203 protein-coding genes and 1 pseudogene (1 of these 204 only partly in view) are annotated in these 229,767 nt (G+C 63.3%); 132 read left to right on the top strand and 72 right to left on the bottom strand.

Features of this window, described 5'->3' with window-relative positions; translation table 11 throughout:
• Positions 1–351: the 5' portion of a 2-oxo-4-hydroxy-4-carboxy-5-ureidoimidazoline decarboxylase gene (gene uraD, locus C6V82_RS10880; RefSeq protein WP_102587031.1), read on the bottom strand. The gene continues 177 nt to the left of window position 1, outside the view; only the first 351 of its 528 coding nucleotides appear in the window; its start codon is at positions 349–351; its stop codon lies off the left edge, out of view.
• A 248-nt stretch (positions 352–599) separates the two neighbouring features.
• Here uraD and uraH point away from each other — a divergent pair, with 248 nt between their 5' ends.
• The 4 genes from uraH to C6V82_RS10860 all read left to right on the top strand — a co-directional run bounded on the left by uraH (position 600) and on the right by C6V82_RS10860 (position 3,775).
• Entirely contained in the window at positions 600–953 is a 354-nt protein-coding gene (gene uraH / locus C6V82_RS10875) for a hydroxyisourate hydrolase (RefSeq protein WP_102587030.1), read from the top strand.
• Between the two features lie 104 nt (positions 954–1,057).
• A complete protein-coding gene (locus tag C6V82_RS10870) occupies positions 1,058–2,263 on the top strand; it encodes a urate hydroxylase PuuD (protein WP_102587029.1) in 1,206 nt (401 codons plus the stop codon).
• 121 nt (positions 2,264–2,384) lie between these two features.
• Positions 2,385–3,119 (top strand): GntR family transcriptional regulator, encoded by a 735-nt coding sequence (locus tag C6V82_RS10865; RefSeq protein ID WP_102587028.1) that lies wholly within the window; start codon positions 2,385–2,387, stop codon positions 3,117–3,119.
• A gap of 77 nt (positions 3,120–3,196) precedes the next feature.
• A complete protein-coding gene (locus C6V82_RS10860; RefSeq protein ID WP_102587027.1) occupies positions 3,197–3,775 on the top strand; it encodes a hypothetical protein in 579 nt (192 codons plus the stop codon).
• A 90-nt stretch (positions 3,776–3,865) separates the two neighbouring features.
• Here C6V82_RS10860 and C6V82_RS10855 read toward each other — a convergent pair whose 3' ends face one another.
• Positions 3,866–5,251 (bottom strand): NCS1 family transporter, encoded by a 1,386-nt coding sequence (locus C6V82_RS10855; protein WP_229843165.1) that lies wholly within the window; start codon positions 5,249–5,251, stop codon positions 3,866–3,868.
• A gap of 141 nt (positions 5,252–5,392) precedes the next feature.
• Positions 5,393–6,139, bottom strand: coding sequence for an aspartate/glutamate racemase family protein (locus C6V82_RS10850; protein ID WP_102587026.1), 747 nt, complete (start codon positions 6,137–6,139; stop codon positions 5,393–5,395).
• Positions 6,140–6,618: 479 nt separating this feature from the next.
• Here C6V82_RS10850 and puuE point away from each other — a divergent pair, with 479 nt between their 5' ends.
• Positions 6,619–7,560 (top strand): allantoinase PuuE, encoded by a 942-nt coding sequence (gene puuE / locus C6V82_RS10845; RefSeq protein ID WP_102587025.1) that lies wholly within the window; start codon positions 6,619–6,621, stop codon positions 7,558–7,560.
• A gap of 105 nt (positions 7,561–7,665) precedes the next feature.
• Here the strand turns inward: puuE and C6V82_RS10840 are convergent, their stop codons facing one another.
• A complete protein-coding gene (locus C6V82_RS10840; RefSeq protein ID WP_102587024.1) occupies positions 7,666–9,105 on the bottom strand; it encodes a YfcC family protein in 1,440 nt (479 codons plus the stop codon).
• A 245-nt stretch (positions 9,106–9,350) separates the two neighbouring features.
• On the opposite strand from C6V82_RS10840, the gene C6V82_RS10835 reads away from it, so the two are divergent.
• From C6V82_RS10835 to C6V82_RS10825, 3 genes are all read left to right on the top strand, one after another.
• Entirely contained in the window at positions 9,351–10,193 is an 843-nt protein-coding gene (locus C6V82_RS10835) for a MurR/RpiR family transcriptional regulator (protein WP_102587023.1), read from the top strand.
• A gap of 210 nt (positions 10,194–10,403) precedes the next feature.
• Positions 10,404–11,237 carry a bifunctional allantoicase/(S)-ureidoglycine aminohydrolase gene (locus tag C6V82_RS10830; RefSeq protein WP_102587022.1) on the top strand — a complete coding sequence of 278 codons (834 nt, stop codon included), beginning with the start codon at positions 10,404–10,406 and terminating at the stop codon, positions 11,235–11,237.
• A 213-nt stretch (positions 11,238–11,450) separates the two neighbouring features.
• A complete protein-coding gene (locus tag C6V82_RS10825; protein WP_102587021.1) occupies positions 11,451–11,936 on the top strand; it encodes an ureidoglycolate lyase in 486 nt (161 codons plus the stop codon).
• A 92-nt stretch (positions 11,937–12,028) separates the two neighbouring features.
• Here C6V82_RS10825 and C6V82_RS10820 read toward each other — a convergent pair whose 3' ends face one another.
• From C6V82_RS10820 to C6V82_RS10795, 6 genes are all read right to left on the bottom strand, one after another.
• Entirely contained in the window at positions 12,029–12,706 is a 678-nt protein-coding gene (locus C6V82_RS10820) for a GntR family transcriptional regulator (protein WP_102587020.1), read from the bottom strand.
• A 60-nt stretch (positions 12,707–12,766) separates the two neighbouring features.
• Entirely contained in the window at positions 12,767–13,531 is a 765-nt protein-coding gene (locus C6V82_RS10815) for an aspartate/glutamate racemase family protein (RefSeq protein ID WP_102587019.1), read from the bottom strand.
• Positions 13,532–13,632: 101 nt separating this feature from the next.
• Entirely contained in the window at positions 13,633–14,913 is a 1,281-nt protein-coding gene (locus C6V82_RS10810; protein ID WP_102587018.1) for a TRAP transporter large permease, read from the bottom strand.
• Positions 14,910–15,464, bottom strand: coding sequence for a TRAP transporter small permease (locus C6V82_RS10805; RefSeq protein ID WP_102587017.1), 555 nt, complete (start codon positions 15,462–15,464; stop codon positions 14,910–14,912). The genes C6V82_RS10810 and C6V82_RS10805 overlap by 4 nt, the downstream gene beginning before the upstream one ends.
• Positions 15,461–16,459: a TRAP transporter substrate-binding protein gene (locus tag C6V82_RS10800; RefSeq protein ID WP_102587016.1), complete on the bottom strand. Its 999-nt coding sequence runs from the start codon at positions 16,457–16,459 to the stop codon at positions 15,461–15,463. The genes C6V82_RS10805 and C6V82_RS10800 overlap by 4 nt, the downstream gene beginning before the upstream one ends.
• A 159-nt stretch (positions 16,460–16,618) precedes the next feature.
• Positions 16,619–17,326, bottom strand: a complete 708-nt coding sequence (locus C6V82_RS10795) for a GntR family transcriptional regulator (RefSeq protein ID WP_102587015.1) — start codon at positions 17,324–17,326, stop codon at positions 16,619–16,621.
• A gap of 179 nt (positions 17,327–17,505) precedes the next feature.
• On the opposite strand from C6V82_RS10795, the gene C6V82_RS10790 reads away from it, so the two are divergent.
• From C6V82_RS10790 to C6V82_RS10670, 25 genes are all read left to right on the top strand, one after another.
• Entirely contained in the window at positions 17,506–18,243 is a 738-nt protein-coding gene (locus C6V82_RS10790) for a maleate cis-trans isomerase family protein (RefSeq protein WP_102587014.1), read from the top strand.
• Positions 18,244–18,341: 98 nt separating this feature from the next.
• On the top strand, positions 18,342–19,394 hold the full coding sequence (locus tag C6V82_RS10785) for a TRAP transporter substrate-binding protein (RefSeq protein ID WP_219724474.1): 1,053 nt from the start codon (positions 18,342–18,344) through the stop codon (positions 19,392–19,394).
• Between the two features lie 58 nt (positions 19,395–19,452).
• The gene (locus C6V82_RS10780; protein ID WP_102587013.1) at positions 19,453–20,067 is read left to right on the top strand and encodes a TRAP transporter small permease subunit; all 615 of its coding nucleotides are present in this window, start codon (positions 19,453–19,455) and stop codon (positions 20,065–20,067) included.
• On the top strand, positions 20,064–21,365 hold the full coding sequence (locus tag C6V82_RS10775; RefSeq protein ID WP_102587012.1) for a TRAP transporter large permease: 1,302 nt from the start codon (positions 20,064–20,066) through the stop codon (positions 21,363–21,365). The genes C6V82_RS10780 and C6V82_RS10775 overlap by 4 nt, the downstream gene beginning before the upstream one ends.
• 27 nt (positions 21,366–21,392) lie before the next feature.
• Complete coding sequence (gene hydA / locus C6V82_RS10770) at positions 21,393–22,823, top strand: dihydropyrimidinase (protein ID WP_102587011.1); 1,431 nt, start codon at positions 21,393–21,395, stop codon at positions 22,821–22,823.
• Between the two features lie 206 nt (positions 22,824–23,029).
• Positions 23,030–24,808: a glyoxylate carboligase gene (gene gcl / locus C6V82_RS10765; RefSeq protein WP_102587010.1), complete on the top strand. Its 1,779-nt coding sequence runs from the start codon at positions 23,030–23,032 to the stop codon at positions 24,806–24,808.
• Between the two features lie 151 nt (positions 24,809–24,959).
• Positions 24,960–25,736: a hydroxypyruvate isomerase gene (gene hyi, locus C6V82_RS10760; RefSeq protein WP_102587009.1), complete on the top strand. Its 777-nt coding sequence runs from the start codon at positions 24,960–24,962 to the stop codon at positions 25,734–25,736.
• A 204-nt stretch (positions 25,737–25,940) separates the two neighbouring features.
• Positions 25,941–26,828, top strand: coding sequence for a 2-hydroxy-3-oxopropionate reductase (locus C6V82_RS10755; protein WP_102587008.1), 888 nt, complete (start codon positions 25,941–25,943; stop codon positions 26,826–26,828).
• Between the two features lie 305 nt (positions 26,829–27,133).
• A complete protein-coding gene (locus C6V82_RS10750) occupies positions 27,134–28,519 on the top strand; it encodes a glycerate kinase type-2 family protein (RefSeq protein WP_102587007.1) in 1,386 nt (461 codons plus the stop codon).
• Positions 28,516–30,000, top strand: a complete 1,485-nt coding sequence (gene pyk / locus C6V82_RS10745) for a pyruvate kinase (protein ID WP_107164740.1) — start codon at positions 28,516–28,518, stop codon at positions 29,998–30,000. Before C6V82_RS10750 ends, pyk begins: the two co-directional genes overlap by 4 nt.
• Complete coding sequence (locus C6V82_RS10740) at positions 29,990–31,354, top strand: amino acid deaminase (protein ID WP_102588207.1); 1,365 nt, start codon at positions 29,990–29,992, stop codon at positions 31,352–31,354. Before pyk ends, C6V82_RS10740 begins: the two co-directional genes overlap by 11 nt.
• A 127-nt stretch (positions 31,355–31,481) precedes the next feature.
• Positions 31,482–32,216, top strand: a complete 735-nt coding sequence (locus C6V82_RS10735) for a GntR family transcriptional regulator (protein WP_102588208.1) — start codon at positions 31,482–31,484, stop codon at positions 32,214–32,216.
• Positions 32,217–32,255: 39 nt separating this feature from the next.
• Positions 32,256–33,113, top strand: coding sequence for a molybdate ABC transporter substrate-binding protein (gene modA, locus C6V82_RS10730; protein WP_102588209.1), 858 nt, complete (start codon positions 32,256–32,258; stop codon positions 33,111–33,113).
• A complete protein-coding gene (gene modB, locus C6V82_RS10725) occupies positions 33,113–33,781 on the top strand; it encodes a molybdate ABC transporter permease subunit (protein WP_102588210.1) in 669 nt (222 codons plus the stop codon). Before modA ends, modB begins: the two co-directional genes overlap by 1 nt.
• Positions 33,774–34,943: an ABC transporter ATP-binding protein gene (locus C6V82_RS10720; RefSeq protein ID WP_229843163.1), complete on the top strand. Its 1,170-nt coding sequence runs from the start codon at positions 33,774–33,776 to the stop codon at positions 34,941–34,943. Before modB ends, C6V82_RS10720 begins: the two co-directional genes overlap by 8 nt.
• Entirely contained in the window at positions 34,940–35,515 is a 576-nt protein-coding gene (locus C6V82_RS10715; RefSeq protein ID WP_102588212.1) for a DUF192 domain-containing protein, read from the top strand. The genes C6V82_RS10720 and C6V82_RS10715 overlap by 4 nt, the downstream gene beginning before the upstream one ends.
• Positions 35,516–35,906: 391 nt before the next feature.
• Positions 35,907–36,887, top strand: a complete 981-nt coding sequence (locus tag C6V82_RS10710) for a TAXI family TRAP transporter solute-binding subunit (protein ID WP_102588213.1) — start codon at positions 35,907–35,909, stop codon at positions 36,885–36,887.
• A gap of 136 nt (positions 36,888–37,023) precedes the next feature.
• The gene (locus tag C6V82_RS10705) at positions 37,024–39,618 is read left to right on the top strand and encodes a TRAP transporter permease (RefSeq protein ID WP_102588214.1); all 2,595 of its coding nucleotides are present in this window, start codon (positions 37,024–37,026) and stop codon (positions 39,616–39,618) included.
• A 13-nt stretch (positions 39,619–39,631) separates the two neighbouring features.
• A complete protein-coding gene (locus tag C6V82_RS10700) occupies positions 39,632–40,060 on the top strand; it encodes a universal stress protein (RefSeq protein ID WP_102588215.1) in 429 nt (142 codons plus the stop codon).
• Positions 40,061–40,385: 325 nt separating this feature from the next.
• Positions 40,386–41,204, top strand: a complete 819-nt coding sequence (locus tag C6V82_RS10695; protein WP_102588216.1) for a DUF2189 domain-containing protein — start codon at positions 40,386–40,388, stop codon at positions 41,202–41,204.
• A 120-nt stretch (positions 41,205–41,324) separates the two neighbouring features.
• Positions 41,325–41,849, top strand: coding sequence for a lysozyme inhibitor LprI family protein (locus C6V82_RS10690; RefSeq protein WP_102588217.1), 525 nt, complete (start codon positions 41,325–41,327; stop codon positions 41,847–41,849).
• Positions 41,850–41,956: 107 nt separating this feature from the next.
• Positions 41,957–42,478: a putative pterin-binding protein gene (locus tag C6V82_RS10685; RefSeq protein ID WP_102588218.1), complete on the top strand. Its 522-nt coding sequence runs from the start codon at positions 41,957–41,959 to the stop codon at positions 42,476–42,478.
• 32 nt (positions 42,479–42,510) lie between these two features.
• Entirely contained in the window at positions 42,511–44,703 is a 2,193-nt protein-coding gene (locus C6V82_RS10680) for an ATP-binding protein (RefSeq protein WP_102588219.1), read from the top strand.
• Positions 44,704–44,719: 16 nt separating this feature from the next.
• On the top strand, positions 44,720–45,913 hold the full coding sequence (nosP, locus tag C6V82_RS10675) for a nitric oxide-sensing protein NosP (protein WP_373297594.1): 1,194 nt from the start codon (positions 44,720–44,722) through the stop codon (positions 45,911–45,913).
• Positions 45,849–47,261 carry a hybrid sensor histidine kinase/response regulator gene (locus tag C6V82_RS10670; RefSeq protein WP_102588221.1) on the top strand — a complete coding sequence of 471 codons (1,413 nt, stop codon included), beginning with the start codon at positions 45,849–45,851 and terminating at the stop codon, positions 47,259–47,261. Before nosP ends, C6V82_RS10670 begins: the two co-directional genes overlap by 65 nt.
• Here C6V82_RS10670 and C6V82_RS10665 read toward each other — a convergent pair.
• Positions 47,252–47,929, bottom strand: coding sequence for a response regulator (locus tag C6V82_RS10665; RefSeq protein ID WP_102588360.1), 678 nt, complete (start codon positions 47,927–47,929; stop codon positions 47,252–47,254). The genes C6V82_RS10670 and C6V82_RS10665 overlap by 10 nt on opposite strands.
• Before the next feature lie 129 nt (positions 47,930–48,058).
• Here C6V82_RS10665 and exaC point away from each other — a divergent pair, with 129 nt between their 5' ends.
• Complete coding sequence (exaC, locus tag C6V82_RS10660) at positions 48,059–49,579, top strand: acetaldehyde dehydrogenase ExaC (protein ID WP_102588222.1); 1,521 nt, start codon at positions 48,059–48,061, stop codon at positions 49,577–49,579.
• A 214-nt stretch (positions 49,580–49,793) separates the two neighbouring features.
• Positions 49,794–50,414 (top strand): methyltransferase, encoded by a 621-nt coding sequence (locus C6V82_RS10655; protein WP_102588223.1) that lies wholly within the window; start codon positions 49,794–49,796, stop codon positions 50,412–50,414.
• Between the two features lie 15 nt (positions 50,415–50,429).
• On the opposite strand, the gene C6V82_RS10650 is transcribed toward C6V82_RS10655, so the two are convergent.
• Genes C6V82_RS10650 through C6V82_RS10640 form a run of 3 tightly spaced genes read right to left on the bottom strand, consistent with a single transcriptional unit; the run spans position 50,430 to position 52,573 of the window.
• A complete protein-coding gene (locus C6V82_RS10650; protein ID WP_102588224.1) occupies positions 50,430–51,647 on the bottom strand; it encodes a MerC family mercury resistance protein in 1,218 nt (405 codons plus the stop codon).
• Positions 51,648–51,674: 27 nt separating this feature from the next.
• The gene (locus C6V82_RS10645) at positions 51,675–51,932 is read right to left on the bottom strand and encodes an anti-sigma factor family protein (RefSeq protein ID WP_102588225.1); all 258 of its coding nucleotides are present in this window, start codon (positions 51,930–51,932) and stop codon (positions 51,675–51,677) included.
• Positions 51,929–52,573, bottom strand: a complete 645-nt coding sequence (locus tag C6V82_RS10640; protein WP_219724503.1) for a sigma-70 family RNA polymerase sigma factor — start codon at positions 52,571–52,573, stop codon at positions 51,929–51,931. The genes C6V82_RS10645 and C6V82_RS10640 overlap by 4 nt, the downstream gene beginning before the upstream one ends.
• A 268-nt stretch (positions 52,574–52,841) precedes the next feature.
• Between C6V82_RS10640 and C6V82_RS10635 the strand changes: the two genes are divergently transcribed.
• The gene (locus C6V82_RS10635; protein ID WP_219724504.1) at positions 52,842–53,423 is read left to right on the top strand and encodes a cupin domain-containing protein; all 582 of its coding nucleotides are present in this window, start codon (positions 52,842–52,844) and stop codon (positions 53,421–53,423) included.
• 83 nt (positions 53,424–53,506) lie between these two features.
• Here C6V82_RS10635 and betT read toward each other — a convergent pair whose 3' ends face one another.
• Entirely contained in the window at positions 53,507–55,555 is a 2,049-nt protein-coding gene (gene betT, locus C6V82_RS10630; RefSeq protein ID WP_102588226.1) for a choline BCCT transporter BetT, read from the bottom strand.
• Positions 55,556–55,981: 426 nt separating this feature from the next.
• Between betT and C6V82_RS10625 the strand changes: the two genes are divergently transcribed.
• From C6V82_RS10625 to C6V82_RS10615, 3 genes are all read left to right on the top strand, one after another.
• A complete protein-coding gene (locus tag C6V82_RS10625) occupies positions 55,982–57,190 on the top strand; it encodes a TRAP transporter substrate-binding protein (RefSeq protein ID WP_102588227.1) in 1,209 nt (402 codons plus the stop codon).
• Between the two features lie 111 nt (positions 57,191–57,301).
• Complete coding sequence (locus tag C6V82_RS10620) at positions 57,302–57,898, top strand: TRAP transporter small permease subunit (protein WP_102588228.1); 597 nt, start codon at positions 57,302–57,304, stop codon at positions 57,896–57,898.
• Positions 57,895–59,214 carry a TRAP transporter large permease gene (locus C6V82_RS10615; protein WP_102588229.1) on the top strand — a complete coding sequence of 440 codons (1,320 nt, stop codon included), beginning with the start codon at positions 57,895–57,897 and terminating at the stop codon, positions 59,212–59,214. The genes C6V82_RS10620 and C6V82_RS10615 overlap by 4 nt, the downstream gene beginning before the upstream one ends.
• Positions 59,215–59,314: 100 nt before the next feature.
• Here C6V82_RS10615 and C6V82_RS18115 read toward each other — a convergent pair whose 3' ends face one another.
• The 5 genes from C6V82_RS18115 to C6V82_RS10590 all read right to left on the bottom strand — a co-directional run bounded on the left by C6V82_RS18115 (position 59,315) and on the right by C6V82_RS10590 (position 64,248).
• Positions 59,315–60,052 (bottom strand): hypothetical protein, encoded by a 738-nt coding sequence (locus tag C6V82_RS18115; protein WP_180978280.1) that lies wholly within the window; start codon positions 60,050–60,052, stop codon positions 59,315–59,317.
• A gap of 130 nt (positions 60,053–60,182) precedes the next feature.
• Positions 60,183–60,902: a response regulator gene (locus tag C6V82_RS10605; RefSeq protein ID WP_102588230.1), complete on the bottom strand. Its 720-nt coding sequence runs from the start codon at positions 60,900–60,902 to the stop codon at positions 60,183–60,185.
• Positions 60,903–60,942: 40 nt separating this feature from the next.
• On the bottom strand, positions 60,943–62,361 hold the full coding sequence (locus C6V82_RS10600) for an ATP-binding protein (RefSeq protein WP_373297592.1): 1,419 nt from the start codon (positions 62,359–62,361) through the stop codon (positions 60,943–60,945).
• A 144-nt stretch (positions 62,362–62,505) separates the two neighbouring features.
• Positions 62,506–63,432 carry a LysO family transporter gene (locus C6V82_RS10595; protein WP_102588232.1) on the bottom strand — a complete coding sequence of 309 codons (927 nt, stop codon included), beginning with the start codon at positions 63,430–63,432 and terminating at the stop codon, positions 62,506–62,508.
• Positions 63,433–63,567: 135 nt separating this feature from the next.
• Positions 63,568–64,248, bottom strand: a complete 681-nt coding sequence (locus tag C6V82_RS10590; protein ID WP_102588233.1) for a hypothetical protein — start codon at positions 64,246–64,248, stop codon at positions 63,568–63,570.
• A gap of 160 nt (positions 64,249–64,408) precedes the next feature.
• On the opposite strand from C6V82_RS10590, the gene C6V82_RS10585 reads away from it, so the two are divergent.
• Together C6V82_RS10585 and C6V82_RS10580 are read left to right on the top strand one after the other, a co-directional pair.
• A complete protein-coding gene (locus C6V82_RS10585; RefSeq protein ID WP_102588234.1) occupies positions 64,409–65,011 on the top strand; it encodes a TetR/AcrR family transcriptional regulator in 603 nt (200 codons plus the stop codon).
• Positions 65,012–65,138: 127 nt separating this feature from the next.
• A complete protein-coding gene (locus C6V82_RS10580; RefSeq protein WP_102588235.1) occupies positions 65,139–65,876 on the top strand; it encodes an SDR family oxidoreductase in 738 nt (245 codons plus the stop codon).
• Between the two features lie 100 nt (positions 65,877–65,976).
• Here the strand turns inward: C6V82_RS10580 and C6V82_RS10575 are convergent, their stop codons facing one another.
• The 3 genes from C6V82_RS10575 to C6V82_RS10565 all read right to left on the bottom strand — a co-directional run bounded on the left by C6V82_RS10575 (position 65,977) and on the right by C6V82_RS10565 (position 68,919).
• Positions 65,977–67,323, bottom strand: a complete 1,347-nt coding sequence (locus C6V82_RS10575; RefSeq protein ID WP_102588236.1) for a nicotinate phosphoribosyltransferase — start codon at positions 67,321–67,323, stop codon at positions 65,977–65,979.
• A complete protein-coding gene (locus tag C6V82_RS10570) occupies positions 67,320–67,886 on the bottom strand; it encodes an isochorismatase family protein (RefSeq protein WP_102588237.1) in 567 nt (188 codons plus the stop codon). The genes C6V82_RS10575 and C6V82_RS10570 overlap by 4 nt, the downstream gene beginning before the upstream one ends.
• Positions 67,887–67,977: 91 nt before the next feature.
• Positions 67,978–68,919 carry a 2-hydroxyacid dehydrogenase gene (locus C6V82_RS10565; protein WP_102588238.1) on the bottom strand — a complete coding sequence of 314 codons (942 nt, stop codon included), beginning with the start codon at positions 68,917–68,919 and terminating at the stop codon, positions 67,978–67,980.
• Positions 68,920–69,177: 258 nt separating this feature from the next.
• On the opposite strand from C6V82_RS10565, the gene doeA reads away from it, so the two are divergent.
• The 11 genes from doeA to C6V82_RS10510 all read left to right on the top strand — a co-directional run bounded on the left by doeA (position 69,178) and on the right by C6V82_RS10510 (position 84,343).
• Positions 69,178–70,377, top strand: coding sequence for an ectoine hydrolase DoeA (gene doeA / locus C6V82_RS10560; RefSeq protein ID WP_102588239.1), 1,200 nt, complete (start codon positions 69,178–69,180; stop codon positions 70,375–70,377).
• 31 nt (positions 70,378–70,408) lie between these two features.
• Complete coding sequence (gene doeB, locus C6V82_RS10555) at positions 70,409–71,422, top strand: N(2)-acetyl-L-2,4-diaminobutanoate deacetylase DoeB (protein ID WP_102588240.1); 1,014 nt, start codon at positions 70,409–70,411, stop codon at positions 71,420–71,422.
• A 51-nt stretch (positions 71,423–71,473) separates the two neighbouring features.
• Positions 71,474–71,947, top strand: coding sequence for an Lrp/AsnC family transcriptional regulator (locus C6V82_RS10550; protein WP_102588241.1), 474 nt, complete (start codon positions 71,474–71,476; stop codon positions 71,945–71,947).
• A 241-nt stretch (positions 71,948–72,188) separates the two neighbouring features.
• Positions 72,189–73,058, top strand: a complete 870-nt coding sequence (locus tag C6V82_RS10545) for a carbon-nitrogen hydrolase family protein (RefSeq protein WP_102588242.1) — start codon at positions 72,189–72,191, stop codon at positions 73,056–73,058.
• A gap of 229 nt (positions 73,059–73,287) precedes the next feature.
• Positions 73,288–74,760: a biotin carboxylase gene (locus C6V82_RS10540; protein WP_102588363.1), complete on the top strand. Its 1,473-nt coding sequence runs from the start codon at positions 73,288–73,290 to the stop codon at positions 74,758–74,760.
• Positions 74,757–75,788, top strand: coding sequence for a C45 family autoproteolytic acyltransferase/hydrolase (locus tag C6V82_RS10535; protein WP_102588243.1), 1,032 nt, complete (start codon positions 74,757–74,759; stop codon positions 75,786–75,788). Before C6V82_RS10540 ends, C6V82_RS10535 begins: the two co-directional genes overlap by 4 nt.
• 90 nt (positions 75,789–75,878) lie before the next feature.
• Positions 75,879–78,656 (top strand): aminotransferase class I/II-fold pyridoxal phosphate-dependent enzyme, encoded by a 2,778-nt coding sequence (locus C6V82_RS10530; RefSeq protein ID WP_102588244.1) that lies wholly within the window; start codon positions 75,879–75,881, stop codon positions 78,654–78,656.
• Positions 78,657–78,901: 245 nt separating this feature from the next.
• Complete coding sequence (locus C6V82_RS10525; RefSeq protein WP_102588245.1) at positions 78,902–80,395, top strand: NAD-dependent succinate-semialdehyde dehydrogenase; 1,494 nt, start codon at positions 78,902–78,904, stop codon at positions 80,393–80,395.
• 270 nt (positions 80,396–80,665) lie between these two features.
• On the top strand, positions 80,666–82,078 hold the full coding sequence (locus tag C6V82_RS10520; protein ID WP_102588246.1) for an aminotransferase: 1,413 nt from the start codon (positions 80,666–80,668) through the stop codon (positions 82,076–82,078).
• A gap of 162 nt (positions 82,079–82,240) precedes the next feature.
• Positions 82,241–82,924, top strand: coding sequence for a haloacid dehalogenase type II (locus tag C6V82_RS10515; protein ID WP_102588247.1), 684 nt, complete (start codon positions 82,241–82,243; stop codon positions 82,922–82,924).
• A 9-nt stretch (positions 82,925–82,933) separates the two neighbouring features.
• Positions 82,934–84,343 carry a diguanylate cyclase domain-containing protein gene (locus C6V82_RS10510; protein ID WP_180978281.1) on the top strand — a complete coding sequence of 470 codons (1,410 nt, stop codon included), beginning with the start codon at positions 82,934–82,936 and terminating at the stop codon, positions 84,341–84,343.
• 28 nt (positions 84,344–84,371) lie between these two features.
• On the opposite strand, the gene C6V82_RS10505 is transcribed toward C6V82_RS10510, so the two are convergent.
• From C6V82_RS10505 to C6V82_RS10495, 3 genes are read right to left on the bottom strand one after another with little or no spacing between them, the layout of a single operon-like run.
• On the bottom strand, positions 84,372–85,007 hold the full coding sequence (locus C6V82_RS10505) for an ATP-binding cassette domain-containing protein (protein WP_102588249.1): 636 nt from the start codon (positions 85,005–85,007) through the stop codon (positions 84,372–84,374).
• Positions 85,004–86,686, bottom strand: a complete 1,683-nt coding sequence (locus C6V82_RS10500; protein WP_102588364.1) for an ABC transporter permease — start codon at positions 86,684–86,686, stop codon at positions 85,004–85,006. The genes C6V82_RS10505 and C6V82_RS10500 overlap by 4 nt, the downstream gene beginning before the upstream one ends.
• Positions 86,687–86,704: 18 nt before the next feature.
• Entirely contained in the window at positions 86,705–87,916 is a 1,212-nt protein-coding gene (locus tag C6V82_RS10495; RefSeq protein ID WP_102588250.1) for an ABC transporter substrate-binding protein, read from the bottom strand.
• A gap of 228 nt (positions 87,917–88,144) precedes the next feature.
• Here C6V82_RS10495 and C6V82_RS10490 point away from each other — a divergent pair, with 228 nt between their 5' ends.
• The 4 genes from C6V82_RS10490 to C6V82_RS10475 all read left to right on the top strand — a co-directional run bounded on the left by C6V82_RS10490 (position 88,145) and on the right by C6V82_RS10475 (position 93,389).
• Entirely contained in the window at positions 88,145–89,605 is a 1,461-nt protein-coding gene (locus C6V82_RS10490) for an NfeD family protein (protein WP_229843162.1), read from the top strand.
• A 41-nt stretch (positions 89,606–89,646) separates the two neighbouring features.
• Complete coding sequence (locus C6V82_RS10485; protein WP_102588251.1) at positions 89,647–90,465, top strand: slipin family protein; 819 nt, start codon at positions 89,647–89,649, stop codon at positions 90,463–90,465.
• A 468-nt stretch (positions 90,466–90,933) separates the two neighbouring features.
• On the top strand, positions 90,934–92,424 hold the full coding sequence (locus C6V82_RS10480; RefSeq protein WP_102588252.1) for a SulP family inorganic anion transporter: 1,491 nt from the start codon (positions 90,934–90,936) through the stop codon (positions 92,422–92,424).
• A 110-nt stretch (positions 92,425–92,534) separates the two neighbouring features.
• A complete protein-coding gene (locus C6V82_RS10475) occupies positions 92,535–93,389 on the top strand; it encodes a universal stress protein (protein ID WP_102588253.1) in 855 nt (284 codons plus the stop codon).
• Positions 93,390–93,565: 176 nt separating this feature from the next.
• Here the strand turns inward: C6V82_RS10475 and malG are convergent, their stop codons facing one another.
• The 9 genes from malG to C6V82_RS10430 form a co-directional block, all read right to left on the bottom strand.
• Positions 93,566–94,456, bottom strand: coding sequence for a maltose ABC transporter permease MalG (gene malG / locus C6V82_RS10470; RefSeq protein ID WP_102588254.1), 891 nt, complete (start codon positions 94,454–94,456; stop codon positions 93,566–93,568).
• An 11-nt stretch (positions 94,457–94,467) separates the two neighbouring features.
• Positions 94,468–96,057, bottom strand: coding sequence for a maltose ABC transporter permease MalF (gene malF, locus C6V82_RS10465; RefSeq protein WP_102588255.1), 1,590 nt, complete (start codon positions 96,055–96,057; stop codon positions 94,468–94,470).
• A 63-nt stretch (positions 96,058–96,120) separates the two neighbouring features.
• Positions 96,121–97,311 carry a maltose/maltodextrin ABC transporter substrate-binding protein MalE gene (gene malE, locus C6V82_RS10460; RefSeq protein WP_219724505.1) on the bottom strand — a complete coding sequence of 397 codons (1,191 nt, stop codon included), beginning with the start codon at positions 97,309–97,311 and terminating at the stop codon, positions 96,121–96,123.
• Between the two features lie 201 nt (positions 97,312–97,512).
• Entirely contained in the window at positions 97,513–98,562 is a 1,050-nt protein-coding gene (locus tag C6V82_RS10455; protein ID WP_102588256.1) for a LacI family DNA-binding transcriptional regulator, read from the bottom strand.
• 165 nt (positions 98,563–98,727) lie between these two features.
• The gene (locus C6V82_RS10450) at positions 98,728–99,834 is read right to left on the bottom strand and encodes an ABC transporter ATP-binding protein (RefSeq protein ID WP_102588257.1); all 1,107 of its coding nucleotides are present in this window, start codon (positions 99,832–99,834) and stop codon (positions 98,728–98,730) included.
• A gap of 62 nt (positions 99,835–99,896) precedes the next feature.
• Entirely contained in the window at positions 99,897–101,513 is a 1,617-nt protein-coding gene (locus tag C6V82_RS10445; RefSeq protein WP_102588258.1) for an alpha-glucosidase, read from the bottom strand.
• Between the two features lie 26 nt (positions 101,514–101,539).
• Entirely contained in the window at positions 101,540–102,382 is an 843-nt protein-coding gene (locus tag C6V82_RS10440; protein ID WP_102588259.1) for a carbohydrate ABC transporter permease, read from the bottom strand.
• Entirely contained in the window at positions 102,382–103,359 is a 978-nt protein-coding gene (locus tag C6V82_RS10435) for a carbohydrate ABC transporter permease (RefSeq protein ID WP_102588260.1), read from the bottom strand. Before C6V82_RS10435 ends, C6V82_RS10440 begins: the two co-directional genes overlap by 1 nt.
• 15 nt (positions 103,360–103,374) lie before the next feature.
• Positions 103,375–104,646, bottom strand: a complete 1,272-nt coding sequence (locus tag C6V82_RS10430; RefSeq protein WP_102588261.1) for an ABC transporter substrate-binding protein — start codon at positions 104,644–104,646, stop codon at positions 103,375–103,377.
• Between the two features lie 525 nt (positions 104,647–105,171).
• Between C6V82_RS10430 and C6V82_RS10425 the strand changes: the two genes are divergently transcribed.
• The 4 genes from C6V82_RS10425 (at position 105,172) to ugpC (ending at position 112,508) form a co-directional block, all read left to right on the top strand.
• Complete coding sequence (locus tag C6V82_RS10425; RefSeq protein ID WP_102588262.1) at positions 105,172–106,668, top strand: carbohydrate porin; 1,497 nt, start codon at positions 105,172–105,174, stop codon at positions 106,666–106,668.
• Positions 106,669–106,891: 223 nt separating this feature from the next.
• Entirely contained in the window at positions 106,892–109,603 is a 2,712-nt protein-coding gene (malT, locus tag C6V82_RS10420; protein ID WP_102588367.1) for an HTH-type transcriptional regulator MalT, read from the top strand.
• A gap of 137 nt (positions 109,604–109,740) precedes the next feature.
• Positions 109,741–111,405, top strand: coding sequence for an alpha-amylase family glycosyl hydrolase (locus C6V82_RS10415; RefSeq protein ID WP_102588263.1), 1,665 nt, complete (start codon positions 109,741–109,743; stop codon positions 111,403–111,405).
• On the top strand, positions 111,393–112,508 hold the full coding sequence (gene ugpC / locus C6V82_RS10410) for a sn-glycerol-3-phosphate ABC transporter ATP-binding protein UgpC (protein WP_102588264.1): 1,116 nt from the start codon (positions 111,393–111,395) through the stop codon (positions 112,506–112,508). The genes C6V82_RS10415 and ugpC overlap by 13 nt, the downstream gene beginning before the upstream one ends.
• Before the next feature lie 19 nt (positions 112,509–112,527).
• Here ugpC and C6V82_RS10405 read toward each other — a convergent pair whose 3' ends face one another.
• Entirely contained in the window at positions 112,528–113,718 is a 1,191-nt protein-coding gene (locus C6V82_RS10405) for an MFS transporter (protein WP_102588265.1), read from the bottom strand.
• Positions 113,719–113,866: 148 nt separating this feature from the next.
• Between C6V82_RS10405 and C6V82_RS10400 the strand changes: the two genes are divergently transcribed.
• Positions 113,867–114,208: a TraR/DksA family transcriptional regulator gene (locus tag C6V82_RS10400; RefSeq protein ID WP_102588266.1), complete on the top strand. Its 342-nt coding sequence runs from the start codon at positions 113,867–113,869 to the stop codon at positions 114,206–114,208.
• 75 nt (positions 114,209–114,283) lie between these two features.
• Entirely contained in the window at positions 114,284–114,658 is a 375-nt protein-coding gene (locus tag C6V82_RS10395; protein ID WP_102588267.1) for a RidA family protein, read from the top strand.
• Between the two features lie 28 nt (positions 114,659–114,686).
• On the opposite strand, the gene C6V82_RS10390 is transcribed toward C6V82_RS10395, so the two are convergent.
• From C6V82_RS10390 to C6V82_RS10375, 4 genes are all read right to left on the bottom strand, one after another.
• Positions 114,687–116,210 carry a PhnE/PtxC family ABC transporter permease gene (locus C6V82_RS10390; protein ID WP_219724506.1) on the bottom strand — a complete coding sequence of 508 codons (1,524 nt, stop codon included), beginning with the start codon at positions 116,208–116,210 and terminating at the stop codon, positions 114,687–114,689.
• Positions 116,207–116,992, bottom strand: a complete 786-nt coding sequence (locus C6V82_RS10385) for an ATP-binding cassette domain-containing protein (protein ID WP_102588268.1) — start codon at positions 116,990–116,992, stop codon at positions 116,207–116,209. Before C6V82_RS10385 ends, C6V82_RS10390 begins: the two co-directional genes overlap by 4 nt.
• Positions 116,992–117,849 (bottom strand): putative selenate ABC transporter substrate-binding protein, encoded by an 858-nt coding sequence (locus C6V82_RS10380; RefSeq protein ID WP_102588269.1) that lies wholly within the window; start codon positions 117,847–117,849, stop codon positions 116,992–116,994. The genes C6V82_RS10385 and C6V82_RS10380 overlap by 1 nt, the downstream gene beginning before the upstream one ends.
• Before the next feature lie 169 nt (positions 117,850–118,018).
• The gene (locus C6V82_RS10375; protein ID WP_102588270.1) at positions 118,019–118,882 is read right to left on the bottom strand and encodes a MurR/RpiR family transcriptional regulator; all 864 of its coding nucleotides are present in this window, start codon (positions 118,880–118,882) and stop codon (positions 118,019–118,021) included.
• Positions 118,883–119,113: 231 nt separating this feature from the next.
• Here C6V82_RS10375 and zwf point away from each other — a divergent pair, with 231 nt between their 5' ends.
• The 3 genes from zwf to C6V82_RS10360 are packed head-to-tail and all read left to right on the top strand — an operon-like array spanning position 119,114 to position 121,995.
• A complete protein-coding gene (zwf, locus tag C6V82_RS10370; protein ID WP_102588369.1) occupies positions 119,114–120,610 on the top strand; it encodes a glucose-6-phosphate dehydrogenase in 1,497 nt (498 codons plus the stop codon).
• A 26-nt stretch (positions 120,611–120,636) separates the two neighbouring features.
• Positions 120,637–121,305 (top strand): 6-phosphogluconolactonase, encoded by a 669-nt coding sequence (gene pgl, locus C6V82_RS10365; protein WP_102588271.1) that lies wholly within the window; start codon positions 120,637–120,639, stop codon positions 121,303–121,305.
• A gap of 27 nt (positions 121,306–121,332) precedes the next feature.
• A complete protein-coding gene (locus C6V82_RS10360) occupies positions 121,333–121,995 on the top strand; it encodes a bifunctional 4-hydroxy-2-oxoglutarate aldolase/2-dehydro-3-deoxy-phosphogluconate aldolase (RefSeq protein WP_102588272.1) in 663 nt (220 codons plus the stop codon).
• A 153-nt stretch (positions 121,996–122,148) separates the two neighbouring features.
• Here C6V82_RS10360 and C6V82_RS10355 read toward each other — a convergent pair whose 3' ends face one another.
• From C6V82_RS10355 to C6V82_RS10340, 4 genes are all read right to left on the bottom strand, one after another.
• Positions 122,149–122,757 (bottom strand): 2-dehydro-3-deoxy-6-phosphogalactonate aldolase, encoded by a 609-nt coding sequence (locus C6V82_RS10355; protein WP_102588273.1) that lies wholly within the window; start codon positions 122,755–122,757, stop codon positions 122,149–122,151.
• Between the two features lie 55 nt (positions 122,758–122,812).
• On the bottom strand, positions 122,813–123,829 hold the full coding sequence (locus tag C6V82_RS10350; RefSeq protein WP_102588274.1) for a 2-dehydro-3-deoxygalactonokinase: 1,017 nt from the start codon (positions 123,827–123,829) through the stop codon (positions 122,813–122,815).
• Positions 123,830–123,908: 79 nt separating this feature from the next.
• Positions 123,909–125,057, bottom strand: a complete 1,149-nt coding sequence (gene dgoD, locus C6V82_RS10345) for a galactonate dehydratase (RefSeq protein ID WP_102588275.1) — start codon at positions 125,055–125,057, stop codon at positions 123,909–123,911.
• Positions 125,054–125,851 (bottom strand): FadR/GntR family transcriptional regulator, encoded by a 798-nt coding sequence (locus C6V82_RS10340; RefSeq protein WP_102588276.1) that lies wholly within the window; start codon positions 125,849–125,851, stop codon positions 125,054–125,056. The genes dgoD and C6V82_RS10340 overlap by 4 nt, the downstream gene beginning before the upstream one ends.
• A gap of 163 nt (positions 125,852–126,014) precedes the next feature.
• On the opposite strand from C6V82_RS10340, the gene C6V82_RS10335 reads away from it, so the two are divergent.
• Positions 126,015–127,535: a glycoside hydrolase family 32 protein gene (locus C6V82_RS10335; protein ID WP_102588277.1), complete on the top strand. Its 1,521-nt coding sequence runs from the start codon at positions 126,015–126,017 to the stop codon at positions 127,533–127,535.
• A 69-nt stretch (positions 127,536–127,604) separates the two neighbouring features.
• Here C6V82_RS10335 and C6V82_RS10330 read toward each other — a convergent pair whose 3' ends face one another.
• Genes C6V82_RS10330 through ptsP form a run of 3 tightly spaced genes read right to left on the bottom strand, consistent with a single transcriptional unit; the run spans position 127,605 to position 133,209 of the window.
• Entirely contained in the window at positions 127,605–129,356 is a 1,752-nt protein-coding gene (locus C6V82_RS10330) for a PTS fructose-like transporter subunit IIB (RefSeq protein ID WP_102588278.1), read from the bottom strand.
• Positions 129,353–130,327 (bottom strand): 1-phosphofructokinase, encoded by a 975-nt coding sequence (gene pfkB / locus C6V82_RS10325; RefSeq protein ID WP_102588279.1) that lies wholly within the window; start codon positions 130,325–130,327, stop codon positions 129,353–129,355. Before pfkB ends, C6V82_RS10330 begins: the two co-directional genes overlap by 4 nt.
• On the bottom strand, positions 130,327–133,209 hold the full coding sequence (ptsP, locus tag C6V82_RS10320) for a phosphoenolpyruvate--protein phosphotransferase (RefSeq protein ID WP_102588280.1): 2,883 nt from the start codon (positions 133,207–133,209) through the stop codon (positions 130,327–130,329). Before ptsP ends, pfkB begins: the two co-directional genes overlap by 1 nt.
• Before the next feature lie 202 nt (positions 133,210–133,411).
• On the opposite strand from ptsP, the gene cra reads away from it, so the two are divergent.
• The gene (gene cra, locus C6V82_RS10315; protein ID WP_102588281.1) at positions 133,412–134,410 is read left to right on the top strand and encodes a catabolite repressor/activator; all 999 of its coding nucleotides are present in this window, start codon (positions 133,412–133,414) and stop codon (positions 134,408–134,410) included.
• Positions 134,411–134,429: 19 nt separating this feature from the next.
• Here the strand turns inward: cra and C6V82_RS10310 are convergent, their stop codons facing one another.
• Positions 134,430–134,747, bottom strand: coding sequence for an ABC transporter permease family protein (locus C6V82_RS10310; protein ID WP_219908166.1), 318 nt, complete (start codon positions 134,745–134,747; stop codon positions 134,430–134,432).
• 259 nt (positions 134,748–135,006) lie between these two features.
• On the opposite strand from C6V82_RS10310, the pseudogene C6V82_RS18290 reads away from it, so the two are divergent.
• Positions 135,007–135,171: pseudogene (locus C6V82_RS18290) on the top strand (ATP-binding cassette domain-containing protein); the annotation flags it as partial.
• Between the two features lie 41 nt (positions 135,172–135,212).
• A complete protein-coding gene (xylB, locus tag C6V82_RS10300; protein ID WP_102588282.1) occupies positions 135,213–136,724 on the top strand; it encodes a xylulokinase in 1,512 nt (503 codons plus the stop codon).
• A gap of 48 nt (positions 136,725–136,772) precedes the next feature.
• Here the strand turns inward: xylB and C6V82_RS10295 are convergent, their stop codons facing one another.
• From C6V82_RS10295 to edd, 5 genes are all read right to left on the bottom strand, one after another.
• Positions 136,773–137,762 carry a carbohydrate kinase family protein gene (locus C6V82_RS10295; RefSeq protein ID WP_102588283.1) on the bottom strand — a complete coding sequence of 330 codons (990 nt, stop codon included), beginning with the start codon at positions 137,760–137,762 and terminating at the stop codon, positions 136,773–136,775.
• Between the two features lie 87 nt (positions 137,763–137,849).
• Positions 137,850–138,722, bottom strand: a complete 873-nt coding sequence (locus tag C6V82_RS10290) for an aldo/keto reductase (RefSeq protein WP_102588284.1) — start codon at positions 138,720–138,722, stop codon at positions 137,850–137,852.
• Positions 138,719–139,792 carry a D-hexose-6-phosphate mutarotase gene (locus C6V82_RS10285; protein ID WP_180978282.1) on the bottom strand — a complete coding sequence of 358 codons (1,074 nt, stop codon included), beginning with the start codon at positions 139,790–139,792 and terminating at the stop codon, positions 138,719–138,721. Before C6V82_RS10285 ends, C6V82_RS10290 begins: the two co-directional genes overlap by 4 nt.
• A 36-nt stretch (positions 139,793–139,828) precedes the next feature.
• On the bottom strand, positions 139,829–140,794 hold the full coding sequence (gene glk, locus C6V82_RS10275; protein WP_102588285.1) for a glucokinase: 966 nt from the start codon (positions 140,792–140,794) through the stop codon (positions 139,829–139,831).
• Positions 140,795–140,995: 201 nt separating this feature from the next.
• Positions 140,996–142,882: a phosphogluconate dehydratase gene (edd, locus tag C6V82_RS10270; protein ID WP_102588286.1), complete on the bottom strand. Its 1,887-nt coding sequence runs from the start codon at positions 142,880–142,882 to the stop codon at positions 140,996–140,998.
• Between the two features lie 393 nt (positions 142,883–143,275).
• Between edd and C6V82_RS10265 the strand changes: the two genes are divergently transcribed.
• The 12 genes from C6V82_RS10265 to lpxL all read left to right on the top strand — a co-directional run bounded on the left by C6V82_RS10265 (position 143,276) and on the right by lpxL (position 154,114).
• A complete protein-coding gene (locus tag C6V82_RS10265) occupies positions 143,276–144,409 on the top strand; it encodes a GNAT family N-acetyltransferase (RefSeq protein WP_102588287.1) in 1,134 nt (377 codons plus the stop codon).
• Between the two features lie 59 nt (positions 144,410–144,468).
• Positions 144,469–144,807 carry a cell division protein FtsB gene (gene ftsB, locus C6V82_RS10260; RefSeq protein WP_102588288.1) on the top strand — a complete coding sequence of 113 codons (339 nt, stop codon included), beginning with the start codon at positions 144,469–144,471 and terminating at the stop codon, positions 144,805–144,807.
• A complete protein-coding gene (ispD, locus tag C6V82_RS10255) occupies positions 144,804–145,547 on the top strand; it encodes a 2-C-methyl-D-erythritol 4-phosphate cytidylyltransferase (protein WP_102588289.1) in 744 nt (247 codons plus the stop codon). Before ftsB ends, ispD begins: the two co-directional genes overlap by 4 nt.
• Positions 145,547–146,035: a 2-C-methyl-D-erythritol 2,4-cyclodiphosphate synthase gene (ispF, locus tag C6V82_RS10250; protein WP_102588371.1), complete on the top strand. Its 489-nt coding sequence runs from the start codon at positions 145,547–145,549 to the stop codon at positions 146,033–146,035. Before ispD ends, ispF begins: the two co-directional genes overlap by 1 nt.
• A 29-nt stretch (positions 146,036–146,064) precedes the next feature.
• Positions 146,065–147,126, top strand: coding sequence for a tRNA pseudouridine(13) synthase TruD (gene truD, locus C6V82_RS10245; protein ID WP_102588372.1), 1,062 nt, complete (start codon positions 146,065–146,067; stop codon positions 147,124–147,126).
• 25 nt (positions 147,127–147,151) lie between these two features.
• Positions 147,152–147,898, top strand: a complete 747-nt coding sequence (gene surE / locus C6V82_RS10240; protein WP_102588290.1) for a 5'/3'-nucleotidase SurE — start codon at positions 147,152–147,154, stop codon at positions 147,896–147,898.
• A complete protein-coding gene (locus C6V82_RS10235) occupies positions 147,885–148,565 on the top strand; it encodes a protein-L-isoaspartate(D-aspartate) O-methyltransferase (protein ID WP_102588291.1) in 681 nt (226 codons plus the stop codon). Before surE ends, C6V82_RS10235 begins: the two co-directional genes overlap by 14 nt.
• Positions 148,562–149,590, top strand: coding sequence for a DUF368 domain-containing protein (locus C6V82_RS10230; RefSeq protein ID WP_102588292.1), 1,029 nt, complete (start codon positions 148,562–148,564; stop codon positions 149,588–149,590). The genes C6V82_RS10235 and C6V82_RS10230 overlap by 4 nt, the downstream gene beginning before the upstream one ends.
• Positions 149,583–150,788: a peptidoglycan DD-metalloendopeptidase family protein gene (locus tag C6V82_RS10225; RefSeq protein WP_102588293.1), complete on the top strand. Its 1,206-nt coding sequence runs from the start codon at positions 149,583–149,585 to the stop codon at positions 150,786–150,788. The genes C6V82_RS10230 and C6V82_RS10225 overlap by 8 nt, the downstream gene beginning before the upstream one ends.
• 135 nt (positions 150,789–150,923) lie before the next feature.
• Positions 150,924–151,931 (top strand): RNA polymerase sigma factor RpoS, encoded by a 1,008-nt coding sequence (gene rpoS / locus C6V82_RS10220; RefSeq protein ID WP_102588294.1) that lies wholly within the window; start codon positions 150,924–150,926, stop codon positions 151,929–151,931.
• A 175-nt stretch (positions 151,932–152,106) separates the two neighbouring features.
• A complete protein-coding gene (alr, locus tag C6V82_RS10215; protein WP_102588295.1) occupies positions 152,107–153,213 on the top strand; it encodes an alanine racemase in 1,107 nt (368 codons plus the stop codon).
• A complete protein-coding gene (lpxL, locus tag C6V82_RS10210; RefSeq protein WP_102588296.1) occupies positions 153,200–154,114 on the top strand; it encodes an LpxL/LpxP family Kdo(2)-lipid IV(A) lauroyl/palmitoleoyl acyltransferase in 915 nt (304 codons plus the stop codon). Before alr ends, lpxL begins: the two co-directional genes overlap by 14 nt.
• A gap of 12 nt (positions 154,115–154,126) precedes the next feature.
• Here lpxL and C6V82_RS10205 read toward each other — a convergent pair whose 3' ends face one another.
• Positions 154,127–156,073 (bottom strand): transglycosylase SLT domain-containing protein, encoded by a 1,947-nt coding sequence (locus tag C6V82_RS10205; RefSeq protein WP_102588297.1) that lies wholly within the window; start codon positions 156,071–156,073, stop codon positions 154,127–154,129.
• 167 nt (positions 156,074–156,240) lie between these two features.
• On the opposite strand from C6V82_RS10205, the gene C6V82_RS10200 reads away from it, so the two are divergent.
• The 18 genes from C6V82_RS10200 to C6V82_RS10120 all read left to right on the top strand — a co-directional run bounded on the left by C6V82_RS10200 (position 156,241) and on the right by C6V82_RS10120 (position 174,380).
• Positions 156,241–156,570: a YkvA family protein gene (locus C6V82_RS10200; RefSeq protein WP_102588298.1), complete on the top strand. Its 330-nt coding sequence runs from the start codon at positions 156,241–156,243 to the stop codon at positions 156,568–156,570.
• Between the two features lie 93 nt (positions 156,571–156,663).
• Positions 156,664–157,161: a PaaI family thioesterase gene (locus tag C6V82_RS10195; protein ID WP_102588299.1), complete on the top strand. Its 498-nt coding sequence runs from the start codon at positions 156,664–156,666 to the stop codon at positions 157,159–157,161.
• A complete protein-coding gene (locus C6V82_RS10190; protein ID WP_102588300.1) occupies positions 157,154–157,615 on the top strand; it encodes a PaaI family thioesterase in 462 nt (153 codons plus the stop codon). The genes C6V82_RS10195 and C6V82_RS10190 overlap by 8 nt, the downstream gene beginning before the upstream one ends.
• An 85-nt stretch (positions 157,616–157,700) precedes the next feature.
• Positions 157,701–159,605: a molecular chaperone HtpG gene (htpG, locus tag C6V82_RS10185; protein WP_102588301.1), complete on the top strand. Its 1,905-nt coding sequence runs from the start codon at positions 157,701–157,703 to the stop codon at positions 159,603–159,605.
• Positions 159,606–159,759: 154 nt separating this feature from the next.
• Positions 159,760–159,882 (top strand): hypothetical protein, encoded by a 123-nt coding sequence (locus C6V82_RS18345; RefSeq protein WP_268248448.1) that lies wholly within the window; start codon positions 159,760–159,762, stop codon positions 159,880–159,882.
• A gap of 177 nt (positions 159,883–160,059) precedes the next feature.
• Positions 160,060–161,631, top strand: coding sequence for a Re/Si-specific NAD(P)(+) transhydrogenase subunit alpha (locus C6V82_RS10180; protein WP_102588302.1), 1,572 nt, complete (start codon positions 160,060–160,062; stop codon positions 161,629–161,631).
• Between the two features lie 16 nt (positions 161,632–161,647).
• A complete protein-coding gene (locus tag C6V82_RS10175) occupies positions 161,648–163,090 on the top strand; it encodes an NAD(P)(+) transhydrogenase (Re/Si-specific) subunit beta (protein WP_102588303.1) in 1,443 nt (480 codons plus the stop codon).
• 205 nt (positions 163,091–163,295) lie between these two features.
• A complete protein-coding gene (locus C6V82_RS10170) occupies positions 163,296–164,363 on the top strand; it encodes an NAD(P)H-dependent glycerol-3-phosphate dehydrogenase (RefSeq protein WP_102588304.1) in 1,068 nt (355 codons plus the stop codon).
• Positions 164,356–164,853: a phosphohistidine phosphatase SixA gene (gene sixA, locus C6V82_RS10165; protein ID WP_102588305.1), complete on the top strand. Its 498-nt coding sequence runs from the start codon at positions 164,356–164,358 to the stop codon at positions 164,851–164,853. Before C6V82_RS10170 ends, sixA begins: the two co-directional genes overlap by 8 nt.
• 224 nt (positions 164,854–165,077) lie before the next feature.
• Positions 165,078–165,995, top strand: coding sequence for a 5-dehydro-4-deoxyglucarate dehydratase (gene kdgD / locus C6V82_RS10160; protein WP_102588306.1), 918 nt, complete (start codon positions 165,078–165,080; stop codon positions 165,993–165,995).
• 155 nt (positions 165,996–166,150) lie between these two features.
• Positions 166,151–167,146: a TRAP transporter substrate-binding protein gene (locus C6V82_RS10155; RefSeq protein ID WP_102588307.1), complete on the top strand. Its 996-nt coding sequence runs from the start codon at positions 166,151–166,153 to the stop codon at positions 167,144–167,146.
• Between the two features lie 130 nt (positions 167,147–167,276).
• Positions 167,277–167,747, top strand: a complete 471-nt coding sequence (locus C6V82_RS10150; protein ID WP_229843161.1) for a TRAP transporter small permease — start codon at positions 167,277–167,279, stop codon at positions 167,745–167,747.
• A gap of 2 nt (positions 167,748–167,749) precedes the next feature.
• Complete coding sequence (locus tag C6V82_RS10145) at positions 167,750–169,030, top strand: TRAP transporter large permease (RefSeq protein WP_102588308.1); 1,281 nt, start codon at positions 167,750–167,752, stop codon at positions 169,028–169,030.
• A gap of 28 nt (positions 169,031–169,058) precedes the next feature.
• Entirely contained in the window at positions 169,059–170,195 is a 1,137-nt protein-coding gene (locus C6V82_RS10140; protein ID WP_102588309.1) for a mandelate racemase/muconate lactonizing enzyme family protein, read from the top strand.
• Between the two features lie 2 nt (positions 170,196–170,197).
• Positions 170,198–171,058, top strand: coding sequence for an amidohydrolase family protein (locus tag C6V82_RS10135; protein ID WP_102588310.1), 861 nt, complete (start codon positions 170,198–170,200; stop codon positions 171,056–171,058).
• A 42-nt stretch (positions 171,059–171,100) separates the two neighbouring features.
• Complete coding sequence (locus tag C6V82_RS10130; protein WP_102588311.1) at positions 171,101–171,898, top strand: NAD-dependent epimerase/dehydratase family protein; 798 nt, start codon at positions 171,101–171,103, stop codon at positions 171,896–171,898.
• Between the two features lie 102 nt (positions 171,899–172,000).
• On the top strand, positions 172,001–172,783 hold the full coding sequence (locus tag C6V82_RS10125; RefSeq protein WP_102588312.1) for a FadR/GntR family transcriptional regulator: 783 nt from the start codon (positions 172,001–172,003) through the stop codon (positions 172,781–172,783).
• A gap of 10 nt (positions 172,784–172,793) precedes the next feature.
• Positions 172,794–174,380, top strand: a complete 1,587-nt coding sequence (locus C6V82_RS10120) for an aldehyde dehydrogenase (NADP(+)) (RefSeq protein WP_102588313.1) — start codon at positions 172,794–172,796, stop codon at positions 174,378–174,380.
• A gap of 41 nt (positions 174,381–174,421) precedes the next feature.
• Here the strand turns inward: C6V82_RS10120 and C6V82_RS10115 are convergent, their stop codons facing one another.
• Together C6V82_RS10115 and C6V82_RS10110 are read right to left on the bottom strand one after the other, a co-directional pair.
• Complete coding sequence (locus C6V82_RS10115) at positions 174,422–175,369, bottom strand: AEC family transporter (protein WP_102588314.1); 948 nt, start codon at positions 175,367–175,369, stop codon at positions 174,422–174,424.
• Positions 175,370–175,507: 138 nt separating this feature from the next.
• Positions 175,508–176,401 carry a DMT family transporter gene (locus C6V82_RS10110; RefSeq protein WP_102588315.1) on the bottom strand — a complete coding sequence of 298 codons (894 nt, stop codon included), beginning with the start codon at positions 176,399–176,401 and terminating at the stop codon, positions 175,508–175,510.
• A gap of 106 nt (positions 176,402–176,507) precedes the next feature.
• On the opposite strand from C6V82_RS10110, the gene C6V82_RS10105 reads away from it, so the two are divergent.
• From C6V82_RS10105 to C6V82_RS10090, 4 genes are all read left to right on the top strand, one after another.
• Positions 176,508–177,365 (top strand): LysR substrate-binding domain-containing protein, encoded by an 858-nt coding sequence (locus tag C6V82_RS10105; protein ID WP_102588316.1) that lies wholly within the window; start codon positions 176,508–176,510, stop codon positions 177,363–177,365.
• Between the two features lie 270 nt (positions 177,366–177,635).
• Complete coding sequence (locus C6V82_RS10100; protein WP_102588317.1) at positions 177,636–178,448, top strand: alpha/beta fold hydrolase; 813 nt, start codon at positions 177,636–177,638, stop codon at positions 178,446–178,448.
• Positions 178,445–179,308, top strand: coding sequence for an alpha/beta fold hydrolase (locus C6V82_RS10095; protein WP_102588318.1), 864 nt, complete (start codon positions 178,445–178,447; stop codon positions 179,306–179,308). Before C6V82_RS10100 ends, C6V82_RS10095 begins: the two co-directional genes overlap by 4 nt.
• Positions 179,309–179,397: 89 nt before the next feature.
• The gene (locus tag C6V82_RS10090) at positions 179,398–180,471 is read left to right on the top strand and encodes a patatin-like phospholipase family protein (RefSeq protein ID WP_373297608.1); all 1,074 of its coding nucleotides are present in this window, start codon (positions 179,398–179,400) and stop codon (positions 180,469–180,471) included.
• A 41-nt stretch (positions 180,472–180,512) separates the two neighbouring features.
• Here C6V82_RS10090 and C6V82_RS10085 read toward each other — a convergent pair whose 3' ends face one another.
• Complete coding sequence (locus C6V82_RS10085) at positions 180,513–181,088, bottom strand: Smr/MutS family protein (protein ID WP_102588320.1); 576 nt, start codon at positions 181,086–181,088, stop codon at positions 180,513–180,515.
• A gap of 191 nt (positions 181,089–181,279) precedes the next feature.
• Between C6V82_RS10085 and prmB the strand changes: the two genes are divergently transcribed.
• The 5 genes from prmB (at position 181,280) to phaC (ending at position 186,506) form a co-directional block, all read left to right on the top strand.
• Entirely contained in the window at positions 181,280–182,248 is a 969-nt protein-coding gene (prmB, locus tag C6V82_RS10080; RefSeq protein ID WP_102588321.1) for a 50S ribosomal protein L3 N(5)-glutamine methyltransferase, read from the top strand.
• A gap of 33 nt (positions 182,249–182,281) precedes the next feature.
• Positions 182,282–183,367: a chorismate synthase gene (aroC, locus tag C6V82_RS10075; RefSeq protein WP_102588322.1), complete on the top strand. Its 1,086-nt coding sequence runs from the start codon at positions 182,282–182,284 to the stop codon at positions 183,365–183,367.
• An 85-nt stretch (positions 183,368–183,452) separates the two neighbouring features.
• Positions 183,453–183,863 (top strand): hypothetical protein, encoded by a 411-nt coding sequence (locus tag C6V82_RS10070; RefSeq protein ID WP_102588323.1) that lies wholly within the window; start codon positions 183,453–183,455, stop codon positions 183,861–183,863.
• 133 nt (positions 183,864–183,996) lie between these two features.
• Positions 183,997–184,440, top strand: a complete 444-nt coding sequence (locus C6V82_RS10065) for a phasin family protein (RefSeq protein WP_102588324.1) — start codon at positions 183,997–183,999, stop codon at positions 184,438–184,440.
• Positions 184,441–184,664: 224 nt separating this feature from the next.
• Positions 184,665–186,506, top strand: a complete 1,842-nt coding sequence (phaC, locus tag C6V82_RS10060; protein ID WP_102588325.1) for a class I poly(R)-hydroxyalkanoic acid synthase — start codon at positions 184,665–184,667, stop codon at positions 186,504–186,506.
• Positions 186,507–186,579: 73 nt separating this feature from the next.
• Here the strand turns inward: phaC and lnt are convergent, their stop codons facing one another.
• From lnt to miaB, 5 genes are all read right to left on the bottom strand, one after another.
• Positions 186,580–188,052 carry an apolipoprotein N-acyltransferase gene (gene lnt, locus C6V82_RS10055; RefSeq protein WP_102588326.1) on the bottom strand — a complete coding sequence of 491 codons (1,473 nt, stop codon included), beginning with the start codon at positions 188,050–188,052 and terminating at the stop codon, positions 186,580–186,582.
• A 24-nt stretch (positions 188,053–188,076) separates the two neighbouring features.
• Positions 188,077–188,946: an HlyC/CorC family transporter gene (locus tag C6V82_RS10050; protein WP_102588327.1), complete on the bottom strand. Its 870-nt coding sequence runs from the start codon at positions 188,944–188,946 to the stop codon at positions 188,077–188,079.
• On the bottom strand, positions 188,943–189,509 hold the full coding sequence (gene ybeY / locus C6V82_RS10045) for an rRNA maturation RNase YbeY (protein WP_102588328.1): 567 nt from the start codon (positions 189,507–189,509) through the stop codon (positions 188,943–188,945). Before ybeY ends, C6V82_RS10050 begins: the two co-directional genes overlap by 4 nt.
• Positions 189,506–190,597 (bottom strand): PhoH family protein, encoded by a 1,092-nt coding sequence (locus C6V82_RS10040; RefSeq protein WP_102588329.1) that lies wholly within the window; start codon positions 190,595–190,597, stop codon positions 189,506–189,508. The genes ybeY and C6V82_RS10040 overlap by 4 nt, the downstream gene beginning before the upstream one ends.
• A 224-nt stretch (positions 190,598–190,821) precedes the next feature.
• Complete coding sequence (miaB, locus tag C6V82_RS10035; protein WP_102588330.1) at positions 190,822–192,165, bottom strand: tRNA (N6-isopentenyl adenosine(37)-C2)-methylthiotransferase MiaB; 1,344 nt, start codon at positions 192,163–192,165, stop codon at positions 190,822–190,824.
• A 316-nt stretch (positions 192,166–192,481) separates the two neighbouring features.
• On the opposite strand from miaB, the gene C6V82_RS10030 reads away from it, so the two are divergent.
• The 3 genes from C6V82_RS10030 to C6V82_RS10020 all read left to right on the top strand — a co-directional run bounded on the left by C6V82_RS10030 (position 192,482) and on the right by C6V82_RS10020 (position 194,447).
• Positions 192,482–192,811: a DUF1820 family protein gene (locus C6V82_RS10030; protein ID WP_102588331.1), complete on the top strand. Its 330-nt coding sequence runs from the start codon at positions 192,482–192,484 to the stop codon at positions 192,809–192,811.
• A 375-nt stretch (positions 192,812–193,186) separates the two neighbouring features.
• The gene (locus C6V82_RS10025) at positions 193,187–193,777 is read left to right on the top strand and encodes a TIGR04211 family SH3 domain-containing protein (protein WP_229843184.1); all 591 of its coding nucleotides are present in this window, start codon (positions 193,187–193,189) and stop codon (positions 193,775–193,777) included.
• Positions 193,778–193,808: 31 nt separating this feature from the next.
• Positions 193,809–194,447: a class I SAM-dependent methyltransferase gene (locus tag C6V82_RS10020; RefSeq protein WP_102588333.1), complete on the top strand. Its 639-nt coding sequence runs from the start codon at positions 193,809–193,811 to the stop codon at positions 194,445–194,447.
• A gap of 90 nt (positions 194,448–194,537) precedes the next feature.
• On the opposite strand, the gene C6V82_RS10015 is transcribed toward C6V82_RS10020, so the two are convergent.
• Complete coding sequence (locus tag C6V82_RS10015) at positions 194,538–195,128, bottom strand: YajG family lipoprotein (protein WP_102588334.1); 591 nt, start codon at positions 195,126–195,128, stop codon at positions 194,538–194,540.
• 86 nt (positions 195,129–195,214) lie between these two features.
• Positions 195,215–196,924, bottom strand: coding sequence for a gamma-glutamyltransferase (gene ggt, locus C6V82_RS10010; RefSeq protein ID WP_102588335.1), 1,710 nt, complete (start codon positions 196,922–196,924; stop codon positions 195,215–195,217).
• A 217-nt stretch (positions 196,925–197,141) separates the two neighbouring features.
• On the opposite strand from ggt, the gene rpe reads away from it, so the two are divergent.
• Positions 197,142–197,843, top strand: a complete 702-nt coding sequence (gene rpe / locus C6V82_RS10005; protein WP_102588336.1) for a ribulose-phosphate 3-epimerase — start codon at positions 197,142–197,144, stop codon at positions 197,841–197,843.
• Positions 197,843–198,163 (top strand): GIY-YIG nuclease family protein, encoded by a 321-nt coding sequence (locus C6V82_RS10000; RefSeq protein WP_102588337.1) that lies wholly within the window; start codon positions 197,843–197,845, stop codon positions 198,161–198,163. The genes rpe and C6V82_RS10000 overlap by 1 nt, the downstream gene beginning before the upstream one ends.
• On the opposite strand, the gene C6V82_RS09995 is transcribed toward C6V82_RS10000, so the two are convergent.
• Positions 198,135–199,433, bottom strand: coding sequence for an NAD(P)/FAD-dependent oxidoreductase (locus C6V82_RS09995; protein WP_102588338.1), 1,299 nt, complete (start codon positions 199,431–199,433; stop codon positions 198,135–198,137). The genes C6V82_RS10000 and C6V82_RS09995 overlap by 29 nt on opposite strands.
• 167 nt (positions 199,434–199,600) lie before the next feature.
• Here C6V82_RS09995 and C6V82_RS09990 point away from each other — a divergent pair, with 167 nt between their 5' ends.
• The 9 genes from C6V82_RS09990 (at position 199,601) to C6V82_RS09950 (ending at position 206,835) form a co-directional block, all read left to right on the top strand.
• Positions 199,601–200,302: a phosphoglycolate phosphatase gene (locus tag C6V82_RS09990; RefSeq protein WP_102588339.1), complete on the top strand. Its 702-nt coding sequence runs from the start codon at positions 199,601–199,603 to the stop codon at positions 200,300–200,302.
• Positions 200,303–200,589: 287 nt separating this feature from the next.
• Positions 200,590–202,086, top strand: a complete 1,497-nt coding sequence (gene trpE, locus C6V82_RS09985) for an anthranilate synthase component I (protein ID WP_102588374.1) — start codon at positions 200,590–200,592, stop codon at positions 202,084–202,086.
• 94 nt (positions 202,087–202,180) lie between these two features.
• Positions 202,181–202,792, top strand: a complete 612-nt coding sequence (locus C6V82_RS09980) for an anthranilate synthase component II (RefSeq protein ID WP_102588340.1) — start codon at positions 202,181–202,183, stop codon at positions 202,790–202,792.
• Positions 202,793–202,823: 31 nt separating this feature from the next.
• Positions 202,824–203,843 (top strand): anthranilate phosphoribosyltransferase, encoded by a 1,020-nt coding sequence (trpD, locus tag C6V82_RS09975; RefSeq protein ID WP_102588341.1) that lies wholly within the window; start codon positions 202,824–202,826, stop codon positions 203,841–203,843.
• 67 nt (positions 203,844–203,910) lie between these two features.
• Positions 203,911–204,717: an indole-3-glycerol phosphate synthase TrpC gene (gene trpC / locus C6V82_RS09970; protein ID WP_102588342.1), complete on the top strand. Its 807-nt coding sequence runs from the start codon at positions 203,911–203,913 to the stop codon at positions 204,715–204,717.
• 483 nt (positions 204,718–205,200) lie between these two features.
• Positions 205,201–205,653, top strand: a complete 453-nt coding sequence (locus C6V82_RS09965) for a hypothetical protein (RefSeq protein ID WP_102588375.1) — start codon at positions 205,201–205,203, stop codon at positions 205,651–205,653.
• Positions 205,654–205,694: 41 nt separating this feature from the next.
• Complete coding sequence (locus C6V82_RS18175; RefSeq protein WP_229843160.1) at positions 205,695–205,856, top strand: glyoxalase superfamily protein; 162 nt, start codon at positions 205,695–205,697, stop codon at positions 205,854–205,856.
• Positions 205,857–205,940: 84 nt separating this feature from the next.
• On the top strand, positions 205,941–206,414 hold the full coding sequence (locus tag C6V82_RS09955) for a DUF3291 domain-containing protein (protein ID WP_102588343.1): 474 nt from the start codon (positions 205,941–205,943) through the stop codon (positions 206,412–206,414).
• Positions 206,415–206,439: 25 nt separating this feature from the next.
• Positions 206,440–206,835 (top strand): GFA family protein, encoded by a 396-nt coding sequence (locus C6V82_RS09950; protein WP_102588344.1) that lies wholly within the window; start codon positions 206,440–206,442, stop codon positions 206,833–206,835.
• A 186-nt stretch (positions 206,836–207,021) separates the two neighbouring features.
• Here C6V82_RS09950 and C6V82_RS09945 read toward each other — a convergent pair whose 3' ends face one another.
• The gene (locus tag C6V82_RS09945; RefSeq protein WP_102588345.1) at positions 207,022–208,458 is read right to left on the bottom strand and encodes an alanine/glycine:cation symporter family protein; all 1,437 of its coding nucleotides are present in this window, start codon (positions 208,456–208,458) and stop codon (positions 207,022–207,024) included.
• A gap of 664 nt (positions 208,459–209,122) precedes the next feature.
• Here C6V82_RS09945 and C6V82_RS09935 point away from each other — a divergent pair.
• The gene (locus C6V82_RS09935; protein WP_102588346.1) at positions 209,123–210,334 is read left to right on the top strand and encodes a low temperature requirement protein A; all 1,212 of its coding nucleotides are present in this window, start codon (positions 209,123–209,125) and stop codon (positions 210,332–210,334) included.
• Positions 210,335–210,372: 38 nt separating this feature from the next.
• Here the strand turns inward: C6V82_RS09935 and C6V82_RS09930 are convergent, their stop codons facing one another.
• Positions 210,373–213,564 (bottom strand): FAD-binding and (Fe-S)-binding domain-containing protein, encoded by a 3,192-nt coding sequence (locus C6V82_RS09930; RefSeq protein WP_102588347.1) that lies wholly within the window; start codon positions 213,562–213,564, stop codon positions 210,373–210,375.
• Positions 213,565–213,750: 186 nt separating this feature from the next.
• Between C6V82_RS09930 and serS the strand changes: the two genes are divergently transcribed.
• Positions 213,751–215,028 carry a serine--tRNA ligase gene (gene serS / locus C6V82_RS09925; RefSeq protein WP_102588376.1) on the top strand — a complete coding sequence of 426 codons (1,278 nt, stop codon included), beginning with the start codon at positions 213,751–213,753 and terminating at the stop codon, positions 215,026–215,028.
• 6 nt (positions 215,029–215,034) lie between these two features.
• Here the strand turns inward: serS and C6V82_RS09920 are convergent, their stop codons facing one another.
• The gene (locus tag C6V82_RS09920) at positions 215,035–215,808 is read right to left on the bottom strand and encodes an SIMPL domain-containing protein (protein WP_102588348.1); all 774 of its coding nucleotides are present in this window, start codon (positions 215,806–215,808) and stop codon (positions 215,035–215,037) included.
• A gap of 172 nt (positions 215,809–215,980) precedes the next feature.
• Here C6V82_RS09920 and C6V82_RS09915 point away from each other — a divergent pair, with 172 nt between their 5' ends.
• Positions 215,981–217,111, top strand: a complete 1,131-nt coding sequence (locus tag C6V82_RS09915) for an AI-2E family transporter (protein ID WP_102588349.1) — start codon at positions 215,981–215,983, stop codon at positions 217,109–217,111.
• Positions 217,112–217,164: 53 nt separating this feature from the next.
• Here the strand turns inward: C6V82_RS09915 and trxA are convergent, their stop codons facing one another.
• On the bottom strand, positions 217,165–217,488 hold the full coding sequence (gene trxA, locus C6V82_RS09910; RefSeq protein WP_102588350.1) for a thioredoxin: 324 nt from the start codon (positions 217,486–217,488) through the stop codon (positions 217,165–217,167).
• A 233-nt stretch (positions 217,489–217,721) separates the two neighbouring features.
• On the opposite strand from trxA, the gene cysB reads away from it, so the two are divergent.
• Complete coding sequence (gene cysB, locus C6V82_RS09905) at positions 217,722–218,690, top strand: HTH-type transcriptional regulator CysB (RefSeq protein ID WP_102588351.1); 969 nt, start codon at positions 217,722–217,724, stop codon at positions 218,688–218,690.
• A gap of 112 nt (positions 218,691–218,802) precedes the next feature.
• Here the strand turns inward: cysB and C6V82_RS09900 are convergent, their stop codons facing one another.
• Both C6V82_RS09900 and pabB read right to left on the bottom strand, forming a co-directional pair.
• A complete protein-coding gene (locus C6V82_RS09900; protein ID WP_102588352.1) occupies positions 218,803–219,423 on the bottom strand; it encodes a phosphoadenosine phosphosulfate reductase domain-containing protein in 621 nt (206 codons plus the stop codon).
• A 132-nt stretch (positions 219,424–219,555) separates the two neighbouring features.
• Complete coding sequence (gene pabB / locus C6V82_RS09895) at positions 219,556–220,899, bottom strand: aminodeoxychorismate synthase component I (RefSeq protein WP_102588353.1); 1,344 nt, start codon at positions 220,897–220,899, stop codon at positions 219,556–219,558.
• A 229-nt stretch (positions 220,900–221,128) separates the two neighbouring features.
• Here pabB and C6V82_RS09890 point away from each other — a divergent pair, with 229 nt between their 5' ends.
• The 6 genes from C6V82_RS09890 to C6V82_RS09865 all read left to right on the top strand — a co-directional run bounded on the left by C6V82_RS09890 (position 221,129) and on the right by C6V82_RS09865 (position 229,501).
• Positions 221,129–221,869 (top strand): GntR family transcriptional regulator, encoded by a 741-nt coding sequence (locus C6V82_RS09890; RefSeq protein WP_102588354.1) that lies wholly within the window; start codon positions 221,129–221,131, stop codon positions 221,867–221,869.
• A gap of 90 nt (positions 221,870–221,959) precedes the next feature.
• A complete protein-coding gene (prpB, locus tag C6V82_RS09885; protein WP_102588355.1) occupies positions 221,960–222,853 on the top strand; it encodes a methylisocitrate lyase in 894 nt (297 codons plus the stop codon).
• Between the two features lie 38 nt (positions 222,854–222,891).
• On the top strand, positions 222,892–224,019 hold the full coding sequence (prpC, locus tag C6V82_RS09880; RefSeq protein WP_102588356.1) for a bifunctional 2-methylcitrate synthase/citrate synthase: 1,128 nt from the start codon (positions 222,892–222,894) through the stop codon (positions 224,017–224,019).
• 14 nt (positions 224,020–224,033) lie between these two features.
• Positions 224,034–226,667, top strand: coding sequence for a Fe/S-dependent 2-methylisocitrate dehydratase AcnD (acnD, locus tag C6V82_RS09875; RefSeq protein ID WP_102588377.1), 2,634 nt, complete (start codon positions 224,034–224,036; stop codon positions 226,665–226,667).
• Positions 226,668–226,749: 82 nt separating this feature from the next.
• Positions 226,750–227,943 (top strand): 2-methylaconitate cis-trans isomerase PrpF, encoded by a 1,194-nt coding sequence (gene prpF, locus C6V82_RS09870; protein ID WP_102588357.1) that lies wholly within the window; start codon positions 226,750–226,752, stop codon positions 227,941–227,943.
• A 73-nt stretch (positions 227,944–228,016) separates the two neighbouring features.
• On the top strand, positions 228,017–229,501 hold the full coding sequence (locus tag C6V82_RS09865) for a bifunctional 2-methylcitrate dehydratase/aconitate hydratase (RefSeq protein ID WP_102588358.1): 1,485 nt from the start codon (positions 228,017–228,019) through the stop codon (positions 229,499–229,501).
• 21 nt (positions 229,502–229,522) lie between these two features.
• Here the strand turns inward: C6V82_RS09865 and C6V82_RS18170 are convergent.
• The coding region (locus C6V82_RS18170) for a hypothetical protein (RefSeq protein WP_219908165.1) at positions 229,523–229,767 on the bottom strand (245 nt) is incomplete at its 5' end.

Raw genomic sequence — 229,767 nt, 5'->3', positions numbered from 1 at the left:
CGCCTCGTTGAGCCGTTCGAAACGGGCCATCTCTTCGGGGGTGCACTGGTCGAGACCGGCACCGGCCTGTTCGCGGGTCGAATCATCGGTGAGTTCACCGGCGACTGCGGCCTTGCCGGCCAGGTCCGGGTGAGCGCGAATCACCTCGAGCTGGCGCTCGGGGCTGGCCTGGGTGAGTACCTCTCCCATGGCATCGGCGAGGGCATCCGGCGAGTCGTGGCGCTCATTCAGGCCTTTCTCGAAGGCAAGCTCCGCCACCCAGGGGGAGTGCTCGAAGATGTCGCCATAGCTGGCCACGAAGCTGGCCTTGTCGAGCTGGCTGGGGCGTGGTGTCAGGGTCTTGTCGGTCATATGGAGTCTCCTGGTGTCACTCGTGGCTTGGCCTGGTGGCCTGGTCCGTTGTCTTGGTCTCTTGGCACGGCCTCACGGCATGGTATAGTGCCATGCATGCACTTGCTGTATACAAAAAATATTTTGAAATGTACTCCATTTCAGTCTAAAACTGTCATCATTAGCTGATGATAGCTATTCAGAACAGCCATGCAAGACAACGATTCAAGACAGCGATCCAAGACAGTAACCCTAACAGGAGAGTGAACATGGGACGCCTGACTACCCACGTGCTGGATACCGCCCTGGGCAGCCCTGGACAGGGCATTCGCATCGAAGTGTTTCGCTTCAGCGGTGGCGAGCGCACATCGATCGGCGAGGTCGTGACCAATGATGACGGCCGCTGTGATGCACCGATCCTCGAAGGGGACGCATTCAGCGTCGGTGAATATGAGCTGGTCTTCAATGCTGGCGACTATCTGCGCCGCCGGGGCGTGGCCGCCGACGAGCCACGCTTCCTCGACGTGATTCCCCTGCGCTTCGGTGTGGCGGATGCCAGCCAGCATTATCACGTGCCCCTGCTGCTGTCGCCCTACGGCTACTCGACCTATCGCGGCAGCTGAGCCGGCGGTGTCGATCGGCAAGACCCTGCCCCGGCGCGCCTGATCCCTGATGCGATGCGTGCCCGATACCAACAACGAGATTCGAACGAGGTGAGGTTACCCTCATGCAAGCCTACCTGCTGGACTTTGCAAATTTCATGATGCGTTGGCTACACGTCATCGCCGCCATCGCCTGGATCGGTGAGTCGATCTATTTCGTGATGCTGGACAACGGCCTGAAGCCCCCCAAGGAAGAGAGCTGCCGCAAGAAAGGCGTGTTTGGCGAGATGTGGGCCGTGCACGGTGGCGGTTTCTACCACAACCAGAAGTACGCCACGAGCCCGGAGAAACTCCCCGATGACCTGCACTGGTCGTTCTGGAAGTCTTATGCCACCTGGCTGTCCGGCTTCGCGCTGTTCGTGATGCTCTACATGGCCAACCCGAGCTTCTATCTCGTCGACCCCAACAGTAATTGGCAGTGGGCCGCCGAGATGAGCGGCTGGCAGGCCAACGTGCTGGCGCTGCTGTTTCTGGTGGCAGGCTGGGTGGTCTACAACGAACTGTGCAAGCGCATCAGCCCCGACATGCAGCGCGATGGGCTGTTGAGCGTGGCCGTGGCGGTGATGATGGTGGTCGTCGCCTATCTCAGCACCCAGCTGTTCGCGGGCCGGGCGGCATTCCTGCTCACCGGTGCGGTGATGGCCACCGCGATGTCCGCCAACGTGTTCTTCTGGATCATCCCCGGGCAGCGCCGCATGGTCGCCGCGATGAAGGCCGGCGAAGCCCCCAATCCGCTGGATGGCAAGCGCGGCAAGCAGCGTTCGGTGCACAACACCTACTTCACCCTGCCGGTGGTGCTGTTGATGATCAGCAACCACTACTCCTTTGCCTACTCCCATGAGCACGCCTGGGTGATCATGTCATTGTTCATCTTCGCGGGGGCGCTGATTCGACAGTTCTTCGTGCTGATGCACTCGGGGAGCATCAAGCCGGCCTATCCGGCGGCGGGTGTGGCACTGATCGCCCTGGCGTTCTGGGTCGGTGCACCGGCCGGGTCCTCCGGCCAGAACCGTGATAGCGCCGATGCCGGCCCGAGCATCGATGAGATCCATGAGATCGTCGAAACCCGTTGCACGGCCTGTCATGCCAAGGAGCCCAGTCAGGAGGGATTCAATTCGCCACCCGCAGGCATTGCCTATGACAGCGCCGACCAGGTGCTGAGCCAGCGCGAGCAGATCCAGCAGGTGGTGGCCAGTGGCTACATGCCGCTTGGCAACATGACCGAAATGACCGACGAGGAGCGTGAGGCCATCGCCGCCTGGTCGGAGTGAAGCGCTGTGCCGGTCAACGGGTAAGCCTTGGGTTGGCCCGTTGACCTCTGGGGTGTCGTCGTCCGAGTGCATTGGAGTATACAATATGACTCGAAATGCCATGCAGGAGAGGCGAGGTCACATGAACCAGAGCCAGACCAACGCCCAGCGAAGGCCGCCGGGCGCTCGCCTGGGCAAGAACGGAGACGGTGCCGAGCGCCACGAGGTCATCTATCGCTCGATCAGCGATGCGATCATCGAGCACCGGCTCAAGCCCGGTGCTCGTCTGCGTGAGGATGCCCTCTCCGAGGTGTTCGGCGTCAGCCGCACCGGCATTCGCAAGATTCTCCAACGCCTGGCAATGGAGCAACTGGTCACCCTGACCCCGCGTCGTGGTGCGAGTGTCACCCGCCCCACGGCGGACGAGGCCAAGGATGTCTTCGATGCCCGGCAGATGGTCGAGTGCGGGCTGATGCCCGAGATCGCCCGGCGCATCACGCCCGAGGACATCGAGGCGCTGCGCGACATGGCGCGTCGCGAGCGCGAGGCGCTGAAGTCCGGTGAACAGAGCACCGCCATCAAGCTGTCGGCGGCCTTCCATGAGCGGATTGCCAGGCTCTCCGGAAACGCCACCCTGGCCGAATTCGTCGGCAGGCTCTGTTCACGCTCGTCGCTGATTCTCGCCGTTTACGGCAATGCCGGGCACCTCGGCTGCGAGTCCCACGACCATGACGATCTGATCGGCCATCTCGAAGCCGGCAATGGAGAGCGTGCCGCGGCGTTCATGAGCCGCCACCTCAAGGCCATCGAGGCGTCGCTTTCGATCGTCGAGGAGGAGGAAGAAGCCCCCGATCTGCACAGCATCTTCGGTGCCTGACTGGCAAACCCTTCAGGCACCACCATACTGAGGTCAAGGCGTGAATCTCTCGTCTCGAACCACTCGAGGTGACGGCCGTGACCCGACCTCAGGATGATCCTGCTCAAGACATTCCCCTGAGCCGGGTCTACGAAGAGTATGTTCGACTCAACGGAGTCTGCAACGACTATATCCACCGCTCCCTTGGGGATATACGCCTGTTCGGCTCGATTGGTGCCTTGCTGGCCTGGGATCCCCTGGCTCGTCTTTTCGAACTCGATGCCGAACTCCAGCAGCCGGTGACACCGGTAGGGTTCCTCGTGCTGCTGCTGGTGATCGTGCTGGTGATGTTCTTCGACCTGTTCAAGCAGTCGATCTTCTTCTTTCATCTGATTCGCATGCGCGAGCTGGAAGACGTGCTCAATCGAGCCTCTGGTGAGCGCGTCGAGCTGTTCCATCTCGCCGGTGGCTGGCCGGCCTGGTTTCGCCGCTATCACGCCCCGGTGGCCCAGTGCTTCTGGGGCGTGTTCTACCTGTTGGTGGTGGTCTTCCCGGCCATCATCCTGTTCCTGCAGGACTATGCCAGCTGGCTCTTCGCCTATCTGCCCACCGCCTTCATTCTGCTGGCGCTGCATGCGCACTGCGCCAATCGCGTGGTGAATTCGCTGGGTCGATGAGCGCCACGATGTTACTCCCCAAAAAATGCGATCGCCCCCGGCCGAGGCCGGGGGCGATGAGTCACAGACATCAGTGCTGGGGGCGATGGATCACTGGTTGAACCGCTGGCAGGGTGCCCAGTACTTCATCAACAGGAAGTAGGTCGCGCCGGCCGGAATCAGGCTTGCGTACCAGGAAATGGAAGAGAAGGTCAGGGCGGCGGCGATGCCCACCGCGGTGGCGATCAGTGCGGCCAGGTTGACGCCCTGGTAGGGGCCGTTCTCATCGTAGAGCTTGCCGAGGTCGAGAGTGCGGCGGCGCACCAGGTAGTAGTCGACCACCAGGATGGCGAAGATCGGTCCCAGGAATGCCGAATAGGTTTGCACGAACAGTTGCAGGCCGGCGGCGGAATCCGGCTGGACCAGCTTCCAGGGGAAGGTGGCGAAGGCCAGTAGACCGACCAGTACCGTGGCCGTGCGGAACTTCATCTTGAACACGTCCATCAGCACGTAGGTCGGTGGCACCACGTTATTGAGTACGTTGGTGGTGACCTGGGCGAAGGCGATGAACAGCAGGGTGGTCATCAGCAGCGGGGTGTTGTCGACGGCGTTGGCGAACACCTGGATCGGATCGGCGACCCCGGTGGCTTCGGAGACCATGAAGCCGATCAGCCCCATGAACAGCGTGCACGGCAGGATCGACATGGCGTAGATGGTGGTGAGCAGACTCGTGGGCGTGCCTTTCTTGTGCTCGCGGGCATAGTCGCCGACGTTGAGCATCATGGTGCTGTAGATGCCCAGAAACAGCATGGTGGCACCCCAGAAGGGCATGCCCCAGGAGCCTTCCATGGTCAGCAGGTTGGCGGACAGTACGTCGCCGTAGCGCACGATGGTGCTGTAGAACATGTAGACCAGCGAGGCAAGAATGAAGGCACTGCCGATATTCTCCAGCCATTTGATCCCCTGGAAGCCCATCACCGACAGCCCGATCTGCAGGAACTGGAAGGTGATGAAGAAGAACACCAGGTTATCGAAGCCGAACAGCGTGGCCGATACCATGTTCAGTGCCCCGGCGCCGATCCAGCTCTGGAAGCCGTACCACACCACCGCGGGGACGGCGCGAACCAGGCCCGGGAGCCGCGTGCCGGTAAAACCGAAGGCGCTGCGTGCCTGGACCATGAAGGGAATGCCGTACTTGTAGCCGGCGGCGCCATTGATGGCCAGCGCGATGCCGATCACGAAGCAGCCGATGGCGATGGCGAGCGTGGCCTGAATCAGGTTCAGGGTGCCCACCACGCTCGAGCCCATGGTGAAGGTGCCGATGGAGACACAGCCACCGAACCAGGCAAGAAAGTAGGAGCCCCGGCCCATGATACGGGTCTGCTGGGGAGCTAGTGACTCCTCGCCTGGGGCCTTGGTGCCCTGATCAATAGTGGAACCTGGCGATGTGGCGATGTCGGGATCGACGGTACTGCTGTGTGGGGTTGAGTGGCTCATGGTGGTGTCCTCGCAAGACGTTGCTGTGTGTTGTGGTTGTTTCCCGGCGTGCATGCCGTGGAAGACTTGCGGTCTGGCGTGCGCCTGTGGCGTCTTGTCATTGTTCTCGATGCAAAAGTTTTCGAGCAGGAAGCGTGCCAATCAGCGAATGGGTATCAGCTGTGAGAACCCTTCGAAGCGGCCGGTGAACGGTTTCGGTCTCGGGAACGCCAGGTCGCCATGCTTGCTGGTGCCAAGGCCAAGGCCCACCAGCGCTTCGGCCAGCTTGATCGCGGCGGTGACGCCCTCGACCACCGGCAGGCCAACGGCTTGGCTGATCTCATCGGTAAGGTCGGCCATGCCCCCGCATCCCAGCACGATGGCACCAATATCGTCCTCGTCGCGGGCCCGCTTGCACTCTTCGATGAGCCGGGAGAGGGCGGCATCGCCGTTCTCTTCCAGATCGAGTACCGGTATCTCGGCGGCGCGTACGCGACGGCAGTGATGGGCGAAGCCGTACTGGTCGAGCAGGTGCTCGGCGATGATGCCGGTGCGCGCCAGGGTAGTGACGATGGAGAAGCGTGTGCTGATCAGCGTGGCCATGTGGAAGGCGGCCTCGGCGATGCCGATCACCGGCGCGCGGGTCAGTTCCCTGGCGGCCAGTAGTCCCGGGTCGCCGAAGCAGGCGATCACGTAGGCATCGGCATCTTCGCGCTCGCCAGCGAGAACCTCTTCCAGTACGCCCACCATACTGATGGCTTCGTCGAAATGACTTTCGATGGAGACGGGACCGTGGGCGGGGTTGCGTGCGGTGATGCGCGTGCCTGGCGCGGCGATACGACTGGCGGCCTCGCCAATGGTCGTTGTCATGCCGGCGGTGGTGTTGGGGTTGATCACACGGATATGCATGAAGGGATTCCTGGATGAAATGAGATGGCGTGGGACAGGTCGATGTCTAATCTTGTGAACGTGGTGCATAGCGTTTGTACACAAAATAGGATTGTTTTGTTTAAACCGCAAGTGGGTCGCGCGTTTCCTTTGGTGAGATGCTCTCCCTTTAAATTCATGTGGTTAGCGCTATTGATAAGTTTTGGGAATAAGTATAAGTATATTAAATCGAGCATGTCGCCGTATGAGGAGCGCTACTTGAAGACATTTTAAGTCTTTTTATGTATACAGTTTTACTCATACTCCTGGACAGCGAAGATTAGGCCTGGTCGATGCTGAAAAGCGTGCTGGGGTGAGGGAAAAGTGGCGAGAGGGGTTGCAGCGAAGGTGAGCACACTCTATCTTGTTCTTGTATACATAATATGGCGCTGCCGGCTGAGTCATGACGGACACCCGCTCACTCGCACGGCCTGACGCCCACATCATCAGGAAGCTTCGCCATGACGCTCACTCCCTCATCCGACTATCCCAGAGACCTGATCGGTTATGGTCGCCACGTGCCCCACGCCAACTGGCCAGGCCGTGCAAAGATTGCCGTGCAGTTCGTGCTCAATTACGAAGAGGGTGGAGAGAACTGCGTACTCCACGGGGATGCGGGCTCCGAACAGTTCCTTTCCGAGATCATTGGCGCGGCTTCGTATCCCGCGCGTCACCTCAGCATGGAGTCGATCTACGAGTACGGTTCGCGCGCCGGTGTCTGGCGCATCCTGCGCGAGTTCGAGCGCCGCGGGCTGCCGTTGACGGTATTCGGCGTTGCCATGGCCCTGGAGCGCAATCCCGAGGTGGCGCATGCCTTCAAGGCGCTTGGCCACGAGATCGCCTGCCACGGCTATCGCTGGATTCATTACCAGGATGTTCCGGAGGCGGTGGAGCGCGACCATATGGCGCGTGCCATGGAGATCTTCCAGCGGCTCTATGGCGAAAAGCCCCAGGGCTGGTACACCGGGCGCGATAGCCCCAACACCCGCCGGCTGGTGCTCGACGAGGGCAGCTTCCTCTACGACAGCGACTACTATGGCGATGACTTGCCGTTCTGGACCCGTGAGTGCGACAGCCAAGGCCGTGAACACGACCATTTGATCGTGCCCTACACCCTGGACAGCAACGACATGCGTTTCGCCGCCCCCCAGGGCTTCAACACCGCGGATCACTTCTTCACCTACCTGCGTGACGCCTTCGACGTGCTCTACGCCGAGGGGGAAGAGGCACCGAAGATGCTCTCGGTGGGCATGCACTGCCGGCTACTCGGCCGTCCCGGTCGCTTCCGTGCGCTGCAGCGCTTCCTCGACCACATCGAGGCCCATGACCGGGTGTGGGTGACGCGCCGCCTGGATATCGCCCGGCACTGGGCCGAGCATCATCCGGCTCCAGCGGCCCGATAGGACGGCGAGCCGATCGTGCGGATGGCAGTCTCCAACGGCACCAGGCCCCACCCGATCTGCTCGGGCGGGGCCTGGTGGAGGGCGTCGGCGACGCGGGTCAGGCGATCAGCCGACCCATTGCGTGGCCTGGGCAAACGCCAGGAAGCCCATGGAGATCAACACCCAGGTACAGAACAGCGGGAAGAAGAACTTCACCCATTTCTGCCACGGCACACCGGCGATGGCCAGGGTGGCCATGAAGTAGCCGGAGGTCGGGAACAGGATGTTGCCGACGCCGTCGCCGAGCTGGTAGGCCAGCACCGCGGTCTGGCGGGTCACGCCGATCAGGTCGGCGAGTGGCGCCATGATCGGCATGGTGACCAGCGCCTGGCCGCTGCCGGAGGGCACCACGAAGTTGAAGGCCAACTGGGAGAAGTACATGCCGATGGCCGAAAGCAGGGTGGGCAGTTCCCCCACCAGATTGCCAAGGCCGAAGACCAGGGTGTCCATGATCTGACCGTCCTCGAGCACCACGGCCACGCCGCGTGCCACCCCGGCGATCATGGCGCCCACCAGCACATCGCGAAACCCCTTGTTGAAGGCTTCGCAGATGCTTTCGGTGTTCAGCCCGGCGATCAGGCCGACGACGATGCCCATGACGATGAACAGGCCGGCCATCTCCATCATGAACCAGCCCTGGCGCAGTACGCCGTAAACCAGCAGGCCGAAGAAGGCGAAGGTGGCGATGGCGGCCAGCTTCTGGCGGCCGTTGGCCATCAGGGCACCTTCGTCGGTGGCATGCTGGTAGAGCGAGCGCTTCTCGGCTTCGGCCTCGTCGCCGGCCATCAGGCTGAGCTCGGGGCTGGCCTGGACCTTGCGGGCGTAGCGCATGACGAAGAAGATGCCGACACCCAGTACCACCGCGAAGGCGGCGGCTCGCAGGCCAAAGCCGGAGTACAGCGGCAGGTTGGAGAGCTGCTGGCCAAGCCCGGTGTTGATCGGGTTGAGGATGCCGGTGGTGAAGCCTGCCGTGGTGGCGCAAAGGGCCACGGCGGCGGCGGTCATCGAGTCGAAGCGCAGGGCGATCATCAGCGGCAGAATGACCGGCACATAGACCAGCGCCAGTTCCTGGGTACCGATGATGGTGGCGACCACGGCGAACACCGTCATCAGCACCGGGATCATCAGCAGGCTGCGGCCGGCGAATTGACGGCTGAGCTTGTCGACACCGATCTCGATGATGCCGGTGCGCCGCAGCACCATGAACATCCCGCCGATCATGAAGGTGAAGAACACCACTTCACCAGCGCTCATCAGGCCATTGGGAATGGCCAGCATGAAGTCGACGACGCCGGTCGGGTTGGGCTCGACGTACTGGAAGGACTCCGCATCGATGGTGATGCGCCCCGAGGGGCCGGGGATCCGTTCGAACTCGCCGGCGGGCACGAAGTGGGTGGCCAGCGCCGCGATGGCGATGAACACGAACAGAATGACGTAGATATGTGGAATCTGCCAATGGCGCCGCTTGGCGCTGGCGGCCTGGGACGTGTCGGTAGAGTGGGACATGGTGTACCTCGCGTTGTTGTTGGCTGTGTCGCTATAGTGGAGCGGCGCCGAAGCGCCCCGGCTGCGGTTGGCGCCGCGGGAAGGGTTGGAGCCGGGGAAGTTGCCTGGGACGGCCAACCGTCGCCGGGGAGCCGGCACGGCAAGTCGTTGGTTGGCCTGGTGATACGAGTGGCGTTTGGCGGAGCGAGGCTCCGTCCACGCCGTGAACAGTGGGAGAGTGTTTCTTGCGGACGCAACAGACTGGCATGAAGCCGCACATCGGTCAGAGAATCTCGGCGCAGTATGCCGACCTGAGCGCTCAGGAGCAGCGCGTGGCGGCCTTCATACTCGATCATTTCGACGACCTGGCGGTTTACAGCGCGGCCGATCTCTCCCGCTTGACGGGCGTTTCCAAGTCCACGGTCAGCCGGCTTTTCAAGCGTCTCGGCTTCGAGAGCTTCCAGGCGGTCAAGCGCCATGCGCGCGAGCTGAGGAGCCAGGGCGTGCCGCTGGTCACCGACCCCGGCGCGGTGGCCGGGAACGGCGCGCGTTTCAAGCGTCACCATGACCGCGAGCGGCAGAACCTGCGCAGCGCCCTCGAAGGGCTCGATGCGCCAACCTTCGAGGCGGTAGTGGATGGGCTCGAACGTGCGCGGCGTGTGGTGCTCATCGGCTTTCGCAACAGTTACCCGCTGGCGATTCACTTCCGCCAGCAGCTGATCCAGGCGCGCGATGGGATCAGCCTTGCCCCCGAACCCAACCAGTCGCTCGCCGAGGAGTTGGTGGAGCTGGGCACTGACGACCTGGTCGTGCTGTTCGGCTTTCGCCGCCGCCCGAGCGGTTTCGATGCCCTGGTCACCGAGCTGGCGTCCATGCCGTGCCGTGTGCTGCTGATCGCCGATGCCACGGCCGGTGGCTTTGCCGAACAGGTGGATTGGTGGATGGAGTGTCCCATCGACAGCGTTTCCGCCTTCGACAGCTATGCCAGCGCCATGAGTCTGATCAGCCTGCTGGCCAACGGGGTGCTTCACCATCGGCTCGCGCAGGGGCGTGCTCGCATCGATGCGGTCAGCGAGCTCTATCACAGGCTCGACGAACTGTCGCCTTGAGAGGGTGGCCCCGCAGCGGATGGGGCCGGCACGGGACCATGGCACTGCCGTGGATACGCAACGAGGGTTCATGGCTGGACGATACCTTTGTCTACGCATGAAACGAAAGTTTCTAGACACCGTACTCTTGAGACGTTAGTTTCACAAGCAGGATCCATACGGTTTTTTGGCCTGTCGAAAGGCCGGAGTTGCATATAGAAGGATGGAATAATGACGACAAGAAATTACTACGCTCCCCATGGCGGGCATCCGCCGCAGACACAGCTGCTCTCCGACAGGGCGGTATTCACCGAGGCCTATGCCGTCATCCCCAAGGGGGTGTTCGGCGACATCGTCACCAGCAATCTGCCGTTCTGGGACGATACCCGGCTGTGGGTGCTGGCGCGGCCGCTCTCTGGCTTCGCCGAGACCTTTTCTCAGTACATCATGGAAGTGTCGCCAGGTGGCGGCAGCGAGCGCCCGGAGCTCGACCCCGATGCCGAGGGCGTGCTGTTCGTGGTCGAGGGTGAGCTTTCGCTGACACTCGCCGGCCAACAGCATCGCATGCTGCCGGGCGGGTATGCTTTCATTCCCCCGGGCAGCGATTGGCAGGTGCGCAACACCTCGTCGGCGGCGGTGCGTTTCCACTGGGTGCGCAAGGCCTACGAGCGGGTGGACGGCATCGAATTGCCTGAGGCCTTCGTGACCAACGAGAACGAGCTCGACCCCAGCCCCATGCCGGGCACCGATGGGCGCTGGGCGACCACCCGCTTCGTCGACCCGAACGACGTACGCCATGACATGCACGTCACTATCGTCACCTTCCAGCCCGGGGCGGTGATTCCCTTCGACGAGACCCATGTCATGGAGCATGGCCTGTATGTGCTCGAGGGCAAGGCGGTGTATCACCTCAACCAGGACTGGGTCGAGGTGGAAGCCGGCGACTTCATGTGGCTACGCGCCTTCTGCCCGCAGGCCTGTTACGCCGGTGGCCCGGGACCGTTCCGCTACCTGCTGTACAAGGATGTCAACCGCCATGCGGCGCTGCGCTTGGGTGCTCGTTGAAACGGAGCTGACCCGTTGCGGTAGCGCCGCCGCTCGAGGCTGATCCGGCGACAGGGTTTCGAGGGGGCGCTGTGAACCCCTCCCTGGGCGCTACCGACGCCATCCCTGGCGTAGGACCCCCTCTCTACCCTGTCACCGGCGCCTCTCGCTAGCGGTGCCGCCATGGATAACAGACAGCCTGGGCGAACACTGAATCTACTGTAGGAGACAGTCATGCTGGAACTGAAAGCCGTGCCGCTGACGCCTGAGGCCTTCGCGCCATTCGGCGATGTCATCGACACGCGCACTGCCGATTACTTTCACATCAACGCCGGACGTACCCGGCGCTATCACGACCTGGCCAGGGTCGAGACCCTTGGGGAAGAGGCACGGACGCTGATCAGCATCTTCGTCAGTCAGCCGATCACGCTGCCGCTCGACCTCGACTTTCTCGAGCGCCATCCCCTGGGGAGCCAGGCGTTCATGCCGCTTCACCAGGAGCGCTTCGTGGTGGTGGTGGCGCCACCGGGCGATGTCATCGACACCGCCGAGGTACGTGCCTTCGTCACCGATGGCTGCCAGGGCGTCAACTACCGGGCCGGGACCTGGCACGCGATCCAGTCGGTGCTCGAACGGGAAGGGGAGTTCCTGGTGGTCGATCGTGGTGGGGAAGGCAACAACTGCGATGAGCATCCGCTGGCGGTGCGCGTGACGCTCTGAATTCGGAATTTGGGACGAAAGAGGCTGGCCGGGCCAGGCTGCTCTCTTGTCCTGCCTGCCTGCCTCTCGCTCCGGCGGACTGCCCGCCGGGGTCAACGCCGGGTGGTGGCCGCGATGGCCTCGCCGGTGTGCTGGACGTGGTCGCGCATCAACTGGCTTGCCCGTTCACTGTCCCGGGCACGCAGGGCATCGAGAATGGCCTGGTGTTCATCGGTGGACTCCTGCCAGCGGCCGAGTCGGTCAAGCGCCAGATAGCGGGCACGTTCCAGGCGGCCCAGCAGGCGCTGGTGGGTTTCCGTCAGTACAGGGTTTCTGGCCCCCGCCACGATCAAACCGTGTATGCGTTGATTGAGTTCGAAATAGGCACTCCGGTCGCCCTTGGCATGCAGGCGCTCGAGGCGTTGCTGCAGCCCCTCGAGTTGCTTGATCTCGGTGTTGGTCATGCGGCTGGCGGCAAGGCTTGCCGCCATGCTCTCGAGCCCCGCCTCGACCTCGAACAGGTGCTGCAGCTCCTCGGCATCGATGGGGGCGACGCGCGCTCGCCGGTTGCGCGGAAGGATCACCAGCCCCTCGCCGGACAGTCGCTTCAATGCCTCCCGTAGCGGGGTGCGCGAGATCCCGAGGTTTTCGCACAGAGCCGGTTCCAGCAGTGTCGTGCCAGGGGCCAACTGACCCCTGACGATGCGCTGGTGCAAGGCCTGGTAGGCCTCCTCCGCCAAGGAGGGGGTGGTGACGCGCCTCGAGCGTTCAGACGTGGATGACGTGGACATCAAGCGCGCTCCTGTAGGGGGACCGGCTCCATTCTCCCAGTCGGTGTCGGGATGTCCAGTTCAGCTCAGCGTGGCCGGCTGGGTCCGGCTGCCCACCAGTTGGGTCAGCGCCGCGGTCAGACCATGGCAGGGCTTCACCGGCGGCGCGGCGTAGCTTCCGGCAGACGGCGTGCGTGCGGCCATGTCGACCAGTGCCTGGGCCTGGTGCAGCGCGCAGGTCACCCCATCCAGTGCGGGTACCGGAAGTCGGTTGGCGACTTCCCGCGCCAGGCCGGCCAGCGGTGCGCCCGCCATCACCAGTACATCGGCGCCATCCTCCGCCACCGCACGCTCCGCCAGGGCCACCAGCCGTTCCCCCTGGTCCTCCTGGACCCGTCCGATATGCGCCAGTGGCTCATCGAGCGCACGAATGCTGGCCAGGCGGCTGCCAAACCCGTAGCCATGGATGGTCTCGCGGTACCAGGCCTGGATGCGCTGGGAGATAGCGATCACCGAGACTCGCCCGCCCTGTTGGCAGGCGCTGTGGAGCGCTGCCTCGGTCATGCCCACCACCGGGATCGGCAGGATTTCCCTGAGTGCGGTCAGCCCCGGGTCGCCGAAGGCCGCCACCACGACGGCATCATGCCCGGCGTAGAGGTCGGCGGCGACCTGCATGGTGGCGTAACCCCCGATCTGGGCCTCCGCGCGGGTTTCGATGTAGGCGACGCCGAAGGGGGCCGTCGCCATGGTCAAGGAGGTGCCGGGGCGGGTGCTGCGACGTGCTTCCCGCTCGATCAGGCGGGTCACGTCCTCGGAGATGTTGGGGTTGATGACGAGGATTTTCATGGCGTGTTCTCTTGTCGTTCCTTGTTATCGTCGTCGTCCGGGCCGCAGGGGGCCTACCCCGCCGTCAAGTCGGGGGACGCGCGTCGTGTCTTGCTTGCGGTTCAGTAGCCCAGGGCGCGGGGCAGCCAGGTGACGATGCCCGGGAAGGCAATGCAGGCGATCAGAACCACGTACTGGAAGACGATGAAGGGCCAGGCGCTCTTCATCAGCTCGTTGAGGCTGATCTTGGAGATGCCGCACATCACGAACAGCAGCACCCCGACCGGCGGTGTCATCATGCCGACCACCAGGTTCATCACGAACAGGAAGCCGAACAGCAGCGGGTCGATGCCGTAGGCCAGGGCGATAGGCGCGAGCAACGGCACCAGCATGATGTAGGCGGCGTTGGACTCGATGAACATGCCGACCGCGATCAGCAGCGCCATGACCAGCAGCAGGAAGATCAGAGGGTCACTGGTGACACCCTGCAACCAGCTGGATAGCTGCATGGGGATCAGGTCGATGGTGAAGGCGAAGGTCATGGTGGAAGCGAAGGCGATCAGTGCGCCCACCATGGCGGCCGTCACCGCGGCATTGAACATGGCCTTGGGCAGGTCCGCGAGACGCAGCTTGCGGGTCACGAAGAAGCCGATCAACAGCGCATAGACCACGGCGATGGCCGCCCCCTCGGTGGGCGTGAAGGCACCCGTGACGATGCCGCCCACCACCACGACCGGCATCAGCAGGATCGGCAGCGCACGCCAGGTCTGCACCAGCACATGCTTGAGGCCGATCTCGCCACCCACCAGCGGATAGCGGCGGCGCATGGCGATGAAGCTGGCCAAGCCCATGAAGCCAACGGCAAGCAGTAGCCCGGGAATCACCCCGGCCATGAACAGCCCACCCACCGAGACGCTTGAACCGGCCATCAGCGCATAGACGATCATGGCGTTGCTGGGCGGGATGATGGCGCCCAGGTTGGCGGCAGACGCCACCACCGCACTGCTGTAGCCGGTGTCGTACTGTTGGCGCATCGACGGAACCAGCGAGCTGCCAAGGGCGCTGGCACTGGCCACGGCGGCGCCACTCACCGCCGCCAGCACCATGCCGGCGACGATGGCGACGTGGGCCAGCCCGCCATGGACGCGCCCTACCAGCGAGTTGGCGAAATCGACCAGGCGTTGCAGGATGCCGGCGGCAACCATCAATTCCCCGGCCAGCATGAATAGCGGGATGGCCATCAGCGGGAAGCTGTTGACCGAATGCATCATGCGTTGCGGCAGCACCGAGAAGTCCATGCCGCCCACGTAGAGACCGATCAGGGAAGCAAGACCCAGGGCGAAGGCCAGCGGCATGCGCAGCAGGGCAAAACCCAGGAAGGTAGTGATGATGGCCGGCGTCATGAGACAGGATCTCCTTCGGATGACGGTGCACTGGGCAGAGGTTCCAGGCGCATGGCCTGGGCCAGCAGGTGCAGGCAGCAGTGACCGGCACATATCAGCACGGCGATATAGAAGACCGCGGCGGTGATCGGCAGAGTGGGCATCAACTCCTGCCACTTGTCGGCCACGGCCCCCAGGCTGATCCAGAACAGCATGGCCATCATCAGGGCGCCGACCAGCGCCATCAGCCGTGCCAGGCTTTCCTGGAGTCGCTCGGGCAGGTGGGTGACCAGCGCATCGATACCCACATGGATGCCGACCTTGATGCCATGGGGAATCGCCAGGAAGATCGCCCAGACGAAGCACAGGCGCGACAGCTCATCGGCGGAGTCGATGGAGGTGGACAGCAGGTATCGGGCGACTACCTGGGCCGACACCAGCACGGTCATCGTGGCCATCGCCACCAGTATCGCGTAGTAGGACGTACGGTCGAGAAGCGCCAGCCCATGCAACAGATGACGCTTGACCGGGCTGGAGGCGTGCGCCTCCAGCTGGTGCCAGGCGGCTGTCATGACGCCAGTTCCTCGAGCACCTGGTCGACGACTTCCGCGCCGATCTTGTCGCGCAGCTCGTCCACCACGTCCTGGCTTGCCTTGCGCAGCTCCGCGCGGGTCTCGTCACTGATCGGCGTGAATTGCATGCCACGCTCGATCAACATGTCGCGTGCCTGCTCGTCTTCCTCGGCGGCGGTGGTGCGTTGCCATGCCACGGCCTCGTCCATTGACGCGCGCAGGGCTTGCTGCTCGTCGTCCGAGAGGCTGTCAAAGGTGTCCCGGTTCACCACCACGACGATGAAATCGTAGAAATGCCCGCTATCGGAAAGGTAACCCTGCACCTCATCCAGACGCTTGGTCTGAATGATGCTGTAGGGATTTTCCTGGCCATCCAGCACCCCTTGCTGGAGGGCGCCGTACACCTCGTTGATGTCCATCGACACCGGGTTGGCACCGATGGCGCGGAAGGTATCCAGGTGGGTCTGGTTGGGCTGCAGGCGAACCTTCAGGTCGCTGAAATCCTCGATGCTTTCGATGGGGCGTTCGCTATTGGTCACGTGGCGAAAGCCCAGCTCCATGTAGCCAAGCGCCTTGAAACCCTTTGCGGCGAGTTTTTCATCGAGCAGCTCGCCGATGTGGCCATCGATCATCTCGAAGGCCGCCTCACGGCTGTCGAAGGCGAAGGGCAGGCTCAGTGCCTCGAGTTCGGGAACGGTCCGCGAGAGGTAGGAAATGCCGATCCAGGTGCCGGCGATGGAGCCGGTGCTGACCTGGTCGATGTTCTCGCTGGCGCCGCCAAGTTGCATGTTGGGAAAGAGTTGGGCTGTCAGGTCGCCATCGGTGCGCTCGGCCAGGGTATCCCGAAAGATTTCCATGGCACGGCTACTGGAGTGGTCATCGGTGAAGTTGCCACCGAAGCGCAGGGTGTCGGCGCTGGCCAGGAGGGGGCTGCCCAGGCCCAGCGCCAGCAGTAGAGGCACGCTGTAACGGGTGATGCGGTTTGTTGTTGTCATCAAGATGTCCTCGGGTGGTGGAGGGAGCGTTTCGGGCCGCGTGGGCGGCCTGAAAAAACATAGGACATCAGAATTCGGAATTCAAAACATAAAATACTGTTTTTTTATAAACACAATAATATCAATAATTTATAGTTTACAATTTTTGGGCGTGCCCCCTCAGGACGATTCGAGTCCCTTAATGACCGCGGCGCCCGTCTTGCGCATGTGCAGGCTGAGTGCCGCGGAAAGCCCCTGTGCATCGCGCCGCTCCAGAGCCTCGACGAAATACTGATGTTCCCTGGCGGACTCCTCCCAACGCTCCAGTTGCATGTTGGCGGCGTAGCGTGCCCGGGTGATCCGCATGGTCAGCGACATCTCGAGTTCGAGAAGCACGCGATTGCCCGAGATCTCCGTGAGACGCTTGTGGATACCCTGGTTGAGACGGAAGTACTCCTGGCGATGGTTGTTGTGGAAGGCCGCCATCATGGTGTCGTGCAGGGTGCGAATCTCGGCGATCTCGTCATCGCTTGCGCGGGTTGCAAGCAGGGTGCCCGAGAGGCCTTCGAGCACGGCCATCACCTCGAACAGGTCGGCAACCTCCTGAATATCCACTTCCGTGACCTTGGCGCCACGATTGGGAAGCATCTCCACCAGCCCCTCGTTGACCAGCACCTTGAGCGCCTGTCTGAGCGGGGTGGGCGAGACTTCGAATGCCTCGCAAAGCTGCTTTTCCGATATCCGGCTGCCTGGAGCGAGTTCTCCTTCCAGCACCATGTCACGCAACCGTTCCGTTACCGCCTCGTAGAGCGATTGTCGGCGCAGCGGCGTGGCTCGTGGCGCGTTGATGGGGTGGTTCTCGGCGATGGTATGGGACACGTCGTCCATGCTGCGGCACTCCTGTTCGGCTGGCGTTGACCTGGCAAGCGGGATGAAAAAGCCCACTTGCAAAATTCTATCCTTGTGCAATGCTTGGGTCACTACCGAGATTTGGAATTCCGAATTTCAAATTCTTTAGGTGGGAGTGTCTGTTTTTAGAAACCATAAAGATAACAAGGGACTACCCCATGGAGCGCACCCTCATCGGCATGTTGACCCCTTCCTCCAATACCGTTTTGGAGCCCTACACCAGTGTGTTGCTCCGCGACCTGCTGCCAAGGGTCACGGCACATTTCCAACGTTTCACCGTGAAAGAGATCTCGATGCGCGACGAAGCGCTGGCGCAATTCGATCCGGCGCCGCTGCTGGAGGCGGCGCAGTTGCTCAATGATGCCCGCATGAATGTCATCGCCTGGAATGGCACCTCATCCAGCTGGTTGGGCTTTGAATCAGACCGCCGGTTGTGTCGCAGCATCACCGAGGTCACCGGCGTGCCGGCCACCACCAGCGTGCTGGCGCTCAATGAAGCGCTGGCGCGTACCCAAGTGACTCGCCTGGGCCTCGTCACGCCCTACCTCGACGATATCCAGGCGGCCATCGTGGCCAACTATCAGGCCGAGGGCATCGAGGTGGTGGCTGAACGCCATCTCAACGATCGCGGCAATTTCTCGTTCTCCGAGTATGACGAGCAGACATTGGCCGACATGGTGCGCGCCGTCGCCCAGTCCCGGCCCGAGGCCATCACCATTCTGTGTACCAACCTGCGCGGTGCGGGCATTGTCCCGGCGCTGGAGAAGGAGCTCGGTATTCCCATCTATGACTCGGTCAGCGTGACGGTATGGAAGACGCTGGCGCTTGCCGGGTTGGACCCTTCCCGCATCAAGGGCTGGGGCCAGTTGTTTCAGGATTCACGCCTGGCGGCGTGATGTCAGGGACGCCCTCGAGGGCAAGACACCAAGCACGAACTCGATCCGCGACTCACATCCGCGACTCTTACCAACCACTCCAATCATGAGGTTCTCCAATGCCAACAATCACAATCAAGGGCGTTGCACTGGGTGTATCACTGGCCAGCGGCATGCTGCTGGGCGGCATGGCCCAGGCCGAAACCATGTTGCGCGCGGTGGGCAACTTTTCCGGCAACAAGCTGCACGTGGAAGAGGTCGAGCGGCCCTTCTTCAATGAGCTGGATGCCAGGGATGACCTGGCGGTGATCTACAACCCGATGGACGCGATCGGGGTCGAGGCCGCCGATGCCCTGCGTCTGATCCGTTCCGGGGCCTTCGATGTCATGTCGGTACAGATCGGCATGGCATCCCGCGATGAACCGTTCTTCGAGGGCATCGACCTTGCCGGCGTGTCGCAAAGCCTCGATGCGCAACGCGAGGCGGTGGATGCCGTGCGCGAGAAGTTCGATGAGCGCCTGCAGGAGCGCTTCAATGCCAAGTTGATGACGTTGTGGCCCTTTGGCCCGCAGATGATGTTCTGCAACGGCGACATCGATGGGGTGGACGATCTGGCGGGCAAGAAGGTCAGGGTGTTCACGCCGTCCATGTCTCGCCTGGTCGAGGGGCTGGGCGCCACCCCGGTGACCCTGCAGTTCAGCGAAGTCTACCTGGCCTTGCAGCGCGGCGTGGCCGACTGCGGCGTGACCGCGCCGTCGGCGGGCAACAATGGCAAATGGCCGGAAGTCACCGACACCTTCGTGCCACTGCCGCTGAGCTATTCGGTGCAGGGCCACTTCATGAACCTGGATACCTGGAACCGGTTCGACGAAGCCCAGCAGCAGGAGTTGACCGAGGCCTTCGCGCGCCTGGAAGAGCAGATGTGGGGGCTTGCCTACGACGTCAATGACGATGCCATCGCCTGCAGCACCGGGCAGGAGAGCTGCACCCAGCACGAAGCCTACGACATGACCTTGGTGGAGCTGGACGGGGAGTCGCGCGAACTGGTCGAGCGTATCGCCAGCGAGTCGGTATTGCCGGTGTGGGCCGAGACCTGTAGCGATCAGTATGCCGACTGTGCCCGGGTCTGGAATGAGACGGTCGGTGAGTCCGCCGGCCTCTCCATCCAGTAGTCGTCCTCATCATCACCGGCCCCGGGGGCAATGATCCCCGGGGCCAGGGAGTTATCCGATGGTATCGCAGAACTCGACTCTCTTGACGCACCGCTTGTCACGGGGTGCCGCCCTTGCCGCCGGTTATGCCGCACTCGGGCTGACGCTGCTGATCACCTTCGAGGTCATCGCGCGCAAACTGTTCAGTTTCTCCCTGCAGGGCGTCGACGAGATCGGCGGCTATGTGCTGGCGATCGGCGTCTCGTTCAGCTTCGCCTATGCCTTGCTGCACCGGGCCCACACGCGTGTCGATGTCCTGATGATGCGCTTGCCGGCCTCCCTGCAGGCCCCTCTCAATGGCCTGGCCATGTTGCTGTTGTCCGGTTTCTCGCTGTTCATGCTGTGGCGTGCCATCGAAACGCTGCACGAAACCCTCGAATTCGGCAGTCTCGCCAGTACCCCACTGCAGACCCCGCTATGGATTCCCCAGGGGCTCTGGGTAATCGGCCTGGCGGTCTTCGCCATGCTCACCACCCTGATGGCCTTGCGTGCCCTCTCCTTGCTGGCCACGGGGCGCCTGGCACGTGTGAACCAGGAGTTCGGCCCGCGCGGTGCCCAGGATGAACTCGAAGAGGCGCAACACGACTATGCCGACGGCATGACGGGCGTCGCGCAGGGAGGGCATCACTCATGATCGGCGCGTTCGAGGTTCTCGTTGGGTTCTTCATCATGCTGGGCATGATGGCGGCGGGCATCCATGTCGCCGTGGCCATCTTCAGTATCGCCGCTCTGGCGACGCTGATTTATCTGGGCTTGCCTCTGCTCTATTCGTTTGGCGACACGCTGTGGGGAACCCTGAATGATTTCATCCTGACGGCTATCCCATTGTTCATCCTGCTGGGAGAACTGTTGTTGCGAAGCGGTATCACCGAGCGCATGTACAGTGCGCTGTCGGTATGGCTCAACCGCCTGCCCGGGGGGCTGCTGCATACCAACATCGGCGCCTCCTCGGTATTCGCGGCCATGTCCGGTTCGTCGGTGGCCACTGCCGCCACCATCGGTACCGTGGCGTTGCCGGCCTTCGCCGAACGTGGCTACAGCGAAAGGCTGGCACTGGGCACCCTGGCGGCCGGGGCGACCCTTGGCATACTGATTCCCCCCAGCATCAACATGATCATCTACGGCGCGATTACCAACACCTCGATCGGCAAGTTGTTCATCGCCGGCATACTGCCGGGCCTGGCGCTCGCCGGGGCCTTTATGCTGGTGATCATGGCATTTGCGGTGCTGCGCCCCGACGTAGCGGGTGAGCGCGAACCCAGTGCTCCCTTGCGCCAGCGTCTGGCCTCACTGGTGGATCTGCTGCCACCTGCCGGCGTGTTCGCGATCGTCATCGGCAGCATCTATAGCGGCTGGGCAACGCCCACCGAGGCAGCGGCCCTTGGTGTGGTGGCTGCACTGGCACTGGCGGCGTTCAATCGCAAGTTGACGCTTGGCATGCTCCACGAATGCTTCCTGTCGATGGCGCGTACCACGGCGATGATCATGCTGATCATCGTGGCGGCGTTCTTTCTCAACTATGTCGTCGGCATTCTCGGCATTCCCCATGTATTGACCCAGTGGGTGGCCGAGCTCGGGCTGTCGCCGATGGGCTTGATCCTCGCGCTGGTGATCTTCTACCTGGTGCTGGGGTGCTTTCTCGAGACCCTGTCGATGATGATCGCCACCGTACCGATCGTCGTGCCGATGGTGGTGCAGTTCGGCTTCGATCCCGTGTGGTTCGGCATCTTCCTGGTGGTGATGATGGAGATATCGCTGATCACGCCACCGATCGGCATGAATCTCTATGTGGTTCAGGGCGTGCGCGGGCGGGGCTCGATTGCCGACGTGATGATCGGCAGCCTGCCGTTCCTCGCCATCATGCTGCTGTTCGTGCTGCTGATCTCGCTGTGGCCCGGTCTGGTGCTGTGGTTGCCCAATCTCATGGGCTGACCGCCCCCGCTATTCAAGGAGACCCGAATGACACACTTTGACACCCTGATCAAACATGGGCTGATCATCACCGCCGCCGATCGCTATCACGCCGACATCGGCATCAAGGATGGGCGTATCGTGGCGCTTGGCCAGGGCCTGGAGGGTGCCGACGAGGTGATCGACGCCGATGGCCTGTGGGTGATGCCGGGGGGTATCGATGCGCACTGCCACCTGGACCAACCGCTGGGTGACGGTGCCGTGATGGCGGATGACTTTCATACCGGCACACGCTCGGCGGCCTGCGGCGGCACCACCACGGTGATTCCCTTCGCCGCGCAACAGAAGGGGCAGAGCCTGCGTGCCGCCGTGGAGGATTATCACCAGCGCAGCGAGGGGCTGGCGCTCATCGACTACGCCTTCCACATGATCGTCACCGACCCTACCGAACGGGTGCTCAAGGAGGAATTGCCGGCCTTGATCGAGGAGGGCTACAGCTCCTTCAAGATCTACCTGACCTATGACGACCTGAAGCTCAACGACCGGCAGGTACTCGAGGTGCTGGCGCTGGCTCGTCGCGAGGGTGGCATGGTAATGGTGCATGCCGAAAATGCCGATTGCATCGCCTATCTCACCGAACTGCTCGAGTCCCAGGGCAAGACAGCGCCCGTCTACCATGGGGAAGCGCACTCGGCGATCGCCGAGCGTGAGGCGACCCACCGGGCCATTTCGCTTGCCGAGTTGATCGATGTACCGCTGTTGATCGTGCATGTGTCCGGCCCCGAGGCCATCGAGCAGATTCGCTGGGCTCAGGGACGTGGCCTGCGGGTCTACGGGGAGACCTGCCCCCAGTACCTGATGTTGACCGCTGCCGACCTGGACAAGGAGGGCTTCGAGGGCGCCAAGTGCGTCTGCAGCCCGCCGCCACGCGACAAGAAGGCTCAGGAAGCGGTGTGGCAGGCGCTCGAGAGTGGCGTCTTTCAGGTCTTCTCCTCGGATCATGCCCCGTTCCGTTACGAAGACGCCCAGGGCAAGAAGCTGCATGGCGAGCAGGCCGACTTCCACCACATACCCAACGGTATCCCCGGGCTCGAGACGCGTCTGTCGATCCTGTTTTCCGAAGGGGTGCTGAAGCAGCGCATCGATGCCACCCGTTTCGTAGCCCTGACGGCGACCAATCCCGCCAAGATATATGGCCTGTATCCCCGCAAGGGCACCATCGCCATCGGCAGCGATGCCGACCTGACCCTCTGGGACAGCAAGGCGCGGGTGACGATTCGTAATGATGAGTTGAACCATGCGGTGGACTACACCCCCTATGAAGGCATCGAGCTTGGCGGAAAGCCGGTGCTGACCCTGTGCCGGGGCACGGTGGTATCAAGGGACGGCAAGCCTACCGCGCCGACCGGCCACGGCCTTTTCCTCAAGTGCGACAAGCCGCAACCCGCCAAACCGCGAGGTACCGCCAAGGGTTTCTGAAGCGAGCTATCTCCAATCTCTGACCGTTCGGTCAACTTTTCGCAGACTAACGAACACAAGCAACTGATATTGCTTGTGTTTTTTATTGCTTTGAGATTTATGTGAAAATATTTTCCAAATAATATTGACGGCCTGCTCGGGGGGTCCTAGTCTCGTATACAGAAATTATTTCCAATAAATAAAATTCCCCCACAGGAGGACACGTCATGGCTCGTATGACCGCAGCAGAGGCCGCTATCCACGTGCTCAGGAAGGAAGGCATCGATGTCGCCTTCGGCCTGCCCGGCGCCGCCATCAATCCCTTCTATGCCGCCATGCGCAAGATCGGCGGCATCGACCACGTGCTGGCCCGCCATGTCGAGGGCGCCTCGCACATGGCCGAGGGCTACACCCGCACCCGGCCGGGCAACATCGGCGTGTGCATCGGCACCTCGGGGCCGGCCGGCACCGACATGATCACCGGCCTGTATTCGGCTTCCGCCGATTCCATCCCGATCCTGTGCATCACCGGCCAGGCACCGGTCAGCAAGCTGCACAAGGAAGACTTCCAGGCGGTCGATATCCAGGCCATTGCCGGGCCGGTCACCAAGTGGGCGATAACCGTGCGCGAGCCGGCCCAGGTGCCGCGTGCCTTCCAGCAGGCCTTCCATATCATGCGCAGCTCGCGTCCCGGGCCGGTGCTGATCGACCTGCCGATCGACGTGCAGATGACCGAGATCGAGTTCGATCCGGACACCTACGAGCCGCTGCCGGGCTTCAAGCCCGCCGCGACTCGTGCCCAGGTCGAAAAGGCGCTGGGCATGCTCGACGAGGCCGACAAGCCGCTGTTGGTGGCCGGTGGCGGCATCATCAATGCCGATGCCAGCGACCTGCTCACCGAGTTTGCCGAGATCACCGGCGTACCGGTCATCCCGACGCTGATGGGCTGGGGCACCATTCCCGATGATCACAAGCTGATGGCCGGCATGGTGGGGCTGCAGACCTCACACCGCTACGGCAACGCCACCATGCTCGAAGCCGACTTCGTGATGGGGATCGGCAACCGTTGGGCCAACCGCCACACCGGTGATCTGGCCACCTACACCGAGGGTCGCAAGTTCGTTCACGTCGACATCGAGCCGTTCCAGATCGGCCGTATCTTCGGTCCGGACCTCGGCATCGTCTCCGATGCCAAGGCGGCCCTGGCGCTGTTCGTCGAGGTGGCCAGGGAGTGGAAGGCCGAAGGTAAGCTGAAGGATCGCAGTCAGTGGGCCGAGGAGTGCCAGGAGCGCAAGCGCACCATGCTGCGCAAGACCGATTTCAAGGAAACGCCGGTCAAGCCCCAGCGCGTCTATCAGGAAATGAACAAGGCATTCGGCAAGAACACCCGCTATGTGACGGCCATCGGCCTGTCACAGATCGCCGGCGCCCAGTTCCTGCATGTCTACAAGCCGCGTCACTGGATCAACTGCGGCCAGGCGGGCCCGCTGGGCTGGACCATTCCCGCCGCGCTCGGGGTGCGTCGCGCCGATCCGGATGCCGAGATTGTCGCGCTCTCCGGTGACTACGACTTCCAGTTCATGATCGAAGAGCTGGCGGTGGGGGCGCAGTTCAATCTGCCCTACATCCACGTGCTGGTGAACAACTCCTACCTGGGGCTGATTCGTCAGGCTCAGAGAGGCTTCGACATGGATTACTGCGTGCAGCTGGCCTTCGAGAACATCAACTGCCCGGAAATCAACGGTTACGGCGTCGACCATGTCTCCGTGGTCGAGGGCCTGGGTTGCAAGGCGATCCGCGTGACCGATCCCGAGCAAATCGCCTCGGCGTTTGAGAAAGCCAAGCAGCTCAGGGACGAGCATAGGGTGCCAGTCGTGGTGGAGGTGATTCTCGAGCGGGTCACCAATATCTCGATGAGTGGCAAGGATTTGAGCACTGTCAATGAGTTCGAGGCGCTGGCCGAGAACGAAGCAGACGCACCGACATCGATCGCCGCCCTGACGTGAAGCATGACCAGAGAGCGCTTGGGACAGGCCGCAGAGGAGGTCCGATTCCAGGGAAGGAATCGGTAGCGTACAGGGATGTATTCAGAGCGCCTCCTCGCAGGCCTGTCGCAAGACAAACCCGCTCAATAATGTACGACCCAAGGAGTTCGAAATGCCCAAGTTTGCCGCCAATCTCAGCATGCTGTTCACCGAGGTCGATTTCCTCGACCGCTTCAAGGCTGCCGCCGATGCCGGCTTCAAGGGAGTGGAGTATCTGTTTCCCTACGACTACCCGGCAAGCGATATCAAGGCGCGGCTGGACGAGCATGGGCTCACCCAGGTGCTGCACAACCTCCCCGCTGGAGACTGGGGCGCCGGGGAGCGCGGTATCGCCTGCCATCCGGATCGCGTCGAGGAGTTTCGCGCCGGGGTCGAACAGGCAATCGACTACGCCACCACGCTCGGCTGCCGTCAGGTCAACTGCCTGGCCGGTATCCAGCCGGAAGGCGTCAGCGACGACGAGGCCCGCAAGACGCTGGTCGACAACCTGCGTTTCGCCGCCGAGAAGCTCGAGGCCGCCGGTATCCTGCTGATCGCCGAGCCGATCAATACCCGCGACATCCCCGGATTCTTCCTCAACCGCACCGAGCAGGCACTGGCGCTGTTCGATGAAGTGGGCAGCAACAACCTGAAGCTGCAGTACGACATCTATCATATGCAGATCATGGAAGGGGACCTGGCGCCGACCATCGAGAAGCACTTCGATCGCATCGCCCACGTCCAGTTGGCCGACAACCCGGGCCGCCACGAGCCGGGCACCGGCGAGATCAACTATCCCTTCCTGTTCGGCCACCTCGACCGCCTGGGTTACCAGGGCTGGATCGGCTGCGAATACAAGCCGGCCGGTTCGACCCAGGAAGGGCTGGGCTGGCTGGATAGCGTTCGCTGAAGTGGGTAGGCCGATGTCGGCGGCGATGAGCTTTTCCGGCGGCAAGCCATCGCGAGGGCGCTGTGAACCCATCCCTGGGCGCTACATTTGCCATCCATGGCAAATTGCCCCTCGCTATGACTTGCCCCCGGCGCTCATCTCTTGCGTTGCTGGAAACGGGCGCAAACGCACAAAGCACAGTGAAAAGTTGAAAGGAGAAGCATCATGAGCAAGATCGGATTTATTGGACTGGGCATCATGGGCCGTCCCATGGCGGGCCATCTGCTGGACGCCGGCCATGAGCTGGTGACCGTCAAGCGTGGCAGCCTCGATGCCACGCTTGCCGAGAAAGGCATGCGCGAAGTCGCCAGCCCCGCGGCGGTGGCGGCCGAAGCCGAAGTGATCATCACCATGGTGCCGGACACCCCGGATGTCGAGCAGGTGCTGTTCGGCGAGGACGGCATCATCGAGGGCCTCAAGCCCGGCACCCTGGTGATCGACATGAGCTCCATCGCGCCGATGCCGACCCAGGAATTCGCCCGTCGCATTCATGAAGCGGGTGGCGAGTATGTCGACGCACCGGTTTCCGGTGGCGAGGGTGGGGCGATCAACGCCGCGCTGACCATCATGGTGGGTGCCACCGTCGAGGGCTTCGAGCGCGCTCATCCGATTCTCGAGGTGATGGGCAAGACCATCACCCGGATTGGCGGCCACGGGGCCGGCCAGACCTGCAAGGTGGCCAACCAGATCGTCGTCGCCCTGACCATCGAAGCGGTCTCCGAGGGTCTGCTGTTCGCCTCCAAGGCGGGTGCCGATGTCGCCAAGGTGCGCGAGTCGCTGCTCGGTGGTCTGGCGCAGTCGAAGATCCTTGACGTGCACGGCGAGCGCATGATCAACCGCACCTTCGATCCCGGCTTCAAGATCAAGCTGCACCAGAAGGATCTCAACCTGGCACTGGAAGGTGCACGCACCCTGAACCTGGCGCTGCCGGGTACCGCCAATGCCCAGCAGCTGTTCCAGGCCTGTGCCGCCCATGGCGGCGAGGATTGGGACCATGCCGGCATCGTGCGTGCCCTTGAAGAACTGGCCAACCACCAGATCGGCCAGTCGTGAGCTTTGCCCATCGGCCATCGTGCCTGGCCGGTGGGTGAAGGGGAGGTGACTGCTCCCTGAAGGAAGGCGCTGGTCAGTCGCCGGACATCGTGCCACCCGATGACCTCACTTGAAGCATTGGGTGTGCCGGCACTGTCTTGTCTTCCTCGAGGGTAGGCGTCGGGTCGTCGACTACCCTCCGGCCACCGCCTGGTGGCCTTGCCCGGTGACAGCGGTTCCCATGGGAATCGCCTGCCGCCGGGCCTTTTCCTGGCTTGATGTTCCCCTTTCTTCCTGTCGCTGCCCCGGCGGCGAGGAGTGCCTTGATGACCGAGATTTCGTTCCCCCCCCAACGCGATGCCGATATCCCCGATACGCCAAGCGTCGATGATGGTGGCGTCTCTTTCGATGCCTCGCCCCAGGCCTGGTTGATCGACCTCGCTGACACCGCGGTCCGCGCCGTGCACCCCGATAGCCTGTTGCCCGACATGCTGCCACCGCCCCCGGCTGGCCGAACCGTGGTGATCGGCGCCGGCAAGGCCGCGGCGGCCATGGCGGCGGCCCTGGAGCGCGCCTGGCAGGCTCACCAGAGCGAGGCGCCACTCGAGGGCTTGGTGGTCACCCGCCACGGGCATGGTATTGATAGCCACGATGTTGATGACCATGCTGTTGATGACCATAGAATCGAGGTGCTGGAAGCCTCACACCCGATGCCCGACGGCTTGAGTGAACAGGCCGCCCGGCGGATGCTCGAAGCTGTCGCGGGGCTGGGCGAGGATGACCTGGTGATCGCGCTGATCTCAGGCGGCGGCTCCGCATTGATGAGCCTGCCCGCGCCGGGTATCCCACTCGATGAGAAGCAGGCGATCAATCGCGCTTTGCTGCGCTCTGGAGCGCCGATCAGCGAGATCAACACCGTGCGCCGGCATCTGTCCGCCATCAAGGGCGGGCGGTTGGCGGCGGCGGCCCATCCGGCGCGGGTGCTGACCTGGCTGATCTCCGATGTGCCCGGCGACGACCCGACCCTGGTGGCATCCGGGCCGACCCTGCCGGACACCTCGACACCCGCGGACGCCCTGGCGATCCTCGAGCGTCGCGGCATCGCGATGGCCGACTCGGTAAGGCGCCACCTGGGCGACACGCTCGAGGCCCCGCATCCCAAGGATCCAGGCTTTGGCAATGACGAGGTGCATGTGCTGGCGCGTGCCAGCGATGCCCTGGAGGCGGCGCGTTCGCGTGCCGAGGCGCAGGGCATCGACGTGCGGGTATTGGGTGACGACCTGGAGGGTGAGGCGCGTGAGCTGGGACGTGCCCAGGGGCGCCTGGCGATGGCTATCCAGGCCGGGCTGAGTGCACCGTTGTTGTTGATGTCGGGCGGCGAAACCAGTGTCACGGTGCGCGGCAACGGCCGGGGTGGGCGCAATGTGGAGTATCTGCTGGGGCTGTTCCAGGCGCTCGCCGGGGCGCCGGGAATTCACGCCCTGGCCATCGACACCGATGGCATCGATGGCTCCGAGGACAACGCTGGTGCCCACTTCGCGCCTGAGGATTGGCAGCGCGCCTCGGCGATCGGGCTTGACCTTGACGACCATCTGTCACGCAATGATGCATATACTTACTTCAATGCCCTGGGACGATTGATCGTCACCGGGCCGACGCGAACCAACGTCAACGACTTCCGAGCCATTCTGGTATTGCCGAGGACACTATGACCCTACCCCCCCATTCGCCGATTCATGAGCCCATCCGCCGCACCAAGATCGTTGCCACCCTGGGGCCGGCCAGTGACCGCGAGGGCGTGCTCGAGGCGATGATCTCAGCCGGTGTCGACGTGGTGCGCCTGAACTTCTCCCACGGCTCGCCGGAGGATCACCGCCGCCGGCTCGGCGAGGTGCGCGAGATTGCCTCGCGCCTGGGCCGCAGTGTCGCGGCGCTCGGGGACCTGCAGGGCCCGAAGATCCGCATCGCGCGCTTTGCCAACGGCGCCGTGACGCTGGCCGAGGGCGCGCCCTTCGTGCTCGACATGGCGCTCGATGGCGCGGCCGGCGACGCTGAACGGGTGGGCTGCGACTACAAGCAGTTGATCGAGGACGTCGACGCCGGCGACCGCCTGCTGCTCGATGACGGCCGCTTGGTGCTCGACGTCGAACGCATCGAAGGGCAGGCCATTCACACCCGCGTGGTGGTCGGTGGCAAGCTCTCCAACAACAAGGGCATCAACAAGCAGGGCGGCGGGCTCTCGGCGCCGGCGCTCACCGACAAGGACCGCGCCGACCTCAAGACCGCCATCGACATCGGCGTCGACTACCTGGCCGTCTCCTTCCCGCGCACCGCCGCCGATATGCGCGAGGCGCGCGAACTGCTGGGCGAGGCTGGCCGCGAGATCGGCCTGGTCGCCAAGCTCGAGCGCGCCGAGGCGGTGGCCGACGACGCCACCCTCGACGGCATCATCGAGGCCTGCGAGGCGGTGATGGTGGCGCGCGGCGACCTTGGCGTGGAGATCGGCGACGCGCGCCTGATCGGCACCCAGAAGCGCATCATCAAGCGCGCCCGCCAGCTCAACCGGGCGGTGATCACCGCCACCCAGATGATGGAGTCGATGATCGAATCGCCCCTGCCGACCCGCGCCGAGGTGTTCGACGTGGCCAACGCCGTGCTCGATGGCACCGACGCGGTGATGCTCTCCGCCGAGACCGCCGCCGGCGACTTTCCGGTGGAAACCATCGAGGCCATGGATCGAGTCTGCCTGGGCGCCGAGCGCGAGCGCATCGCCCAGGAATCCGGTCACCGCATTCACGAAGGCTTCACCAAGATCGACGAGACCATCGCGCTGTCCGCCATGTATGCCGCCAACCACCTCTCCGGGGTGGCGGCGATCGCCTGCATGACCTCGACCGGCTACACGCCGCTGATCGCCTCACGCATTCGCTCGGGCCTGCCGATCGTCGGGCTGGCCCACAGCGCCATCGCCCAGCGGCGCATGGCGCTCTATCGTGGCGTGGTATCGTTGCCCTTCGATACCAGCGACATGGCGGCGGAAGAGCTCAATGACCGAGCCATGGCGCTGCTGGTGGAGCAGGGCATTGCCGAGGTGGGCGACCACGTCATGCTGACCCGAGGCGACCACATGAACGCCCATGGCGGCACCAACACCCTGAAGGTGCTCGATGTGAACGAGCGTCATGTGCGCTGACCGCCCGGTATCGGCCGCGCCTGGCTCCGGTCACCGCGATGGTGGCCGGGCGGGGACGGGGCCGTTCGAGAAAGAACAGTTCGACAAGGGGCACTTCAACAAGGGGCTGGTTGACAAGGGGCTGGTTGACAAAGGGCTGCCGGAAATCGGCAACTCGCTACTGGATGGCGTCAGCCTGCCGGCGGCAGTCGTGTTCGAAGCGCCCTTGGCGCATAACCTGGCCTGGATGCAGCGCTTTGCTAACGATCATGGGGCCAAACTCGCGCCTCACGGCAAGACCACCATGACACCGGCGCTGTTTCGCCGGCAGCTCGACGCGGGCGCCTGGGGGATCACCCTGGCCACCGCCGCACAGTGTCGGGCCGCCTGCGTTCATGGCGGCGTCTCACGACTTTTGCTGGCCAATCAGTTGGTGGGCGAGGCCAACATGGCGATCATCGCCGACCTGCTGGAGGCCGGGGCCGACATCACCTGCGTGGTCGACAGCCTGGCCAACGTGAGCGAACTGGGCCGGTATTTCGGCGCCCGCGAGCTGCGCCTCAAGGTGTTGATCGAGCTGGGCGTGCCCGGTGGGCGATGTGGCTGCCGGGACCACGACCAGGTGATGGCGCTTGGCGAGGCGATCGATGCCGAACCGGCCCTGGTGCTCTCGGGTATCGAGGGCTACGAGGGGGTGGGGCTGGGAGACAACCCCGAAGCCAGCGTGCGCGGCTATGCCTGGCAGCTCGTCGAGGTTGCCCAGGCGCTGGATCATGATCGCCTGATCGAGGCGCAGCATCCGCTGATCACCGCCTCGGGGTCGGCCTGGTACGACCTGATCGCCGGGGTCTTCCGCGAGGCCCACCTGGGCGCGCACTTCGTACCCGTGCTGCGTCCGGGGTGCTATGTGGTGCACGACCATGGCCTTTACCGCGACGCCCAGCGCGACATTCGGCGACGGCGCCCCGAGCTCGCCAATGGGCTTTTGCCGGCGCTTGAAGTCTTCGCCCAGGTGCAGTCGTTGCCTGAACCGGGGCTGGCCATCGTGGCCATGGGCCGGCGCGATGCCGGGGGAGACCGCCTGCCGGAACCCCTGCGTCGCTACCGTGAGGGCGGCTGCGCATCACGGCCGCTCTCGGTCGAGGGCTGGGAGGTGGTCAAGTTGATGGATCAGCACGCCTTCGTGCGGCTGCCACGCTCCGATCACCTCGATGAGGCGCGGGCCGAAAGCAGTGAGGGGGCTCGGGACGTTCGGGTGGGCGATATCGTGGCATTCGGCGTGTCCCACCCTTGCCTGACGTTCGACAAGTGGCGCCAGGTGTTGCTGGCCAACGCCGAGCTTGATGTCGTGGATGTGATGCCGACCTGGTTCTGAACGGGCCAGCAGCAGAGAGGTAATTCCTCAGCTCGGAAATTGTATACACTATGCTTGCGTCATGTAGCCACCGGCGTAAAAAAGTGCGATGGTGCCGACAGGTTCGGTTGGTAATCAAGGGCGACACATGAGCAAGACCTGGAAGGAAGACGTTCAGGCCGCCATTCGGGCGGGCGAGAGAATCAGCGATCAGCATATCGTCGACAAGGTCCGTCATGCGGTACTGACGCAACGCTTGCCGCCGGGCACTCGCTTGCCCGAAGTCACCCTTGGCGAGATATTCGGTGTCAGCCGTTCGGTGGTGCGCAAGGCACTGACACGCCTGACCGCCAACCATGTCATCGATCAGCGCCCCAACCAGGTCGCTCGGGTTCGCTCTCCCAGCATCGATGAGACCCTCGAGACCTTTGCCGCACGGCGCCTCGTCGAGGGTGAGGTGGTGGCTCTGCTAGCCGGGCATCTCGATGAGGAGCAACGCCAGGCGCTGGAAGCGCTGTCACGCCTCGAAGTCGACGCCCATCAGCGTGGCGACGAGCCTGCCCGCATCGAACACTCCCTGGCCATCCACCACCGGCTTGCTGAGCTGTCACCCAACCGGGTGCTGGGTGCCATGCTCACCGACCTGATTCTGCGCACCTCCATCGTCATTGCCCTCTACAAGCGGCCGTCCCTGGCCTCGTGCTTTCTCGAAGGTGATCATCCACGCTTGCTTGAGTGCCTGCGCGACGCCGAGCCTGAGGCGGCGCGCCAGGTCATCGGCGATCACCTGCAGGCGCTTGAGAACCTGCTTGACCTGGGGCCCCGCGAGGCCGAGGCCGATCTCATGGCGATTCTCGGGCAGTCCCGGGCCATGGGGGCCTGACCCGCTGCCGTCGCGGAAAGGATAATGGGGAGATGGACGATGGGGCTGATTCCTCTGGGCCCGTTGAGGCGGCTGATGATGGTCACGATAGTGGCGGGCATCATGATACTGCCTGTTCGAGAGGCAAGCGCCACGCCCCCCACCGTGGCGGCTGCCTCCGACCTGCAGTTTGCCCTGGCGGATGCCGCCGAACGCTTTCGCGACGAGACAGGCCTTGAGGTGCGCCTCAACTTCGGCTCGTCGGGTAACTTTCGCCGCCAGATCGCCCAGGGTGCGCCCTTCGAACTCTATCTCTCCGCCGATGAGGCCTATGTACTCGCCCTGTACGAGGAGGGCCACACCCAGGACCAGGGTGTGGTCTATGCCATTGGCCGGTTGGCCTGGCTGCAGCGCTCAGGACGAGACGACCTGCCCGATGACGATGACCCGCTTGGCGGGGTTCGCGAGGCTATCACGGCGCATCGTGCAGGCGATGGCCGGCCACGTATCGCCCTGGCCAACCCCGAGCATGCGCCCTATGGGGTGGCGGCAAGTCAGGCTCTCGAGCATGCCGGCATGTGGGAGGATATCGCGCCGCTGCGAATTCTTGGCGAGAATGTCTCCCAGGCGGCGCAGTTTGCGCTGGCAAGCGATTCCAGAGGCGGCCTGGTGGCCTGGTCGCTGGCGCTGGCGCCGACACTCGCCGAGCGTTCCGATCACGTGCTGATTCCCGAAGACTGGCATGCACCGCTGGTGCAACGCATGGTACTGATCCAGGGGGCGGGGGAGACCGCCCGTGCCTTCTATGCCTGGCTTCAGCGCCGTGAGGCGCGTGCGCTGCTTGAGGAATACGGCTTTCGCCTGCCCGACCCTGTCCATGACGAGGTGATGCCGGCAGACCACGTCGGTGAGCCGTAATGGACTGGACGGCCCTTTCCGTCTCGCTCAGGCTCGCCTTCGGCACGTGTTTGCTGTTGATTCCCTTCGGCCTTTGGCTGGGGCGAACACTCGCCAGCCGAGACTTTCGCGGCAAGGCGTTCTGCGAAGCGCTGGTTGCACTGCCGCTGGTGATGCCACCCACGGTGCTGGGCTTCTACCTGATGCAGTCGTTCGGCAGCGATGCGCCTTTTGGCGCACTATGGCATCGCCTGTTCGGGGATGGGTTGAATTTCACCTTCAATGGCATCCTTGTCGCCTCGCTGCTGGCCAACCTGCCGTTCGCGGTGCAACCGATCCAGCGCGCCTTCGAATCGGTGCCCGGCAACCTGCGCGAGGCAGCCTGGTGCAGCGGCCTGTCTCCCTGGCAGACCCTGCTGCGCATCGAGTTGCCCCTGGTGTGGCCGGGGATCGTGTCGGCGATGGCATTGACCTTCGCGCATACCCTGGGCGAATTCGGGGTCATTCTGATGGTGGGCGGATCCATCGATGGTGAGACGCGCACCCTGGCCATCGCCATCTACGATCGTGTCCAGGCCTTCGATGAGCAGGGCGCCGGCATCATGTCGGCGATGCTGCTTGCGCTCTCGTTCATGACCATCGGCGTGGTCTATGGCCTGGCCGGTCGCAGGCGGTGGCGTCATGTCTGAACGCGGCCAGGCGCTTTCGCCAACTCTTGCGGTTAACCTGCACCAGGTGGGCCCGATGCCATTGGCCGCCGAGTTTCACTGCGAGGCGGGGGAGCTGCTGGCCCTGGTAGGGCCTTCCGGCAGTGGCAAGACGACGCTTCTGCGCAGCATTGCGGGTCTCTATCGCCCGGCGTCTGGCCATATCAGCTGCGCCGGCGAGGTCTGGTTCGACAGGGCGAGGAGCGTGGCACTGCCCCCGCAGCGGCGCAGGGTCGGCATGGTCTTTCAGGATTACGCGCTGTTTCCGCACTTGTCGGCGCTGGGCAACGTGATGGTGGCGCTGGGGCATTTGCCGGCCATGCAGCGCCGCACCCGTGCCCTCGAGTGGCTTGCCAGGGTGCGCCTTGAGGGCTTGGCCGAGCGCTATCCCGCCCAGCTGTCCGGTGGCCAGCGCCAGCGCGTGGCGGTGGCGCGGGCGCTGGCTAGAAACCCTCGGGTGCTGCTGTTGGATGAGCCGTTCTCGGCGGTCGACCAGGTCACCCGGCGGCGCTTGCAACGGGAGCTGGCCTTGCTGCGTGAGGAGATCCACATCCCCATTGTGCTGGTGACCCATGACCTTGATGAGGCCAGTGCCCTGGCCGACCGGCTATGTGTACTGCATGGCGGGCGTAGCCTTCAGCAGGGCACGCCGGAGGCGCTGTTTCGTCACCCGGCAAGTCCCGCGGTGGCTAGACTACTGGATCGCCACAATGTGTTTTCCGGCGAAGTGGTGGAATGCGCAGGCCAGCGTCGCCTCAAATGGGGCCCCTGTTATCTCGAGGTTGACCACGGATTGGCCGGTCACCCGCTGGGTCGACAGCTATCCTGGTACCTTCCTCCCTCTGATGTGGTGTTGCACCGGCGAGGGCGCCCCTCCCACGGAGAGCGCGAGAACCCGGTCCAGGCACGGGTCGCGGAAATGGTGGTACTGGGGGGAATGACCTCGGTGTCGTTGGCCTTCGACCACACCCCACGGTTGATGCGTTTCGAGATGGCCACCCATGCTGCCAGGCGCAATGGCCTGGCACGCGACGAGTCGGTTCAGGTCTCGCTGCTGGCAAGCGGCATACACCTGATGCACGAGAGTAGCGACGACCATCAACCGCGGCACCTACAAGACACCCCCCAAGGAGCCTTGCCATGACAGCGCATCGACGCCACCCAGCAAGCCAGACATTCGGGCCGTTCGCTGTATCGCGGCTTGCTTGTGTTGCCGCACTGGGCATCGCCGTACTGGTTATCATCTTGTGGCCAGGATTCGTCCCGCAGGCCTCCGGGCAACCGCTTGCGCGTTCGTCACTCGAGGTGGTGCCGGCGACGATTCACGCAGGCGAGCGTCGGCTGGCACTCGATGTCGAGGTGGCACGTACCAGTGCCGAGCGCAGCCGAGGCCTGATGGGGCGCGAACACCTGGATGCCGACGCCGGCATGCTGTTCCTCTATGACCGCAAGCAAGCGGCCAACAATGGCTTCTGGATGTATCGCACCCTGATCCCGCTGGATATCGCTTTTCTAGATGAAAAGGGGCGAATTGTCGCGTTGCACAGCATGGTCCCTTGCGGCTCCGAACGGCCGGGCGATTGCCCGGTCACCACACCTGGCGTGCCCTATCAGGCGGCATTGGAGGTCAACGCGGGATATTTCGCTGAACACACAATCGGCATTGGCGACTGTGTCAGCTGGGCGGGAGCGAATGCTTGCAAAGACACGCCATGAGGTCGAACGAGAACTGTTGTGGGTGACGTCAACGCAATGACCCGTCAGGGGATGACATCATCTTTCACGAATCGGCAATTTGCTGGATGAAGGCTGATTAGCGGGTATTTTTACGCAGTAGAGCGTGATTTACGCCGATTTTCCCGATAAGTGGGAGCAGGGCGCAGTTATATGCTGCTTGGCAGGGTGGAGTTAACGTTTCATAAACGCATTTCAGCGCTAGACTCATCAGGGAGGGAGAGATATCCCCCTACCAAGAGCGGGCGTTATATCGCGGCGATGCGTTACCGCTGGGAATTTTTTTCGCTAAAGTAGCAAGGCTTGGTATATCGCTCGGCCAGTCGCCAGGCAATGCCAGAAACGTTTGCTCACAATGTCAAGAGGTATGCTCATGAAACGTCATGCATTCTCCGCTGCCGCCTTCTCCGGCGCCCTGCTTTCGGCCGCGATGTTTGCATCGCCCGCCATGGCTCAGGATGAGGAACGATTCATCACCATCGGTACCGGTGGCCAGACCGGCGTCTACTACGTCGTTGGCCAGTCGATCTGTCGTCTGGTCAACCGTCTGGAAGAGGCCAACATCAAGTGCAACGCGCCTTCCACCGGTGGCTCTGTGGCCAACATCAACGGCATCAAGTCCGGTGAGCTTGACATGGGGGTTGCCCAGTCCGATGTCCAGTACCAGGCCTACAACGGCACCGGCAACTTCGAAGGCGAGGCCTATGAAGACCTGCGTGCGGTGTTCCGCGTTCATGGCGAGCCGCTGACCATCCTGGCGCGCGCTGATGCCGACATCAATTCCCTGGATGACCTGGAAGGCAAGCGCGTCAATATCGGCAACCCCGGCTCCGGACAGCGCAACACCATGGAAGTGGTCATGGAAGCCAAGGGCTGGACCGAGGACTCGTTCTCGCTGGCGTCACAGCTCGATGCCGCCGAAATGGCCGCGGCTCTCGCCGACAACAACATCGACGCCATGGCCTATGTGGTCGGCCACCCCAACGGCGCCATCCAGGAGGCCACCACTACGGTCGATTCGCATCTGGTTCCCCTAAACGATGACACGGTCAAGAGCATCGTCGAGGAGTTCCCGTACTATTCCATGTCGGTCATTCCGGGCGGCCTGTACAAGGGCAACGACGAAGACGTCGAAACCTTCGGCGTGGCGGCGACCTTCGTGACCACCGCCGAGACGGATGAAGAGATCATCTATCAGACCGTCAAGGCGGTGTTCGATAACTTCGACCGCTTCAAGCGTCTGCACCCGGCCTTCGAGAACCTTGACCCGGAAGACATGGTCTCCTCGGGCCTTTCCGCCCCGCTGCATGACGGTGCTGCCCGTTACTATCGCGAGCAGGGCTGGATCGAGTGAACTGGCCTACCTGAGGTGATCTCGCCTCGGTGAAGAATGCGCGGCCACCTCGGGTGGCCGCGCATTTGGTTTGAAATGCTGTATGGCGTAATACCGCTGGAAACTTTCGTCACTACATACCAAGCAGGGCTCGCTTATGACTGAGGACAAGAACAGGGGTGCGGAATCCGCGGTTGACCTCGAGGATATGGTGGCTTCGAGTGATACGGGGGCTCGCAAGCCCGCGGGTACGCCGGGAAAACTCTTGGTTAGCATCGCCGCGGCATGGTCGCTGTTCCAACTATGGATCGCCTCACCACTCCCTTTCGTGCTCGGCTTCGGGGTCTTCAATGCCACCGAGTCTCGCTCCATTCACTTGGCGTTCGCGCTGTTTCTGGCCTACATGGCCTACCCGGCCCTCAAGCGATCACCGCGCGACCGCATTCCCATCCAGGATTGGGTACTGGCCTCGGCGGCGGCCTTCTGTGGCGCCTACATGTTCATGTTCTACGAACAGTTGTCGCAGCGGCCTGGGGCGCCGATCCTGCAGGATGTCATCATCGGGGTGACCGGCCTTCTGTTGCTGCTCGAGGCCACGCGACGGGCACTTGGGCCGCCGCTTGCGATCATTGCCTCAATCTTCATTATCTATTCCCTTGCCGGGCCCTACATGCCAGGCATTCTCTCCCATCGTGGCGTGAGTCTCTTCGGCCTGGTCAATCACCAATGGCTGACCACCCAGGGGGTCTTCGGTATCGCACTGGGGGTATCGACCAGTTTCGTGTTCCTGTTCGTGCTGTTCGGCGCCTTGCTCGACAAGGCGGGGGCCGGTAACTATTTCATCAAGGTCGCCTTCTCGCTGCTGGGCCACTACAAGGGGGGGCCGGCCAAGGCCGCCGTGGTGGCGTCGGGCATGACCGGGCTTATCTCGGGTTCCTCGATCGCCAACGTGGTGACCACCGGCACCTTCACCGTGCCGATGATGAAGCGCGTCGGTTTCTCCGCCGAGAAGGCCGGCGCCGTCGAGGTGGCCTCCTCGGTCAACGGGCAGATCATGCCGCCCGTGATGGGGGCCGCGGCCTTCCTGATGGTCGAATATGTCGGCATCTCCTATGTGGAGGTCATCAAGCATGCCTTCCTGCCGGCACTGATTTCCTACATCGCCCTAATCTACATCGTGCATCTCGAGGCCATGAAGGCCAACCTGCAGGGCCTGCCAACCAGCAATCCACCCAAGCCGCTGGTGCGCAAGGTCATCGGCTTCCTGGGCGGTCTGCTGTTGATGATGATCACGGCGATGGTGGTCTACTACGGCCTGGGCTGGCTGAAACCGGTGCTGGGCTCTGCCACCCCATGGGTGGTGAGTGTGGCCCTGGCGGTGATCTACATCGCACTGCTCAAGGTGGCCTCGGGCTACCCGGAACTCGAGCTCGATGATCCGGATGAGCCGATCTTCAAGTTGCCTCAGACCCGGCCCACGGTGATGGTGGGGCTGCAATTCATCCTGCCGGTGATCGTGCTTGTCTGGTGCCTGATGGTTGAGCGCCTGTCGCCCGGGCTGTCGGCGTTCTGGGCCACCGTATTCATGGTGTTCATCATCCTGACTCAGCGACCCATCACGGCGATATTTCGTGGCCAGAGCGAGTTGTCCGACGATATTCGCTCGGGGATCGTGGATCTGTGGAATGGCCTGGTGACGGGTGCCCGCAACATGATCGGCATCGGCATCGCCACCGCGACCGCAGGCATCATCGTGGGTGCGGTGTCCCAGACCGGTGTGGGCCTGGTGCTGGCCGATGTGGTGGAGATCCTCTCCATGGGCAACCTGATGCTGATCCTGCTGCTCACCGCCGTGCTCAGCCTGATCCTCGGCATGGGGCTGCCGACTACCGCCAACTACATTGTGGTATCGGCGCTGCTGGCGCCGGTGATCGTGCAGCTTGGCGAGCAGAATGGCCTGTTGGTACCGTTGATCGCCGTCCACCTGTTCGTGTTCTACTTCGGCATCATGGCCGACGTGACACCACCGGTGGGCCTTGCCTCCTTCGCGGCGGCGGCGGTCTCGGGCGGTGACCCCATCCGCACCGGTTTCCAGGCCTTCTACTACAGCCTGCGCACCGCAGCGCTGCCGTTCCTGTTCATCTTCAATACCGACCTGCTGCTGATCGACGTGAGCTTCCTGCAGGGAATCGTGATCTTCATCATATCGACGATCGCGATGCTGATATTTGCTGCCGGCACTCAGGGCTTCATGATCGTGCGCAACCGCTGGTACGAATCGATCCTGATGCTGCTGGTCGCCTTCACGCTGTTCCGCCCGGGGTTCTGGATGGACATGATCCACGATCCCTACGAGTCGGTACCGCCCTCGGAGTTGGTCCAGACGCTGGGTGATGTCGACGAGGACAGCACGCTGCGCCTGCAGATCCGCGGTGAAGATGACTTCGGTGATCCTCTCACCACCTATATGCTCCTGCCCGTTCCGGAAGGGGAAACTGGCGAAGAGCGCCTGGAGAACCTGGGCCTGGAACTGCTGATTGAAGATAATCGTGCCCTGGTCGACATGGTGGCCTTCGGCAGTACGGCGGCTGACCTTGGACTGGACTTCGACCAGGAGATCATCGAGGTGCTGGCGCCGGTGGACCGTTGGATCAAGGAACTGATGTGGATTCCGGCGTTCCTGGTATTCGGCTTGATCGTGGTGATGCAGCGCCGCCGTCGTGAACCCGATGCGGTCAAGGCCTCGGCTTGAAGGAGTGATGTCCATGTATCAAAAGATCCTGTTGCCGGTTGACCTCAATGAGGAAACTTCCTGGACCAAGGCGTTGCCCACGGCATTGACCCTATGCCGGAGCTTCGGCGCCTCGCTGCATGTGGTGACGGTGCTGCCGGACTACCGCATGCCGCTGGTGGGTTCCTACTTCCCCAAGGACTTCGCCAAGAAAGCCCATGAAGCGATATCAGAGGCTCAACACACCTTCATCAAGGAGAATATTCCGGAAGATATTCAGGTACAGAGCGTGATCGTGGATGGCTCGCCATGGGAGGCGATCATCAAGGCGGCCAAGAAGCTCGATATAGACCTGATCGTCATGGCGTCGCACAACAAGCGAAAATTCGCCGATTATGTGCTTGGCCCCAACGCCGAGCATGTGGTGCATCACACCAAGATGTCGGTCATGATCGTACGTTGATGTCGCTCGCGAGGCAGCCTGGCTGAATATCCAGGCTTTCTTCACGAAGCCCCGAGCCACAAGGCCGGGGCTTTTGTGTGAAGACAGACAGGGCGATGCGCCACGCGGTGTGAAAGCGGGCTTGTCAGCGATGGCTGGAGCGTGGAGTATCGGTTGATGAAGTGCGGTGAACGGGGTCGGCATGATCGACTGCGCTCGACTACATTAAACTCGAGCTAGTCGGTCAACGAGGCGCTAACAACCTGACAGATCATACTTGGCTCCCGGTGATCGTCGGGAGTCGAATCATGGAGTAGATGTCATTGGCGGAATTAGGGGTGAAACCATGAATGCGGCAACAACCGATGCGCACGACAAGTCGTCACCATCCAGGGTCAAGATTTCCATTCGCCCGGTGGGCATGGATCGGCCCAGGGCCTGGTTGTCGGCGGGTTTCGAGGATTTCCGCCAGGCCACGGCAGTCAGCCTGGCTTACGGGATGTTCTGGGTAGGGTTGAGTATTGCGGTGACGGCGGGGGCCATCACGCTTGGCCTTTGGCATTGGCTGTTACCGATGGTGGCTGGTTTCATGTTCCTCGGGCCGTTGGTGGCGGTGGGCTCCTACGGGGTCAGCAAGGCGCTGGAGGCGAACCGTGCACCGCACTTGGGCGATGCCTTCGGCGCATGGCGGCCCCATGTGGGGCAATTGGCCATGATGGGCGTGATGATGATGATCTTCTTTCTCGCCTGGATTCGCTTGGCGACCCTTCTGTTCGCGCTGTTCTTCGGCTTCGAGGTGCCAAGCCCGACGGATCTCTATGCCGCACTGCTGACGACGCCAGAAGGGCTTGGCATGATCGCCGTAGGCTCGGTGGTGGGAGGCATACTGGCATTTGGCGCTTTCACGATCAGTGTGGTGGCCATTCCAACGTTGATGGACCAGGATCTCACCTTCATGGAGGGCATCGAAGCGAGTATCCGCTCGGTGGCGCGCAACTTCCGGCCGATGCTGCTGTGGGCGGCCATCCTCACTGGCTGCGTACTGGTTGGTGTGCTGACCTTCTACATAGGCCTGGCGCTGATTCTGCCGGTGCTTGGGCATGCTAGCTGGCATGCTTACGAGGATCTGGTGCGCATCGAGCCCATGGCACCGGAACACGCATGATGTGATTAGTGTGGCAGGTGACTTGTGTAGCACCATCTCCCACGGGGGGCGTCAAACGCCCCCTTTGTCGTATTCCGGGCCTGTCGAAACAGCAACCAATCGGGCGAGAGAGGAGCCTGCATGACTACCGCATCAACCCATCGCGGTCTGTTGTTCCAGGCCGTCACTGCTGGCCTGCTTGCCACCTGCGGCCTTGCTCTCGACACCACGCCGGTTATGGCGTCGGAGCACGCAACGATGAGTACGGTTCACCCCATTGCCTACCGACTCGATGCCTGCATGGAAGAGGGCGAGTGGGAGCCCGAAGCGGCCCTGAGTTGTGCAAGCGAAGCTCAGCAGGCCTGGCAAGAAGAGGTCAAGCGGTTGACCGAGCGCCTCGACGGCGTGCTTGGCAAGGAGGCCCGAGAGGCGCTCGAGCTCTCGGATCAGGCCTGGCGCAAGAGCCTTGATGCGGACCTGGCACTTGTCGAACGCTATCATGAGCAGCTCGAGGAGGCCGAACTGGGAGAGTCCGCACTGCTGCCGGTGTCTCGACAACTGCTGCGCAACCGACTGCTGGAGGCGCGTGTCATGCAGTTACTGCGCTTGCTGGATGGCCTGGCATCCCTGGTCGAGGAAGATGAGACGACAACCCTGCCACCGTGAGACCTGATCTTCGCGAACGAATAGCGTAACCTTCTCGAAAAGCCGTATTGAAAAACCGTATTGAAAAACAGTGTTGAAAAGCTGTGTTCCGTATACAGGATCCTTCCATGCGCTATCGAGCCGGGTATCTTCTCACCACCTTATTGCTGCTGACGTTCATGGCGCTACCGGGTACCGCGGCTTCCCATGGGGCCCTGCCGAAGCCTCAGGGTGAAGTGCTGCTGAGCATCAGTGGTGATATCGCGCATGCCAACGTTTCGGGGGAGGCACGTTTCGATCGCCAGATGTTGATGGGCTTCGATTCCCACGAGATCCATACCCACACCCCCTGGCACCATGACGCTGGTGTCTACGAAGGCCCCCTGCTGCGCGATGTGCTGGCGGCTGCGGGCGTGCGCTCGGAACGTATCCGGGTAAGGGCGCTGAATGACTTCGAGGCGGAGATTCCGCTTACCGATCTGCATGATTACGACGTGATTCTCGCCATGTCCCGAAATGGCGAGTGGATGCAGATTCGTGAGTTTGGTCCCTTGTTCGTGCTTTACCCTTTCGACGCTCATCCCGAGTTGATGAACGAGACGATTCGGTTCCGCTCCGTGTGGCAAGTCGTGCATATTCATGCCCCTTGACCCGCACGTCACCTAGGCGAATGGATTCGAGAATGTTGCGATTTCCGCTGCGCCTCAAGCTCGGTGGCATCAGCGCACTACTGCTGTTCGGCGCGGCGCTGGTCGTGGTGGGTCTGGTTGCCTGGCGACAGGATAGCCTGGCACAAAGTGTCGGCGAGGATGCCGCATGGCATGCCTACAAGCTCGACCGGGATGCTGTTCAGCTGCGCAACTTCTTGGCCCAGCCCGATTCGGGGCTCGACGGGCTGATGCTGCGATTCGAACTTCTCTATAGCCGTTTGCATCTCCTGCGCGAGGGTGAGATCTCCCAGTTGCTCGAACGCATTCCATCGGGCGGCCAACTGACCGAGGAGATCGGCTCGCTGCTCGATGAACTGGATGAGCGGATCAGCCAGCTCGGGGCACTCGATGCCCTGCAAAGGCTCGTGCTCGACCAGCAACTCGATGTCCTGAGCAATCGCAGCGAGCGCTTGATCATCGCCATCAACGCGCATCTGGCCGAGAGCGCCACCCAGGAGCGTCGCCAGTTGCAACTGCTCTACGGCTTGCTTCTGATCCTGCTGCTGGGGATGAGCCTTTCCGCGTTGCTGGTCGTGATCATGCTGTTCCGCGAAGCGCGCGATAATGCGGTGGCACGCCATGATCTCGAAGTACTCAGCCGCGAGCTCGAGATCACCGCCAGGCAAGCCGAATCGGCAAGCCAGGCAAAATCTGAATTCCTGGCAACCGTCAGCCATGAAATTCGCACGCCGCTCAACGGCGTGATCGGCATGAGTGACCTGCTTCTGGATCAGCCTCTCGAGGGTTCCGCCCGACACTACGCCACCACCATTCATGACAGCGGTGGCCTGTTACTGGCACTGATCAATGACCTGCTGGATTTCTCGAAGGTCGAGTCGGGAAAGCTGGAGTTCGAGAACCGCCCAATGGACTTGCGGGAACTGGTCAAGAGCACTGTCGAGATATTCACTCCGCGCACCAGTACTCGAGGCATACGGCTGACGTGTCGGCTTGACCCGACACTGCCCGAACGGGTCGTAAGTGATCCAGGCCGCCTGCGTCAAGTGTTGCTTAACCTGGTGTCAAATGCGGTGAAGTTCACCGAGAGTGGCGAGGTGCGAATAGAGGTCAAGCCACTGGGTGGGGATCAACTGCGTTTCGAAGTGCACGATACTGGCCTTGGGATCGAGCCCAGCCAGCTTCGCCGGATCTTCGAACCCTTCCGCCAGGGCGACGCGTCGACGGCGCGTCGCTTTGGCGGCACGGGGTTGGGTCTTGCCATATGCCGCCGGTTGGTGGAGGCGATGGGCGGTGCGCTGCATGTCTCGAGCAAGCCTGGTATAGGCAGTTGTTTCTGGTTCACCCTGCCGCTCGTCGAGGCACCGGAGAGCGGAACCTCTCGGGGCAGTGATGAGGTGTCGTCGCGGGCGGTCCACCTTGATCAAGCGCGGCTGCTGGTGGTGGAGGACAACCAGGTCAACCAGCAGGTGGCAAGAGCCATGCTCGAGCGGCTGGGGTGTCGCGTGACAATTGCCGAGAGCGGTGATGAGGCACTGTGGCAGGCCGGACGTGCGCACTTCGATCTGATTTTCATGGATGTCCAGATGCCCGGTATGGACGGCCTGGAAGTGACGAGGCGACTGCGTGCGAAGGGTGGCCGGCTCGCGGATATACCGATCGTTGCCATGACGGCGGGCGGGCCCGGGGGGGAGCAGACTCGCTGCCTGGCGGCGGGAATGAACGGTTACCTGACCAAGCCTTTACTGCAGTGGATGCTGCTCGAGGTGCTCAATCGCCACCTGCATAACGCGGATGAGGCCGTTGACCGCTCGGGCAAGCCCGTTGGCCACTCACGCGTCGGCCCCGAGTCGCCCCTCGATGACGGCACGCTCACGGCGCTGGGCGAGAGCCTTGGAGAAGCCGGCCTTGCTCAGTTGGTGGGTGTGTACCGTGAGCAGGTCAGGCAGCGGGTGCTGGAGCTGGAGGAGGCAATCGGTGCTGCCGAGTTGTCGCGGATTGCACACCTGGCGCACCAGCTCAAGGGCGAGTCCTCGAGCCTTGGCGCGGTCAAGATGGCGGGGCTCGCGCTGCGCCTGGAACAACTGGCAAGTCACCGAGGGCCAATGGATGGCGCAAGCGAGTTGCTGGAAAGCCTGCATGCGACCCTGGAAGTGACGCTCGCGGCGCTTGATGCCAAGCTATCGATACACACGCGCCCCTCTTGATGCATGGAGTCTTCCGGTGTCTGCGTCTTCACTCACCCATTTTCCTCGCCAAGCACCAGTGGCGTCTTCGGCGCCACTGCTCACGGCCTTCAGCCGCTCCGCCGACCCCCAGGCGGTTGCATCCGAATTGGCCACCGCACTCGGCCATGACGACCTGGCATTCGTGCTGTTCTTCTGTAGCGCGGAATATCCTCTCGATCAGCTGGGCGAGGCCATGCAGCAGGCGTTCGTCGGGGTGCCAATGGCGGGTTGCACCACCGCTGGCGAGATCACCCCACAGGGATACGGACGTGGCTGTGTCGTGGCGATTGGCCTGGATCGCCGACATTTCGCCGTGTCGCTCTCGCTGGTGGAGGACCTCGATGGCTTCGACCTGATACGTGCCCAGCAACTGGTCGATGATCTGCTCGACGAGTGTCGTGGCCATGCCATGGCGCCGGTGGGCGAGAACAGCTTCGCGTTGACCCTGCTTGACGGCCTCTCGAGCAGTGAGGAGCAGGTGTTGGCCACCCTGGATGCGGCCCTGGGACGCATTCCCAGCTTCGGCGGTTCGGCTGGCGACGACAATCGGCTCGCCCATACCCATGTCTACAGCAACGGTCGCTTTCGTAGTTCAGCGGCGGTGGTGGTGATGATCAATACCGCCTTGCCGTTCGAGGTGTTCACCACGCACCACCTGCGGCCACAAAGCGCCAAGCTGGTGGTGACGCGTGCCGACCGCGAGGGACGTCGCGTGCTGGAGCTGAACGCCGCCCCGGCTGCCGAAGAGTACGCGCGCCTGGTGGGGCTCGAGGTGGCGGAATTGGATGCCTCGGTGTTCGCTCGCTATCCGCTGGCGGTTCGCATCGGTGATGCCCACTACGTGCGTTCGATTCAGCGCGTCAATGCCGACGGCAGCCTCAGCTTCTACTGTGCGGTGGAAAACGGCATCGTACTGACTGCCATGCAGCCGGCACCGATACTCGAGGATCTCGAGGCTGTGCTTGGCAGGCTTCACGACACGCTCGGCGAGCCTGTGCTGGTGATCGGTTGCGACTGTTTCCTGCGCCGGCTGGAGCTCGAGGCGCTGGGGGCGGTGGACGCGGCGTCCCGGTTGCTGGCCCGCTCGCGTGTGGTCGGCTTCAACACCTATGGGGAGCAGCACCATGGCATGCACGTCAACCAGACCTTCACAGGGGTTGCCATTGGATCTCGTCCACGCACCGGATGACGTCGAGCCGACCAGTGAGTCCGCGCGACAGCTTACCGAGGAAAATGCCCGCTTGCGGCGCATCTGCGCGGCACTGATCGAGCGCGTCGAATCCGGTGGCGTGGTGGGGGGTGCGCCGTATGCGGCCTTCGAGCACTCGGTGCTGCTGGCCGAGCAGGTACGCGAACGCACCGAGACACTGCAGCGAACACTGGGTGAGCTCCATCGCGCCAAGGCCGAGGCCGAGGCCGCTAACCTCTCGAAGACCAAGTTCCTCGCGGCGGTGAGCCATGATCTTCTGCAGCCGCTGAATGCCGCACGGTTGTTCACAAGCGCACTGGATGAGCACGCACTGCCCGAGCCATCGCGCCGCGTGGTGGGGCATATCGGTCGCTCGCTGAAGGACGTCGAGACCCTGCTCGGTACATTGGTCGATATCTCACGGCTCGACGCCGGTGTGCTCACCCCCGATATTGCCCCGTTTCGGGTGGGCGAGCTACTTGACGTGCTGGCCGAGGAGTACCGACAGATCGCCGCGGCACAAGGCCTGGAACTGCGCTACGTGCCCAACGATACGCTGATCGAGTCGGACTTGGCGCTGCTGGCGCGGGTGGTACGCAACTTTCTCAGTAATGCTATCCGCTACACCGAACGGGGGCGAATCCTGCTGGGATGTCGGCGCCATCCCGAGGGGCTCGACATCATGGTGGGCGATACCGGCCCGGGGATCGCCGAGGAACAGCGCGAGGCGATCTTCGAGGAGTTTCGGCGCATCGGTGGAGACCGGGAGGATCGGGGCCTGGGCCTTGGGTTGGCCATCGTTGATCGCATCAGCGGCATGCTTGGCCATCCCCTGCGCCTGCGTTCCTGCCCGGGGCGTGGTTCGGTGTTTGCTGTACGCGTGCCCTACGCGCGAACGAAGGTAGCGCAACGCCACGATCCTGAGCGCATTCGCCCAGCCTCCGATCGTCTTGCGGGGGCGACGGTATGGGTGATCGACAACGATGCGGATATTCGAGAAGGCATGCAGGCGTTACTGGGCGGATGGGGCTGCGAGGTGGTGACCGCCGCCTCCCTGGAGCAGCTCGATGCGCGCGCCAATGGTCAGCACGCGGACGTATTGCTGGTGGACTATCACCTGGCGGAGGGTGATCCGGATGGACTCGAGGTGGCAAGCCACCTGCAGGCAAGGCAACCGGGGCTGCCCGTGGTAGTGATCACCGCCAATCATGCCGCCGAACTCAAGGCCGAGGCACGCCGCAAGGGGCATGACTGCCTGCTCAAGCCGCTCAAGCCGCTACGCTTGCGCATGTTGCTTGCAACGTTGCTGGAAGCTCGGGCGAATGCTCCAGCTCGGCCTCAGCGCTGACGGCGGCTGACGCTGAGCTCGCTCATGTCCACCTCGCCTGCGGCGAGAATCGCCTGGATACGGCTGGCAACGCCGAGCTTGCGAAGAATGGCCGAGACATGGGTTTTCACGGTGGTCTCGGCGATATCCAGTTCCTGAGCGATGCGCTTGTTCGAGGCGCCACGCGTCATCTGCTCGAGCACCTCGAGCTGTTTGCCGGTCAGGCGGGAGAGCCGGGCGCTGAGCGCGTCGCCACTGGAAGGCGCCACCGAGGTGTCCTCCACTGGCGGGCGCAGCATGATACTTGGCGGCAGGTAGAGCTGGCCGTCAAGAATTCGCGCCAGTGCCGCAAGAAGTTCCGCCCGAGGCGTCGACTTGGGAATATAGCCAACCGCGCCCATCTCGATCGCTTCAAGCACGATACGCCGGTCCTGTTCGGCGGAGACGATCGCCACCGGCAGGCGCGGCAACCGCTCGCGCAGCATCGCAAGGCCGCTCAGACCCTCGGCATCAGGCAGGTCGAGGTCGAGCAACAGCAGGTCGAGCGCCTCATGGCGGCTGGCATGCGAAAGGGCTCCCGCCAGGTTGTCGGTTTCGAGCAGTTGGCAGTCGGGAAGTCCCGCGCTGATCACGGCACTGAGCGCTTCGCGAAATAGTGGATGGTCGTCGGCGACCATCAAGGTGGTCATGTTCATGGCCTCGTGTCGTTCTCCTACCAAGGAAGGAGTGGCTCTCCTGCCACCGGAGTATGTCGTAGAAGGCCGTGACGACCAATACTAGAAAAGTTACTCACAATCATAACAGTCAGGAGTCACGCCATGATCTATGCCAACCCCGGTGCGCCAGGATCCCTTATCAGTTTCGACAAGCGCTACGGCAACTTTATCGGTGGTGAATTCGTCGCTCCGGTCAAGGGCCAGTACTTCGACAACGTCAGCCCGGTGAACGGCGAGGTGTTCTGCGAGATTCCGCGCTCCACCGCCGAAGACATCGACCTCGCCCTGGATGCCGCCCACAATGCCGCTCCCGCCTGGGGCAAGACCTCGGCTGCCGAGCGTGGCAACATCCTGCTCAAGATCGCCGATCGCATCGAGCAGAATCTCGAGATGCTCGCCGTGGCCGAGACCTGGGACAACGGCAAGGCGGTACGTGAGACCCTCAACGCCGACCTGCCGCTGGTCGTCGACCACTTCCGCTATTTCGCCGGCTGCATTCGTGCCCAGGAAGGCACCGCCGCCGACATCGACGCCAATACCGTCGCCTATCACTTCCACGAGCCGCTGGGCGTGGTCGGCCAGATCATTCCGTGGAACTTCCCCATCCTGATGGCCACCTGGAAGCTCGCCCCGGCACTGGCCGCCGGTAACTGCGTGGTGCTCAAGCCAGCCGAGCAGACCCCGGCCTCGATCCTCGAACTGATGAAGCTGGTGGGCGACCTGCTGCCGCCGGGCGTGATCAATATCGTCAATGGCTATGGCGCCGAGGCCGGCCAGGCACTGGCCGAAAGCAAGCGCATCGCCAAGATCGCCTTCACCGGTTCCACTCCGGTCGGCTCGCACATCCTCAAGTGCGCCGCCGAGAACATCATTCCCTCCACCGTGGAGCTGGGCGGCAAGTCGCCGAATATCTACTTCGCCGACATCATGAACGCCGAGCCGGAGTTCATCGACAAGGCCGCCGAAGGCCTGGTGCTGGCGTTCTTCAACCAGGGTGAGGTGTGCACCTGCCCGTCGCGCGCGCTGATCCAGGAGAGCATGTACGACGACTTCATGGCGCGAGTCATGCAGCGGGTCACCACCATCAAGCGTGGCAATCCGCTGGATACCGATGTGCAGGTCGGTGCCCAGGCCTCCAAGGAGCAGTTCGACAAGATCATGTCCTACATGGACATCGCCCGCGAGGAGGGCGCCGAGTTCCTGACCGGCGGCAACCGCGAGACTCTCGATGAGTCGATCAACAACGGCTTCTACATCCAGCCGACGCTGCTCAAGGGCAACAACAAGATGCGCGTGTTCCAGGAGGAGATCTTCGGCCCGGTGGTCGCCGTGACCACCTTCAAGGATGAAGCGGAAGCGCTGGCCATCGCCAACGACACCGAATTCGGCCTGGGCGCCGGGGTGTGGAGCCGCGACATGAACGTGGCCTTCCGCATGGGCCGGGGCATTCAGGCCGGCCGCGTGTGGACCAACTGCTACCACCAGTATCCGGCGCACGCCGCCTTCGGTGGCTACAAGAAATCCGGTGTCGGCCGCGAGACCCACAAGATGGCCCTCGAGCACTACCAGCAGACCAAGAACCTGCTGGTCAGCTACGACACCAATCCGCTCGGGTTCTTCTGATTCGCCCAGCCTGACCGCTGCCATGCCCACGCATGGCAGCGCCTCCACGATTCGCCACAGGGGCGCGACATGAGTCGCGCCTTTTTCCAATCCCCTTTCCCCATTCCCCTATCCCCATTCCCCTTTCCACCACTTCAATGGCCCATTTCATTCCCGATGCTATGCCTCTTCAGGGTTTTGCGGCACGATAGCTCCCTCTTTCGGGGGAGTGAGCATGATCAACAGCGAATCGCTCGACCTGCATCAGGTGCGCCTGCAACGCGTCGCAGGCCAATTGCGAGCCAGTGGCGCCAGGCGGGTGCTGGATCTGGGCTGCGGTACCGGTGGGCTGTTGCAATACCTGCTCTTCGAGCCGCAGTTCGAGAAGCTGGTGGGCCTGGAACAGAGCGGTGAACTGCTCGCCCAGGCGAACCTGCGGCTGGGCGACTTGCCCGAGTCGCGGGAGGGGCGTCTGGAGCTGATCTGTGGCTCCTATGCCGAGCCGCATCCTCGCCTGTCCGGCTTCGATGCCGCGGCGATGGTCGAGACCATCGAGCACGTGCCGCCGGCGACCCTTTCGAAGGTGGAGCGTGCGGTATTCACCAGGATGCGTCCGTCGCTGTTGCTTCTGACCACCCCCAACCACGATTACAATCCGCTCTACGACATGCCCCCTGGGGCGTTTCGCGACCCCGACCACAAGTTCGAGTGGGGGAGGGCGCGGTTTCGTGAATGGGCCTTCGGGGTCGCGCGCCGCAACGGCTATCGGGTCAAGGTGTCGGGAATTGGCGATCGCCATTCGTCGCTTGGCCAGCCGAGCCATCTGGCGGTGTTCACGCGGGATAGCGAAACCTAGCCGTGTGAAACGAACCTAATCGATGCCCAACACTCGGGCCTCCTGGCGTCGGCGTCGGCGCAGATCCCAGAGCGTGGCGGCCGCCAGCACGAGGAAACCGGCGAGTTCAAGGAGCGCGTAGTAGTCGATGAACAGGGCGTAGAACACTAGGCTGGCGCCCAATGCCCCGAGCAGGCAGGGCCACGGGCCGACCCGGTGGCGTAAGCCCGCGGCCAGTACCACCAGCGTCAACGCCACGAAGGCTGCAATGGCGACCGCCCAGGTGCTTTCATTCAGGGCCAGGCTCATACCCAGCACCGGCAGCAGTGCCGCCAGGGCCAGAAGACCGTAGCAGCTCACGGCAGCCAGAGCGAATGCCGCCATGCCCAGCAGGCCGCGACGCTTGAGCCTGCGCCACCAGACACGGGGATCGAGGCGGTGGCGCCAGCGTCGCAGGATAGTGGGAGGCGTGTCTGCGCGGCGCATGCTCAATTCCACGGCATGGGCCCCGAAGCTTTCGGCCACCTCCCGCGTCTGATCGCTCGGGCTCAGGGCGAAGTAGTCGTGGCTTCCCACCACTCGAATGTCCTCGAAGCCCTCCTCTTCGAACAGTGCCAGCAGGTCTTCCTTCACGGTGGCACCCACCACGCACTCGACCCACAGCCGCGGATCCGCGTGGCAATCCACCGATACCGGTCGGTGGATGACAACATCGGCCAGTTGCAGGCGGCCGCCTGGCCTTAGTACGCGAAACATCTCGGCCACCGAGCGGCGTTTGTCGGGTACCAGGTTGAGCATGCCGTTACTGGTGATGCTGTCGACACTGGCATCGGCCAAGGGGAGCTGCTCGGCGGACCCTTGCAGCACCATCAGGTCGTCGATACCGGCAAGCATAGCCTCCTGGCGAAGCTTACGGGTCATGGCGGCGGTCAGGTCCAGGGCAATGACACGCCCTCGCTCGCCCACGAGATCCCGGGCGATCAGGCTGTCGTGGCCAGCGCCGGCACCCAGGTCGAGCACGCGATCACCGCGGTGTACCGCCCTGCCATTGAACGGGCAGCCAACCCCGGCAAAGGAGTCCATGAGTCGAGTCGGCAGGGATGCGGTCAGCGCTTGCGGGTAGCCCAAGCGCCGGCTGGCATTCGCGCCAACCGGGAAATGAAAGGGGCTCTCCGGGGCGTTGGCCACCGTACTGTACATCGTCTGCACCGCGGCCAGGATCTGTGGTCGGGAGTAACCGAGTATGGCGACCATGAGGTCTTCCTCCTGGGCTATCACCCATCAGCACGTGGGAGGTGCATCGTCGAAGTCGTCGAGCAGTCTTCCAATGCGCCGATGCATTTGTGGTGGAGCCGGCTGTGTGGCGCTGTCTGCCAGTCTGGCACGCAGCCGTTTCTCGAATTCGCTGCGTGAGAAGCAGTCACGACAGCGAGCGAGGTGTTGCTCGAGCTCGGCCGCCTGCCGGTCGTCCAGCTCATGGTCGAGGTAGTCGAACAACCGGGCAATGACCTGTTCACAACTCAATTCCCTGTGCTTCACGATGCATCTCCTTGTGAATCCGACGCGTGCCGATCATGTTCCGGTGGCAGAATGCCGGCGTCGCGTGCCTGCTGCCAAAGGGTTTTCTGAAGCAGGCCGCGGGCACGGTTGAGCCGCGACCTTACCGTACCCAGCGGGATGTCCAGCAACTCGGCAACCTCGCCATAGCGATGGCCTTGCAGCTCGACCATCACCATCACCACTCGGAAGGGATCCGGCAACGCGTCCAGTGCTTGGCGTAGATCCGTTTCCAGCAACGAATTGAAGAACTGCTCTTCCAGACTTCCCCACCACAGCAGGAAAGGTTGGTGAAGTTGCGCGAACAGTGTGAAGTCTGTGGCGTGCAGCTCGTCTGGTGCGGGCGCCTCGTCCTCGGTGCAGTGCTGAGGGTGACTGCGCCGCCGCCGCCATTCGCTGATGAAGACGTTACTGAGGATGTGGAACAGCCAGGCCTCGAAGCGTTCCGGGTCGCGCAGCTCATCGAGATGACGCCAGGCGCGTGCCACCGCCTCGGCGACGATGTCCTCGGCATCGTCGGGGTGGCGGGTAAGGCGCAGGGCAGTGCCGTAGAGCCTATCCATGAGTGGGGTCAGGCGTGCCTCGAACCAGGCGCGTCGCGACCGGTACTCAGGCTGCGTCATGACGCTCTCCTCGGTCATGCCATCCTCGAATCGCGTTTCCCGGAGTGATGCACAGGCGAGTAGGCCGGCGAATGGCATGGTGTCCTCTTTGAGCATGGTCGGTGGTGAATCTCTGGGCAAGCGGGTATGTGGGCAGGGACGTCGTCGCCGCTGTCGGAGTTCCCGTCGCTGCATGAAGGCAGCCGGGAACAACGAAAGGCGCCATTGCGTCCTTGTGGCTGCGACATCAGTGGTGTCGTGAAAACCGCAGACGCAGAGGAGAATCACCATGACCAATACGGCAGCAGTCAATGCACCCTCGGCGGTGGATCGGGGGGAGCTCGAATCCCGGGTCAAGGCGATGTACCGCGATGAGGAAACCCCCAAGAATACCTGCATGAACAAGCCACTTGTCGCTGTCGCGCCCATCCTGGCACTGATGCTGGCGGCGGGGCCCCTTCAGGCAGAGACCTATCGTGGAGATGGCCACTTGATCGGCAGCGCCGATGCCCTGGAATGGGGGCCGGTAGGCTCGATGGGCGAAGGCGCGGAGATCGCCATCATCGAAGGATCGTTAAGCGAGGAGGAACCCTTCACCATGCGTCTTCGTCTTGAGGATGGCTATCAGATCAAGCCCCATATCCATCCCGCCTACGAGCGGGTGACGGTACTCGAGGGTACCCTGCACTTCGCCCATGGCGAGCGCTACGATGAGGATGACACGCACGCCCTGGAGGAAGGTGACTTCGCCATCATGTCCCCGGGGGATCCGATGTATGGTCATGCCGAGGGCGAGACCGTCTTCCAGTTGCATGGCACCGGGCCATGGGGTATCGAGTATCTGGATCCGGCGGACGATCCGCGCAACTGAAGTGGAGTGCGTCAAAGAACTGACGATAAAACGGCGGCACCCACGGGTGCCGCCGCTTCATGCTCGCCTGGCGTCTTGCGTGGTCAGGACTGGGTGACGCCATCCGGCAGGTCACCGATGGTGCCGGGCATGGCCTGGACCTGGCCATCTTGACCGGCAAGCGCCAGGAAGTGCAGGTGCCGCTCGTACTCGGAAAGCACGTCACCGATGACCTGGCCACGGGTGTAGCCGTTGAGGTCCTGCCCGGTGCCGCCCTCGGCGAGGAACACATCGAGCCGCACATAATAATCATCATCCACCGGCAAGAAGCTCGGTGTGCGCATGCGGTGCGGGCAGACCTGGTAGACGAAGCTTGCGGCTTCCTCGAGGCTTACCTGCAGGGTCAGGCTCGGCAATGGGTCTCCGTCGATCTGCTCCTCGCTCACCGAGGCGTCCTGGCCACGGCTGCGCAGTTCCTCGGCGAACTGGGTGAGCGCGGGGCGAATGGCGTGCTCGATGGTGGCGGCGGCACCGGCGCGAGTGGAGGTGTCCAGCGCACGGTCGAGGCGCTCGCGCCAGTCTCCGCCCGGTGCTGTACCAGACACTTGACGGCGCGCATCGGCCTTGCTGCCTTCGAGTTTCAGTGCCTTTATCATGCCCACCATGATCGCGAATATCACCAGCGAGAAGGGCAGGGCAGTGATCACCACGGCACTCTGCAGTGCCGAGAGTCCGCCGGCCATCAGCAGCGCCACGGTGATCAGGCCGATCACCACCGACCAGAAGATGCGCAGCTTGACCGGTGCGTCGTGGTTCACATCGGAAAGAATCGAGGTGAAATTGGCCAGCACCAGGGCGCCGGAGTCCGCCGAGGTAATGAAGAACACGATGCCAAGCACTGTCACCACGCCAGCGGTGAGACCGACCCATGGATAGTGCTCGAGCAGAGTATAGAGGGTGGTCTGCGGTGTATTGAGTGCCTGCTCGCCGAGTTCCGCCACGCCCTGGTTGGCCACCAGTTCGATGCCGCTGTTACCCATCACCGACATCCACACCATCATGAACGCCAGCGGGATGAACAGTGCGCCGGCGACGAACTCGCGAATGGTGCGACCGCGTGAGATGCGCGCCAGGAACAGGCCGACGAACGGAGTCCAGGCGATCCACCAGCCCCAGAAGAAGATCGTCCACCACATCTTCCATTCGCTGGCCTCTTCGCCGGCGAAGGCATAGGTGTCGAAGCTCTTGGCGACGAAGCCGGACAGGTAGTCGCCGGCGTTGTTCACCATCATGTCGAGCAGTGTCAGGGTATGGCCCTGGAACAGCACGAACAGCAGCAGTGCCAGTGCCAGCAGCATGTTGAATTCCGACAGCCGGCGAATGCCCTTTTCCACGCCGCTGACCACCGAGATGGTCGCCAGTACCACGACCATGGCGATCAGGATGACCTGCACCGAGAGGCTCTCCGGCACGTCGAACATGTAGGCGAGGCCATAGTTGAGCTGGATCACGCCGATGCCGAGGCTGGTGGCGATGCCGAATACCGTGGAAATGACCGCGGTGATATCGACGGCGTTACCGATCGGGCCATGGATCCGCTTGCCGAGCAGTGGGTAGAGCGCGCTGCGGATGGCCAGGGGCAGGCGATGACGATAGCTGAAGTAGGCCAGTGACATGCCCATCAGCACATACAGACCCCAACCGGAAAGCCCCCAGTGCAGGTAGGTCTGCACCACGGCGTTGCGCATGGCGGCCTGACTTTCTGGTTCGAGATCCGGTGGTGCAAGGTAATGGGAGACCGGCTCGGCTACGCTGAAGAACAGCAGGTCGATACCGATGCCGGCGGCGAACAGCATCGCCGACCAGGAGAGCAGCGAGAACTCGGGCCGTGAGTGATCTGGACCGAGCCTGATGCTTCCGTACCGCGAGCAGCCGATAGCGATCACGAACACCAGGTAGGCGAGAACCGCCAGCATGTAATACCAGCCAAAGGTTTGGCTGACCCAGGCCAGGCCCGCGTCGAAGAAGGCGCCAGCCTGTTCGGTGAAGACCATGGTCAGCACCAGGAAGATGAGGATACCGGCGACCGACCCGTGGAAAACCACGGAATTCAGCCGGTCGCGTTGCTCGGGTGGCGAAGTGTCATGCGCCATGCAATTGAGCTCCTGTCAGTCGGTTGATGGGCTCACTCGAGTGATTGGCGCGCTGTTGATTGTTCCGCGACGGGTGATTCACCTGCGACCCACAATCGAAAGCACACCTTGCCTTGGCTGCCGTCCCGGCAGTGTTAGGGCGTTTCTCACTGAGTGCGATATTTTTCTTGAATGAACGTTCAAATAAAATACGCATATCCCGGCGCTCCTGCAACCCTGCGTTGAATAATGTATAGGCCAACGTGGAAGGTTTTTCGGCGTGCGACTTGAGACGAGGGGTGAACAAGCTATACCTGATATGACCGACTGCCAAAACGGATAGCAAGGAAGTGATACCGGCGCAGGATGCCTTCGGGAAGGAACGCCGCTCCGGCAAGGCCCCGGGTCGCCGGACAATAATAACGACACGCCACACTGGAGAATCCAATGGCTAACGACAAGACGCCAACTCCCACAGAATCATCCACAGAATCTGCCGTTAAACCCGTCACAGCCGAGACGCCGCCAAGCACTTCTCGCCGACGCTTCCTGACTGGCTCGGCTGCCGCCGTAGGTGCCGGGGCCGCCGCCGCGGTAGGCTTTCCGAGCATCGCGGTGGCCCAGACCACCACGTTGCGCTTCCAGAGTACCTGGCCAAACCAGGACATCTTCCATGAGTTCGCTTCGGACTACGTGCGCATTGTCAACGAGATGTCGGGTGGCCGGCTGAACCTCAACCTGCTGCCGGCCGGTGCGGTTGTCGGAGCGCTGCAGCTTCAGGACGCGGTGATCTCCGGCGCTCTGGATGGCGGCCATGGTGTGACCGCCTACTGGTATGGCAAGCACAAGGCCTTCTCGCTGTTCGGTACGCCACCGCCGTTCGGCTGGGATGCCCACCAGTTCCTGGCCTGGTTCTGGACCGGCGGTGGGCGTGAGCTCTACGCCGAACTGCTGGAGATGCTCGAGCTGCCTCTGATCGGTTACCAGACTGGGCCGATGCCGACCCAGGCGCTGGGTTGGTTCAAGGAACCGATCACCAGTGCCGACGACCTGCGTGGCCTGAAGTACCGCACCGTTGGCCTGGGGGCGGACCTCATGAACGAGTTCGGTGCGGCGGTGACCATCATGGGCGGTGGCGACATCGTGCCAGCCATGGACCGTGGCCTGCTGGATGGCGCTGAATTCAACAATCCGTCGTCGGATCGCCTGCTCGGCTTTCCCGATGTCAGCAAGACCTGGATGCTGCGCAGTTATCATCAGGACTGCGAGGCGTTCGAAATCATCTTCAACAAGACCAAGCACGACAGCTTGCCCGAGGAGTTCCAGGCGATCCTCGAATACGCCGCCAAGGCCGCATCATCGGAGATGTACTGGAAGGCCATGGAGCGTTATCCGCGTGACCTGAATGGCATGCGTGAGGAGCAGGGGGTGCAGACCTATATCACCCCGGACTCGGTGCTCGAAGCGCAGCTCGCCGCCTGGGATGCGGTGATAGAGCGTGAATCCAGCGATGAGTTCTTCAAGAAGGTGGTCGATCATCAGCGCGAGTACTGTGAGCGGGTGGTCGGTTTCCACCTGGAAGGCACGGCTCCGAAGGAACCCGCCTATCGCCATTTCTACAACAAGGCGCCCACCGACACCTCCACGATCCTGTAGGCCGTTCGCGCGCAAGCGCCCAATGCCAAAGGGTCCCGGCGCCAGGAAGGCGCCTGGTTCGAGACCAGGGCGCCGCTCCGGAGGGGCGGCGCCCATCGGTGAGAGGTCGCCATGCGCTTCATCTTCTTCATCGACCATATCAGTACCTGGGTGGGCAAGCTGTTCGCCTGGAGCATCCTGCTTCTGACCTTCGTGGTGAGCTACGAGGTCTTCATGCGCTATGTCCTGGGCGCTCCCACTACCTGGGCCTATGACACCAGCTACATGCTCTACGGCACTCTGTTCATGATGAGCGGTGCCTATGCGCTTGCACACAATGCCCATGTGCGAGCCGATGTGGTATCCCGCTACTTCCCGACCCGCATGCAGGCCGGGCTGGAGCTCGTGCTCTACCTGCTGTTTTTCTTTCCGGGCATCATCGCCCTGGTGTGGAGTGGCTGGGATTTCTTCGGGATCTCGTTTCGCCAGGATGAACACAGCTCCTTCACCCCCGGTGGGCCGCCCATCTGGCCTTACAAGTTCGTGATTCCCGCCTGTGCCGCGTTGCTGGCACTGCAGGGCATGGCCGAGGTGTGTCGCTGCATACTCTGCCTGAAACAGGGTGCGTGGCCGCGTCGCCTTGGCGACGTGGAGGAGATCCAGGTGCCGGTCAACAAGCAGGACGAAATCGACGCTGTCGAGTCGGACAATGGGGAGGGCCGCTCATGAGCCAGCCAGAAATCGGCATGATGATGCTGGGTATGCTGGTCATCCTGATCATGCTCGGCTTTCCTATCGCCTTCACGCTGATCGCCATGGGTATCGGCTTTGGCTATTTCGCCATCGGCGACATCATCTTCTCGCTACTGGTGCAGCGTACCTATGGCGTCATGTCCAACGACGTGTTGATTGCCGTGCCACTGTTCCTGTTCATGGGGTACATGGTCGAACGGGCGAACATCCTCGACAGGCTGTTTTCCAGCCTGCAACTGGCGGCTCGCGGCATGCCGGCATCCCTTGCGGTGGCGAGCCTGATCACCTGCGCACTGTTCGCCACCGCCACCGGTATCGTCGGGGCCGTGGTGACGCTGATGGGGTTGCTGGCGCTGCCGGCGATGCTCAATGCCGGCTACGACAAGCGGCTGTCGAGCGGGGTGATCTGCGCCGGTGGGTGCCTGGGCATCCTTATACCGCCCAGCATCATGCTGATTCTGTACGGCGCCATGGCCGGCGTCTCGGTGGTTCGGCTGTATGCCGCGGCGCTGATTCCCGGACTGTTGCTGGCCGGCCTGTACATCCTGTATGTGATGGGGCGGGCGATGATCAATCCCTCGGTGGCGCCGAAGTTGCCGCCCGAGCGGCTCAATGTGCCGCTCAAGACGGTCTACTGGGGGTTGCTGACGTCCTTCGTGCCGCTGTTCGTATTGATCATGGCGGTGCTTGGCGCGATCCTGTTCGGCCTTGCCACGCCCCACGAGGCGGCGGGGATCGGCGCACTGGGTGCCATCCTGCTGGCCGCGGCGTACCGGCAACTGACCTTCGAGCGGTTGCGTGAGGCGGTCTTTCTCACCGCACGCACCAGCGCCATGGTGTGCTGGCTGTTCGTCGGCTCGTGGATATTCTCGTCGGTGTTCTCGCTGCTCGATGGCCACTCGTTGATCGAGCACTGGATCAGTGGCCTGTCGCTTTCGCCCCTGCAGTTCCTGCTGTTGGCGCAGTTGATGATCTTCATCCTCGGCTGGCCACTGGAGTGGACCGAGATCATCATCATCTTCGTGCCGATCTTCCTGCCACTGCTGCACATGTTCGGCATCGATCCGTTGTTCTTCGGCGTGCTGGTGGCGCTTAATATCCAGACCTCGTTCTTGACCCCTCCCATGGCGATGTCGGCGTTCTACCTCAAGGGCATCGCACCCAAGGGCATCGAGCTCGGCGATATTTTCATCGGGATCGCGCCGTTCCTGCTGATGGTGTTCGTGGCGATGTTCATTCTCTACATGGTGCCGGGCATCGTGTTCTGGCTGCCTGGTGTGCTGTACAACTAAACGCCGTTACCCTTCGCATCATCCGCCGGACCAAAATGGCCGCCCCCGAGAAGGGGCGGCCATTTTATCGCGTGTTGCGGGGTCTGGGGTGGCAGCGCGTTCAGTCGTCTTGGCGATTCCCGTGTTCACCGCCCTTTTCATGGTGCCCCTTGCCTTGCTGACCTTTGTCATGGCCGCGATGTCCTTTGCCATGGCCGCGCTTGCCTTTGGGCGACATGGCATCCTCGAGCTCCTCGAGTTGCTCTTCGCTCAGCACCTCGGCCAGGGCGGCGTGGTGAGACTGGCGCAACTCACGCATGGCCTCGCGGCGCTCCTCACGCGAATCGAAGTCACGTTCGCGAAACTCGGAAAGATCGGTATAGATGCTTTCCCGGGTCTCGCGCAGGGTCTCGCGCGCCTCGTCCGAAAGCTCCCAGCCATCGACCAGTGCCTGCAGGCGCGCTTCCCTTGCCTCGCGATGTTGCTGGCGCGCCTCCTCGTGCATGTCGTGGCGTGCCTGCTTCAGAGCCTCGCGTTGCTCTTCGTCGAGAATCTCGTCAACCCGCTGCCGATGCGCCTCATGGAGCTCACGCAGAGCGTCATGGTGTTCGCTGCGCGCGTTGTCCAGGGCCTCGCGTGTCTCGGCATCGATTCCGGCGCGTTCGAACATTGCGTCACGTCGTTCGGCATGGTGCTCGGCACGCTGCTCGTGCCAGCCGTGGTGATACCTTTCGCCATGCTTGCCGTCACCATGCTGGCCGTCTCCATGATGGCTGGCAAGGGCGGCAAGCGATAGGGGGGCGATGGCCAGGGCAAGTAGCGCTGGGGCAAGGAAACCGCGTGAAAGGGAAGCGTTCATGGTGGCACTCCTGTAAGCCTTGGGTTGACGTTCCCAGTCTCGCCCCATCCTGTGCAAATGCCATGCAGTGAAGGTGCAAAGGCGGTGCATGCGATGCACGAATCCGGTGGGTTGTCAGGCGGCGAAACCGTCATTCTTCGGGCTGGTACTTGTAGCCCACTCCATAGACAGAGCGGATCACCTCGCGTTCCGGCCACACCTCGCCAATCTTGCGGCGCAGTTTCTTGACGTGGCTGTCCACGGTGCGCTCCGAGACGATGCGGTGGTCGCGATACATGTGGTCCATCAACTGGTCGCGGGAGAAGATGCGTCCCGGCGCATGCATCATCACCTTGAGCAGTTGGAACTCCACGGCGGTGAGCGCGAGGTCCTGGCCATCGGCCAGCGCCCGCCAGCCATCATCATCGAGCACCAGGTCACTGCCGGACTGCGCGCCAGGATCGGATAGCGCCAGGCTGCGACGCAGCACCGCCTTGACCCGAGCCACCACCTCGCGTGGGCTGAAAGGCTTGCAGATGTAGTCGTCGGCGCCCAGTTCCAGCCCCAGCAGCCGGTCGACTTCCTCGACCCGCGCGGTGAGCATTACCACGGCGATGTGTGGCCAGCGTTGGCGAATCTCGCGGCACAGCGTCAGGCCGTCAGTACCGGGCAGCATCAGGTCGAGCAGCACCAGCGCCGGCATGTGCTCGTGGTGCCTTGCCTGGTCGAGCCAGGCAAGCACGCTGTCACCATGATCCAGATGGTGGGTGGCGAAGCCGCTGCCTTCCAGGTAATCGGCCACCAGCCGGGCGATCTTGGGCTCGTCCTCTACGATCAGGATGCGCTGCTCGCGGGTGTCCTGCTGGCTCATGGGTGTCCTCCCTCGGGGCCCGGGATGGGGGTTTTAATCATCACGCGGTTGAATCGAGCCGCTGGAATGTCAGTGTCCAGCATAACCCACCAAGCGCCGAGGACGAGGGGGTCATCTCGGCGCCATGCGCCTTGGCCAGAGCTATCGCGATGGAGAGACCAAGACCACTGCCTCCGCTGGCGCGGTTGCGCGAACCCTCGACACGGTAGAGACGCTCGGTCAGGCGCGGCAGTTCGCTCTCCGGCACACCCGGCGAGCTGTCTTCCCAGCTCACGGTGACATGGGTGTCATCGCCGCCAAGGCTTACCCGCAGCTTTCCGGGGGCGCGGGTATAGGCGCAGGTGTTGTCGAGCAGGTTGTTCCACAGCTGGCGCAGCCGCTGGGCATCGCCGCGAATCCTTGCCGCGCCATGGATGTGGCGCTCGAGCTCAATGCCGCTGTCCTCGAGCCATCCCGCGGCCTCATCGAGTCGCTCGGCGAGGGTTTCGGCCAGGTCCAGTGGCGCGAGTTGCACCTCGAGCGCCCCGGCGTCGCTCTGCGAGAGCAGCCGCAGGTCGGCCACCAGCCGCTCCAACTGGCCGACCTCCTGGGCCAGCGAATGCAGGTTGTGCTGGTCGAGCTTGCGAATGCCGTCCTGCATCGCCTCGATCTCGCCGCGCAGCACCGCCAGAGGTGTGCGCAGTTCGTGGGCGATGTCGGAAACCCATCGGCTGCGCGCCTCGCGGCTGGCTTCGAGCGTGGCGGCCAGGACATTGAAGTCATGGGCCAGTCGCGACAGTTCATCACGGCCACGTTCGGTCAGGCGGATGCTGTAGTCACCCTCGGTGAGGCGGCGCGTGGCAAGGGCCATGCCGCGTGTCCGCCCCCCGAGCCACCACGAAAGGCCGCCGGCCAGCAGCAACGATGCGATACCGAGCGATCCCACGATGATGGCCAGGCTGCGCTGCTGGCGAGCCAGGAAGATACGGTCCATGCGTGCCATCAATTGCTCCGGCGGGCGATAACCCAGGGTGCCGACGCGCTGCCCCTGATGTTCGATGGGCAGCCAGCGCAGCGTGGCCGATTCTTCGTCGTCATCCGGTGGCAGGCCGATCACTGGTAAGCCTTCGGCGTCATGCAGCACGAAGTCCTTGGCTTCGCCCAGGCGCCGCTCGATACCGTGTGGCGGCGGCCCGGCACCCGGCCACAGCTGGCGGCGTACCAGGCGGTCCCAGATGCGTGGCGAGGCACGTAGCCACTCCCAGTCGCCGCGTCTTGCCCATTCCTCGCCGAGGCCCTCGGCAAGGGTCTCGGCGCGGTTGGTCTGGGTGGTGTCGAGATACTCGAGAAAGCCCTGGTCGAGGCTTCTTGAAACCCCCAGGAACACCAGCCCCGAGATGATCACGTTGACCAGCAGGATGACCGCGAACAACTTGATGCCCAGGCGCGAAACAGCCGGTCGAGGCAGGCGAAGGGGCATGATCATGGCTCCATGGCGGTGTGGCGGGCTGAGCACCAGCGAGGTTCGACGCGAGTGACCGATCCATCAGTATCGCTGCAGGCGATGCAGTGAATGGTCAGGCAATGTGCAAGCAGGGTGCAATCCGGGTGCGCCGGTGTCGCTTTAAAGCGACAGGAAGAACAGGATCAGCGGCGGAGAGAGCAACGAGAGGATGAACCCGCTGACCACAGCGATCGGCACGCAGCCGACGCCGCCATGCTGCTGGATGACCGGCAGCGTGAAATCCATCGATGTGGCGCCGCCAAAGCCGATGGCCAGCGCCGCATGACGGCGGATGACCAGGGGAATCAGCACGAAGGCCAGCAGTTCACGGGCCAGGTCATTGAAGAACGCCACCGCGCCGAGCAGAGGGCCGAGCTGGTCACCCACCAGGATGCCGGACAGCGAATACCAGCCGAAGCCGGCGGCCATGGCGAGCCCTTCGTTCCAGGAGAGCGACAGTAGCGGTGCGGCGATCAGGCCACCCAGCAAGGAGGTGGTCGCCAGGGTCATGGCGATGGCCAGGCCGTGGCGATTGAGCAGGATCTGCTTGAGTGGCATGCCGGAGTTGCGCAACTGGCAACCGATTAGCGCCAGCAGGGCGTAGAGCACCCACTCGGCCAGCGTCTCGGCATGCCCATGTAGTGCTTCGCCCATCAACCGGCCGCCAACAAGCCCCAGCACCACGCCGATCACCACGACGCCGACCAGCGCCAGCGAGCCGGCCATGGCCACGAACTTGCTGGTCGGCGCACCCGCCACCACCCGCGAGGGGTCGGCCTTAAGGCCGAGCCGCCGCGAGAGCCACCACAACCCGGCCAGATTGAGAACACCGGTGACCGCGAACAAGGTCAAGGCCGCGCCGCCCATGCGCGCGAATTGGCTGGTGAGGTCATCGAGGCCTGCAAGGCTCACGCCCATCAGCAGCAGGATCACATATACCGACGCGTTCACGCCGCGATTGATCAGTCCCTGGACGAGGGCGTTGCGCACCGGTACCAGGTAACCGAGCAGTAGCGGCAGCAGCACGATCACAAGACCGGTAAGCATCGAAAGTCCCTTATCGAGAGCCCGTTATCGAGAGTCCATTCTCTACGCGCCGGTGGGCGCGGCGGAAGGCCGTTACTTTAGCAGCCTATCGAGCAGGATGACGACCGGGATAACGTCTGGGAGAGGGAAAGCCTATCACTGGGCAAGCGACAGGGCGGAGAGGGCGAGCCGGCTGCGCCGTTCACCATCGCGGTGGTACTCCATGCCGAGCAGCAGGCCGGGAAGCTCGGAGTGAAAATGAAAGACCAGCCTGCGCTCGGGCTCGTCGGGCTCTGTGACTTCCACGGTCACCGCCTCGAACTCTCCAGCAGGCAACGAGAGTGGCACAGGTTCCAGCAGGCGGTAGTCGATGCGCTCGGGACGTCCGCGATGGTCCAGGTAGTCCAGCCGGCAGCCCTTGCCGGTCGTGCAGTCCTGGCCGGCAATGGCACGCCGGGACAGTTCGAAGAGCGCCGTCTGGCGGTCAGGCAGATGCGTGAGTTCCTCGGGGGTGAGTCGATAGTCGTTTCCAATGCCCATGAGCGAGTAACCACTGGCGTAATTGATCGCCGTCACGTTGCCATCCTCGATGATGAAACGGCTACGTTCACTGCCCTGGGCCACCGCCAGCGAGGCTTCCATATGACTCTGCCAATGACCACTTTCGCGGGTCAGCCGGTGGCCAACGGTGGTGTTTGGCCAGCCGCTGACTTCCAACTGATAGCGGGCGGAAAAGGGGGTGGCGGGTGTTGTCTCGGCAGCACTAGGGGTCGCCAGGGCAAGCAGCATGGCGAGGCTAATGAACCACGACGCCAGACAGGGGGACAGTACGCGCATCGATTTTCCTCGCAAAGGGACGTTTCGCCGGCAGCGCCGACCCTGGGTCAGAACGCCAGGCGCGCGCAGGGTTCCCCCGCGCCGTGGCATGCGGCTGTTCCGACTCGGCTTGACCTGACTCAGCTTGACATAGCTAGACGACCGGTCTAGTTTTATCGGCATGAAGACACAAAAGACCCGCGACAGCCTGATCCGGATTGGCGCCGAGCTGATAGCCGAGCAGGGGTACACCGCCACCGGCATCAATGCCGTATTGACCCGTGCAGGAGTTCCCAAGGGCTCCTTCTATCACTATTTCTCCAGCAAGGAGGATTTCGGCCTGGCCGTGATCGACGCCTTCGCGGAGGAGTATGACGCTCGCTTGGCGGTCATTTTCGAGGATCTCTCGCTGTCTCCTCTGCAACGACTGCGCCGGTATCTGGAAGTGGGCAAGGCCGACATGGCGTCGTGGGATCACTGCAGGGGGTGTCTGATCGGCAATCTTGGCCAGGAGCTTTCCGCCCACAGTGAGCGATTTCGTGCGCGTCTCGACCAGGTGTTTCGTGGTTGGGAAGCTCGCCTCGTCGAGTGCCTGGAGGCGGCCCGCGACGCTGGTGAGCTCGACGCCGAATCCGAACTCGAAGCGCTGGCTGGTTTCATCATGGCGGGTTGGGAGGGCGCCATATTGCGTGCCAAGACCGTCAAGTCACTGCAGCCAATGGAGTGTTTCGAGAGGATTCTCTTCACCCACCTGTTGGTGCCCGGTCAGGCCAAGGCGAGCTGAACGCCTCCCTTCTCGCCGCTTCATCGTCGACCCGATTCACCTGGCCGATTCCTTTATCAGTTCCATCAACTGTTCCATTAACAGATCCATCAACCCGCCCTGAGACCCAGGGCAAAAGGAGCAATATATGTCAGAGATCAATGGCAAGGTCGTGATCATTACCGGGGCCAGCAGCGGTCTTGGCGAAGCCACCGCGCACCGCCTGGCCAAGGCTGGTGCGAAGCTGGTGCTTGGTGCGCGTCGTGAAGAGCGACTCCAGGCGCTGCGTGATGACATCGTTGCCCAGGGTGGCGAAGCCATCTACCGCGTCACCGATGTCACCGACCGGGAGCAGGTGGAATCCCTGGCACAGGCCGCCAAGGAGGCCTATGGACGCATCGATGTGCTGGTCAACAACGCCGGCCTGATGCCGCTGTCACCGCTTGATCAGCTCAAGGTCGACGAGTGGGACCAGATGATCGACGTCAACATCAAGGGCGTGCTGTATGGGGTAGCCGCGGTGCTCCCGACCATGCGCGAACAGCATGCCGGCCACATCATCAACCTCTCTTCGGTGGCTGGCCACGTGGTGTTTCCGTCGGCGGCGGTCTACTGCGCCACCAAGTACGCGGTCAAGGCGATTTCCGAGGGGATTCGCCAGGAAGGCGGCGAGGAGATTCGCTCCACCAATATCTCCCCGGGGGCGGTGGCGACCGAGCTCACCACCACCATCAGTGATCCAGAAACCGCCAAGGGGGTAAACGAGCTCTACGAGATGGCCATCGACGCCGATGCCGTGGCACGGGCGATCGCCTTTGCCATCGAGCAGCCGGCCGATGTGGATATCAACGAGCTGATTCTGCGGCCGACCAAGCAGCCTCTGTAAGCCGCTGGCACTGCCCACCATCGGGCAAGTGCCATCCTTCGCCGCCGCGGTCATGACGACCGCGGCGGCGTCGTGTGTAAGGGGTGGAAGGTGTGAGATATCAGTATCGCGAGGCGAGGGCCTCGAGCCCGTCACTCAGCGTGACGGGATAGTCACTCTCGCCCGGGGGGAGTTCGCGAAGCGAAGCGGGCATCTGTTGCAGCACCCGCTGTACGCGTTCGCGGGCAGTGAAGGCCAGCGCCATGCCGTCTTCGAGCAGCTGCCCATTGTGTACCAGCGGGATCAGCAACGGCTCGCCTGTCGCTAGTGCCTCATCGCGCAAGGCGAGGGTGTCACCGGCGAGCTGTCCACTCTCGTCATGATGGCGATAGAGCTGCTTGCGCCCTGGCAGGTTGACCTTGCCGGGGGAGTGCTTGAGGCGCGGTATGCCGGCGTACTCCACCAGCTTGTAGGAGAGGTCGATCACCGGGGCATCCGCTGATACCCCCATCTGGGTGCCAACGCCGAAGGCGTCGATCGGCGCGCCTTCGTCGAGCAATGCAGCGATCCGGTGTTCGTCCAGACCGCTGCTGGCGATGATGCGGATGTCCGCATGCCCCGCGGCATCCAGGCGGTCGCGGGCGGCTGTCGCCAGTTCGCCAAGGTCACCGGAGTCCAGGCGAATCGCGGCAACCTCGAGGGTCGGTTCCTCGGCCAGCAGGTCGATGATCTTGTCGACCGCGGCCAGGGTGTCGTGGGTATCCACCAGCAACGTGGTGGCAGGGTAATTGCGGGTGAAGGCGCGGAAGGCCTCGCGTTCATCGTCATGGGCGAGAATGTAGCTATGCGCCATGGTGCCACGCAGCGCCAGCCCATGGCGCAGCCCGCCGAGTACGTTGCTGGTGCCGTCGAGCCCGGCGGTGCGGTAGGCGCGCACGCCACGCACCGCGGCATCGATGCCGTGCATGCGGCGCATGCCGAAATCCACCACCGGGTGCCCCCGCGCGGCCAGCACCAGGCGCACTGCCTTGGAGGCCAGCAGCGTTTCGAGTTGCACCAGGTTCATGATCAGGCTTTCGAGCAGCTGCGCCTCGGCAATCGGGGCGTCCACTTCCATCAGTGGTTGATTGGCGAACACCGGCGTTCCCTCCGGCAGGCACCAGATATCGCCGCTGAATCGCCAGTCGCCAAGCCACTTCAGGAAGCGTGCATCGAACTGGCCGGTGTCCTCGAGCATCGCCAGATGATGATCCTTGAAGCGCAGTTGGCTAGCCAGCGCCGCGGCATGCTGCTGGCCGCACGCCAGCATGAAGCGCCGCGTGGGAGGCAGTCTGCGAAAGAACAGGCTGAAGGTGGCGCGCTCGGACATGCCCTCCTTCCAGTATGCCTGCAGCATGGTCAATTGGTAGAGGTCGGTAAGCAGTGCGAGGTCATGGTCATCGACCTGAGGTGAGTTGGCCCATGTCATGCAATGACCTCAATATCGGCGGCCGCGAATTCCTTATGAAGCTCGCCTTGCGCCGATGGGTCCACCGCTGCACTGAGGGAGCTCAGCAAAAGTGTGGTGAAGCCCTCGCGGCGGGCTTCCAGCAGCGTGGCGCGCACGCAGACATCCAGGGCCAGGCCGCAGACGATGACGCGTTGGATACCGCGCTCCTTGAGATACCCTCCAAGCCCTGTGCCATCGAAGGCCGAATAGGCATCGCAGTCGAAGGCGCTGGCCTTGCTCACACGAATCACTGTATCGGGGAGCTCGAGGTTCGGGTGAAAGGCGGCGCCGTGTGTATCCTGTACACAGTGCACCGGCCAGGGCCCCCCGCGGTGCGCGAAGCTCACGTGGTCGATGGGATGCCAGTCTCGTGAGGCCACCACCAGAGCGCCTGCGGCCAACGCCCGCGTGCATTCGACGTTGATACCGGGCACCAAGGCATTGCCACCGGTCACCGCCAGCGCACCGCCCTCGCAGAAGTCATTCTGCATGTCCACCATCAGCAGCGCATCGTGAGGGCCGTATTCCACTTGAGTAGTCATTGCCTACCTCCCGCTTGTTCGCTGGGACTCACTGACAAGCCTATGTGTCGAATCGCGTTTCGTGTAGCGGCTCACCGTTAATGTCCGGCCGTCAATAACCGGCGGCCGGGTCCACGGTCTCCTGGGGCTTGCCGGTTTCGAAGGCGCGCAGCGCATCCGCCACCTGGTCCAGCGCCGCTCCCAGTGGGGTGGGGCCAGCCATATGGGGGGTGACCCAGACCCTGGGATGGGCCCAGAACGGACTCGACTCGGGTAGCGGCTCTTCGGGGAAGGCGTCGAGGATCGCGCCGCGCAAGTGACTCTGCTCGCCATCCTCGGGCTTGCCCAGGGCGGCAAACAGCGCCGCTTCACTTATCAAGGTGCCTCGCCCGGGATTGATCAAGCTGGCGCCGGCCGGCAATCGAGCCAGTGTCCTTGAATTGATGATATGTCGGGTCGCTGACGTGTCGGGCAGCAGCAGCACCAGCGTGCGCACCTGGCCAAGCAGGCTGTCGAGCCCTTCCTCTCCGTGGTGGCAGGTGACGCCGTCAAGTGACTTCGGCGAGCGGCTCCAGCCATGCACCGGAAACCCGTCGGCGGCGATCATCGTGGCGACCTTGGCGCCGATGGCGCCGAGCCCCAGCACCCCAACCGGCCAGTCGACCTTGTCGGACACCACGTGCTCCCGCCATTGACGTTGATGCTGTTGGCGACGGTAGCGGTCGAAGTCGCGCTGGAAGTGCAGCACGCCGTAGCGCACGTAGTCACCAATCAACTCCGCCATGCCGGCATCGCGCAGCTTGACGATGGGCACACCCGCTGGAAGGCTGGGGTTGCCGAGCAGGGCATCCACACCGGCGCCGAGGTTGACGATACCCTTGAGGTGGCTGGGCTCGGCAAGCAGGTCGGCGGTGGGCTTCCACGCTGCCAGGTAGTCGGCCTGTCGGCGCTTCTCGGCGGGTGCCGCGCTGGTGAACACCTCGGCATCGGGCAGCCGTTCGGCCAGCGCATCGCGCCACGCATCGGCCTCATCGATATGAACCAGAACCTTCATGACATCTCCTTGAGACAGGACATTTCCATGATGGTCGCCGTGCTCGCGATGAACAAGGGTCAAGCTGATTCAGGAAATGCTTGACCGCCTACCGTGGGTTGGAAGTAACCTCCCTTCCATGGGGACAATCCCCGCTGCCTTTTGGACGACATGGCCTCTGTCCTTCGAAGGCATGGGGTCAGTGAATCGCTACCCCCGGCCGGCCTTCTCCTTCCAGAGAAGGCCGATTTTCTTGATGCTGCGATGGCGAGTGGCCCAATGAACCAGGTAAACCTGCCCTTCACTCGTGAGGAATATGCCAACCGCTTGTGGAAGGTGCGTGCCGAGATGGCCGGTCGAGGCATCGACGTGTTGATCATCAGCGATCCATCCAACATGGCCTGGCTCACTGGTTATGATGGATGGTCGTTCTATGTCCACCAGTGCGTGCTGGTGGGGCTGGAGGGCGAGCCAGTCTGGTATGGCCGGCGTATGGATGCCAACGGGGCGTTGCGTACCTGCTGGATCCATCCCGACAACATCACCTACTACCCGGATTACTACGTGCAGAATCCGGACATGCACCCCATGGATTACCTGGCCCAGTCGATCATGCCGGATCGAGGCTGGCACCAGGGCGTGGTGGGCATGGAAATGGACAACTACTACTTCTCCGCCAAGGCCTATCAGAGCCTGCTGCGCGAACTGCCCCATGCGCGCTTCATGGATGCCAATGCGTTGGTCAACTGGTGTCGAGCCATCAAGTCACCCCAGGAAGTCGCCTACATGCGGGTGGCGGCGAAGATCGTCGAGGGCATGCATTCGCGAATTCTCGAAGTCATCGAGCCGGGCCTGCCCAAGAGCAAGCTGGTATCGGAGATCTACCGCGTGGGCATCGAGGGCTGGACCGACGATAACGGGCGCGTGTTCGGTGGTGACTATCCCGCCATCGTCCCGATGCTGCCTACCGGCAAGGATGCCGCTGCCCCGCATTTGACCTGGGACGATACCCCGTTTCGCGAGGGCGAGGGCACCTTCTTCGAGATCGCCGGCGTCTACAAGCGCTATCATGCGCCGATGTCGCGAACGGTGTTTCTCGGCAGGCCCCCGCCCGAGTTCATCCGTGCCGAGTCGGCGCTGCTCGAGGGCATCGAGAATGGACTGGCGGTGGCCAAGCCCGGCAACCGTACGGCTGATATCGCCATGGCCCTCGGCTCGGCCATGGACAAGTACGGGTTCGACCGCGGCGGTGCGCGCTGCGGCTACCCGATTGGCATCAGCTACCCACCCGACTGGGGCGAGCGCACCATGAGCCTGCGCCCCTCGGACGAAACCATCCTGCAGCCGGGCATGACCTTCCACTTCATGCCCGGTCTGTGGGATGACGACTGGGGCCTCGAGATCACCGAGAGCATCCTGATCACCGAGGATGGCTGCGAGACATTGGCAAACTTTCCGCGCCAGCTGTTCGTGAAATGATTCGACCCTTGAGACTTCTGGAGCAGGCAAGATGAGCAAGCGACCCAGCCCGATTTCCGCCACCGTCGACTTCGATGCCGATGGCGTTCAGCATGGCTTCCTGAAGCTGCCGATTTCCACCGATGAATCGGCCTGGGGAGCGGTGATGATTCCGGTCACCGTGGTCAAGAACGGCGCGGGACCCACGGCCCTGCTGACCGGTGGCAACCATGGTGACGAGTACGAGGGCATCACCGCGCTGATGAAGCTCACCAGCAGCCTTGCCGCCGAGGATGTGCATGGCAGGGTGATCATCGTGCCGATGATGAACATCCCGGCGGCCATGGCCGGCAAGCGCACGTCCGGTATGGATGGCGGCAACCTCAACCGCAGCTTTCCGGGCGACCCCGACGGCAACGTCACCGAAAAGATCGCCGACTACTTCACTCGCGTGATGGTGCCGATGAGCGACGTGGTGCTCGACCTGCACTCCGGTGGTCGCACCCTCGACATCATTCCGTTCGGCGCCTCTCATGTACTGGAAGACGCCGAACAGCAGCGCCAGGCACTGGAAGGCGCCAAGGCCTTCGGTGCGCCCTATGCCATGATGATGTTCGAACTGGATGCCGCGGCACTCTTCGATACCGCAGTGGAGAGCCAGGGCAAGATATTCGTTGCCACCGAGCTCGGCGGTGGTGGCACCTCGACCCCCGAGAGCCTGGCGATCACCGAACGCGGCGTTCGCAATTTCCTGATCCACTATGGGTTGATCGATGGCGAGGTGGAAATGCCCACCGAGCCACAGGTCTACCTGGATATGCCGGATGCCAGCTGCTACGTGCAGAGCGAGCACACGGGATTGTTGGAACTGGCTTTTGCCATCGGCGACGAAGTCCAGAAGGGACAGGTCATCGCACGGATCTACGACATGACCAGAAGCGGCACGCCACCGGTCGAGTATCGCGCCCAGCGAAATGGTATCCTCGCCGCCCGGCGCTTCCCGGCACTGGTCAACATGGGCGATACCATCGCGGTGATCGCCGATGTGGTGGACACGCTTGGTTGATGTTCCCGCCGTTGCCCATGGCGCCGGCTGACACTACTACTAGAGAATCGCATGAAGCTCGATCGTTACGATCTCAAGATCCTCGAGATCCTGTCCACGGATGGACGCATCACCAAGTCGAAGCTGGCAGAGGCCATCAACCTGTCTGTCAGCCCCTGCTGGGAGCGGGTGCGGCGCCTCGAGAAAGCCGGCATCATCGAAGGCTACAGTGCCAACATCAATGCCGCTGCGCTGGTCAAGCGCACGCCGGTGTGGGTGCAGATCGAACTAAAGGCGCATAATGCCGAGAGCTTCGCGCGTTTCGAGGCGCTGGTCGAGCAGACCCCTGAAGTCACCGAGTGCGTGGCCGTGGGAGGTGGGGTCGACTATCTGATCAAGGTCGAGGCAGCTACCATCGATGCCTACCAGCGCCTGATTGATGCCTGGCTGACGGGTGACGCCGGAATCGAGCGCTACTTTACCTACATTGTCACCAAGACGGTCAAGCGTCCCGCGGCGGGTTTCAACGCCGCTGACTTCGTCTGACCGATTTGTCCATCACTTACCGATCTCGTCATCCACAGGCTGCCTGTCACTGTCAGATGAAATTTCTCATGAACGAGAATTCAGCGTTGATTTCCAGTTGGCGCGATCTGGCATAAGCTCTAGATGCGGGTGAGCGGAGGCTCACTCGATGCCGGGCGATCCCTCCGGCGCTCCACAAGTGCCGGTCAGTGTTCGACAGCGCCCTGGATGATTCGAGATCGCCTGACGCAGAGAGACTAAGATGTCCTACTTCACGATTGCTGGCGTGCAGATGCATGCCCTGCACCACGGCGACAATACTGAAGCCATGCGCCACCGGATCGACGTGCTGATGAGCCGCTTTCCGCAGGTGCAGATGGTGCTTTTCAGCGAGCTGATGCCGATGGGCGCCTCGCCCCATCATGCTCAGCCACTTCCCAGCCAGACCGAAGCGATTTTCTGCCAGATCGCCGAGCAGCACCGTATCTGGCTAATTCCCGGTTCGATGTTCGAGAAGATCGAGGATCAGGTCTTCAACACCTTGTCGGTGATCAACCCGCATGGCCAGGTAGTGGCCCGCTATCGCAAGATGTTCCCGTTCCGGCCTTACGAGGCGGGCGTGGAGAGCGGTACCGAGTTCGTTACCTTCGATGTGCCCAACGTTGCGCGCTTCGGTGTCTCTATCTGCTATGACATGTGGTTCCCGGAAACTACTCGCACGCTTGCCGCCATGGGCGCCGAGGTGATTCTGCACCCGACCATGACCGACACCATCGACCGCGACATTGAACTGGCGATCGCTCGCACCAATGCGGCGATCAATCAGTGTTACTTCTTCGACATCAACGGCGCCGGTGCCATCGGCAACGGACGCTCGATCGTGGTGGGGCCCTCGGGAGACGTGATCCACCAGGCCGGAACCGGCGAAGAGGTGATGCCCATCGAGGTCGACCTGAACCGTGTGCGTCGCGAGCGGGAAACCGGGTTGCGCGGACTCGGTCAGCCGCTGAAGAGCTTTCGGGACCGCAGTGCCGACTTCCCGCTGTACCAAAGCGAGACACGCTCGACGCCATTCCTTGACACCCTGGGACCGCTTGCCAAGCCGATGCGTGCGGACATCGAAGAGTACTGAGCTCGTGATGACACCAGGCCAGTGACGTTACGGGGCCTGGCTTGTCAACCATGACCATGAAGACGGTCCATCAACACTTGGAGAAACCGCCATGCTGGAGTCCCTGATACGTGCACTGCGCCGCTGGTTCGGTGCGGATTCGACACAGGGCTCCGCGTCGGCATCCTCGCCCGCGCGACCTGCCGCCAACGAAACACCCCACGTCAATGATAATGATGGAGCGACAACAATGAGCAAGATAACAACCATTGCCGATGTCCGCCGCCACTTCCTCAGCAACAAGGAGCCGATCTATTTCATTTCGGCGACCAACTTCAACCTGCTGGGCATCGGCGATTGGGTGGGTAACTTCCGCCACATCAACTACATCAACTGTTTCGATGGCCAGCAGCGCAATGTCTTCGTGCCCAAGGAGAAGTTTCCCCGCGACTTCGAGAGCATCGAGGACATCAATAATTACCTCCTGGAGCACAAGGAGGTAATTGATTTCATTCAGTCCCGCGCCTCGGGCGATAATGCCGGCGTTGCCGCGTTCCTGATGTTCGACGAGCACACCGAGGAGGTGTGCAAGCAGCTTGGCCTGCGCATCGCCTTCCCGCCGGCGGCGCTTCGCCAACGCATGGACAACAAGATCGAGACGGTGCGTATCGGCAACAAGGCCGGCGTACCGAGCGTGCCCAACGTGCTGGCGAAGGTGGGCAGCTACCAGGAGCTCTGCGAGGTGAGTCGCGAGCTGGGTGACGACCTGGTGGTGCAGACCGCCTTCGGCGATTCCGGCCACACCACCTTCTTCATCTCCAGCGAAGAGGATTACTACAAGCACGCCGAGGAGATCGAGGCCGAGGCCGAGGTCAAGATCATGAAGCGCATCAACTGCCGCGGCTCGGCCATCGAGGCCTGCGCCACCCGCTGCGGCACCGTGGTGGGCCCGTTGATGACCGAGCTGGTCGGCTTCAAGTCGCTGACGCCCTACAAGGGCGGCTGGTGCGGCAACGAGATGTTCGCCGGCGCCTTCACCCAGGAAGTGCGCGACAAGGCCCGCGAGTACACCTTCAAGTTCGGCGAGGCGCTGCGCGAGGAGGGCTATCGCGGCTATTTCGAGCTCGACTTCCTGATCGACATGGACACCAAGGAGGTTTACCTCGGTGAGCTCAATCCCCGTGTCACCGGCGCCAGCTCGTTGACCAACGTGGCCGCCTTCGCCCACTCGGACATCCCGCTGTTCCTGTTCCATCTCCTTGAGTTCTCCGATGTCGACTTCAACCTCGACATCGACGAGATCAACGAGCGCTGGTCCCACCCCGACAGTGTCGACAGCTGGAGCCAGCTGGTGATCAAGCACACCGACGAGAGCGTCGACCTGCTTACTCAGGCGCCGCAAACCGGGGTGTGGAAGATGGGCGCCGACGGCGGTATCGCCTACGACCACTACAGCTACCACCCCCACGCCGCCGAGAATGAGCAGGAGGGCTTCTTCCTGCGCATCAGCGGGGCCGGCGACTTCCGCTATGAGGGTGCCGACCTGGGTATCCTGATCACCCGCGGGCGCTTGATGGACGACGACTTCCAGCTCAACGAGCGCGCGAAGGCCTGGATCGACGGCATTCGTGGCCAGTACGCCGGCCAGTCGTTGCAGGACCCGGTGGTGGAGGAGGTTGCCGTCAGTCATGCGGTTGGCGGCGGCAACTTCAAGATACTGTGAGCAAGGACAGCGCCTATCATCATGGACAGGCGCCGGGTGGCGATGTGGACAAGACGCTGGTGTTTCAAGCCGTGCGCGAGGATGCGCCAGGGCCTCGGTGGAAGTCGTTGTTCGACCTTCACTGGCCGGCCTACGAGGCGTGGTACCTGGCCGAAGGTGAGCGTGAGCGTCCGGCGTACCTTGCCTGTTTCAATGCCTTGCGCACCCACATGCCGGAACTCGTCCCTACCTACCAGGCACTATGCGGCCTGGCGGGCGGGGGGGATCTGGCCTCGCGGTTCCTGAGCCTGTTTCAGCCGCCACCTTATATCACCGGATGTTCCCAGGCGGTACTGGCAAGCCCGGCAAGCACGCTGCTGGCGCGCAACTACGATTATCCGCCGGAGCTATGCGAGGGCACGCTACTCTATACCCACTGGAATGAGCGGCGCGTGATCGCCATGACCGACTGCCTGTGGGGAGTCCTGGATGGCATCAACGACCGGGGATTGGCAGTCTCGTTGTCGTTTGGCGGGCGCAAGGTGGTGGGCGTCGGCTTCGGTGCGCCGATCATCCTGCGTTATATCCTCGAGTTCTGCGACAGCGTGCCCGAGGCGGCCGAGGTGCTGGCCCGGGTGCCGACCCATATGGCCTATAACATCACCGTGGCCGACTCGGCCGGGCGTTATGTCACGGCGATGATCGCGCCGGATCGGCGTGCCAGTATTCGTCGGGTTCCGGTGGCCACCAACCACCAGAAGAAGATCGAGTGGTATGCCCACGCGCTGGCGTCCGAGACGCTGATTCGCGAGCGCCAGCTGTCGATTCTGGTCGATGATGAGGCCACCACCGAAGGGCGGCTGCTCGAGGCCTTTGCCGCGCCGCCATTGTTTCGGCGCGATTACGCCCGTGGGTTGGGCACCATCTACACGGCTGCCTACTGGCCAGCTACCGGACATGCCGCCTTCTACTGGCCCGGTATCTGTCTCGAGATGGCCTTCGACGATTTCACTGAACAGCAGATCAAGGTGCGCTACGGCGGCCGCTAGGCATCGGTTGCGGTGGCTGGCGACGTGTCATGTCCCGGACCGAGTGCACAGTGACCGAGTGAACAACCAAGAACCAGGACGGGTGTCGCCATGCAAGAGAGCAGTCAAACCGAAACGCCCTACACGGCGCTGGGCTTCTATCACAAGATCTCGCAACTGCGGGCCGATACCTGGAACGCTTTGAAGCGCGACCTTGGCCAACTGGTCAAGATGGGTAACGAAACCCGTTCCAAGAACCTGATCAAGGCCATCGACGTAAAGCTGACGCGCCTGGAGATCATCGAGGATTACCATGCCTTTCCCTCCAAGGAGGACTACCGCCATCTGTGGTCGCTGTTCGACCGCGAGGAGTACACCCTGCTCGAGAAGGTGGTCAAGCGCCTGGTACGCGCGCTGATCAGTGAGTCCTACCGTCGCCGCCATGTCGACCTGAGCGAGACCGATGCCGATGCCGAGGACCTGGAGACCCTGGATGCGCTCAACCAGCTGCGGCGTGGCCATCCAGCGTCCAACAGCTCGGCCCAGCCCTACTTCGAGTTGCTGATCGTCGATAACCTCTCGGTGCAGGAAGAGGAGGTGGTTCGCGAGGCGTTCCACAACATGCGCCGCCCGGAGGACAAGTTCGTCTACGACGTGGTCACGGTGCGAAGCTTCGAGGATGCCTTGATCGCGGTACTGGTCAATCCGAACATCCAGGCCTGCCTGATTCGCTACGAGTTCCCGTATAAGTCGAAGTACAACCTTAGTGCGCTGCGCAACTACCTCGAGGGGTTGTCCGAAAAGGAGCTCGAGAATCAGTCCGAGGCCGAGCGCAGCATCCTGCTCAGCTCGATGATTCATGAACTGCGTCCCGAGATTGATCAGTTCCTGGTCACCAGCGGTGATGTGGAAGCCACGGCCAGCCAGGACATCCGTTTCTTCAACCGGATCTTCTATCGCGAGACCGACTACATCGAGCAGCACCACACCATCCTGCGCGCCATCGACAACCGCTACCGGACGCCGTTTTTCGACGCCCTGCGCGAGTACAGCAAGAAGCCCACCGGGGTCTTCCATGCCATGCCGATCTCGCGCGGAAAGTCGGTCACCCGCTCCCACTGGGCGGGCCAGATGATCGACTTCTACGGCATCAATATCTTTCTCGCCGAGACCTCGGCGACCTCCGGGGGGCTGGATTCGCTGTTGCAACCCTACGGGCCGATCAAGAAGGCGCAGGAGTATGCCGCACGCGCGTTCGGGGCCCGGCAGAGCTTCTTCGTCACCAATGGTACCTCCACCGCCAACAAGATCGTCGTGCAGGCGCTGATCAAGCCCCGCGACATCGTGCTGATCGACCGCGACTGCCACAAGTCGCATCACTACGGCATGGTGCTGGCCGGCGCCCATGTCAGCTACCTTGACTCCTATCCCCTTGACGATTATTCGATGTACGGCGCGGTGCCGTTGCACGAGATCAAGCGCACCTTGCTCGAGTACAAGCGTGCGGGTGAGCTGCACAAGGTCAAGATGCTGCTCTTGACCAACTGCACCTTCGATGGTGTGGTCTACAACGTGCGCCGGGTGATGGAGGAGTGCCTGGCGATCAAGCCTGACCTGGTGTTCCTGTGGGACGAGGCGTGGTTCGCCTTTGCCGGCTTCAACCCGACCTATCGCCCGCGCACCGCCATGCATACCGCGCGATCCCTGCGCGACCGTTACCGCAGCGACGCCTATCGCAAGGAGTACGATGCCTGGAAGGCCGAGTTCGACCAGCTCGACCCGGACGATGATGCCACCTGGCTCGACCGCCGGCTGATGCCGGACCCCGACCTGGTGCGCATTCGTACCTATGCGACCCACTCGACCCACAAGACGCTGACCTCGCTGCGTCAGGGCTCGATGATCCACGTCTGGGATCAGGACTTCCGTCAGAAGGTCGAGGCGCCGTTCCATGAAGCGTACATGACCCACACCTCGACCTCGCCCAACTACCAGATCGTCGCATCGCTGGATGTCGGGCGCATGCAGGCCGAGATGGAAGGCTTCGAGCTGGTGCATGCCCAGGTCGAGGCGGCGCTGACTCTTCGCGAACAGCTCTATACCCACCCGCTGCTGCAGAAGTACTTCAGGGTGCTGAAGAACGCCGACATGGTGCCCGCGGCGTATCGTGAATCGGGCGTCGAGTCCTACTACGACCCGGTGACCGGCTGGAACCAGATGGAGGAGGCCTGGGCGCGTGACGAATTCGTGGTCGACCCCAGCCGTGTGACCATTGCCATTGGCGCCACCGGGGTGGATGGCGATGCCTTCAAGAATGAATACCTGATGAACAAGTACGGTATCCAGATCAACAAGACCTCGCGCAATACCGTGCTGTTCATGACCAATATCGGGACCACGCGTGGTTCCATCGCCTACCTGCTCGATGTGCTGATCAAGCTGGCCAAGGAGTTCGAATACCGCTGGGAGGAGAGCAGCCGGCCGGAGCGCAAGATCATCGAGAATCGCGTGCACTCGCTGACCAAGGATTTACCGCCGCTTCCCGACTTCAGCCGTTTCCACGACGCCTTCCGGCCTCACCCGGAAACGCCGCAGGGGGATATTCGCTGTGCCTACTTCCTCAGCTACGACGAGGAAAACACCGAGTACCTGCGCTTCGACAACGGCGAGCTGCAGGTGCAGATGCGCGAGGGCCGCGATGTGGTCTCGGCGAGTTTCGTGATTCCCTACCCGCCGGGTTTCCCGGTACTGGTGCCGGGGCAGGTGATCAGCCAGGAGATCCTGGCCTTCCTGCAGGCGCTCGATGTCACCGAGATCCACGGCTACCGCCCGGAGCTCGGGCTCCTGGTGTTCACCGAAGAGGCTCTGATCAATCCCGAAGCTGGCTGACGCTTTCGCTAGGCATGTTGTCGACCTGCTCGAGCGCGCGGGCAGGTCGACAGAAAAAACCCTAACTTCCCCGCCAACCACAAAAAAAGTCTCATGCGATTCGTAGGCTAACGAAAAGTCCCCACCCGCCGGATCCCTTACCCTGTACCCATTGAATCGCCCTGGACGCTGAGCGCTCAGGCGGTTCGGTCGTTTTTTCCACATCGGTGCCGACCCATGCACCGGTGCGTCAGGGGAGGTATCGCATGAAACTGTCCAAGACCTTGTCCAACGCGCTCGACGATCCGCGTCTGTTCCGTCAGTACGCCTATGTCGATGGCAAGTGGACCCATGGCGATGGGGGCCGTGAAGAGGCTGTGCACGACCCCGCCACCGGCGAGGCGATCGGGCATATCCCCTGGCTCGAGGCCCATCAGATTCGCGAGGCGGTGGATGCCGCCGATGCCGCCTTCGTGCACTGGCGCGCGCTGCGTGCCGACGAGCGTTGCGAGCGCCTGCTGGCCTGGTACGACCTGATCCAGGCCAACCGCGAGGATCTGGCGGTGATCATGACCCTGGAGCAGGGCAAGCCGCTGCCCGACGCCCGTGGCGAGGTCGAGTACGGTGCCAGCTTCGTGCGCTGGTTCGCCGAGGAGGGCAAGCGTACCTTCGGTGAGACCATCCCGAGCCATATTCCCAATGCTGCGCTTGGCACCCTCAAGGAGCCGGTGGGTATCGCCGCGCTGATCACGCCCTGGAACTTCCCGCTGGCGATGATCACCCGCAAGGCCGCCGCCGCCATGGCCGCCGGCTGCCCGGTGATCGTCAAGCCGGCCGGCGAGACGCCTTTCTCTGCCCTGGCCCTTGCCGAGCTTGCCGAGCGCGCCGGGATTCCAGCCGGCATCTTCAATGTCGTGCTGGGGGAACCCGCCGAGGTGTCGAAGATCCTGTGCGCGGAGGAACGCGTCAAGGCACTGTCGTTCACCGGTTCCACCCGCGTTGGCCGCTTGTTGCTGGAGCAGTCCGCGTCGACCGTCAAGCGTGTGTCGCTGGAGCTGGGGGGCAACGCCCCATTCATCGTCGGCCCGGACATGGACCCCAAGGAAGCGGCCTATGCCGCGGTGGCGGCCAAGTTCCAGACCGCAGGGCAGGACTGCCTGGCGGCCAACCGCATCCTGGTGCACGAGTCGATTCACGACGCCTTTGTCGAGCATTTCGTCGAGCGCATGTCGGCACTGACCATCGGCAACGGCCTGGAAAGCGAAGTGGACCTGGGGCCGCTGATTCACCGTCAGGCCGTTGACAAGGCATCCAGCATCGTCGACGACGCCATCTCCCAGGGCGCGACCCTTGTGGCGGGCGACCAGTCCGCGGCGCCTGGGCCGAACTTCTTCATGCCGGTGCTGCTCACCGGTGTCACGCCCTCGATGAAAGTGTGGCGCGAGGAGAACTTCGCCCCGGTGGCCGGCGTGACGGCCTATGCCGATGACGATGAGGTGATCGACATGGCCAACGACACCGAGTATGGTCTCGCCGCCTATGTCTACACCCACGACATCCGCCGTATCTGGAAACTGTTGCGTGCCCTGGAGTACGGCATGGTCTCGGTGAATTCCGTGAAGATGACAGGCCCGCCGGTGCCTTTCGGTGGGGTCAAGCAGTCGGGACTGGGTCGCGAAGGCGGTATCACCGGCATCGACGAGTACCTGGAGACGAAGTATTACTGCCTGGGCGCGTTGGGCTCCGTCTCCGGGAGCTAGTCGCACTTCCGCTATCGGCTGGGTCCACTGGCATTGGCTCTTAGCGAGAGGAGCCGGGGACTGGTCGGAGAGGGGGTCCGAGGACCAGGGACGGCCGAGGTAGCGTACATGGATGTATCCACAGCGCCCCCTCGAAGGCCAATCGCCGGTACCGCCTCGAGCGAATTCAGCCGACTGCGATGGTCTTCCAAGAACGATGGTTTGCCAATTTGACTGAATCCTTCTCCCCGGCGGCACGCCGGGGAGCCTTGAGACAATAGAGAGAACGAGATGAGCCAGCAGCATCAGGACCTGATCAACCGCGACCGCAAGGTGACCTTTCACGCCTCCACCCACCTGCGTGACTTCGCCCATGGCGATGCGCCGGGCCGTGTGATCACCGGGGGCAAGGGAATCAATATCGTCGACAAGGACGGCCGCGAGTTCATCGACGGTTTCGCCGGCCTGTACTGCGTCAATATCGGCTATGGCCGCACCGAGGTCGCCGAGGCCATCTACAAGCAGGCGCTCGAGCTTTCCTATTATCACACCTATGTGGGCCACTCCAACGAGCCGCAGATCGAGCTTTCGGAGAAGATCCTGTCGCTCTACGGACCCGGCATGTCCAAGATCTATTACGGTCTGGGGGGCAGCGATGCCAACGAGACCCAGCTGAAGATCGTGCGTTACTACAACAACGTGCGTGGCCTGCCGCGCAAGAAGAAGGTCATCTCCCGTCAGCGTGGCTACCATGGTTCGGGCCTGGCCACCGGCTCATTGACCGGACTCAAGGCGTTTCACGATCAGTTCGACCTGCCGATGGCCGGTATCCTGCACACCGAGGCGCCGTACTACTACCATCGCGCCGCCGAGCAGCAGGGCATGACCGAGCGTGAGTTCTCCAAGCAGTGCGCCGGCAAGCTCGAGGAGATGATCCTTGCCGAAGGCCCGGATACCGTGGCCGCCTTCATTGGAGAACCGGTGCTCGGCACCGGCGGTATCGTGCCGCCGCCGGAAGGCTACTGGGAAGAGATCCAGGCGGTGCTGGCCAAGTACGACATCCTGCTGATCGCCGACGAAGTGGTGTGTGGCTTCGGCCGCATCGGTGCCGCCTTCGGTAGCCACTTCTACAACATCAAACCGGACTTGATCACGGTCGCCAAGGGCCTGACCAGTGCCTACCAGCCGCTCTCCGGGGTGATCGTCGGTGACCGCGTGTGGCAGGTACTCGAGCAGGGCACCGGCGAGTACGGCCCGATCGGCCACGGCTGGACCTACTCCGGCCATGCGCTGGGCTGTGCCGCGGCGCTGGCCAACCTCGAGATCATCGAAAAGGAGGGCCTGACCGAGAACGCCGCCGAGACTGGTGCCTATCTGCAACAGGCGATGGCCAAGGCCTTCGGCGATCATCCGATCGTCGGCCAGGCGCGTGGCGTCGGCATGCTGGCGGCGCTGGAGTTCTCCGCCAACCCGGCGCGTCGCGAGCACTTCGACCCGGCGCTCAAGGTGGGGCCGCGCATCGCCGCCGCAGCGCTCGATGAGAACCTGATCGCCCGTGCCATGCCGCAGGGTGACATCCTCGGTTTCGCGCCGCCGCTGATCACCACCCGTGACCAGGTCGACGAAATTGTCGCGCGTGCAAAGCGGGCGGTCGACAAGGTGGCCGACGAGTTGACGCGCGAGGGCGCCATCAAGGCTGCCTGAGCCACCGACTCAGGTGCCGCATACGCCGCCGCGGGGGGATCCTCGCGGCGGCGTCATGTCTACAGGCAGCACTAGGCCTTGCATGCAACATCGGGCTCGCCAACTTGTCTCATGCGAACGACTGACGCAGTCTATGGGGATACCTCGCGATGGAGCAGAGACATGGCAACGGTACTGGCCTTCGATGTCTATGGAACGCTGATCGATACCCACGGGGTGGTCGTCGAACTGGAAACCCTGCTGGCCGGGAAAGGCAGGGTCGAGCTTGCCGGTGAGTTCTCGCGGCGCTGGCGCGAAAAGCAGCTCGAGTACAGTTTCCGGCGTGGCCTGATGGGCGCCTATGCTCCTTTCTCGCAATGCACCCGAGAAGCGCTTGTCTATATCGACCATGCCTTGCAGACAGGTCTTTCCGAGATCGACCTCGACCACTTGATGTCGGTATATGCCAAGCTGCCGGCATTCCCCGAGGCCGCCCCTGCCTTGGCAAGCCTCACCGCCAATGGTGTGCGCTGCGTGGCCTTCTCCAACGGTACCGCCGAGGCCGTCAATGGCCTGCTCGACAAGGCTGGCCTGCGCGGTCACTTCGAGCAGGTGATCAGTGTCGATGAGGTCAAGCGCTTCAAGCCCGACCCGGTGGTCTACGCTCACCTGCGCCAGCGCCTGGACGTGGAGCCCGGCGACACCTGGCTGGTTTCCAGCAATGCCTTCGACGTGATCGGTGCGCGTCATGCGGGGCTCCATGCCGCCTGGGTGCGGCGCGCGCCCGAGGCGCCCTTCGACCCGTGGGGCATCGAACCGGACCTGACGGTGACGGAACTCACCGCGCTTGCCGAGCGCATTTCCTGAGCGATGGCCATGCAGATGCTCCCCTATCCGATACCCGCCAATGAACATGAACGCCTGGAGGTGCTGCATTCACTGAACCTGCAGGCGACCCGGGATGATCCGCTGTTCGAGCGCATCACACGCCTGGTGTCCCGGTGCCTGGATGTACCCATGGCGGCGGTGACGTTGATCGACGAGCACCATCAGTGGCTGAAGGCCAAGGTGGGCATCGAAGGCGATGTCACGCCTCGCTCGGAAGCCTTCTGCGCCCACACCATCGCCGGTGACGGTTCATTGGTGGTCGAGGATGCGAGACTCGACGAACGTTTCCGGGAGTATCCTGGCGTGTTGGCCGAGAATGGCATTCGCTTCTATGCTGGGGTGCCGCTGCGCTCCTTGGGTGGCCTGGCGCTGGGGGCGTTGTGCGTGGTGGATCATCGTCCCCGGCAGCTTTCCGAGCGGGAGCTTTTGATCCTGGGTGACCTGGCCGAGGTGCTCAACCACGAGATTCGCCAGCGCGAGCGCATCATCAAGGCGGACCAGCGGCGCGATCATGCCGAAGCCACCCTCGCGGCACTCAACCGCGACCTCGAGGCGGAGGTCGAAAGGCGCTCGCGCGAGGTCGAACTGATCATCGAAAGCGCCTATGACGCTTACATTTGTGTCGATCAGCACGACAGGATCGCCGACTGGAACCGGGCCGCCGAGCAGATGTTCGACTGGCCACGCAAGCTGGCGATTTCGCGCTCGCTCGTCGACACGCTGTTTCCCGATGGTGTGCCTGATTTTCCCCGTTCATTGATCGAGACCACCGCTCGACGTCGTGATGGCAGCGCGATGCCGGTGGAGATTCGTACCCATCGCCTGGAGATGGCCGATGGCCCGCGCCGTGTGTTGTTCGTGCATGACATCACCGAGCGCTTGCAGTTGCGACACAAGCGTGAGCTCGAGGCGCGTCAGGATCTGCTGACGGAGCTGCCCAATCGCCGCGCCCTGCAGGAGCGGGTACCCCAGGCCATGGCGAGAGCCCGCCGCAGCGGCCAGGGTATGGTGGTGATGTTCATCGACCTCGATGGCTTCAAGGCGGTCAACGACGACCTGGGCCACGATGCCGGCGACAGGTTGCTGTGCGAGTTGGCTTCGCGGCTGCGCGTTGCCGTGCGAGAAGTCGACTTCGTGGCGCGCCTGGGCGGCGATGAGTTCGTGGTGGTGCTGGAAGGGACCAGCGCCGCCATGGCCGAACGCAAGGCCATGGCGTTGATCGAGACCATCGAGCAGCCGGTGCATCTTGCCGCGGGGCAAGTGCGGGTCAGCGCCAGTATCGGCTTGTCGTATTTTTCGGCAGACGCGGTGGATGATATGGAGGGACTGATGCGTCGTGCCGACCTCGCCATGTATGCCGCCAAGCGGGCAGGCAAGGGATGTGTACGCATCGGTTGAGCATCGGGGATGGCATGTGCGTGGTTCCTCAGGCATCGAGTTCGAGCACCCGGCCACCGGCGTCCTCTGCGTCCTGGTGGTCATGGGTGACCAGCAGGGTGGGCAGCCCGGCATCACGAAGGTGGCCAAATACCAGCTGGCGCATCTCATGACGCAGGTGACTGTCGAGCTTCGAGAATGGCTCGTCGAGCAGTACCGCCTGGGGTTGCGAGAGCAGCAGGCGCATCAGTGCTACCCGGGACTGCTGCCCCCCCGACAGGGTGGCCGGGTCACGCGCGCCGAAGTCGGCCAGGCCGATACGCGCCAGGCCGTCCTGAGCAGCAGCCTGTTTGTCCGGCGTCGCGCGCGGCATACCGAAGCGCAGATTGCCGGACACCGAAAGATGCGGAAACAGCATCGGATCCTGGAACAGCAGGCCGATGCCGCGCCGTTCGGGCGGCAGCGCGGTGATGTCGCGTCCGTCGAGTCGCAGGCGGCCGCTGGCCTCGAAATCGCGTGACATGAAGCCTGCCATCCAGGCAAGCAGCGTCGATTTGCCGGATCCCGAGGGGCCCATCACGGTCAGTACCTCACCTGGGCCGATGCGGGTGTCGAGGCTCAGCAGTGGTTTACCGTGCAACCGAATCGATAGCTGCTCGATCTCGAGGTGATGAAAAGCGCTCATGGCGATCCTTGCATGCCGCGACGATGGGACCAGATGAGCCGTGGCAGGCCCACGGCCATCACGAAACCGGCCAGCGGCAGGCAGGCCTGCAGCATCGCCCAGACCCCGATGACCCGGCGATTACCTCCCGAGGCCAGGGCCACCGCCTCGGTCGTCACGGTAGATATACGACCGGCGCCCAGCAACTGGGTCGGTAGATATTGACCGATACTGACCGCCATGCCCACCGCCATGGCGGTGAGCAACGGGGCCAGCAGCATCGGCAGGCGGACTCGGCGGAAGGTGGAGCCGCGAGTGACACCAAGCGATAGTGCCACCTGTGACCAACGTGGATCGAGCCGACGATAGGCTTCCGAGAGCGACAGGAAGACATAGGGCAGCACGAACAGCAGGTGGCCGAAGATCACCAGCCCATGGGTGGGAGTCACGCCGAGGCTCTCGGTGACTACCGCCAGGCCGAACAGGAAGGCGACCTGGGGCACGATCAGCGGCAGGTAGAGCAGCCATAATGCCCGCGAGGCCGTTCGCCCGCGGCGTTGTTCCTTCTCCAGCGCGGCGACAGCCAGCAGCGTGGCGATCAGGGTAGCGACCACGGCGATGATCGTCGATGACAGCACCGGGCCACCGAGTGATGGCAGGGCGCGTTGCCAGTGCAGCCAGGTCAGCGAATCGGGCAGGGCGGAGGGGAAGCGCCAGAATCCGGCAACCGACGTGAGCGCCAGGCCGCCAAGCCCGACGAAAGCCGACAGCGTGGCCAGCAAAATCAGGCTTTTGCCCGCCAGGCGCAACGGCGCGTCACCGGCGCGCCGCCCGCCGCGCTCGATCCAGCGCCGACCGAGGCGGCGAACCAGGCACTCGAGTCCCCACCAGGCGAGCAGGGCGGCAAGTGTCACCCCGAGTTGCAGAATGGCGCCCGCCGAGGCCATGAAGCGACGGCTGAGGTCGGGGTCGCCGAACCAGGTCAGGATCGATACGGCAAGCGTCGGCGGAAGCGTGGGGCCGAGAATCATCGCCACGTCCACCACCGACGAGGCAAAGGCAATCACCGCAAGTACCGGCAGGCGAATCAGCGGATACAACGCAGGGACGACGACCTTCAACCAGGCAACCGTAGGGCGATAGCCCAGCGAGCGTGCCATGGCCACACGCCGTGCGGGCTCGATCTGGGGCAGCGCCGCCAGGCTCATCAACAACAGGAAGGGAATTTCCTTGATGATCAGCCCGGCCATCAATGAAAGCCCCCAGGGATCCTGCACGATCAACAGATCCGGCGGACGCTCCCAGCCGGTCAGCCCCGGTGAAGCCAGGCGAGCCAGCAGCCCCGATGGTGCGATCAGGAAGGCCAGCCCGAAGGCGGCGGCGGCATGGGGCAGCGCCAGCAGCGGTGACACCAGTCGTTGTATCAGCTTGTCGAGCCAGGTGCCGGACACCGAGGCCAGGAACAACAGCACGATGCCAAGCGACACGGCGGTGGTCACAAGGCCGCTCGCCAGGCTCAACATCGCCGAACGCCAGATGCCCGGCTGGTCGAACAACGCCCGCCATGGCGCCAGGCTGAACGACTCGCCGCCAAGCGCCGGCAGATACCCAAAGGCGGGAAGCAGGGCCATGATCAGCCCGGCAAGCAGCGGGCCGACCAGCAACAGCACGATCAGCGGTGGGACGAGTCCTAGTGGCATGCGCGGCATGGGGCAGCATCATTGCCCGACATAGCGTGTTTGCCAGGCATCCTGCAGGGCATTCATCCAGCTCGGGTGCGGCTCCTGCAGGGTCTGGCCCAGGGCGCCCGCTGGCAGCAGCGACGGGTTTTCCTCAGGGCTAGCGAAGTGCTCGCGGCTCGTCTCGTCAAGCCGCGTGAGGTCGAGCACGCTGCGATCCCCCCACACCTCGAGGGATTGCTTGTGGGCCTGGGCCTCGGGGGAGAGCAGGAAGTTGGCCACCGCCATGGCGCCGGCCATGTGTGGCGAATTGAAGGGAATGGCCACGAAATGCACGTTGCCAAGCGTGCCGCCCTCCAGGACAAAGCTGCGCGTGGAGGGGGGCAGCTCGAAGTCGGCCACGGCCGCGGCGGGCTCCGAGGGCGTGAAGGTGAACGCCAGGTCGAGCTCGCCATCGGCCATCAGCGAGCGCATTTCCGGGCCGCTTCCCGGAAACTGGCGGCCGCTGCGCCACAGGTGAGGGTGCAGGGCGTCCAGGTAGTCCCAGAGTGGTGCGGTCACGTCATCGAAATCACTCTCGGCGACAGGGGAGTAGAGCGCTTCGGGGTCGTCGCTCAGCGCGATCAGCACCTGCTTGAGAAAGGTGCTGCCGGTGAAATCGGGAATTCGTGGGTAGGTAAAGCGACCCGGGTTGGCCTCGGCCCATTCGAGCAGCGCGCGAATGTCGCGCGGCGGTTCGGGGACCTGGTCGCTGTCGTGGTAGAAGGTGATCTGCGCCTTGCCCCATGGGGATTCGTATCCCTGCGTGGGTAACGTGAAGTCGGTGACCACCTCGGGATTGTGCTCGGGATGGGTGAGCGCGAAGTTGGGCAGTTGCTCGTTGAAGGGCCCAAACAGCAGGTCGGCCTCGCGCATGGCGGCGAAATTCTCGCCATTGATCCAGATCAGGTCGACACTGCCATCGTCCAGATTGCCGGCACTCTTCTCGGCGAGCACCCGCGACACGGCGGCACTGGTGTCGTCGAGCTTGACCTGCGTCACCTCGACATCGAAACGCTCGCGCATCTGGCGGTCGACCCAGCCAATGTAGTCATTGACCCGGGAGTCGCCTCCCCAGGCATGCCAATAGACCGTCTGGCCCCGGGCCTCATCGAGTACGGCCTGCCAGTCGGAAGGAGAGGGGGCGGCGAGCGCAGAACTCGACAGCACCAGGGCGATGGGTGTCGCGGTGGCGATCAGGCGGGTCAGCATCGGGGTTTCCTTATCGGGGTGCATCGAAACAGGTGGAGCCATCGGTCGGTGATTGGTCGCCGCGCTGGCGTGTCAGCTTACGCAATTCATGGTGGATGCGTTCGCTGATGTCCAGGTCCAGGCGTTCCATTACCTCTTTCCTGCCGATCATCGCTTCCTTCTCTGCATGAACCAAGCCAATGGTCGATACTCACAAGAGTGAGCCAGCGTCATGGAGGGTCGATCATCATGATCGCACGTCGTGCCTTGGGCATGCGCCGCCTACTGTTGGTGGCGAGTCTCGCCTGTCTCGCGCTGGGAGCTGGTTTGGCCCTGCAGGCAACCGCCCAGCAGGAGGGGCGCAGTGCCCTGGTGATGACCATCGACGGTGCCATCGGGCCCGCTACCCACGATTACTTCTCACGGGGGCTCGAGGAGGCCGTCGAGCGCGACGCCGAGGTCGTGGTGGTGCAACTGGACACCCCGGGAGGCCTCGATGCCTCGATGCGCGCGATGATTCGCGAGATGCTCAACGCCGCCGTACCGGTGGCGTTCTACGTGTCGCCTAGTGGTGCCCGTGCCGCCAGTGCTGGCACCTACCTGCTGTATGGCAGCCATGTCGCCGCCATGGCGCCGTCTACGCACCTGGGTTCCGCCACTCCGGTACAGATGGGCGGTGGCTTTCCCGGTATTGGTGATGATCGGCCCGAGGACGATGACTCAGCAGGCGGTGATGGCGAGGCATCCAGCCCTGAACAGAGCAGCGAATCCGCCGGCGGGCAGGGCGAGGATGCCGAAGCCCAGTCAGCCGATGAACCCAGGCGCGGGGAGACGCCCATGGAGCGCAAGGTACTCGAGGATGCCGTCTCCACGATCAGAAGTCTTGCCGAACGCCATGGCCGCAATGCCGACTGGGCGGAGCAGGCGGTACGCGAGGCGGTCAACCTGACGGCGCGCGATGCGCTCGAGCAGAATGTCATCGACATCGTGGCGCGTGATCTCGACGACCTGCTGTCACAGATGGATGGTCGCACGGTGGTCATGGCGAGTGGCGAACATACCCTTGCCACCGCGGAGCTTGTCATCGAGCGCTTCGATCCGGACTGGCGCACCGAACTGCTGTCGGTGATCACCAACCCCAATGTCGCCTATTTTCTGATGATCATCGGCTTCTACGGCCTGATCTTCGAGTTGTCCAATCCCGGCAGCCTGGTGCCAGGTACCATTGGCGTGATCTCACTGTTGCTGGCGCTGTTCGCCTTCCAGGTACTGCCCATCAACTATGCTGGATTGGCGTTGATCCTGGCCGGCCTGGGGCTCATCGTGGGTGAAGCCCTGATGCCAAGCTTCGGCATCCTGGGTATCGGCGGTATCGTCGCCTTCGTGATCGGCTCGGTGATTCTGATGGATGCTGACAACCTGAGCATTTCGTTGCCGCTGATCGGCGGTATTGCGTTGCTGGCCGCCGGCTTCATGCTCTGGACCCTGACCCGTTTCATGGGCCTGCGCAGGCGCCCCGCCAAGACTGGGCAGGAGGAGCTGGTGGGCAGTGAAGCGCACGCCCTTGAGGATTTCACCGGGCGTGGCCATGTGCAGCTGATGGGCGAGCGCTGGAATGCGCGAAGTCAGGCGCCACTCGCGAAGGGCCAGCGGGTGCGGGTGGTGGCCATCGAGGGCCTGACGGTGGATGTCGAACCGCTGACCCAGTGAGTCCCGCGTTTCGAGCCATATCCTTGCCAAGGAGACAGACCATGATCCTTTCCTACCTGGTACCCGTCGTCCTGTTGTTGATGCTGATCGCCGCATCGATTCGTATCCTGCCCGAGTACAAGCGCGGTGTAGTGTTCTTCCTTGGCCGATTCCAGTCGGTGAAGGGCCCAGGGTTGATCATCATCATTCCCGGTATCCAGAAGATGGAAGTGGTCGATCTGCGCGTGATCACCATGGATGTGCCCGAGCAGGATGTGATCTCCCGCGACAACGTCACCGTGAAGGTCAACGCGGTGCTCTATTTCCGGGTGGTCGACCCGGAGAAAGCGATCATCCAGGTGGAGAACTTCACCAGCGCCACCAGCCAGCTGGCCCAGACCACGTTGCGTTCGGTGCTCGGCAAGCACGACCTCGACGAAATGCTCTCCGAGCGCGACAAGCTCAACGACGATATCCAGGAGATCATCGACACCTCGGCGGAAGGCTGGGGCATCAAGGTGGCCAACGTCGAGATCAAGCATGTCGACCTCGACGAGAGCATGATACGCGCGATTGCCCGCCAGGCTGAAGCCGAGCGCGAGCGACGCGCCAAGGTGATCCATGCCGAGGGCGAACTGCAGGCATCGCGCAAGCTGGTCGAAGCCGCCAACGTGATGGCCGAGAATTCAGCGGCCCTGCAACTGCGCTACCTGCAGACGATGAGCGACATGAGCAACAAGAACGCCTCGACCATCGTCTTCCCGCTGCCCATGGATATCATGGAAGCCTTCAAGCACATGAAGGCCTCGCCCGCCGCCCAGCCGCGCACCGCGGGCGCTGACCCGGCGAGCGGCGTCGGCGATGACGGTGGGCAGGCCTGAGCCCTCGTGCCGCCAGGCGCGCGGGTGCAGCACGGCGTGAACTCTGCTAGACTTCGCCGCTGTACGCTGGCGGCTATTCAACGAAAGTCGAATTCGCGAGCGCATGAACGACAAGAGCAAGGGACAGAATTTCGTGATGACTCTCCCGGCAGGGCAGGTTACGCCGCCCTAGCGCACCCCTCTTCATGATGCAGCGGCGCCTCGTGCATCGCTGCGTCATTCCCAAGCGACGCCAACGCGGTGGTCACCACCCTTGACGTCCACGGCGCCCCTGCGCGCCTGTGTCAAACCCCTGACACGCCCCATGTCCAACATGTTGGCCAACCCCCAAGCCCAGGCTTTCGCCATACCCCGGACGTGGATGCCACGCCGAGGCTTGATGGAATCGATGCATCAAGCGCCGCGGCGAGACAGGGTCGATACCCCTGGCGCTTGGTGGCCGACTCTCACTCCTGACTGGATCGCAGCATGTACGAAAAAATGAAACTGAGCTGGTTCTCGAACCTCAAGGGCGACACCCTGGCGGGCATCGTCGTGGCGCTGGCGCTGATTCCCGAAGCCATCGCCTTCTCGATCATCGCCGGGGTCGACCCCAAGGTTGGCCTCTACGCGTCCTTCGCCATCTGTGTGATCATCGCCTTCACCGGCGGGCGGTCGGGCATGATCTCGGCGGCGACCGGCGCCATGGCGCTGCTGATGATCACACTGGTCAAGGAGCACGGACTCGAGTACCTGCTCGCCGCGACCCTGCTCACCGGCGTGCTGCAGATCATCGCCGGCTACCTCAGACTCGCCGAGCTGATGCGCTTCGTGTCGCGCTCGGTGGTGACAGGCTTTGTCAATGCCCTGGCGATCCTGATCTTCATGGCTCAACTCCCTGAATTAACGGGAGTTACATGGCATGTGTATGCAATGACGGCGGCCGGCCTTGCCATCATCTACGGCTTTCCGCTGGTGCCGGTGATCGGCAAGTCGATTCCCTCGCCGCTGGTGTGCATCGTGGTACTCACTTCTGTTTACCTGATCACCGGCATGGAGATCAGAAGCGTCGGTGACATGGGTGAGCTGCCGGACAGCCTGCCGGTGTTCCTGTGGCCGGAAGTGCCGCTCAACCTCGAGACGCTGATGATCATCCTGCCTTACTCGTTGATGCTCACCGTGGTCGGCCTGCTGGAGTCGATGATGACCGCCACCATCATCGATGACCTGACCGATACCAAGAGCGACAAGAACCGCGAGTGCAAGGGCCAGGGGATTGCCAACATCGGTGCCGGTCTGATCGGTGGCATGGCGGGCTGCGCGATGATTGGCCAGTCGGTCATCAACATCAAGTCCGGTGGCCGGCGCCGCCTGTCGACGCTGATCGCCGGCGTCGCACTGCTGCTGATGGTGGTGTTTCTCGCCGACTGGGTCTCGCAGATTCCCATGGCCGCGTTGGTCGCGGTAATGATCATGGTCTCCATCGGCACCTTCAGTTGGTCGTCAATCCGCGATCTCAAGAAGCATCCGATGAGCACCAACATCGTCATGGTGGCTACCGTTGCGGTCACCGTGGGCACGCACAATCTGGCCATCGGCGTATTCGTCGGCGTGCTGATCGCCGCCATGAACTTCGCCAACAAGGTCGGCAACATCATCTACATCGGCAGCGAAGAGACCGATGAGGGGAGGGGGCGACTCTACAAGGTGGTGGGCCAGGTGTTCTTCGCCTCTTCCGAGCGCTTCGGCGACGCCTTCGATTTCAAGGAAACCGTCGAGAGGGTCACCATCGACCTGTCCCGCGCCCACTTCTGGGACATCACCGCCGTGCAGACCCTGGACCGCGTGGTGATCAAGTTCCGCCGCGAAGGCACGGAGGTGGAACTGATCGGCCTGAACGAGGCCAGTGCCACCATCGTCGACCGCTATGCGGTCCATGACGACCCGGCCGCGGTGGAAAAGTTGATGGGCGGCCATTGACGCCGCGGACGGGCCGGTGATTTTCTGTTCTATCGCCGACCCGGTCACAAGCCTCCGGGAGGCGGCCGCCCAGGTGGCCGCCCTGAAACGCCAGCTTCAGGACTTTAATGATGACAGATCAAGTGATGGCCGCCATCGACGGCTCGCAGTTCTCCGCAAGCGTGTGCGACTGCGCCGCCTGGGCAAGCTTGGCGCTGGCCGCGCCGCTGACCTTCCTGCACGTGGTGGACAACCACCCGCAGACCGCCGAGGCGGACCTTTCCGGCAATATCGGCCTGGGTTCTCGGGAGCACCTGCTCGAGGAGCTCTCCCACCTCGATGAGCAGCGCGCCAAGGTGGCACAGGAGCAGGGGAGGCTGATGCTCAAGGCGGCCAAGGAGCGCGCCATCGAGGCTGGCATTGCCGAGCCTGCCACCCGACAGCGCAATGGCACCCTGCTGGAGACCCTCGAGGAGTTGCAGGATGACATCCGCCTGCTGGTCCTTGGCAAGCGTGGCGAGACGGCCCATCAGTCGGCGGATCACCTGGGCTCGAATCTCGAACGGGTGGTGCGCACCCTGCATCGGCCGATTCTGATGGTGCCCGATGCCTTCAAGACCCCCGAGCGGGTGATGATCGCCTTCGATGGCAGCAAGACAACCCGCAAGGGCGTGGAAATGGTCGCCAAGAGCCCGATGTTCAATGGCATTCCCTGCCATGTGGTGATCGTCGGCGCCGAGACCGGCGACAACCGCTCGCAGCTCGAATGGGCGCTCAAGACCCTGCGTGATGCCGGGCATGAGGCCGAAGGGGCGATCCGTGCCGGTGAGGTCGAGGAGACCTTGCGCACCTACCAGGGTGATCATGCCATCGATCTTCTGATCATGGGCGCCTACGGCCATTCGCGGATTCGCCACCTGCTGGTCGGCAGCACCACTACGTCGATGCTGCGGCGCGCCAGCGTGCCGGTACTGCTGCTGCGTTGATCGCCATTCCCGGGCTTGATACCCCGTGAACCCGATACGACGCCTCGGCCCTGACATGGCCGAGGCGTCGTTTTTTGTCTACGTCAAACAACGAGAAAATCCCCGGCCCGTGGCCGGGGGCGGGCAGCGTCTTGCCCAATACGAGGAAACACGATGATGATTCTAGGCGGGAGGCGTTAGCCCTTGACGCCGCCGGCGGTCAGGCCACCGACGATCCAGCGCTGGCAGAGCAGGAAGGCCAGGGTGATCGGCAGGCCCGAGAGCACGGCGGCGGCGGCGAAGTCGCCCCAGCGCTGATTGTGCTCGGCCAGGTACTGTTGCGCGCCGACCGCCAGCGTCAGCTTGTCCTGGTCGAGCAGCAGCACCGAGGCCATGGGGTACTCCATGATCGACATGATGAAGGCGAGGATGAACACCACCATCAGGATGGGTACCGACAGTGGCAGCAGAATATGCCGGAAGGCCTGCCAGGTGCTGGCACCATCGACCATGGCGGCTTCCTCCAGCGAACCGTCGATGGATTCGAAGTAGCCCTTGATGGTCCAGATGTGCAGCGCCACCGCACCAAGCGAGGCCACGATCAACGCGCCATGGGTGTTGATGCCAAGCCAGGGCACCAGTTGCCCCAGGCGGTCGAACAGCGCATAGAGCGCCACCAGCGAGAGCACCGCGGGGAACATCTGGAAGATCAGCATACCCTTGAGGATCGGCGCCTTGCCCTTGAAGCGCATGCGCGCGAAGGCGTAGGCGCTGGTGGTGGAGAGCGCCAGGATCATCACCGACGACACCACCGCCACCTTGATCGAGTTCCACAGCCAGAGCATGACCGGGAAGGGCGGCTGGATCACGCTGCCGTCCGGGCGTTCCCAGGGAATACCGAAGGCCAGCGCCCAGTGCTCGAGCGAGAAACGCTCGGGGATCAGGCTGCCGCTGGCGAAGTTGCCCTCGCGAAACGAGATCGAGATCACCAGCAGCAGCGGGAAGACCACCAGTGACACGAAGCCAAGCAGGGCAACATGTGCGCCCAGCTTGCGCGCGCGAATCGAACGGGGTTGAACCATGGCCATGGGGAGTCCTCCTAGACCTGAACCTTGGAAAGCCGCAGGTTGAGCCACGACAGGCCGACCACCAGCAGGAAGATCAACGTGGCGATGGCCGCCGCCAGGCCAAACTGCTGGCCGGCATCCTGGAAGGCGATGCGGTAGGTGTAGCTGACCAGCAAGTCGGTGGTACCCGCCGGCGTGCTGGCGCCGAGAATGTCGGGGCTACCGCCAGTGAGCAGAGCGATCAGCACGAAGTTGTTGAAGTTGAAGGCAAAGGCCGCAATCAGCAGCGGGGTCAATGGCTTGAGGATCAATGGCAGGGTGATGGTGAACAGGTTGGTGACGGGGCCGCCGCCGTCCACTGCCGAAGCCTCATAGAGATCGCGGGGAATCGACTGGATCAGACCCATGCACAGCAACAGCATGTAGGGGTAACCGAGCCAGGTATTGACCATCAGCAGCATGCTGCGCGCCAGGGTCGGGTCGGTGAACCAGTCGGGACTGATGCCGAACAAGCCCTCGAGGATCAGGTTTATCTCGCCATTGTTCTGATTGAACATGCCCTTGAAGATCAGGATCGAGATGAAGGCCGGCACCGCATAGGGCAGGATCAGCAGCGTACGGTAGATCGCCTTGCCACGCAGTTGGTCCCACTGCAGCAGCGAGGCCAGCACGAAGCCCACCGCCAGTGTGAAGGCCACGGTCAGGCCGGCGAACACGAAGGTCCAGACAAATATCTGCAGGAAGGGCCCGCGGATGTCGGGGTCGGTAAATATCCGCGTGTAGTTGTCCAGCCCCACCGCGACGGGCCAGCCCGGGGTGAGGCGCTCGCCTTCCTCGGTGACGAAAAAGCCGGTCTGGTGATCCGGCGTGAGGGTGCCCCCGTTGCGCAGGTCGGTGAGGCTGCCATCGGCATTCTCTACAAAGCGCGGCAGCATCGGCGCAAAGCTGCGCAGCCCCGCCATGCTCAGCTCAGTCCCATCGGGAGTCTCCAGGGTCAGTGCCTGCATGAGCGCACGATTGGCGATCACCTCGCGCATCGCCAAGGGCTCCCCCGAGGGTGGCGACGCCACCGGCTCGACGGTCAATCGGCGCGCCGGCTCATCGGCTGTCAACGAGAGGGGAGCGGACAGCAATTGATGTTGCCCCTCGAGTTCCGCATCCAGCTCACCGCGCTCTGCCTCGAGATAGAGCCTGACTCGCTCGCCGTCGCGATAGAGCGTGAAGTCGAACGCCTGGCCCTCGGCCTGATAGGTCTGGTTCAGGAACTGGGCGCGTACACGCTCCTCGCTGAGCAGGTTCTCGGAGCTGTAGTTGCTGAAGCTGATGCCGATGGTATATAGCAGCGGAAAGATCACGAAGACCCCGAGCCCCGCCACTGCCGGGAAAATATAGCGGTGGCTCATCAGTGAGCGGCGGGTGAAGACCACGGCAAGTGCGCTGCCAAGCACCAGGAACAGCAGCGAGAACATCCACTGGCCATTGAGGTGGAAGGCGATGACCAACCACATCAAGGCCAGCACCAGGGCGGCGACCAGGGCGCGTGCGGCCCAGCGCGTATAGCGTTCCCTGAGATGACGTGAGCGATGACGCGGCAGGCCTCGGGAGGCGTTGGTGGTGTACATGTGAGGTGTCCTGCGAAGGTGGCCGACGACTCAGTGCCGTCGGCCGGGTGCATTCGAGGGCGCTTATTGGCCCATGCGACGAGCCGCGGCGTCGAGTGCGTCCTGTGGGGACTGGCGGCCACTGGCGATATTCTGCAACGCCGGTTCCATGGCGGCCCAGAAGGCCCCCATCTCGGGAATGTTGGGCATCGGCATGCCGACCTCGGCGTTGGCGAGGGTGGCGGCGATATTGGGGTCGCTTTCCAGGTCTGCCTGGTAGGCCTGGTGGGCCACGGCGCCCAGCGAGCCGTCGCTGTTGAAGGTGCGCAGCCCCGCTTCGCTGACCAGGTAATTCTCGATGAACTCGGTGGCCAGGAAGCCATTGGGAGTGGCCGAATTGATCATCGCCGTCATCACGCCGAACATCGGCCTGGCGCGCTTCTCGCCCACCTTGGGCAGCAGGGCGACGCCATAGTCGATGCCACTCTGCTCCAGGTTGTTCCACGCCCAGGGGCCGCTGATCATGGTGGCCACTTCACCGCGGTTGAAACGGGTATCCGAGATGCTGTAATCGGTGCCGGGCGGGATGACCTCGCTTTCGATCAACTCGGCAAGCAACTCGGCTCCCTGCAGCGCGCCGGCGTTGTTGACGCCGATATCCTCCACGTCGAACCCGTTGGCGGTCTGCTTGAACGGGTAGCCGCCGTTGGCCGCCAGCAGCGGCCAGCCGTAGTAGGGTTCGCTGTAGTCGAACAGGATCGCCTTCTTGCCCTCCTTCACAAGCTCGGCATCCAGCGCGATCAACTCGGCAAAGCTCTCCGGCGCCTCCTCGACGATGGCCTTGTTGTAGATCAGGCCCAGCGACTCCACCGAGATCGGATAGCCGTAGGTCTCGCCGTTCCACAGGGTGGCTTCCCAGGTGAAGTCGAAGTAGCGGGCACGGAAATCGTCGGCGGGCGAGACTGATTCGAGCAACCCGCTCTGGGCCCATTCACCCATGCGGTCGTGGGCCCAGATCACGATGTCGGGGCCCTGGCCGCTGCCGGCGGCCTGCTGGAAACGGTCAGTGAGATTGTCGGGCGTGATGATCTCGATCTCGATGCCGGTGTCGGCGGTGAACTGCTCGGCGACCTCGCGGATGCCCTCGGGCCCCTTGTTGTCGCCCATCCAGATGGTCAGCGTGTCATCGTCGAAGGCCATGGCGGGCAGGGCCAGGCCGCTGGCCAGCATGGCGCCGAGCAAGGGGGAAAGCATGCGTTGGCGTGTCGGGGTCATGGGTCTCACCTCCGGTTGTTGTTGTACCGCCCCGGACAGCGGTTGCCGGGTCCGGGAAGTCGACCTCCAGACTCGCCAATCCAGCAGTGGGTGACCTCATCCCTGGGGGGCGTAGGGGTGGCGTATCGCCGGGGCGTAGGGGGTGTTCTCGGAGGGCGGAGGAGGGATGGTGAGCGAGTCGTGAATGGCGAGTGGTGCGGCTCAGGGACAGCTGTCGGCGATCAGCAGCTCGGTGGCCAGCAGGCTCGGTTCGGCTGGAGCGAGGCCGAGAATGATGCGGGCGGCGATGCGGCCCTTCTCGACACTATTCTGGCGCACGGTGGTCAGGCGTGGGGCGCGGTACTGCCCTTCGGCGATGCCGTCGAAACCGGTAATGCGCAGATCCTCCGGAATACGCAGGCCGCGCTGTTCGGCCATGGTCACCACGGTCAGGGCGATACGGTCGGACATGCACAGCAGCAGGTCGGGCCGCTCGGACGCGGGCAGATCGAGGATCTCGCTGATCACCGGCGCGCAAACCTCGAAGGTATTCTCTTCGATGTTCCACATCGGCACCTGTTCGGTGTCTACGCCGGCCTCACCCAACGCACGATGAAACCCGCTGAGTCGCGAGCGGGTGATGGTTCGCTCGGGCGGCAACAGGCGATGGTCACTTGAGATGCGACCATTGAGAGGCGTGGCGGTCAGGCGCAGGTTGATGATCCCAGGACGCTTGGCCGGGGTGCGCAGCGCATGAGCGGCGATGGCGTGGCAGGCCGCCTCGTTGTCGACGTGGACGGTGGGGCGCCCGGCGATGTCGAAGTCCACCGACACCAGCGGCGATTGCGATGGCAGGCTCTCGAGCAGCGCCAGCGAAGGAATCAGGCCATAGACGATGAAGCCATCGGCCATGCTGGCGGAGCCGGGAATCTGTGCCTGGGTCTGTCGCGACGAGAGCAGCAGCAGGGTGTGCCCGCGGTTGTCCAGCACTTCGGCGACGCCCGACAGGAACTCGCTGGCCACGGCATCGTTCAGGCTGTAGGTCAGGCTTTCGGCAAGTATCACCGCGATGATTCGTGAGCGCCCGGTACGCAGGCTGCGCGCCTTGGCATCGGGTCCGCCATAGCCGAGTCGCTTGGCAGTGCCGAGAATGCGTTCACGCAATGCAGGCGACAATTGGTCGGGCCGGTTGAAGGCATTGGAGATTGTCGCGGTGGAGACCCCGAGTTCGCGTGCCAGGTCCTTCAATGTGGTACGTCGGTTGGCTGGCACGGGAGCCTCGGCTGCGAGAGGATGGGGTCTGGAACGATTAAGTTAGCAGACTAGCATAACCCCCGAGAGTATCAAAGTTTGTCAATGTGATGGTATGCCGCAGGTAACAGCCCCAGGAAACAGCCTCAGGGCGACGGAGGGGGAAATACCCTCCGTCGCCTCACCTCATGCGGCCTGACGCGCCCCCTTGACCGTCAGCGCCCGGTCCTTGTCATCGAAGAGGTGGACGTGCTCCGGGTCGGGGGCGAGCGCTACCTGCTGGCCCACCTTCCATTGGCTGGGGGCTTCGCTGCGGTGAATCAGCAGGGTCTCGCCGGATTTGGGCTCGAGGTAGACATAGACCTCGTTGCCCAGGTATTCGACATTGACGATCTCGAAGCGGTTGTCGGCGGTGGCCTCGGTGAGCGTGAGGTGCTCGGGACGCACGCCGATGGTCAGGGCATCACCCTGTGCATGGTGGCCGGCATCCTGGGGCAGGGTGATGCCGCCGATGCCCTCGACGTCGACCTGGCAACCCTCGTCGGCGTGGTTGGCAAGCCGGGCGGGAATGAAGTTCATGGTCGGCGAGCCGATGAAGCCGGCGACGAACTTGGTTGCCGGGCGCTGGTAGAGCTCCTGAGGACTACCCACCTGCTCGATGCGGCCGGCGTTGAGCACCACGATCTTGTCGGCCAGCGTCATCGCCTCGACCTGGTCGTGGGTGACGTAGATCATGGTCGATCCCAGGCGATCGTGCAGGCGCGCGATCTCGTTGCGCATCTGCACGCGCAGCGAGGCATCGAGGTTGGAAAGTGGCTCATCGAACAGCAGGATGCGTGGCTCGCGCGCCATGGCACGGCCCATGGCCACGCGCTGGCGCTGGCCACCGGAAAGCGCCTTGGGTTTGCGATGCAGCAACTCCTCGAGCTGCAGGATGCGGGCGGTATCCATCACCCGCTCGTCGACGGTTTCCTTGGCGGTCTTGGCGAGCTTGAGGCCGAAGGCCATGTTCTCGTAGACCGTCATGTGCGGATAGAGGGCGTAGGACTGGAACACCATGCCCACGCCACGCTCGCGCGGTGGCAATTCGTTGACCACGGTCTCGCCGATGCGCATGTCGCCGTCGCTGATCGATTCGAGGCCGGCGATCAGTCGCAGCAGGGTCGACTTGCCACAGCCGGACGGACCAACGAACACCACGAATTCGCCGTCGCCGATGTTGAGGTCCACGTCCTTGATGATGTGGTCGTGACCGAAAACCTTGTTGATCTTTTCGAGAGTGACGCTTGCCATTGCTTGACTCCTTTCCGGCCTTGCACTCGAAGTGTGCCGGTGTGTTGTTGTGGGTCGTGTTCTCAGGGCGCCGTGAAAAAGGCGGCCTGGTAGGGCGGCAGGATCAGGGTTTCACCATCGAACTGGTACTCGAAACCATGCCCCTCGAGGGCTTGGCAACCAGTGACAGGTAGGCGTGTCGCGCGGGTGGCGCTGGTCAGGTTGAACACGCACAGGATGCGTTCGCCATGCTTTTCGCGCATTAGGCCAAGCAGCTCGTGGCCAACGTCGACGAGGGTCAGCTCACCGTCGTAAAGCGGCGCATGGGCGGTGCGAAAGGCGAGCAGTCGCCGTGTGGCATTGAGTACCGAGTCGGCGTCCTGCTCCTGGTGTTCCACCGAGAGCGTTAGATGGCGCGGTTCCACCGGCAACCATGGTTCCACCGTCGAAAAGCCGGCTTGTGGGCCGGGCGTCCACGGCATTGGCGTGCGGCAGCCGTCACGGCCCTTGAAATCCGGCCACAGCACCTTGCCATAGGGGTCCTGGATGCGCTCGTAGGGCACCTCGGCCTCATGCAACCCCAGCTCTTCACCCTGGTAAAGGCATACGCTGCCGCGCAGTGAAAACAGCATGGCCAGCATCACCTTGGGGTAGGCCAGAGGATCTTCCCGGGCGCCCCAGCGGCTGGCGCTGCGCTCCACGTCGTGGTTGGACGTTGCCCAGCATGGCCAGGCGTCCCCGGCCAGACGCTGGAATCGCTCGATCACCGCGCGGATATACTCCGCCGAGTGGGGCATGTTGAGCAGGTCGAAGGTGTAGGCCATGTGCAGCTTGTCGCCACCGGCGGTGTATTCGGCCATGCGCTCGAGGGGGCTGTCATCGCCGATCTCGCCCACCGTGGTGGTGCCGGGAAATTCGTCCATCAGGGCACGCAGGTCCCTCAGGAAATCGAGGTTCTCGGGGCGGCTGATGTCATAGACATGGCGTTGCCAGGTGTACGGATTGGCATCCGGTGCACCCAGGGTCTTGGCCTCGCCTGCCGGTACCGGCGGGTTGTCTCTCAACTGCGCGTCATGAAAGTAGAAGTTGACGGTATCAAGGCGGAATCCATCGACCCCCAGTTCCAGCCAGAAGCGCATGTTGTCGAGCTGTGCCTGACGAGCTTCGGGGTTGTGAAAATTTACGTCCGGCTGGCTTTTCAGGAAGTTGTGCAGGTAGTACTGGCGACGCCGCGAGTCGAAGGTCCATGCCGAACCGCCGAAGATCGACAGCCAGTTGTTGGGTGGTGTGCCATCGGGCTTTGGATCGGCCCACACGAACCACTCGGCGCGAGGGTTGGTGCGATCCTGGCGGCTCTCCTGGAACCACGGATGCTGCTCCGACGTATGGCTGATCACCTGGTCGATCATCACCTTCAAGCCGAGCTGGTGGGCACGCGCCAGCAGATCCTTGAAATCCGCCAGCGTGCCGAACATCGGATCGACGTCGCGATAGTCGCTGACGTCATAGCCGAAATCGAGCATGGGAGACGTAAAGAACGGCGACAGCCAGATACCATCGACATTGAGACTCGCCACATAGTCGAGCTTGTCGATGACACCCTTCAGGTCACCGATGCCATCCCCGTTGGCATCCATGAAGCTGCGCGGGTAGATCTGGTAAATGACGCCACCGCGCCACCAGGAGGTCGTGTCTTGCATAGTGGGTTCCGTCGAGGACATGGAATTCAGCCCTTGACCGCGCCAGCGGTAAGGCCCGAAACGATACGGCGTTGGAAGATGATCACCAGCACCACCAATGGCACCGTCACGATGACCGACGCGGCCATGATCGGCCCCCAGGGCAACTCGTAGGCGCTGCCCCCCGAGAGCAGGGCGATGGCGACTGGCACCGTGCGCTGGTCGTCGGTGAGGGTGAAGGTCAGCGCGAACAGGAACTCGTTCCAGGCGGCGATGAATGCCAGCAGGCCGGTGGTGGCCATGGCCGGCCACATCAGCGGCAGGAACACCCGGGTAATGGTGACCCATGGCGTGGCGCCGTCCATGATCGCCGCCTCCTCGAGTTCCATGGGCAACTGCTTCATGAAGGTGGTCAGCACCCAGACCGTGAACGGCAGGGTGAAGATGGTGTAGCTCAAGATCAGGCCCAGCGGGTTGTTGTAGAGGTTCAACCCGCGGATGACCTCGAACAGGCCGGAAAGCACCGCCACCTGGGGGAACATCGAAACCCCGAGGATCACCAGCAGCACGGTGGAGCGGCCACGAAAGCGCACCCGGCCCAGGGCGTAGGAGGCGGTGATTCCGAACAGCAGGGCGATGAATACCACACTGGTGGCAATCAGTACGGAATTGAAGATCGCCTTGATGAAGCTCGACTGAGAAAACACCTGTATATAGTTGGACAGATCGGCCTGCGAGGGCCACAACTCGACGCGGAACAGCTCACTGGAGGGTTTGAAGGAGGTGATCACCGCGTAATAGAACGGGAACACTGATATCACCACGACCACGGCGACCAGGCACCAGAAGCCGACTCGGGTGGCGAGCTTGGAAAATTGACGTGAGGTCATCATTCACCTCCCAGCTGCAGGCGATTGCGGCCCAGGTAGAGATAGGCGATGGTCGCCAGCGCAATGATCAAAAACAGCAGGGTCGAGGCCGCGCTGCCGTAGCCGACGTCCTGGAATTCGACGAGCTGTTGGCGGGCATAGATCGACATCGACATGGTGCTGGTGGAATTCGAGGTCAGTACATAGATCACATCGAAGACCCGCAGCGCGTCGAGCAGACGGAAGATCACCGCCACCATCAGCGCCGGGGTGATCAGTGGCAGGGTTACCTTGAAGAACACGCGCACCGGGTGGATGCCGTCGACCTCGGCCGCCTCGTAGCAGTCCTTGGGCAGCATCTGCAGCGCGGCGAGCGCCAGCAGGGCGACGAAGGGAGTGGTCTTCCAGACATCGACCATGATCACCGCCCACATCGAGTAACTGGCATCGGCGGTCCAGGCGATGGGGGAGGAGATGATGCCCAGGGCCATCAACAACTCGTTGATGATGCCGAACTGGTCGTTGAGCATCCACGCCCACATCTGCGCCGAGACGATGGTCGGAATCGCCCAGGGAATCAGCACCGCGGCGCGTACCAGGGTGCGGCCCTTGAACTCGGCGTTGAGAATCAGCGCGACGATGACGCCGAAGACTACCTCGAGAGACACCGACACCACGGCGAAATAGGCGGTATTCCATACCGACCCCCACCAGACCGGGTCGGCGAGCACGCCGTACCACTGGCCGCTGTCATAGACCAGGTAGTTTTCCAGGCCAATGAAGACAGCACCGGCCGTGTCCGACAGCGACGCATCGGTGAAGCTGAAGTAAAAGGTCCGCACCAGCGGCCAGCCGGCCACCAGGGCCAGTACCACCAGCATCGGTGCAAGGAAGGTCCAGGCGGCCCGGACCCGTTGGCGGCGTACCTTGGTGCTGCGGTACTGCCTGGCGGGAGAACGCGCCCCGGTGGGCGCGCTGTCGTTGACGGTAGAGGTCATGAGTTGGCCCTCGGGTTACCAGTTGCGACGCTTGACGCGCGACAGTTCACGCTCCAGATCGGCGACGGCCTGTTCGCCGGTCTTGTTGCCGGAGAGCACATCGTGGCTGGTGCTGAAAAAAGCGTTGCTGACGCGACCGTAGGCATCGCCGGTCACTGCGGAGGGGCGTGCCACGGCATTGACGAAGGTGTCGTAGAGCTCGCCGAAGAATGGCACCGCCTCGAGCACTTCATCGTCCTGGTACAGCGCTTCCAGGGTCGGGTTGTAGGCACCGGCGATGGCGCGACGCTTCTGCTCTTCCTGACCGGTCAGGAAGGCCACCAGCTCGGCGGCTTCCTCGGGGTGTTCGCTGTAACGCGATACCGCCAGGTTCCAGCCACCCAGCGTCGCGGCGCTTTGGTTTTCGCCGCTGGACGGCAGCTTGACCACGCCCACCTTGTCGCGCACATCGCTGCCCTCGCTCTGGGCCAGTGCCCAGGCATAGGGCCAGTTGCGCATGAACACCGCATTGCCGCTCTGGAAGATCCCGCGGGCCTCTTCCTCGGTGTAGTTCAGTGCGCCTCCCGGTGTGATGTCGCCGATCCAGCTGGCGGCCAGGTCGAGTGCCGCGGCGGCCTGCGTGTTGTTGATACTGATCTCGCCGTCGCTCTCGACCAGGTTGCCGCCACCGTGGCTTGCCACCCACTCCAGAGCGTTACAGGTCAGGCCCTCGTAGGCACGCCCCTGAAACACGAAGCCATGCATGCTGTCATTGCCGGCCTCGCGTTCGGCGTTCTGGATCTCACGGGCGATCTCGGTGAGCTCCTGCCAGGTCTCGGGTGCCTCATGGCCATACGCTTCCAGCAGGTCCTTGCGGTAGTAGAGCACGCCCGCGTCGGTGAACCACGGCATGGCGACAAGGCGCTCATCCACGGTGTTGTTTTCGACGATGGCCGGGAAGTGCCCGTCGGCGGCATCCTCGCCCAGTGCCTCGCCAAGGTCGAGCAGGTGGGTGGCGAGCAGGCCCGGCCACACCACGTCGATCTGCATGACGTCGATGTCGGAGGAGTTGGCGGAAAGGATCTGCTGGTAGAGCGACAGGCGTTCGGTGGAGGAGTTGGGTGTGGAGACGATATCGACGCTGTGGCCGGTCTGCTCCTCCCAGGCGCGTACGCCTTCTTCACAGAGCGTCAGTTCGGCACCCACGGCGCCACAGGAAATGGTCAGTTCAGCGGCCTCGGCCTGGCTTGCCCCGGCAAAGGCGGCGGAGCTCAGGGCGATGGCGGTGATCAGTGGCTTCTTGAGCATGGCATGTTCCTCGTCGACTTCTTGTTGTAGATCGCGTGTTGTGAACGGCGCGTCGTGAATGAATGATCGAGCGTTGCGGGCGTGGAATTGGTGAGGTGATCAATCTCGCTCTTAAACGATTAAGATCGTGTCGCTAGTAAAGACCATGGGTATCCACCCATCAACCTAGACTTTTGTCGTAGCTAGGGTGTCGCCAGGCGCGTGAGAGGCAAGCATCTGCTGACTGTGCAGGCTAATGATTATGCTGCTTTACATCATGCGAAGAGAGTTCCCCGTCATGACTTTAGACATTGGTCTAAATTCGCCTGCCAGACATTGAGCAAATAAACTTAAACGATTAAGTTTCACTCGAGTGCCCAGCCTGCTGGCGGGAAGTGCCGCGCCGACGGTCTTTGTCGATGGTCTTTGTCGACGGTTTTTGTCGATGGACTTAAACGATACAGCCAGGCGGCAGGTGCTACGTCGGCGTTCTCCGGTCTCGACCTGGTGGGTCGAACACCTTCCAATAACAAGGGATGAATAATCATGAATTCAGCCACCTTCAAGACGCCACTTGCCATCGCCATCGCCGCGGCGGGGATGTCCATCGCCGGCACGGCCATGGCCGATAGCCAGGCGCTCGAACAGCGCCTCGCCGATCTGGAGGCGCGCATCGTCGCCGCCGAGCAGCGCGCCAACGCCGCCGAGCAGCGTGCCGAGATCGCCGAAGCCGAAGCCGAGGGGCGTCTGTCGGCCGATGAGGTCGAGGAGCGTCTGGCCAAGGTCGAGCGTCAGGCCAGCGGCGAAGAGGGCTTCTCCTTCAACGTCTATGCGCGTTCGGGCCTGTTGCTGGGCGAGGACCGCAAGAGCATCGCCGGTGGCCCCTACATCACGCCGGCCGGCGGTTTCGGTGGCGCGGTGGGCCGTCTGGGCAACGAGGGTGACACCTACGCCGAGGCGATCCTCAACTACCGCATGCAGTTCGATAATGGCGCCAAGGCCCACTACCGCACGATGATCGCCGACAGTGTCAGCACCAGCAACGACTGGACCGCCGACGAGTCGAACCTCAACGTGCGCCAGGTCTACGCCGAGTTCAGCGATCTGCCGAGCTTCACCGGTGCCTTCGAGAACGCATCTATCTGGGCCGGCAAGCGTTTCGACCGCGACAACTTCGATATTCACTGGCTCGACACCGACTTCGTGTTCCTGGCCGGTACCGGCGCCGGTATCTACGACGTGCAACTGGCCGACAACTGGAAGTCCAACTTCTCGCTCTACGGCCGCAGCTTCAGCGAGTACCCGGTGGATCGCGAGAACCCGGACCTCACCGGCGATACCGACAGTCTGACCCTGACCGCCAACAATTACTTCGGTAACTGGCAGTGGATGGTCAGTGGTCTGTCCGCCGCCGACAACGACGAGCGCGACATCGGCGCCGGCCAGGATGCCGCCGACAGCGGCTTCCACACCATGGTGGCCTACCATGGCGACAGCTTCTTCGGTGCCGGCGAAGGCAACTACAAGGTGGCGCTGCTGCACGGCCAGGGCCTCGGTGCCGAGGTCAAGGGCATCGGCAGCAACGGTGACCTGACCGACGACGCCCAGAGCACGCGTCTGGGCATCTACGGCACCACCTACCTGGCGCCCAAGTGGCGCATCGCCCCGGCGCTGCTCGCCGAAACCAGCGAAGATCGCTTCAGCGAGGGCGACCGCTTCGACTGGGCGACCCTGAGTGCGCGCCTGGCCAACGAGATCACCGAGAACTTCGAGATGCAGTACGAGGCCAGCTACCAGTACATGGATCTCGACCAGGGCCCGGGTGGCAACGCGGTCAGCGGCAACTTCGGCAAGTTCACCATCGCGCCGACCTTCAAACCGCAGGTGGGCGGCTTCTGGCAGCGTCCGGAAATCCGTGCCTTCGCCTCCTACACCGACTGGGATCGTGAGCTCAACCGCTTCAGCGCCGACGATGCCTTCGGTACCGAAGGGTTCACCGGCGGTCAGTGGAGCTTCGGGGTGCAGACAGAAGTCTGGTTCTGATTCGCGCCCCCATGTGATGGGGGCGGTTCGACTGGCGCGTTGCCTGGACCGCAACGACTCGATCCTTGCCCGTGGCGACTTCGCCGCGGGCTTTTTCTGGCTCGGCTTGCACAGATTCGTCAAGCCCGATGATCGCCGTCAGGTCACTATCATGTGCAGTTGCGGCTCGCCTACCGGTAAGATCGACCCATCGTGCCAAGCCGTCTTCGCCAGGGAGCCCCCGATGACCCTGATTCACGATAAGCTTGCTCCGCCCGCCTTGCCGCTTTCCCTGGTGGCGCGCGGGCGGCTCAATGATCATTTCATTCTCGACGAGCGGGTGCGCCTGCTGGTCATCCAGGCGCCACCCGGCTACGGCAAGACGACCCTGGCAGCCGAGCGGCTGCCGGCCCTGGAACAGCCGGCGGCCTGGCTCAAGCTCGACCGGCGTGACGATGCCCCCGAACGCTTCGGCGACTACTTCCATACCCTGCTCGAAAAGGCTTGCGGACGAGAGCTGCCGGTGGAGGAGAGCAGCCTGCCGCTCGCCGACCGCATGGAGCGCTGGTTGGCCGAGCTGCCCGAGCGCGGCGAGCCCGGGCGGCTGGTGCTCGACGAGTTCGAGCACATCGCTCACCCGGATATTCTCGCTGCACTGGCGATCTGGCTGCGCCATCAGCCGAGTTGGCTGACCCTGACGCTGATCTCTCGTACGCGGCCGATGCTCGGCCTTGCCCGGCTGCGCCTGCGCGGTGAGCTGGAGGAGATCGGCATGGCGGAGCTGGCCTTCGACCTGGAGGAGGCCCAGACGCTGTGCGCCGAGCAGTTGAGCTTCCCGCCGGCGCGGGTCAGCCTGGAGCGGGCCCTGCGCCGCACGGGTGGCTGGGCGATGGCACTCGACTGGTTGATCGCCCGCACCACTACGCGGGCCGGCTTCGACAACCTGCTGGAGCGGCTCAACGGCGCGCATCCCGATTTCGTGGCCTGGTTCGACGACCTGCTCGCCGAGACACTGGACCCGACGGAGCGTCGCTGGCTGCTGCAATTGGGCGTGCTCGAGCGCTTTACGCCGCCTTTGGTGGCGCAGCTCCTCGACAGCGAAGGGGTGTCGCAGCGTCTTGAATCGCTGGAGCGTGCCGGGCTGTTTCTCGAACGTGACGACCCTCACGAGCAGTGGTTCCACTTCCACCGGCTGTTCGATCAGTACCTGCGCTTTCGAAGGCAGGAACTGAGCCTGGCAAGCCAGCGCGCCCTGCACCAGAGGGCAAGCGATGCCTGGCGCTCGCTTGGCGAGCCTTCGCGCTCGCTCGACCAGTTGATCGAGGCCGGAGACCCCGAGGCGCTACGCGCGCTGATCGAGGACGAAGGGCCCTATCTGTTGGCCAATGGACACTTCGCGTTGCTGGCGCGTGCCTTCGCACACCTGGGTGAGACACGCATCGTCGCCTCGCCGAAGCTCACTCTGGTGTACGGCTGGGTCACCCACGCGCAGTACCAGTTCGACCGCACGCGACGCGCCATCGAGTGGATCGAGGCGCAGCTCGACGACCCCGCCTGGCAGGCGCTGGCCGCCGAATTCGCCACCCTGCGCGCCCAGTTGGCGATCAACCAGGGTGACGCGGAGCGCGCCGCGCCACTGGCCGAACGCGCCTTGACGCTGCCGGCGCGCTATCTGTCGGCCACGCCGGCCTCGGCGGCGGCGATTCTCGCCGAGGCGCGCTTCGTGCAGGGGTATCTGGAAGAGTCGTTGGCTCGAATCGCCGACGTCGAGCGCGAGGCGCTCCGCATCGAGGATGACCAGCTGCGGCTCTGGGCGCTCTGCCATCAGTCGGAAACCCTGGTGGCCCAGGGCCGGTTGCAGGCGGCTTTCGATGTTCAGGAGCGGGCACTCGCCCATATCGAGCGCAGCGGCCTCGACCGCCTGCCGGTCTCGGAATTCCTCTATCGTATCCGCAGCCAGGTGCTGTGGGAGTGGCAGCGCCTGGAGGAGTCGGAACAGGCCGCCCTGAGTGGCATCGCCGTGCTCGATGCCCAGGGCGAGCGCTGGACCCTGCAGTGCCATGTCAGCCTCGCCAAGGTGGCGCTGTCGCGGGGCGACCAGGCCCAATGCGCCGACCACGTGCGGCGGATGCGCAAGATACTCGCCGAGGGCGACTATCACATCGACTGGCAGGCCAATGCCCATGCCACCCTGCTGGCCTGGTGGCAGGCCAATGGCGACCTGGATGCCGTATCGCGCTGGTTACTGGAAGCACCGCCCGGTGATCCGGCGACCGCCACCAATCATTTCGCCCAGTGCAATCTGCGCAACCGCGCTCGGGCGTTGACCCTGCTTGGCCGCTTCGACGAGGCGCAGGCGCTACTCGAGGCGCTGGAGGTCCAGACGGCACGGCTTGGGCTTGTCACCGACGCCAATCGCAACCGACTGTGCCTGGCGGCACTGGCCTGGCAACGCGAGGATCGCGAGACGGCACCGGATCACCTGCATGAGGCGCTTAGGCTTGCCACCCGCACGGCGCTTTCCGGCAGCTTTCTGCGCCTGGGGTCGGCGCTGCCCGAGATGCTTGATCTACTTCTCGAGCGCGGCGAACTCGAGGAACTGGCGCGGCGACATGTCGAACGCCTGCAGGGGCTTGCCAAGCGCGCCCGCGACTTCACCAGCGCCGTGCGCTTGATGCTCGATGACTCGGTGATTGCCGATATCGTCTCGCGCAGTGATGTGCCCGAGTTGATCCGAGTCTCGCCACTGACCCGGCGTGAGTGGCAGATCCTCGGGCTGATCCATGCCGGGCTCTCCAACGAGCAGATCGCCGAGCAGCTGGCGGTGGCTCCGACCACGGTCAAGACCCACATCCGAAGCCTCTACCAGAAGCAGAACATCCGCCGTCGCGACGAGGCCGTGGCACTGGCCGCCGACCTGCTCTCGCGCATTCAGGGAGACGGCACGAGCGCCTGATTGCCGTCTCCTCCCCCCTTCTACGCCGTCGCTTCCTCCCCTGGGAGGATTTCTCTGCGCGCGCGCCCCGGCAGCATGGCCTCATGCCGAATTCACGTTCACCACACGTTTCATCACGACGCCAAGGATACGCTTAGATGACGACTCCACAGATTTCCGGCAGGCAGGGCGCCGACTGGTGGCGCGGGGCAGTGATCTACCAGATCTACCCGCGCAGCTTCATGGACACCAATGGCGATGGCATTGGTGACCTCGCGGGGGTGATCGACAAGCTCGATTACATTGCCTCGCTGAATGTCGACGCCATCTGGCTGTCGCCGTTCTTCACGTCACCGATGAAGGATTTCGGCTACGACGTCAGCGATTATCGTGGCGTCGACCCGATGTTCGGCACCCTGGACGATTTCGACCGCCTGGTGGAGGCCGCCCATGCGCGCGGGCTCAAGGTGACCATCGACCAGGTTTTGTCACACAGCTCCGACCAGCACCCCTGGTTCCAGGAAAGCCGCGCCAGCCGCGACAACCCGAAGGCTGACTGGTACGTATGGGCCGATGCGCGCCCGGATGGTTCGCCACCCACCAACTGGCAGGCGATCTTCGGCGGCAGCGCCTGGCAGTGGGATACCCGGCGCTGCCAGTACTACCTGCACAATTTCCTGATCGAGCAGCCCGATCTCAACTTTCGCAACCCCCAGGTGGTCGAGGCGATTCTCGAGGAAGTTCGCTTCTGGCTGGAGCGTGGTGTGGACGGCTTTCGCCTGGATGCGATCAATTTCTGCACCCATGGCGAGCTCAAGGATAACCCGCCACGCACCGAGATCGCCGAAGGCTTCATCGGCGTGCGGCCCGACAACCCCTATGGCTTCCAGCAGCACATTCATGACAAGACCCAGCCCGAGAACCTGCGCTTTCTCGAGCGGCTGCGAGCGCTGCTCGATGAATATCCCGGCACCACCAGCATCGGCGAGGTCGGCGATGACGACTCGCTCGGGGTGATGGCCGAGTATTCGCGTGGCGGCAACCGCCTGCACATGTGCTACTCCTTCGACCTGCTCAGCGAGCGTCATGAGCCGGACTTTCTGCAAGGCATCCTGGCCGAGATGGAGTCGCGCATCGAGGATGGCTGGCCTTGCTGGGCGCTGGGCAACCACGACATCACCCGTCTGGCGAGCCGCTGGAACGCCGCAGGCGACGCCGCGAGGCTGCGCCTGTTCATGGCGTTCCTGCTCACCCAGCGGGGCAGCGTGTGTCTCTATCAGGGGGAGGAGCTGGGCTTGACCGAGGCGAGCCTCGCCTTCGATCAACTCGTCGATCCGGCGGGCATCACCTTCTGGCCCGCCTACAAGGGGCGCGACGGTTGTCGCACGCCGCATCCCTGGGCCGCCGATGCCCGGCATGGCGGGTTCTCTTCCGCGTCGCCCTGGTTGCCGGTTCCCGACGAGCATCTGGCGCTTGCGGTCGATGTCCAGGACGCCGATCCGGATTCGCTGCTCAACGCCTATCGCGCCTTCCTGGGCTTCCGCCGCGCGTTGCCGCCGCTGGTCAAGGGCGAGGTGCACTACCACCCGGTGCGTGACGAGGTCATGCGCTTCGAGCGTCGCCACCAGGGAGAGCGCCTGCTGGTGGCGCTGAACTTTTCCGCCGAGCAGCGGCGCCTGCCGGCCCCGCGTGACGCCGAGCCACTGGCTTCGGCACCCGCGCTGGTCAATGGCCGCTGGGCCAGTGGCCAGTTGACACTGCCCGCTTTCGGCATCGCCATCGCGCGTTGCCCCGACGAGGAGGACGCCACATGGGACGTCTGACACTGGAAGGTATCGGCAAGGACTACGACGGGGTCGAGGTATCCCGCGACATCGACCTGACCATCGAGGATGGCGAGTTCGTGGTGTTCGTTGGGCCTTCGGGCTGCGGGAAATCGACCCTGCTGCGAATGGTCGCCGGGCTCGAGGACATCACTCGGGGCGAGATGTGTCTGGACGGCGAGCGGATCAACGAGATCCCGCCCCAGGAGCGCGACATCGGCATGGTGTTCCAGTCCTATGCGCTCTATCCGCACATGAGCGTGGCCGAAAACATGGCCTTTGGCTTGAAGCTGGCGCGCACCGACAAGGCCAAGATCCGCGAACGCGTGCAGCACGCCGCCGAGATGCTGCACCTGACCGAACTGCTCGAACGCAAGCCCAAGGAGCTGTCCGGCGGGCAGCGTCAGCGGGTGGCGATCGGCCGTACGCTGGTCAAGGAGCCGGCGGTGTTCCTGTTTGACGAGCCGCTCTCCAACCTGGATGCCGCGCTGCGTGTCGACATGCGGGTGCAGATCGCCGAACTGCACAAGCGCCTGCGTGCCACCATGATCTACGTGACCCATGACCAGGTCGAGGCGATGACACTCGCCGACCGCATCGTGCTGCTGTCAAGCGGCAGCATCGCCCAGGTCGGGCCGCCGCTATCGCTCTACCACTTCCCGAAAACCCTGGAGGTGGCCGAGTTCATCGGCTCGCCACGCATCAATACCCTGGCGGTGGAGGTAGTCGACCCCGGCCAGCGGCGCACCACGGTACGATTGCCGGGCGGGGATCTGCTCGCGGTGGCGGTAGACGGTCATGGGCTCGCCGCTGGCGATGCCGCCACCCTTGGAATCCGTGCCGAGGACTTCGTGGCCCCCGACCAGGCCGAGGCGACCCTGCGGGCCAACTTGATGGTGGCGGAGAAGCTGGGCTATGAGACGCTTGCGCATCTGCAGGTGGAAGGCGTGGACGGGACACTCACTCGGCGCATGGATGGCCTGGCGCATCTCGAGGAGCACCAGGCCGTCACGCTGGGGATTGCCGGCGAGCATTGTCATCTGTTCGGCCCCGATGGCGTGGCGTGCCCCCGGCAGGTGGAGATTACCGGCGTGCCGCATTGAGGCGTCCGCCCGTGGGCGTTCAGCGGGCCACTTTCAGCTCCTTCAGGACGCCCTGGGCCAGCCACCAACCGCTGGCCAGGAAGACCAGCATGCCGACCAGAATCGCCACGAAGGAAGCGCCAAGGTCCAGCGCGATACCCAGCACCGCCGGCGCGATGCCGGTGGCGAACACCATGCAGGCGCTCAGGGTGGCGCGCACCGTGCCGAGGTGTTCGATGCCCCAGTTGCGAATCAGCACACTGGTAGCGATGGGCTCCTGGGCGCCCATCGCCAGCCCCCCGCCCACCATCAGCGCCCAGACCCCCGGATGGCCACCGACCGTGATGGCGATCACCAGTGCCAGGGCGAACGGCAGCAAATAGAGCCGTGCCAGGCGCACCGGGCCGAGCCTGTCGACCCAGCGGCCTCCCAGCAGGGCGCCCGGCAGCTTGGCCAGGCCCATGCCGGTCAGCGCCAGGGCATAGACCCCTAGAGTGCTGCCCAGGTCCTGGGTCAGGCGCGCCTGGTAGATGAAAAGCCCGGTCATGGTCACCGGCAGGATCATCAGCAGTGGCAGCAGGCGCCAGAAACGCGATTCACGAAAAGGATGCGGCCCGTTGCCGCGCTCCCCCCTGGCTGGACGCGCACGAGGCGCGCGCGGCCAAGGTCCCCACAGCAGCAGTGGCAGCCAGGCGCACGCCAGGATCAGCGCGAACAGCCACCACAGTTCGCGCCAGCCAAGCCAGATCAACAGGCCTGCCATCAGCGGCGGCAGCGACATTTCCCCGACCATCAGCCCCATACTGACCAGCCCCAGGGCACGGCCGCGCAGGCTGGAGAATTCCCGTCCGGCCAGGGTATTGCCCAGGTGGGTCATCATGCCCTGGCCGCAGAAGCGGGTGATGCCGAGCCCGAGCAGCCCCAGCCACCACCAGGGCGAGGTCGTCAGCAGTGCAATCCCGCAGGCCAGGCCACTGAGCACCAGCAACGCGAAGCGTCTTGGCGCGACCCAGTCGATACTCGGGCCCACGCGCAGCACGGCGAAGCCGGCGGCGATGGTCACCAGTGCATAGGCGGTGCCGAACTGGCCGGCGCTCAAGCCCAGGCGTTCACTGATTGGCACCTGAAAGAGCCCGATGAAGAAACTCTGCCCAAGGCTTGACGTGAACATCGCAAGGCAGGCGATGGCGAGCAGTCCGCGATGATCCCTGAGCAGGGTGCGATACCCCATGAGGCCCTCCTGGCCGGAAAGTGGAAGATGCGTCACAGTGTCGTGAACGGTGGGGCGGGAGCGAATCCCGGCGCCTAGCATAGCATTCCGGCACAAGGGGCAGGACGCATGACGCATGACCCATGACCCAAGAGAAAGGGAGGGGACGATGAATCATCCACAACTCCAGGCGGACGCGGTACGCCAGCGTCTCGCGGCCTTGCGCCGCGAATTGCGTGAGGAGAGCGAGTCGAGCCGTGATGCCCGCGATACGGTGATGCTCGACCAGACCTCGGTGGGGCGGCTGTCGCGCATGGATGCCCTGCAAGCCCAGGCCATGGCCAAGGCAGAAGAAGAGCGTCGCCAGTTGGCGCTGCGGCGCATCGAAGCGGCCTATCAGCGCCTCGATCGTGGCGAGTATGGTGAATGCATCGAATGTGGTGAATGGATCGGAAAGAATCGCCTGGAGTGGGATCCCCTGGTGCTGAAATGCATCGACTGCGCGCAATGATTTGGTGATAAAGTCTGGTTTTTTGCCTGGCATCCTCTTTTCCATGCTGCCGGGCCCTATCGAGGAGACAACCCCATGACCATCAACCGTTACGATACCAAGGCGCGCATGAGCCGAGCTGTCATCCACCAGGGCGTGGCCCACCTGTGTGGCCAGGTGGCTGGTCCCGAGGCTCGCAACGGCGATATCACCGCACAGACCGAGAGCATGCTGGCGCGCCTGGATGCGCTGCTCAAGGAGATCGGCTCCGACCGCGAGAAGCTGCTGAGCGCGACCATTTATCTCAAGGATGGCCATGACTTCGCCGCCATGAATGCGGTCTGGGATGCCTGGGTACCTACCGGCCACGCCCCGGCTCGCACCTGCGTCTGTGCGCCGATGCCCGCCGACGAACTCAAGGTCGAGATCACCGTGACCGCCGTCATTGGCGACGTCGAATACAGTTACTGACGCCGGGCATGACTCACGCGACACCGGCCTAGCGGATGCAGGAGTCCTCGAATGGCACCTCTCGCGGCCTTAGCCGCCGCGAGAGCGCATCCACCAGGATGTTCAAGAGGGCGGTGATCAGCAGCAGGAAGAACGCCACATCGAACATCAGGTAATCGAACCCCTCCTCGATGTAATACCCAAGCGTGGCCACCCCCAGCATGCCGAGGATCGCCGTTTCGCGCAGGATCACCTCGGCGCGGTAGTAGAGCAGCGCCAGTAGCCCGGGATAGACCCTTGGCAGCAGTTCATAGGCGTAGCGTCCTGTGGCCGAGAGCCCAGGCATCCCCGGAGTGACGGCATCGGCGTGGCGCGCCACCAGAAAGGCGATCAAGGCGCCGTTGTGCAGCGCCAGCGCCAGCCAGGCCGGCAGCAGCGATGGCCCCAGCAGCAGCAGGAAGATGAACGCCAGCATCAGCTCCGGTGTGGAGCGCAGCATGATCATCACGCCATGGCTGGCCAACCGCGTGCCGCGATTGCCGAAGTGACGGCAGGCCAGCGGCCACAGCGCCAGTGCCACCAGCAGCGCGCCTACAGTGCCCAGCAACCCGAGCAGCAGGGTATTGCCGACGGCGGCACCCAGATCGGGTAGCCGGGTCGCCCACTGATCAAGCCCCGCCCAGTCGCCGGCAAGCAGTGCCGCGGGCCAGATGTCCTGGGAGACGAAGCGCCACAGTAGCGCGCCATCCACGCTTGGCCACGGGCCCAGTAGCCAGGCGCCGCCAACCAGCAGCAACGGAATCAACCGCTTGTGTCCCCACCAGGGCAGACTGGCGATCAACAGGTAGAACAGCCACAACAGGGCGCCCGCCTCGGGGTAGCGGCCCTCGCGAAACGCGGTTTCCAGGTGGAAGCCCAGTGTCGGCAGCCCGATAAAGCCCAGCAGTACACTGGCGCGCAGGCCACACTCGAAGCGATAGCGGGTGTAGGCGACGAGTTGCGCAAAGGCCAGCGGAAGTTCGCTGTAGAAAAAGCGTGAAAGCCGGCCGCAACGCGGTGGCAGGGCATCCCGCGGGGCGGCCGGAGTCTGCTCGAGAATCTCGGCATAGACCTTGGCGAAGATGCCGGCATAGGGAATCGCCAGGGCCAGCAGGGCGGTAAGCGCGGAAAGGCCGAAGACCTGCATGAACAACAGCGCCCAGAACAGTTCGTGGATGGCGCGAATAAAGGCGCAGGCGGCGCGAACCAGCCGTGAACGGGCAAACAGCAGTGCCAGGGGAAACCCCAGCACGACCCCGGCAAGGGTGCCCCACAGGGCAATGGCGATCGTCAGCCCTAGCGCCGTGAAGGGGGATTCCAGCGACCCCCAGGCCGGCCAGACCATGCCGCGCAGCATGCGGCCCAGTTCCATCCAGGGGTCGCGGGTATGAATCGCCAGGTCGGCGAAGGGCACCAGCACGACCGCCAGGGCGATCAGTCCCAGGGTATGACGCGCCAGGCGCGCGCCGGGGGTGCGTGCCGACCACCACCCGCGTCTCTCGTGAGGCGCGGGTGCGTTTGAAGCCTCGCTCACAGGCGCCCCCGTGAGCAGGGCAGGCTTGTCATGTCGCTGGCTTGTGTCGGCCACGCGTTTGACGCGTCACGGGAGCCTGTGACCTGATCGTTGGCATCGGGGTAGAGGGCATCGAGATCGCCAAGCGTAAGTTCGCTTGCCGGGGCGTCGATCACCAGTTGCCCGCCACGCAGCCCCCAGACGCGGTCGAAGTGCGTCAGCGCCAGTTCGCGTTGATGCAGGGCGATCACCGTGGTGGCGTGGCGCTCATCGATCAGTGCCAGCAAGCGCAGCGCCTGGTGGGGGTCGACGCTTGCCAGTGGCTCGTCGCCAAGGAACAGCGTGCGCTGCTGGTAGAGCGCTCGTCCGATGGCCACCCGTTGACGTTGGCCCCCCGAGAGCTGGCTGACGGGACGTTTTGCCAGCCCGCCAAGCCCCAGCAGCTCGCACAACTCGTTGACGTCCCGCCAGGGCCGCTTCAGTGGGTGCACCAGGTTCCACAGGTTGGCAAGGGCCGAGTGCTCGGGCAGGCGCCCCATATAGATGTTGTGATAGACCGACAGTTGCCCCACCAGCCCATGCTGCTGCGGGCACCAGGCGGCCTCCCGACACAGCCGTTCACGCAGTGCGGCCAGCAGCGTCGATTTGCCCGCGCCACTTTCGCCAAGCAGAGCGATTCGCTCGCCCTCATGCAACTCGAGTGTCAGGTTCGGCAGCACCACCTGGTCGTGCTGCCGTTTGCGCGGGTAACCGAGATCCTCGCCGGCAAAGCCGACCAGCGGTGGGCGGTTGCCAGCGACCATCAGCGCAGCAAGCCGAGTTCCTCGGCCACGTCCTCGATCGGCTGGTAGAAGTCATTATCGGCCTCTATGAACGCCTCACGGGGGAAGCTTGCCAGAAGCTCGGGGTCGTCCATCTCGAGAAAGGCGGCCTGGACCTCGTCGGTGAAGCCTTCGCCGAAGCGCTCGTCGGCATCGCCGCGCAGGGTCCAGTTGTAGTCGGGGTAAGGTGGTGTGGCCCAGATCACGCTGACCTTGTCGGTGTCGACACGGCCATCCGCCACGGCGGCCTCCCACACCGTGAAATTGACCGCGCCGACGTCATAGGTGCCGGCCTCCACCAGGGCGATGGTGCGCGAGTGGTCACCGGAATAGCCCACCCGGGAAAAGAACTGCTCGGGGTCGGCATCGTCGAAGCGCTGGCGGAAGAAATGCTCCGGCATCAGCCGGCCCGAGGTCGAGGTGCGCGAGCCGAAGGTCAGACTCATGCCCTCGAGGGCCTGTGGCAATTCATCGGCGCGCGCAAGGCCGGTGGACTCATGAGCGATGAAGTAGCTGACGAACTCGCCATCCTCGCTGCCCTGGGCCAGTGCCTGGGAGCCCGGCACCAGGCGGCGCGCCTGCACGCCGGAGAGGCCACCGAACCAGGCCAGTTGCACCTGGTCATTGCGAAAGGCGGTGACCGCCGCGCTGTAGGACTTCACTGGCACGTACTCCACCTCGACATCGAGCCGTGTCTCCAGATACTCCGCGACCTTGGAGAAGCGCTCGACCAGTCGAGCCTGGTCCTCATCGGGAATCGCCGTGAAGCGAAAGGTCTCGGCGAAAGCCACGGGGGTCACGAGGCTAAGCATGAGGGCGCAAGAGAAGGGGCGAAGCATGGTGGTACTCCTTGAGCTGGGTTCAGTCCATTGACACTGAAAGAGCGCGTGAGGCGAGGGGTGCCGGATAACGGCAGCCATTGTTGTATCCGGTAGGTGAAATGACAAGCGTTGCGGCCTTGAGGGCAGGCTCCCGAGCGAGGCTGCCGTGGCGGTAATGCTATCGCCGTCAGCGCTTGGTGCTGGCCGGGTAGCGGGTCTCCTTGAGACTGTCCTTGATCTTCTTCAGGTGAGTGAGAAAGTCCTCGCCACGCCTCAGCGTCACGCCGGTGGCCAGCACGTCGATCAGCGCCAACTGAATCATCCGCGAGGTCATCGGCATGAAGTGGTCGGTGTCCTCGTGGGTGGCTACCTCGAGGGTCTCGGTGCACTCCCGAGCCAGCGGTGAATCAGGCGCGGTGATGCCCAGCACCACGGCACCGCTTTCGTGGGCGAGCCTGGCGATATCGACCAGCTCGCGGGTGCGCCCCGTCCACGAGATCACCACCACCACGTCGCCGGTGTGGCAGGCTGCGGCGATCATGCGCTGCATCAGCACATCGACATAGGAGGTCACCGGCAGGTTGAAGCGGAAGAACTTGTGCTGGGCGTCCTGGGCCACGGCACCGGAAGCGCCAAGGCCAAAGAAGTGGATCTGCTTGGCCTGGATCAGGTAATCCACCATACGCTCGATGCGCAGCGGGTCGGCCTGGCGGCGCGCCTCGTCCAGCGCGGCAATGGTGGCGCCGAAGATCTTCTGAGTATATTCGGCCGCGCCGTCACCGGGCTCCACCGCCTGGCTCACATAGGGCGTGCCACCGGCGAGGCTCTGTGCCAGCTTTATCTTGAAGTCCGGGTAGCCCTTGGCGTCGAAATTGCGGCAGAAGCGGTTGACGGTGGGTTCGCTCACCGAGGCGGCTTGTGCCAGTGTAGCGATGCTCATGCCGGTGGCGGATTCCGGGTCGGCGAGAATGACGTCGGCGACCTTGCGCTCCGAGCGGTTGAGCTCTTCAAGACGACGACGAATTCGGTCGAGCAGGTCGTGACTGGCCATGATGAGCGCTGATCTCCGTGACGGCGGGCGGCAACGTTGGCCGCAGGTGGGTCGCATCGAGCGTGATGTAGTGATTTAACTACATTATGATCGGTATCGTAGCCTGCGTCAGTCGCGCAGGGCCAACGCATTGCGTTAAAGGTACGTTATTTTGGTAAGTTTACAAAAATAATTTGCCTTTTTGGGTCTCGGGCGATATTTTTTAAGTAAGTTAACCAGATGGGGGCGGACATGAGTCAAGCCAACCGGTCCGGCCAGACGGCCAGCACGGAAATCGATCTGGCGCTGTTTGGCGCACTCGGCGACCTGGCGCAGCGCAAGCTCTTCCCGGCACTCTTCCAGCTCGAGCGCGAGGGGTTGCTCGACCCGAACACGCGCCTGCTGGGCCTGGCGCGCCAGGACTATGAGCTGGAGGATTTCCGCAAGCAGATCGACAAGGCCCTGCATACCTACGTCAAGGCCGAGGAACTCGACAGCGAGGCCCTCGAGCGCTTTCTTGCGCGCCTCGATTTTCGCCAGCTCGACTTCACTACGGTCGATGGTTATGCGGCGATCCGCGAGTGGCGACAGGATGGCCTGGCCCGTCCCATGGTGGTCTACCTGTCGGTGGCCGCTAAGCTCTACGGCGACATCTGCCGCCACCTCGACGCCAGTGGCAGCCTCGACGAGCAATCCCGCGTGGTGGTCGAGAAGCCGATCGGTTACGACCTCGAATCGTCCGCCGAGATCAATGACGCCATCGGCGAGGTCTTCCCCGAGTCACGGGTCTACCGCATCGATCATTACCTGGGCAAGGAAACCGTTCAGAACCTGATCGCGCTGCGCTTTGCCAACCCGCTGTTCGGCACGCAGTGGAACCAGAATCATATCTCCCACGTCGAGATCAGCGTTGCCGAGCAGGTGGGCATCGAAGGTCGTTGGGGCTATTTCGATGAAGCCGGCCAACTGCGCGACATGGTGCAGAATCATCTGTTGCAACTGGTCTGCCTGATTGCCATGGACCCACCCGCCAATCTCGACGCCGACGCCATTCGCGACGAGAAGGTCAAGGTGCTCAAGGCGCTCAAGCCGTTCACCGACGACATGCTGGGACGCGATGTGGTGCGTGGGCAATATACCGCCGGCACGGTGAACGGCAAGTCGGTGCCGGGCTACCTGGAAGAAGAGGGCGCCAACACCGAGAGCCATACCGAGACATTCGTGGCGATGAAGACCGGGGTGTCCAACTGGCGCTGGGCGGGTGTGCCGTTCTACATTCGTACGGGCAAGCGGATGCCCGAGAAGCTGTCGCAGATCATCATCCACTTCCGTCAGCAGCCCCATTATATCTTCGACCCCGACCAGCGCGGACTCGCCGCCAACAAGCTGGTGATCCGCCTGCAGCCGGAAGAGGGCATTGCCCTCGAGGTGCTGACTAAGGATAGCGGCCTGGACAAGGGCATGCGCCTGCGCCGAGGCCCGCTGCACCTGGATTTCAACAGCGCTTTCCCCAAGACCCGAATTCCCGATGCCTACGAGCGCCTGCTGCTGGAGGTGATGAAAGGGCAACAGTACCTGTTCGTGCGCCGTGACGAGGTCGAGCATGCCTGGAAATGGTGCGACAGCCTGATCGAGGCCTGGAACGACCGTGCTGAGCCGCCGCGTCGCTATCCGGCGGGCTCCTGGGGGCCGGTCGCCTCCATCGCCATGATCACCCAGGATGGACGCAGCTGGTACGAGGATTACTAGGCAAGGATTTTCAGGAGAGAGCCAAGATGAGCGAACTTTCCCGCAAGCGTCTGGCAAGCCAACTGGCCGAGGCGGTCGCCGAGGCCCTGAGAGCCGACCTTGCCACACAGGAGCGCGCACTCCTGGTGGTATCTGGTGGCTCCACGCCGGTCCCGTTCTTCGAGGCGCTGGCCGCGGTCGACCTGCCCTGGGAGCGCATCGAGGTGACGCTTGCCGATGAGCGCTGGGTGGCCGAGCAATCGGGCGACAGCAACGCGCGCCTGGTGCGTGAGCACCTGCTGCAGGGGCCGGCGGCGGCGGCGACCTTCGTGCCGCTGACCACCGATGCCATGACCCCCGAACAAGGTACGGATGAGGTCGCCGAGCGCATGCTGGCGCTGTCGTGGCCGGCCAGCATGGTGATTCTCGGCATGGGGGGCGATGGGCACACCGCCTCGCTGTTCCCTGACAGCCAGGAGCTGGGCCTTGCGCTCTCCACTGCCGACCCGGTGGTGGCGGTGCGTACGCCAAGCCAGCCCCAGCCACGCATCACCCTGAGTGCCGACCGCTTGCATCAGGCACATCGCCATGTGCTGCACATTACCGGCGGCGACAAACGTAGCGTACTGGCGCGGGCACTTTCCGGTGACGATTCCCGTGAGTTGCCGATTCGCGCCTTTCTGGCCTGCCCGCTTGCCGTCTACTGGGCGCCCTGACCCGACCCGATTTCTGGAGTAAAGATCATGACCATCGATAAGCAGTTGCCTTCGACCCGTACCACCGAACTGGACAGCATCTGCCTGAAGGCCGAGGTGATCCCGGTGATCGCCATCGAGCGCGTGGAAGACGCCGTGCCCCTGGCGACCGCGTTGGTTGAGGGCGGCCTCAGCGTGCTCGAGATCACCCTGCGCACCGACTGCGCCCTGGAAGCTATCAGGCGTATTCGCGACGCGCTGCCCAAGGCCAGCATCGGTGTCGGCACCGTGCTGACCCCGGCGCAGTATCGCCAGGCCGAGCAGGTCGGCGCCGACTTCATCGTCACCCCTGGCACCACCGAGGCGCTCTATCGCTACGGTGTCGAGAGCCCGGTGCCGATGCTGCCCGGTGTAGCCACGGTCTCCGAACTGATGACCGGCTGGCAGTACGGCTATCGCCGCTTCAAGTTCTTTCCCGCCGAAGCCAGCGGCGGCGTCAAGGCGCTCAAGGCCTTCGCCGGCCCGCTGCCCGATGCACGATTTTGCCCCACCGGCGGCATCAATCTCGACAACGCCGACGACTACCTGGCACTCAAGAATGTCATGTGCGTGGGCGGTTCCTGGCTGACGCCGAAGTCGCTCGTCGATGCCGAGGACTGGAATGGCATTCGACAACTGGCCAAGGAAGTGGCGGACCGTTTCCACCACTGACTCGCCGGGGCACGGTGCGCCCCACGAATATCCCGTGTGCTCTCTCGACAGCCACTCGCTGTCGTTTACCCGGCCCTATGGCCGGGTTTTTTTGATTCTTGTTTTGCACCCGGGACTTCGATTAGCCCCATCAATGGACCGCTCCGAGATGGGCTATCCCGCGGCGTTCCAGGCCGCCACCAGCGCGCGAGCTTGCTGGCCTACCTGGGGGGCACTTTGCCCGGGTTTGTAGAGCGCGCTGCCGAGACCCGCGCCATCGACCCCCGCGGTGCGCCAGGCGGCGAAGTTGTCCACCCCGATGCCGCCCACGGCGTAGAGCAGGGTGCCGTTGGGCAGTACGCTGCGCACCGCTTGCATGCCTTCAAGGCCGACCTGCACGGCGGGAAACAGCTTGAGCCCGGTCGCACCCGCATCCAGTGCATCGAAGGCTTCCGAGGGGGTCACCACACCGGGCCACGAGGCCATGCCGAGCCGGCGGGTTTCCTCGATCACCGCCGTCCGGCAGTTGGGAGAGACCACCAGTTGGCCACCGGCAGCGTGAACCTCGCGAGCCTGGGCATCGGTCAACACGGTACCGGCACCCACCTTGGCGCGCTCGCCCAACGCTTCGCGCAGCAGGCGAATGCTTTCCAGGGGCTGGGGGGAATTGAGCGGCACTTCCAGGGTGGTGATGCCGGCGGCGAGCACTGCCTCGCCTACCGCCACGGCATCGGCCGGAGTGATGCCACGCAGGATGCCGATCAGGGGTAGAGGCTTGCTCACGGGCGTCTCCTTGTTAGGGTTGGAGGGTCAGGGTTTGGGAGTCGGTGGTTGGGAGTCAGGGGTTACGATTCATAGTCGCTGAATTAGAGGTGTCGAGAAAGCGTCGGGCCAGCCCCAAGCCTGCCAGTACGGCGGCTTCGGCGTCGACACGCTGTGCCGGGTGGCCCAGTGCGTCGAGTGCCAGGGCATAGCGCGAGCATAGCGCCGCGTTGCCGATCAGGGTCACCGATTCACCGGCCGCCAACCCCTCGCCTGGCACGCCGACCAAGCCAGCAAGCTCCAGGCCGATGGCAAGCCCCGAGAGCCGCGCGGCAAGCAGGGCGCGACGCGCATCGCCGCTGGGCAGGCGCGTGTCGAGCAGGTCTGCGGCGCGCAAGCCGAACAGGTGGCGGCTGAATGCCTGGGGGGCGTCGCGGCTCTCGCGCACGGCGGTGGTGAAGGCCTGGCGACACTTGGGATCGCTCAGGTCATCGCGGCCCATCGAGTGCTTGAGCACCGAGTGGCTGGCCAGCAGTTGATACAGCTCGCCAGTCAGGTAGGTGGTAAAACCGCTGACTACGCCATCTTCCAGGCACGCCCACTTGGAATGAGTGCCGGGCAGGCAGATATGCCCGGACAGGGTCGTGTCGCTTGCCACCAGGCCCGCGAGCTGGGTTTCCTCGCCACGCATCACGTCGAAATCACCACCGTGCGGGCCTTGACGCTGGCTCAGGCCAGGCAGCAGGTAAACGCGCAGGCGCTTGTCGGCGACCGGAGGTTGCACGGCGCCGCGTCCCAGCTCGTCGAGGCGCGTGGGCACGTCGACATAAGCCGCCTCGCGCCATCCCTGGCGGGCACCGGCCATGCCGCAAACCAGCACGTTGACGCGGCCCGTGGCGGGCAGCCAGTCGCCGATCACCTCGAGCAGAGTGGTTTCATAGGCATCAGCGGTGAGTGCCAGCATGCCCTTGTCGCTGTGGCCGCGCGCCAGTACCTGGCCATCGTCCGCCATCGCCCAGGCCCGCAGGTTGCTCGACCCCCAATCCACGGCGACCCAGGCCAGCCGCTCGGCCATCTCGCGCTTGTGACTCATGCCTCTCGTCATTGCTCCATCACGCATTGTCGCTCTCTCATCCTCGACTACCTTCCCTCGACTACCTTCCCTCGACCCCTTACCACTCGGCGATGGAACCGTCCTCATGCGTCCACACCGGGTTGCGCCAGCGGTGGCCAACCTTGGCGCGCTCCTCGACGAACGCCTCGTCGATTTCGACACCCAGCCCCGGCCCGTCGGGAATCGCGCAGAAGCCGTCCTCGATCGCCAGCACCGATTTGTCGACCAGGTAGTCGAGCACGTCATTGTCCTTGTTGTAGTGGATGCCCATGCTCTGTTCCTGAATGAAGGCGTTGTGACTGACCGCATCCACATGCAGCGAGGTGGCAAGCGTCAGTGGGCCGAGCGGGCAGTGCGGCGCCAGTGCCACATCGTGGGCCGAGGCCATGGCGGCGATCTTGATGCCTTCGCTGATGCCGCCGCAGTGGGAGAGGTCGGGCTGAATGATGTCGATCATGCCGTCGGCCAGCAGATCCCGGAACTGAAAGCGGGTGTGCAGCCGTTCACCGGTGGCCAGCGGGTAGCCGAGGCCGCCGGCGATCTGCTTGAGGCAGGGCAGGTGCTCGGGGGCGACCGGCTCTTCGACGAACATCGGATGAAAGGGTTCGAGTTCTCGCAGCAATGCCTTGGCCATGGGGCGATGCACGCGGCCATGGAAATCGATGCCGATGCCCACATCGGTCCCCACCGCTTCGCGGGCCTCGGCCACACGGGCGACGGCCTCGTCGACCTTGCGATGGGAATCGACGATCTGCATTTCCGGTGTGCCGTTCATCTTGAAGGCAGTGAAGCCCTTTTCGACCAGTGCACGGGCGCCGACGCCCACATCGCTGGGGCGGTCGCCACCGGTCCAGGCGTACATGCGCATGCGGTCGCGCACCTTGCCACCCAGCAATTGGTAGACGGGCACGCCGAGATCGCGCCCCTTGAGGTCCCACAGGGCCTGGTCGATGCCGGCGATGGCGCTCATCAGGATCGGCCCGCCGCGGTAGAACCCTGCGCGGTACATCATGTTCCACAGGTGTTCGATGCGGTGCGGGTCCTGGCCGACCAGGTAATCGGCCAGTTCGTGCACCGCGGCTTCCACCGTGGCGGCGCGTCCCTCGATGACCGGCTCGCCCCAGCCGTAGCAGCCCGCGTCGGTCTCGATCTTGAGGAACAACCAGCGTGGCGGCACCTGCCAGGTCTTGAGTCGGGTGATCTTCATGAGAATTCCTCGAGGTCAGTGTGGGCGTTGGCCGCCGGGACGGCGCCGGATGAGGCAGGGGGATCGTCGACGATCCCCAGGTCGATGGCGGTACGCTTGAGCACCTCGCGGGCGGCGTGCTCGGCGGCGCTCGGGTCGCGGCGGCGGATGGTCTCCAGCACCTCGTTGTGCCGGGCCAGGCTGTCGTCCAGCCCCTCGTGCTCATGGTGGACGTGAGCTTGGGAGGAGTGGATCAGTGCGATGATGGAGGGGCGCAGCAGGTGGCCCATCTGGCGCCATACCAGGTTGTGGCTGCCCTGGTAGATGGCGTCGTGGAAGGCGACATCGTATTCCGCATGCAGGCCGCGCTCCTCGGGATTCATGGCGGTGCGGGTCATGCCCTGGAAGGCGGTCTCCAGACGCTGGATGTCGTCGGCGTTGGCGGCCTCGGCGGCAAGCCGCGCCACCACCGGTTCCGCAGAGTAGCGAAAGGCGAAGATCGCGCGCACGAGCTTCGGGTCCAGGCTGTCGATACCGGTCATCCAATCGCTTATCAGCGGGTCGAGCAGGTGCCACTCGCCGATCTCGCGCACTCGGGTGCCCCGCCCGGCGGTGCGCTCGATCAGGCCGGTGGCGGTGAGGCTCGCCAAGGCATTGCGCACCTTATTGCGGCTGACATCGAAGTGCGCGCATACATCCAGTTCGCGAGGAAAGGCCTCGCCCGGCTGCCAGTGCCCGGCGAGCAGCGCGCGGGCCAGCAACCGCGCCAGATCATCGGCCCCGCCTTGGTGCTGGGGCAGGCCGGCCAGGCTCATGGGCGGTCTCCCGTCATGTTTGGTAATTGTCAGAGAGCTTAGCCTATTAAATGTCAGACATTTTGGCAAGCCAGATGCCTTGTCGGCGTTGTGGCGATTCGGCATATCCGTGATAATGAACTTAATCGATTAAGTGTTCCGAAAAACCTGGATAGTGCTACCCATGACAACCCTGACCCAGTGTCCCGATGCGCCCACTCATGACACCTGTTCGCCACCCGCCCGGCCGGCCCTGCACTTCACCCCGCCAGGTGGCTGGATGAACGACCCCAACGGCCTGGTGTTCTTCGACGACGAATACCACCTCTTCTATCAGTACTATCCCCACGATCGGGTGTGGGGGCCCATGCACTGGGGGCATGCGGTAAGCCGTGATCTCGTCACCTGGGAGACCTTGCCGACGGCGCTGTCGCCCGATGAGGCAGGCATGTGCTTTTCGGGCAGTGCCATCGTCGATGAACATGACGAGAGCGGGCTGTTCGCTGGTGAGCGCGGGCTTGCAGCCTTTTATACGGTGCATCGACCGCTATCCGATGACCCGCAGGATTATCGGCAGGCCCAGTGCCTGGCAGTTAGTGATGATCGCGGCCGCAGTTGGCGCCGATACACTGGCAATCCGTTGATCGAAAGCCCGGGCATCAAGGATTTTCGCGATCCCAAGGTGTTCTGGCATGCGCCCAGCCGGCGCTGGGTGATGGCACTCGCCTGCGGCCAGGTCATCCACTTCTACGTGTCCGAAAATCTGCTCGACTGGCGGCTGGTCAGCGAATTCGGAGAGGGGCAGGGTGCGCACACCGGGCACCCATGGGAGTGCCCCGACCTGTTCGAACTGCCGGTCGAGGGTGCCGGCTCGGGCGAGCCCGACTCACGCTGGGTGCTGGTGGTGGGCATCGGCGCCAGTGACGACAACGCCTTCGGCTCCTTTACGCAGTATTTCATCGGCCACTTCGATGGGGTGCGATTCCACAACGAGAACCCCGCCGACAGACTGCTGATGATGGACGAAGGGCGCGATTTCTATGCCGTGCAGAGCTGGTCGGGAATTCCCGAGCGGGATGGCCGCCGCCTGGTCATCGCCTGGATGAGCAACTGGCAGTATGCCAACCAGACGCCTGAGTCAGGCTGGCGTGGCGCCATGAGCTTTCCGCGAGAACTGTCGCTGATCGCGACAGCCGAGGGGGTTCGGCTTCGCCAGCGATTCGCCGGAGAGCTCACGCGGCTACCGTGGCGCCACTGCAGTGGAATCGAACCACTGGTGCTGACGGCTGGGCGCCATGTGCTGGCCAACCCTGCCAGTGGCCAGGTGCAGGGTCGGTTGACGCTGGCCATGGCGCCGCAAGGCCGGGTGGAAATCGATATCCAGCAGGGTGGCCACCAACGCCTGGTGGTGACTCGCCAGGCCGATGGGCTGCGGCTGTCGCATTGGCGGCGTGGCGAGAATGGCCAGGTAGCGTTCGACTCCCATTACCCGCATGCGCATGATGTGGGTCACCTGCCGGGGACTCGGGTCACCCTCGAATGGCTACTCGACGAGGGCTCGCTGGAGCTGTTGATCGACGATGGACGAATCTCGCTGACTCACCTGAGCTTCGCCGAACCCGCTCGCCTGCCGCTGGCTATCGAGGTGCTGGCCGGTACCTGCCGAGTCGAGGCACTGGCGTTATGTTCCCTGGAGGACCATTAAGCACGCAACGAGGGCGTGACCACTGGCCACGCCCTCGTTGAGGTATTGCGATGCTGTGCTGGTTTGCGATCAGCCGTTGGCGGTGACCGCCACCGGGGCGGCGTCGCGCTTGATGGCCGCATAGCCGAGACCGGTCACCAGCGAGCCGATCACGATGGCGGCGATGTAGAGCAGTACCGGCGTGATGGCGTTGGGAATCATCAGTACGAAGATCCCGCCGTGCGGCGCCATCAGCTTGGCACCCACCAGCATGGAGATGGCCCCGGTCACCGCGCCGCCGGCGATGCAGGCGGGGATCACCCGCAGCGGGTCCTTGGCGGCGAAGGGAATGGCGCCTTCGCTGATGAAGCACAAGCCCAGCACGAACGAGGCCTTGCCGGCTTCCCGCTCCGGCTCGGAGAACTTCTGGCGGGCCACGAAGCTGGCGATGCCCATGCCGATGGCCGGCACCATGCCGGCGGCCATGATCGCCGCCATGGGGCCGTAGGTCTCGGAGGCCAGCAGGCCGACCCCGAAGGTATAGGCGGCCTTGTTGACTGGCCCGCCGAGGTCGAAGCACATCATGGTGCCAAGCAGGATGCCGAGCAGCACGGCATTGGTGGAACCCATGTTCTCGAGAAAGGCGGTCAGTGCGGCCAGAATGCCGGCCACCGGCTCGCCGATCACGTAGATCATGGTAAGGCCAGTGACCAGGCTTGCCACCAGCGGGATGATCAGGATCGGCTTGAGCGACTCGACGCTCGACGGCAGCTTGACGTGGCGTGCCACGGCCAGCGCCACGTAGCCGGCCAGGAAGCCGGCCAGGATGCCGCCGATGAAGCCAGCGCCGATCTCTGCTGCCAGCATGCCGCCGATCATGCCCGGGGCGATGCCGGGGCGGTCAGCGATGGAGTAGGCGATGTAGCCGGCCAGTACCGGAATCATCAGCGCGAAGGCGGTGCCGCCGCCGATCTGCATCAGCGCGGCGGGCAGGGTGCCCTCTTCCTGGAAGGCTTCGATGCCGAACACGAAGGAGAGCGCGATCAGAAGGCCACCGGCGACCACCATCGGCAGCATGAAGGAGACGCCCGTCAGCAGGTGCTTGTAGACACCCTTCTCCTTGATGCTCTTGCTGGCTTCGCCACCGCCACTTCCCTGGGCGCTACCACTTTGCACCTCGGCGTCGCGCAGCGCCGCCTCGATGGTCTGGCGCGATTTCTTCAGCGCGTTGCCGGTGGAGGTGTGATACACGCGCTTGCCGGCGAAGCGGGTCGGGTCGACCTCGATATCGCAGGCCAGAATCACCACGTCGGCCTCGGCGATCTCCTCGTCGGTCAACTGATCCTGGGCGCCCACCGAGCCTTGGGTCTCGACGCGGATGTGGTGCCCCAGCGACTTGCCGGCCTCGGCGAGGGCTTCGGCCGCCATGAAGGTGTGGGCCACACCGGTGGGGCAGGCGGTAACGGCAACGATGCTTGATGCGCCTGTTGCTGTACCGGCCGGAGCGCTGACAGGCGCTTCAGCGGGCGGTGTGAAGGGGCTTGCCTCGCGTTCGGCACGCGCCAGGAAAGCCGCGGGGTTGGGCAGTGCCTGATCGATGGGGGCCTGGAACAGCCGCTTGTCGGCGAAGCGCTCGGCAGCCGGCACGCGATCGGCGGCAACGATCACCAGCTCGGCCGCCTGAATGGCCTCGGCACTGACCGGTGCGTGGGGTTCGAGTTCGCCGTGCATTTCCACCTGAGGTGTCCAGCCGAGCTTGCGGGCGGCCTGCTCCAGGCGGCGGGCGGCCAGGAAAGTAGTGGCCATGCCGCTGGGGCAGGCGGTGACGATGATCACATTCATGCGATGGCTCCCCCCGCGTCGACGTCGTTCAGGCGGCGCACGCGGGTCTGTTGTTGGAGGTGGGGAAAATCAGCGGCGCGGGGGTTGCCCACGCCAACATGACGGATGGATTCGGCGGACAGCGCCGTGGCCAGCCGCAAGGTCTGTTCCGGAGTGTGGCCTTCGATCACGCCGTGCAGCATGGCGGCGACCAGGGTGTCGCCGGCGCCCACGGTGCTGGCCACGCTCAGGCGTGGCGGCATGGCCTGCCAGGCCCCGCGACGGCTGACCCACAGCACGCCTTCGGGGCCGGCCGAGATCAGCGCCTCCTCGACACCTTCGGCGTAGAGGCGCAGCGCCGCCTTGAGGCGTGCCTCCGCGCTGTCCAGCGCAAAGCCCGCCCAGTCGGCCAGTTCGTGCTCGTTGGGTTTTACCGCCGTGGGCGAGGCGGCGATCGCTGCCGCCAGTGCCTCGCCGCTGGTGTCGACCCACACCGGCAGGCCCGCGCCGCGCAGTTGACCGATCAGCGCCGCCAGATCCTGTGGGGAGACGCCCGGGGGCAGGCTGCCGGCGATCACTACCGCATCCGGGCGGCGCTCGGCGTTGTCGGCGCGCGCGGCGAGCCAGTCGAGCAGGCGTTGCCAGGCGGCGGCGTCGATGGCGGCACCGGGCCCGTTGATGTCGGTGACACGGCCGTCGGCCTCGGCGAGCTTGGCGTTGATACGTGTCTCGCCGGGAACCCGCAGGAAGGCGTCTTCCACGCCCAGTGACTCGAAGGCGCGGAGGAAGGGGCCGTCATTGTCGGCACCGAGAAAGCCGCTGACCGCCACGTCGTGCCCCAGGGCGACCAGCACCCTGGCGACATTGACGCCTTTGCCGGCGGCTTCGAGGTGGGTCTCGCGGGTGCGGTTGACTTCGCCCGGCACCAGGCGCTCGAGGCTGACCGAGAGATCCAGGGCGGGATTCAGCGAGAGTGTCAGTAACCTGGCCATCAGCGGGCCTCCAGGGCGTCGCGAACCGCCTCGGCGGTCGGTTGGGAGAGCGCCAGGCGTGCCTGTTCGCGCGCCTCGGGTAGATCGAACTCGCGCATCCGCGCCTTGACCAGCGGCACCTGACGGGCACTCACCGACAGTTCGTCGACGCCCAGCCCCACCAGCACCGGCACGGCGGCGGCATCGGATGCCAGCTCCCCACAGACACCGACCCATTTGCCCTGGGCGTGGGCGGCGCTGACGGTCATCTCGATCAGCTTGAGTACAGCCGGGTGCAGGCCGTCGGATTGCGCCGCGAGCTCGGGGTGGCCACGGTCGATGGCCAGGGTGTACTGGGTCAGGTCGTTGGTGCCCACCGAGAAGAAGTCCACCTCGGCGGCCAGGCTCGGTGCCAGCAGCGCGGCGGAGGGAATCTCGATCATCACGCCCATCTGCACGTCGATGGAGCGCTGGGCCTCGGGAATCTCGTCGAGCAGGCGGTCGAGGATCGCCCGCGCCGCGCGGAACTCGGCGATGTCCTTGACCATCGGCAGCATGATGCGAAGCGGACGGGGCTGGCCGTCGCTTGCCGCTCCGGCCATCAGCAGCGCGCGCAGCTGGGTCTCCAGTACCTCGGGGCGGGTCAGCGCCAGGCGGATGCCGCGCAACCCGAGGAACGGGTTGTCCTCCTTGGGTACCGGCCAGTAGGGCAGCGGCTTGTCGCCGCCCACGTCCAGGGTACGGGCGACCAGCGGTCGACCCGCCAGGGCGTCCATGGCCTCGCGGTACTCCTCGATCTGGGTATCGAGGTCCGGTGCCTCGGCATGGGCCATGAACACGAACTCGGTGCGCAACAGGCCGACACCCTCGGCGCCGCGATCCACGGCGTCCTGGGCGTGGGCGGTGTTGCCGAGGTTGGCGGCGACCTCGACGCGGTGGCCATCGCGGGTGCGCGCCGGTTCATGGCGGGCTTCCCAGGCGTCGGCCTCGCGGCGGCGATGATCGGCCAGGCGCTGCTCGGCACTGGCCAGGCGCTCGGCGGATGGTGCAGGGGTGATGCGACCACGCTCGCCGTCGAGGATCAATGGCGTGCCGTTGTCGAGGGTCAGCACCCGTGGGCCGGCGCCCACCACGGCGGGAATGCCGAGTGCCCGGGCGAGAATCGCACTGTGCGCGGTGGCGCCACCACGCGCGGTGAGCAGGCCGCGCACGCGGGTGGTGTCCAGGCGGGCGACGTCGGAGGGGCCCACGTCGTCCATCACCAGGATGTAGGGGGCGTCCGGCGGGGTAGGCAGCTCGACCTGGCAGAGGATACCGAGCACGCGGCGACCCACGTCGCGCAGGTCGGCGGCGCGCTCGGCCAGCAGGCGGTCTGCGAGCATCTCCTGGGCGTGGGCGGCGGTCTCGATGGCATTCCACCAGGCGGCCTCGGCGGAGGCGCCTTCGCTGATGCCTTCGCGGGCGGCCTGATGCAGTTCGGGGTCGCCCAACATCTCCTCATGCATCGACAGGATCTGGGCGACTTCGCCGCCACGGGCTTCTTGCACCAGCGCTTCGAGCTGCTCTGTGCCCTCCTGGATCGCCTGGTCGAGCCGGCGCATCTGTTCGGTGGGGGCGGCGGCGCGCTCCGGATACTCGAAGCGTGGGGTGCGCATCACGAACACCGGCGCGATGGCAAGTCCCGGCGAGGCGGCAACCGCGGCGAAGGGCTCGTCGGTCGGCAGCGGCTCCACATGGGTGTCGGGTTCCGGGGTGTGGTGTTCGCGGCTCTCGTCGAACGGCAGCACCTTCTCGCCGAGCCCTTCGGTGACCGCCTTGCAGACGGCCTGCAAGGCACGGCTGGCAGTGTCGGAGTCGACCGACTGGTCATCGATCGAGAACAGCAGCGGTTGGCCGCGCCGTGCGCCCAGGCCGATCACCTTGGTCAGGCTGGTGGCGAGTACCGCCGCGCCGCCGCCTTCGGCGAGGCGTACGCGAATCGCTACGCCTTGGGCGCGAGCCACCTGCACCAGCTGCTTGGCCGGGCGGGCATGCAGACCATGGGCATTCAATACCCGCACGGAACGGGTGAGGGCGTCGGCCGACTCCCCGGATAGGCGAGCCAGCACGGTGGCGGCATCGGCGCCTGGCAGGTCGCCGGCAGTGTCGCTTTCCAGCAGCGCCAGCAGGCGCTCCAGCAGGCCGCGATGGGCATCGCCTTGGCCTGCCAGGCAGAACACGCCGTTGACGCTATCGGCAAGCGCCGCTTCCGGGGTGGCCAGGGCCAGCGCCGGTGTCTGCACGCCCCGGGCGCTGCCCACCAGCCACAGGTCTTGCCCCAGCGAGCGGGGTTCCTGGGAGGCCACATCGGCGACGAAGTCGTTGTCGACGCAACCGGCCTGGCGCAGCCGCGCGGCGGCGGCCAGGGCGAGTTCGTGGGTGTCGCGGGCGGGAAAGCCCAGGCACAGGGTATCGGCATCCAGGCGTGCCTCGACCACCGCCTTGGACAGCAGCCCTGCGATCTCGCTTTTCGAATCGGCCTCGGCAAGGCGCTCGGCGACCCCTTCGCGGTCCAGCACATGGGTGAGCTGGCGCAGGATGTCGAGGTGCTCATCGCTCTGCGCGGCGATGGTCACCAGCACATGCACGCGGTTGCCATCGTGCCACTCCACCCCGGCCGGGAACTGCAGCACGCGAACGCCGGTGGCGCGCACGTGCTGGCGGCTCTCCGGGGTGCCGTGGGGAATGGCGATGGCGTTGCCGAGGAAGGTGGACGACTGTGCCTCGCGGTCGTGCAGACCATCGCGATAGGCAGCATCGACGAGGCCAGCCTGATGCAATGCCTCGGCGGCGCTGTCCAGCGCGCCGCGCCAGTCACTGGCGGCGCAGCCAAGCAGGATGTCATCCTGGCGAAGTGTCAACATGAGAGTCTCCTGGATCGTCATGATCGTTATCGGTGACATGTCGAAGGACGAATGGATCCGGTTGGCTGAATCGTGTCACCTGCTGTGTTGTAAGGCTGGATCGATTCATCTAACTTGGCAAGTCAGATGTTCTACGACATTGGTAGGGTGCCAGGCCTGGGCACCTGACGTAGTATCGTCCCATTGCCACTCGAGGACGCCCATGACACTCGCCGAAATCGCCCGCCTGGCCGGGGTCTCCCGTACCACGGCCAGCTATGTCATCAACGGCAAGGCCGAAGAGAAACGCATCAGCCAGCTGACCGTCGAGCGGGTGATGGCGGTGGTCAAGGAGCATCGCTATCGCGTCGATGCCCAGGCGGCGTCGCTGCGACGTGGTACCAGTCGTACGCTGGGGCTGATCATTCCCGACCTCGAGAACGTCAGCTACGCCAGGCTCGCCAAGCGCCTGGAGCGTGGCGCGCGCGAGCAGGGCTACCAGTTGCTGATCGTCGGTTCGGACGACCGACCCGACAGCGAACGCGACCTGGCCCTGGCGCTGCGCGCCCAGCGCTGCGAGGTGCTGATCACCGCCAGCTGCCTGCCGGCGGATGACCCGTTCTACCGGGAACTGATGGACGATGGCTTGCCGGTGATCGCGGTGGACCGTGGCCTTGCGCCCGATCACTTTGCCAGTGTGGTGAGCAACGACAGGCAAGCCGCCGAACGCCTGACCCGCTCGGTGCTGGGCGAGGGAGTGAAGAGTGTCGCCTGGCTGGACGCGGTGCCGGGCCTTTCCATCACGGTAGAGCGTCGTGGCGGTTTCGAGCAGGCGTTGGCGGGGCATGATGTGCAGGTATTCAGTTGCTGCGCCGAACGCTATGACCGCGATGAGGGTGCGCGTCTGATGCGTGAACTGCTGGCCGGCGATGGGCTGCCTGATGCGCTGGTCACCGCGTCCTACACGCTATTGGATGGGGTGTTCGATGTGCTGCTGGAGCAGGGCGGCCTGCCTCAGACATTGCGCCTGGCGACATTCGGCGACAGCCGCCTGCTCGATTTCCTGCCGCTACCGGTCAACTCCGCGGTGCAGGACCACGACCGTATCTCCGCCGCCGCCCTGACGCGTGCCCTCGCCGCCGCTCGGGGCGAGTACCGGCCTGGCAACGAGGTGGTCGACCGCACCCTGCGCTGGCGGATGCCGGAGCGGGTGCGGGGGTAGTGTGCGTCACTGTCCAGGGTCACCCCTTGACGGCACCCGCGGTCATGCCGGTCACGATATAGCGGTTGGCCACCAGGGCGAAGATGATCACCGGGAGCATGATCAGGCTGGCATAGGCGGCGATCACCCCGTATTGCGCCCCCGCTTCGACACCCCCCATTAAGCGAGTGATGCCGACAGTGAGCGCTTGTGCGTAGCTTCCAGCCGGGAACAGCGCGAACAGGTACTCGTTCCAGGACATGATGAACACCAGGATCGCCAGAGCATTGAGCCCGGGCCTCACCACCGGCAGCGAAATACTCCAGAACAGTTTCCAGAGACCGCAGCCATCGACCACAATGTCAGCCCGGCATACTGGCCACCGAGCATGAGTTGGCTTTTCCGACGGTCATTCATTGGCTGGGCCTCCTGCCTCGACCGTGGTGTCCAAAGTGCTACGGTTACTCTATTAAAGCAGGGCTTATACTAAAGTATTGATTGATCGGCTCGTCATGAAGTCAGGTTTGGCACATCATGACAACCATTAGACCAAAGTTGGATAAGACAAGATGGCGAATATTACCCTCGACAATGTTCAGAAGCGCTTTGGTGACGAGAAGGTCGACAATGCCACTGGCATTCTCAACCTTGGGCCGCTCTTGCAGCGCTACCCTCGTGAACTATCCGTGGGGCAGCGTCAGCGTGTTGCCATGGGGCGAGCCTTTGTCCACGATCTGCAGGTCTTCCTGTTCGACGAACCCCTTTCGAACCTCGATGCCGAAAGCGGTGAACGAATCGCCTGGCATTCCGCGCCGAGGGCGGCATGAGACTGACACAAGTGGCTTACCTGGGATTGGATATCGGCACATCTGCGGTGAAAGGCGTACTGGTGGACGGCGAGCAGCAGTGTCTTGCCAGTGCGTCCCGCGCCTATGGCGTCGATCACCCGCGGCCAGGTTTTGCGGAGCAGTCGCCGGACGTGTGGTGGCAGGCGGTAGAAGAGGTGGTGGTCGATCTGCGTCGCCAATCCCCTGAAGGCGTTTCACGCGTCGCCGCAATTGGCCTTTCCGGCCAGATGCATGGACTCGTCCTGCAGGACGAGGCGGGCAGGATCGTCAGGCCCGCCATTCTGTGGAATGATCAGCGTGCCGACCGGGAATGCAGACGCCTCGAAGAGCGCCTGCCCGAGTTTGGGCAGTTGACTGGGGTTTCTCCCATGCCGGCCTTCTGGGCCGCCAAGTTGTTGTGGCTGGCGGCGCATGAACGCGATTCCCTGGCATCGGCCCGTCATCTTCTGTTGCCCAAGGACCATGTGCGCTGGCGGTTAAGCGGCGAGCATGTGACCGACATGTGCGACGCGGCCGGCACTCAACTGCTCGATCAAGCTCAGCGCGACTGGTCCGACGCGGTATTGGCCTGCTGTGGTATCACTCGGGATGTTCTTCCCAGGCTCGTCGAAGGAACACAGCACGCCGGCTGGTTGGATGAGCGACTCGCCAGCCGCTGGGGAATTCCGAGTGCGGTGAGGATCGCCGGCGGTGCCGGTGATGTCGCGGCTGGTGCATTGGGAATTGGCGCGATCCACGAAGGCAGCGCCTTCCTGACCCTGGGGACGTCAAGCCAGATGTTCGTGACCGCCGACGGATATCGCCCGGCACCCGAATCCGTGTTGCATGCTTTCGCGCACGCCCTGCCGGGGCGCTGGTTTCAGATGGCGGCGATGCTCAATGGCGCGAGTGCGTTGTCCTGGGTGGCCGAATTGCTGGGGCTCTCAATCGAGACGGCGCTGTCGAAAGCCGAACGTGCCGCACGGGACAGTGGTGAGGGAGAGCATTCGGAAGGACTCCTGTTCCTGCCCTACCTCAATGGAGAGCGTACCCCCCATGACGATCCCCACGCCCGTGGCGTGCTGTTTGGTTTGACCCCGGCCAGCCAGCCGGGTGATGTCGTGCTGGCGGTACTCGATGGTGTCGGTTACAGCTTGAGGGAAGCGCGCGACGTGATCGAAAGCGCGGGAACCCCGATCGAGCGGCTGGCGGTGATCGGTGGCGGATCACGCAGCGATTTCTGGCTGCGGCGCCTCGCCGACATCATCGACCGCCCGTTGGTGAGATACCGGGACAGCGAGCGGGGCCCCGCATTCGGCGCTGCCCGCCTGGCCAGAATGGCATCGACGGGTGAACCGGCGGAGCACGTCTGCACCCCGCCGGAGGTGGACACCGTTTTCGAGCCCAGGCCCGAGCGGTCGGCTCGCCATGCGGCGCAATTCGAGCGATTCAAGGCCCTCTATCGTGCTTTGCGGCCGGAATTCAAACGAGCGGGTTCATCGCTGTGACGATGGGGCCCAGAGGTTGATGCCGGCATGTTGCGCACTTCCTTGGCGTCAGCCTCTCAGCGCCTGCAAGTCGGCACGGGTGGGCAGCGAGACATAGGCGCCGGGCAGGGTGACCGCGTGGGCGCCACACCGGCAGGCGGTGTCCACGGCGCGGGCCAGGAAGTCGCGGTCGCGGTGCCAGTCGCCGTCGAGGCCCACCTGGGCGGTATGCTCGGCAAGCTCGGCCAGCAGCCCACCGATGAAGGCGTCGCCGCCGGCGGTGGTGTCAACCGCCTGCACGCTGGGCGGGGTGACACGCGTCTCGGTGCCCACGCCCAGCAGTCTCACGGCGCCGGGCCCGGAGGTGATGACAATGGCCTTGACGCCGGCCGCCAGTCGTTCGTTTAACCAAGAATCTTCCGGATGGTCGGCGCGCAGGTAGTCGAGTTCGTCCTGGGAGAGCTTGAGCAGTTCTGCGCCGTCCAGCAGTTGGGTCACCAGGCTGATATCGGCCGCGCCCCCTTCCCAGAGATTGTGGCGCAGGTTGGCATCCACGCTGACCAGGCAACCCGCGCGGCGCGCCATTTCGGCCATGGCGAGCGTCGTCTCGGCGATGGCCGGCTCGGTCAGGCTGTTGGTGCACAGGTGCAGGATCACCGGGTCGGCGAATACGCCGGCCGGCAGGTGCTCCTGGCGGTAGAGCAGGTCGGCGGCGGGTGGCCGGTAGAAGTCGAAGGTGCGCTCGCCGTCGGCATCCCGTGAGACGAAGGCCAGCGCGGTGCGCGCCTCGCGGGTGCGGACCATGCCGCTGATATCGACGCCGTGGGCGGCCAGTTCGCGGGCCAGGAAATCACCGAAATGATCGTTGCCCAGCATGCCGAGAAAGCGGCTCGGTACGCCCAGGCGTGCACAAGCCACGGCCACGTTGGCGGGGGCACCGCCGGCATAAGGGGTAAACACTTCGGGGGGCAAGGTCTCTGGCTGGTCGCCACGCTGGTCACCAAGATGGCTTGATAGCATGTCGACGAGTGCTTCGCCGAAGGCGATGATAGGCGTCATGGAGTGTCCTCGATAGCCATGCTGGCTGGTCGTTGTTGATGTCGATGCCGATCGTGCATCGCTGCCCCTGGCTACACGTGCGGCGTTTCAAGCCACTTCGTGACCCCTCGCCGCCTCGAGCAGCGCATACCAGGTCGCGCGTGGCAGTGCTGCGGTGGCGTCGTCCTTGAGCGTGGCGATGCGCTCGGCCCTGAGGCTGCCGATCACCGGCAGTGGGCGCCCGGGTAGCGCACGCAGCCAGGCAAGCGCCAGGCCCGCGGGGCTGATCCCCAGTGAGCGGGAGTGTTCCAGCAACAGCTCCCGGGCCGGTCCCGTCATCACCCTGCCACCTCCCAGCGGCGACCAGATCATGGGCGTCAGGCCATCGCCCACCAGTGCATCGAAGCTGCCATCGAACAGCGGCTCGCTGTGGGCAAGCGAGAGTTGCAATTGGTGGCTGCACAGGCGGTGGTGCATGTTGGCTTGCAGGCGTCGCCACTGCTCGGGGGCGAAGTTTGATATACCGACGCTTGCGATCTTGCCGGCGGCGATGGCGTCGTCCAGGGCGCGGCCGGTGGCTTCGGCGTCCATCAATGGGTCGGGGCGATGCAACAGGAAGACATCCAGCCGATCGACGGTGAGCCGCGCAAGCGAGGCATCGATGCTGGCGGTGAGGTAGTCAGGGGTACTGTCGTAATGCTTGATGCCCAGCGGCGAGGTATCCCGCTCGGGCGTCACGATGCTGGCCTTGCTGACTACCTTGAGCCTGCCGGCGAGCCCGGGGCGCCGTCGCAGTGCCTCTCCGAACAGTGCCTCGCCTTGCCGGTCGCCGTAGATATCGGCGTGATCGAAGCCGTCGAGGCCCTCGTCGAGGCGGGCTTCGATCCAGTCGGCCAGACGCATCGGGTCATGCAGCTCGGGCACTTCATGCAGGCGCATCATGCCAAGCAGGAACGACACCTCGAAGTGCGGCAGGCTCATGCGTCGTCTCCGCTGGCGGTGTCGAGGGAGATCGTGGTGCCAAGCAGGTGCTGGGCGCCAGGCACCAGCCACACCGGGTCGAGGCGGGTATTGGCGGCCTCCACGCAAAGATAATGGCGGCCGGCATCCGGCGGGGTGTCCGCGGGCAGGGCGTCGGCCGGATGCCAAACCACCGCCGAATCGCTGCCCTGGCGGGCGATGCGCAGGCGCCGGCGGCCATCATCGAGCACGACTTCGGCATTGCTGTGGTAGATGCGATCCAATGCGCCACGCACGCCAAGCTCGCCTTGCTGTTCACGCTCGGCGAAACCGGCCAGCTTGTCCAGGTAGCGGGCACCGGCGAGCCCCTCCACACGGCAGGCATGCACATCGCTGACCGCGAAATAGCTGTGCAGGGCGCCGGTGATCTTCACCGGCGTCTCGCCGGTATGCTCGGTGATCAGCTCCACGTGCAGGCGCCGGGCATTGGCCTGGATCACCGCGCGAGGCGCGAGCTGGGTATGCAGCCGCTCTTCTGGAGTGAGATGCAGTTCCACGCCTTCCTCGTGCTCGTCCACCGCATCCAAGCGCCACGGGGCCTTGCGCGCCGGGCCATGCAGCGGGCCTGAACGATCCGGCGTCTCATCGGCGGTATTCTCGTCTGCGAACCACGGCCAGCACAGCGGAATACCTCCGCGGATCGCCCCGGGCAGCGCCTGGGGCGTCGGCGTTACCCACAACCAGCCACCGGCCACCAGCGCTTCGTCGCCCTGGTCAGGGGGCGAGGTGCTGGTGCGTGTTCGCGCGTCGTCGGGCGCGGTTTCGGGCGCCGGTAAGGAGCCTTCAGCGCGCGCGTCTTCGGGCGCAAAAGGAGAGCCTTCAGCTGTCGCGTCTTCGGGCGACGGTAAGGAGCCTTCAGCTCGCGCGGGGGTGGGCGCGAAAGGTAGAAAGTGCAGCACCTGGGCGCCCTGCAGCGATACCGCAAGTTCGCCCCAGGCCTCGTTGGCAAGCCACACCTCGCGGCCTTCCCAGTGGGCGCGGCGCTGGCCGCGGGTCTCGTCAAGCAGTGCTCGCAGGCTAGCGGGAATCATGCCATCTCCTTTAGCGGTGGGACCCGAGGCGTCGGGTCACTCGACCTCTTCGTTGTGCAGGGCCTCGGCGGCGCCCAGCAGACCCACCCAGGGCGCGGTGACCACCTGCACGGGGATCGCCGCCGTGTAGGCACTCATCCGGCCCTTGGCGGCGAACGCCTCGCCAAAGCGGCTCTGCGGCAGCCAGTCGAGCAACCTTGGCAGAATGCCGCCACACAGGTAGACCCCGCCCCGTGCGCCGATGGTCAGGGCGGCATCGCCGCACACATCGCCGAGGATCTTGAGAAAACGCAGCAGGGTATCACGCGCCACTGGGTCGTGCTCTGCGGCCTGGGTGACCTCGGCGGGGGTCGCGTAGGCGGGATTGGCGCCCTTCAGCGAGCAGTGGGCCAGGTACAGGTCGAGCAGTCCCTGCCCGCACAGCAGGCGCTCCACCGAGACACGTCCATAACGGTTGCGGAAGTGGCGCAGCAGGTTCTGCTCACGCTCATCGGTGGCGGCGAAGGTCACGTGGCCGCCCTCGGTGGGCAGCGGGATCCAGGCGTGGCGGCCGGGAAACAGCCCGGCCACGCCGAGCCCGGTGCCCGGGCCGATCACCAGGCGCGCCGAGTGGGGAATCGCCTGCCCAGGCTGCACTTCCACCAGGTCCTGTTCGGCCACATGGGGCACGCCGAGCGCCTGGGCGGTGAAGTCGTTGATCACCTTGAACAGGGTCAGCCCGAGAGCCGCCTGAGCCTCGGCCCGCGAGAAGGTCCAGTGGTTGTTGGTCATCGTCACCTGATCACCGCGGATCGGGCAGGCGAAGGCCAGGCACGCCTCATGGGGGGCGGCATTACCCACCGCGCCGACCCGTGTCAGGTAGTCGTCAACCGCCTCTACCAGCCCCGGATACTCGGCGCAGGGCAGGCTCAGGATGTCATGGGGCTCGAAGGCACCCGGCGTCACCAGCGCGAAGCGTGCGTTGGTGCCACCGATGTCGCCGATCAGTGCGGGTCGAGTCATCGTCAATCTGTCTCTTCTGGCCGTCAGGGCTGTGGCGGATGGTGAATCGCTCGCAACTGCTCCGGTGACAGGCCTAAGAGGGGGCGCTGTGAACCCCTCCCTGGGCGCTACCGACGCCATCCCTGGCGTAGGATCCCCTCTACGACCTGTCCCCGGCACTCCTTGCTATGCGTGAAGCGATGTTCCTGTTTGGGTAGTGTCTCACGCATCCTCGTCGTGAATCTGGCCGGCCTGACGGGCCAGGTCGTCGGCTTCGAAGCCACCGAACACGCCCGCGCCTTCCTCGCCACGCATCGCCAGGTGGCGGAATCCGCCGAACAGCTCGCGGCCAAGGCCCACATGGTAGTGGTCCAGTTCGGCGACATGCTTCACGCGGTCGGCCCAGGTGTGGGCGTCAACTCTGGTCTCGAGCGTGCCGGCATTGGCGTCGAGGCGCACGATGTCGCCGTCCTTGAGCTTGGCCAGCGGGCCACCATCGAGGGCTTCGGGGCTCATGTGGATGGCCGCGGGTACCTTGCCCGAAGCGCCGGACATGCGCCCGTCGGTGACCAGCGCCACCTTGTAGCCACGGTCCTGCAGCACGCCGAGATAGGGCGTCAGCTTGTGAAGCTCGGGCATGCCGTTGGCCTTGGGCCCCTGGAAACGCACCACGACGATGACATCACGGTCCAGGTCGCCGGATTCGAAGGCTGCCTTCATCTCGTTCTGGTCCTCGAAGATCCTGACCGGTGCCTCGACCAGTCGATGCTCCTCGGCCACCGCCGAGACCTTGATCACGCCACGTCCCAGGTTGCCCTCGAGCACGGTGAGGCCGCCAGTGGGGGCGAACGGGTCGGCGACACCGCGCAGCACATCGGTATCCAGGCTCGCGCTCGCGCCCTCGCGCCACACCAGTTTGCCATCCTCCAGGAACGGCTCCTGGGTGTAGGCGGTCATGTCGGTGCCGAACACGGTGGGGATGTCGGCGTGGATCAGCCCGGCTCCGATCAGCTCGCGGAACAGGTAGGCCATGCCGCCGGCGGCCTGGAAGTGGTTGATGTCCGCCTGGCCGTTGGGATAGACCTGCATCAGGCTCGGCGTCACTGCGGAGAGGTCGGTGAAATCTTCCCAGGTCAGGGTGATGCCGGCCGCCGCGGCCATGGCGACGAGGTGCAGCGTATGGTTGGTGGATCCGCCGGACGCCAGCAGGCCGACCACGGCATTGACGATGGCGCGTTCGTCGATCTGCTTGTAGAACGGACGGTAGTCACCGCCGGCCTCGGTGTTGCGGATGGTCTGCTCGGTGGCATATCGGGTCAGCGCCTCGCGCATGCCGGTGCCGGGGTTGACGAAGGACGTGCCCGGTAGGTGCAGGCCCATCATCTCCATCATCAACTGGTTGGAGTTGGCGGTGCCGTAGAAGGTACAGGTACCGGGGCTGTGGTAGGACGCCGATTCGGCCTCGAGCAGGTCCTCGCGGCTCGCCTTGCCTTCGGCGAACAGCTGGCGGATGCGTGCCTTTTCCTTGTTCGGCAGGCCGCTGGGCATGGGGCCGGCGGGCACGAACATGGCAGGCAAGTGGCCAAAGCGCGCCGCGGCGATGAACAGCCCCGGAACGATCTTGTCGCACACGCCAAGATACAGGGCGGCGTCGAACATGTTGTGGGACAGGCCCACGGCGGTGGCCATGGCGATCACGTCGCGCGAGAACAGCGAGAGTTCCATGCCGGGCTGGCCCTGGGTCACCCCGTCGCACATGGCGGGTACGCCGCCGGCGAACTGGGCGGTGGAGCCCATGGCGCGAGCCGCTTCCTTGATGGTGGCAGGAAAGGTCTCGAGCGGCTGGTGTGCCGAGAGCATGTCGTTGTAGGACGAGATGATGCCCAGGTTGGCACTGTTCATCATCTTCAGGCGATTCTTGTCTTCGCTGCCGCAGGCGGCAAACCCATGGGCCAGGTTGCCGCAGGAAAGCTCGCCTCGATGAACGCCGCGCTGATGTTGATCGGCCATGCGGCTTTCATAGAGCGCTCGGCGCTCGGCGCTACGCTCACGGATGCGTTGCGTGACGTTGGCGACGGTGGCGTTCAGGGCGGGAGTTGGGCTAGCCATGGGGCACCTCGGCATCGAGAATTTAATAGTAAGTTTAACAAAAATTTTACCGACTCTGGCGCTATGCTACGCGCAATTTTGGTGATTTTGTAGTTTTATTACCTGGATGTTTGGTGGCATGGGCAGCGGTCAGGAGGGTGGTGAAGGTTGGGCATCGGTCATCGGCTGGTCCTGTCTCGCAGGGATGGCGGTTGGCGTGGGGTCTGGGCACAATGTAGGCGCTAAGCTGGCCGGTTGTCAGGTGGTAATCGGTTGCCGGTCAGTTCTGTTAGCCAGTTATGGGAACATGGTCTGGTAGCGGGGTCTGGTAGCGGGGTCTGGTAGCAGGTCTGGTAGTAGTGTCTGGTAGTAATTGTTGCTAGCAAGTTCCGGCGTTGACTTCGGGAGGGGCGGATGACCGACCTCGTGTTACGAGAACTGCCCGCCATCGAGGCGGTGGACGCCGCTGCCTGGAATGCCCTGGTGGGGGATGACCACCCGTTCATTCGTCATGAATTCCTGCATGCCCTCGAGGCGAGCGGTTCGGTCAGCGCCGCCACGGGCTGGGTGCCGCGACACCTGACCCTGTGGCAGGGCGCGGCACTGGTCGGCGTGTTGCCTCTCTATCACAAGCTCCACTCATTCGGTGAGTATGTGTTCGACTGGTCATGGGCCGATGCCTGGGAGCGGGCCGGTGGTCGCTATTATCCCAAGGGGCTCTCGGCGATACCCTATACACCGGCGCCAGGTCCGCGTCTGGCGCTGGCCCCCGGAGTCGATCCAATCGCGGCACGGGGCGTGTTGGCAAGCGCCTGGGAGTCTGCTGACCTGTCGAGCTGGCACCTGCTGTTCGCCGAGGAGGCCGAGGTCGATGAATGGCAAGCGGCTTGCCCTGAGTTGCTGGCGCGCCATGGTGTCCAGTTCCAGTGGCGAGATCGAGGCTTCGGCGACTTCGATGGCTTTCTGGCCGCGCTCTCCTCCAAGCGGCGCAAGGCGATTCGTCGCGAGAGGCGGCTGGTCGCCGAGCAGGGGCTGACCCTGCATCGCCTGGAGGGCGGTCAGATTGACGCCGCCGCACTCGAGCACTTCTTTCGCTGCTACGAAATCACCTATCAGGAACGTGGCCGACACGCCTACCTCAACCAGGCGTTCTTCCAGCGCCTGCGTGACACGCTACCCGAATCGCTGCTGCTGGTGCAGGCGAGGCTCGATGGCCAGCCAGTAGCGGCAGCGTTGTGCCTGCAGGGCAGCCGCACCCTCTATGGACGCTACTGGGGGAGCGAAGTGATGGCTGACTGCCTGCATTTCGAGGCCTGTTACTACCAGGGCATCGAACACTGCCTGGCGCGTGGGTTGACCACCTTCGACCCCGGCACCCAAGGTGAGCACAAGCTGGCCCGTGGCTTCGCGCCACGCCTGCTCACCTCGCTGCATTACATTGCCGATACGCGCCTGCGCGATGCCGTGGCGCGCTTCTGCGTCGAAGAGCGGTCGCATGTGCGCGCCTACTGTCGCGCTGCACAGCAGGCGTTACCTTTCAGGTCGTGAGCGTGGCGGCGGTTGGTGGCATAATGGCGGCCATTGAACCGTCGTGATGGAAGGTCCGCATGCTCAAGTGGTTGGCCGTGGCGCTGCTGGTGCTGCTGGCGTTGATGCAGTATCGGTTGTGGTGGGGCGAGGGAGGCATTCGCGAACTCGCTGTGGTGCGCGAGCGTGTGGCGGTGCTGGAAGCCGCCAACCAGCCACTTCGCGACCGAAACGCGCGCCTGGCCGCCGAGGTGGTGGACCTCAAGACGGGGCTTGACGCCATCGAGGAGCGTGGGCGCAACGACATCGGCATGGTGCGCGCCGACGAGCAGTTCTTCTGGGTGCCGGGAGTCGCTACCGACGATCAACCGCCGGTGGTCAACAGTGCTGCGGCGCTGGCCACCGAGGCCGCTCGATGAGCGTCGCCCTGTGGCTCGTGGTGCCGGCGGCCGGTCAGGGCAGGCGAATGGGCGCCGAACGTCCCAAGCAGTACCTGCCGCTGGCCGGTGATCCCGTGCTGTCACTAACCCTGGCGCGCCTGCATCAGGCCTTCCCCGATGCTCGCCTGTGCTTGTGCCTGGATGACGATGACCGCTATTTTCAGCCGGCTTGGGTGCCTTTCGGCGACTGGCGACGCACCTCCGGTGGCCTCGAGCGTGTCGATACGGTGATCAAGGCGCTCGATGCTATCGCCTGCGAGGCCCATGTCGAGGATCTCGTGCTGGTGCACGATGTGGCCAGGCCCTGCGTCACCGTGGCAGATCTGCATGCGTTGCGGGCAGCGCTCGGCGAGGAGCCAGTGGGTGGCCTGCTGGCCGCCCCGGTAGCCGACACCATGAAGCGCGACGATGGCCAAGGATATGTGCATGCCACCGAGCCGCGTGCCGGATTGTGGCATGCGATGACGCCGCAGGGCTTTCGCTATGGGGTGCTGTGTCGCGCCCTGGTCGATGCCCGCAAGCGGGGTATCGAGGTGACCGACGAGGCCTCGGCGGTGGAGGCCCTGGGCCTGGCGCCCCGCTTGGTGCCGGGGCGGCGTGATAACCTGAAGATCACTCATCCCGAGGACCTGGCGCTGGCCGAATCGATTCTGGCAGCCCAGGCCCGGCATCTCGATAACGACATCCCTCACTGCATTTCCCGGACAACAGGTAGATGATGCGAATCGGTCATGGCTTCGACGTTCACCGCTTCGGCGAAGGCGACCACTTGATGATCGGCGGGGTCGCCATTGCGTTCGATCACGGCTTTATTGCCCACTCCGACGGCGACGTGCTGCTGCATGCGATCAGCGATGCGCTGCTGGGCGCCTGCGGACTTGGTGACATCGGGCGGCACTTCCCCGACACCGACCCCGCCTTCGCCGGGGCCGACAGCCGCCAGCTGCTGCGCCATGTTGTGGCGTTGGTGCGCCAGGCGGGGTATCGGGTTGGCAACCTGGATGCCACGCTGATCGCCCAGGCGCCAAGGATGGCGCCACACATCGCCGCCATGGCCACCAATATAGCCGCCGACCTGGATGTCGAGGGCGGGGCGGTCAACGTCAAGGCGACCACCACCGAGCGGCTCGGCTTTACCGGCCGTGGCGAGGGAATTGCCGCCGAGGCCGTGGTGTTGTTGGTGCCTGCAAGCGTGGCGCCAGCATGACCGTCGCGGGGGAGGGTGGGGCCAAGCGTATGGATGAGCGTCTAGATGACATCCACTGGCCAGCCGCCTGGCCGCGCGTGCTGGATAGCGCCCTCGGTGCGCCGCCCGCAGGCAGCTATCGCCAGCGGCCCGAGGATTTCCTCGTCGAGGAGTCGCTGGATTTCGCTCCTCAGGGGGAGGGCGAGCACTTGTGGTTGTTCATCGAGAAGCGCGACCAGACCACCGCCATGGTGGCCCGTGAGCTGGCAAGGCTGTGCGAGGTCTCGCCTCGCGATGTCGGTTATTCCGGCATGAAGGATCGCGTGGCGGTGACCCGCCAGTGGCTGTCGGTGCAACTGCCCGGGCGGCAAGCCCCCGAGGCATTGATCGAGAGGCTTGGTGAACGTGGCATCCAAGTGCTCGACCAGGGGCGTCACCCGCGCAAGCTCAAGCGCGGCGTACACCGTACCAACCGCTTCTCGCTGCGCATCACGGGTGAGGCAGTCGGTGATAGTGGTTTCGATGTCCGCTGGCAACGATTGTGTCACGAGGGGGTGGCGAATTATTTCGGACCTCAGCGTTTCGGCCCCGATGGGCGTAACCTGCAGCGTGCCCGCGCTTTGCTGGCGCGCGGCTGGCGCAAACGCGATGACCGGGATGGCATGTTGTTGTCGGCGGCGCGTAGCTTCCTGTTCAATGAATTGCTGGCAGAACGCGTTCGCCATGAGAGCTGGAACCAGGTATTGCCCGGCGAGGTGGTGATGCTGGAGGGTAGCGCCAGTCAGTTTACCGCCGAGGTGGCGGATGAGGAGATTCAGGCGCGGGCCGCGCGTCACGATCTGCATCCCACCGGAGTACTATGGGGCACCGGGACGTCCGTGGCAGTGGGCGAGGCACAGGCCTGCGAGCGCGCGCTTGCCCAAGGCTACCCGGGATTGTGCGCCGGGCTCGAGCGGGCCGGCGTGAGGATGGCTCGCCGAGCGCTGCGGCTGCGTTTGATCGAGCCCACCCTTGAGTCCGGCGAAGACGAGCTCTGGCTGTCTTTCAGCCTGCCACGTGGTGCTTTTGCCACGTCGGTGTTGCGAGAATTGATCGCGCACCCGTCGCTGTGACGGGTGCGAACAACGAGGAGTGACCATGCGGCGACTGCTGCTCTCCAACGACGACGGTGTGCATGCGCCCGGCCTTCGGGCACTGCATGACGCCCTGTCGCCCCACGCCAGGCTGCGTGTGGTGGCCCCTGATCGCGACAAGAGCGGAGCCAGCAATTCGCTGACCCTGAGCCGCCCACTCGCGCTCTCGTCACTCGACAACGGTTTCTACAGTGTCGATGGCACGCCAGCCGACTGCGTTTATCTCGGCGTTAACGGGGTGTGGGATGAGAAACCGGACCTGGTGATATCGGGCATCAACCACGGCGGAAACCTCGGGGACGATGTGCTCTACTCGGGTACCGTGGCCGCCGCCATGGAGGGGCGCAACCTGGGCATGGCGGCTATCGCCATGTCGCTGGTCGGCACCCGGCACTTCGAGACCGCCGGGCGAGTCGCCGCGAGCCTGGTGGGGGCGGCCGACCAGCTGTCGCTGCCGCCGCGCAGCCTGCTCAACGTCAACGTGCCCGACCTGCCCTGGGACGAGATACAGGGGTTTCGCGTCACACGCATGGGATATCGCGGCCCTGCCTCGCGACCGCTGGAGGTGCGCGACCCGCGTGGCCGGGTGCGTTGGTGGATCGCCACGGTGGGCGATAACGCCGATGATGGCGCAGACACTGACTTCGCCGCCGTGGAGGCGGGCTTCGTCTCCATCACTCCGCTGCAGACCGATCTGACCCGGCATGCAGCCATCGACGACGTGCAGGGTTGGTTGGATGCACTTACCTGAACAACTGCCTGAATTGCTGCGCGGCGTTGGCATGACCTCGCAGCGCACCCGTGACCGCATGGTGGGCCGCCTGGCCGATCAGGGCATTCGTGATCCACGTGTGCTCGAGGTCATGGCGCGCGAGCCGCGCCATCTGTTTCTCGATGAAGCCCTTTCGCACCGTGCCTACGAGGACACCTCGCTGCCCATTGGCCACGGCCAGACGCTATCGCAGCCGTGGATGGTGGCGAGAATGACCGAGCTTGTGATCAAGGAAGCCCCTTGCCGGGTGCTCGAGGTCGGCACTGGTTCCGGCTACCAGACTCTGGTGCTGTCACGGCTGGTGTCGGAACTCTGGTCCATCGAAAGGATCAATGCCCTGCATCGTCTTGCCGGCGAGCGCTTGCGCCTGCTCGGTGCCCACAACGCGCGGTTGCGCCTGGCCGATGGTGGCCACGGCTGGAGTGAGGAGGCGCCGTTCGATGTCATCCTGCTGACCGCCTGTGCCGGCAAGTTGCCGACCCCGTTGCTTGCCCAGCTTGCCGACAACGGGGTGCTGATCACCCCGCTTGCCGACCAGCGGGGTCGCCAGTGGTTGACGCGGGTGCGTCGCGAGGGTGATGAGTTCGATCAGCAGCGCCTGGAATCAGTGCGCTTCGTCCCTTTGCTTGAAGGAGTGATTCGTTGAAGCGGCATTTAGGGCTGTTCCTGCGTGGTGCCGGCATGGGTGCCGCCGATGCGGTACCCGGCGTGTCCGGCGGCACCATCGCCTTCGTCACCGGCATCTACGAGGAGTTGATCCACACCATCAAGCAGTTCGGCCCCGGTGCTCTGGGGGCGTTGCGCAGCGGAGGCATTGCCAGGCTTGCGGTCTACCTGAACCTGACCTTCCTGGTCCCGCTGCTGGCGGGGATTGCGGTGAGCCTGATTAGTGTCGCGCATCTGGTGGTGTGGTTGATGGAGGATTATCCGCTGGCCCTCAATGGTTTTTTCTTCGGGTTGGTGGCGGCCTCGGCGGTGGTGGTCTGCAGGCACCCGGCTGACTGGCGATGGTGGCATGTGTTGCCGCTGGCGGTGGGCCTGTTGCTCGCCCATGGCCTGCCATCGTTGATGCCGTTGGTCACGCAACTGGGAAACCCCGGGTTGATGCTGATGGTGGCGGGTGCCATTGCCATCAGCGCCATGCTGCTGCCGGGCGTATCGGGAAGCTTCCTGCTGCTGACCATGGGGCTCTACGGCACGGTGATGCAGGGCATCCGCGATTTCGACCTGACCCTGATCGGGCTGTTCGGGATGGGCTGCCTGGTGGGATTGTTTGTGTTCTCACGGCTGCTCTCGTGGTTGCTTGCGCATTTCCGCACCGCCACCTTGCAACTGCTGGTTGGCTTCATCGTTGGTTCACTACCGGTACTCTGGCCATGGCGAGAACTGGTACGCTACCAGATGGGTCCCGATGGGCAGATGATCCCGCTTGATTACCGCTATCTGTTGCCGGGCGACTATGCCGTGCTCACCGGGTCGGCTGCCCAATTACCGTTGGTCATCGGGCTAGCACTGGTGGGTGCCGCGCTGGTGCTGTTGCTCGACCGCAGCACCGGACGCACTTCCCCCCCGGCCACACCACCCACGACGCGAGATAACGCGACTCGAGAGTCGACTGCTCTGGAGTCAAACACGCTGAAGTCGAACAAGGAGGAAGGCTCGGATGCGTAAGGTATTGATGATGTCGGGCCTGGCGCTTGCCATGGCGGGTTGTGCCGCCCAGCAGGAGCAGGCAAGCCAGGTCCAGGTACGCGACCTCTCCATGAGCCGTGAAAGCACATCGGCGTCGAATTATACGGTAGAGCCTGGCGATACCCTGTATGGCATCGCCTGGCGCCACAGCATGGACTATCGCGATCTCGCCAGGCTCAACAGGATCAGCCCGCCCTACCAGATCCAGCCTGGGCAACAACTGGCGCTCAAGCCCAATGGCCAGGAGCCCGCCGAAGAGGATGGCGCTCGGGTGACCGCCAGCCAGGGAGTTGTCACGACACCGCTGGGCGTCCAGCAGGGCCAGACGCAGAGCGGCGACATGGAATGGTTGCTGCCCGACGAAGAGGCAATCCAACGTAATCGGCGGCTCACTGCTGAATCCCTCGAAGAGGGCGTGGAAGGCCCCAGCCAGGTAGCCATGCAGAGCGCCGATGCGGTGAGTGGCGAAAACCAGGGGCCGGGGCCTGTCTATGATTACGATTCACCGGGAGCCGACGGTTCACTCAGCGAGCGTGACCTTGCCGAGCGTCGCGAGAATGAAACTCTCGCCGCCACCGAGCCTGCCGCTGATGGCGCCCGGGAGGACGAACCGGCGGATGACGCTGAAGCGCCCGCCGAGGCAACCCAGAGCGTGGCCGACGCTCCATCCGATACCTCGCCAGATGAGCCCGAGCCCCAGGCGCAACCCGAGGCCGAGCCTGAGGCCACGCCTGATGCCGGTACCGCTGTGGCGGGTGGCAGCAGTGGTGCCGAGCGGGGTGCTCGCAGCTATACACCGGTCGAGGATGTCGCCTGGCAGTGGCCTGTCGAGGGCGAAGTGGTGAGTCGTTTCGGTGAGGGTGGCAGCATCACCGCCGGCATTGATATCGCCGGTCAAAAGGGGCAACCTGTCAAGGCAGCTGGGCCAGGCATCGTGGTGTATGCGGGTAGCGGTGTCAGGGGCTACGGCAACCTGATCCTGCTCAAGCACAACGACCAGTACCTGAGTGCCTACGCCCACAATGACAGCCTGAATGTGCGCGAGAACGATGTGGTCGAGGCGGGCGAGGTGATCGCCACCATGGGTGACAGCGATGCGGAGGATGTCAGGTTGCACTTTGAAGTTCGCCGTGACGGCCAGCCCCAGGATCCACTCGAGTTCTTGCCGCAACGCTGAGAGTCGAGGGTGAGCCGCCAGTCGCTGCGGATGTGCCACCAGGCAGTCACACAATAATAATCACTTGCGCCGATCCTCGTGATGACGGGCAAACGGCGTCTGGACGCAACTGACGCAACTACAGGGTAGCCATCGATGAGCATGCTTGAACGGGACCTTCAGGATGTGAATCTCGACTCGATCGAGGACAAGGACGAGGATAATCGCAGCGAACTGGAGGGGGATATCGACGAGGTCGACGATGCCGCTGCCAGTGCGGATGAGGAGGCCTTCGAGAAGGCGTTGAGTCGCGAGGACCGCCACAACACTCACAGCCACGACGCCACCCAGATCTACCTCAACGAGATCGGCTTCTCGCCGCTGCTCACCCCCGAGGAAGAGGTCTTCTACGGCAGGCTTGCCCGCAAGGGCGATACGCTCGGCCGTTCGCGGATGATCGAATCGAACCTTCGTCTGGTGGTGAAGATCGCCAGGCGTTACCTGAACCGTGGTCTGTCGCTGCTCGATCTGATCGAGGAGGGCAACCTCGGCCTGATTCGTGCGGTCGAGAAGTTCGATCCTGAAAGAGGCTTCCGCTTCTCCACCTACGCGACCTGGTGGATTCGGCAGACCATTGAGCGGGCGCTGATGAACCAGACTCGCACGATCCGCCTGCCGATCCATGTGGTCAAGGAACTCAATATCTATCTGCGTGCGGCGCGCGAACTGACTCAGAAGCTGGACCATGAAGCGACCGCCGAAGAGATCGCCGACTACCTAGACAAGCCCGTGGAAACCGTCAAGAAGATGATGGGGCTCAACGAGCGGGTGTCCTCGGTGGACTATCCGGTGGGAGGAGACAGTGACAAGCCGTTGATCGAGACGCTGACCGATGACAACGACCTGGGCCCGGAGTCCTCGTTGGTCGATGGTGACGTCAAGCAGCATGTCGATGACTGGCTGGCGGAGCTGACCGAGAAGCAGATGGAAGTGGTGGTGCGCCGCTTTGGCTTGCGCGGGCATGAAGCGGCGACCCTCGAGCAGGTCGGCGAGGAGATCGGCTTGACCCGAGAGCGTGTGCGTCAGATCCAGGTCGAGGCGCTCAAGAAGCTGCGCCGGGTGCTGGACAAGCAAGGCTTGTCGCTGGATGCCATTTTCGAATGATCAGGCAAGTGTGATCATCTGGCTTGATGTGATTCAGCAGAGGTGCTAACTGATTTTGGCCTGTTGGTTGTAGGTTTTCCCCATAAACCACCATTTTTATGGTGGTTTTTTCCGTGTATTGACCGATTTTCCGCGCCATAATGCCCCTTTGCACGTCACGCTTCAGGACCCCGACATGGCTCGCCCCTTGATTGCCGATATCGATCTCGACGCCCTGCGTCACAATTACCGACTCGCCGGGGACCTGGCCCCGAATAGTCGCGCCGTCGCCGTGCTCAAGGCCGATGGCTACGGACATGGCGCGGTGGCGTGCGCGCGCGCGCTGCTCGATCTGGCCCCGGCCTTCGCGGTGGCTTGCATCGAGGAGGCGGTGACCCTGCGCGAGGCGGGTATCCGGACCCCCATCGTGCTGCTGGAAGGCATCTTCGAGGCGAGTGAACTTCACCAGGTCGAGGCGCTGGGATTGTGGATGGCGGTGCACAGCGACTGGCAGGTGGATGCCCTTCTCGACTACCGCCCGAGGTTGCCGATACCGGTGTGGGTCAAGGTCGATTCCGGCATGCATCGGCTGGGCTTCGCCCCCGAGCGGCTCGAGGCCGTCTGGCAACGCCTGAAGGCGGCACCGGGAAAGGCCTGCGATCTGCACCTGATGAGTCACTTCGCCACCGCCGATCTCGACGACCGTGGCTATTTCACACAGCAGATGGCGCGGCTTGGCGTGCTTGCAGATCGCCTCGGTGCGCCGCTGTGCCTGGCCAATTCACCGGCCACGCTGGCCCGCCCGGAAGCCCACGGCGCCTGGAACCGCCCCGGGGTGATGCTGTATGGCAGCGACCCTCTCGAGACTGCCACGCCGCAAAGCGCAAGGCTTGCACCCGTGATGACCCTGCGCTCGCAGATCATTGCAGTGCGTGAACTCGGGGCAGGGGAGTGCGTGGGTTATGGCGGGCGCTTTCGCACCTCGCGTTCCACGCGTATTGGCGTGGTGGCCTGTGGCTATGGCGACGGCTACGACCGCCATGCGGTGGACGGTACGCCGGTGCTGGTAGAGGGGATGCGCGCCGGGCTTGCCGGCAAGGTATCCATGGACATGATGACCGTCGACATCACCGACATCCCCGAGGCCGGCATCGGCAGCGATGTGGTGTTGTGGGGGCGTGCCACCAATGGTGAGGTGCTGTCGGTGGATGAGGTCGCCCGTTACTGTGACACCATCAGCTACACCCTGTTGACCGGGGTGCTGCCACGCGTACCGAGGCGCTATCACCATGGCCAGGGATGACGTTGCCCCCCACTTTTCCCACCCGCGTTACTGGCGCGTGTGGTTCGCCATCGGCCTGATGCATGTCACGGCCTGGTTGCCCTGGCGACTCAAGTTGTGGATCGGCAAGGCCATCGGGCTGCTGGCCTGGCGGCTCGTCAAGCGGCGCCGACATATCACCGAGACCAACCTGCGGCTGTGCTTCCCCGAACTCGATGAGGCCGCGCAACGCAAGCTGGTGCGTGACACCTTCATTGCCAACGGTATCGGCATCATGGAAACGGCCACCGCCTGGTGCCGCGACCCAGAGCATCTTCGCCACCGGGTGACCTTCAAGGGTCAGGAACACATGGCGCGGCTCAAGGCCCGCGGCCAGGGAGCGCTGATCATCGGCGTGCACTTCTCGACGCTGGATATGGGGGGGGCGCTGCACTCGCTGTACTTCGAGGCGGATGCGGTCTATCGGCCCCATGACAACCCCCTGTTCGAGCGCTTCATGACCCGTGCCCGCAAGCGCAGCTTCGGCCGGCTGATCGACCGCCGTGACCTGCGGGGTGCGGTGCGCAGCATCAAGGCAGGTCGCGCGGTCTGGTATTCGCCGGACCAAGACTTCGGTGCCTCAGCAAGCGTGTTCGCCCCGTTCTTCGGTATCGAGGCCGCCACCGTCAAGCTCACCGCCAAGATCGCTCGCATGACCGGGGCGCCAGTGATACCGATGATCTTCCATCGCAACCCTGACGACCGCACCTATACCCTGGAATACCTGCCGCCGCTTGCGGATTTCCCAAGCGGCGATGAAATGGCCGATGCAACGCGGATCAATGCCTTCATCGAAGGCGCCATCCGCAAGCACCCCGAGCAGTACCTGTGGTTGCATCGGCGGTTCAAGACACGCCCGCAAGGCGAGGCCGGTCTGTACTGACACCTCGTGCGCTTAGTTGCGTGCCAGCAGCGAGCGGTCGTAGCGTACCGTCTTCTCCGCTTGACTGAGCATCGACACACCCTGGCTGTCGCCATCATTGGCCAGGCTCTCGAAAATCGCCCGGTACGTCAGCACCGCCTGTACGTAGTTCCTGGTCTCGCGAAACGGAATGCTCTCGACGAACAGGTCGAACTCCTCGGGGGCTTCGGCAAGCCAGCGGTCGACCCGCCCAGGCCCCGCGTTGTAGGCGGCGGTAGCCGCCAGCCGGTTGCCGCGGTAACGCGCCATCATGTCGCGGATATAGGTGCTGCCGAGGCGGATGTTGAGGGCGGGGTCGAGTACCCCGTAGGGGCCGGGGTCGCTGATACCCAACTGGCGGCTGAGCTGGGTGGCGGTGCCCGGCATCACCTGCATCAGCCCGCGCGCGCCGGCTGGCGACAATGCCTCCGGGTTGTAGGCGCTCTCGCGACGGGCGATGCCCATCAGCAGGTAGGGGTCCACCCCCGTCATGTCCCCCCAGTGCAGGAAGTCTTCGCGGAACGCTTCCGGGAAGCGCCACTCCAGGGCGTCCCACATCTGCCCGGTGATGGTGGTCTGCACGAGCTTGGCGGGCCAGCCCCGGCGCTCGGCATAGTCGGCCAGCGCCCGGGCCTCACGGGGCGTGGCCCGTGATACGGCGGAATACCATTCGCTGGCGGCAAGTCCGTTTTCTCCAATTCGATAGAGTGCCTCGGTGCGCCGTACGACCGGCCAGCGAGTCACTTCATCGCGAGTCTGTGCGTCGAAATGGTTACGCTCGAGATTCAGGTTGTAGGGTTGGCCAATGCGGTCGGCGGCGGCGAAGCCGAAGAAGCTGCGGCCCTGGGCGGCGGCGGCGAAGGCATCGCGGGCGGTGGCAGCGTCGCCACGTTGCTCGAGGGCGCGGCCGAGCCAGTACTGCCAGCGCTCGTCCTTGCGCGTCTCGTCGGGCATGCGGTGCACCCAATCGATCACCCCGCGCCAATCGCGTTCGGCCAGGGCGTTACGTACGCGCAGTTCGAGCAGTTCGGGGTCGGCAAGTCGCGCGGTCACGTCATCGGCCCAGCCGCGATTCTGACGCACGTCTCGCACCAGGGAATAGAAGGCCAGGTCGCGCTCGATGGCGTCGCGACGTTGGGTGTCGAGGGTCACCTGCGGGGCAACCTTGCGCCACGCTTCAAGCGCCGCTTCGGTATCGGCACGGGTGAAACCGTGCATGGTGGCCTCGATCAGGGCCCCGGTGGCCTGGCAGCCGGGGCCAATGCAGGTGGGCAGGCGGGTGATCGCGGCATAGTCCCCTTGCACCAGATCAGCGGCGTCGCGGGCGGCCGCCCAGTCATTGCCAAGCTGCCGGCCCAGGTAGCCGGCAAGGCCATTCTCGCCGGCCTGCCAGGCAAGCATCTTGCGTTCCCATATCTCCTTGCCGCCGATCACACCGCGCTTGCGCAGGGCGTTGAACAGGGTGTCGCAGGCATCCGGTTGCGAGCGTCCGACGAGCCACAGCTCGCGCCCCCCGCGGGCCGCGGTCTCGAAATCGGAGCCCAGTAGCGCGGTATAGTAGTAGCATTGGCGGGCGGTGCCATCAGGCACCCCATCAGCCACGGCGAGCAGGCTGCCGAAGCGGCCGGCATGGCCATAGCGCGCGATGGCCTGGCCACGCATCCACTCGCTCAGCGGTGAATCGGCGTGGCGTTCGATATACTCGAGGATCTGCCCCGGTTCGGCCTGGGGCAGACGGCCGCGTAGCCGGTGGTATTCCACGTAGCCAGCCAGCTCGTGATTGGCGATAGCGGCCTCGTCGATCTTCTGCCACTGCTGATTGCGGGCGGCGTCCAGGGCATCGCGCATGGCCCTGTCGTCGGCCTGGGCGACCTGGGGCAGGCAAGCAAGCGTTGCGGTCAACAGGAGTGTCCGGGGGGCGAGGGACAAGAACCTTGGCATGTGAATCTCTCCTGATGGCGGCAGGGATGATACGGATATCGCATGGTCGCTCATGGAGAGGCACTTGAGTAGTGTCGTGAACGACAGACACTCATGTCGGGTCGGTCATGGTATCGGAAGGCGGCGATCACACGTGGCGATCAACCGCCATCGAAAGGAGAGGCAGCATGGCAGGATTCCGTGGGTGGTGGATATGGCAACGCTTGAAGGGTAGAGCGCGTGTGCTTGGCCAGATGAAGCGGGCACTGGCCCTGTTCGTGCCGATGCTTGCCGATGTGGTGCGTGGGCGCTACCGGCCGGTGCCTTGGCCTGCACTGCTGTGGATGACGGCGGCGGCGGCCTACCTGGTGTCACCGCTCGACCTGATTCCCGATGTCCTGGTGTTGATCGGTATTGTCGACGATGTGGTGATCGTGGGCTGGTTGCTGACACGGGTCGACAACGCACTGGCCGACTACCGGCGCTGGCGGGAGACGACCTGTCCGGATGCCCCCTGAGTCGGCGGGATTGTCATGGCGGGCACGAACAGCTAGTTTAAGTCGACCGTTTTAATATTGTCGGTTCGTTGGCCCTGATTGCCGAGAGATGCGATGTCACCCCGTACGGCCCCTTCCCTGGATGATTGGCGGCGCGCCTTGACGCGCTTCGTCAAGGTACTGCCTCACTGTCGTGAACTCGGACTCGAGGTCCATGACGTTACCGCGCAATCGATATGCCTGCGGCAGCCCTGGCACGATGACCTGCTCGGTGATCGCATGCGGGGCCTGGTGCATGGCGGGGTGCTGACCATGCTGCTGGATACCGCCTGCGGTTCGGCGGTGTTGCGTGGCTTGCCGGCGCCGGAGGTGTGCCCGACGCTCGACCTCAGGGTCGATCACTACCGACCGGCCGTGGTGGGCCGCGATATCTTCATCGAGGCGCGGGTGGTGCGGGTCACCGAGTCGGTGGTGTTTACCGAGGGCTCCCTTTGGCAGGTGCCTGAAAAGCCGGTGGCGCGTGGTATCGGCAATTTCGCGCGGCTGGGTGACCGCAATACGCCACACGGTCTCGTCGAGGCGCTGTTCGCCGATGAGGTGCTCGATGCGTGAGGGATTCGATGATATCCATTGGCTCGAGCGCACGCGTGCCGAGGGCGACGTCGAGGCATGGCTTGACGAGATACCCTACGCCCGGCGCCTCGGTGTCTCGGCACGACCGGACCCTGATGAGGCGGGATTGCTTTTCCGGCTCGAGCCGCACCAGGGCAATATCGGCAACATCCTGCTGCCGGCGCTGCATGGCGGCGTGGTGGCGGCCTTCATGGAGACCGCGGCGACCCTGGACCTGATGATGGCGACCCGTTCGCCACGCCTGCCCCGTATCGTCGATTTCTCCATCGATTACCTGCGAACGGCAAGGTTCGAGGAGACGTTCGTCCGTTGTCGGCTGCTGCGCGAGGGGAGCCGGATGGCCAACGTTCAGGTCACCGCCTGGCAGGAGAAGGAGACACTCCCGGTGGCCACCGCGCGATTGCATTTCGTGCTCTGTACCCCGGCGGGTTGAAATCACCTTCGCGGGCCCCATATCGAGGTCAGTGTTCAATCCGGTGGCGCTGCCACCCTGACGTCGCAAAGAGGGTCCGACAGACATGACCACAGCCACTCATGAAGAAACGCTCGGCTTTCAGACCGAGGTGAAGCAGCTGCTGCACCTGATGATCCACTCCCTGTACTCCAATCGGGAGATCTTCCTGCGCGAGATGATTTCCAATGCCGCCGACGCCTGCGACAAGCTGCGTTACGCGGCACTGGACAACGATGCGCTGTACGAGGGTGACAGCGAACTGCGTATCGAGATCGAACATGACGCCAAGGCCGGCACGGTGACCGTTCGCGATAATGGCGTCGGCATGAACCGTGAGGAAGTGATCGCCAACCTTGGCACCATCGCCCGCAGTGGTACTGCCGAATTCCTCAAGCAGCTCTCCGGCGAGCAGCAGAAGGATGCGCGGCTGATTGGCCAGTTCGGTGTCGGTTTCTACTCCGGTTTCATCGTCGCCGACGAGATTACCGTACGTACCCGCAAGGCCGGCAGCGACCAGGCCGAAGGGGTGGAGTGGCGCTCCAAGGGTGAGGGCGAATTCAGCGTCGCCGACATCGAGCGCGAGGTACATGGCACCGAGATTACCCTTCACCTCAAGTCGGACGCCGAGGAGTTCGCCGACGATTTCCGACTGAAGAGCCTGGTGCGCAAGTACTCCGACCATATCGAAGTGCCGGTGCGCATGCCCAAGGTCGAGACCGCCCAGGATGAAGACGGCAACGAGATCGAGGGCAGCGAGACCACCACTTGGGAGACTGTCAATGAGGCCACCGCGCTGTGGGTGCGCCCCAAGGGCGAAGTGTCCGACGAGGAGTACAAGGGCTTCTACAAGCACGTGGCCCATGACTTCTCGGATCCCTTGACCTGGAGCCACAACAAGGTCGAGGGCAAGCTCGAGTATACGAGCCTGCTCTATGTGCCGGGTCGTGCGCCCTTCGATCTCTATGAGCGTGACGGTGCCCGGGGCGTGAAACTGTATGTGCAGCGCGTGTTCATCATGGACGACGCTGAACAGTTCCTGCCGCTCTACCTGCGCTTCATCAAGGGTGTGCTGGACACGCGTGAGCTCTCGCTGAACGTCTCTCGCGAGCTGCTGCAGCAAGACCCCAAGGTCGAGAAGATCAAGAGCGCGGTGACCAAGCGTGGTCTGGACATGCTCAAGAAGCTGGCCAAGGACAAGGAGGCCTATCAGACCTTCTGGAATACCTTCGGCAGCGTATTGAAGGAAGGGCCGGCGGAAGACTTTGCCAATCGCGAGAAGATCGCCGAGCTGCTGCGCTTCTCCACCACCCATACCGACAGCACCACCCAGGACCAGTCGCTTGCCGACTACATCGGGCGCATGCAGGAAGGTCAGCAGAAGATCTACTACATCGTCGCCGATAGCTTCAATGCGGCGAAATCCAGCCCGCATCTGGAGATCTTCCGCAAGAAAGGCATCGAAGTCCTGCTGCTGCATGATCGTATCGACGAGTGGCTGATGAGCCACCTGAATGAGTTCGACGGCAAGACCTTCGTCGACGTGGCCAAGGGCGAGCTCGACCTCGGCGAGATCGAGGGCGAGGAGGAGAAGAAAGCCCAGGAGGAAACCGCCAAGGCCAAGGAGGACCTGGTCAAGCGCGTCAAGGAGGCGCTGGGCGAGGATGTCCAGGAGGTCAAGGTCACACACCGCCTGACGGATTCACCGGCGTGCGTGGTACTGCCTGAACACGAAATGGGTTTCCAGATGCGTCGCATCATGGAAGCGGCTGGCCAGAAGTTGCCGGAGGTCAAGCCGATTCTGGAGCTCAACCCCGAACACCCGCTGGTCAGCCGCCTCGAGGGTACCGAAGGGGATGGCTTCGGCGATCTGGCGCGCATTCTGCTGGACCAGGCGATCATCGCCGAGGGTGGCCATCTCGATGACCCGGCGGCCTATGTGCGGCGTTTGAATGGTCTGTTGACGGCCTGAGCGTTACCCAACGGGTGATTGGCCCGACACTGCTTGCGACCCCGCCGACGTGAAGTCCATGTCGGCGGGGTTGTTGGTTATTGGCACAACATTATCTACGACTTTGGTCTAAATTCTGGTAGAGTCGCACCTCGCCACTCAACGAGAGTCCTTTATGCGCTCCGTATCAAGTTACCTGTCAAGATTTCTGCTCTCCCTGACCTTCCCCCGCTGGCGGATGACCGCGCTACTGCTGGTTCTACTCGGTGTCGCCAGCACGCCGTTACTGGTCAGCTGAGAGGGGTTCGCAACGCCCGTTTCACGCCTCCAACGATGCCACCCACCGGGTGGCATCGTCATTTTTGTCTGCCTTGTGATCGCATCCGAGCTTGTTTGTGCCGCCCGGCTAAGCAAAACTGGCGGATGGACACAGCGCCGGACATGGTTTCGGCCATCACCAACGGAGACTGACGACGTGAAGATCGGAGCACCGAAGGAGCGAGCGAAGGGCGAAGCGCGGGTAGCGCTGACGCCCGAGAGCGCGGGGCACATACAGAAGCTTGGCCATGAGTGCCTGGTGCAGAGCGGAGCCGGGGAAGCCGCCGGTTTCAGTGACGACAAGTATCGCGAGGCCGGCGTCAGCGTGGTCGACGACGCCGACACGCTATGGCGCGACGCGGAAGTCGTGGTCAAGGTGCGCGAGCCCATCGACGAAGAGGTCGAGCTGCTGCGCGAAGGCCAGACGCTGATATCATTCTTCTGGCCGGCCCAGAACGAGGAGCTGCTCGAGCGCTGCCGTGGCAAGGGCGCCACGGTGGTGGCCATGGACATGGTGCCGCGCATCTCGCGCGCCCAGAAGATGGACGCGCTGTCGTCGATGGCCAACATCGCCGGCTACCGCGCGGTGATCGAGGCGGGTAATAACTTCGGGCGCTTCTTCACCGGCCAGGTGACGGCGGCAGGCAAGGTACCGCCGGCCAAGGTGCTGGTCATCGGCGCCGGTGTCGCGGGTCTTGCCGCCATCGGCACGGCGACGAGCCTGGGGGCCGTGGTGCGTGCCTTCGACGTGCGCCCGGAGGTGTCCGAACAGATCGAATCGATGGGCGCCGAATTCCTGTTCCTCGACTTCGACGAGAGCCAGGACGGTTCCGAGACCGGTGGCTATGCGGCACCCTCCAGCCCCGAGTTCCGCGAAAAGCAGCTCGAGTGCTTCCGCGCGCAGGCACCCGACATCGACATCGTTATCACCACGGCGCTGATTCCCGGCCGTCCGGCACCCAAACTGTGGCTTGCCGACATGGTCGAAGCCATGAAGCCGGGCTCGGTGATCATCGACCTGGCCGCCGAGAAGGGCGGCAACTGCGATCTGACGCGTGCCGACGAGAAAGTGGTAAGCGACAACGGCGTGACGGTGGTTGGCTACACCGACTTCCCCTCGCGCATGGCAACCCAGTCATCGTTGTTGTACTCCACCAACATTCGCCACATGCTCACTGACCTGACTCCCGAGAAGGACGGCGCCATCGTCCACAACATGGAGGATGACGTGATCCGTGGGTCGACGGTGACCCATGCCGGTGAAATCACCTTCCCGCCGCCGCCGCCCAAGGTCAAGGCCATCGCCGCGGCCAAGCCGAAACCCAAGGAGAAGGCCCCCACACCCGAGGAGAAGCGTGCCGCCGACCTGGCCACCTTCAAGGCCCAGACAAAACGCCAGGCGACTCTGCTGGGCGTTGGCGGTGCGATGATGCTGCTGCTCGGACAGATCGCTCCAGCCTCGTTCATGCAGCACTTCATCGTCTTCGTGCTGGCCTGCTTCGTCGGCTTCCAGGTGATCTGGAATGTCAGCCACTCGCTGCACACCCCGCTGATGGCGGTGACCAACGCGATTTCCGGGATCATCATCCTGGGTGCGGTGCTGCAGATCGGCTCTGGCAGTGCCGTGGTGGTGATACTCGCGGCGATCTCGGTGCTGATCGCCAGCATCAATATCGTGGGTGGCTTCCTGGTGACACGCCGGATGCTCGCCATGTTCCAGAAATCCTGAGCGGCGGAGACGAGATATGTTGGGTCAAGGATTCGTATCTGCCGCAGCGATTGCGGCAAGTGTGTTGTTCATCCTGTCGTTGGGTGGGCTGAGTAATCAGGAGAAGGCCAAGCGTGCCGTATGGTACGGCATCATCGGCATGGCCGTGGCGGTGGCGTTCACCGCGCTGGGTCCGGGCATCGGCGCCTACTGGCTGATGATCCCGATGATCATCATCGGTAGCGCCGTCGGCTGGTATGTGGCCAAGAAGGTGGAAATGACCGAAATGCCGCAGTTGGTGGCGGCATTGCACAGCTTTGTTGGCCTGGCCGCGGTGTTCGTGGCCTGGAGCGCCGATCTGGAACGCCGTCGCGTGATGGCGGCTCGCGCGCTGGAGGCGGGGCAGCAAGAGTTCTCGGCTTTCGCCGCGCTGGTCGCCACCAAGGCGCCGGATGAGCTGACTTTCCTGCAGCTCGAGGTGGTGTTTGCGATTTTCATCGGTGCGGTGACCTTCACCGGCTCGGTGATCGCCTTCGGCAAGCTGGCCGGCAAGGTTGACGGCAAACCGCGCCAGTTGCCCGGCGGGCACATGCTCAACGCGGCGGCCGCGGTGCTGTGTCTGGTGCTGGCCATCGCCTATATCGGTGGCGCCGGCTTCTGGACACTGCTGGTGCTTGCGGCGCTGTCGTTCTTCATCGGCTACCACCTGATCATGGGCATCGGCGGCGCCGACATGCCGGTGGTGGTGTCGATGCTCAACAGCTATTCCGGCTGGGCGGCGGCGGCCATCGGCTTCACGCTGTCCAACGATCTGCTGATCGTCACCGGTGCGCTGGTAGGCTCCTCGGGTGCCATCCTCTCGTACATCATGTGCAAGGCGATGAACCGCAACTTCGTCAATGTCATCCTCGGTGGCTTTGGTGGCAGCCAGGGGCCCGCTGCCGAGATCGAGGGCGAGCAGGTTGCCATCGATGCCGGTGGTGTGGCCTCGGCACTCAACGACGCCGACAGCGTGATCATCGTGCCGGGCTATGGCATGGCGGTGGCCCAGGCCCAGAACGCGGTCAGCGAGCTGGTACGCAAGCTGCGCGCCGCGGGCAAGGACGTGCGCTTCGCCATTCACCCGGTGGCCGGGCGCCTGCCAGGGCACATGAACGTGCTGCTCGCCGAGGCCAAGGTGCCCTACGACATCGTGCTCGAGATGGACGAGATCAACGATGACTTCCCCAACACCGATGTGGTGATCGTCATCGGCTCCAACGATATCGTCAACCCGGCCGCCGAGGAGGACCCGAACAGCCCGATCGCCGGCATGCCGGTGCTCAAGGTGTGGGAGGCCAAGCAGGTGTTCGTCTCCAAGCGCGGGCAGGGCACCGGCTACTCGGGCATCGAGAACCCGCTGTTCTTCAAGGACAACACGCGGATGTTCTATGGCGATGCCAGGGAAAGTGTCGATTCACTGCTGCACTTGCTCGACTAGTAGTGCCGATGGGCTGGCGCCCGATGCAGGGTCGACGTGACGCGTCGGCCGTGCCTTGAGCCAGTGCCAGGTGACCTGGAAAGACGCCCGAATCGGCTGACGATTCGGGCGTTTTTTTCGCTACAATAGAACCTTTATGCATTAGAACCTTCATGCATTAATGTTTTAATCTGAATACTTACCATATTTTCTTGCGGGGCCGATCATGGCAGAGCAGAGGATGCGCGTCGCTGTGCTGGGGGGCGGGAGCTTCGGTACAGCGCTGGCCAGCATAGCCGCCGACAACGGCGCCCGGGTTCGCCAATGGCTACGTGACCCGGCGCTGGTGGCCCAGATCAACACGCAACACTGCAACGGGCGGTATCTCCCGGACTACGCGATCAATCCGGCGGTGGTGGCGTCAAGTGACATGGATGAGGTACTGGCGGGTGCGGAGCTGGTGCTGGTGGCCATTCCCTCCAAGGCGTTCCGTGAGGTGGTGCGCATGGCGCGCCCTTACCTCAATGAGCACCAGATACTCGTCAGCACCACCAAGGGGATTCAGCAGGACGGCTTCAAGTTGATGAGCCAGATTCTCGAGGAGGAGACCGGCTTTACCCATATCGGGGTGATCTCCGGGCCTAACCTTGCGACCGAAATTGCCCAGAAGCAGCTCACCGCCACGGTGGTCGCCAGTGACGACGCCGAGACCCGTACCCGGGTGCAAACGGCACTTGGCTGCGACTATTTCCGAGTCTATGCCAGCAACGACCGCTATGGCGTCGAGTTGGGCGGCGCGTTGAAGAACATCTATGCGATCGCCGCCGGCATGGCGGCGGCATTGGGCATGGGCGAGAACACTCGCAGCATGTTGATGACCCGGGCGCTGGCCGAGATGAGCCGCTTTGCGGTGGACCAAGGCGCCAACCCGATGACCTTCCTGGGGCTTTCCGGGGTCGGCGACCTGATCGTCACCTGCTCGTCGGATCTGTCGCGCAATTATCGGGTGGGCTTTGCGCTGGGGCAGGGCAAGAGCCTGGACGAGGCCGTGGAAGCGCTCGGCCAGGTTGCCGAGGGGGTCAACACCGTGCGCCTGGTCCGTGACAAGGCGCGCGAGGATGGCGTCTACATGCCGCTTGCCGAAGGGCTCTATCAGGTGCTGTTCGAGGGCGTGCCAGCGCGCGAGATGGCGCGCATGCTGATGCTCGGTGAACAGAGCAGCGACGTCGAATTCATTCTCTCCCGTGCAGACGTACAACAGGCACACCGCGAATCGGAGGGCCATGATGACTGAGCCCTTGTTGATCATGCGCCATGGCGAGGCAAGCCACGGCCGCATCGATGAAGCGCGCGAATTGAATGGGCGAGGGCGCCAGGAGGTGGCACGAATGGCCGCCTGGCTGTCCGGCCGTTGCGATCTCGAGCTGGCCCGGCTGCGGCTGGTGGCGAGCCCCTATGTGCGTGCCCGCCAGACCGCCGAATTGATCGCCGAGGGGCTCGCTGACTTGCGCCCGCAGCGCGAGATCGAGACGCTTACGATCATCACCCCGGACGATGCGCCGAACGAGGTCATCGACTGGCTGCTCGAACAGCCCGACGACTGCCCCTTGCTGCTGATCAGCCATATGCCGCTGGTCGCGGCACTCACCGGGATCTTGGTGGAAGGGCGCGCCGAGCGAGGCCCGGGATTCACCACTGCCACCGTGGCCGAACTGGACGCCGAGGTGCGAGCCGCTGGTTGTGCCCGTGCGACACGTTTCACCTCACCCATGGACCTCGCCTGAGTCCATGCACTGGCCAGGCGCTGCCTGGCCGGAATTCTCCTCACCACCCACCATCCACTACTTAGACCTTTAGCGCATAGACCATCGTTGATGTTGTCATACAAACCACACATGCCTATCTTCGGTTGTATGATGTATGACAAAAGGCCGAAAAGGCCTGGCAGCGTGCCTGGGTCCAGTGGGATCCGCCGTCGCGCCAAGGGATTAACCAAGAGGATAAACGGGTGAAGTTTTCCAGAGAAGCCGTAGTACAAGCCATCGGTGATGGTCTGCTGTCGTTTCCCATCACGGACTTCGATCAAGCGGGTCGCTTTGACGCTGATAGCTATCGCCAGCGCCTGAAGTGGTTCGTCAGCCACGAGATCTCGGCGGTATTTGTCGCCGGCGGCACCGGCGAATTCTTCAACCTATCGCTCGACGAGTTTCGTGAAGTGGTACGGGTCGCCGTGGAGACGGTGGACGGCAAGCTGCCGGTCATCGCAAGCGCAGGGTTGAGTGTCGAAAGCGGCAAGGCATTTGCCCAGGCGGCTGAGGAGGTGGGAGCCGACGGTATCCTGCTGATGCCCCCTTACCTGACCGAGTGCCCCCAGGAAGGTCTGGTGGAGTACGCTCGCCAGATCTGCGATGCCACCGAGCTGAATGTCATCTATTACAACCGTGCCAATGGCATCCTCGACGCCGGGTCCGTGAAGGCGCTGGCCAAGGCCTGCCCCAACCTGGTCGGCCTCAAGGATGGCAAGGGCGACATTCAGGCTCTCAACAAGATCGTCAAGACGGTAGGGGATCGCCTCACCTACATCGGGGGCGTGCCCACCGCCGAGATATTCGCGGAGGCGTACCTCTCCATCGGCGTGAACACCTATTCATCGGCCGTGTTCAACTTCGTGCCAGACATGGCGGTGAAGTTCTACAAGGAACTCCGCAAGGGAAACAGCGACGTCGTCAAGCAGATCACCAACGACTTCTTCATTCCCTTCGTGGACCTCAGGGATCGGAAGAAAGGCTATGCCGTCAGCTTGATCAAGGCTGGCGCCGATATCATCGGACGGCCCGCCGGCAAGGTGAGGGCACCACTGGTAATGCCGACATCGGAAGAACGGCAACAGCTGGAGAAGCTGGTGGAGATTGCCAAGAAGCTCTAGGAAACAACGACAAGAAAGACCTCTAGAAGGGATTCAAGTGAGAGGGTAATGATAGGGATTCAGGACGGAAATCATAGAATAATTTGCGGCCTGATTGATCTTAATATTGTGGAAGATGTATAACGCGAACTACATTAAATATAAAGGAAAGCGTCATGGAAATCACACGATTCGCCAGCAAGACCCTTTGCACCACAGCCGTTTCTGCGGCCATGTTAGCAATGTCCTTTCCAGCGATGGCCGAAAACTGGCGTGGCTGGAACATTCACCCCGATGGTTATCCCAATACTGAGGCATTGGAATCCTTCGCCGAAGCGGTAACGGACAGGACCGAGGGTCGTCTTACACTTCAGGTATACAATAATGCGGTACTGGGTGATCAGCCGGATGCTATCGAGCAGGTACGCAACGGTGCCCTTGCATTCGCCAATTTCAACATGGGACCCATGGGCCCCATCGTTAACGAAACCAATGTTCTTTCCCTGCCATTCATCTTCAATAGCATCGATCACATGCATGAGGTGATGGATGGCGAGATCGGGCAGCAGTTCTCTGATGCCCTGGCCGACAAGAATCTCATTGCCTTGTCATGGTTCGACTCCGGAGCTCGCAGTCTTTACAACACCAGTCGCCCAATCAACACGCCAGAAGACGTGGAGGGCCTGAAGATCCGCGTCATGAACAATGACCTGTACGTCGACATGATCGAGGCACTGGGGGGTAATGCCACCCCAATGGCCTATGGTGAGGTCTATCAATCGTTGACGACCGGTGTGCTTGACGGAGCCGAAAATAACTATCCTTCCTTCGAATCAAGCAACCACTATGAAGTGGCTGAGTATTATTCGCTGACCGAGCACTTGATTATTCCTGAATGCCTATGTATTGCAAAGGCAAAGTGGGAATCCTTGTCTGAGGAAGATCAGGAAATCGTACGTGAAGAGGCGATAAAAGCGTCCGAGATGCAGCGCCAGCTCTGGGTTGAAGGTTCACAACAGAGTCATGAAATTGTTCTCGAGGCAGGCGTGGAGATCAATGAGATTGAGGACAAGACCGCCTTCCAGGACTTGATGGAGCCTGTTTATGCCAGTTTCATCGAGGACAATCCTGAGCTTGAAGATCTCATCAACACGATTCGTACTTCGAACTAACCTCTGACGCCCATGTCCTCCCGGTGGGAAATTTCATCGGGAGGACGTTGATGTGCACAGTGAGAGCCTACCCAACGCATCAGAGGCAATTGTGAATATACCTCATTTTCAGAAGAGGATAAGCCACGCCTTGGATGGCATTGCCAGCCTCTGCCTTATCTTGTCAGGCGTGCTACTTGTCTTTCTCATTGCCAGCTTTGGCTGGCTGGTGTTCGGCCGTTATGTGCTCAATAACACGCCGACTTGGGTCGAGCAATCCTCGCTATTGATCGTGGTCTATATAACGTGCCTCGGCGCGGCATCTGGCGTCAGGGCCAATACACACCTGAGTATTGATTTCATACGCGAGGGCATGCCTGTCCCCTTACGAACTTTCTTTCGCTATCTAGCGGATAGTGTCGTACTCATCTTCGGTGGTTTCATGGCATACGAGGGCTCGGGGTTGGTCATGACCAATCTGGAACGTGCAATACCCATGATTGGCATGAGTGAGAGCTGGCGAGCGATGCCATTGGTGATCTGCGGCTCATTGGTTGTCGTGTTCTCTCTTGCCAATATTATCGACCGTATCTGCGGTATAAATCGTCTAGAGGATGTCTGATAATGGGCCTCGCTATCCTTTTCGGTCTGTTTTTTCTCGCCCTGCTGGCCGGGGCCCCGGTAGCCTTTGCGGTCGGTTTGGCAGCGGTGGCGACTTTCCTGTATGAAGGTTTGCCTCTATTTGTCGCCTTTCAGCGAATTCTGTCCGGTATTTCGGTGTTTTCTCTACTGGCCATCCCGTTCTTCATCTTCGCTGGCGAACTTATGCTTCACGGAGGTATCTCGGCACGCCTGGTACGCCTTGCCTCAGCCGCAGTCGGCAGAATGCGTGGTGGTCTGGGGATCGTCAATGTCAGCTCTTCCATGCTCTTTGGGGGCATATCAGGGTCGGCTGTGGCTGATACCTCCGCGCTCGGCTCTCTTCTCATTCCCGTGATGAAAGAGAAGGGATACGACGCCGATTATGCGGTTAATGTTACTGTGACTTCGTCTGTTGCCGGGGTGGTAATACCACCCAGTCACAACATGATTCTGTACGCTGTTGCCGCTGGTGGTGGGATATCTGTCACCCAGTTGTTCATGGCGGGGATCATCCCGGGCATCCTCATGTGCCTGACCTTGGCGATCGCCGCCTATATTGTAGCGGTAAAGCGGGGATATAAGGGTGAAGCGTTTCCGGGGTGGAGCGTGCTCTTCATCAGTTTCGCCGCTGCCTTGCCTGGGCTCATGACGGCAGTGATTATCGTTGGTGGTGTCTTATCGGGCATCCTCACCGTTACCGAGTCTGGCGCCTTCGGCGCTATCTATGCCATCGTCGTTACTAGCCTTGTGTACCGTGAGCTTCGCTGGGCTTCCTTCAAGGCAGCAGTCCTCCAATCGGTCCGAACAACCGCGTTGGTGATGATCCTGGTGGGCTGTGCCTCGGCCTTCTCCTACCTGCTGGCACTTTATAACGTGCCTCAGTTGCTGACGGATGCCTTGATGGCGGTATCCGACAAGCCGCTTGTCATCTTTCTGATGCTTAATATCATTCTGTTGGTACTGGGCATGATCATGGACATGGCGGCATTGATATTGATTTGCACGCCTATCTTTCTTCCTGTCGCCATGCAGTTTGGCATGGACCCGATCCAGTTCGGCATCATCATGATGATGAACCTGGGGCTGGGTCTTTGTACGCCACCCGTTGGTGCTTGTCTGTTCGTTGGCTGTGTGATCGGCAAGATCAAGATTGAAAAAGCCGTGCGAACCATCTGGCCCTTTTACCTGGCTCTTTTTGTAGCGCTGATGCTGGTGACCTACGTGCCAGCCGTGTCGCTGACGTTACCGCGCCTTTTCCAGTGAATTCCATGCTCAATGGGAGCGAAGGGAAATGAAGATAGCTGCTGTACATACTCACCTTCTCGATCACGAGCTCGACACTGCCTTCGAAAGTGCCTCGATGCATTTTTCGCGGCGCCAGCACTGCCTGGTCGAGATCGTCTGCGACGACGGCACCATCGGATGGGGCGAATGCCTGGGCCCGGCGCCGCTGAATGCGGCCGTGGTGCGCGCCTACGGCGCTGCACTGATCGGTCGAGACCCGCTCGAGACCGAGAAGCTGTGGCTCGAGCTCTACAACCGGTTTCGCGATCAGGGCCAGCGTGGCCTTACGGTGACCGCATTGAGTGGCATCGACATCGCCCTTTGGGACATCAAGGGCAAGCACTTCGGGGTGCCTATCTCGACCCTGCTTGGCGGGAGGTTCCGCAACAGTGTGCGAGCGTATGCCACCGGGTCGTTTCGCCGCGAGGGGGTCGATCGCGTCGAGGATATCTCCCGCGAGGTCGCCGGCTACCGCGCCGAAGGTTTTCATGCCGTAAAGATCAAGATCGGTTTCGATGTCGAGGAGGACCTGCGTGTCATCGAGGCCGTGCGCGAGGCGATTGGTCCGGATATGCGGCTGATGATCGACGGCAACCACGGATATGACCTGCTGGAGGCGCTGGAGGTCGGGCGCCGCGCCGCGCATCTGGGGGTCGATTGGTTCGAAGAGCCGGTGCTTCCCGAACATTTGTCGGCCTATCGCGCGGTCAGGGCGGGTCAGCCCTTGCCGGTGGCGGGCGGCGAGACCTGGCATGGCCGCTATGCGATGCAGGAACCGCTCGAAACTCGCGCGGTGGATATCCTGCAGCCCGATATCTGCGGGGTCGGCGGTTTTACCGAGATGCGTCGGGTGGCCGATATGGCGGCGCTGCATGGTGTGCGGCTGGTGCCCCACGTGTGGGGCACGGCGGTGTGCATTGCGGCGAGCCTGCAGTGCATGGCGGCACTGCTGCCGAATCCTCCTCGCCGCGATCCCATCGAGCCGATCCTCGAGTTCGATCGAACCGACAACCCCTTCCGCCAGGCGGTAGTGTGTACGCCCATCGAGCATCAGCGCGGCGTGGTGCAGATCCCGGATGGCCCGGGCCTGGGGATCGAGATCAATCGCGATGCGCTGGCGCAGTATGCGCTCCGGGAGTCGTGAGCATGTCGACGCTTCCCGACAATACCCGCCCCCTGGACGGGCCTGCACCGCACCTAGAGGCGCCCGCGGGCGCCACCGATTGTCATATCCACCTCTACCTGCCCGGCCATGCGGCTCAGGCCGGCGGCCCGCCGATCGCCGAGCTCGCCACCTGCGAGCACTATCGACGGGTACAGCGGCGACTCGGACTCGAACGGGTGGTGGTGACCCAGTCCAACGCCTACCAGCGTGACAATGGCGCACTCCTCGAGGCGCTCGACCAGCTGGGCACAAGGATTGCCCGGGGTGTGGCCGCGGTAGGGCCCGATGTCACCGATGCCTGCCTGGACGATTGGCATGCGCGGGGGGTGCGCGGCGCGCGCATCATGAACCTGCCGTGTGGCGCCTATACCCATCGCGACATGGCGGCGATCGAGCGTCGCATTCGGCCCTATGGCTGGCACCTGATGGTGCAGTTCAACGGCGTTCACCTTGACGACTACCTGGACGGCCTGCTTCAGCTCGAAGGCGATTACATCATCGATCATATTGGCAAGTTCATGCCGCCCGTGGCGGCGGATGATCGGCGCGTGGATGAGATCCTGCGGCTGCTCGATCGTGGCAATGCCTGGTTCAAGATCTGCGGCGCCTACGAGGCAAGCGAGGCCGGCGCGCCATGGGACGATGTCGGCGCCATCGCGCGGCGGGTCATTCGTCATGCGCCCGAGCGCATCCTGTGGGGCAGTAACTGGCCCCATGTGGGGGTTACCCGCGATGCCTATCCAGACGATGCCGCGCAGCTGGATGTGTTGCTTGAGTGGGCTTCGCCCGAGGCGCGCAAAAAAATTCTGGTCGACAATCCAGCCGCGCTTTACGGCTTTTGAGAAACCGGCGCTGCAAGACCACCCACTGCAAAGGAGAATCCGATGTTGAATCGATTGCTGGTCACTGGCGCCGCCGGTGGCGTGGGGCGTGCCATTCGTCCTTATCTTTCGCGGCTGGCCCGCCACGTGCGGCTCTCGGATGTTGCCGAGCTTGGCGAGGCGGCGGAGCACGAGGAACTGGTGCCGTGCGACCTGGCCGATGGTGATGCGGTACATGCCTTGGTGGCAGATTGCGATGGCATCATCCATCTGGGCGGCATGTCGGTGGAATCGCCCTGGGAGAGCATCCTGCAGGCCAATATCATCGGCACCTATCACCTCTACGAGGCGGCGCGAAAGCTTGGCAAGCCGCGCATCGTCTTCGCCAGTTCCAATCACACCATCGGGTTCTATCCACGCGCCCGGCGCATCGACAGCGAGGTGCCGCATCGCCCCGATTCGCTGTATGGCGTCTCGAAGTGCTTTGGCGAGGATCTGGCAAGCCTGTATCACGACAAGTTCGGCATCGAGACCCTGAATGTGCGTATCGGCTCGTGTTTCCCGGAGCCCGCCGACGCCAGGATGATGGCGACCTGGCTGAGCGTCGAGGATTTCATGGCGCTGTTCGAACGGGCATTCCTGGCGCCCAAGCTTGGCTGTTCGGTGATCTACGGGGCGTCGAACAACCACGAGAGTTGGTGGGATAACAGCCAGGTGGCGTTTCTCGGCTGGGTACCCAAGGACAGCTCCGAAGTTTTCCGCGAGACAATTTCCCGCCAGCCATTGCCTGATAGCGATGACCCCGCCGTCATCTATCAGGGCGGCAAGTTCGTCACATTCGGTCATCCCGATGATGCCTGACTCGAGTCGTCTTCACCTTGGCGAGCCATCGGTACCAGGCAATGCGATGCGGGCTGGTAGACTTGCATGACATCCCATTCTCGAATACGCCAGGTTGCGACCATGACCAAGCGACTCGATGTGACATCACAATTGACTCAGCTCGATATTCATCGAGTAGCGCGTCAGGGCAGCCTGTCCGTTCATGTGGCGGACCAACTGGAATCCCTGATCACTGGAGGCAAGATTGCGGTCGGGCAGAAGATGCCCACCGAGAATAGCCTGTGCGACTCCTTCGGGGTCAGCCGCACGGTGATCCGTGAGGCGATTACCCATTTGAAGTCATTGGGCCTGGTCGAGACGCGCCGAGGAGTTGGCACCACCGTGCTGCGCTCGACGGCTGTCGAGGCGCGCCCGGCGGAGCGGATCAACCCTACCACCGTCGAGGATATCCTGCATGTTCTCGAGTTGCGCCTGACCCTTGAGCCAGCCGCGGCGGAATTTGCTGCCCTGCGACACGATGATGAAGATCGTACACGCATCAAGGCCAGACATGCCGCCTTCATCAAGGCCCAGGCCGAGAAGTCACTGGCCAGGGTCGAGGACTTCGAGTTCCATCACGCCATCGCGCGGGCGACCCATAACCCCTTCTTCGAGCAGTTCTACGAGCAGCTCAGTCCCAGCGGCATACCGCGAGCCAAACTGCTCAGCATCGATATCAATCCGGCCGCGTCGGAACGCTATCTCGAGCGGGTCCAGGAGGAGCACGCCTATATTCTCGAGGCGATTCTGTCCCGCGACGCTGAAGCGGCCCGCGAAACCATGTTTCAGCACCTCAACCGTTCGCGAAACATGTATGCCCAGTATCAGCATGCCGAACCGGATGAGCCGAACACTAAACGCTAAGGAGTTACCCATGTCATTCCCCCACGGCACGCTGCAAGGCACCTCCTTGATCGGAAAGCAGGTCTTCAGCGGCAGCCAGGCAGTGATTCAAGCCATCGACCCTGCCACTGGCGAGACCTTGTCTCCGGCCTATCCGGGCCTCGGCAAGGGCGAAGTCGAACAGGCCTGCCGGTTGGCCTGGAGCGCCTTCGACACGTATCGCGAGACCGGGCTCGAGGAACGGGCGGGATTTCTCGAGACGATCGCCGACGAAATCGAGGCGCTTGGCGATGAGTTGATCGTGCGCGCCATGGCCGAGACCGGATTGCCTCGGGCCCGGTTGGAAGGTGAGCGGGGTCGCACCTGTGGCCAGTTGCGGTTGTTCGCAAGCGTCGTGCGCACAGGCGAGTGGCTGGATGTGCGTATCGATCCGGCCTTGCCCAAACGAGCGCCCATGCCGCGTGTCGATCTGCGCCAGCGTCATGTCTCGCTGGGGCCGGTGGCGGTGTTCGGGGCCAGCAACTTCCCGCTGGCATTTAGTGTGGCGGGTGGTGACACGGCATCAAGCTTGGCCGCTGGCTGTCCGGTGGTCGTCAAGGCACACTCCGCGCATCCTGGCACATCAGAATTGGTGGGCCGCGCTGTACAGAAGGCCGTCGCCCACTGCGGCCTTCCAGATGGGGTCTTCTCGCTGCTGTTCGGCGCCGGTAACGAGGTCGGTCAGGCCCTTGTCGCCGACCCGCACATCCAGGCAGTGGGCTTTACCGGCTCCCGCGCGGGTGGCACGGCGATCATGGCAACCGCCCAGGCACGCCCTCAGCCGATTCCGGTGTATGCGGAAATGAGCAGCATCAACCCCGTGTTCCTGCTGCCCGAGGCACTGGCCGCACGTGGTGCCGAGATTGCCGAAGGCTTCGTCGGTTCGCTCAACATGGGCGCCGGCCAGTTCTGCACCAACCCGGGGCTGGTGATTGCCGTGAAAGGCGAGGCGCTGGAGGCTTTCGTTGCCGCTGCCGCCAGAGCGGTCTCGGGCAGCGGTGCCCAGACCATGCTCACACCGGGTATCCATGCGGCTTACAGCAAGGGGGTCGAGACCCTGGCCGGCGCGGCACGCGAGCTCGCGCGGGGCGAAGTCGGCGACGGGCCGAACCTGTGCCAGACGGCACTGTTCCGTACCCAGGCCGCTGACTTCCTGGCAAGCAACGCGCTGCAGGGCGAGGTGTTCGGCTCGGCGGCGTTGGTGGTCGAGTGCGAAGATCTCGACGAAGCCCGCGCCGTGGCTGAGCGCCTGGAAGGCCAGCTCACCGTCACCCTGCAGATGGATGATACCGACCTCGGCGCGGCCCGTACGCTGCTGCCCACGCTCGAGCGCAAGGCGGGCCGTATCCTGGTCAACGGCTGGCCGACCGGTGTCGAGGTGTGCCATGCCATGGTGCACGGTGGGCCATACCCCGCCACCTCGGACAGCCGTACCACCTCGGTGGGCAGTGCGGCGATCCAGCGCTTCCTGCGCCCGGTGTGCTATCAGAACTTGCCCGAGGGCCTGCTGCCCGAGGCGCTGCGAGATGATAACCCGTGTGGTGTGACACGTTTGATGGACGGTCGCCGTGAAGGTTGAGCCGCAAGGAGGCTGGCACGGCGACGGATGGGCCTGGGCGCCTAGATCACGCCCAGCAGTTGCAGGATCAGGATGCCGCTGGTGATGGTGAACAGCGAGGCCAGCGTGGTGATGGCGATGATGTTGGCGGTGAGCACGGCATCACCGCCCATCGCCTTGGCCATGACGAAGGCGGCGGCGGCCGTGGGGCTTGCGAAGAACAGGTAGAGCACACCCAGGTCGCGACCGGAAAATCCCAGCAGCCAGGCGCCGGCTGTCCCCAGTGCCGGCAGGGTGATCATCTTCATCAGGCTGGCCCCCAGCGCTATGTTGCCAGAGTCGCGCAAGCCGGTGGCCGACAGCGTCGCGCCGATGCAGATCAACGCCAACGGCAGGGTCATGGAGGCGAAGTATTCGCCCGAGGTCATGAGCCATGTTGGCAGCGTGATTTCCAGCAGCGACACGGGCAACGCCAGCACGACGGCAATAATCAGCGGATTACGCGCGATGTGCAGGAGAATACCACGCCAGTGGGTGCGCTTGGCGTCCTGGTAGGTGCTGAGCACCACCACCGATAGCGTGTTGTAGCAGAGGATCACCACGCCAAGCAGCAGCCCCGCCGTCGACAGGCCATAATCGCCGTACATGGCGGAAGCCAGTGCCAGGCCGACGATACCGCAATTGCCGCGAAATGCGCCCTGAATGTAGACCCCGCGCGCCGGGCGGGGCACCCTCAGGATCGCCCAACCCCAGCAGCCCAGGAAGCCTATGACGGTCGCCACGGCGAAATAGGCAAGCAACGCCGGGTTCAACGTGGCATCGAGGTCGGCCTTGATGATGCCGAGAAAGATCAGCGTCGGCATGCAGGCCTTGAAGACCAGTTGCGAGGCGGTATCGACGAAGGCGCGGTCGACCCAGCGCGCACGCTTCAACCCAAAGCCGATGAACACCATGGCGAACACAGGCAGGGTGACATTGAGGCTGCCGGAGACCAGCTCGGCGAGATTCATCTGGGTGTCCTGAAAGAAGTTAGCGAGCGCATTATACCGCGTTGCACAATGCGCGTCTTCGCCGCTCCCTTCCTGGCCCTTTCTGTTGCCTATTATCGCCGGGCTGCCTCGAACAGGTAGCCGTGATGGTGCTGGTGATCAGCGGCTTGCCTTCAGACAGCCGACAACCACCAGCGCGGCGGCCACCGGCAGTTGCCAGCCTGGGCTCGAGAGGCCGGCCAGCACCAGGAACAGCGCGGCGAACACCGGCACGCCGTAAGCCATACAGCCCACTCGCCGACTGTCGCCATGGCGCAGGGCGACGTCCCACGCCACCATGGCCAGGCCGTAAGGGCCGGCGCCAATGGCCACCGCGGCAAGCAGTGCGGTCGTTGAGGCAGGCGGGGTGGTGCCCTCGAACCACAGGCTGGCGGTGGCGGCCAGCACGCTTGCCGACATCAGCAGGCGTGGCATCAAACGGGTCAATGGCAGGGGCGCCACCTGGCACAGCCAGGAGTAGAGCGCCCAGCAGCAGGCCGCCAACATGGCCAGTGCATAGCCTGCCCACTCGGCAGCGCCGCTCTCGGCGCCCGCCTTGGGTGCCAGCAACAGGGCGGCACCGGCGAAGGCGATGGTCGAACCGATCACCGCCGCAGGCGTCACCCGGCCTTGAGTCCGCCATTGGCTGAGCAGCACGAACAGCACCGGCCAGGTATAAGTGATCAGCGCCGCCTCGGCGGCCGGGGCCTTGCCCAGGCCCGAGAAGTAGCCGCCCACGGCACCCAGGATCAGCAATGGCAGCAGGCCGTGCAGGGTAATTGTCCAGCCGCGCGAGAGCGTGTCTTGCCCACGTTGCGGGGCGGCGCCGCGACTGGCCAAGGGCAGCGTTACCAGTGCACCAGCCAACAGCGACAGTGCCGTCAGGCGCAGCGGTGCGATACCGGCGGCGGCATGAACCAGCAGCGGCGCCACCGCCCACAGCATCACCGCGATCAACGCGCAGGCCAGGCTGTAAAGGCCTGGGAGGTGCAGGGAGTGGTGAGGTAGGCGCATGGTTGGCTCCTTGTCGTATGGGTGTGGATGACAAGGGCAGGGTATTCGGGTCACACTCATCACAAAATCAATCATTGATGATGGTTAGTATCAATAATGGTGATGAATGCGAGTGCGCACGCTGGACCTGAACCTGTTGCGAACCCTGGTGGCCATCGCCGACACCGGCACGGTGACGACGGCCGCCAAGCGCTTGGCCTATACCCAGTCCACTGTCAGCATGCAGCTGCATCGGCTCGAGACGCAGTTGGACATCACGTTGCATGAACGTGAAGGCAGGCGGATACGCTTTACCGCAGAAGGCGAGAGGTTGCTTGGCCATGCGCGTCGGCTGCTGTCTGCCCATGACGACGCCTTGAGCGATATGCAGGCACAGACTGTCACCGGCGAGCTGAATCTCGGCGTGCCCGATGACTATGCGTCATTGCTGACCTCGGTGTTCTCGCATTTCCATCAGCTCTATCCGGCGGTACGCCTGCAGGTGACCTGCGCGCCCAGTGCGGTGTTGATGACACGAGTCAAGGCCAATGAGCTCGACCTGGCCATGGTGACCCGCCAGCGGCATTCACCGGGGGGCGAGATGATTCGACGCGAGCCGCTCAGCTGGGCGGTGGGCCTCCAGCATCAGCCATCGCTTGCCGACCCCATACCGCTGGCGCTCTATTCGCCGGGTGCCGACGTGTTTCGCGAACTGGCGGAAGGTGCCTTGCTGGCGGCGGGACGCGACTGGCGGGTCGCCTATACCAGCCAGTCCATGGCGGGCCTTGCGCCCATTGTCAGCGCAGGGCTCGCGGTGGTGGTAGTGACACGCAGCATGCTGACGCCTGAATTGCGTCCTCTGGATGACACCAGTGGGCTTCCGGCGTTGCCGTCAATCGAGCTGGCGCTGCATCGAGCGCCCAGGCGGCCCACCGAGCCGGCGCGGCGGATGGCGCAGTTGCTTCGCGAACGGCTGGCCCCGTGACACGCCACCGACGTCAGCAACCCTTGCCACCCTTCTATCGCGCCAGCCACAGCCCGCAGATGACGGCGGCGAGGACTGTCGCGAAGAACAGGCGGTTACGAAGACGTGTGTCGCGCGGCTTTGGCACGGGCTCTCCTGCTGGCAGCGGCTGGGCGTTGGATAGCTGATGGGGCATCATGCAATACACAAACGAGCGTTTGCTCATTCTTGCGTTTACGCTGCAAGAATGGTAATCCGTTAGTCTGCTATACGCCAGTCAGGAAGCCCTATATGCCAACCCAGGATACCCCACGCATGCCCTTGCTGTTTGCCCACGCCAACGGGTTTCCGGGCACCAGCTATCGCAGCCTGCTCGCGCCACTGGCCGAGCGCTTCGACGTGACCCCGCTGGAGCGACTTGGCCATCACCCCGATTTCCCGGTGGGCCACAATTGGCTGGCGTTGCGTGATGAATTGCTTGATCACCTGGCGCAGGTCGAGCAACCGGTGATCGGTGTCGGGCACTCGATGGGGGGCGTGCTGATGGCCATGGCGGCGCATGCCGCACCTGAGCGATTCCGCTGCGTGGTGATGCTCGACCCGCCGCTGATGCTGGGGCTGGATGCCTGGGGAATGAAGGCAGCCAAGTGGCTGGGCTTCGTCGACCGCGTCACGCCCGCTGGGCAGAGCCTTGGCCGCCGTGCGGCCTGGCCGGACCGCGAGACCATGCTGGTGTCGCTGCGCCGCCGTGGCCTGTTCCGGCGCTTCACCGACCAGGCGCTGCGCGACTATGTGGAGGGGGGAACCCGGCTGCTGGACGATGGCCAGGCAGTGCTGCTCTACGACCCGGCGGTGGAAGTCGAGATATTTCGCCATCTGCCTGACCATCTTGGCGATCTGCCGCGCCGCCTGAAGGTGCCCCATGCGGTACTGGCCGGGCGCGATTCGGACCTTTTGACGCCACGTCGACGCAAGCGGCTGGCTCGCCACGGCGTGCCGGTCGGCCTGGTACCCGGCTCCCACATGTTCCCGATGGAATACCCCGACGAGACACGCCAGGTGCTGCTCGATACCCTGACCACCCTGCTGGAAGCATCACCATGAGTGACCCTAGACCGCTACGTCTGGCGGGCGGCCGCCTGGCCGCTCTGAGCGTTGGCGATGACCACGCCCCCACCTGGCTTGCTCTGCATGGCTGGCTCGACAACGCGGCCAGTTTCTCGCGCCTTGCTCCCTTGCTGGCCGAGCGTCTTGGTATTCGCCTGGTGGCGATCGACTTCGCCGGGCATGGTCTGTCGGCCCCGCTACCCGGAGGCGGCGACTATGCCATCTGGGATTACTGCCATGACGTGCTGGATGCGCTCGAGTCGCTCGAGCTCGAGCAGGTCACGCTGTTGTCCCATTCCATGGGCGCGGGAGTCGCCTGCCTGACCGCCGCTGCCTTCCCCGAGCATGCCTCCCGGTTGGTGTTGATCGATGGCATAGGCACGCTGACCACACCGGCGGGCGATGCCCACACGCAACTGCGCAAGGGGCTCAAGGGGCACCGTCGCCCGGTCTCGCCGGCACCGCGCTATGCTGATATCGATAGTGCCGTGGCGGCGCGCGTGGCGGGTGGCGCCACGCCGATCGATGCCGACACCGCAAGACCCCTGGTGGCGCGCAATCTGCTGGCACTGGCCGATGGTCACCAGCAGCTACGCACCGATGGCCGGCTGTTGCGACCTTCGCTGGTGAGGTTATGTCCCGAGCAGGTGCGGGCGATGCTGGAAAGGATCGACTGCCCGGTGCTGCTGGTGGAAGGCGAGCAGGGCATCCTCGCCGAACGTGAGCACGCTGCCGCTGCACGTGCGGCTATCCTGTCGCTTACCAGGCGTGTGATTCCGGGAGGACATCACTTGCACCTGGAGGCAGGTGCGGTGAACGCGGTGGCCGAGGCCATCGTGGCCTGGCAGCGCTCATGAGGGAGGGTTCACCCATGGCACGTGGCAAGGGCAAGCATGTGGCGAGCCAACAAGCGGATACCAGGCGCGGCGATGATGCCAGGCGTGGTGTGGGCAAGCGCGTGGCTCTGGTGCTGGGCAGTGGAGGGGCGCGCGGCTATGCCCATATCGGGGTGATCGATGAGCTCGAGGCGCGAGGCTATGAAGTGGTGGCCATCTCGGGCTGTTCCATGGGGGCGCTGGTGGGCGGTATCTACGCCGCCGGGAAGCTAGAGGGCTATCGCGATTGGGTGTGTCGGCTCGATTACTTCGACGTACTGCGGCTGGTCGATGTGACCTGGAGCCCAATGGGCGCCATGCGGGCCAGCAAGGTGATGAGCCAACTGGAATCGCTGATCGGCGATGTGCAGATCGAAGCGCTGCCGATCCCTGTCACCACGGTGGCCACCGACTTGGTGCGTCAGCGCGAGGTGTGGTTTCAGAGCGGTTCGTTACTCGAGGCGATTCGCGCGTCCATTGCCGTGCCGGGCGTGATCACCCCGTTGCATCGCGGTGATCAAGTGCTGGTGGACGGTGGCCTGCTCAACCCGCTGCCGATCATTCCCACGGTCTCGGCGGAAGCCGACTTCGTGATGGCGGTGAACGTCACGGCGCATAGCCCACGACCTGTCTCCCTGGAGGAGTTGTTGCCCCCCGATCTGCTCGCCGAAGAGCAGAAAAAAGAGCGTGAGCGTGATGCGAGCGGCATCGATTTCGGTGGCTGGGTCGATGAGGTTCGCGATGTCGCCAGCCGCTGGTTGGATGGCCTGGGAGCTGCCCCAGGTGGCAAGGATGACGCGGATAGCGGCGGCAAGCAGGGCGCAAGCAAGGAAGCGAATGAACTGGGCGCCCGTCAACGTGAATGGAGCCGACTCGACATGGTGCTGGCCTCGTTCGATATCACCCAGGCCGCGCTTGCCAAGTACAAGGTGGCGGGCTATCCGCCGGACGTGTTGATCGAGGTTCCCAAGACGGTGTGTGGTGCTTACGAGTTTCACCGCGCCGAGGCGCTGATCATGCTGGGTCGACATTTGGCGGTGGAAGCCCTGGATCGCTTCGAGGGGCGTCATCATCCCGGCTGGGGAGGCCGCAGCATCGTGGTGGAACCCACCGTGGAGCAGGATGTGCCGCCCAGCGAGAGCTGAGCGCGTTTCAGGCCCTTGTTCAGTTTCCGTTCAGGCCCACTTCAGGCCTGGCTGCCGCGTCGGCGCAGCAGCACGTAGACAGCGCCCGTGCCGCCATCGGCGTCAGTGGCCGAACAGAATGCCAGCACGCCCGGCCACTCGCGCAGCCAGGTGTTCACATGGCTCTTGATCACCGGGTAATCGCTGGTGGCCCCCCACGCCTTGCCATGCACCACGATCACGCAGCGTCGGCGCAGGGCCGTGGCCTCGCGCAGGAAGCTTTCGAGCTCGACCCGGGCTTGTTCGAGCGTGTGGCCATGCAGGTCGAGCCCCATTTCCCAAGAGATGGCGCCACGCTTGAGCTGGCTGCGCGTACGCCAGGGCAGGTCGGGGAGCGCGAACTCCAGGTACTCGGACGGGCGCACGGCCTCGACTCGCCCGTCCGAGGTGCGGCCGGTAGCCGCTTCGTCTCCGGCGGCCTCGGCCGCGGCACGCCGTTCGGCAAGACTTGGGTCATGACGACGCGCCCGCCCAGGGTCGGCACGATTGCGTGTGATCGGCTTGACACCTGCGTCACGCAGTGCCTGACGAAAGGCGCCGATCTCCTCGTCGTCCGGCGGCTGGCGGTGTCGGCTCATGGCGGGCCCTGGTGATGGTCGGGATCAAGATCGAGTGATGTTCCGGCACGTCGGCGATGCCATGTTCCAGAACCGTAGGCAACGCGTGGCGAGCGACAGTATAACGACCCTGACGTGGCTGTGAACCGCCGTGGCGGGTACAATTCGCCACTCATCTTGCCAATTCAGCTCGCCAACTCACAGGATGCCACGTGGCCGCCAGCACTAACGCCTCCACCCCGACCGCCTCTACCTCGACGCTCGCCCTTGCCGACACCGACCTGCGCGATGGACTTCATACGCTGCGTGATTGTCTGCGCTGGGCGGCGAGCGAATTCTACCTGGCCGGCCTGTTCTATGGCCATGGCACGGATTCTGCCTGGGACGAGGCCGTGGCCTTGACTCTGGGAGCCCTGCATCTGCCCTGGAATGTCGACCCGGCGGTGCTCGATGCGCGCCTGTTGCCCGTCGAGCGCGAACGCATCATCGCCCTCGTGCGCGAGCGGATCACCACGCGGCGACCGTTGCCGTACCTGCTGGGGGAGGCGTTCTTCGCGGGCCTGGCATTCAGTGTCGATGAGCGTGTGTTGATTCCGCGCTCACCCATCGCCGAACTGATCGAGCATGGCTTCGCCGCCTGGTTCCCGGAGGAGCCACCGGCGCGCGTGCTCGACCTGTGCACCGGATCGGGGTGCATCGGCATCGCCACGGCCCTGCATCTGCCGACCTGCGAAGTCGATCTTGCCGATATCAGTGACGAGGCCCTGGAGGTGGCGCGCATCAATATCACCCGTCATGACCTTGGTGAGCGGGTCAGGGCCGTACCGTCAGACCTGTTCGATGGCCTGGGAGGGCATCGCTACGACCTGATCGTCTGCAACCCGCCCTACGTGGATGCCCGCGATCTCGCCACCATGCCGGCGGAATTCCGCCACGAGCCAGCGCTGGCGCTGGGCGCCGGGCGCGATGGCCTGGATATCGTGCGGCGGATCCTGCGCCAGGCGCGTGACCATCTCACCGCAGAGGGTGTGCTGATCGTCGAGGTCGGCAACTCCGACCGCCATCTGGAGGCCGCCTTTCCCGAGGTGCCCTTCCTGTGGCTCGAATTCGAGCGTGGCGGCCAGGGCGTATTTGCCCTTGGCGTCGCGGAACTCGACGCCCATGCGGCGTCCTTCGCCTGATCCTTGTACTCCCTATATCCAGGAGGAGCGCCCATGTCCGGCAACACATTCGGCAAGCTGTTCACCCTCACCACCTTCGGCGAGAGCCATGGCCCGGCGCTTGGCGCCATCGTCGATGGCTGCCCTCCCGGGGTGCCACTGAGCGAACAGGATCTGCAGCACGATCTGGACCGCCGACGCCCTGGCACCTCGCGGCATACCACTCAGCGTCGCGAGCCCGACCAGGTCAGGATCCTGTCCGGCGTATTCGAAGGTGTGACCACCGGCACTTCCATCGGGCTTTTGATCGAGAATACCGACCAGCGCTCCAAGGATTACTCGAAGATCAAGGATCAGTTTCGCCCCGCCCACGCCGACTACACCTATCACCACAAGTACGGCGTGCGTGATTACCGCGGTGGTGGTCGCTCCAGTGCCCGCGAGACCGCCATGCGGGTGGCGGCGGGCGCCATCGCCAAGAAGTACCTGGCGAGCCTGGGTATCCAGGTGCGTGGCTACATGAGCCAGCTTGGCCCGCTTCAGATCGAGTTCAAGCAGTGGGAATGCGTCGGCGACAACCCGTTCTTCTGCCCGGACCCGGAACGCGTGGCGGAGCTCGAGGCTTACATGGATCAACTGCGCCGCGACCAGGATTCCGTTGGCGCCAAGATCACCGTCGTGGCCGATGGCGTACCGCCCGGATTGGGTGAGCCGGTGTTCGACCGCCTGGATGCAGAACTCGCCCATGGCTTGATGAGCATCAACGCGGTCAAGGGGGTCGAGATCGGCGATGGTTTCGCTTCGGTGTCCCAGCGTGGCAGCCAGCATCGCGACGAGATGACGCCCGACGGGTTTCTCTCCAACCATGCCGGCGGCATTCTTGGCGGGATCTCCAGTGGCCAGTCGATCATCGCTCACCTGGCGTTGAAGCCGACTTCGAGCATCACCACCCCCGGTCGCTCCATCGACATTCATGGCGAGGCGGTGGAGGTGGTCACCAAGGGGCGCCACGACCCCTGCGTGGGTATTCGTGCCACGCCTATCGCCGAGGCGATGATGGCGCTGACATTGATCGACCACCTGTTGCGTCATCGGGCACAGAACGCCGATGTTGAGGTGAGCACGCCACGCTTGCGTTGAACAACACACGATGTTGTCAGCGCTCGGGCTGGGTGATGGCGTCGTGGCTGCTACACTGCAATCAAGTACACGGAGTGAGCATGCCATGAAGATCAATGTCGAGTTCGACCTGACCCCCGACGAGTTCCGCCAGGCGCTGGGCCTGCCCGATATATCGGCCTTTCAGCAGGACCTGCTGGGGCATATTCAGAAGCAGATGGAATCCGGGGTCGAAGGGTATGACCCGATGAGCCTGATGCAGCCGTTCATGCAGCAGTCAGGCATGACCCAGGGGCTTTCACAAGGGCTCTCGCAGGGGCTTGCTAGCTTCGGTAACTATCAGCAGATGATGCTCGATATGCTGCGCCAGGCCGGTCAGGGCACGGCTGACAAGGAAGCGCCCGCGTCTGGTTCGAAAGGCGACACGGCAGCCACCAGCGAGAAGAAGGCGGCTTCCCGCTCGGCGAGTAAAGGTACCGCCAGTGCGAGTTCGCGTTCCAGCCGCAAGAGCGGATGAGATGATCTGTGCCCCAGCGAATTCGATGGTTGTCATCACCTTGCAACCTGAACGAGGTCAGACTAGTCTTTGGTGCAGTGCAACATAAGCGGTGCGCCACTGATCTGTTGCCGCAACCCTTGGAGATACCACCATGCAAGACAAGATGATCGAGTCCTTCAACGAGCAGACCCGCCAGTTCTTCGAACCGATGCGCAAGCTCAACTCGCTGATGCTGAACAACATGGAGAAGTTGACTCAGTACCAGATGGAATCCATGAAGCGTTATAGCCAGTTGGGTACCGAACGCCTGCGCGACGCCAGTGAAATCGAGGATACCGATGATCTGCGTGATTTCGGCACGCGTCAGGCCGAGATGATGAACCAGCTTTCCGAGCAGATGCTCAAGGATGCCCAGGCACTCTCCGAAATGAGCCTTGAATTCAAGGCCGAGCTCGAGAAGCTGTTTGCTGAATCCGGCCAGCAGATGGCTGAGCAGGCCAAGCAGGCCGGGGCGACGGCGACCAAGACCGCCGAGAAGGCCGCGCCGGCCAAGAGCCAGTCCACGCGTGGTTCAAGCGGCGGTACCAAGAGCTGAACCAGCGATGGTCGAATGCCTCGCTTGCGGTACCGTGCGTCGGTGCCGCTTTTGCGTGGTGTAACACGTTTTGACAGGCGCTAGCCGTTGATGATGACGCCAGGCCTGGAAACGCAACGTACTGTGAGGCTATCCACCCTGGGGAATCGTGTCCCGCGGATGGCCAACGTGAAGTGTATTCTGTCATGGGTGAGTTGAACTCACGCGGACATCAGGAGGGGTCAATGCAGCCAGGGGTTCAAGCACCGACACAAGCCGATTTGGAAGCGTGGAATTCGCAACTCAAGAATATCGGGGAAGAGTATCGCGCGCTGATGGGGGACTTGCTGGAACGCATGGTGCCCAATGAAGCCGCCGACTCCATCCAGGAAGACATTCAGGAGAGCTTCCGTGCCGGCGCCGAATCACTGATGCGCAATCCGGCGCTGTTGTGGCAGACCCAGGCCCGCCTGCTCCAGGATCAGTTCGCGTTGTGGCAAAGCGGCATGCAGGCGATGACCAGCGAAGCGGTCGAGCCCTTGGTGCTGCCCAACAAGGGTGACCGTCGCTTCAAGGACGAGGCCTGGACCACTGACCCCTACTACATGGCGATCATGCAGCAGTACCTGCTGTTCTCGCGGCTGGTTGACGAGCTCGTCGAGAAGCTCGATGGCATCGACGAAAATCAGAAGCGCAACCTGGCCTTCTATGCCCGGCAGATGGTCAATGCCATGTCGCCGACCAACTTCGCCTCGACCAACCCCGAGGTAATGCGCAAGACCGCCGAAACGGGTGGCCAGAACCTCGTCGAGGGGCTTGCGCGCCTGCGTGAAGACCTGGCCAATTCCGCTGAGGGCCTGAACGTCACCATGACCGACAAGAGCGCCTTCGAGGTGGGACGCAATATCGCCGTCACCCCGGGCGCGGTGGTCTACGAGAACGAGCTGATCCAGCTGATCCAGTATGCGCCGACCACCGAGCAGGTGTACAAGACGCCGCTGCTGATCGTGCCGCCGTGGATCAACAAGTACTACATTCTCGACCTGCGCGAGGACAACTCCCTGGTCAAGTGGCTGGTGGGGCAGGGCCATACGGTGTTTCTGATTTCGTGGCGCAACCCTGGCCCCGAGCAGCGCGACCTGACCTGGGCCGACTACATGCAGCTGGGCCCTATCGCCGCCATGGGCGCGATCGAACAGGCCACCGGCGAGAAGTCGGTCAACCTGATGAGCTACTGCGTGGGCGGTACCCTGGCGGCCTCCACCGTGGCATACCTGACCAGCACCCGGCGTGGCCGCAAGGTGAAATCGGTCACCTACATGACCACGCTGCAGGATTTCCGCGACCCGGGCGAGATCGGCGTGTTCCTGCGCGAGCCGATCGTCCAGGGGCTCGAGGCGAAGATGGAGCAGGATGGTTACCTGGATGGCCGGGCGATGGCCTTTTCGTTCAACCTGCTGCGCGAGAACGATCTGTTCTGGTCGTTCTACATCAACAATTATCTCAAGGGTGACGTACCCGCGCCCTTCGACCTGCTCTACTGGAATACCGATGGTACCAACCTGCCGGCCGGTACCCACGGCTGGTACCTGCGCAACATGTACCTCGAGAATCGCCTGGTGGAGCCTGATGGCATCGAACTCGACGGCGTGAAGATCGACCTGCGCAAGGTGTCGACCCCGAGTTACTTCATCTCTACCCGTGAAGACCACATTGCCAAGTGGAACAGTACCTATTACGGTGCGTTGCTGCCCAAGGGCCCGGTGACCTTCGTGCTTGGCGGTTCAGGGCATATCGCCGGTATCGTCAACCCGCCGGAGCGCAACAAGTACGGCTACTGGACCAATGACGAGCTGCCCGACACCGCCGAGCAGTGGCTGGAAGGCGCCCAGCAGCAAGAAGGTTCGTGGTGGCCGCATTGGCAGGAGTGGATGACCGCCAATGGCTATGCCGACCCCGAGAAGCTGGTACCGGCGCGTCATCCTGGCCAGGGTGAGCTCGATATCCTCGAGCCCGCCCCCGGCCGCTACGTCAAGATGACCATTCCCGAGGTGCTAGGGGAGCTCCCGGCTTCGCCGGAGTCCTGATCTTTAGACGTTAAGCAAAAGCGCCCACCCGACTTATCGGTTGGGCGCTTTTCGTGTGGCCTGGACTGTCAGATTAGGCAGCTAACTCACGACGCAGCCGTAAGCCTGGCAGCACCAGTAGTGCGGCGAGCACCCACGCGGGCCAGCTGCCGGTGCGGGTGAAGGGCGTGAGGCCCTGCATGGCGTGTACCTCACCGCTGATGCTTGCGGTCTCGAACTGCGGGGCGCGCTCGATCACCCTGCCGCGTGGATCGACGATCACCGTCACACCGTTGCTGGTGGCGCGTACCAGATAGCGACCGTTCTCCAGGGCGCGGAGTCGCGCCATCTGGAGGTGCTGAAGCGGGCCGATGGAGGCACCGAACCAGGTGTCGTTGGAGATCGTCATCAACAGGTCGGCGCCTCTTGCGCGCTGTGCCACCAGGTCGGCATAGATGATCTCGTAGCAGATGGCGTTGCCGATCCTGAGCCCGGCGGCCTTGATCGGCGCCTGATCCTCTGGGCCTGGCGTCATGGCGGGCATCGGCAGGTCGAAGAAGGCGATGGTGCCGGCCAGTAGCGTTTCCAGCGGCAGGTACTCGCCAAACGGCACCAGGTGTTGCTTGCGATACTCACCCTCGGCATTGCCAAGGCCGATCACGCTGTTGTAGTAGAGCCCGCGTCCGTCGCGTTGCAGGATGCCGGTCAACAGCGCCGTCTGCGGGTCCAGATTGGCTTGCACCCGTTCGAGTATCGGCTGGGCGTCTTCCTCGAACATCGGCAGTGCGGCTTCAGGCCAGATCACGAGGTCGATGTCGTCCGGCTGCTCGAGGGTCAACTGGCTGTAGGTGTTGGCCGCGATGCGCTGGCCCTCGGGCGTCCACTTGATCAACTGGGGCAGGTTGCCCTGCAAGAGGGCGACGCGCACCGGCCTGTCATCCGGCGTGGTCCAGGCGTGGTTCAGCGCCAGCGGTGCCAGCCACAGTGCCGCGAGCGGGGCGGCGGCCCACCAGCGCCGGGCCAGCAGTTGCACGCCAAGCGTGCCGCTCAAGGCAGTGATCAACGACAGCAGGTACACCCCGCCGACAGGCGCCCAGTTGGCCAGTGGCGAGTCGACATGGGCGGTACCGAGCAACAGCCATGGAAAGCCGGTGAACAGCCAGGTGCGCAGCCACTCCCCCAGCACCCAGGCGCCGGCGAAGCTGAATGCGGCAAGCCGTGGTCCGCACAGCGCACGGTACAGCCAGAAGGTCAGTGCGATGAAGAGCGCGAGCCCCGCCACGAACAGGCTGGTCAGCAGCAGTGCCAGGGGCACACCGGTATAGCCGTAGTCGTGGATCGACACATAGACCCAGGACGCCCCCGAGCCGAATAGCCCGACGCCATAGCACCAGCCACGCAGGGCGGCCTGGCCTGGGGTCAACTGGTGGATGCCGTAAAATACCATCGCTACGGCGAGCGGACCCAGCCACCACAGTTCGAAAGGCGAGGCGGTGAGCGTAGTGAACCCGCCGGCCACCAGGGCGATCAGGCAGCCCAGGGCCGGGGGCAGGCGCGTGAAACTCATCGATTCAATCTCGGGTGAAGGGTGTCAGTCGGCGTCCTGCTCCGGACACCGCTCGGCTTCGAGCAGGCGGATGCGGCGATTGTCGGCGTTGAGCACCGTGAATCGCCAGCCACCGATCACGGAATATTCGCCACGCGAAGGCAGGTGGCCGAGGCGCTGCATGACAAGCCCCCCGATGGTGTCGAACTCTTCATCCGAGAAACGTGTCTCGAAGCGTTCGTTGAAGTCCTCGATGGGGGTCAGGGCGCGAATGGCGAAGCGACCCTCGCCAAGATCGCGAATGTCGTCTTCCTCATCGGCGTCGTGCTCGTCCTCGATCTCCCCGACGATCTCCTCGAGGATGTCCTCGATGGTAATGATGCCGGCGGTGCCGCCATACTCGTCGACCACGATCGCCATGTGATTGTGAGTATCCTGGAACTCCTTGAGCAGGCTGTTGAGCCGCTTCGATTCCGGGATGAACAGTGCGGGGCGCACCACTTCCTCGAGGCGGAACGGCTTGCCGTTCTCCTGGCCGCTGCGCAGCAGGGGCAACAGGTCCTTGGCCAGCAGAATTCCCTTGACCTCGTCCAGGTTCTCGCCAATCACCGGATAGCGGGAGTGGCCGGTCTCGAGTATTACCGGCAGGTAGTCCTCGAGGGGTTGGTCGAGGGCGATGGCGGTGACCTGAGAACGGGGGATCAGCACCTCGCGCACCTGCTGGTCGCTGATCTGCAGGGCGCCCTCGATGATCATCATGGCATCTTGCTCCAGCTTCAGGCGGCTGGCCGCCTGGCGCAGGAACTCGAGCAGCTCGCCACGCGAGCTGGGTTCGTCACTGTCACTTGTAAGGGCGCTGAACAATTTATCGAGCCAGGACTTGTTGCCCTGGCTACTCGATCGGTCTTCGCTCATGCGTCGGCTCTCTTGTCCTCGGTATCGGGGGCGGCCTGGTCTGGCCTCTCGCTCGGGTGGTCGGCGAGCTGGTGGTTTGCACACTGTCTGTCTGCAAGATAGGGATCATCGATGCCCAGTGTCGCGAGGATCTCGCGCTCCAGCCCTTCCATGAGCTCGGCCTCGGCGTCTTCGATATGATCATGTCCCAGCAGGTGCAGGGTGCCATGCACCACCATATGAGCGTAGTGATCACGCAGTGACTTTTCCTGCTCGCGCGCTTCCGCGCATACCACGGGATGGCAGATCACCAGGTCGCCGAGCAGCGGCAGGTTGACCCCTGGAGGGTTCTCGAAGGGAAAGGAGAGCACGTTGGTGGGTTTGTCACGACCGCGATAATCACGGTTGAGCGCCTGGCTCTCGTCGCTATCGACCAGCCGCGCCGTCAACTCCCGTTGGCTATCGGCGCCTGTGTCTACCGACGGGTGAGAAAGCACTGCTTCCACCCAAGCGACGAGCTCCGCCTGGGTGGGCAGGCCCTCTGCCTGGATGGCGACCTGAAGATCGAGCAGTGGCGTGCTCATGAGCCACTTCGCTCGCCGTTGCCACGCTCACGTTCGAGGCGTTCCTGCCGCAGCGCCTCGCGCTCGTCGTCACGTGCTTGCTTGCGGGCGCGCTCGGTGGCTTCCTGCTCGGCTTCGAAGAGGTCATAGGCCTCGATGATGCGCTGCACCAGCGGATGGCGAACCACGTCCTTGGCGGCGAAGTGGGTCACGCCGATGCCAGGAGTGCCCTTGAGTACCTCGAGCACCTGGATCAACCCCGATGTCTGGCCGCGAGGCAGGTCGACCTGGGTCACATCCCCGGTGATCACCGCGGTGGAGCCGAACCCGATGCGGGTCAGGAACATCTTCATCTGCTCACGGGTGGTGTTCTGGCTCTCGTCGAGGATGATGAAGGCATTGTTCAGGGTGCGGCCGCGCATGTAGGCCAGAGGCGCGATCTCGATCACCTGGCGCTCGATCAACTTGGCAACCTGTTCGAAGCCGATCATCTCGTAGAGCGCGTCGTACAGGGGGCGTAGATAGGGATCGATCTTCTGGGCCAGGTCGCCCGGCAGAAACCCCAGCTTCTCACCCGCTTCCACCGCCGGGCGAACCAGCAGGATGCGGCGCACTTCCTGTTGATTGAGCGCTTCCACCGCTGCGGCTACGGCCAGGTAGGTCTTGCCTGTGCCGGCAGGCCCGATGCCGAAGTTGATGTCGTGGGCGCGAATGCTCGAGACGTAACTCTGCTGGTTCAGTCCGCGTGGCTTGATCAGCGTGCGGGGCGTGCGCAGCAGGACTTCACCGTCGCCATCATCCCCTTCATCCTCGTCCAGCGCCTCGAGGCCCGATTCCTGCAGGAACAGGTGCACGGTGTCCGGCTCCAGGTCACTAGCCTCGGTCTCGCGATAGAGGTGCTCGAGTACGTTGGCGGCGGCCTTGACGCGATGAATGGGGCCAGCGAGCTGGAAGGTGTTGCCGCGGTTGCGAAGGGTGATGCCGAGACGCGCCTCGATCAGCTTGAGGTGTTCGTCGCGCTGGCCACAAAGATTGGCCAGGCGCCTGGGGTCGTTGGGCTCGAGGTTCAGCGTGATGATGCGGTTGGCCTGGGGAGATGGCTGGCTCAAGACGGGGTGGTCCGTGAGTAGTGAATGTGCCCTCAGCTTACTGCCCCGGCGGTGGCCGGGGCAATGCACGAAAGGCTCGAGGTGAACTTAGTCGAGGTGAACTTAGTCGAGATGAACTTAGTCGAGATGAACATCGCGGCCTGGGTTTTCAACGCGGCGGGCTGAAAAGGGTCGGGCATGACCGACCCGGCTGCGACGCACGGGCTGGCTCAGCCGCCTGGTTCCTAGAAACAATGCGGGGAGGCCAGCTCGCCGCGCAGTGAATTGGGCAGGGCCTCGGTGATTTCGACGTCGACGAAATAGCCGATCAGCTCGACTGGGTTGGCGGCGCGGAAATTCACCACGCGGTTGTTTTCGGTGCGCCCCGACAGCTGTCCCGGGTCGCGTGGCGAGAAGCCGCTGACAAGCACTCGCTGGGTGGTGCCGACCATCCGCCGGCTGATCTGCATCGCCTGCTGGGTGATGCGCTCCTGGAGGATAGCCAGGCGCTGCTTCTTGACGCTTTCCGGCGTATCGTCGGGCAGCGTCGCCGCCGGGGTACCGGGACGTGCCGAATAGACAAAGCTGAACGAGTGATCGAAGCCGATGCGATGGATCAGGTCCATGGTGGCCTCGAAATCCTCGGCGGTTTCGCCGGGAAAGCCGATGATGAAGTCCGAGGAGAAGCTGATGTCAGGGCGCAAAGCACGAATGCGCTCCATCTTGGCGACATACTCCTCGACGGTGTGACCTCGCTTCATGGCCGCCAGAATGCTGTCGGAACCTGCCTGCACGGGCAGGTGCAGGTGGCTGACCAGCTCCGGAATCTCGCCGTAGGCCTCGATCAGGCTGTCGGAGAACTCCACCGGGTGCGAGGTGGTGAAGCGGATTCGGTCGATCCCCTCCACCGCGGCCACGCAGGCGATCAGCTCGGCGAGGTCGATCTCGTCACCAAGCTGGTTGGGGCCCCGATAGGCATTGACGTTCTGGCCCAGCAGATTGATCTCGCGAACGCCCTGTTCGGCCAGGTGGATGACCTCGTCCATCACCGCCTCGAAGGGCCGGGAGACCTCTTCACCACGGGTGTAGGGCACCACACAGAAGGTGCAGTACTTCGAGCAACCTTCCATGACCGAGACGAAGGCACTTGCGCCATCCGAGCTTGGCTTGGGCAGATGATCGAACTTCTCGATCTCCGGGAAGGTGACGTCGACCACCGAGATCTGGTTCTGTTGGCGCGAATCGAGCATCGACGGCACGCGATGCAGGGTCTGGGGACCGAATACCATGTCGACGTGCGGTGCGCGTTTCCTGATGGCGTCGCCTTCCTGGCTCGCCACGCAGCCGCCCACTCCGATTACCAGATCCGGGTTGGCGTCCTTGAGCTTTTTCCAGCGTCCCAACTGATGGAAGACCTTCTCCTGGGCCTTCTCGCGGATCGAACATGTATTGAGCAGGATGACGTCGGCTTCGCGCTCGTCGTCGGTAAGCTCGAGCCGGTGGGATTCACCGAGTAGATCCGCCATGCGCGCGGAGTCATACTCGTTCATCTGGCAGCCGTGTGTCTTGATGAAGAGTTTCTTCGCCATAAGAATAGGATCGTGGCGCCAGGCGCCCGATATCTGTCACCGGTGAGTGATGGGGTTCAGCAGGCACTGTTCGAAACCGGCATCACGCGGGGGATTCGCGCAGGGCGCGTCCTTGAGACACGAGGCCGGAACAGGCCATCTGGAGTAGCCATCGATTATACGCATCCGCCCTTGGTGGGGCCAGCCCGTCACGCGCGACGGGTGCGCGAGCTGTGGTAACCTTGCCGTCCTGACCCGGGAGCCGGCATGAGTCCCCGGTGGCAATCGAAACGGTGACCTACACCATTGGATGACAGGGCGAGGAACACGCACCACTATGGCGGCCAAGCCGATTTATCGGGTAGTTTTCCACCAGCACGGTGAGGTTTGGGAACTCTACGTGCGGGAGATATTCCAGAGTGACCTGTGGGGTTTCATCGAGATCGAGGAATTCGTCTTCGATGACGCTTCGAAATTGGTGGTCGACCCCTCCGCCGACAAGTTGCGACGCACCTTCGATGGCGTCAGCCGCAGCTATCTGCCGCTCAATGCCATCGTGCGGATCGATGAGGTCGAGCGCGAGGGGCCGCCACGCGCGGTCAAGAGCGAGGGGCGGGTGGCCGAGTTCCCGCGCCCCTTCGCACCGCCTCCCCGTCATGATCGCTAGGCCATAGGTATCAGGGGCATCATGTCCTGGGTTGAGGGATCGGTCGAGGAATCGGTTGAGAAATTGGCTGGTCATGGATTGATCAGTTCAAGCCAGAGGTAGTGGCCACGGCCTCTCGGGATAGCTTTCCAGCGGTTTTCCCGAGTGTTGTCCACAGAAGCTGTGGACAAGCTTCGTGCCGCGATACGTGTTTCATCGCACCAGCCGCGGCAGTGGGATGTCATGGTTGCCAGGTCGTTGTGGTTGCCATGCCAATGTTGTGGTTGCCATGCCAATAGAGAAGCAAGCATCGTACCTTTTCACCAGGACGGTTAAGACAGATTCAGCCAGGATAACGGCATGACCAGAGATGATCTCAAACGACTGGGGTTGGCGATGGCGGTGGGGTTCATGGCCCTGCCGCTGCACGCCCAGCAGAACGACGCGAACCACTGGGTCTCCGACTCGCTGACCACCTTCGTGCGCAGTGGGCCCACCGATGGCTATCGCATCGTCGGCACCTTGACCGCCGGTGAGCCGGTCGAGGTGCTGGAAACCAGCGGGGACTACTCGCGGGTTCGCGATGGCGATGGCGATACGGTGTGGGTGCTGAGCAACGAAGTCCAGGACACGCCCAGCGCCCAGGTACGCCTTCCGGCGCTGGAACAGCAGGTGGCCGAGCTTTCCAGTGAGCTCGAGGGCATCAACGACGACTGGGAGAACCGGGTCTCCAACATGACCGAGACCCTCGAGGTGCGCGAGCAGCGGATCGAGGAGCTCGAGCAGCGCAATCAGGCGCTGGATACAGAAAGCGAGCAGGCTCGCCAGACCATCCGCGAGCTGCAGGCCCGCCTGGACACCCAGGAAGAGGATCTGCTGATTCGTTACTTCATGTATGGCGGCGGTGTCGCCGGGGCAGGCCTGGTGGTTGGGCTGATCGTTCCTCACCTGCCACGGCGTAGCAAGAAGCGCGACCGCTGGTTCTGATGATGCTTCTGACTGGCTGACGGGGAACGGGATGGGCAATGAATGGATTGAGCGCTGGCGGGATGGGCGAATCGGTTTTCATCGTGACCTTGCCCACCCGGCCCTGCTGAAACATTGGCCATCGCTGGGGGTGCGTCCCGGCACCAAGGTGCTCGTGCCCCTATGTGGCAAGAGCCTGGACATGCGCTGGCTTGGCCAGCATGACCATCCTGTGCTGGGGATTGAGCTTGCGCCGCTGGCCATCGAGCAGTTCGTCGAGGAAGGCCCCGGAATGGTCTCGCGCTATCGCCAGGGCGGGTTCGATGTCACTCGGCAAGCCAATGTGGAGCTGTGGTGCGGCGACTTTTTCCATTTCCATATCGACCAGGCCGCTGAAATCGGCGCCTTCTATGACCGTGCGGCGCTGATCGCCCTGCCACCGGCGACCCGTCAACGTTACGCCTTCCACCTTGCACAGTTGACCCCGCCGGGTGCCTGCGGCCTGTTGATCAGCCTGACCCGGCCGGAAGGCCTCGGAGTCGGGCCGCCCTACCATGTTAGCGCGGAGGAAGTCCGCGAGCGCTTCGAGCCCAACTTCAGGGTCACCTTCGTCGAACAGGGTGAGCCGGAAGAGGGCAGCGGGTTTCGTGAAACGATATGGTCGCTGGTGCGTCGAGGCCCCAGGCAGTGAATCGAGAGTGGTGAGTCGTGGGTGGTGAATAGTCAGCAGTAGGGCGCCCATGTGGCGCCCTACTGCATTTCATGACCTTCCTGTTGCCGGCTAGCGTGCCAGCAGGCGGCCGAGTTCCGGGTCGCGGAAGGCGCGGTCCAGGCCGTCCGAGAGCAGCTCGTTGACCATGCGCGTGTTGCTGTCGCGGCCGGGGCGCACGGCGTAGCTTTGCGTGCGGCGCGAGGTGTAGGTGCCGGTATAGGTGGTGCCTGCATTGACCGCTTCGGCGATGAACACCGCTTCCAGGCGCGCTTCGTCGATGACCGGGCGGCTCTCGCCTCGCTCGTAGCCCAGGTGGTCGAGGGTCAGGGTCAGCATCGGACGCCCGCTTGTCTGCTCGGTGGTCGGGTTGAAGCCCATCTCGCGCACAGCGCGTTCGGCTTCACGTTGCAGTGTCGGCACCAGCTCATGGGAATCGACGGTGATGGTCGCGGTGGACATGGCGCTGCCGGTACGCGTGCCGAGCACCTCACTTGCCCGGCCATCGACCGCCACTACGGTCACTGTCTGGCCGGACCCCGTGACAGGCACCTGGGCGCTGCGCCTGGGTTCCGGTTGCAGGTAGTGCGGGCTGGCGCAACCGGCAAGCCACAGCATGGCGAGCAGGCCAGCCGAGGCTCGAAGGAAAAGGCGTCGCTGCATGTGATTGCTCCTGAAAGTCGAGGGTCATGTCCGCCACAACGCATCGCACCCCGACATTGAGTCGGGGTGCGATGGGTGCGCGGTGCCTAGAGCCCGATGGCGGACGAGGTAGAGCGGCGCGGGTCGGCGCCGCCATAGAACATGCCGTCGCGAATCACGATCGACTGTGCGGCCCCCATGGCGTCCTGCTGGCTGACGGTATGGCCACGTTGCCGCAGAAGTTCCAGGGTGTCCGGGCTGAAGCCGTCTTCCACGCGAAGCTCATCGGGTAGCCACTGGTGGTGCATGCGAGGTGCACTGACCGCTGACTGGATGTTCATGTTGTGGTCGATGACATTCATCAGCATCTGCAAGGTGGTGGTGATGATGCGCGACCCACCGGGGCTTCCCGTGATCATGAAGTTCTTGCCATCGCGTTTGACGATCGTCGGCGTCATGGAGGAGAGCATGCGCTTTCCGGGTTCCACCTTGTTGGCCTCGCCGCCGATCAGGCCATAGGCATTCGGCACGCCGGGCTTGGCGGAGAAGTCATCCATCTCGTTGTTGAGAAGAAACCCCGCGCCATCAACGACGATGCCCGAGCCATAGCTGAAATTGATCGTGTAGGTGTTGGATACCGCAAGCCCTTCGCCGTCGGCAATCGAGAAATGCGTGGTTTCGTTCGACTCGTAGGGTAGAGGGTCGCCAGGGCCGATATCCGCGCTGGGCGTGGCTTGCTCCATGCTGATCTGGGCACGTAGCTCCGCGGCGTACTCCTTGGACGTGATGCCATCCAGCGGCACATCGACGAAACCGGTGTCCCCCAGGTACTCGGAGCGGTCGGCATAGGCGCGTTTCATGGCCTCGGCCATGAGATGCAGACTGTCCGCCGAGCCGAAACCCATCTCGTCGATCGGGTAATCCTCGAGAATGTTGAGCATCTGCACGATATGGGCGCCGCCCGAGGAGGGGGGGCTCATCGCGTAGATGTCGTAGCCGCGATAGGTGCCATGGCTGGGTTCCCTGGCGACTGGCTGGTAGCCAGCGAGGTCTTCCATGGTGATCAGGCCGTCATGGTTTTCCATCTCGGCAACGATCAACCGCGCGGTTTCGCCCTCGTAGAATTCCCGCGCGCCATTCTCGGCGATTCGCTTCAGCGTGGCGGCAAGGTCAGGCTGGCGGTAGGTATCGCCCACTTCATAGGCCGAGCCGTCCTCCTTGAAGAACTTGGCCATGCTGGCCTCCCACGGCTCGAAGCGTGCCTTGCTGTCCTGGATCCCTTGCACGAAGCGTGACGGCACGGCGAAGCCTTCCTCGGCCAGGCGGATGGCGGGCGCCAGTGCATCGGCCAGGCTCATGGTGCCGTACTCCTCCAGTGCCATGGCAAGGCCCGCCACGGTTCCCGGCACGCCCGCGGCAAGATGGGTGTAGCGGGAGCGTTCAGTGACGGCTTCCCCATCCTCGTCCTGGAACATCGTCTCGGTGGCGGCCGCCGGGGCGGTTTCACGGTAGTCGATGGCGATCACGTCACCGCTCTGTTCATCGGAGATCAGCATGAAGCCGCCGCCGCCGATATTGCCGGAGCGTGGCTGGGTGACCGCCAGTGCGAATCCCGCCACCACGGCGGCGTCCACGGCGTTGCCACCTTGCGCCAGCACGTCGCGAGCTACTTCGGAGGCCAGGAAGTGGCTGGTGGCCACCATGCCCTTGGCGCTCTCCTGAGGATAAAAGCGCGACCCTTCCAATATTGCCTGTTGCGCCATTACCAACGGCGAAAGCAGCAGGGCACCGCTGAAGATCCCTGCCAACACGCCCATGGCGGGAGCCCTTCCAAGGCGGGTCTTGATGACCCGTGATGGCGACGTTCTACGTTGCGTCATGACAATTCCTTTTTTTCTGACCGCTGACTGACTGGTTGTCTTCTGGCGAGATTCAGTATTGGAGTATGGCAAGGGATTGCGCAAGTTCTGCCAGTGACGCAGCGTGAACTGCTAAAATGCTCTCCCGCTCAGTCACTCACAGGAACCGCCCGGCATGAACGAACCCCGTCCGAACTTTCTTCTGGCGCCTTCCATCCTCTCCGCCAATTTCGCTCGCCTCGGCGAGGAAGTGGACGACGTGCTGGCCGCAGGGGCCGACATCGTTCACTTCGACGTGATGGACAATCACTTCGTCCCCAACCTGACCGTCGGGCCGATGGTCTGCGATGCGCTGCGCAAGCATGGCGTGAAGGCGCCGATCGACGTGCATTTGATGGTGAGCCCGGTGGATCGCCTGATCGTCGACTTCATCGAGGCCGGGGCGAGCATCATCACCTTCCACCCCGAGGCCTGCGACCATATCGACCGCTCGCTGCAGTTGATCCGCGATGGGGGTTGCCAGGCGGGCCTGGTGTTCAACCCCGCGACGCCGCTCTCCTATCTCGACTACGTGATGGACAAGGTCGACATGGTGCTGCTGATGAGCGTCAACCCGGGGTTCGGGGGGCAGTCTTTCCTGCCCTCCACCCTGGACAAGCTGCGTGAGGCGCGCCAGCGCATCGATACATCTGGCCGTGCGATACGTCTTGAGGTCGATGGGGGCGTGAAGGTCGATAACATCGCTGACATCGCCCGCGCCGGTGCCGACACCTTCGTCGCCGGCTCGGCGGTGTTCAAGGCGCGTGACGAGGCCGACCCCCATCGTTACGACAGCGTGATCAACCAGTTCCGCGAACAGCTTGCCCTGGTGGGCTGATGGCCGTGAATGAAGAGCCAGGCGCCGACAGCGATAACACCGTCTGGCATCTCTATCTCCTCGAGACCTCCGCGGGGGCGCTGTATACCGGCATCACCACCGATGTGGCGCGGCGTTTCAAGGAGCACGCTGCTGGACGCGGCGCCAAGGCGCTGCGTGGCAAGGGCCCGTTGGTGTTGTGTCACCAGCAGGCCGTGGGCAGCCGGGGCGAGGCGCTGCGTCTCGAGGCCGAGATCAAACGCCTCACCCCGGCGCGCAAGCGAGAGTGGCTTGCTGCGCAACGGGCCGGGCTCAGTGCAGCTTCATGCGAGGGCGAATGAAGCGGTTGAGCCCATCGACCACCATCGTCACCCCGGTCTTGAAGGTGCCGTGAATGGCCCGCTGGTGCATGCGGTACAGTGAGGCGTAGAAGAACTTCGCCAGGTGCCCCTCGACGAACAGGCTGCGCGCCGAGGCGCCACGCATCAGGCTGCCGATTGCCTCGAAGTGGGCCAGCGAGATCAGCGAGCCTCGGTCGCGGAAGGTGAAGGGCGAAAGCGGCTTGCCATCGAGCCGGGCGCGCAGGTTGCGGTAGAGCAGGGTGGCCTGCTGGTGGGCCGCCTGGGCCCGGGGAGGCACCGGCTTGCCGTTTTCCTGGGGGCAACTGGCGCAGTCGCCGAAGGCGAAGATATTGGGATCATCGATGCTTTGCAGCGTGCGTTCCACCTTGACCTGATGATTGCGTTCGGTGGCAAGCCCCAGTTCGGAGAGGAAGGGCGGTGCCTTGATGCCGGCGGCCCAGACGCACAGGTCGGTGTCGATACGGGTGCCATCGGCGGTGGTCAGGCCGTGGCAATCGACATCGGTGACCCGTGTAGCCGTGTGCAGGTTCACTCCAAGCTTCTCGAGCTCCTTGTGAACCGCGCCGGAGATGCGGTCGGGCAAGGCGGGCAGAATGCTCGGGGCGGCTTCGATCAGGTGGACAGATAGATGCCCACTGTCGAGCTGGGTGAAGCCGTAGCTGTTGAGCATGCGCGAGGCGTCATAGAGTTCGGCGGCAAGTTCGACGCCGGTGGCGCCGGCACCCACGATGCCCACGGTGAGCTGAGGGTGGCTGCGTCGTTGCGGGTCGCTGAAGCGCAGGAAGGTGTTGAGCATGTCGCGACGGAACGCTTCCGCCTGAGTGGGGCTATCGAGGAAGTGGCAGTGGTCGGCAACGCCCGGGGTACCAAAATCGTTGCTGACACTGCCCAGTGCCAACACCAGGGTATCGTAGCCCAGGCTGCGAGCCGGCAGCACTTCCACGCCATCGTCGTCCTCCACCGGGGAGAGCTCCAATTGGCGGTTTTCGCGGTCGAGCCCGCACAGCGTGCCAAGCTGGAAGCGATAGCCGTTGGCGCGGGCGTGCCCCTGATAGGAAACCTCGTCGAGCCCCGAGTCCAGTGCACCGGTCGCGACCTCGTGCAGCAGGGGCTTCCAGATATGCGTCGTGTTGCGGTCGATCAGCACGATCTCGGCCCGCTCGCGCTTGCCAAGCTTCTTGCCCAATCGAGTCACCAGTTCCAGGCCGCCGGCGCCACCGCCGACCACCACGATCCGCTGTTTGCTCATTGTGTGTCATCCTCTAAGTGAAGTTCGGGCCTTTCAGGGCCACTGTTTTTTTTGTTCAAATCGGTTTTTTTGAATCGGTCTGTTCGATGCGTTTAGTACACAGTTCTTGTACACAATATTCGATGACAACAGACTCTCATGCTTCTCGGTTTTCTGCGAGCCCTGCCATGCACCCTGTAATGAAAGACATTCGCCTGGTCACCTTCGACCTGGACGGCACGCTGATCGACTCGGTGCCCGACCTTGCCCGCGCCGTGGACGCAGCCCTGCTGGAGCTTGGCCTGCCAACTGCCGGCGAGGCGACGGTGCGCGACTGGGTGGGCAATGGCTCGCTCGTACTGATGGAGCGCGCCCTGCGCCATGCGATCACCGAAAGCGCCCCTTCGGGTATGGATCGAAAGTCCTCGCACGAAGTGGACGCTGACCTGCTGGCCCGCGCTCATGACGGTTTCCTCAGCCACTATGCCAAGGACCCGGCCTCAAGGACACGGCTCTATCCCGGTTCACGTGAGGCGCTGGATGGCTTGCGCGCGCACGGCTTGCCGCTTGCTCTGGTCACTAACAAGCCGGCGGCCTTCATCGCACCGATTCTCGAGGGCTTTGGGCTTCAGGATCATTTCTCGCTGTGCCTGGGCGGTGACAGCCTGCCGCAAAAGAAGCCCGACCCGGCCCCGCTCCTGCATGTCGCCGAGCATTTCGCTGTGCCACCGCGTGCCTGCCTGATGATTGGCGATTCTCGGCACGATATTGCCGCCGGCAAGGCAGCGGGTTTTCGAACCTTGGCGGTACCTTATGGGTACAATCACGGCGAGCCGGTGGCCGATTGCGGGCCGGATGGTGTGGTTGAATCGCTTGCGGAACTCGTTTAGGGTGAAATCGGCTATTGCGATAAGCGCTGCCTGATGGATAATTTTTCGTTATTACGCACCTGACGCCATAACGCCGATATCACCTACCTTGCGGAACACGCTTCGATGGATAGCCGCATGACCCTGGACACTCCCGCCTGCCGATGCCTCAATCCGATACGGGTTGTCGACCGTGTACCCCTGCATGATGCCCGCGCCAACGCCTGGCGATGGTGAAGCCTGAATCCTGAGCCAAGCGCTCCCGTCGCTTCCATCGTTACCGCTACTACCGTGAGGATCCGGGCATGATGACCCCCGAACGTTTCCGCGAACTGGCCGATGCCGGATATAACCGCATTCCGGTCACCCGCGAGGTGCTGGCCGACCTCGATACACCGCTTTCCACCTATCTGAAGCTGGCCGATGTGCCATGGACCTTCCTGCTCGAGTCGGTGCAGGGCGGTGAGAAGTGGGGCCGCTACTCGATCATTGGCCTGCCGTGCCGCGAGCGCATCGAGGTGCGTGGATTCACGGTCAGCCATATCGTGGCGGGCGAGCGCCAGGGGGTGACGGAGGTCGCCGACCCGCTCGAATGGATCGAGCAGTTCCAGGCCCGCTTCAAGGTGCCGCGTCTCGATGACCAGCCGCGCTTCGACGGCGGCCTGGTGGGCTACTTCGGCTACGATACCATCCGCTACATCGAGCCGCGCTTGCGCGGTGCGCATGTCGCGGAAAAGGCCGACCCGCTGGGTGTGCCAGACATCCTGTTGATGGTCTGCGACGAACTGGTGGTCTTCGACAACCTGTCCGGTCGCCTGACCCTGTGGACCCATGCCGACCCCGCCGAGGAACGCGCCTTCGAACAGGCCCGTGAGCGGCTCGAGGCGCTCGAGATACGCCTGCGCAGCGCCACGCTCAATACCATCAGCCCAGGCACCGGCGGGGCGGCGGTGGAGGAGGGCGACTTCACGTCCGGCTTCACCGAGCAGGGCTTCAAGGCAGCGGTCGAAACCATCAAGGAGTACGTGCTGGCCGGCGACGTCATGCAGTGCGTGCCGTCCCAGCGCATGTCGATTCCCTACCGCGCCTCGTCGCTCGATCTGTATCGCGCCCTGCGCAGCCTCAATCCCTCGCCCTACATGTTCTACCTTGATCTGGAAGACCATCAGGTGGTGGGCTCATCGCCCGAGATCCTCACCCGCCTGGAGGATGGCGAAGTGACCGTGCGGCCCATCGCCGGTACCCGAGTACGTGGCCATACCGAGGAAGAGGATCGCGCCCTGGAGGCCGATCTGCTGGCCGACCCCAAGGAGGTGGCCGAGCACCTGATGCTGATCGACCTGGGACGCAATGACGTCGGCCGCATCAGCGAAACTGGCTCGGTGAAGGTCACCGACCAGATGGCGGTGGAGCGCTACTCCCACGTGATGCATATCGTCTCCAACGTGACCGGGCGGCTGAAGCCTGGCCTGACCGCCATGGACGTGCTGCGCGCTACCTTCCCGGCGGGCACGCTCTCGGGCGCCCCCAAGATCCGCGCCATGGAGATCATCGACGAGCTCGAGCCGGTCAAGCGCGGCGTCTACTCCGGCGCGGTGGGGTATCTCTCCTGGCACGGCAACATGGATACCGCGATCGCCATTCGCACCGCGGTGATCAAGGACGGCCAGCTGCATGTGCAGGCCGGCGCCGGTGTGGTCGCCGATTCGGTGCCCGAGATGGAGTGGCAGGAGACCCTCAACAAGGGCCGTGCCATCTTCCGTGCCGTGGCCATGGCCGAACGCGGCCTCGACAACCTGGAGTAGTCGCGCTCGCGTCACGTCACCGCGAGTGACCCGATTCCCATCGTTCGGCCAAAAGCGCCGGATGAGCGCCCCAGGCGCCAAGGAGAGAAAGTTCATGTCCGTGCTGATGATCGATAATTTCGATAGCTTTACCTACAACGTGGTGCAGTACCTGGCCGAGCTCGGGGCCGAGGTCATTACCCATCGTAATGACGCCATCACCCTGGAGCAGATCGAGGCGCTGTCGCCGACCCACCTGGTGATCTCGCCTGGCCCTTGTACGCCCAACGAGGCGGGTATTTCCATGGCGGCGATCGAGCACTTCGCTGGCCGGCTGCCGATCCTCGGGGTTTGCCTTGGCCACCAGGCCATCGGCCAGGTCTTCGGTGGCAAGGTGGCGCGCGCGCCGCAGGTGATGCACGGCAAGACCTCACGGATACGCCATCATGGTGTCGGGGTATTCGAAGGCCTCGACGACCCGCTGGAGGTGACCCGCTATCATTCATTGGTGGTCGAGCGCGACACGCTGCCGGCGTGCCTGGAGGTGACGGCATGGACCGATGACGATGACGTCACCCCGGGGCTGATCATGGGGCTGCGCCATCGCAGCCTGGATATCGAGGGCGTGCAGTTCCATCCGGAATCGATCCTGACGCGTCAGGGGCACGAATTGCTGGCCAACTTCCTGAAACGTGGCACCTCGGACAGTCTTGTCGCGGCTGGCTGACGGGAACGGATTGATCGAAAGGAGACGCACAATGCAGATGCGAGACGCGATTGCCACGGTGATGCGCCACGAGAACCTGAGCTTCGCCGATACCCATGAGGTGATGCGCCAGATCATGACCGGTGAAGCCAGCGATTCCCAGATCGCCGGATTTCTTGTCGGCATGGCCATGAAGGGCGAGACCGCCGAAGAGATCAGCGCAGCGGCCCAGGTGATGCGTGAACTGATGAAGCCGGTGCGGCTCGATGCCGAGAACGTCGTCGATATCGTCGGCACAGGGGGCGATGGAGCCAATCTGTTCAACGTCTCCACCGCAGCGAGTTTCGTGGTGGCGGCGGGCGGTGCCCACGTGGCCAAGCATGGCAACCGCGGGGTGTCGTCGTCGTCCGGCAGCGCCGACCTGTTCGCCGTGGCCGGCATCCATCTGGACCTCGATGCCGCCCAGGTGGCGCGCTGTATCGAACAGGTCGGGGTCGGTTTCATGTTCGCTCCCAACCACCATCCGGCCATGCGCTACGCGGTGGGGCCGCGTCGCGAGATGGGCGTGCGGACCCTGTTCAACATTCTCGGGCCATTGACCAACCCCGCTGGCGCTCCCAATCAGGTGCTGGGCGTGTATTCACCCCATCTGGTGCCGCTGATGGCTGACGTACTGCGTCGCCTGGGCAGCCACCATGTGATGGTGGTATATGCCGAGGATGGCCTGGACGAGGTGTCGCTTGCCGCGCCGACGCACGTCGCCGAGCTGAAGGATGGCGAGATTCACGAATACACCATCCACCCCGAGATGTTCGGCATCGAGAGTCAGTCGCTCGACACGCTGCGTGTGCAGTCCGCCGAGGATAGCCTGCGGCTTGTCGAGCAGTCGCTGGTGGGCGAGGGGCCGGCGGCGGACATCGTCGCGCTCAATGCGGGTGCCGCCATGTATGTCTCCGGTGTGTCCGATACGCTCAAGGAAGGGGTGGCCATGGCCCAGGATGCCCAGGATTCCAAGCTGCCGCTGGAAAAGCTCCGCGAACTCGCCCACTTCACGCGGGTATTCCAGCAGTGAGGCGGCAAGACCTCATGTCGCCATGTGATGCATCCATCTGCGTCCGGTCATCTTCAAGGAGTTACACATGACGCCATCTACGGGCATCCCGACCATTCTGACCCGCATTCTGGCGCGCAAGGACGAGGAGGTCGCCGAGCGCCGCCGCGCCGTGGCCGAGCAGGAGCTGTTGACCCTGGCCGCCCGCCAGGATGCGCCACGTGGCTTCGTGGCCGCCATGGGGCGCCAGATCGCCGATGGCGACCCGGCGGTGATCGCCGAGATCAAGAAGGCCTCGCCCTCCAAGGGCGTGATCCGCGAGGATTTCCAGCCCGCCGAGATCGCTGCCAGCTATGCGCGCGGTGGCGCGGCCTGCCTCTCGGTGCTCACCGATGCCGACTTCTTCCAGGGCCACGAGGACTACCTGATCGAAGCGCGTGAGGCGTGCGACCTGCCGGTGATCCGCAAGGACTTCATCACCCACGGCTACCAGGTCAGCGAAGCGCGCGCCATCGGCGCCGACTGCATCCTGCTGATCGTCGCCGCCCTGGACGATGCCCGCATGGCCGACCTCAACCAGCAGGCGCTCGAGCTCGGCATGGACGTACTGGTGGAAGTACACGATGCCCTCGAACTCGACCGCGCCATGAAGCTCGATCTCTCGCTCGTCGGCATCAACAACCGCGACTTGCACACCTTCGATACCCGCCTGGAAACCACCCTGGAGCTGCTGGCGCGCATTCCACCGGAGGTCACCGTGGTGACCGAATCAGGCATCCACACCCGTGATGATGTGCTGCGCATGCGCGAGCACGACGTCAACGCCTTCCTCGTCGGTGAAACCTTCATGCGCGAGCAGGACCCCGGCGAAGCGCTACGCCGGCTGTTTTACTAGGTCTTGCCAAACGCCTTCCCAGGCGTCTTCATAGCCTCTCCTAGCCCCGTGAATGCAATGCCACGGGGCGCATACCTCCTCCCCATCCCTACCACCGTGACATCCCGACACTTCCCCAGATCGCCTGCCCGGGGTTCATACCTACGCTTTGCAGGAGAATCAGACTTTGCTTACGCTATTGAACTCAAGGGCCAGAGGGAAGTGGCGACACATCAGCACCCATACTATCGCATGGCAGCGACTCCGCCCGCGTATGCCGATAGAGCGGTAGCGTGTCCGAACGCCGGTGCGGCACCGTAGGGATGATGGATTCAGCGAAAAACGCCAGCACGCGAATACTGGAAAAGTTTCCTAATAATGATTTATGTGTATAAAGAACAATGGCTTAATATAAAAAATCTAGGCTGAATAAGATTGTTGAACGCGCTCGCTCGTTCAAGTGGGCAAATGAGTGCGGTCAAATACCTGCTAATTGGTAAAGATATGGAAGTCGTCATCCAAGAGGAAATAACCGGTTGCGGCATTGCCGCTTCTGCTGCGCTCGCCGGCCTCAGCTATGCCGAGGCCAAACGGAGAGCTAGCGCTCTGGGTATTCATGCCTCTGACACATCGCTTTGGTCCGACACTGAGTATGTCCGAAAGCTCTTGCGCGATTGTGGCGTATCGGTTTCTCCAAAAGAAACACCGTTTGAGTCATGGGATCGTTTGCCCGATAAAGCGCTTTTAGCTATCAAATGGCGAATGGAGCGTGGTAAGCCATTCTGGCATTGGGTTTTGTTCGTCAGGGAAGGTGGCCAGGAGAGGGTGTTGGATTCCAAGAAATCTTTGCGCTCAAATGTCCGCCGAGACTTCGGGCGTATTAAGCCTAGGTGGTACATTGAGATTACCAATAAGGGGAATCGGGGACAGACCCCAATTACCCGGTTTTTCACTTGAGCGAACATTCCGGAGATTGTACGCCTGGCTCGAAAACGTTCGTGAATACGGATGCTCTCGAGGCGCTGCACCGTGAACTCTTGTCACATGGCGACAGGTACTGCCGTCCGGAAATCACGACAGCACCCTGGGGTGATAGAGTATTCGAAGTGGTAGACCCATTTTCAAACAGATTGTTGTTCAATGAATGTACTTCCACATGACAGTGTGACCGAAGATATGCCAACTTCGCGGTGCTCCGCTGCCATCCATCACCACTGGTATCAAGCGCCTTCAGGGAGGAAGCGATGAGCAAGCCACATATCGCCCAACTCAATATTGCCACGCTGGCCGCTCCGCTCGATTCGCCGCCGCTTTCGGATTTTGTCGCCAATCTCGACAGGATCAATGCGCTGGCGGAGGCCTCGGCAGGGTTCGTCTGGCGCCCCCAGACGGATGATGGCGATGCGACCGGCATCGACTTTTTTGGGCCTGACAAGATCGTGAACCTCTCTGTCTGGGATTCCATCGAGGCCCTGCATGATTACGTGTACCGGTCTGCCCACATCGACATCATGCGCCGCAAGAAAGAGTGGTTTCATACCATGCGTGAGGCTCACATGGTGCTCTGGTGGGTGCCCGCCGGTCATCTTCCGTCAATTGAAGAGGCCGCTCAACGGCTTGAGATGTTGAGGGCGCGCGGCCCATCTGCAGAGGCGTTCACCTTCAAGAGGGCATTCCCGGCGCCTGGTGACGTGGCCACCGCACCCACCGAAGTTTAGCGTTAGTGACAGGGGGAGATCGTCGATGAAAGGAAGCTGCCTGTGTGGGGCCATCGAGTACGAGGTGTCTACACTGGACATGCCAATCACCTTTTGCCACTGCCAAAGGTGTAGAAAAGCTCATGCCGCGCCTTTTGCACCTACGGCGGGTGTCATGAGGGAAAATTTTCGATGGCTGAAGGGAGAAGACACGCTTTCGAGCTTTGAATCCAGCCCCGGAAAGGCGAGGTATTTTTGCTCGGTGTGTGGATCACAACTCGTGGCAGAAAGAGCTGGCCAGCCCCATATAATCCTGCGCGTCGCTACATTGGATGAAGACCCGGGTGCAAGGCCTGAGGCGCATATTTGGGTTAGCCATGATGTCGAGTGGCTTGTGCATGAAGACATTCCTGTCCACAAAGAGTGGCAAGTGGATGGGTGATGGGAACTGCTGAGAGCCCCACCATGGGAAAATCGGCAATTAAAAATTGAGGACAGAACCCAATTAAATCGCAAATTAAATCGGAGCCGATGCATCACATTGATTGTTCAAAGATGCACCCCGAAGGCTGGTAACCTTCGGGGTGCATTTCATTAGCGCGAGGGCTTTAAGCTTATCCGCTGAGTATCAGCGCTCTTCCGCTTTGTGATGCTCCCAGGCGGAATGGTCGATATCCAGATCCGAGTACTGCTGTGAATCCAGTACCGGGCGCTGGACTCCCTGGGCAAGCTGGTGACGGAAGTCTTTGAGCAGGCGCAGGCAGACGGGCAGCAACATCATGATAGCGACCAGGTTGACCACTGCAAGCAGGCCCATCATCGGGTCGGAGAAGAAGAACACGGCGGTTGCTCCCGGTGCTGCGGCACCCAGGAAAACGACCGCGACAATAATTACCCGCAACACTTGAGTGGCCAGCGGATTCTGGCTCATCACGGCCACGGCGTTCTCGCCCAGGTAGTAGTTATAGATGATGGAGCTGAAGGCAAACAGCAGGACCATGAACGACAGCAGGTATTGGGTCCAGTCGCCCAGGTGGTACGCCATGGATTGTTGGGTCAGCACTACGCCGTCGATTTCTTCCGCCCCCGGTGCATAGACGCCGCCGAGTAGAATCACAAAGGCGGTACAGGAGCAGATCAGCATGGTATCGATGAATACCGAGAACGACTGGGTGATTCCCTGGCTGACCGGATGACGGACATCCGCGGCGGCGGCCACATTGGGGGCTGAACCCAGGCCAGCCTCGTTGGAGAACAGTCCACGCCGGATACCATTGGCAATGGCGGCACCCATGCCACCGCCCACGGCTTCCTCAAAACCAAAGGCATTGGCTACTATGGTGGCGATCACGCCGGGAACTTCGGTGATGTTCAAGAAGATGATCACGATGGCCATCAGCAGGTAGAGCATGGCCATGACGGGTACAACCACCTCGGAAATTTTGGCGATGCGGCGAATGCCACCAAACACGATCAGTGCGGTCACGCCTGCCAGCAAGGCGCCGGTGAGATAACGGCTGACCCCCAGGCTGCTTTCGATGGAGCCGGCGACCGTGTTGCCCTGAAAAGCGTTGAAGCCTAGCCCAAAGGCGGCCAGCAGGCAGAAAGCGTAAAACACGGCCAGCCATTTATACTCGGCGCCCAGGCCATGAATAATCGAATTGGCGGGGCCCCCTCTGAAGGTGCCATCTGGTTGACGGCGTTTGAATAACTGGGCGATCGAGCATTCCACCAGGCTGGTCGCCATCCCGACCAGGGCAATGGCCCACATCCAGAACACCGCGCCCGGGCCGCCCAGGGTAATCGCCACCGCAACCCCGGCAATGTTACCGCCGCCTACGCGCCCGCCCACTGAAAGCATCAGGGCAGCGCGTGCGCTGACGCTGTTCGGGTCGGCTGACTCCTTGTCACCCGTCAGCACACCAAACATGCGCTTGAAAAAAGTGAACTGCACAAAGCCGGTCATCAAAGTGATGAAGACTCCGAAAATCACCAGCAGCGGGACTAGTGCCCACCCCCATGTCAGGTCGCCCAGCAACCCGAAAAAACTCTCGATAATATCCATTTGTCTAGCTCCATCCGTTCAGTGAAATTATGTGAACTGACGACGAGTGATCTCACGGTGCATGTTATTGTTGAATCGCTGTTGCAACGGACAGAGTATAGCGTTGCATTTGGTTGAATGAACACAATGCCTGCCAACGTTTTATTTTTATAAATCAATGGCTTGGTGGTCTTTTGCTGGGCGTTTTTCTGGGCGGTTTGCTGGATAAGCTGATGTGTTTCAGGGGCGGATTTTCTCGGAGCTTGAGCTCAAGAAAACATTCCTCGTTCCAGGAGACGCCGCACCAACTGACGCTTCGGGTTAGTGGCAGGGCGTTAGTGATAGGGCGTTAGTGATAGGGCGTTAGTGATAGGAAGGAGAATGCCGGATAAGAGAAGCGGCTTATGTGGAGCCATCGAATATTCGCCGATACGCCGGGTGCATCAGGACCAAGGGATACATTGAGGTGTTCGATTATCCATATGGCCAATTCGGTGTGCGCTATCTGTTTTGTCTTGCATTTCCAGGGTCACCAATAGATGTCTAAGATTTGGTCGCGTATGGGCCGGTGAGCAAGGCTTGGGGAGTGCGAAGATGCCACGTCCGTGATCCGTTCGGTAGACTCGTCAATGTCCTGCAGTATGAGTGAAAGCGAGCAGGCCGTACCATCACGGGACAATTACCGATGAACCACCAGCCATTACAGGATTTCCCGATCTGGCGCCGCCCGCGCCATCACATGGATGTCGAGGGGGCCAGTGATCACGTCCACTGGGTCGAGTTGTTCTTCGATCTGATCCATGTGGTCACTATCTTCATCCTCGGGAATTATCTGTCTCACCATCTCGACTGGCCCGGGGTCCTGGTCTTCTCGGGGCTGTTCGTGGCCATCTTCTTCGCCTGGGCGGATTGCTCGGTCTACAACTCGCTGTATATCTCCACGGACATACCGCATCGGGTAATTATGGCCGTGCAGATCGTGACGATGATGGTGATCGCCGCGTCCATTCCGCAGATATCAGAGGGTGGGTGGCCATATTTCGCCTTGGGCTACGCCCTGAACCGGGCCCTGACGGGCTATCTCTATTGGCGAGCGCGGCATCTCGGCGCCGAGAGGAGTTCGCTGGCTCAGGAACAGGGGCGCAACTTCTTCATCCTTGCCGGGCTGTTCGCCTTGTCTGCCTTACTGCCGCGTCCCCTCGGCTATTGGGTCTTTGGGGCGGGCGTGGTGCTGATCCAGCTGCAGTACATGCTGCCGGTGGTGGGCACGCTGCGCTTCGAGCGGTTCGTGCCTCGGCTTGGTCATCTTTCCGAACGCTTCGGCCTGTTGATGCTCATCCTGCTGGGCGAGGGGTTCTTCAAGCTGGTGGTGACGCTTGCCGACAAGGGGATCGACAAGGTCGGAGCCGGCACGCTGTTCAACTTGATCATGGGCGGGCTATCGCTGTTCGCGCTGGCCTGGATTTATTTCGACAGCGCCGGCAATGCCAAGCCAAGGAGCCGTGCCACCGGTGTTCTGTTGGCCTACTGGTTCGCCCATATCACGATTCTGTGGAGCGCGGTGCTGATCGGGGTGGCGCTGGCAGGCGAAGTCTACGTCGGATTCTGGGAGCCTTACCCCACCGGTTATGGCGCCATCGGCACCGTCGGGCTTGCTGTCTTTCTGGTATCGCTCTGGGTGCTGCAGTCGCTCGTCGAGGGCCGGGACATCACCTGTCGATATCACAGCGGTGGGGTGCGCCTCTTCGGGATCGCGGGGGCATTGGTGGTGCTGGTCATCCATCCGTCCGTGCCCTCGGCGGTGGGCAATGTCGTCTGGGGCATGGCACTGTTTTCACAGATCGGCGTGCCACTCTACCGGGCCGTGCGAGACATGCGCCTGCGCCAGGGCGCGTGAATGGGTGGCGCCTTGCTGTATGGGGCTTTGCCAGTCGCTCAACCGCGGCGCTTGAGCTCGGTGAGCAGGGCCTGCAGCGGGTGTGGCAAGGCCTGATCCGAGAGGCGCTTGACCTGACTCCGGCAGGAGTAGCCGGTGGCGAGCAGTGTGCCGGTATTGGCGTCGTTTTCCACCACCGGTTGCCATGACTGGGCGTAGATGGTTTTCGAGGTCGCCAGGTTTCGGCTTTCGTGGCCATAGGTGCCGGACATGCCGCAACAGCCGGTGGGCACCAGCTCCAGTGTCAGGCCGAAGGCGGCGAATACCTGCTGCCAGGCCTTGGGGCTACCCGGGGCATTGGTGGCCTCGGTGCAGTGCGAGAGCAGCCGGTAGCGCGGCGCCTCGTTCGCATCTTCCGGCGCCAGGCGGCTTGCCGGGCTTGGTGTCCGGGTGACCAGCCACTCCTGCAGCATCAGCACCTCGGGCACGGCATCCTTTCCCAGCGCACTCGGGTATTCCTGGCGATAGGTCAGGGTCATGGCCGGGTCGATGCCCACCAGGGGCACGCCGAACTCGGCGAGTGTGCGAAGCCGTCTGGCCTGCTTCTCGGCGGTGCGCGCGAAGGCGCCCAGGAAGCCCTGCACGTTGAGTGGCTTGCCGTTGGGCGAGTAGGGCGCCACGAACACCCGCACATCGAGGCGCGAAAGCAACTCGACGATATCCATCACCAGCTTGGCTTCGAAGTAGCTGGTGAAGGCGTCCTGCAACAGCACCACGCTGCGCGCCTTCTGGGCCTCGGTGAGTAGGCCAAGCGAGGTCGGGGTGGCCTCGGCAACTCCCCATGCAGCAAGCTGCTTTTCGAGGTTGGCGCGGGATAGCCGCGGGCTGTCGACCATGCCGATGGGGCCGGCCAGCAAGCGATCCACCAGGCGGTTGCCAAGGGCCGCGTTGTAGAGCGGGGCGATGCGCGCAAGGGTCGGCACGAAGAACTCCATACCGCCGATCAGGTAGTCGCGGACCGGGCGCAGGTAGCGGCCATGGTAGACCTCCAGAAACCGTGAGCGGGAGTCGGGCACGTTGACCTTCACCGGGCACTGGCCGGCGCAGGATTTGCAGGCCAGGCACCCCGCCATGGCGTCATATACCTCGTGGGAGAAGTCGTCCTGCTTGCCGCGCCGCAGGGTGTTGAGGGTGCGTGCCGGGAAGCTTTTGATAAATCCCCAGGCGCCTTCGGCCTTTTTCTTTCTCGATTCCTCGACCAGGTCGATACCGGCCTCGCCCTGCCAGCGCAACCATTCGCGAATCAGGCTGGCCCGCCCCTTGGGGGAGTGCACACGGTCGCGGGTCGCCTTCCACGACGGGCACATGGCGTCATCGGGGTCGTAGTTGTAGCAGGCACCGTTGCCATTGCAGTAGACGGTGGCCGCATGGGATTGCCAGACGCGTTCGTCGATCTGGCGGTCGAACTGGCCGCGTGTCGGCACACCATCGATGGCCAGCAGACCCGGATCGACGAGCTTCACCGCCTCCAGTTTTTCAGCGTCAGCGGGCGCTCTTACCGCGGCATCGGGCGGGTTAGAGTCAGTACCAGCGGCTTCGGGCTGGTTAAGGAGAGGCGTCGCGATCTTGCCGGGATTCAACTGGTTGTGGGGGTCGAACGCTGCCTTGACCCGTTGCAGGCTGGGGTACAGCTCGCCGAAGAACTGCGGGGCATACTCCGAGCGCACGCCCTTGCCGTGCTCGCCCCACAGCAGGCCGCCGAACTTCTTGGTCAGTGCGGCCACTTCATCGGAGACCTCGCGAATCAGTCGTTCCTGCTCGGGGTCCTTCATGTCGATGGCCGGGCGCACGTGCAGCACACCGGCGTCGACATGACCGAACATGCCGTAGGCAAGGCCTCGTGCATCCAGGGCGGCGCGGAACTCGGCGATAAAGTCCGCCAGCCGTTCGGGCGGCACGGCGGTGTCCTCGACGAAGGGGATCGGTCGCTTCTCACCCTTTTCATCGACCCGGGCATTGCCGAGCAGGCCCACCGCGCGTTTGCGCATACCGTAGACTCGCTTGATGGCATCACGCCCCTCGGCCAGGGTGTATCCCAGGCGTGGGGCGCTTGCGTCTTGCTCGAGATGGCGGCAGAAGGCGTCGACTCGCGCGGCCAGCCGCTCGGGGTCGTCGTCGTTGAACTCGATGAGGTTGATGCCGTGGACAGGCGTGTCGGCTTCCGGAAAGAATTCCGCCACGCTGTCCCACACGAAATCCTCACGGGCCAGGCCCAGCACAGTGTCGTCTACCGTCTCGATGGAGGTGGGAGACGATTGGCTTGCCATCAGCGCCTTGGCGTCGCGCAGGGCGTCCATGAAACCGGCGTAACGCACATTGACCAGTGTCGAGTGCCTGGGGATGGGCAGCACATTGAGTACCGCCTCGTTGAGCAGGCCAAGCGAGCCCTCGGAGCCGCACAGCAGGCTGTTGAGGTCGAGACGGCCTTGCGCGTCCCTCAGGTGCGCCAGGTCATAACCGGTCAGGCAGCGGTTGAGCGGCGGAAAGGTGGCGTCGATCAGTTCGCGCTGGGTGTCGATGATCTCGCGAGCGGTGCGGTGAATGCCGCCTACCGGGTCCTGGCGCTGGCACTGCGCCGCCAGTTCGGCCTCGTCCAGTGGATGTGACACCAGTCGCTCGCCGCCCAACAGCAGGGTATCGAGTTCCAGCACATGGTCGCGGGTCTTGCCGTATTCGCAGCTGCCCTGGCCGCTGGCATCGGTCGAGATCATGCCGCCGATGGTGGCGCGGTTGGAGGTCGAGAGGTCGGGGGCGAAGAACAGCCCGTGGGGCTTCAGGGCAGCATTCAACTGATCCTTGACCACGCCCGCCTGTACCCGCACCTGGCGCTTCTCCACGTCGATCTCGAGGATGCGGTTCATGTACCGCGAGACGTCCACCAACAGGCCGTCGGTCAGCGACTGGCCGTTGGTGCCGGTGCCGCCACCGCGCGGGGTCAACACGACCTTGCGGTGTTCGATGCAACCGGCCAGGTGGGCGATGCGCTGGAGGTCAGCGGCATCGCGCGGGTAGAGCACCGCCTGGGGCAGGCGCTGGTAGATGGAGTTGTCGGTGGCGAGCACCGTGCGGTCGGCGTAGTCGGCGGCGATGTCGCCGGTGAAGCCCGAGGCGTCGAGCGCCTTCAGGAAACGCCGGTAGTGGGTCTCGAGGCCCGGAAGGTGTGCGTCAGCGGTGTCCAGTCGTGCGATCATGGTGTCGATGTCATTCGTGGCGCCGCCGCGGCTTGGCCGGGCGGGGAAGAAGGGATGGTCTACTTTACCGCGTCTGGGCCTTGCCGCGCATCCCGTGGCTGCCGCCGCATGGCGCCTGTGCGGCCTTTTGCCTACAATGGGCGGCCTGAATTTTCCGCTTTCACCGACTGCAACGGACTGGATGCCATGCTTGATCCCAAACTGCTGCGCAGCGACCTCGCGATGGTTGCCCAACGACTGGCCAAGCGGGGCTTCGCCCTGGATACCTCACGGCTCGAGGCGCTGGAGTCGCGGCGTCGTGAGTTGCAGGCCGAGACCGAGTCCCTGCAGAACGAGCGCAACACTCGATCCAAGGCGATCGGCAAGGCCAAGGCGGCGGGCGAGGATATCCAGCCACTGCTCGATGAGGTGAGCGATCTGGGCGACCGCCTGGACGCCGCCAAGGCCCGGCTGGCCGAGGTGCAGGCCGAGTGGGACGAACTGGCCAGCGGCCTGCCGAACCTGCCCCACGAGAGCGTGCCGGAGGGCAACAGCGAGGAGGACAACGTCGAGCTGCACCGCTGGGGTACACCGGCCAGCGTCGATTTCGACGTGCGCGACCATGTCGACCTGGGAGCACTGAAGGGCGATCTCGATTTCGACCTGGCGACCAAGCTGACTGGGGCGCGCTTCGCGGTGATGCGCGGGCCGATTGCCCGGCTGCATCGTGCGCTGACCCAGTTCATGCTCGACAAGCAGACTCAGGAGCACGGCTACGAAGAGTGCTATGTGCCCTACATGGTCAACGAGGCCTCACTGTACGGGACGGGGCAGTTGCCCAAGTTCGGCGAGGATCTGTTCCGTCTCGATGATGAGCGCGGTTATCACCTGATCCCCACCGCCGAGGTGCCGCTGACCAACTTCGCCCGTGACGAGATCCTCGAGCACAAGGCGTTGCCGGTGAAACTCACCGCGCACACCCCGTGTTTTCGCAGCGAGGCCGGTTCCTACGGGCGCGATACTCGCGGCATGATTCGCCAGCATCAGTTCGACAAGGTCGAGATGGTGCAGATGGTCGAACCGGAGCACAGCTACGCCGCACTTGAGGAGATGCGCGGCCATGCCGAGGCGATCCTCCAGGCACTCGAGCTGCCTTACCGGGTGGTCACCCTGTGTACCGGCGACATGGGCGCTGGCGCCGCCAAGACCTACGACCTGGAAGTGTGGCTGCCAAGCCAAGCGACCTACCGTGAGATCTCCTCGGTCTCCAACTGCGAGGATTTCCAGGCCCGCCGCATGCAGGCGCGCTTCCGTCACCCCGAGCACAAGAAGCCGCAATTGCTGCATACCTTGAATGGGTCGGGCCTGGCGGTTGGCCGTTGCCTGATTGCGGTGATGGAAAACCACCAGAACGCCGACGGGTCTATCAGCATCCCCGAGGTGCTGCGACCCTACATGGGCGGGGTCGCAGCCATCAACGCCTGATCGGGCTTACCGCTCGATTTCCCAGCTGACACTCACGCCCGCTTCGATGGCGATGGTGCCGGGGCGATACTCCGCCTGCGGGGCGCTTTCCCGGGCATCGGCGCTCATCGCCATCATGCGCGGGGCGAACACCGGCGAGCGGGTCTCGCTGACCGACATCACGTCGCCCAGCGTCACGCCCAGCGTCTCGGCCATCAAGTCCGCTTTGTGGCGGGCCTTTTCCAATGCCTTGACCAACGCCTCGTCGGTGGCGGCGTCGCGGTCGGCCAGGTCGTAGGTCACCCCATCCAGGGAGTTGACGCCTGCTTCGGTGAGGGCATCCAGCAGCACGGGCAGACGCTCCAGGTCGTCGACCTTGACCTCGAATGGCCGCTCCAGGCGAGTGCGCACCAGGGTTTCCTGCTCTTCATCGCTGCGCCGTGGCGACGCCACGAACTCGGGCTGAACGCTCAGTGATCCGGCGTTGATCGCCTCGCTCTCGAGCCCCGCGGCTTCCATGGTCTGGATCAGCTCGGCCGAGCGCGATTCGAGGCGCTCGCGGGCCTCGCGCAGGGCATCGGGGTCGGCGCTGACGTCCTCCTGCTGGGAAATGGCGGCGGTGCGTTCCCATAGCCGCGCGGTTAGCGTGGCGCGATCCGGCACGACATCGATTTGCGCCTCGGCGGCGACATCGAGTCGCGGCGTAGCGGGGGTGTCCGCCTGGAGCGAAGTGGTGGCAAGCGTAGCGCCTGCGAGCAGTGCCACCAGCCCCAACTGGCGAAATGGAATGGCGAATGACATGGCATGCCTCCTTGCATTGAAAGATGCGCGGTGAGTGGTGGGCGAGCATTGCCCGGCGCCACTTCGAGCGAGGGTTCGGGTAAAGGTTCCGCGGTGGGTATTGGCCCGACACATTGTTGCAGGCGCTGCCAAGGGGCATGATGACCCTGTTCTGACACAAGGAAGCTATCGGATGCCGCTTTATAACGATGATACCCCGCGTATCATCCCGTTGAACCTGACGCTGGCGCTGGCGGCGCTGGTGGTCATCGTGTTTGGCATGAAGGCGGGCTCCAGCCTGCTGGTGCCGCTGTTGCTGGCGATATTCATTGCCGTGGTCTGCACGGCGCCGATCCAGTGGCTCAATCGCCTGGGACTCAGCCTGCGGCTTGCGGTGTGGCTGACCCTGGTAGTCCTGGGTGGACTGATTTCCCTGTTGGGTCTGCTGCTGGTCAACAGCTTCGGCACCTTCGTCGATGCGCTGCCGGGCATCGAGGAAAAACTCTACGAATACTACTTCGACCTGCTGGCGGGGCTCGCGAACCTGGGGCTTGCCATCGATCCGGATCGCCTGGCGAGCCTGATGGACATGGAGCAGGTGGGAGGCTTCGTGCCGGCGTTTCTCGGTGAAGTCGGCAACCTGTTGATGCAGAGTGTCATCGTGGCGCTGCTGGTGATGTTCATGCTGTTCGAAGCCATGAACTTTCGCCACAAGCTCTCCCGTGCGCTGGTCAATCCCGCGCCCAGCCTGCAACGCTTCAACGAGTTCAGCCGCACCCTCAAGCGCTATCTGGCGGTCAAGACGATGATCAGCCTGGTGACCGGTGCCCTGGTGTGGGTAGCTTGCCAACTGGTGGGGGTGGAATTTCCGCTGTTGTGGGCGGTGATGGCCTTCGCGTTGAATTTCATTCCCAACATCGGCTCCGCCATCGCTGCTGTTCCCCCGGTGATGCTGCTGCTGGTGTCACCGGAAGGTGGCCTGTTCGATGCCGTGCTGCTCGCGGCGGCCTATCTGGGCATCAATTTCGTGCTCGGCAATATCGTCGAGCCGCGCGTCATGGGCCGCGCGCTGGGACTGTCGACCTTCATTGCCTTCCTGTCACTGGTGGTGTGGGGGTGGATTTTCGGTGCGGCGGGCATGTTGCTGTCGGTGGTGTTGACCATGACGCTGAAGATTGCCCTGGACAGTCATCCCGAGACCCGCTGGATCGCCCGCTTGCTGGGGCCGGGTGCGGGAGGCTCGCTGGAGGGGGCTGACCAGCCTCCATCGGTACGCAATGAGTCGGTGCGCAATCGTCAGGTGGACAAAGAGGGCGGCCCCTGAACGACATCGCCCCGGCCGAGGCCGGGGCGATGGGGGGCGACGCTCGTCTGGGATCAGGCGTTCTGATCGATGAACTGCGAGAGTTGCGACTTGGACTGAGCACCGACCAGCGAGGCCACCTTGGCGCCAGACTTGAACAGCATGACGGTGGGCACGCCTCGCACGCCTTGTTCGGCGGCAATTTCGGGGGCATCGTCCACGTTGATGCTGACGACCTTGAGGCTGCCGTTGCGCTCTTCGGCGACCTCGTCGACCACCGGTGCCATCACCTTGCAAGGACCGCACCAGGGTGCCCAGAACTTCAGCAGAACCGGTGTCTCGGCCTTGAGGACTTCCTGCTCGAAGTTGGCGTTGGTGACATCGACATTGTTGGCCATGGGATTCTCCAGTTGCGTTGCGCTACATCGAGCGTATTCGGGGCACACCAGAGGTATGCCTGGCCGGCTGATGTTAGCGGTCGACCATGGCGCTGGCAAATGCGAAAGCTTGGCGGGTGGCTGTTGGGTGGATCATCACCTGACGCATTGTGCTGATTGATATGCTATAAAGTGATTAATTTTTCAGCCTTTATGCGCTTTTGTGACGAGCGATCCTGGGAGCCGATACCACCATGAAACTTCAACAGCTGCGCTACGTCTGGGAAGTCACGCGACACAACCTGAATGTCTCGGCCACTGCCCAGAGCCTGTTTACCTCGCAGCCGGGTATTTCCAAGCAGATCCGCTTGCTCGAGGACGAGCTTGGGGTCGAGATTTTCGCCCGCAGCGGCAAGCATCTCACGCGAGTGACACCCGCTGGACAGGCTGTCGTCGAATTGGCTGGCAAGGTGTTGCGCCTCACCGAGAATATCAAGGAAGTCGCCCAGGAATTCAGTGACGAACGCCGCGGCAGTCTTTCCATCGCCACCACCCATACCCAGGCGCGCTATGCCTTGCCGCCAGTGATTCGCGAATTCACGCGCAAGTACCCTGACGTGGCATTGCACATGCAGCAGGGTACGCCCAAGCAGATCGCTCAGATGGTCAGCGACGGCCAGGCGGATTTTGCCATCGCCACTGAATCGCTGGAGTTGTTCAACGACCTGGTGCTCTTGCCATGCTATCGCTGGAACCGTTGCGTGATGGTGCCCAAGGGACATCCCCTGGTTGATCAGCCGCTGACCCTGGAGGCCCTGGCTGGCCATCCTCTGGTCACCTATGTGTTCGGGTTCACGGGGCGCTCGCAGCTCGATGATGCCTTTCGCGCCAAGGGGCTCTCGCCCAATGTGGTGCTGACCGCTGCGGATGCCGACGTGATCAAGACCTATGTTCGATTGGGCATGGGCGTGGGTATCGTTGCGCACATGGCGGTGGATCCTGAAATTGACAGCGACCTGGTGGCGCTGGATGCGGGGCATCTGTTTGAAAGCTCCACCACCAAGATAGGCATTCGGCGTGGCACCTTCATGCGCGGCTACATGTATGACTTTCTCAAGGGCTTCGCAGGCCATTTGGAGCGCGACCTAGTGGATGCGGCCCTTGCCGCCGGGCCTCGTCATGACACCGGGCTGTTCGATTCCATCGATTTGCCGGTGCGCTGAGACTCGCCCGCTTTTTGACACGAGCCAATACAAGAGACGGCCTCCAGGGTGATCCTGGCGGCCGTCTCGTTTCTGGTGGAGCCTTGATGAATCGCCGCCTTGGCGACTTGGCTCAGTGCTGCAGATGAAGCCCGCACTCGCGTTTTTCTTCCACCTTGGTGGGGTCGAAGTAGTCGAAGTTGTTGGGCAGATCGTGGGCTTCGAGATACTGGTACATGTCCCGCGCGCTCCACTGCAACAGCGGAGCGACCTTGAGCAGGCCATCACCATTGCGACTGAGAGGCGCCATGCGAGCACGCTCCGGCGTATCCTCGGCGCGCAGCGCGGTGAACCAGACGTCTGGCGCCATCTCGCGCAGCGCACGCTCGAAAGGCTCGATCTTCACCTCCTGGGTGAAGTCGCCATGGCGGGCGTCGTCGATGCCTGGGAAGGGGCCTTCGAGCGCTTCGCGATGGGCGCGTGAGCGCTTCGGCAAGTAGGTGATCAGGTTGAGATCGAGGCGCCTGGCCAACTCGTCGGCGAAGCGATAGGTGGCCTCGGTGTTGTAGCCACTGTCCATCCAGACCACCGGGATATCGGGGCGATGACGAGTCACCATGTGCAGGATGACCGCCTCGAAAGGCCGAAAGTTGGTGGTGCAGATGGGTCGATTACCCTGTTTCAGGGCCCAGCGTATCAGTGCATCGGGGTCGTTGCCGAGGTCTCGGTTGACGATGTCGAGTTGTGTTTCCATGAGCCCTCCAGGGGGTGAGTCGTGCTTGATCGTCACCCTACCAGAGCCGTTAGTGTCTCCCCCAATACCGATTCATTGGATATTTATTTCTTAGTGGACTAAAAAATTATTTTTTAATTACCAAGGTGCTGCCTACTCACTCAAGGCGGCCATCAGGTGGCGAATCTTGTCGAGTGTTTCGCAGTACTCATCTTCCCCTCGCGAATCGGCGACCAGCCCGCCTCCCCCCCACAGATGGAGGTGACCATCATCGGCCACGGCGGTGCGAATGGCGATCGAGGTGTCCATGTGCCCACGTACGTCTACATAGCCGAGACTCCCGCAGTAGACGCTTCGCTGGCTGGGCTCGAGCTCGTCGATGATCTGCATGGCGCGCACCTTGGGGGCGCCGGTGATGGAGCCGCCGGGAAAGGCGGCGGCCAGCAGGTCGAGCGGCCTGCGGTCGGGGTCAAGTTCACCTTTCACCACGCTGACCAGATGGTGCACGTTGGCGTAGCTCTCCAGGCCGCAAAGCTTGGGCACCCTGACGCTTCCCGGCACGCACACGCGCCCCAGGTCGTTGCGCAGCAGGTCGACAATCATCACGTTCTCGGCGCGATCCTTGAGGCTGGCTTCCAGTGCATCGGCGAGCTGGCGGTCCTCCTCGGCTGTCGCGCCGCGGGGTCGAGTGCCCTTGATCGGCCGGGCTTCCACCTGGCCATTCCGACACTCGATGAAGCGTTCAGGCGAGAGCGACAGGATCGCCTTGTCCTGCCAGGCCATGAAACCAGAAAACGGGGTGGGGGTTGCCCGACGCAGGCGCAGGTAGGCGGCCCATAGGTCACCCTTGAACGCTGCGCTGAAGCGTTGCGCGAGGTTGATCTGGTAGCAGTCTCCGGAATGGATGTAGCGCTGCACCGCCTCGAACCTTTGCAGATAGGCCGCACGCGACATTTCCGCCTGGAAAGGCGTGGTGAGCCGGAAGGGGTCGAGGGGTGGTGGGCGCGCCGCAAGCCACTGCTCTACCTGTGCCTTGCGCTCGTCGCTTGCCACCAGCCAGCCCTGGCGATGCTGGTGGTCGAGGATCAACGCCCAGTCATACAGGCCAACGCGGCTTGTCGGCAGATCGACGGCAGGCACGGCACGGCTTCCGACCGGCTCAAGGCGCCGGCCAAGGTCATAGCTCCAGAAGCCGATCAGGCCACCGAGAAAGGGGAGATCACTCTCCGGAACATCATGAGGCAGGCGTTCGAGCAAGGCCTGCTGTGCCACGAAGGGTGATAGTCCAGCGAGCTTTCGGTCGCCGAGGATGCGGCCGTGTTCATCCACCTCCAGTTGCACGAGAGGGTCGCTGGACAGGATGTCGAAGCGCCCCCCGGGCGCCACCGGCCGGCCACTGTCGAGCAGCACCGCCCCCGGGCGGCTTCTCAGGGCAGCGAAGTAGCCAAGGGGGTCCTCCCGATAGGCTAGCGGGGTGATCTTGCGTGGTGTTGTCATCAATGCGCCTTCCCGGAACAGGCGACTATTCTAGGCACGCCGACGCTTTTTGTCGTTGACCGCTTGGGTGACGCGGCATCAACGCAGGCAGCCAGCATTGTCGACATTGGTGATATTTTGAGCTCAGTTGTCTACAACCAAAGGCTAAGGACCGAGATAGGTCTGGTCTGTTGACCCGGTGAATGGCAATGGCTACAGTTCACACACCATTTAATTGTCGACAATTGCCATGAGCTCAGCCGAGTCACATCCCCTCGCGACATCCTCTGTCAAGGCCGAAACCTCGAACCCTGAGGTGCGCACGCTGGCCGAACGTGTCTTTCAGCAACTCCAGGACGCCATCGTGCGTGGCGAGCTGGCGCCGGGCAGCAAGATCACCGAGCCGGGGTTATCGAAGCGCTACGGGATCTCGCGCGGCCCGCTGCGTGAAGCCATGCGGCGCCTGGAGGCTCATCGCCTGATCGAGCGTGTGCCCCATGTCGGTGCCAGGGTCGTCAAACTATCCATGAAAGAGCTGCTCGAACTCTTCGATGTGCGTGAAGCCCTAGAGAGCATGGCCGCACGCCTGGCGGCCGAACATATGTCTCGCGAGGAGATCGCCGGGCTGCGTGAGGTGCTGGCGGTTCACGAGAGCCAGTCCGACCTGCGCAGTGGCGAAGCCTACTACCAGCGCGAGGGCGATCTGGACTTTCACTATCGCATTGTCCTTGGCAGCCATAACCGCATGCTGATGACGATGTTGTGCGATGACCTTTATTACCTTGTGCGCCTTTATCGCACGCAGTTCAGTGCCAGTGGCACACGCCCTCAACGTGCCTTCGTCGAACACCATCGCATCGTCGATGCCATCGAGGCGGGCGATGCCGAACTCGCCGAGCTGTTGATGCGGCGTCACGTCAGTGCTTCACGATCCAATGTCGTCGACCGTTATGCCGCCACGCTCGAACAGGATACCCAGGAGACTCACTGATACTCGCCAATATCAAGGTGGCTCCCCGCACGCTAGTCGCTTCCAGATTGATACAGACCAGATTGATATAGAACAGCCAGGAGACCTCGCATGACCAATCAGACCCCCGGTGCCCGTTTTCGCGCCGCACTAGAGGCCAATCGGCCGCTACCCATCGTTGGCACCATCAATGCCTACACCGCGATGATGGCCAAGCGAGTCGGTCACCAGGCGATCTACCTGTCTGGCGGTGGCGTGGCCAATGCCTCGTACGGTCTTCCCGACCTCGGCATGACCACCATGAACGATGTGGTCGAGGATGCCCATCGCATCTGCGGTGCCACCGACTTGCCGTTGCTGGTGGATATCGATACCGGCTGGGGGGGCGCCTTCAATATCGCGCGCACCGTCAAGGAGATGCAGCGTGCCGGGGTGGCCGCCGTGCACCTCGAGGATCAGGTGGCGCAGAAGCGCTGTGGCCACCGTCCCAACAAGGCGATCGTTTCCCAGCAGGAGATGGTCGATCGGGTCAAGGCCGCCGCCGATGCGCGTATCGATCCCGACTTCTACCTGATCGCGCGTACCGATGCCTTCCAGAAGGATGGCCTGGATTCCGCCATCGAGCGTGCCCGCGCCTGTATCGCGGCCGGTGCCGATGCGATCTTCGCCGAAGCGGTGCATACCCTGGATGACTATCGCGCCTTCTGTGAGCGTGTCGACGCCCCGATACTCGCCAATATCACCGAATTCGGCGCCACGCCGCTGTTCAGCCAGCAGGAGCTTGGCGAGGTGGGCTGCCGCATGGTGCTCTACCCGCTGTCGGCATTCCGCGCCATGAACGCCGCTGCCCTGAAGGTCTACCAGAGTATCCACGCCCAGGGCCACCAGCGGGACGTCGTTGACTTGATGCAGACACGCGATGAGCTCTACGACTTTCTCGATTACCACGCCTTCGAGCAGAAGCTCGATGCCCTGTTTGCCGACAAGGATGGCGACACGGCATAGCGCTCACGATAACAACACGACTTACCAGGAGACACGACATGGCTGATAAACCTATCGGTGGAGCTGGCCTGCGCGGCCAGAGCGCAGGGGCAACCGCACTTTGTACCGTGGGCAAGAGCGGTTCTGGCTTAACCTATCGCGGGTTCGATATCAAGGAACTGGCCGAGAAGGCGCGCTTCGAGGAAGTGGCCTACCTGCTGCTCAAGGGCAAGCTGCCGAACCAGGCCGAGCTGGATGCCTACATCACCAAGCTCAAGGGGCTGCGTGGTCTGCCCCAGGCACTCAAGAACGTGCTGGAGCAGATTCCGGCGAGCGCCCATCCGATGGATGTCATGCGCACTGGCGCCTCGATGCTCGGTAATCTCGAGACCGAGGAGAGCTTCGATGAGCAGCAGGATGCCTCCGATCGCCTGCTGGCGATACTGCCGTCGATCATCTGCTACTGGTATCGCTACTCCCATGATGGCGTGCGTATCGAGACCGAGACCGACGATGAATCGGTTGGAGCCCACTTCCTGCATCTACTGCGTGACAAGGCCCCAAGCGACCTGCATGCCCGAGTCATGAACGTCTCGCTGATCCTGTATGCCGAGCATGAATTCAACGCCTCGACCTTTACCGCGCGAGTGTGCGCCTCCACGCTTTCCGACATGCACTCGTGCGTGACCGGGGCCATCGGCTCGTTGCGCGGCCCGCTGCATGGCGGTGCCAACGAGGCCGCCATGGCGATGATCGAGAACTGGACCTCCGCCGACGAGGCCGAGCGCGAGATCATGGGCATGCTCGAGCGCAAGGAAAAGATCATGGGCTTCGGCCACGCGATCTATCGCGAGTCCGACCCACGCAACGCGATCATCAAGCATTGGTCCAGCAAGCTCGCCGAGGATGTCGGCGACAGCGTGCTGTACCCGGTCTCCGAGCGCGTCGAGGCGGTGATGTGGCGCGAGAAGAAACTGTTCTGCAACGCGGACTTCTTCCATGCCAGCGCCTATTACTTCATGGATATCCCAACCAAGCTGTTCACACCGATCTTCGTTTGCTCGCGAGTGACAGGCTGGTGTGCCCATGTGTTCGAGCAGCGTGCCAACAACCGCATCATTCGCCCCAGCGCCGACTATACCGGCCCCGAGCACAGCGTCTGGGTGCCGATCGAGGAGCGTGAATGACCGTGATTCCCGACATGAACAGTGACTATCGCAAGCCGCTGCCCGGCACATCGTTCGATTACTTCGATGTACGTGCCGCCGTTGAGGCGATCAAGCCCGGTGCCTACGCAGGCTTGCCGTATACCTCGCGTGTGCTGGCCGAACAGTTGGTGCGGCGTTGTGATCCTGCCGAGCTGCGCGATGCGCTCGTGCAGTTGATCGAACGCCGGCGCGACCTGGATTTCCCCTGGTATCCCGCCCGTGTGGTATGCCACGACATTCTGGGCCAGACGGCGCTGGTCGACCTGGCCGGCTTGCGTGATGCCATCGCCGAGAAGGGCGGTGACCCGGCCAAGGTCAACCCGGTGGTGCCAACCCAGTTGATCGTCGACCATTCGCTGGCCGTCGAGCATGCCGGCTTCGAGAAGGATGCCTTCGAGAAGAACCGTGCCGTCGAGGATCGCCGCAACGACGATCGCTTCCACTTCATCGACTGGACCAAGACGGCGTTCGAGAATGTCGACGTGATCCCGCCCGGCAACGGCATCATGCACCAGATCAATCTGGAGAAGATGTCGCCGGTGGTGCAGAAGCAGGCCGATAGGCAGGGCAAGATCGTGGCCTTCCCGGATACCTGCGTAGGCACCGACAGCCATACCCCGATGGTCGATGCGCTGGGCGTGATATCGGTGGGCGTGGGTGGCCTTGAAGCCGAAAGCGTGATGCTGGGGCGGGCCTCGATGATGCGCCTGCCCGACATCGTCGGTGTCGAGCTTACCGGCAGGCTTCAGCCCGGCATCACCAGTACCGACATGGTGCTGGCGCTGACCGAGTTCCTGCGTCGCGAGCGGGTGGTGGGGGCGTACCTTGAGTTCTATGGCGAGGGCGCCGACGCGCTGACTGTGGGCGACCGCGCGACCATCTCCAACATGACCCCGGAATATGGTGCCACCGCGGCGATGTTTTATATCGATGATCAGACCATCGATTATCTCAAGCTGACAGGGCGTGACGACGATCAAGTGGCGCTGGTCGAGACCTATGCCAGGGAAGTCGGGCTATGGGCCGACAGCCTGCGAGATGTCGAGTATGAGCGGGTACTGACCTTCGATCTTTCCTCGGTGACCCGGACCCTGGCGGGTCCCTCCAATCCGCATGCTCATCTGCCCACCTCCGAGCTCGCCAAGCGCGGCATTGCAGTGGATCTCGACAAGGCACAGGCAGAGGAGAAGGCGGGCAGGATGCCGGATGGCGCGGTGATCATCGCCGCCATTACCAGCTGCACCAACACCAGCAATCCGCGCAACATGGTGGCGGCTGGCCTGATCGCCCGCAATGCCAACAAGCTTGGCTTGACCCGCAAGCCATGGGTCAAGAGCTCGCTTGCCCCGGGTTCCAAGACCGTCAAGATGTACCTGGAAGAAGCCGAGCTGCTGAGTGAGCTGGAGTCCCTTGGTTTCGGCGTGGTGGCATTTGCCTGCACCACCTGCAACGGCATGAGTGGTGCACTGGACCCGACGATCCAGCAGGAGATCGTCGACCGTGACCTCTATGCCACGGCGGTACTATCCGGCAATCGCAACTTCGATGGTCGCATCCACCCCTATGCCAAGCAGGCGTTCCTGGCATCCCCTCCGCTGGTGGTGGCCTATGCCATCGCCGGCACCATCCGCTTCGATATCGAAAAGGATGCGCTGGGCCATGATGCCGATGGCAATCCGGTCACGTTGAAGGACATCTGGCCCTCCGATGAAGAGATCGATGCCATCGTCAAGCAGAGCGTCAAGCCGGAACAGTTTCGTGCCACCTACATCCCGATGTTCGACCTCGACAAGAGCGCGCGTGCAACGGTCAACCCGCTCTATGAATGGCGAGCGCAAAGTACCTACATTCGCCGCCCGCCCTACTGGGAAGGCAACATGGCGGGGGAGCGTGCGTTGAAGGGAATGCGACCGCTGGCGGTGCTGCCGGACAATATCACCACGGACCACCTGTCACCATCCAACGCCATCATGCTCGACAGTGCCGCGGGGGAGTACCTGGACAAGATGGGCCTGCCGGAGGAGGACTTCAATTCCTACGCCACCCACCGCGGTGATCACCTGACCGCCCAGCGGGCCACGCTTGCCAATCCCAAGCTTTTCAACGAAATGGTGCGTGACGACAACGGTGAGGTAAAGCAGGGCTCGCTTGCGCGGATCGAGCCGGAAGGCAAGGTCACACGCATGTGGGAAGCCATCGAGACCTACATGGAACGCGGCCAGCCGCTGATCATCATTGCCGGTGCCGACTATGGCCAGGGCTCGTCGCGTGACTGGGCGGCCAAGGGTGTGGCGCTTGCCGGTGTCGAGGCCATTGTCGCCGAGGGCTTCGAGCGGATTCACCGCACCAACCTGATCGGCATGGGGGTCATGCCACTGCAGTTCGAGCAGGGCACGACTCGCCACACACTGGCCATCGACGGTACTGAAACCTTCGACGTGGAAGGCGAGTACTCGCCGCGGGCCGCGTTGACGCTGGTCATGCATCGCCGCAACGGTGATACCGAGCGGGTACCAGTGATCTGCCGCCTGGATACCGCCGAGGAGGTATCCATCTACTCCGCTGGCGGCGTGCTGCAGCGCTTTGCCCAGGACTTTCTCGAGTCCACGGTCGAGGCAGCCGGCTGAGCCGGACGACCAGCGTGTCCACATGTTCGACCCGGCTACTATTGCCGGGTCGATTTTTCTCCCAACACAGGAACCGACTTCCATGGCCGACGATTCGCGGACGCATGTTCCCCAGATCAGGATTCCCGCCACTTACATGCGTGGTGGCACCAGCAAGGGCGTGTTCTTCCGTCTTCAGGACCTGCCCGAGTCGGCTCGCTCGCCCGGCGAGGCACGTGATCGCTTGTTGATGCGCGTGATCGGCAGCCCCGACCCCTACCAGAAGCAGATCGACGGCATGGGTGGCGCGACCTCCAGCACCAGCAAGACCGTGATCCTCTCGAAGAGCGAGAGTCCTGACCACGATGTCGATTACCTGTTCGGCCAGGTGTCAATCGACAAGCCGTTCGTCGACTGGAGCGGCAACTGCGGCAATCTCTCCGCCGCCGTGGGGCCCTTCGCGATCAGCAACGGCTTGGTGGATGCCAGCCGGATACCCGCCAATGGCGTAGCGACTGTGCGCATCTGGCAGGCCAACATCGGCAAGACCATTATCTCTCATGTACCAATCACCAATGGCGAGGTCCAGGAAACGGGGGATTTCGAACTCGATGGCGTGACGTTTCCTGCCGCTGAAGTGCCGGTGGAATTCATGGACCCAGCGGATGGCGCAGGTGCCATGTTTCCCACCGGGAACCTGGTCGACGAGCTCGAGGTGCCGGGTGTCGGGTTTCTCCAGGCCACCATGATCAATGCTGGCATTCCGACCATCTTTCTCGATGCCGAGCAGCTCGGCTATACCGGTACCGAGCTGCAGGAGGCGATCAATGGCGATGCCGAGGCACTGGCGAGGTTCGAGACGATTCGTGCCCACGGCGCCCTGCGTATGGGGCTGATCCAGGATGTGGCCGAAGCGGTCAACCGGCAGCACACCCCCAAGGTGGCTTTCGTCGCTCGGCCTGCGGACTATGTCTCGTCCAGCGGCAAGTCGATCAAGGCAAGTGATGTCGACTTGCTTGTGCGTGCGCTTTCCATGGGCAAGTTGCACCACGCGATGATGGGTACCGCTGCCGTTGCCATCGGCACCGCCGCAGCGATACCCGGCACCCTGGTCAACCTCGCCGCCGGAGGAGGGGATCGCAGCTCGGTGCTGTTTGGTCACCCCTCCGGCACCCTGCGGGTCGGTGCCGAGGCAAGCAAGGTCGACGGCCAGTGGACCGCCACCAAGGCAATCATGAGCCGCAGTGCAAGGGTATTGATGGAAGGTGTTGTTCGCGTGCCGGGCGACAGCTTCTGAGGGAGCCGGCCGACGGGGAGCAGGTTCTCTATAGTGAAGGGGGTTGGCTAACGATTTGCAACGGGAGGACAGCATGAGCGCCACAGTGGAAACCAATATTCGCCCGGATTTCGATATCGAACTGCAGAAGATCGCCGATTACGTGCTCGATTACCGGATCGAGAGCGACGAGGCAATGGACACCGCGCGTCATTGCCTGATGGACACCCTGGGGTGCGGTCTGCTGGCGCTGCGTTTTCCGGAATGCACCAAGCATCTTGGTCCTCTCGTCGAGGGCACCGTGGTGCCTCATGGGGCGCGTGTACCGGGCACTTCCTTCCGGCTGGATCCGGTCAAGGCCGCCTGGGATATTGGCTGCATCGTGCGCTGGCTCGACTACAACGACACCTGGCTTGCCGCCGAGTGGGGGCACCCCTCCGACAACCTGGGCGGCATATTGGCAGTGGCGGACCATCTCTCGCAGAAACGCGTCGCCGACGGTGAACCACCACTGCTGATGCGCGAGGTGCTCGAGGCCATGGTCATGGCCCACGAGATACAGGGTGTGCTCGCGCTTGATAATTCTTTCAACCGGGTTGGCCTCGATCACGTGGTGCTGGTCAAGGTGGCGACCACGGCGGTGGTGGCAAAGCTGATGGGAGCCGATCGCCAGCAATTGCTTTCGGCACTCTCGCATGCCTGGGTCGATGGCCAGAGCCTGCGGACCTATCGCCACGCCCCCAACGCAGGATCGCGCAAGAGCTGGGCCGCCGGTGATGCGACGTCGCGGGGAGTACGGCTTGCCTATATTGCGCTGCGTGGCGAGATGGGCATTCCCGGTGCTCTCTCGGCGCCACAGTGGGGGTTCTATGATGTGCTGTTCAGCAAGACCAACAAGGATCAGTCGTTGAAACCGGAAAGCGAGCGGCGATTCACCTTCCAGCGAGAGTTCGGCAGCTACGTGATGGAAAATATCCTGTTCAAGATTGCCTTTCCCGCGGAGTTTCATGCCCAGACAGCCTGCGAGGCGGCGGTCACGCTGCATTCACAGGTCAAGGACCGGCTTGCCGATGTCGATAGAATCGTGCTGACCACCCATGAGTCGGCGATTCGCATCATTTCCAAGTCGGGTACGCTTGCCAACCCCGCCGACCGGGATCACTGCCTGCAATACATGACGGCCGTTCCACTGGCCTTTGGCAGCCTCACCGCAGAGCACTACGAGGATGACTTTCACGAGGCCAATCCGATCATCGATGAGCTGCGCGGCAAGATGGAGGTCGTGGAGGAACCTCACTATACAAGCGACTACCTCGATCCCGAAAAGCGCTCCATTGCCAATGCCATCCAGGTCCACTTCACCGACGGTAGCGCCACCGACAAGGTGGAGGTCGAATATCCCATTGGCCATCGCCGTCGCCGTGCCGAAGGGATTCCCATGCTCGAAGAGAAGTTCAAGCGCAACCTGGCAACACGGTTTCCAGCCGGCTGGAGTACGAAGCTCTTCACGCTGTGCAAGGATCGGCAGGCACTGGAGGCCACCGCCGTTCATCGCTTCGTCGACCAGTGGGTCATCTAACATCCCGCTACACTGAAAAGGTCATGGCGACGGTGCGTAATCTGGACTACATTTTTCTGGTGCAGGGTATTGCATGGTCACCATCAAACCCGTAAAGTACGCATCCGCTGCCGGCGACGGGCAACGTTGCAGGCGGTGATAAGTGAAGAAAGTGATTGATAGTACTGGGGTTTTGGTGCTGTCGACAGTTTCTGGGTGAGTCATCACCCCGGCGAAACATGGCGCTTGACACGCCACGCCGATCACGTAGAATACGCCTTCCTCGC

Origin of the sequence: Halomonas urumqiensis (assembly GCF_003028575.1) — a bacterium.
Taxonomy (GTDB): Bacteria; Pseudomonadota; Gammaproteobacteria; order Pseudomonadales; family Halomonadaceae; genus Halomonas; species Halomonas urumqiensis.
This window is presented reverse-complemented; position numbering and strand designations above follow the sequence as displayed.

What these genes read in the sequence shown, in the direction of transcription:
- uraH (WP_102587030.1), top strand. Translation starts at nt 600, where the DNA reads ATGGGACGCCTGACTACCCACGTGCTGGATACCGCCCTGGGCAGCCCT.
- C6V82_RS10870 (WP_102587029.1), top strand. Translation starts at nt 1,058, where the DNA reads ATGCAAGCCTACCTGCTGGACTTTGCAAATTTCATGATGCGTTGGCTA.
- C6V82_RS10865 (WP_102587028.1), top strand. Translation starts at nt 2,385, where the DNA reads ATGAACCAGAGCCAGACCAACGCCCAGCGAAGGCCGCCGGGCGCTCGC.
- C6V82_RS10855 (WP_229843165.1), bottom strand. Translation starts at nt 5,251, where the DNA reads ATGAGCCACTCAACCCCACACAGCAGTACCGTCGATCCCGACATCGCC.
- C6V82_RS10850 (WP_102587026.1), bottom strand. Translation starts at nt 6,139, where the DNA reads ATGCATATCCGTGTGATCAACCCCAACACCACCGCCGGCATGACAACG.
- puuE (WP_102587025.1), top strand. Translation starts at nt 6,619, where the DNA reads ATGACGCTCACTCCCTCATCCGACTATCCCAGAGACCTGATCGGTTAT.
- C6V82_RS10840 (WP_102587024.1), bottom strand. Translation starts at nt 9,105, where the DNA reads ATGTCCCACTCTACCGACACGTCCCAGGCCGCCAGCGCCAAGCGGCGC.
- C6V82_RS10835 (WP_102587023.1), top strand. Translation starts at nt 9,351, where the DNA reads ATGAAGCCGCACATCGGTCAGAGAATCTCGGCGCAGTATGCCGACCTG.
- C6V82_RS10830 (WP_102587022.1), top strand. Translation starts at nt 10,404, where the DNA reads ATGACGACAAGAAATTACTACGCTCCCCATGGCGGGCATCCGCCGCAG.
- C6V82_RS10825 (WP_102587021.1), top strand. Translation starts at nt 11,451, where the DNA reads ATGCTGGAACTGAAAGCCGTGCCGCTGACGCCTGAGGCCTTCGCGCCA.
- C6V82_RS10820 (WP_102587020.1), bottom strand. Translation starts at nt 12,706, where the DNA reads ATGTCCACGTCATCCACGTCTGAACGCTCGAGGCGCGTCACCACCCCC.
- C6V82_RS10815 (WP_102587019.1), bottom strand. Translation starts at nt 13,531, where the DNA reads ATGAAAATCCTCGTCATCAACCCCAACATCTCCGAGGACGTGACCCGC.
- C6V82_RS10810 (WP_102587018.1), bottom strand. Translation starts at nt 14,913, where the DNA reads ATGACGCCGGCCATCATCACTACCTTCCTGGGTTTTGCCCTGCTGCGC.
- C6V82_RS10805 (WP_102587017.1), bottom strand. Translation starts at nt 15,464, where the DNA reads ATGACAGCCGCCTGGCACCAGCTGGAGGCGCACGCCTCCAGCCCGGTC.
- C6V82_RS10800 (WP_102587016.1), bottom strand. Translation starts at nt 16,459, where the DNA reads ATGACAACAACAAACCGCATCACCCGTTACAGCGTGCCTCTACTGCTG.
- C6V82_RS10795 (WP_102587015.1), bottom strand. Translation starts at nt 17,326, where the DNA reads ATGGACGACGTGTCCCATACCATCGCCGAGAACCACCCCATCAACGCG.
- C6V82_RS10790 (WP_102587014.1), top strand. Translation starts at nt 17,506, where the DNA reads ATGGAGCGCACCCTCATCGGCATGTTGACCCCTTCCTCCAATACCGTT.
- C6V82_RS10785 (WP_219724474.1), top strand. Translation starts at nt 18,342, where the DNA reads ATGCCAACAATCACAATCAAGGGCGTTGCACTGGGTGTATCACTGGCC.
- C6V82_RS10780 (WP_102587013.1), top strand. Translation starts at nt 19,453, where the DNA reads ATGGTATCGCAGAACTCGACTCTCTTGACGCACCGCTTGTCACGGGGT.
- C6V82_RS10775 (WP_102587012.1), top strand. Translation starts at nt 20,064, where the DNA reads ATGATCGGCGCGTTCGAGGTTCTCGTTGGGTTCTTCATCATGCTGGGC.
- hydA (WP_102587011.1), top strand. Translation starts at nt 21,393, where the DNA reads ATGACACACTTTGACACCCTGATCAAACATGGGCTGATCATCACCGCC.
- gcl (WP_102587010.1), top strand. Translation starts at nt 23,030, where the DNA reads ATGGCTCGTATGACCGCAGCAGAGGCCGCTATCCACGTGCTCAGGAAG.
- hyi (WP_102587009.1), top strand. Translation starts at nt 24,960, where the DNA reads ATGCCCAAGTTTGCCGCCAATCTCAGCATGCTGTTCACCGAGGTCGAT.
- C6V82_RS10755 (WP_102587008.1), top strand. Translation starts at nt 25,941, where the DNA reads ATGAGCAAGATCGGATTTATTGGACTGGGCATCATGGGCCGTCCCATG.
- C6V82_RS10750 (WP_102587007.1), top strand. Translation starts at nt 27,134, where the DNA reads ATGACCGAGATTTCGTTCCCCCCCCAACGCGATGCCGATATCCCCGAT.
- pyk (WP_107164740.1), top strand. Translation starts at nt 28,516, where the DNA reads ATGACCCTACCCCCCCATTCGCCGATTCATGAGCCCATCCGCCGCACC.
- C6V82_RS10740 (WP_102588207.1), top strand. Translation starts at nt 29,990, where the DNA reads ATGTGCGCTGACCGCCCGGTATCGGCCGCGCCTGGCTCCGGTCACCGC.
- C6V82_RS10735 (WP_102588208.1), top strand. Translation starts at nt 31,482, where the DNA reads ATGAGCAAGACCTGGAAGGAAGACGTTCAGGCCGCCATTCGGGCGGGC.
- modA (WP_102588209.1), top strand. Translation starts at nt 32,256, where the DNA reads ATGGGGCTGATTCCTCTGGGCCCGTTGAGGCGGCTGATGATGGTCACG.
- modB (WP_102588210.1), top strand. Translation starts at nt 33,113, where the DNA reads ATGGACTGGACGGCCCTTTCCGTCTCGCTCAGGCTCGCCTTCGGCACG.
- C6V82_RS10720 (WP_229843163.1), top strand. Translation starts at nt 33,774, where the DNA reads ATGTCTGAACGCGGCCAGGCGCTTTCGCCAACTCTTGCGGTTAACCTG.
- C6V82_RS10715 (WP_102588212.1), top strand. Translation starts at nt 34,940, where the DNA reads ATGACAGCGCATCGACGCCACCCAGCAAGCCAGACATTCGGGCCGTTC.
- C6V82_RS10710 (WP_102588213.1), top strand. Translation starts at nt 35,907, where the DNA reads ATGAAACGTCATGCATTCTCCGCTGCCGCCTTCTCCGGCGCCCTGCTT.
- C6V82_RS10705 (WP_102588214.1), top strand. Translation starts at nt 37,024, where the DNA reads ATGACTGAGGACAAGAACAGGGGTGCGGAATCCGCGGTTGACCTCGAG.
- C6V82_RS10700 (WP_102588215.1), top strand. Translation starts at nt 39,632, where the DNA reads ATGTATCAAAAGATCCTGTTGCCGGTTGACCTCAATGAGGAAACTTCC.
- C6V82_RS10695 (WP_102588216.1), top strand. Translation starts at nt 40,386, where the DNA reads ATGAATGCGGCAACAACCGATGCGCACGACAAGTCGTCACCATCCAGG.
- C6V82_RS10690 (WP_102588217.1), top strand. Translation starts at nt 41,325, where the DNA reads ATGACTACCGCATCAACCCATCGCGGTCTGTTGTTCCAGGCCGTCACT.
- C6V82_RS10685 (WP_102588218.1), top strand. Translation starts at nt 41,957, where the DNA reads ATGCGCTATCGAGCCGGGTATCTTCTCACCACCTTATTGCTGCTGACG.
- C6V82_RS10680 (WP_102588219.1), top strand. Translation starts at nt 42,511, where the DNA reads ATGTTGCGATTTCCGCTGCGCCTCAAGCTCGGTGGCATCAGCGCACTA.
- C6V82_RS10670 (WP_102588221.1), top strand. Translation starts at nt 45,849, where the DNA reads ATGGCATGCACGTCAACCAGACCTTCACAGGGGTTGCCATTGGATCTC.
- C6V82_RS10665 (WP_102588360.1), bottom strand. Translation starts at nt 47,929, where the DNA reads ATGACCACCTTGATGGTCGCCGACGACCATCCACTATTTCGCGAAGCG.
- exaC (WP_102588222.1), top strand. Translation starts at nt 48,059, where the DNA reads ATGATCTATGCCAACCCCGGTGCGCCAGGATCCCTTATCAGTTTCGAC.
- C6V82_RS10655 (WP_102588223.1), top strand. Translation starts at nt 49,794, where the DNA reads ATGATCAACAGCGAATCGCTCGACCTGCATCAGGTGCGCCTGCAACGC.
- C6V82_RS10650 (WP_102588224.1), bottom strand. Translation starts at nt 51,647, where the DNA reads ATGGTCGCCATACTCGGTTACTCCCGACCACAGATCCTGGCCGCGGTG.
- C6V82_RS10640 (WP_219724503.1), bottom strand. Translation starts at nt 52,573, where the DNA reads ATGACGCAGCCTGAGTACCGGTCGCGACGCGCCTGGTTCGAGGCACGC.
- C6V82_RS10635 (WP_219724504.1), top strand. Translation starts at nt 52,842, where the DNA reads ATGACCAATACGGCAGCAGTCAATGCACCCTCGGCGGTGGATCGGGGG.
- betT (WP_102588226.1), bottom strand. Translation starts at nt 55,555, where the DNA reads ATGGCGCATGACACTTCGCCACCCGAGCAACGCGACCGGCTGAATTCC.
- C6V82_RS10625 (WP_102588227.1), top strand. Translation starts at nt 55,982, where the DNA reads ATGGCTAACGACAAGACGCCAACTCCCACAGAATCATCCACAGAATCT.
- C6V82_RS10620 (WP_102588228.1), top strand. Translation starts at nt 57,302, where the DNA reads ATGCGCTTCATCTTCTTCATCGACCATATCAGTACCTGGGTGGGCAAG.
- C6V82_RS10615 (WP_102588229.1), top strand. Translation starts at nt 57,895, where the DNA reads ATGAGCCAGCCAGAAATCGGCATGATGATGCTGGGTATGCTGGTCATC.
- C6V82_RS18115 (WP_180978280.1), bottom strand. Translation starts at nt 60,052, where the DNA reads ATGAACGCTTCCCTTTCACGCGGTTTCCTTGCCCCAGCGCTACTTGCC.
- C6V82_RS10605 (WP_102588230.1), bottom strand. Translation starts at nt 60,902, where the DNA reads ATGAGCCAGCAGGACACCCGCGAGCAGCGCATCCTGATCGTAGAGGAC.
- C6V82_RS10600 (WP_373297592.1), bottom strand. Translation starts at nt 62,361, where the DNA reads ATGCCCCTTCGCCTGCCTCGACCGGCTGTTTCGCGCCTGGGCATCAAG.
- C6V82_RS10595 (WP_102588232.1), bottom strand. Translation starts at nt 63,432, where the DNA reads ATGCTTACCGGTCTTGTGATCGTGCTGCTGCCGCTACTGCTCGGTTAC.
- C6V82_RS10590 (WP_102588233.1), bottom strand. Translation starts at nt 64,248, where the DNA reads ATGCGCGTACTGTCCCCCTGTCTGGCGTCGTGGTTCATTAGCCTCGCC.
- C6V82_RS10585 (WP_102588234.1), top strand. Translation starts at nt 64,409, where the DNA reads ATGAAGACACAAAAGACCCGCGACAGCCTGATCCGGATTGGCGCCGAG.
- C6V82_RS10580 (WP_102588235.1), top strand. Translation starts at nt 65,139, where the DNA reads ATGTCAGAGATCAATGGCAAGGTCGTGATCATTACCGGGGCCAGCAGC.
- C6V82_RS10575 (WP_102588236.1), bottom strand. Translation starts at nt 67,323, where the DNA reads ATGACATGGGCCAACTCACCTCAGGTCGATGACCATGACCTCGCACTG.
- C6V82_RS10570 (WP_102588237.1), bottom strand. Translation starts at nt 67,886, where the DNA reads ATGACTACTCAAGTGGAATACGGCCCTCACGATGCGCTGCTGATGGTG.
- C6V82_RS10565 (WP_102588238.1), bottom strand. Translation starts at nt 68,919, where the DNA reads ATGAAGGTTCTGGTTCATATCGATGAGGCCGATGCGTGGCGCGATGCG.
- doeA (WP_102588239.1), top strand. Translation starts at nt 69,178, where the DNA reads ATGAACCAGGTAAACCTGCCCTTCACTCGTGAGGAATATGCCAACCGC.
- doeB (WP_102588240.1), top strand. Translation starts at nt 70,409, where the DNA reads ATGAGCAAGCGACCCAGCCCGATTTCCGCCACCGTCGACTTCGATGCC.
- C6V82_RS10550 (WP_102588241.1), top strand. Translation starts at nt 71,474, where the DNA reads ATGAAGCTCGATCGTTACGATCTCAAGATCCTCGAGATCCTGTCCACG.
- C6V82_RS10545 (WP_102588242.1), top strand. Translation starts at nt 72,189, where the DNA reads ATGTCCTACTTCACGATTGCTGGCGTGCAGATGCATGCCCTGCACCAC.
- C6V82_RS10540 (WP_102588363.1), top strand. Translation starts at nt 73,288, where the DNA reads ATGAGCAAGATAACAACCATTGCCGATGTCCGCCGCCACTTCCTCAGC.
- C6V82_RS10530 (WP_102588244.1), top strand. Translation starts at nt 75,879, where the DNA reads ATGCAAGAGAGCAGTCAAACCGAAACGCCCTACACGGCGCTGGGCTTC.
- C6V82_RS10525 (WP_102588245.1), top strand. Translation starts at nt 78,902, where the DNA reads ATGAAACTGTCCAAGACCTTGTCCAACGCGCTCGACGATCCGCGTCTG.
- C6V82_RS10520 (WP_102588246.1), top strand. Translation starts at nt 80,666, where the DNA reads ATGAGCCAGCAGCATCAGGACCTGATCAACCGCGACCGCAAGGTGACC.
- C6V82_RS10515 (WP_102588247.1), top strand. Translation starts at nt 82,241, where the DNA reads ATGGCAACGGTACTGGCCTTCGATGTCTATGGAACGCTGATCGATACC.
- C6V82_RS10510 (WP_180978281.1), top strand. Translation starts at nt 82,934, where the DNA reads ATGCAGATGCTCCCCTATCCGATACCCGCCAATGAACATGAACGCCTG.
- C6V82_RS10505 (WP_102588249.1), bottom strand. Translation starts at nt 85,007, where the DNA reads ATGAGCGCTTTTCATCACCTCGAGATCGAGCAGCTATCGATTCGGTTG.
- C6V82_RS10500 (WP_102588364.1), bottom strand. Translation starts at nt 86,686, where the DNA reads ATGCCACTAGGACTCGTCCCACCGCTGATCGTGCTGTTGCTGGTCGGC.
- C6V82_RS10495 (WP_102588250.1), bottom strand. Translation starts at nt 87,916, where the DNA reads ATGCTGACCCGCCTGATCGCCACCGCGACACCCATCGCCCTGGTGCTG.
- C6V82_RS10490 (WP_229843162.1), top strand. Translation starts at nt 88,145, where the DNA reads ATGATCGCACGTCGTGCCTTGGGCATGCGCCGCCTACTGTTGGTGGCG.
- C6V82_RS10485 (WP_102588251.1), top strand. Translation starts at nt 89,647, where the DNA reads ATGATCCTTTCCTACCTGGTACCCGTCGTCCTGTTGTTGATGCTGATC.
- C6V82_RS10480 (WP_102588252.1), top strand. Translation starts at nt 90,934, where the DNA reads ATGTACGAAAAAATGAAACTGAGCTGGTTCTCGAACCTCAAGGGCGAC.
- C6V82_RS10475 (WP_102588253.1), top strand. Translation starts at nt 92,535, where the DNA reads ATGACAGATCAAGTGATGGCCGCCATCGACGGCTCGCAGTTCTCCGCA.
- malG (WP_102588254.1), bottom strand. Translation starts at nt 94,456, where the DNA reads ATGGCCATGGTTCAACCCCGTTCGATTCGCGCGCGCAAGCTGGGCGCA.
- malF (WP_102588255.1), bottom strand. Translation starts at nt 96,057, where the DNA reads ATGTACACCACCAACGCCTCCCGAGGCCTGCCGCGTCATCGCTCACGT.
- malE (WP_219724505.1), bottom strand. Translation starts at nt 97,311, where the DNA reads ATGACCCCGACACGCCAACGCATGCTTTCCCCCTTGCTCGGCGCCATG.
- C6V82_RS10450 (WP_102588257.1), bottom strand. Translation starts at nt 99,834, where the DNA reads ATGGCAAGCGTCACTCTCGAAAAGATCAACAAGGTTTTCGGTCACGAC.
- C6V82_RS10445 (WP_102588258.1), bottom strand. Translation starts at nt 101,513, where the DNA reads ATGCAAGACACGACCTCCTGGTGGCGCGGTGGCGTCATTTACCAGATC.
- C6V82_RS10440 (WP_102588259.1), bottom strand. Translation starts at nt 102,382, where the DNA reads ATGACCTCACGTCAATTTTCCAAGCTCGCCACCCGAGTCGGCTTCTGG.
- C6V82_RS10435 (WP_102588260.1), bottom strand. Translation starts at nt 103,359, where the DNA reads ATGACCTCTACCGTCAACGACAGCGCGCCCACCGGGGCGCGTTCTCCC.
- C6V82_RS10430 (WP_102588261.1), bottom strand. Translation starts at nt 104,646, where the DNA reads ATGCTCAAGAAGCCACTGATCACCGCCATCGCCCTGAGCTCCGCCGCC.
- C6V82_RS10425 (WP_102588262.1), top strand. Translation starts at nt 105,172, where the DNA reads ATGAATTCAGCCACCTTCAAGACGCCACTTGCCATCGCCATCGCCGCG.
- malT (WP_102588367.1), top strand. Translation starts at nt 106,892, where the DNA reads ATGACCCTGATTCACGATAAGCTTGCTCCGCCCGCCTTGCCGCTTTCC.
- C6V82_RS10415 (WP_102588263.1), top strand. Translation starts at nt 109,741, where the DNA reads ATGACGACTCCACAGATTTCCGGCAGGCAGGGCGCCGACTGGTGGCGC.
- ugpC (WP_102588264.1), top strand. Translation starts at nt 111,393, where the DNA reads ATGGGACGTCTGACACTGGAAGGTATCGGCAAGGACTACGACGGGGTC.
- C6V82_RS10405 (WP_102588265.1), bottom strand. Translation starts at nt 113,718, where the DNA reads ATGGGGTATCGCACCCTGCTCAGGGATCATCGCGGACTGCTCGCCATC.
- C6V82_RS10400 (WP_102588266.1), top strand. Translation starts at nt 113,867, where the DNA reads ATGAATCATCCACAACTCCAGGCGGACGCGGTACGCCAGCGTCTCGCG.
- C6V82_RS10395 (WP_102588267.1), top strand. Translation starts at nt 114,284, where the DNA reads ATGACCATCAACCGTTACGATACCAAGGCGCGCATGAGCCGAGCTGTC.
- C6V82_RS10385 (WP_102588268.1), bottom strand. Translation starts at nt 116,992, where the DNA reads ATGGTCGCTGGCAACCGCCCACCGCTGGTCGGCTTTGCCGGCGAGGAT.
- C6V82_RS10380 (WP_102588269.1), bottom strand. Translation starts at nt 117,849, where the DNA reads ATGCTTCGCCCCTTCTCTTGCGCCCTCATGCTTAGCCTCGTGACCCCC.
- C6V82_RS10375 (WP_102588270.1), bottom strand. Translation starts at nt 118,882, where the DNA reads ATGGCCAGTCACGACCTGCTCGACCGAATTCGTCGTCGTCTTGAAGAG.
- zwf (WP_102588369.1), top strand. Translation starts at nt 119,114, where the DNA reads ATGAGTCAAGCCAACCGGTCCGGCCAGACGGCCAGCACGGAAATCGAT.
- pgl (WP_102588271.1), top strand. Translation starts at nt 120,637, where the DNA reads ATGAGCGAACTTTCCCGCAAGCGTCTGGCAAGCCAACTGGCCGAGGCG.
- C6V82_RS10360 (WP_102588272.1), top strand. Translation starts at nt 121,333, where the DNA reads ATGACCATCGATAAGCAGTTGCCTTCGACCCGTACCACCGAACTGGAC.
- C6V82_RS10350 (WP_102588274.1), bottom strand. Translation starts at nt 123,829, where the DNA reads ATGAGTCACAAGCGCGAGATGGCCGAGCGGCTGGCCTGGGTCGCCGTG.
- dgoD (WP_102588275.1), bottom strand. Translation starts at nt 125,057, where the DNA reads ATGAAGATCACCCGACTCAAGACCTGGCAGGTGCCGCCACGCTGGTTG.
- C6V82_RS10340 (WP_102588276.1), bottom strand. Translation starts at nt 125,851, where the DNA reads ATGAGCCTGGCCGGCCTGCCCCAGCACCAAGGCGGGGCCGATGATCTG.
- C6V82_RS10335 (WP_102588277.1), top strand. Translation starts at nt 126,015, where the DNA reads ATGACAACCCTGACCCAGTGTCCCGATGCGCCCACTCATGACACCTGT.
- C6V82_RS10330 (WP_102588278.1), bottom strand. Translation starts at nt 129,356, where the DNA reads ATGAATGTGATCATCGTCACCGCCTGCCCCAGCGGCATGGCCACTACT.
- pfkB (WP_102588279.1), bottom strand. Translation starts at nt 130,327, where the DNA reads ATGGCCAGGTTACTGACACTCTCGCTGAATCCCGCCCTGGATCTCTCG.
- ptsP (WP_102588280.1), bottom strand. Translation starts at nt 133,209, where the DNA reads ATGTTGACACTTCGCCAGGATGACATCCTGCTTGGCTGCGCCGCCAGT.
- cra (WP_102588281.1), top strand. Translation starts at nt 133,412, where the DNA reads ATGACACTCGCCGAAATCGCCCGCCTGGCCGGGGTCTCCCGTACCACG.
- xylB (WP_102588282.1), top strand. Translation starts at nt 135,213, where the DNA reads ATGAGACTGACACAAGTGGCTTACCTGGGATTGGATATCGGCACATCT.
- C6V82_RS10295 (WP_102588283.1), bottom strand. Translation starts at nt 137,762, where the DNA reads ATGACGCCTATCATCGCCTTCGGCGAAGCACTCGTCGACATGCTATCA.
- C6V82_RS10290 (WP_102588284.1), bottom strand. Translation starts at nt 138,722, where the DNA reads ATGAGCCTGCCGCACTTCGAGGTGTCGTTCCTGCTTGGCATGATGCGC.
- C6V82_RS10285 (WP_180978282.1), bottom strand. Translation starts at nt 139,792, where the DNA reads ATGATTCCCGCTAGCCTGCGAGCACTGCTTGACGAGACCCGCGGCCAG.
- glk (WP_102588285.1), bottom strand. Translation starts at nt 140,794, where the DNA reads ATGACTCGACCCGCACTGATCGGCGACATCGGTGGCACCAACGCACGC.
- edd (WP_102588286.1), bottom strand. Translation starts at nt 142,882, where the DNA reads ATGGCTAGCCCAACTCCCGCCCTGAACGCCACCGTCGCCAACGTCACG.
- C6V82_RS10265 (WP_102588287.1), top strand. Translation starts at nt 143,276, where the DNA reads ATGACCGACCTCGTGTTACGAGAACTGCCCGCCATCGAGGCGGTGGAC.
- ftsB (WP_102588288.1), top strand. Translation starts at nt 144,469, where the DNA reads ATGCTCAAGTGGTTGGCCGTGGCGCTGCTGGTGCTGCTGGCGTTGATG.
- ispD (WP_102588289.1), top strand. Translation starts at nt 144,804, where the DNA reads ATGAGCGTCGCCCTGTGGCTCGTGGTGCCGGCGGCCGGTCAGGGCAGG.
- ispF (WP_102588371.1), top strand. Translation starts at nt 145,547, where the DNA reads ATGCGAATCGGTCATGGCTTCGACGTTCACCGCTTCGGCGAAGGCGAC.
- truD (WP_102588372.1), top strand. Translation starts at nt 146,065, where the DNA reads ATGGATGAGCGTCTAGATGACATCCACTGGCCAGCCGCCTGGCCGCGC.
- surE (WP_102588290.1), top strand. Translation starts at nt 147,152, where the DNA reads ATGCGGCGACTGCTGCTCTCCAACGACGACGGTGTGCATGCGCCCGGC.
- C6V82_RS10235 (WP_102588291.1), top strand. Translation starts at nt 147,885, where the DNA reads ATGCACTTACCTGAACAACTGCCTGAATTGCTGCGCGGCGTTGGCATG.
- C6V82_RS10225 (WP_102588293.1), top strand. Translation starts at nt 149,583, where the DNA reads ATGCGTAAGGTATTGATGATGTCGGGCCTGGCGCTTGCCATGGCGGGT.
- rpoS (WP_102588294.1), top strand. Translation starts at nt 150,924, where the DNA reads ATGAGCATGCTTGAACGGGACCTTCAGGATGTGAATCTCGACTCGATC.
- alr (WP_102588295.1), top strand. Translation starts at nt 152,107, where the DNA reads ATGGCTCGCCCCTTGATTGCCGATATCGATCTCGACGCCCTGCGTCAC.
- lpxL (WP_102588296.1), top strand. Translation starts at nt 153,200, where the DNA reads ATGGCCAGGGATGACGTTGCCCCCCACTTTTCCCACCCGCGTTACTGG.
- C6V82_RS10205 (WP_102588297.1), bottom strand. Translation starts at nt 156,073, where the DNA reads ATGCCAAGGTTCTTGTCCCTCGCCCCCCGGACACTCCTGTTGACCGCA.
- C6V82_RS10200 (WP_102588298.1), top strand. Translation starts at nt 156,241, where the DNA reads ATGGCAGGATTCCGTGGGTGGTGGATATGGCAACGCTTGAAGGGTAGA.
- C6V82_RS10195 (WP_102588299.1), top strand. Translation starts at nt 156,664, where the DNA reads ATGTCACCCCGTACGGCCCCTTCCCTGGATGATTGGCGGCGCGCCTTG.
- C6V82_RS10190 (WP_102588300.1), top strand. Translation starts at nt 157,154, where the DNA reads ATGCGTGAGGGATTCGATGATATCCATTGGCTCGAGCGCACGCGTGCC.
- htpG (WP_102588301.1), top strand. Translation starts at nt 157,701, where the DNA reads ATGACCACAGCCACTCATGAAGAAACGCTCGGCTTTCAGACCGAGGTG.
- C6V82_RS18345 (WP_268248448.1), top strand. Translation starts at nt 159,760, where the DNA reads ATGCGCTCCGTATCAAGTTACCTGTCAAGATTTCTGCTCTCCCTGACC.
- C6V82_RS10175 (WP_102588303.1), top strand. Translation starts at nt 161,648, where the DNA reads ATGTTGGGTCAAGGATTCGTATCTGCCGCAGCGATTGCGGCAAGTGTG.
- C6V82_RS10170 (WP_102588304.1), top strand. Translation starts at nt 163,296, where the DNA reads ATGGCAGAGCAGAGGATGCGCGTCGCTGTGCTGGGGGGCGGGAGCTTC.
- sixA (WP_102588305.1), top strand. Translation starts at nt 164,356, where the DNA reads ATGACTGAGCCCTTGTTGATCATGCGCCATGGCGAGGCAAGCCACGGC.
- C6V82_RS10155 (WP_102588307.1), top strand. Translation starts at nt 166,151, where the DNA reads ATGGAAATCACACGATTCGCCAGCAAGACCCTTTGCACCACAGCCGTT.
- C6V82_RS10145 (WP_102588308.1), top strand. Translation starts at nt 167,750, where the DNA reads ATGGGCCTCGCTATCCTTTTCGGTCTGTTTTTTCTCGCCCTGCTGGCC.
- C6V82_RS10140 (WP_102588309.1), top strand. Translation starts at nt 169,059, where the DNA reads ATGAAGATAGCTGCTGTACATACTCACCTTCTCGATCACGAGCTCGAC.
- C6V82_RS10135 (WP_102588310.1), top strand. Translation starts at nt 170,198, where the DNA reads ATGTCGACGCTTCCCGACAATACCCGCCCCCTGGACGGGCCTGCACCG.
- C6V82_RS10130 (WP_102588311.1), top strand. Translation starts at nt 171,101, where the DNA reads ATGTTGAATCGATTGCTGGTCACTGGCGCCGCCGGTGGCGTGGGGCGT.
- C6V82_RS10125 (WP_102588312.1), top strand. Translation starts at nt 172,001, where the DNA reads ATGACCAAGCGACTCGATGTGACATCACAATTGACTCAGCTCGATATT.
- C6V82_RS10120 (WP_102588313.1), top strand. Translation starts at nt 172,794, where the DNA reads ATGTCATTCCCCCACGGCACGCTGCAAGGCACCTCCTTGATCGGAAAG.
- C6V82_RS10115 (WP_102588314.1), bottom strand. Translation starts at nt 175,369, where the DNA reads ATGAATCTCGCCGAGCTGGTCTCCGGCAGCCTCAATGTCACCCTGCCT.
- C6V82_RS10110 (WP_102588315.1), bottom strand. Translation starts at nt 176,401, where the DNA reads ATGCGCCTACCTCACCACTCCCTGCACCTCCCAGGCCTTTACAGCCTG.
- C6V82_RS10105 (WP_102588316.1), top strand. Translation starts at nt 176,508, where the DNA reads ATGCGAGTGCGCACGCTGGACCTGAACCTGTTGCGAACCCTGGTGGCC.
- C6V82_RS10100 (WP_102588317.1), top strand. Translation starts at nt 177,636, where the DNA reads ATGCCAACCCAGGATACCCCACGCATGCCCTTGCTGTTTGCCCACGCC.
- C6V82_RS10095 (WP_102588318.1), top strand. Translation starts at nt 178,445, where the DNA reads ATGAGTGACCCTAGACCGCTACGTCTGGCGGGCGGCCGCCTGGCCGCT.
- C6V82_RS10085 (WP_102588320.1), bottom strand. Translation starts at nt 181,088, where the DNA reads ATGAGCCGACACCGCCAGCCGCCGGACGACGAGGAGATCGGCGCCTTT.
- aroC (WP_102588322.1), top strand. Translation starts at nt 182,282, where the DNA reads ATGTCCGGCAACACATTCGGCAAGCTGTTCACCCTCACCACCTTCGGC.
- C6V82_RS10070 (WP_102588323.1), top strand. Translation starts at nt 183,453, where the DNA reads ATGAAGATCAATGTCGAGTTCGACCTGACCCCCGACGAGTTCCGCCAG.
- C6V82_RS10065 (WP_102588324.1), top strand. Translation starts at nt 183,997, where the DNA reads ATGCAAGACAAGATGATCGAGTCCTTCAACGAGCAGACCCGCCAGTTC.
- phaC (WP_102588325.1), top strand. Translation starts at nt 184,665, where the DNA reads ATGCAGCCAGGGGTTCAAGCACCGACACAAGCCGATTTGGAAGCGTGG.
- lnt (WP_102588326.1), bottom strand. Translation starts at nt 188,052, where the DNA reads ATGAGTTTCACGCGCCTGCCCCCGGCCCTGGGCTGCCTGATCGCCCTG.
- C6V82_RS10050 (WP_102588327.1), bottom strand. Translation starts at nt 188,946, where the DNA reads ATGAGCGAAGACCGATCGAGTAGCCAGGGCAACAAGTCCTGGCTCGAT.
- ybeY (WP_102588328.1), bottom strand. Translation starts at nt 189,509, where the DNA reads ATGAGCACGCCACTGCTCGATCTTCAGGTCGCCATCCAGGCAGAGGGC.
- miaB (WP_102588330.1), bottom strand. Translation starts at nt 192,165, where the DNA reads ATGGCGAAGAAACTCTTCATCAAGACACACGGCTGCCAGATGAACGAG.
- C6V82_RS10030 (WP_102588331.1), top strand. Translation starts at nt 192,482, where the DNA reads ATGGCGGCCAAGCCGATTTATCGGGTAGTTTTCCACCAGCACGGTGAG.
- C6V82_RS10025 (WP_229843184.1), top strand. Translation starts at nt 193,187, where the DNA reads ATGGCGGTGGGGTTCATGGCCCTGCCGCTGCACGCCCAGCAGAACGAC.
- C6V82_RS10020 (WP_102588333.1), top strand. Translation starts at nt 193,809, where the DNA reads ATGGGCAATGAATGGATTGAGCGCTGGCGGGATGGGCGAATCGGTTTT.
- C6V82_RS10015 (WP_102588334.1), bottom strand. Translation starts at nt 195,128, where the DNA reads ATGCAGCGACGCCTTTTCCTTCGAGCCTCGGCTGGCCTGCTCGCCATG.
- ggt (WP_102588335.1), bottom strand. Translation starts at nt 196,924, where the DNA reads ATGGGCGTGTTGGCAGGGATCTTCAGCGGTGCCCTGCTGCTTTCGCCG.
- rpe (WP_102588336.1), top strand. Translation starts at nt 197,142, where the DNA reads ATGAACGAACCCCGTCCGAACTTTCTTCTGGCGCCTTCCATCCTCTCC.
- C6V82_RS10000 (WP_102588337.1), top strand. Translation starts at nt 197,843, where the DNA reads ATGGCCGTGAATGAAGAGCCAGGCGCCGACAGCGATAACACCGTCTGG.
- C6V82_RS09995 (WP_102588338.1), bottom strand. Translation starts at nt 199,433, where the DNA reads ATGAGCAAACAGCGGATCGTGGTGGTCGGCGGTGGCGCCGGCGGCCTG.
- C6V82_RS09990 (WP_102588339.1), top strand. Translation starts at nt 199,601, where the DNA reads ATGCACCCTGTAATGAAAGACATTCGCCTGGTCACCTTCGACCTGGAC.
- trpE (WP_102588374.1), top strand. Translation starts at nt 200,590, where the DNA reads ATGACCCCCGAACGTTTCCGCGAACTGGCCGATGCCGGATATAACCGC.
- C6V82_RS09980 (WP_102588340.1), top strand. Translation starts at nt 202,181, where the DNA reads ATGTCCGTGCTGATGATCGATAATTTCGATAGCTTTACCTACAACGTG.
- trpD (WP_102588341.1), top strand. Translation starts at nt 202,824, where the DNA reads ATGCAGATGCGAGACGCGATTGCCACGGTGATGCGCCACGAGAACCTG.
- trpC (WP_102588342.1), top strand. Translation starts at nt 203,911, where the DNA reads ATGACGCCATCTACGGGCATCCCGACCATTCTGACCCGCATTCTGGCG.
- C6V82_RS09965 (WP_102588375.1), top strand. Translation starts at nt 205,201, where the DNA reads ATGGAAGTCGTCATCCAAGAGGAAATAACCGGTTGCGGCATTGCCGCT.
- C6V82_RS09955 (WP_102588343.1), top strand. Translation starts at nt 205,941, where the DNA reads ATGAGCAAGCCACATATCGCCCAACTCAATATTGCCACGCTGGCCGCT.
- C6V82_RS09950 (WP_102588344.1), top strand. Translation starts at nt 206,440, where the DNA reads ATGAAAGGAAGCTGCCTGTGTGGGGCCATCGAGTACGAGGTGTCTACA.
- C6V82_RS09945 (WP_102588345.1), bottom strand. Translation starts at nt 208,458, where the DNA reads ATGGATATTATCGAGAGTTTTTTCGGGTTGCTGGGCGACCTGACATGG.
- C6V82_RS09935 (WP_102588346.1), top strand. Translation starts at nt 209,123, where the DNA reads ATGAACCACCAGCCATTACAGGATTTCCCGATCTGGCGCCGCCCGCGC.
- C6V82_RS09930 (WP_102588347.1), bottom strand. Translation starts at nt 213,564, where the DNA reads ATGATCGCACGACTGGACACCGCTGACGCACACCTTCCGGGCCTCGAG.
- serS (WP_102588376.1), top strand. Translation starts at nt 213,751, where the DNA reads ATGCTTGATCCCAAACTGCTGCGCAGCGACCTCGCGATGGTTGCCCAA.
- C6V82_RS09920 (WP_102588348.1), bottom strand. Translation starts at nt 215,808, where the DNA reads ATGTCATTCGCCATTCCATTTCGCCAGTTGGGGCTGGTGGCACTGCTC.
- C6V82_RS09915 (WP_102588349.1), top strand. Translation starts at nt 215,981, where the DNA reads ATGCCGCTTTATAACGATGATACCCCGCGTATCATCCCGTTGAACCTG.
- trxA (WP_102588350.1), bottom strand. Translation starts at nt 217,488, where the DNA reads ATGGCCAACAATGTCGATGTCACCAACGCCAACTTCGAGCAGGAAGTC.
- cysB (WP_102588351.1), top strand. Translation starts at nt 217,722, where the DNA reads ATGAAACTTCAACAGCTGCGCTACGTCTGGGAAGTCACGCGACACAAC.
- C6V82_RS09900 (WP_102588352.1), bottom strand. Translation starts at nt 219,423, where the DNA reads ATGGAAACACAACTCGACATCGTCAACCGAGACCTCGGCAACGACCCC.
- pabB (WP_102588353.1), bottom strand. Translation starts at nt 220,899, where the DNA reads ATGACAACACCACGCAAGATCACCCCGCTAGCCTATCGGGAGGACCCC.
- C6V82_RS09890 (WP_102588354.1), top strand. Translation starts at nt 221,129, where the DNA reads ATGAGCTCAGCCGAGTCACATCCCCTCGCGACATCCTCTGTCAAGGCC.
- prpB (WP_102588355.1), top strand. Translation starts at nt 221,960, where the DNA reads ATGACCAATCAGACCCCCGGTGCCCGTTTTCGCGCCGCACTAGAGGCC.
- prpC (WP_102588356.1), top strand. Translation starts at nt 222,892, where the DNA reads ATGGCTGATAAACCTATCGGTGGAGCTGGCCTGCGCGGCCAGAGCGCA.
- acnD (WP_102588377.1), top strand. Translation starts at nt 224,034, where the DNA reads ATGAACAGTGACTATCGCAAGCCGCTGCCCGGCACATCGTTCGATTAC.
- prpF (WP_102588357.1), top strand. Translation starts at nt 226,750, where the DNA reads ATGGCCGACGATTCGCGGACGCATGTTCCCCAGATCAGGATTCCCGCC.
- C6V82_RS09865 (WP_102588358.1), top strand. Translation starts at nt 228,017, where the DNA reads ATGAGCGCCACAGTGGAAACCAATATTCGCCCGGATTTCGATATCGAA.